This window comes from Cylindrospermum stagnale PCC 7417, from assembly GCF_000317535.1.
Lineage (GTDB): Bacteria > Cyanobacteriota > Cyanobacteriia > Cyanobacteriales > Nostocaceae > Cylindrospermum > Cylindrospermum stagnale.
The window spans coordinates 1,380,759-1,611,444 of sequence record NC_019757.1 but is presented as its reverse complement, the minus strand read 5'-3'; the positions used below and the strand labels follow the sequence as shown (position 1 = coordinate 1,611,444).

The 230,686-nt window shown below is 42.4% G+C and carries 201 protein-coding genes, 1 tRNA gene and 10 pseudogenes (2 of these 212 only partly in view); 95 read left to right on the top strand and 117 right to left on the bottom strand.

Annotated features, from left to right (window positions below; genetic code table 11):
• On the bottom strand, nt 1-316 hold the start of the coding sequence (locus CYLST_RS06685; RefSeq protein ID WP_015206942.1) for a GDP-mannose 4,6-dehydratase. It extends 653 nt beyond the left edge of the window; the window shows 316 of its 969 coding nt (coding positions 1-316); it begins with the start codon at nt 314-316; its stop codon lies off the left edge, out of view.
• Between the two features lie 134 nt (nt 317-450).
• On the opposite strand from CYLST_RS06685, the gene CYLST_RS36345 reads away from it, so the two are divergent.
• Nucleotides 451-582 (top strand): hypothetical protein, encoded by a 132-nt coding sequence (locus CYLST_RS36345; protein WP_281172810.1) that lies wholly within the window; start codon nt 451-453, stop codon nt 580-582.
• 162 nt (nt 583-744) lie between these two features.
• On the opposite strand, the gene CYLST_RS06680 is transcribed toward CYLST_RS36345, so the two are convergent.
• Together CYLST_RS06680 and CYLST_RS34255 are read right to left on the bottom strand one after the other, a co-directional pair.
• Nucleotides 745-1,521 carry a Uma2 family endonuclease gene (locus CYLST_RS06680; RefSeq protein WP_015206941.1) on the bottom strand — a complete coding sequence of 259 codons (777 nt, stop codon included), beginning with the start codon at nt 1,519-1,521 and terminating at the stop codon, nt 745-747.
• A gap of 5 nt (nt 1,522-1,526) precedes the next feature.
• Complete coding sequence (locus tag CYLST_RS34255) at nt 1,527-1,697, bottom strand: hypothetical protein (RefSeq protein WP_015206940.1); 171 nt, start codon at nt 1,695-1,697, stop codon at nt 1,527-1,529.
• Between the two features lie 124 nt (nt 1,698-1,821).
• Here CYLST_RS34255 and petP point away from each other — a divergent pair, with 124 nt between their 5' ends.
• The 4 genes from petP (at nt 1,822) to CYLST_RS06660 (ending at nt 4,753) form a co-directional block, all read left to right on the top strand.
• Nucleotides 1,822-2,016: a cytochrome b6f subunit PetP gene (petP, locus tag CYLST_RS06675; RefSeq protein WP_015206939.1), complete on the top strand. Its 195-nt coding sequence runs from the start codon at nt 1,822-1,824 to the stop codon at nt 2,014-2,016.
• Nucleotides 2,017-2,128: 112 nt separating this feature from the next.
• Complete coding sequence (locus CYLST_RS06670) at nt 2,129-3,229, top strand: Get3/ArsA fold putative tail anchor-mediating ATPase NosAFP (RefSeq protein WP_015206938.1); 1,101 nt, start codon at nt 2,129-2,131, stop codon at nt 3,227-3,229.
• A 105-nt stretch (nt 3,230-3,334) separates the two neighbouring features.
• Nucleotides 3,335-4,381: a chlorophyll synthase ChlG gene (gene chlG, locus CYLST_RS06665; protein WP_015206937.1), complete on the top strand. Its 1,047-nt coding sequence runs from the start codon at nt 3,335-3,337 to the stop codon at nt 4,379-4,381.
• Between the two features lie 84 nt (nt 4,382-4,465).
• Nucleotides 4,466-4,753 (top strand): hypothetical protein, encoded by a 288-nt coding sequence (locus CYLST_RS06660; RefSeq protein WP_015206936.1) that lies wholly within the window; start codon nt 4,466-4,468, stop codon nt 4,751-4,753.
• 25 nt (nt 4,754-4,778) lie between these two features.
• On the opposite strand, the gene CYLST_RS06655 is transcribed toward CYLST_RS06660, so the two are convergent.
• The 3 genes from CYLST_RS06655 to CYLST_RS06645 all read right to left on the bottom strand — a co-directional run bounded on the left by CYLST_RS06655 (nt 4,779) and on the right by CYLST_RS06645 (nt 8,100).
• The gene (locus CYLST_RS06655; protein ID WP_015206935.1) at nt 4,779-5,735 is read right to left on the bottom strand and encodes an MDR/zinc-dependent alcohol dehydrogenase-like family protein; all 957 of its coding nucleotides are present in this window, start codon (nt 5,733-5,735) and stop codon (nt 4,779-4,781) included.
• A 64-nt stretch (nt 5,736-5,799) separates the two neighbouring features.
• Nucleotides 5,800-6,606, bottom strand: a complete 807-nt coding sequence (locus tag CYLST_RS06650; protein WP_015206934.1) for an inositol monophosphatase family protein — start codon at nt 6,604-6,606, stop codon at nt 5,800-5,802.
• 60 nt (nt 6,607-6,666) lie between these two features.
• Nucleotides 6,667-8,100, bottom strand: coding sequence for a BCD family MFS transporter (locus tag CYLST_RS06645; RefSeq protein ID WP_015206933.1), 1,434 nt, complete (start codon nt 8,098-8,100; stop codon nt 6,667-6,669).
• Nucleotides 8,101-8,268: 168 nt separating this feature from the next.
• Between CYLST_RS06645 and CYLST_RS06640 the strand changes: the two genes are divergently transcribed.
• The gene (locus CYLST_RS06640; RefSeq protein WP_015206932.1) at nt 8,269-9,234 is read left to right on the top strand and encodes an aldo/keto reductase; all 966 of its coding nucleotides are present in this window, start codon (nt 8,269-8,271) and stop codon (nt 9,232-9,234) included.
• Nucleotides 9,235-9,312: 78 nt separating this feature from the next.
• Here CYLST_RS06640 and CYLST_RS06635 read toward each other — a convergent pair whose 3' ends face one another.
• Nucleotides 9,313-9,804, bottom strand: a complete 492-nt coding sequence (locus tag CYLST_RS06635; RefSeq protein WP_015206931.1) for a hypothetical protein — start codon at nt 9,802-9,804, stop codon at nt 9,313-9,315.
• The gene (locus tag CYLST_RS06630) at nt 9,801-10,910 is read right to left on the bottom strand and encodes an AAA family ATPase (protein WP_015206930.1); all 1,110 of its coding nucleotides are present in this window, start codon (nt 10,908-10,910) and stop codon (nt 9,801-9,803) included. Before CYLST_RS06630 ends, CYLST_RS06635 begins: the two co-directional genes overlap by 4 nt.
• 375 nt (nt 10,911-11,285) lie before the next feature.
• Here CYLST_RS06630 and CYLST_RS36710 point away from each other — a divergent pair.
• Nucleotides 11,286-11,461: pseudogene (locus CYLST_RS36710) on the top strand (aldo/keto reductase); the annotation flags it as partial.
• A gap of 73 nt (nt 11,462-11,534) precedes the next feature.
• Here the strand turns inward: CYLST_RS36710 and CYLST_RS06625 are convergent.
• Together CYLST_RS06625 and rimO are read right to left on the bottom strand one after the other, a co-directional pair.
• The gene (locus tag CYLST_RS06625; RefSeq protein WP_015206929.1) at nt 11,535-13,097 is read right to left on the bottom strand and encodes a DEAD/DEAH box helicase; all 1,563 of its coding nucleotides are present in this window, start codon (nt 13,095-13,097) and stop codon (nt 11,535-11,537) included.
• Between the two features lie 119 nt (nt 13,098-13,216).
• A complete protein-coding gene (gene rimO, locus CYLST_RS06620) occupies nt 13,217-14,560 on the bottom strand; it encodes a 30S ribosomal protein S12 methylthiotransferase RimO (RefSeq protein ID WP_015206928.1) in 1,344 nt (447 codons plus the stop codon).
• A 330-nt stretch (nt 14,561-14,890) separates the two neighbouring features.
• Between rimO and CYLST_RS34250 the strand changes: the two genes are divergently transcribed.
• The 5 genes from CYLST_RS34250 to CYLST_RS06600 all read left to right on the top strand — a co-directional run bounded on the left by CYLST_RS34250 (nt 14,891) and on the right by CYLST_RS06600 (nt 20,540).
• Nucleotides 14,891-15,031: a hypothetical protein gene (locus CYLST_RS34250; RefSeq protein WP_157162542.1), complete on the top strand. Its 141-nt coding sequence runs from the start codon at nt 14,891-14,893 to the stop codon at nt 15,029-15,031.
• Between the two features lie 202 nt (nt 15,032-15,233).
• Complete coding sequence (gene btpA / locus CYLST_RS06615; protein ID WP_015206927.1) at nt 15,234-16,082, top strand: photosystem I biogenesis protein BtpA; 849 nt, start codon at nt 15,234-15,236, stop codon at nt 16,080-16,082.
• Nucleotides 16,083-16,231: 149 nt separating this feature from the next.
• Nucleotides 16,232-17,239: a vitamin K epoxide reductase family protein gene (locus CYLST_RS06610; protein WP_015206926.1), complete on the top strand. Its 1,008-nt coding sequence runs from the start codon at nt 16,232-16,234 to the stop codon at nt 17,237-17,239.
• A gap of 339 nt (nt 17,240-17,578) precedes the next feature.
• Nucleotides 17,579-19,744, top strand: coding sequence for a CHASE2 domain-containing protein (locus tag CYLST_RS06605; RefSeq protein ID WP_015206925.1), 2,166 nt, complete (start codon nt 17,579-17,581; stop codon nt 19,742-19,744).
• 553 nt (nt 19,745-20,297) lie between these two features.
• Nucleotides 20,298-20,540: a hypothetical protein gene (locus CYLST_RS06600; RefSeq protein ID WP_015206924.1), complete on the top strand. Its 243-nt coding sequence runs from the start codon at nt 20,298-20,300 to the stop codon at nt 20,538-20,540.
• Between the two features lie 18 nt (nt 20,541-20,558).
• On the opposite strand, the gene nadB is transcribed toward CYLST_RS06600, so the two are convergent.
• On the bottom strand, nt 20,559-22,238 hold the full coding sequence (gene nadB, locus CYLST_RS06595) for an L-aspartate oxidase (RefSeq protein WP_015206923.1): 1,680 nt from the start codon (nt 22,236-22,238) through the stop codon (nt 20,559-20,561).
• Between the two features lie 117 nt (nt 22,239-22,355).
• Complete coding sequence (psbU, locus tag CYLST_RS06590) at nt 22,356-22,784, bottom strand: photosystem II complex extrinsic protein PsbU (protein WP_015206922.1); 429 nt, start codon at nt 22,782-22,784, stop codon at nt 22,356-22,358.
• Between the two features lie 600 nt (nt 22,785-23,384).
• Between psbU and CYLST_RS33150 the strand changes: the two are divergent.
• A pseudogene (locus CYLST_RS33150) lies at nt 23,385-23,819 on the top strand (RNA-guided endonuclease InsQ/TnpB family protein); the annotation flags it as partial.
• 211 nt (nt 23,820-24,030) lie between these two features.
• Here CYLST_RS33150 and CYLST_RS06585 read toward each other — a convergent pair.
• Nucleotides 24,031-24,789 carry a DUF3120 domain-containing protein gene (locus CYLST_RS06585; protein WP_015206921.1) on the bottom strand — a complete coding sequence of 253 codons (759 nt, stop codon included), beginning with the start codon at nt 24,787-24,789 and terminating at the stop codon, nt 24,031-24,033.
• A 177-nt stretch (nt 24,790-24,966) separates the two neighbouring features.
• Here CYLST_RS06585 and CYLST_RS06580 point away from each other — a divergent pair, with 177 nt between their 5' ends.
• Nucleotides 24,967-25,905 carry an undecaprenyl-diphosphate phosphatase gene (locus tag CYLST_RS06580; RefSeq protein WP_015206920.1) on the top strand — a complete coding sequence of 313 codons (939 nt, stop codon included), beginning with the start codon at nt 24,967-24,969 and terminating at the stop codon, nt 25,903-25,905.
• A 233-nt stretch (nt 25,906-26,138) separates the two neighbouring features.
• On the opposite strand, the gene CYLST_RS06575 is transcribed toward CYLST_RS06580, so the two are convergent.
• Both CYLST_RS06575 and CYLST_RS06565 read right to left on the bottom strand, forming a co-directional pair.
• Nucleotides 26,139-31,979, bottom strand: coding sequence for an NB-ARC domain-containing protein (locus CYLST_RS06575; RefSeq protein ID WP_015206919.1), 5,841 nt, complete (start codon nt 31,977-31,979; stop codon nt 26,139-26,141).
• Between the two features lie 22 nt (nt 31,980-32,001).
• Nucleotides 32,002-32,379, bottom strand: coding sequence for a trypco2 family protein (locus CYLST_RS06565; protein ID WP_015206918.1), 378 nt, complete (start codon nt 32,377-32,379; stop codon nt 32,002-32,004).
• A gap of 65 nt (nt 32,380-32,444) precedes the next feature.
• Between CYLST_RS06565 and CYLST_RS06560 the strand changes: the two genes are divergently transcribed.
• The 7 genes from CYLST_RS06560 to CYLST_RS06530 all read left to right on the top strand — a co-directional run bounded on the left by CYLST_RS06560 (nt 32,445) and on the right by CYLST_RS06530 (nt 49,679).
• Nucleotides 32,445-33,773: a TIGR03279 family radical SAM protein gene (locus CYLST_RS06560; protein WP_015206917.1), complete on the top strand. Its 1,329-nt coding sequence runs from the start codon at nt 32,445-32,447 to the stop codon at nt 33,771-33,773.
• A gap of 353 nt (nt 33,774-34,126) precedes the next feature.
• The gene (locus CYLST_RS06555) at nt 34,127-36,847 is read left to right on the top strand and encodes a glycoside hydrolase family 10-like protein (protein ID WP_015206915.1); all 2,721 of its coding nucleotides are present in this window, start codon (nt 34,127-34,129) and stop codon (nt 36,845-36,847) included.
• Between the two features lie 149 nt (nt 36,848-36,996).
• Entirely contained in the window at nt 36,997-43,779 is a 6,783-nt protein-coding gene (locus tag CYLST_RS33140; protein ID WP_015206914.1) for a PAS domain S-box protein, read from the top strand.
• Nucleotides 43,757-44,968, top strand: a complete 1,212-nt coding sequence (locus tag CYLST_RS06545; protein WP_015206913.1) for an EAL domain-containing response regulator — start codon at nt 43,757-43,759, stop codon at nt 44,966-44,968. Before CYLST_RS33140 ends, CYLST_RS06545 begins: the two co-directional genes overlap by 23 nt.
• Nucleotides 44,969-45,521: 553 nt before the next feature.
• On the top strand, nt 45,522-47,840 hold the full coding sequence (locus CYLST_RS06540; protein ID WP_015206912.1) for an NACHT domain-containing protein: 2,319 nt from the start codon (nt 45,522-45,524) through the stop codon (nt 47,838-47,840).
• A 63-nt stretch (nt 47,841-47,903) separates the two neighbouring features.
• Nucleotides 47,904-49,229: a PQQ-dependent sugar dehydrogenase gene (locus CYLST_RS06535; protein WP_015206911.1), complete on the top strand. Its 1,326-nt coding sequence runs from the start codon at nt 47,904-47,906 to the stop codon at nt 49,227-49,229.
• A 45-nt stretch (nt 49,230-49,274) separates the two neighbouring features.
• Nucleotides 49,275-49,679, top strand: coding sequence for a phosphomannose isomerase type II C-terminal cupin domain (locus CYLST_RS06530; RefSeq protein WP_015206910.1), 405 nt, complete (start codon nt 49,275-49,277; stop codon nt 49,677-49,679).
• Between the two features lie 65 nt (nt 49,680-49,744).
• Here CYLST_RS06530 and CYLST_RS06525 read toward each other — a convergent pair whose 3' ends face one another.
• The 9 genes from CYLST_RS06525 to CYLST_RS06490 all read right to left on the bottom strand — a co-directional run bounded on the left by CYLST_RS06525 (nt 49,745) and on the right by CYLST_RS06490 (nt 57,764).
• Nucleotides 49,745-50,503: a HEAT repeat domain-containing protein gene (locus CYLST_RS06525; protein WP_015206909.1), complete on the bottom strand. Its 759-nt coding sequence runs from the start codon at nt 50,501-50,503 to the stop codon at nt 49,745-49,747.
• A 96-nt stretch (nt 50,504-50,599) separates the two neighbouring features.
• Nucleotides 50,600-51,838: an RNA-guided endonuclease InsQ/TnpB family protein gene (locus tag CYLST_RS06520; protein ID WP_015206908.1), complete on the bottom strand. Its 1,239-nt coding sequence runs from the start codon at nt 51,836-51,838 to the stop codon at nt 50,600-50,602.
• Nucleotides 51,839-52,026: 188 nt separating this feature from the next.
• Nucleotides 52,027-52,539, bottom strand: a complete 513-nt coding sequence (locus CYLST_RS06515; RefSeq protein WP_425389076.1) for a GNAT family N-acetyltransferase — start codon at nt 52,537-52,539, stop codon at nt 52,027-52,029.
• Nucleotides 52,540-52,574: 35 nt separating this feature from the next.
• Nucleotides 52,575-52,742 carry a hypothetical protein gene (locus tag CYLST_RS35105; RefSeq protein WP_015206906.1) on the bottom strand — a complete coding sequence of 56 codons (168 nt, stop codon included), beginning with the start codon at nt 52,740-52,742 and terminating at the stop codon, nt 52,575-52,577.
• A gap of 106 nt (nt 52,743-52,848) precedes the next feature.
• Complete coding sequence (locus CYLST_RS06510; protein WP_015206905.1) at nt 52,849-53,250, bottom strand: hypothetical protein; 402 nt, start codon at nt 53,248-53,250, stop codon at nt 52,849-52,851.
• The gene (locus CYLST_RS06505; protein WP_015206904.1) at nt 53,235-54,746 is read right to left on the bottom strand and encodes an AmpG family muropeptide MFS transporter; all 1,512 of its coding nucleotides are present in this window, start codon (nt 54,744-54,746) and stop codon (nt 53,235-53,237) included. The genes CYLST_RS06510 and CYLST_RS06505 overlap by 16 nt, the downstream gene beginning before the upstream one ends.
• Before the next feature lie 135 nt (nt 54,747-54,881).
• Entirely contained in the window at nt 54,882-55,268 is a 387-nt protein-coding gene (gene dndE / locus CYLST_RS06500) for a DNA sulfur modification protein DndE (protein WP_015206903.1), read from the bottom strand.
• Nucleotides 55,269-55,277: 9 nt separating this feature from the next.
• Nucleotides 55,278-57,263 (bottom strand): DNA sulfur modification protein DndD, encoded by a 1,986-nt coding sequence (dndD, locus tag CYLST_RS06495; protein WP_015206902.1) that lies wholly within the window; start codon nt 57,261-57,263, stop codon nt 55,278-55,280.
• Nucleotides 57,264-57,512: 249 nt separating this feature from the next.
• Complete coding sequence (locus CYLST_RS06490) at nt 57,513-57,764, bottom strand: hypothetical protein (protein ID WP_015206901.1); 252 nt, start codon at nt 57,762-57,764, stop codon at nt 57,513-57,515.
• 112 nt (nt 57,765-57,876) lie between these two features.
• On the opposite strand from CYLST_RS06490, the gene CYLST_RS06485 reads away from it, so the two are divergent.
• On the top strand, nt 57,877-58,113 hold the full coding sequence (locus tag CYLST_RS06485; RefSeq protein WP_015206900.1) for a helix-turn-helix domain-containing protein: 237 nt from the start codon (nt 57,877-57,879) through the stop codon (nt 58,111-58,113).
• 96 nt (nt 58,114-58,209) lie between these two features.
• Here CYLST_RS06485 and dndC read toward each other — a convergent pair whose 3' ends face one another.
• The gene (gene dndC, locus CYLST_RS06480) at nt 58,210-59,850 is read right to left on the bottom strand and encodes a DNA phosphorothioation system sulfurtransferase DndC (protein WP_015206899.1); all 1,641 of its coding nucleotides are present in this window, start codon (nt 59,848-59,850) and stop codon (nt 58,210-58,212) included.
• 188 nt (nt 59,851-60,038) lie between these two features.
• Between dndC and CYLST_RS06475 the strand changes: the two genes are divergently transcribed.
• Nucleotides 60,039-61,640: a DGQHR domain-containing protein gene (locus CYLST_RS06475; protein WP_015206898.1), complete on the top strand. Its 1,602-nt coding sequence runs from the start codon at nt 60,039-60,041 to the stop codon at nt 61,638-61,640.
• A 101-nt stretch (nt 61,641-61,741) separates the two neighbouring features.
• Nucleotides 61,742-62,932, top strand: coding sequence for a DNA sulfur modification protein DndB (locus CYLST_RS06470; protein WP_015206897.1), 1,191 nt, complete (start codon nt 61,742-61,744; stop codon nt 62,930-62,932).
• A 28-nt stretch (nt 62,933-62,960) separates the two neighbouring features.
• On the opposite strand, the gene CYLST_RS06465 is transcribed toward CYLST_RS06470, so the two are convergent.
• The 16 genes from CYLST_RS06465 to CYLST_RS06400 form a co-directional block, all read right to left on the bottom strand.
• Nucleotides 62,961-63,434 (bottom strand): DNA phosphorothioation-associated protein 4, encoded by a 474-nt coding sequence (locus CYLST_RS06465; protein ID WP_015206896.1) that lies wholly within the window; start codon nt 63,432-63,434, stop codon nt 62,961-62,963.
• Nucleotides 63,435-63,593: 159 nt separating this feature from the next.
• Nucleotides 63,594-64,346 carry an SAM-dependent methyltransferase gene (locus CYLST_RS06460; protein WP_015206895.1) on the bottom strand — a complete coding sequence of 251 codons (753 nt, stop codon included), beginning with the start codon at nt 64,344-64,346 and terminating at the stop codon, nt 63,594-63,596.
• A gap of 59 nt (nt 64,347-64,405) precedes the next feature.
• The gene (locus tag CYLST_RS06455; protein WP_015206894.1) at nt 64,406-66,307 is read right to left on the bottom strand and encodes a DUF3370 family protein; all 1,902 of its coding nucleotides are present in this window, start codon (nt 66,305-66,307) and stop codon (nt 64,406-64,408) included.
• A gap of 408 nt (nt 66,308-66,715) precedes the next feature.
• Nucleotides 66,716-68,791 (bottom strand): AAA family ATPase, encoded by a 2,076-nt coding sequence (locus tag CYLST_RS06450; protein WP_015206893.1) that lies wholly within the window; start codon nt 68,789-68,791, stop codon nt 66,716-66,718.
• The gene (locus CYLST_RS35100; protein ID WP_015206892.1) at nt 68,788-68,961 is read right to left on the bottom strand and encodes a hypothetical protein; all 174 of its coding nucleotides are present in this window, start codon (nt 68,959-68,961) and stop codon (nt 68,788-68,790) included. Before CYLST_RS35100 ends, CYLST_RS06450 begins: the two co-directional genes overlap by 4 nt.
• A gap of 353 nt (nt 68,962-69,314) precedes the next feature.
• A complete protein-coding gene (locus tag CYLST_RS06445; RefSeq protein WP_015206891.1) occupies nt 69,315-70,796 on the bottom strand; it encodes a DNA phosphorothioation system restriction enzyme in 1,482 nt (493 codons plus the stop codon).
• Between the two features lie 154 nt (nt 70,797-70,950).
• Nucleotides 70,951-71,556, bottom strand: coding sequence for a transcriptional repressor LexA (gene lexA, locus CYLST_RS06440; RefSeq protein ID WP_015206890.1), 606 nt, complete (start codon nt 71,554-71,556; stop codon nt 70,951-70,953).
• Nucleotides 71,557-71,701: 145 nt separating this feature from the next.
• Entirely contained in the window at nt 71,702-72,622 is a 921-nt protein-coding gene (gene argF / locus CYLST_RS06435) for an ornithine carbamoyltransferase (protein ID WP_041233469.1), read from the bottom strand.
• 616 nt (nt 72,623-73,238) lie between these two features.
• Entirely contained in the window at nt 73,239-74,567 is a 1,329-nt protein-coding gene (locus CYLST_RS06430) for an ATP-grasp domain-containing protein (RefSeq protein WP_015206888.1), read from the bottom strand.
• Between the two features lie 150 nt (nt 74,568-74,717).
• Entirely contained in the window at nt 74,718-76,097 is a 1,380-nt protein-coding gene (locus tag CYLST_RS06425) for an ATP-grasp domain-containing protein (RefSeq protein WP_015206887.1), read from the bottom strand.
• 130 nt (nt 76,098-76,227) lie between these two features.
• Nucleotides 76,228-77,256: a D-alanine--D-alanine ligase family protein gene (locus tag CYLST_RS06420; protein WP_015206886.1), complete on the bottom strand. Its 1,029-nt coding sequence runs from the start codon at nt 77,254-77,256 to the stop codon at nt 76,228-76,230.
• Between the two features lie 150 nt (nt 77,257-77,406).
• Nucleotides 77,407-78,240, bottom strand: coding sequence for an O-methyltransferase (locus CYLST_RS06415; protein ID WP_015206885.1), 834 nt, complete (start codon nt 78,238-78,240; stop codon nt 77,407-77,409).
• Nucleotides 78,241-78,244: 4 nt separating this feature from the next.
• Nucleotides 78,245-79,474, bottom strand: coding sequence for a sedoheptulose 7-phosphate cyclase (locus CYLST_RS06410; RefSeq protein WP_015206884.1), 1,230 nt, complete (start codon nt 79,472-79,474; stop codon nt 78,245-78,247).
• A gap of 1,378 nt (nt 79,475-80,852) precedes the next feature.
• Nucleotides 80,853-81,026 (bottom strand): hypothetical protein, encoded by a 174-nt coding sequence (locus CYLST_RS34245; RefSeq protein ID WP_157162541.1) that lies wholly within the window; start codon nt 81,024-81,026, stop codon nt 80,853-80,855.
• A gap of 386 nt (nt 81,027-81,412) precedes the next feature.
• The gene (gene pabB, locus CYLST_RS06405) at nt 81,413-83,593 is read right to left on the bottom strand and encodes an aminodeoxychorismate synthase component I (protein ID WP_015206882.1); all 2,181 of its coding nucleotides are present in this window, start codon (nt 83,591-83,593) and stop codon (nt 81,413-81,415) included.
• Nucleotides 83,594-83,901: 308 nt separating this feature from the next.
• Nucleotides 83,902-84,105: a hypothetical protein gene (locus CYLST_RS06400; RefSeq protein ID WP_041232994.1), complete on the bottom strand. Its 204-nt coding sequence runs from the start codon at nt 84,103-84,105 to the stop codon at nt 83,902-83,904.
• 112 nt (nt 84,106-84,217) lie between these two features.
• Between CYLST_RS06400 and CYLST_RS06395 the strand changes: the two genes are divergently transcribed.
• The 4 genes from CYLST_RS06395 to CYLST_RS06380 all read left to right on the top strand — a co-directional run bounded on the left by CYLST_RS06395 (nt 84,218) and on the right by CYLST_RS06380 (nt 86,165).
• Nucleotides 84,218-84,289: transfer RNA gene (locus CYLST_RS06395), tRNA-Thr, on the top strand.
• Nucleotides 84,290-84,631: 342 nt separating this feature from the next.
• Nucleotides 84,632-85,114, top strand: a complete 483-nt coding sequence (locus CYLST_RS06390) for a hypothetical protein (RefSeq protein ID WP_015206881.1) — start codon at nt 84,632-84,634, stop codon at nt 85,112-85,114.
• Nucleotides 85,068-85,499, top strand: coding sequence for a hypothetical protein (locus CYLST_RS06385; RefSeq protein ID WP_015206880.1), 432 nt, complete (start codon nt 85,068-85,070; stop codon nt 85,497-85,499). Before CYLST_RS06390 ends, CYLST_RS06385 begins: the two co-directional genes overlap by 47 nt.
• 408 nt (nt 85,500-85,907) lie before the next feature.
• Nucleotides 85,908-86,165 (top strand): hypothetical protein, encoded by a 258-nt coding sequence (locus tag CYLST_RS06380; RefSeq protein ID WP_015206879.1) that lies wholly within the window; start codon nt 85,908-85,910, stop codon nt 86,163-86,165.
• A gap of 105 nt (nt 86,166-86,270) precedes the next feature.
• Here CYLST_RS06380 and CYLST_RS36340 read toward each other — a convergent pair whose 3' ends face one another.
• Nucleotides 86,271-86,402, bottom strand: coding sequence for a hypothetical protein (locus CYLST_RS36340; protein ID WP_281172809.1), 132 nt, complete (start codon nt 86,400-86,402; stop codon nt 86,271-86,273).
• A 57-nt stretch (nt 86,403-86,459) separates the two neighbouring features.
• A complete protein-coding gene (locus CYLST_RS06375) occupies nt 86,460-87,596 on the bottom strand; it encodes a cob(I)yrinic acid a,c-diamide adenosyltransferase (RefSeq protein WP_015206878.1) in 1,137 nt (378 codons plus the stop codon).
• A gap of 307 nt (nt 87,597-87,903) precedes the next feature.
• Between CYLST_RS06375 and fraC the strand changes: the two genes are divergently transcribed.
• From fraC to CYLST_RS06360, 3 genes are all read left to right on the top strand, one after another.
• Nucleotides 87,904-88,443 (top strand): filament integrity protein FraC, encoded by a 540-nt coding sequence (gene fraC / locus CYLST_RS06370; protein ID WP_015206876.1) that lies wholly within the window; start codon nt 87,904-87,906, stop codon nt 88,441-88,443.
• 64 nt (nt 88,444-88,507) lie between these two features.
• Nucleotides 88,508-89,515, top strand: a complete 1,008-nt coding sequence (fraD, locus tag CYLST_RS06365; RefSeq protein ID WP_015206875.1) for a septal junction protein FraD — start codon at nt 88,508-88,510, stop codon at nt 89,513-89,515.
• Between the two features lie 28 nt (nt 89,516-89,543).
• On the top strand, nt 89,544-90,323 hold the full coding sequence (locus tag CYLST_RS06360; protein WP_015206874.1) for an ABC transporter permease: 780 nt from the start codon (nt 89,544-89,546) through the stop codon (nt 90,321-90,323).
• Here CYLST_RS06360 and CYLST_RS06355 read toward each other — a convergent pair whose 3' ends face one another.
• Nucleotides 90,324-90,965: a pentapeptide repeat-containing protein gene (locus CYLST_RS06355; protein ID WP_015206873.1), complete on the bottom strand. Its 642-nt coding sequence runs from the start codon at nt 90,963-90,965 to the stop codon at nt 90,324-90,326.
• A 506-nt stretch (nt 90,966-91,471) separates the two neighbouring features.
• A complete protein-coding gene (locus CYLST_RS06350) occupies nt 91,472-92,359 on the bottom strand; it encodes a carbohydrate ABC transporter permease (RefSeq protein WP_015206872.1) in 888 nt (295 codons plus the stop codon).
• An 86-nt stretch (nt 92,360-92,445) separates the two neighbouring features.
• Here CYLST_RS06350 and CYLST_RS32730 point away from each other — a divergent pair, with 86 nt between their 5' ends.
• The 6 genes and pseudogenes from CYLST_RS32730 to CYLST_RS34240 form a co-directional block, all read left to right on the top strand.
• Nucleotides 92,446-93,414: a type IV pilin-like G/H family protein gene (locus CYLST_RS32730; RefSeq protein WP_015206871.1), complete on the top strand. Its 969-nt coding sequence runs from the start codon at nt 92,446-92,448 to the stop codon at nt 93,412-93,414.
• A 79-nt stretch (nt 93,415-93,493) separates the two neighbouring features.
• Nucleotides 93,494-94,162, top strand: coding sequence for a phosphoribosylglycinamide formyltransferase (gene purN / locus CYLST_RS06340; protein WP_015206870.1), 669 nt, complete (start codon nt 93,494-93,496; stop codon nt 94,160-94,162).
• Nucleotides 94,163-94,245: 83 nt separating this feature from the next.
• Entirely contained in the window at nt 94,246-95,682 is a 1,437-nt protein-coding gene (locus tag CYLST_RS06335; protein WP_015206869.1) for a phosphoglucomutase/phosphomannomutase family protein, read from the top strand.
• A 181-nt stretch (nt 95,683-95,863) separates the two neighbouring features.
• Nucleotides 95,864-96,442 (top strand): RdgB/HAM1 family non-canonical purine NTP pyrophosphatase, encoded by a 579-nt coding sequence (gene rdgB / locus CYLST_RS06330; RefSeq protein ID WP_015206868.1) that lies wholly within the window; start codon nt 95,864-95,866, stop codon nt 96,440-96,442.
• Nucleotides 96,443-96,542: 100 nt separating this feature from the next.
• Nucleotides 96,543-96,953 carry a hypothetical protein gene (locus CYLST_RS06325; protein WP_015206867.1) on the top strand — a complete coding sequence of 137 codons (411 nt, stop codon included), beginning with the start codon at nt 96,543-96,545 and terminating at the stop codon, nt 96,951-96,953.
• Nucleotides 96,954-97,141: 188 nt separating this feature from the next.
• Nucleotides 97,142-97,249, top strand: a pseudogene (locus CYLST_RS34240) (non-canonical purine NTP pyrophosphatase); the annotation flags it as partial.
• Nucleotides 97,250-97,283: 34 nt separating this feature from the next.
• Here the strand turns inward: CYLST_RS34240 and CYLST_RS06320 are convergent.
• Nucleotides 97,284-98,417, bottom strand: coding sequence for a DUF3800 domain-containing protein (locus CYLST_RS06320; RefSeq protein WP_015206866.1), 1,134 nt, complete (start codon nt 98,415-98,417; stop codon nt 97,284-97,286).
• Nucleotides 98,418-98,570: 153 nt separating this feature from the next.
• Here CYLST_RS06320 and CYLST_RS06315 point away from each other — a divergent pair, with 153 nt between their 5' ends.
• A complete protein-coding gene (locus CYLST_RS06315; protein WP_015206865.1) occupies nt 98,571-98,858 on the top strand; it encodes a hypothetical protein in 288 nt (95 codons plus the stop codon).
• Nucleotides 98,858-99,259, top strand: coding sequence for a type II toxin-antitoxin system VapC family toxin (locus CYLST_RS06310; RefSeq protein ID WP_015206864.1), 402 nt, complete (start codon nt 98,858-98,860; stop codon nt 99,257-99,259). Before CYLST_RS06315 ends, CYLST_RS06310 begins: the two co-directional genes overlap by 1 nt.
• Nucleotides 99,260-99,551: 292 nt before the next feature.
• Here the strand turns inward: CYLST_RS06310 and CYLST_RS06305 are convergent, their stop codons facing one another.
• The 4 genes from CYLST_RS06305 to thiD form a co-directional block, all read right to left on the bottom strand.
• Nucleotides 99,552-99,863 (bottom strand): HigA family addiction module antitoxin, encoded by a 312-nt coding sequence (locus tag CYLST_RS06305; protein ID WP_015206863.1) that lies wholly within the window; start codon nt 99,861-99,863, stop codon nt 99,552-99,554.
• 131 nt (nt 99,864-99,994) lie between these two features.
• Nucleotides 99,995-100,333 carry a P-II family nitrogen regulator gene (locus CYLST_RS06300; RefSeq protein WP_015206862.1) on the bottom strand — a complete coding sequence of 113 codons (339 nt, stop codon included), beginning with the start codon at nt 100,331-100,333 and terminating at the stop codon, nt 99,995-99,997.
• Between the two features lie 183 nt (nt 100,334-100,516).
• The gene (locus CYLST_RS06295; protein ID WP_015206861.1) at nt 100,517-101,083 is read right to left on the bottom strand and encodes a cell division protein ZapB; all 567 of its coding nucleotides are present in this window, start codon (nt 101,081-101,083) and stop codon (nt 100,517-100,519) included.
• Between the two features lie 159 nt (nt 101,084-101,242).
• Complete coding sequence (thiD, locus tag CYLST_RS06290) at nt 101,243-102,088, bottom strand: bifunctional hydroxymethylpyrimidine kinase/phosphomethylpyrimidine kinase (protein ID WP_015206860.1); 846 nt, start codon at nt 102,086-102,088, stop codon at nt 101,243-101,245.
• A gap of 158 nt (nt 102,089-102,246) precedes the next feature.
• Between thiD and CYLST_RS06285 the strand changes: the two genes are divergently transcribed.
• The gene (locus CYLST_RS06285; protein WP_041232993.1) at nt 102,247-102,594 is read left to right on the top strand and encodes a cupin domain-containing protein; all 348 of its coding nucleotides are present in this window, start codon (nt 102,247-102,249) and stop codon (nt 102,592-102,594) included.
• A gap of 188 nt (nt 102,595-102,782) precedes the next feature.
• On the top strand, nt 102,783-102,968 hold the full coding sequence (locus tag CYLST_RS34235; protein WP_157162540.1) for a PAS domain-containing protein: 186 nt from the start codon (nt 102,783-102,785) through the stop codon (nt 102,966-102,968).
• Nucleotides 102,969-103,016: 48 nt separating this feature from the next.
• Here the strand turns inward: CYLST_RS34235 and CYLST_RS06280 are convergent, their stop codons facing one another.
• A complete protein-coding gene (locus CYLST_RS06280) occupies nt 103,017-103,454 on the bottom strand; it encodes a hypothetical protein (protein ID WP_015206858.1) in 438 nt (145 codons plus the stop codon).
• A gap of 269 nt (nt 103,455-103,723) precedes the next feature.
• Between CYLST_RS06280 and CYLST_RS06275 the strand changes: the two genes are divergently transcribed.
• A complete protein-coding gene (locus CYLST_RS06275; protein ID WP_041232992.1) occupies nt 103,724-105,574 on the top strand; it encodes a S8 family peptidase in 1,851 nt (616 codons plus the stop codon).
• 83 nt (nt 105,575-105,657) lie between these two features.
• On the top strand, nt 105,658-105,891 hold the full coding sequence (locus CYLST_RS06270; RefSeq protein ID WP_015206856.1) for a hypothetical protein: 234 nt from the start codon (nt 105,658-105,660) through the stop codon (nt 105,889-105,891).
• Here CYLST_RS06270 and CYLST_RS06265 read toward each other — a convergent pair.
• Nucleotides 105,878-106,201 (bottom strand): thioredoxin domain-containing protein, encoded by a 324-nt coding sequence (locus CYLST_RS06265; protein ID WP_015206855.1) that lies wholly within the window; start codon nt 106,199-106,201, stop codon nt 105,878-105,880. The genes CYLST_RS06270 and CYLST_RS06265 overlap by 14 nt on opposite strands.
• Nucleotides 106,202-108,072: 1,871 nt before the next feature.
• Here CYLST_RS06265 and CYLST_RS06245 point away from each other — a divergent pair.
• Nucleotides 108,073-108,423, top strand: a pseudogene (locus CYLST_RS06245) (transposase); the annotation flags it as partial.
• 429 nt (nt 108,424-108,852) lie between these two features.
• Nucleotides 108,853-111,342 (top strand): cell division protein HetF, encoded by a 2,490-nt coding sequence (gene hetF / locus CYLST_RS06240; protein WP_015206853.1) that lies wholly within the window; start codon nt 108,853-108,855, stop codon nt 111,340-111,342.
• 114 nt (nt 111,343-111,456) lie between these two features.
• Here the strand turns inward: hetF and CYLST_RS06235 are convergent, their stop codons facing one another.
• Nucleotides 111,457-114,273, bottom strand: a complete 2,817-nt coding sequence (locus CYLST_RS06235; RefSeq protein ID WP_015206852.1) for a leucine-rich repeat protein — start codon at nt 114,271-114,273, stop codon at nt 111,457-111,459.
• Nucleotides 114,274-114,945: 672 nt separating this feature from the next.
• Here CYLST_RS06235 and CYLST_RS06230 point away from each other — a divergent pair.
• Together CYLST_RS06230 and CYLST_RS06225 are read left to right on the top strand one after the other, a co-directional pair.
• Nucleotides 114,946-115,206, top strand: coding sequence for a hypothetical protein (locus tag CYLST_RS06230; RefSeq protein WP_015206851.1), 261 nt, complete (start codon nt 114,946-114,948; stop codon nt 115,204-115,206).
• Nucleotide 115,207: 1 nt separating this feature from the next.
• Nucleotides 115,208-115,651 carry an HNH endonuclease gene (locus CYLST_RS06225; RefSeq protein WP_015206850.1) on the top strand — a complete coding sequence of 148 codons (444 nt, stop codon included), beginning with the start codon at nt 115,208-115,210 and terminating at the stop codon, nt 115,649-115,651.
• 91 nt (nt 115,652-115,742) lie between these two features.
• On the opposite strand, the gene CYLST_RS06220 is transcribed toward CYLST_RS06225, so the two are convergent.
• Together CYLST_RS06220 and CYLST_RS06215 are read right to left on the bottom strand one after the other, a co-directional pair.
• Nucleotides 115,743-116,558, bottom strand: coding sequence for a type 1 glutamine amidotransferase (locus CYLST_RS06220; RefSeq protein ID WP_015206849.1), 816 nt, complete (start codon nt 116,556-116,558; stop codon nt 115,743-115,745).
• Nucleotides 116,559-116,599: 41 nt separating this feature from the next.
• A complete protein-coding gene (locus CYLST_RS06215; RefSeq protein ID WP_015206848.1) occupies nt 116,600-117,091 on the bottom strand; it encodes a DinB family protein in 492 nt (163 codons plus the stop codon).
• A gap of 331 nt (nt 117,092-117,422) precedes the next feature.
• On the opposite strand from CYLST_RS06215, the gene CYLST_RS06210 reads away from it, so the two are divergent.
• Nucleotides 117,423-118,202 carry a hypothetical protein gene (locus CYLST_RS06210; protein ID WP_015206847.1) on the top strand — a complete coding sequence of 260 codons (780 nt, stop codon included), beginning with the start codon at nt 117,423-117,425 and terminating at the stop codon, nt 118,200-118,202.
• 153 nt (nt 118,203-118,355) lie between these two features.
• Here the strand turns inward: CYLST_RS06210 and CYLST_RS06205 are convergent.
• Both CYLST_RS06205 and CYLST_RS06200 read right to left on the bottom strand, forming a co-directional pair.
• Nucleotides 118,356-118,907, bottom strand: a pseudogene (locus CYLST_RS06205) (RpnC/YadD family protein); the annotation flags it as partial.
• A 97-nt stretch (nt 118,908-119,004) separates the two neighbouring features.
• Nucleotides 119,005-120,363, bottom strand: a complete 1,359-nt coding sequence (locus tag CYLST_RS06200) for a Mur ligase family protein (RefSeq protein ID WP_015206845.1) — start codon at nt 120,361-120,363, stop codon at nt 119,005-119,007.
• 255 nt (nt 120,364-120,618) lie between these two features.
• Between CYLST_RS06200 and CYLST_RS06195 the strand changes: the two genes are divergently transcribed.
• From CYLST_RS06195 to CYLST_RS06180, 4 genes are all read left to right on the top strand, one after another.
• Nucleotides 120,619-121,209 carry a thylakoid membrane photosystem I accumulation factor gene (locus tag CYLST_RS06195; protein WP_015206844.1) on the top strand — a complete coding sequence of 197 codons (591 nt, stop codon included), beginning with the start codon at nt 120,619-120,621 and terminating at the stop codon, nt 121,207-121,209.
• A 311-nt stretch (nt 121,210-121,520) separates the two neighbouring features.
• Nucleotides 121,521-122,129, top strand: coding sequence for a hypothetical protein (locus CYLST_RS06190; RefSeq protein WP_015206843.1), 609 nt, complete (start codon nt 121,521-121,523; stop codon nt 122,127-122,129).
• A 56-nt stretch (nt 122,130-122,185) separates the two neighbouring features.
• Nucleotides 122,186-122,443 (top strand): type II toxin-antitoxin system HicA family toxin, encoded by a 258-nt coding sequence (locus tag CYLST_RS06185; protein ID WP_015206842.1) that lies wholly within the window; start codon nt 122,186-122,188, stop codon nt 122,441-122,443.
• A complete protein-coding gene (locus CYLST_RS06180; RefSeq protein ID WP_015206841.1) occupies nt 122,443-122,655 on the top strand; it encodes a type II toxin-antitoxin system HicB family antitoxin in 213 nt (70 codons plus the stop codon). The genes CYLST_RS06185 and CYLST_RS06180 overlap by 1 nt, the downstream gene beginning before the upstream one ends.
• A 160-nt stretch (nt 122,656-122,815) precedes the next feature.
• Here the strand turns inward: CYLST_RS06180 and psb34 are convergent, their stop codons facing one another.
• Nucleotides 122,816-122,986 (bottom strand): photosystem II assembly protein Psb34, encoded by a 171-nt coding sequence (psb34, locus tag CYLST_RS34230; protein WP_015206840.1) that lies wholly within the window; start codon nt 122,984-122,986, stop codon nt 122,816-122,818.
• Between the two features lie 310 nt (nt 122,987-123,296).
• Here psb34 and CYLST_RS06170 point away from each other — a divergent pair, with 310 nt between their 5' ends.
• A complete protein-coding gene (locus tag CYLST_RS06170; RefSeq protein ID WP_015206839.1) occupies nt 123,297-125,636 on the top strand; it encodes a cation:proton antiporter domain-containing protein in 2,340 nt (779 codons plus the stop codon).
• Nucleotides 125,637-125,639: 3 nt separating this feature from the next.
• On the opposite strand, the gene CYLST_RS06165 is transcribed toward CYLST_RS06170, so the two are convergent.
• Nucleotides 125,640-125,858 carry an Hfq-related RNA-binding protein gene (locus tag CYLST_RS06165; RefSeq protein WP_015206838.1) on the bottom strand — a complete coding sequence of 73 codons (219 nt, stop codon included), beginning with the start codon at nt 125,856-125,858 and terminating at the stop codon, nt 125,640-125,642.
• Nucleotides 125,859-125,994: 136 nt separating this feature from the next.
• Between CYLST_RS06165 and dapF the strand changes: the two genes are divergently transcribed.
• Both dapF and CYLST_RS06155 read left to right on the top strand, forming a co-directional pair.
• Nucleotides 125,995-126,834 (top strand): diaminopimelate epimerase, encoded by an 840-nt coding sequence (gene dapF / locus CYLST_RS06160; RefSeq protein WP_015206837.1) that lies wholly within the window; start codon nt 125,995-125,997, stop codon nt 126,832-126,834.
• Nucleotides 126,835-127,226: 392 nt separating this feature from the next.
• Nucleotides 127,227-129,236: an EF-hand domain-containing protein gene (locus CYLST_RS06155; RefSeq protein WP_041232988.1), complete on the top strand. Its 2,010-nt coding sequence runs from the start codon at nt 127,227-127,229 to the stop codon at nt 129,234-129,236.
• Between the two features lie 160 nt (nt 129,237-129,396).
• On the opposite strand, the gene CYLST_RS06150 is transcribed toward CYLST_RS06155, so the two are convergent.
• The 3 genes from CYLST_RS06150 to CYLST_RS06140 form a co-directional block, all read right to left on the bottom strand.
• Nucleotides 129,397-130,452: a substrate-binding domain-containing protein gene (locus tag CYLST_RS06150; protein ID WP_015206835.1), complete on the bottom strand. Its 1,056-nt coding sequence runs from the start codon at nt 130,450-130,452 to the stop codon at nt 129,397-129,399.
• A gap of 50 nt (nt 130,453-130,502) precedes the next feature.
• The gene (locus tag CYLST_RS06145) at nt 130,503-131,990 is read right to left on the bottom strand and encodes a cyclic nucleotide-binding domain-containing protein (RefSeq protein WP_015206834.1); all 1,488 of its coding nucleotides are present in this window, start codon (nt 131,988-131,990) and stop codon (nt 130,503-130,505) included.
• Between the two features lie 74 nt (nt 131,991-132,064).
• Nucleotides 132,065-134,665 (bottom strand): adenylate/guanylate cyclase domain-containing protein, encoded by a 2,601-nt coding sequence (locus CYLST_RS06140; protein ID WP_015206833.1) that lies wholly within the window; start codon nt 134,663-134,665, stop codon nt 132,065-132,067.
• Nucleotides 134,666-135,087: 422 nt separating this feature from the next.
• On the opposite strand from CYLST_RS06140, the gene CYLST_RS35775 reads away from it, so the two are divergent.
• Both CYLST_RS35775 and CYLST_RS06125 read left to right on the top strand, forming a co-directional pair.
• Nucleotides 135,088-135,441: a hypothetical protein gene (locus CYLST_RS35775; RefSeq protein ID WP_015206832.1), complete on the top strand. Its 354-nt coding sequence runs from the start codon at nt 135,088-135,090 to the stop codon at nt 135,439-135,441.
• A complete protein-coding gene (locus CYLST_RS06125; protein ID WP_015206831.1) occupies nt 135,438-137,492 on the top strand; it encodes a sensor histidine kinase in 2,055 nt (684 codons plus the stop codon). The genes CYLST_RS35775 and CYLST_RS06125 overlap by 4 nt, the downstream gene beginning before the upstream one ends.
• A 1-nt stretch (nt 137,493) precedes the next feature.
• Here the strand turns inward: CYLST_RS06125 and CYLST_RS06120 are convergent, their stop codons facing one another.
• Nucleotides 137,494-138,027, bottom strand: a complete 534-nt coding sequence (locus CYLST_RS06120) for a late competence development ComFB family protein (protein WP_015206830.1) — start codon at nt 138,025-138,027, stop codon at nt 137,494-137,496.
• A 610-nt stretch (nt 138,028-138,637) separates the two neighbouring features.
• Between CYLST_RS06120 and CYLST_RS06115 the strand changes: the two genes are divergently transcribed.
• Nucleotides 138,638-140,872: a PAS domain-containing sensor histidine kinase gene (locus CYLST_RS06115; protein WP_041232986.1), complete on the top strand. Its 2,235-nt coding sequence runs from the start codon at nt 138,638-138,640 to the stop codon at nt 140,870-140,872.
• A 440-nt stretch (nt 140,873-141,312) separates the two neighbouring features.
• Nucleotides 141,313-144,549: a DUF4347 domain-containing protein gene (locus CYLST_RS32170; RefSeq protein WP_015206828.1), complete on the top strand. Its 3,237-nt coding sequence runs from the start codon at nt 141,313-141,315 to the stop codon at nt 144,547-144,549.
• A gap of 264 nt (nt 144,550-144,813) precedes the next feature.
• Here CYLST_RS32170 and CYLST_RS06105 read toward each other — a convergent pair whose 3' ends face one another.
• Both CYLST_RS06105 and mnmG read right to left on the bottom strand, forming a co-directional pair.
• Nucleotides 144,814-146,064, bottom strand: a complete 1,251-nt coding sequence (locus CYLST_RS06105) for a hypothetical protein (RefSeq protein ID WP_015206827.1) — start codon at nt 146,062-146,064, stop codon at nt 144,814-144,816.
• 302 nt (nt 146,065-146,366) lie between these two features.
• Nucleotides 146,367-148,310: a tRNA uridine-5-carboxymethylaminomethyl(34) synthesis enzyme MnmG gene (mnmG, locus tag CYLST_RS06100; RefSeq protein ID WP_015206826.1), complete on the bottom strand. Its 1,944-nt coding sequence runs from the start codon at nt 148,308-148,310 to the stop codon at nt 146,367-146,369.
• 328 nt (nt 148,311-148,638) lie between these two features.
• Here mnmG and CYLST_RS34225 point away from each other — a divergent pair, with 328 nt between their 5' ends.
• The 4 genes from CYLST_RS34225 to CYLST_RS06085 all read left to right on the top strand — a co-directional run bounded on the left by CYLST_RS34225 (nt 148,639) and on the right by CYLST_RS06085 (nt 150,431).
• A complete protein-coding gene (locus CYLST_RS34225; RefSeq protein WP_157162539.1) occupies nt 148,639-148,809 on the top strand; it encodes a hypothetical protein in 171 nt (56 codons plus the stop codon).
• Between the two features lie 67 nt (nt 148,810-148,876).
• Nucleotides 148,877-149,134, top strand: a complete 258-nt coding sequence (locus tag CYLST_RS32165; RefSeq protein ID WP_051056103.1) for a hypothetical protein — start codon at nt 148,877-148,879, stop codon at nt 149,132-149,134.
• A gap of 128 nt (nt 149,135-149,262) precedes the next feature.
• On the top strand, nt 149,263-149,589 hold the full coding sequence (locus CYLST_RS06090; RefSeq protein ID WP_051056102.1) for a hypothetical protein: 327 nt from the start codon (nt 149,263-149,265) through the stop codon (nt 149,587-149,589).
• A gap of 11 nt (nt 149,590-149,600) precedes the next feature.
• Entirely contained in the window at nt 149,601-150,431 is an 831-nt protein-coding gene (locus CYLST_RS06085; protein ID WP_015206825.1) for a D-alanyl-D-alanine carboxypeptidase family protein, read from the top strand.
• Nucleotides 150,432-150,529: 98 nt separating this feature from the next.
• On the opposite strand, the gene CYLST_RS06080 is transcribed toward CYLST_RS06085, so the two are convergent.
• Nucleotides 150,530-150,724 (bottom strand): type II toxin-antitoxin system HicB family antitoxin, encoded by a 195-nt coding sequence (locus CYLST_RS06080; RefSeq protein WP_015206824.1) that lies wholly within the window; start codon nt 150,722-150,724, stop codon nt 150,530-150,532.
• Nucleotides 150,725-151,125: 401 nt separating this feature from the next.
• Between CYLST_RS06080 and CYLST_RS06075 the strand changes: the two genes are divergently transcribed.
• Nucleotides 151,126-151,701: a TIGR04376 family protein gene (locus CYLST_RS06075; RefSeq protein ID WP_015206823.1), complete on the top strand. Its 576-nt coding sequence runs from the start codon at nt 151,126-151,128 to the stop codon at nt 151,699-151,701.
• Between the two features lie 327 nt (nt 151,702-152,028).
• A complete protein-coding gene (locus tag CYLST_RS06070) occupies nt 152,029-152,601 on the top strand; it encodes an ABC transporter permease (RefSeq protein WP_015206822.1) in 573 nt (190 codons plus the stop codon).
• A gap of 20 nt (nt 152,602-152,621) precedes the next feature.
• Here the strand turns inward: CYLST_RS06070 and CYLST_RS06065 are convergent, their stop codons facing one another.
• The 9 genes from CYLST_RS06065 to acsF form a co-directional block, all read right to left on the bottom strand.
• Complete coding sequence (locus tag CYLST_RS06065) at nt 152,622-154,022, bottom strand: hypothetical protein (RefSeq protein WP_015206821.1); 1,401 nt, start codon at nt 154,020-154,022, stop codon at nt 152,622-152,624.
• A 251-nt stretch (nt 154,023-154,273) separates the two neighbouring features.
• Complete coding sequence (locus tag CYLST_RS06060; protein ID WP_015206820.1) at nt 154,274-154,861, bottom strand: hypothetical protein; 588 nt, start codon at nt 154,859-154,861, stop codon at nt 154,274-154,276.
• Nucleotides 154,862-155,116: 255 nt separating this feature from the next.
• Entirely contained in the window at nt 155,117-155,671 is a 555-nt protein-coding gene (locus CYLST_RS06055) for a hypothetical protein (RefSeq protein ID WP_041232985.1), read from the bottom strand.
• Nucleotides 155,672-155,771: 100 nt separating this feature from the next.
• Nucleotides 155,772-156,341 carry a hypothetical protein gene (locus tag CYLST_RS06050; RefSeq protein WP_245587471.1) on the bottom strand — a complete coding sequence of 190 codons (570 nt, stop codon included), beginning with the start codon at nt 156,339-156,341 and terminating at the stop codon, nt 155,772-155,774.
• Between the two features lie 198 nt (nt 156,342-156,539).
• Nucleotides 156,540-157,109: a hypothetical protein gene (locus tag CYLST_RS06045; protein WP_041232983.1), complete on the bottom strand. Its 570-nt coding sequence runs from the start codon at nt 157,107-157,109 to the stop codon at nt 156,540-156,542.
• A 100-nt stretch (nt 157,110-157,209) separates the two neighbouring features.
• The gene (locus CYLST_RS06040) at nt 157,210-157,770 is read right to left on the bottom strand and encodes a hypothetical protein (protein WP_015206816.1); all 561 of its coding nucleotides are present in this window, start codon (nt 157,768-157,770) and stop codon (nt 157,210-157,212) included.
• A gap of 27 nt (nt 157,771-157,797) precedes the next feature.
• A complete protein-coding gene (locus CYLST_RS06035) occupies nt 157,798-158,499 on the bottom strand; it encodes a C2 family cysteine protease (RefSeq protein WP_157162538.1) in 702 nt (233 codons plus the stop codon).
• A gap of 41 nt (nt 158,500-158,540) precedes the next feature.
• Nucleotides 158,541-159,803, bottom strand: a complete 1,263-nt coding sequence (locus CYLST_RS06030) for a calpain family cysteine peptidase (protein WP_015206814.1) — start codon at nt 159,801-159,803, stop codon at nt 158,541-158,543.
• Nucleotides 159,804-160,349: 546 nt separating this feature from the next.
• Entirely contained in the window at nt 160,350-161,426 is a 1,077-nt protein-coding gene (gene acsF, locus CYLST_RS06025) for a magnesium-protoporphyrin IX monomethyl ester (oxidative) cyclase (protein ID WP_015206813.1), read from the bottom strand.
• A gap of 356 nt (nt 161,427-161,782) precedes the next feature.
• Here acsF and CYLST_RS36705 point away from each other — a divergent pair.
• Nucleotides 161,783-162,423 (top strand): annotated as a pseudogene (locus tag CYLST_RS36705) (NINE protein).
• 41 nt (nt 162,424-162,464) lie between these two features.
• Here CYLST_RS36705 and CYLST_RS06010 read toward each other — a convergent pair.
• Both CYLST_RS06010 and CYLST_RS06005 read right to left on the bottom strand, forming a co-directional pair.
• On the bottom strand, nt 162,465-163,079 hold the full coding sequence (locus CYLST_RS06010; protein WP_015206812.1) for a DUF2996 domain-containing protein: 615 nt from the start codon (nt 163,077-163,079) through the stop codon (nt 162,465-162,467).
• A gap of 139 nt (nt 163,080-163,218) precedes the next feature.
• Nucleotides 163,219-164,256, bottom strand: coding sequence for a threonine aldolase family protein (locus CYLST_RS06005; protein WP_015206811.1), 1,038 nt, complete (start codon nt 164,254-164,256; stop codon nt 163,219-163,221).
• A 219-nt stretch (nt 164,257-164,475) separates the two neighbouring features.
• On the opposite strand from CYLST_RS06005, the gene CYLST_RS06000 reads away from it, so the two are divergent.
• A complete protein-coding gene (locus CYLST_RS06000) occupies nt 164,476-164,820 on the top strand; it encodes a hypothetical protein (protein WP_015206810.1) in 345 nt (114 codons plus the stop codon).
• A 74-nt stretch (nt 164,821-164,894) separates the two neighbouring features.
• Here CYLST_RS06000 and CYLST_RS05995 read toward each other — a convergent pair whose 3' ends face one another.
• The 4 genes from CYLST_RS05995 to CYLST_RS05980 form a co-directional block, all read right to left on the bottom strand.
• Nucleotides 164,895-165,170, bottom strand: a complete 276-nt coding sequence (locus CYLST_RS05995; RefSeq protein ID WP_015206809.1) for a MoaD/ThiS family protein — start codon at nt 165,168-165,170, stop codon at nt 164,895-164,897.
• A gap of 52 nt (nt 165,171-165,222) precedes the next feature.
• A complete protein-coding gene (gene thrC / locus CYLST_RS05990) occupies nt 165,223-166,527 on the bottom strand; it encodes a threonine synthase (RefSeq protein ID WP_015206808.1) in 1,305 nt (434 codons plus the stop codon).
• Nucleotides 166,528-166,756: 229 nt separating this feature from the next.
• A complete protein-coding gene (locus CYLST_RS05985; protein ID WP_015206807.1) occupies nt 166,757-167,017 on the bottom strand; it encodes a MoaD/ThiS family protein in 261 nt (86 codons plus the stop codon).
• A 185-nt stretch (nt 167,018-167,202) separates the two neighbouring features.
• The gene (locus CYLST_RS05980) at nt 167,203-167,766 is read right to left on the bottom strand and encodes a hypothetical protein (protein WP_015206806.1); all 564 of its coding nucleotides are present in this window, start codon (nt 167,764-167,766) and stop codon (nt 167,203-167,205) included.
• Between the two features lie 488 nt (nt 167,767-168,254).
• Here CYLST_RS05980 and CYLST_RS05975 point away from each other — a divergent pair, with 488 nt between their 5' ends.
• A complete protein-coding gene (locus CYLST_RS05975) occupies nt 168,255-168,830 on the top strand; it encodes a thermonuclease family protein (protein WP_015206804.1) in 576 nt (191 codons plus the stop codon).
• 29 nt (nt 168,831-168,859) lie between these two features.
• Here the strand turns inward: CYLST_RS05975 and CYLST_RS05970 are convergent, their stop codons facing one another.
• Nucleotides 168,860-170,386, bottom strand: a complete 1,527-nt coding sequence (locus CYLST_RS05970; RefSeq protein ID WP_015206803.1) for an ABC transporter permease subunit — start codon at nt 170,384-170,386, stop codon at nt 168,860-168,862.
• Between the two features lie 175 nt (nt 170,387-170,561).
• Nucleotides 170,562-171,227, bottom strand: a complete 666-nt coding sequence (gene lipB, locus CYLST_RS05965; RefSeq protein WP_015206802.1) for a lipoyl(octanoyl) transferase LipB — start codon at nt 171,225-171,227, stop codon at nt 170,562-170,564.
• Nucleotides 171,228-171,856: 629 nt separating this feature from the next.
• Here lipB and hpf point away from each other — a divergent pair.
• Nucleotides 171,857-172,504, top strand: a complete 648-nt coding sequence (hpf, locus tag CYLST_RS05960; RefSeq protein WP_015206800.1) for a ribosome hibernation-promoting factor, HPF/YfiA family — start codon at nt 171,857-171,859, stop codon at nt 172,502-172,504.
• Between the two features lie 87 nt (nt 172,505-172,591).
• Here hpf and CYLST_RS05955 read toward each other — a convergent pair whose 3' ends face one another.
• On the bottom strand, nt 172,592-173,053 hold the full coding sequence (locus tag CYLST_RS05955) for a peroxiredoxin (protein WP_015206799.1): 462 nt from the start codon (nt 173,051-173,053) through the stop codon (nt 172,592-172,594).
• 225 nt (nt 173,054-173,278) lie between these two features.
• On the opposite strand from CYLST_RS05955, the gene CYLST_RS05950 reads away from it, so the two are divergent.
• Both CYLST_RS05950 and CYLST_RS05945 read left to right on the top strand, forming a co-directional pair.
• Nucleotides 173,279-174,406 (top strand): acyltransferase family protein, encoded by a 1,128-nt coding sequence (locus CYLST_RS05950; protein WP_015206798.1) that lies wholly within the window; start codon nt 173,279-173,281, stop codon nt 174,404-174,406.
• 101 nt (nt 174,407-174,507) lie between these two features.
• Entirely contained in the window at nt 174,508-174,714 is a 207-nt protein-coding gene (locus CYLST_RS05945) for a hypothetical protein (protein WP_015206797.1), read from the top strand.
• Between the two features lie 101 nt (nt 174,715-174,815).
• On the opposite strand, the pseudogene CYLST_RS35770 reads toward CYLST_RS05945, so the two are convergent.
• From CYLST_RS35770 to CYLST_RS05905, 8 genes and pseudogenes are all read right to left on the bottom strand, one after another.
• Nucleotides 174,816-175,109 (bottom strand): annotated as a pseudogene (locus CYLST_RS35770) (type II toxin-antitoxin system VapC family toxin); the annotation flags it as partial.
• 113 nt (nt 175,110-175,222) lie between these two features.
• Nucleotides 175,223-175,528, bottom strand: coding sequence for a hypothetical protein (locus tag CYLST_RS05935; protein ID WP_015206796.1), 306 nt, complete (start codon nt 175,526-175,528; stop codon nt 175,223-175,225).
• A gap of 30 nt (nt 175,529-175,558) precedes the next feature.
• Nucleotides 175,559-175,810 (bottom strand): restriction endonuclease subunit S domain-containing protein, encoded by a 252-nt coding sequence (locus tag CYLST_RS05930; RefSeq protein WP_041232982.1) that lies wholly within the window; start codon nt 175,808-175,810, stop codon nt 175,559-175,561.
• Nucleotides 175,782-176,216 (bottom strand): N-6 DNA methylase, encoded by a 435-nt coding sequence (locus CYLST_RS35765; RefSeq protein WP_245587470.1) that lies wholly within the window; start codon nt 176,214-176,216, stop codon nt 175,782-175,784. The genes CYLST_RS05930 and CYLST_RS35765 overlap by 29 nt, the downstream gene beginning before the upstream one ends.
• On the bottom strand, nt 176,179-176,634 hold the full coding sequence (locus CYLST_RS35760) for a type I restriction enzyme HsdR N-terminal domain-containing protein (RefSeq protein ID WP_041232980.1): 456 nt from the start codon (nt 176,632-176,634) through the stop codon (nt 176,179-176,181). Before CYLST_RS35760 ends, CYLST_RS35765 begins: the two co-directional genes overlap by 38 nt.
• A 158-nt stretch (nt 176,635-176,792) precedes the next feature.
• Nucleotides 176,793-177,824 carry a GTPase ObgE gene (gene obgE, locus CYLST_RS05915; RefSeq protein ID WP_015206795.1) on the bottom strand — a complete coding sequence of 344 codons (1,032 nt, stop codon included), beginning with the start codon at nt 177,822-177,824 and terminating at the stop codon, nt 176,793-176,795.
• A 30-nt stretch (nt 177,825-177,854) separates the two neighbouring features.
• The gene (locus CYLST_RS05910) at nt 177,855-178,226 is read right to left on the bottom strand and encodes a four helix bundle protein (RefSeq protein WP_015206794.1); all 372 of its coding nucleotides are present in this window, start codon (nt 178,224-178,226) and stop codon (nt 177,855-177,857) included.
• Nucleotides 178,227-178,378: 152 nt separating this feature from the next.
• Nucleotides 178,379-179,044, bottom strand: coding sequence for a Mo-dependent nitrogenase C-terminal domain-containing protein (locus CYLST_RS05905; protein WP_015206793.1), 666 nt, complete (start codon nt 179,042-179,044; stop codon nt 178,379-178,381).
• Nucleotides 179,045-179,275: 231 nt separating this feature from the next.
• Here CYLST_RS05905 and CYLST_RS05900 point away from each other — a divergent pair, with 231 nt between their 5' ends.
• On the top strand, nt 179,276-180,370 hold the full coding sequence (locus tag CYLST_RS05900; protein WP_015206792.1) for a glutamate-cysteine ligase family protein: 1,095 nt from the start codon (nt 179,276-179,278) through the stop codon (nt 180,368-180,370).
• A gap of 114 nt (nt 180,371-180,484) precedes the next feature.
• Here the strand turns inward: CYLST_RS05900 and CYLST_RS05895 are convergent, their stop codons facing one another.
• Together CYLST_RS05895 and CYLST_RS05890 are read right to left on the bottom strand one after the other, a co-directional pair.
• The gene (locus CYLST_RS05895; RefSeq protein ID WP_015206791.1) at nt 180,485-182,329 is read right to left on the bottom strand and encodes a peptidoglycan D,D-transpeptidase FtsI family protein; all 1,845 of its coding nucleotides are present in this window, start codon (nt 182,327-182,329) and stop codon (nt 180,485-180,487) included.
• Between the two features lie 324 nt (nt 182,330-182,653).
• Nucleotides 182,654-183,322, bottom strand: a complete 669-nt coding sequence (locus CYLST_RS05890; protein WP_015206790.1) for a hypothetical protein — start codon at nt 183,320-183,322, stop codon at nt 182,654-182,656.
• 1,089 nt (nt 183,323-184,411) lie between these two features.
• On the opposite strand from CYLST_RS05890, the gene CYLST_RS05885 reads away from it, so the two are divergent.
• The 6 genes and pseudogenes from CYLST_RS05885 (at nt 184,412) to CYLST_RS05860 (ending at nt 190,258) form a co-directional block, all read left to right on the top strand.
• The gene (locus tag CYLST_RS05885) at nt 184,412-184,639 is read left to right on the top strand and encodes a hypothetical protein (protein ID WP_015206789.1); all 228 of its coding nucleotides are present in this window, start codon (nt 184,412-184,414) and stop codon (nt 184,637-184,639) included.
• 514 nt (nt 184,640-185,153) lie between these two features.
• Nucleotides 185,154-185,849, top strand: coding sequence for a glutathione S-transferase family protein (locus CYLST_RS05880; RefSeq protein ID WP_015206788.1), 696 nt, complete (start codon nt 185,154-185,156; stop codon nt 185,847-185,849).
• A 64-nt stretch (nt 185,850-185,913) separates the two neighbouring features.
• The gene (locus CYLST_RS05875; RefSeq protein ID WP_015206787.1) at nt 185,914-186,228 is read left to right on the top strand and encodes a hypothetical protein; all 315 of its coding nucleotides are present in this window, start codon (nt 185,914-185,916) and stop codon (nt 186,226-186,228) included.
• A gap of 577 nt (nt 186,229-186,805) precedes the next feature.
• Nucleotides 186,806-189,097, top strand: coding sequence for a 1,4-alpha-glucan branching enzyme (gene glgB / locus CYLST_RS05870; protein ID WP_015206786.1), 2,292 nt, complete (start codon nt 186,806-186,808; stop codon nt 189,095-189,097).
• Between the two features lie 228 nt (nt 189,098-189,325).
• Nucleotides 189,326-189,637 (top strand): annotated as a pseudogene (locus tag CYLST_RS05865) (tetratricopeptide repeat protein); the annotation flags it as partial.
• 246 nt (nt 189,638-189,883) lie between these two features.
• A complete protein-coding gene (locus CYLST_RS05860) occupies nt 189,884-190,258 on the top strand; it encodes a hypothetical protein (protein WP_041233458.1) in 375 nt (124 codons plus the stop codon).
• Between the two features lie 167 nt (nt 190,259-190,425).
• Here the strand turns inward: CYLST_RS05860 and CYLST_RS05855 are convergent, their stop codons facing one another.
• Entirely contained in the window at nt 190,426-193,104 is a 2,679-nt protein-coding gene (locus CYLST_RS05855) for a DEAD/DEAH box helicase (protein ID WP_015206783.1), read from the bottom strand.
• A gap of 128 nt (nt 193,105-193,232) precedes the next feature.
• Here CYLST_RS05855 and CYLST_RS05850 point away from each other — a divergent pair, with 128 nt between their 5' ends.
• Both CYLST_RS05850 and CYLST_RS05845 read left to right on the top strand, forming a co-directional pair.
• Complete coding sequence (locus tag CYLST_RS05850) at nt 193,233-193,511, top strand: hypothetical protein (protein ID WP_015206782.1); 279 nt, start codon at nt 193,233-193,235, stop codon at nt 193,509-193,511.
• Entirely contained in the window at nt 193,504-193,767 is a 264-nt protein-coding gene (locus CYLST_RS05845) for a type II toxin-antitoxin system RelE family toxin (RefSeq protein WP_015206781.1), read from the top strand. Before CYLST_RS05850 ends, CYLST_RS05845 begins: the two co-directional genes overlap by 8 nt.
• Nucleotides 193,768-193,815: 48 nt before the next feature.
• On the opposite strand, the gene proC is transcribed toward CYLST_RS05845, so the two are convergent.
• The 7 genes from proC to der form a co-directional block, all read right to left on the bottom strand.
• Nucleotides 193,816-194,631, bottom strand: coding sequence for a pyrroline-5-carboxylate reductase (gene proC, locus CYLST_RS05840; RefSeq protein ID WP_041233457.1), 816 nt, complete (start codon nt 194,629-194,631; stop codon nt 193,816-193,818).
• A gap of 79 nt (nt 194,632-194,710) precedes the next feature.
• Nucleotides 194,711-195,301 (bottom strand): cell division protein SepF, encoded by a 591-nt coding sequence (locus tag CYLST_RS05835; protein ID WP_015206779.1) that lies wholly within the window; start codon nt 195,299-195,301, stop codon nt 194,711-194,713.
• A gap of 371 nt (nt 195,302-195,672) precedes the next feature.
• Nucleotides 195,673-196,341, bottom strand: a complete 669-nt coding sequence (locus CYLST_RS05830; protein WP_015206778.1) for a YggS family pyridoxal phosphate-dependent enzyme — start codon at nt 196,339-196,341, stop codon at nt 195,673-195,675.
• Nucleotides 196,338-196,616 carry a transcriptional coactivator PipX gene (gene pipX / locus CYLST_RS05825; protein ID WP_015206777.1) on the bottom strand — a complete coding sequence of 93 codons (279 nt, stop codon included), beginning with the start codon at nt 196,614-196,616 and terminating at the stop codon, nt 196,338-196,340. Before pipX ends, CYLST_RS05830 begins: the two co-directional genes overlap by 4 nt.
• Nucleotides 196,617-196,654: 38 nt before the next feature.
• Nucleotides 196,655-196,849: a hypothetical protein gene (locus CYLST_RS34210; protein WP_157162536.1), complete on the bottom strand. Its 195-nt coding sequence runs from the start codon at nt 196,847-196,849 to the stop codon at nt 196,655-196,657.
• A 353-nt stretch (nt 196,850-197,202) separates the two neighbouring features.
• Nucleotides 197,203-198,132 carry an energy-coupling factor transporter transmembrane component T family protein gene (locus tag CYLST_RS05820; protein WP_015206776.1) on the bottom strand — a complete coding sequence of 310 codons (930 nt, stop codon included), beginning with the start codon at nt 198,130-198,132 and terminating at the stop codon, nt 197,203-197,205.
• 230 nt (nt 198,133-198,362) lie between these two features.
• Nucleotides 198,363-199,727, bottom strand: coding sequence for a ribosome biogenesis GTPase Der (der, locus tag CYLST_RS05815; protein WP_015206775.1), 1,365 nt, complete (start codon nt 199,725-199,727; stop codon nt 198,363-198,365).
• Nucleotides 199,728-200,033: 306 nt separating this feature from the next.
• Here der and CYLST_RS05810 point away from each other — a divergent pair, with 306 nt between their 5' ends.
• From CYLST_RS05810 to CYLST_RS05800, 4 genes are all read left to right on the top strand, one after another.
• Nucleotides 200,034-200,882: a metallophosphoesterase gene (locus CYLST_RS05810; protein ID WP_015206774.1), complete on the top strand. Its 849-nt coding sequence runs from the start codon at nt 200,034-200,036 to the stop codon at nt 200,880-200,882.
• Nucleotides 200,883-201,148: 266 nt separating this feature from the next.
• Nucleotides 201,149-201,274 carry a hypothetical protein gene (locus CYLST_RS36930; protein WP_483772851.1) on the top strand — a complete coding sequence of 42 codons (126 nt, stop codon included), beginning with the start codon at nt 201,149-201,151 and terminating at the stop codon, nt 201,272-201,274.
• A gap of 209 nt (nt 201,275-201,483) precedes the next feature.
• The gene (locus CYLST_RS05805) at nt 201,484-202,788 is read left to right on the top strand and encodes a tetratricopeptide repeat protein (RefSeq protein ID WP_015206773.1); all 1,305 of its coding nucleotides are present in this window, start codon (nt 201,484-201,486) and stop codon (nt 202,786-202,788) included.
• A gap of 302 nt (nt 202,789-203,090) precedes the next feature.
• Nucleotides 203,091-203,390 (top strand): hypothetical protein, encoded by a 300-nt coding sequence (locus CYLST_RS05800; protein ID WP_015206772.1) that lies wholly within the window; start codon nt 203,091-203,093, stop codon nt 203,388-203,390.
• Nucleotides 203,391-203,637: 247 nt separating this feature from the next.
• Here the strand turns inward: CYLST_RS05800 and CYLST_RS05795 are convergent, their stop codons facing one another.
• Complete coding sequence (locus CYLST_RS05795) at nt 203,638-204,726, bottom strand: aromatic ring-hydroxylating dioxygenase subunit alpha (RefSeq protein WP_015206771.1); 1,089 nt, start codon at nt 204,724-204,726, stop codon at nt 203,638-203,640.
• 415 nt (nt 204,727-205,141) lie between these two features.
• Between CYLST_RS05795 and CYLST_RS05790 the strand changes: the two genes are divergently transcribed.
• Nucleotides 205,142-205,606 (top strand): heavy metal-responsive transcriptional regulator, encoded by a 465-nt coding sequence (locus CYLST_RS05790; RefSeq protein WP_015206770.1) that lies wholly within the window; start codon nt 205,142-205,144, stop codon nt 205,604-205,606.
• A 305-nt stretch (nt 205,607-205,911) separates the two neighbouring features.
• Complete coding sequence (locus CYLST_RS05785; RefSeq protein WP_015206769.1) at nt 205,912-206,811, top strand: hypothetical protein; 900 nt, start codon at nt 205,912-205,914, stop codon at nt 206,809-206,811.
• A gap of 98 nt (nt 206,812-206,909) precedes the next feature.
• Here CYLST_RS05785 and CYLST_RS05780 read toward each other — a convergent pair whose 3' ends face one another.
• Entirely contained in the window at nt 206,910-209,183 is a 2,274-nt protein-coding gene (locus CYLST_RS05780) for a heavy metal translocating P-type ATPase (RefSeq protein ID WP_015206768.1), read from the bottom strand.
• Between the two features lie 159 nt (nt 209,184-209,342).
• Nucleotides 209,343-209,537, bottom strand: coding sequence for a heavy-metal-associated domain-containing protein (locus CYLST_RS05775; RefSeq protein ID WP_015206767.1), 195 nt, complete (start codon nt 209,535-209,537; stop codon nt 209,343-209,345).
• Between the two features lie 376 nt (nt 209,538-209,913).
• Between CYLST_RS05775 and CYLST_RS05770 the strand changes: the two genes are divergently transcribed.
• The gene (locus CYLST_RS05770; RefSeq protein ID WP_015206766.1) at nt 209,914-211,353 is read left to right on the top strand and encodes an RtcB family protein; all 1,440 of its coding nucleotides are present in this window, start codon (nt 209,914-209,916) and stop codon (nt 211,351-211,353) included.
• Here CYLST_RS05770 and CYLST_RS35090 read toward each other — a convergent pair.
• On the bottom strand, nt 211,343-211,594 hold the full coding sequence (locus tag CYLST_RS35090; protein WP_041232978.1) for a hypothetical protein: 252 nt from the start codon (nt 211,592-211,594) through the stop codon (nt 211,343-211,345). The two genes, CYLST_RS05770 and CYLST_RS35090, sit on opposite strands and share 11 nt — an antisense overlap.
• Nucleotides 211,595-213,460: 1,866 nt before the next feature.
• Between CYLST_RS35090 and CYLST_RS36700 the strand changes: the two genes are divergently transcribed.
• The 8 genes and pseudogenes from CYLST_RS36700 (at nt 213,461) to CYLST_RS36690 (ending at nt 218,007) form a co-directional block, all read left to right on the top strand.
• On the top strand, nt 213,461-213,994 hold the full coding sequence (locus CYLST_RS36700) for an HlyD family secretion protein (RefSeq protein WP_051056100.1): 534 nt from the start codon (nt 213,461-213,463) through the stop codon (nt 213,992-213,994).
• Between the two features lie 2 nt (nt 213,995-213,996).
• Complete coding sequence (locus tag CYLST_RS36695; RefSeq protein WP_051056099.1) at nt 213,997-214,383, top strand: efflux RND transporter periplasmic adaptor subunit; 387 nt, start codon at nt 213,997-213,999, stop codon at nt 214,381-214,383.
• 55 nt (nt 214,384-214,438) lie between these two features.
• Nucleotides 214,439-215,268, top strand: a pseudogene (locus tag CYLST_RS33120) (efflux RND transporter permease subunit); the annotation flags it as partial.
• Between the two features lie 277 nt (nt 215,269-215,545).
• Nucleotides 215,546-216,019 carry a hypothetical protein gene (locus CYLST_RS05745; protein WP_015206765.1) on the top strand — a complete coding sequence of 158 codons (474 nt, stop codon included), beginning with the start codon at nt 215,546-215,548 and terminating at the stop codon, nt 216,017-216,019.
• A 25-nt stretch (nt 216,020-216,044) separates the two neighbouring features.
• Nucleotides 216,045-216,935: a hypothetical protein gene (locus CYLST_RS05740; protein ID WP_015206764.1), complete on the top strand. Its 891-nt coding sequence runs from the start codon at nt 216,045-216,047 to the stop codon at nt 216,933-216,935.
• Between the two features lie 12 nt (nt 216,936-216,947).
• Nucleotides 216,948-217,507 (top strand): annotated as a pseudogene (rppA, locus tag CYLST_RS05735) (two-component system response regulator RppA).
• The gene (locus tag CYLST_RS05730; RefSeq protein ID WP_041232975.1) at nt 217,485-217,856 is read left to right on the top strand and encodes a hypothetical protein; all 372 of its coding nucleotides are present in this window, start codon (nt 217,485-217,487) and stop codon (nt 217,854-217,856) included. The pseudogene rppA and the gene CYLST_RS05730 overlap by 23 nt, the downstream one beginning before the upstream one ends.
• The gene (locus CYLST_RS36690) at nt 217,828-218,007 is read left to right on the top strand and encodes an ATP-binding protein (RefSeq protein ID WP_425389080.1); all 180 of its coding nucleotides are present in this window, start codon (nt 217,828-217,830) and stop codon (nt 218,005-218,007) included. The genes CYLST_RS05730 and CYLST_RS36690 overlap by 29 nt, the downstream gene beginning before the upstream one ends.
• Nucleotides 218,008-218,014: 7 nt before the next feature.
• Here CYLST_RS36690 and CYLST_RS05725 read toward each other — a convergent pair whose 3' ends face one another.
• The 11 genes from CYLST_RS05725 to CYLST_RS05680 all read right to left on the bottom strand — a co-directional run.
• Nucleotides 218,015-219,712 (bottom strand): aldehyde dehydrogenase family protein, encoded by a 1,698-nt coding sequence (locus CYLST_RS05725; RefSeq protein WP_015206763.1) that lies wholly within the window; start codon nt 219,710-219,712, stop codon nt 218,015-218,017.
• Nucleotides 219,713-219,887: 175 nt separating this feature from the next.
• Entirely contained in the window at nt 219,888-221,030 is a 1,143-nt protein-coding gene (locus tag CYLST_RS05720; protein ID WP_015206762.1) for a VOC family protein, read from the bottom strand.
• 107 nt (nt 221,031-221,137) lie between these two features.
• Complete coding sequence (locus CYLST_RS36685; RefSeq protein ID WP_157162682.1) at nt 221,138-221,248, bottom strand: TauD/TfdA family dioxygenase; 111 nt, start codon at nt 221,246-221,248, stop codon at nt 221,138-221,140.
• An 83-nt stretch (nt 221,249-221,331) separates the two neighbouring features.
• Nucleotides 221,332-222,699: a hypothetical protein gene (locus tag CYLST_RS05715; RefSeq protein WP_015206761.1), complete on the bottom strand. Its 1,368-nt coding sequence runs from the start codon at nt 222,697-222,699 to the stop codon at nt 221,332-221,334.
• 4 nt (nt 222,700-222,703) lie between these two features.
• Entirely contained in the window at nt 222,704-224,341 is a 1,638-nt protein-coding gene (locus CYLST_RS05710) for a cyclic peptide export ABC transporter (RefSeq protein WP_015206760.1), read from the bottom strand.
• Between the two features lie 100 nt (nt 224,342-224,441).
• Nucleotides 224,442-225,446, bottom strand: coding sequence for an NAD-dependent epimerase/dehydratase family protein (locus CYLST_RS05705; protein WP_015206759.1), 1,005 nt, complete (start codon nt 225,444-225,446; stop codon nt 224,442-224,444).
• A 70-nt stretch (nt 225,447-225,516) separates the two neighbouring features.
• The gene (locus CYLST_RS05700) at nt 225,517-226,371 is read right to left on the bottom strand and encodes an SDR family NAD(P)-dependent oxidoreductase (RefSeq protein WP_015206758.1); all 855 of its coding nucleotides are present in this window, start codon (nt 226,369-226,371) and stop codon (nt 225,517-225,519) included.
• A gap of 136 nt (nt 226,372-226,507) precedes the next feature.
• On the bottom strand, nt 226,508-228,379 hold the full coding sequence (locus tag CYLST_RS05695) for a TubC N-terminal docking domain-related protein (RefSeq protein ID WP_015206757.1): 1,872 nt from the start codon (nt 228,377-228,379) through the stop codon (nt 226,508-226,510).
• 192 nt (nt 228,380-228,571) lie between these two features.
• Complete coding sequence (locus CYLST_RS05690) at nt 228,572-228,877, bottom strand: phosphopantetheine-binding protein (RefSeq protein ID WP_015206756.1); 306 nt, start codon at nt 228,875-228,877, stop codon at nt 228,572-228,574.
• 65 nt (nt 228,878-228,942) lie between these two features.
• A complete protein-coding gene (locus CYLST_RS05685) occupies nt 228,943-230,286 on the bottom strand; it encodes a phthiocerol/phthiodiolone dimycocerosyl transferase family protein (protein WP_015206755.1) in 1,344 nt (447 codons plus the stop codon).
• A gap of 272 nt (nt 230,287-230,558) precedes the next feature.
• Nucleotides 230,559-230,686 carry the end of a PfaD family polyunsaturated fatty acid/polyketide biosynthesis protein gene (locus tag CYLST_RS05680; RefSeq protein ID WP_425389079.1) on the bottom strand. The gene runs 1,528 nt beyond the window's last position, so 128 of the gene's 1,656 nt are visible here — the last part of the coding sequence; the start codon falls outside the window, past its right edge — the gene reads right to left on this strand; its stop codon occupies nt 230,559-230,561.

Below are 230,686 nucleotides of genomic sequence, written 5' to 3'. Positions count from 1 at the left end.
GGAGGCGGGAGACGCCAAGGGCTGTGTATTCAGCAGTCAAGGCTGGTTGTGTCCAAGATAGGGGAACGTAGCTTTGAGAGGCTAGGTTATAAATTTCGTCGGGTTGTGATTCAGCGATCGCATCCATCAAGGAAGATTGATCTAGGAGGTCACCAGAAAGGATTTGGACGTTGCCTGAAAGGTGGGTGATGCGATCTAGGTTGCTGGAACTAGAGCGACGGACTAAGCCAAACACTTGGTATCCTTTGGCTAGGAGCAGTTCGGCGAGGTAAGAACCGTCTTGTCCAGTTAGTCCTGTAATCAGAGCTTTTTTCACAACAAGATTTTCTATTTAATACAAAAGTTATCAACTGTCACTTTTCTACTCCTAAGCACATACTACTTCTGCAAGACCAGTTGATTAATCAGTTAGTTCCAAAAATCCTCTGATAAAAAGAAGCTATATGACTTATGCACTGGGCAAATCGACGGTTATGTGTGCTAACGAAATTCGGTCGTTTCCGACTGTTGGCGATCAGCGCTGCTACAGGAGTGCAGATCGCTCACTATGGTGTAAAAGCTAAACTTTACTTTAATGCCTGAAAATTTCCACTCTATACTTGATTGTTTCGGTCAATGCGTAGGTTATAGCTTATTTTTCAAACCATATTGACATATTAAAGTCAACTATAAAACTATCTCTTCGAGTAACAAGTCTACGGCTATATACGCAGACAAGAATCTAAATAAACACTATGGTATTACTTAATTAAAACTATCTGGATCAATTCCCTGCGATCGCAAATACTGTGCTAGTCGCTCTGCTCGTTGGCGTTCTTGGTCTGCTCGTTGGCGTTCTTGGTCTGCTCGTTGGCGTTCTTGGTCTGCTCGTTCTGCCAACGTTGGCGTCCAGCTCGTCGCATCATACCAGCGCAACCATAAACCTATTGTCTGCTGATAACTACCCTGCCACAACCCCAAGCCAAGTTCTAACTCTTCCAGCCAGAAACGGTTCTCTGCTAGAGGTATCGCTTCATAACGAGTGCCATTAAGTCGAAAGGCGCGCAACTGATTTTCATAGCGGTCATAGACAACGTAGTAAGGAACCCGCAAAATACGTTCATATACTTGCCACTTTGTGGGTGGTTGGTTTACCTCCCTTAGTGTTTGTCCCAAGTCCTCTTGTTCTGTTCCTGGTGAGAGTAATTCAACGACTAAAAATGGATCAATTCCCTCTTGCCAAACAACGTAACTTAAACGCAGGTCTTTTTGTTGGCCAGCATTAGGTACTCCCAATACCATGTACCAATCAGGGCGCTTGTACCACAAAGGATGGCGGGGGTCATAGTAAAGGTTCAAGTCGCTGGCAAGTAAGATTTCCTCAGATGAATAATTGGGAGGCTGACAAGTTTCACTGAGTAAATCAGCCTGTATACCATGAAATTCGTCTGGCAAGCCCGATTCTCCCACTAATTCGCTGGGTAAATCATACATCGTCGGCATAGTTTCTTGCGGTGGCAGAGGAGGATTATTCTGATACATATTCTCTAACTCAAATTATCTGGATCAACTCCGAGCGATCGCATCTGCTCTTGTTCTAACCGTAATTCCGCCGCAGATGCCTGCTGCTGTGCCGCCATCGCAGCTTCCTCTGGTGTCGGCACTCTTGTTACCATCAGAGGCATCTGCGGTTCTAACTGTGGCGCTGTGACAAACATGGGTGTGTACCTGCTTGGTTGTCAGTTTAATTTTAACCCGATCTCCCCAGATCACTCTGAATTCGTATCAGCTGAGTCACGGATTCGGCTACACTGAGACTTGGTTTATTGCGTTGGATTAGGCATGGAAATCGGACAAAAGGTTAAAGTCTTTCGTTTACGCGATCGCGTTTCTTCCCCTATCGTCAAGAAACTAGGACAAGTGGGCATCATCCAAGACTACAAAGTTACTGATGGTTGTGGCATCGGTGTGGTGGTGCTATTTGACGACAATTCGTCCACCTGGTTTTTTGAAGATGAAATCAAAGCTGTGCAGTAGAGAGAACTCAGCGCAGGCTTTTGGGCCGATCTGAATTTTTAGCATCAGCCGAGAAGATTTGTTGAGTGTTAAGTTGGAGTTGATCAGACCGGCGATAATTGAGAATCAAGTAATGGCCCTAATACTGACATTTTTGGGTAAAAGCGGCATCACTCGTACCAAAATCGCGATCGCCGCTGCCAAGCTGTTGGCAAGTCAAGGCAAGCGCGTGCTCCTAGCAGGACTTGCAGAACCAACGTTGCCGATGCTGCTAGGTACGAACATTGCTCCCGATCCCCAGGAAATCGCTCCCAATTTGCAAGCAGTACAGTTTCAAGCATCTGTACTGCTTGAACGCAACTGGGAGGAAGTGAAAAAACTTGAGGCGCAATATCTCCGCACGCCTATCTTCAAAGAAGTTTATGGTCAAGAACTGGTAGCTTTGCCGGGAATGGACAGCGCCCTAGCTCTGAATGCGATCCGCGAATATGATGCCAGTGGTAAATATGATGCGATCGTCTACGATGGCACAGGTGACTCTTTCACCCTGCGGATGTTGGGACTACCAGAGTCTTTGAGTTGGTATGTCCGGCGATTTCGGCAATTATTTATCAACTCTGATTTAGGGAAGACAATTGCAGAATCGCCCTTGATTCAACCGCTGATTAGTAGTTTTTTCAATGTCAACTGGACAGCAGATAACTTCGCCCAACCCACCAACCAAGCCAACAATTTCTTAGAAAAGGGTAAAGCTGCTCTCGCTGACCCCCAGCGCCTCGCGGCCTTTTTGGTGACTAACGAAGACCCGATTGAGGTAGCAAATGCTCGTTATCTTTGGGGCAGTGCTCAACAAATTGGTCTAATTGTTGGTGGTGTGATTTTAGTGTCCTCTGATACGAAGGTTAATCTGTCAGCCGAATTTGCCCCTTTATCTGTAAGCATTGTTCCCGACTCACCAACGGGTGATTGGCAACCGCTGATAGATGCCCTACCTAACTTTGTGCAGCAAGCAGTTGGCTCTCCCAAACCAATTGAAATTGACATCCATAATCGTCAAGTACGTCTGTTCTTGCCAGGATTTGACAAAACACAAGTAAAACTCACCCAGTATGGCCCAGAAGTCACTGTGGAAGCAGGAGACCAACGGCGTAATATATCCCTACCCCCTGCCCTGAGTGGCAAGCCCGTTACGGGAGCTAAGTTTCAAAATAATTATTTGATAATTTCGTTTTAGCTAATAGGTAATGGGTAATGGGTAATCGGGAATGGGTAAATAGTTTTTTCCTTTTTCCCAATTACTCATTACCAATTACCTTTTTCCCAATTCCCTAACCAGCTTATGTCCGAATCAACTCCTATTACCCCAAATCCCAATTCATCTGAGGCAATAGACTCAGTAGTAATTAATCCCAGTGAGCAAGCCATAACCACTGCCACTCGCGGTGCTAAAACCAGGCAAATGCTGGGGATGAAAGGTGCAGCACCTGGGGAAACTTCCATCTGGAAGATCCGTTTGCAACTGATGAAGCCGATCACTTGGATTCCCTTAATTTGGGGTGTAGTCTGTGGTGCGGCTTCTTCTGGTAACTATATATGGTCGCTGGAAAATGTGTTGAAGGCAGCAGCTTGTATGTTGTTGTCTGGGCCTCTGCTTGCGGGTTACACTCAAACTCTGAATGATTACTACGATCGCGAAATTGATGCTATTAATGAACCATACCGCCCCATCCCCTCTGGGGCAATTTCTGAACGCCAAGTAATTACGCAGATAGTATTATTATTCTTGTCGGGGATTGGCTTGGCATTTGTTTTGGATGTGTGGGCTGGTCATGAGTTCCCCAATGTCACAGCCTTGGCTGTGTTTGGTTGTTTTATCGCCTATATCTACTCTGCACCTCCCCTAAAACTGAAGCAAAATGGCTGGTTGGGTAACTATGCCTTAGGAGCAAGTTACATTGCTTTACCTTGGTGGGCTGGTCATGCTTTGTTTGGTGACCTCAATTGGAAGATTGTGGTTCTGACTCTGTTTTACAGCTTGGCAGGATTAGGCATTGCCATTGTTAATGACTTTAAGAGTGTAGAAGGCGATCGCCAATTGGGCTTACAATCTTTACCAGTGATGTTTGGCATCACTACTGCCTCCTGGATTTGTGTAGTGATGATTGATTTATTTCAAGGCTTGGTTGCCGCTTATCTCGTCAGTATCCATGAGAATTTGTACGCGGCAATTCTCGTGCTGTTAATCATCCCGCAAATCACTTTGCAGGATATGTATTTCTTGCGTGACCCTGTGGCCAATGACGTTAAATATCAAGCTAGCGCCCAACCGTTCCTCGTTCTGGGAATGCTTGTCACTGGTTTAGCACTTGGTCATGCTGGCGTTTAATTTAATACCTCTTTAGTCAGAAGTAAAGAATCGAGAGTTAGGAGTTATCATACTTCTAGCTCTTAATTTGTATCAGGAGTTGCCGTGTCACAACTGATATCTTTACTTATTCAGGGGATTCAACCGTTATTTATCCCTATTTGCTTTATCGCTGCTTGGACTGTAATTATCCTCGTCGTTTTGAGTCTGTGGACTGCGGCACGAGATAGTGTCACTACAGCCAAGCAAATGCATCAAATCCCCTGTACTAACTGCCAATTTTTTACCGCCGATTATCGCCTCAAATGCACTGTACACCCATCTATTGCTAATACAGAAGAAGCGATTGATTGTTCTGACTTTCAGGCAAAGACCAATCCTTATCTGTATTAGAGATGTCCAAAGGTGGGGCAAATTACTAATGACTAATTTCTAACAAAACCTTTAAAACACCCCGACTCTGAGCATTTTCAAAAGCAGCAAGTCCTTGGGTGAGGGGGTAACGGGCATGAATTAACGGTTGGACATCAACTTTTCCTGTGGCTAGTAGTTCTAATGCAGCGGGAAAAGGTCCACAGCGGGAGCCGATCAGCGTAATTTCGTCTACTACTAAAGAGGAAGCATCTAGACTAAGGTTGCCAGAATATGTACTTTTAAGTACTAAGGTTCCACGGGGACGCAAGGCGCGACGTGCGATCGCAAATCCTTCTGGATTACCTGTACACTCAACTGAAATATCAAAGGCTCTATCTGTCACCGCATCAGCTAATCCAGTTTTAATCCCCCGTGCCTCTAGATTAGCCAATTTATCTCGATGCCGCCCCACTGCCAATAAATCACAGCCAGTTAAGGCCAGTGTTTGCGCTACCAGTTGCCCCAATTTGCCATCTCCCACAACTAGCACCCGATCATTTGCAGACAATGGAACTTGCTGCTGAATTTCCAAAGCTGCGGCTACAGGTTCAGTAAAAGTCGCGGCTTCTGTAGAAATATTTTCAGGTACGCAATGCAAATTCTCCACTGGTAAACAGAGATATTCCGCAAAAGCCCCGTGACGGTTGACAATGCCCAAAACAGTACGGTTTTCGCAGTGTGTCGGTTTTCCGCTGCGACAAAAGCGACATTTTCCACAGACAGCGTTAATTTCGCCAACTACCCGCTGGTTCACTAAATGTTCTGGCCCTTGTTCGACAATACCAACAAATTCATGTCCTAAAATGCCCGTGTAGGGATAGTAGCCTCTGAGCAATTCTAAGTCTGTGTTACAGATACCCGCACGCAAGACACGCACTCTTGCTTCTCCCGGCGGCGGTTCGGGAATGTCTAGGTCTGTGCGGAATTGTAACTGGTTATTTTCGAGCCAAAGTCCTTTCATAAAACCTCGCGGGAGTGTGAAAATCCCGAAGTGTGTTGCTAACTTAGGAACAAACACACGTCTCTTAGATTTTTACACCTTCGAGATATGGTGTAAACACCGGAAGTAATTCTGGACGACTAACTACTAAAGTGGGAAAAGAGCGATCGCCATAATCTTCTCCAGGCGTTAAAGGAAATGGCTCAGACTTGAGGGATTTCCAACTCCCACCAGCAGCTTGGATAATTACCCAAACGCCTGCTATATCCCAAACTTTGGGTGTCGCTTCAACGCCTCCCAAAGCTGCCCCTGTTGCTACCATCAAAAAGTTGTAACTCGCAACACCTAGCATCCGCTGTTTGCAGGGAAAGCCTGGTTGAATAATTCCAGTACTGCGAGAACAGAGGTTAAAACAGTGATTGCTACTAGGATCGTCGCTACTAGTGTGGATGGGGTGATGATTAACAAATGCTCCAGTTGGTGTTGTTAACCCAGATGTACCTGGCCAAAAACCGTGAAAAGCTTGATTTAATGGGGGTGCGTAAACATAACCAAAAATCGGTGTGCCTTTGTAGAGTAAACCCAGGGAAATCGACCAAATGGGAATACCCCGTGTAAAGTTGGTTGTGCCATCTAAAGGATCAATTACCCAACACCATTCTGTACCTGGGAAAGTGTGTTCGCTTTCTTCGGTTAAAATGCCATAACCTGAGAAAGTGGAAGCGATCGCATCCCGAATTTCCTGATCTGCCCATTTATCGGCTTGTGTTACCAAACTACCATCAGCTTTTTGCAAAGCTTGCACCTGCCCAAAATCTTGCATCAGTTGCTGTCCCACTCTGGTAGTGGTTGTTTGGGCAAAATCCAGAATCGTCGTCCAAAAATCATTCATTAGTCATTAGTCATTGGTCATTGGTCATTAGTCATTGGGAAAGAATCTTTCCAATCCCCTTCAATCTAAATCACTTTCCAACACAGATGCGATCGCTTGTTTGGTATTCGTTTGAAACTCTGTCACGTTCACCCGGTTCAGAAACCAAATCGACACCACCATCCCCACAGCTTCTAGAGCAAATACCAGTCCATAAGCTAGTACCAAGTTAGGTAACAGATTGCGCCCCAAATCTAACAGCGCCCCGCCAATTACCACTGCTATTCCCCTAGATATAGATTGAGCTAATCCCCAAGCACCAATAAACGTGCCTGCGGCTTCTGCAACTGTGAGATCTAGCATCAAGCTAACTGCTCCGGTAGTCACAAAACCAGTAGCTAACCCAAAAAGGACTAAACCTAGTTTCAGGAAAGCGGGATTAGCAGTAAATCCCGATAAACCTAGTAATACCGCACAAAATGCCACCAAAAAACAGCCAAGGCGGATAGTTTTACGCTTACCCAAACGTGGCACAATCAAAAAGCCTGTGACGCCATAAGCTATTAATATCCCAGTACCGTAAAAAATATTCAGTCTGGTACTTTCAGCTAAGGGCATATTAAACACCTGCCCCGCATAAGGTTCTAAAATTGGATCTTGCATAAACAAGCTAATAGTCATCACCAATAAAAAGGTGAAAAACAAACCTGTTTGCGGACTAGCTGTTAAGATTTTCCAAGCTTTACCTAAAGAAACGCTATCTTCCCGCTTCGCTGGTGTAGAACGGTTAGCGAAAAAGGAATATTTTTTCTCTACACCGAAAGTCGCTACAATCGCCAGCCCAAAGACAACAGCAGGGACGACCACAAACAACCTGTTTATCGCTGCTTGTAAAGTTTCTATGGGTGCATCTGCTGTTAATTGCTTCAGCAGGCTGGAACTGATAATTGCCCCGACAATAATACCCACCATCAGCATTGACCAAACAATACCAACGACTTTAGAGCGGTTGTCTTCTTCAGATATATCAACTAACAAAGCTGCAAAGGCAGTACCGCTGGCACAAATTGCTAAACCATAGACAGCGAAGACTAAACCTAGAACTGCTATCCAGCCGATTGTTTGGGTTGTCCATACCCAGCTAGTAGCATTACCAGTTGCCGCGTTTAACTGCCACATTACTTGTACCGCTAAAAAAGCGGCGATCGCAAAAATCGCTGCTCCCACCCAAACATAAGCTGTGCGGTGGTAGCCCCATAACGGTTTAGCATCTGACATTTGACCAAACCAGATGCGGGAAGGAGAAACAAAAGCCGGCATTGCTAGCACGAGAGAAACCAGCGTTGCCGGAATTGCTATTTCCTGAATCATGACTCTGTTAAGTACCCCCAGAGTCAAAATTGACATCATACTCAATCCCATTTGAAATAAACCCAGCCGAAACATGGTCAACACATTGACCCTGGGCACAGCTAAGGATTTCGTTGGGGTATCAAATGTATCACCGCTTGCCATAGCTACTTTTTGGTATGGTTGACAGGATTTAATCTACCTTTAACTTAAGATAAACTGAAACCCCTGACGTCTCTAGAGTTTCCTCTGATATCGCCTTCTTTTTTCAGTTTTGTGGAAAACGATAAACTAGAAAAGTAAATAAATGTAAAGAAAATAAATCTTACCAATATGGAAACCATCACCTTGGGGCGAAATGGCCCAGCAGTTACACCCCTTTGCATTGGTACTTGGGCTTGGGGCGATAAACTCTTTTGGAATTATGGCGATGGCTATGGGCCAGAACAGTTGCAAGCAGCTTTTACAGCCGCTTTAGAAGCTGGTGTTAACTTCTTTGACACGGCGGAAATTTACGGGATGGGAAAAAGCGAAGAATTTTTGGGGCAATTCATGAAACAGACACCTCAAAAAGTCCAAATTGCCACGAAATTTGGCCCCGTACCTTGGAGATTTAATGCGAAATCTGTCTCTGATGCCTTAACAGATAGTCTCAAACGCCTACAATTAGAGCGAATTGAACTTTACCAAGTGCATTGGCCCTTTGCCTTCTTTTTAAGTCAAGAAACTTTAATGAATACCCTCGCTGATGAAGTGAAGCGGGGTAGAATTGGTGCAGTTGGTGTAAGTAATTACTCGGCAGCACAAATGCGAGATGTACACCAAATTTTGGCAAACCGTGGAGTACCTTTAGCGGTAAACCAAGTACGTTATTCTTTGCTAAATCGCCAAATAGAAAGTAACGGTATTTTCCAAACTGCCCGCGAGTTGGGTGTGACTATTTTGGCATATAGTCCTTTAGCTCAGGGATTGCTCACAGGTAAGTATACAGGGGCAAGCAAACCCACCGGAGCTAGAAGCATAGACAAAAAATTTAGTCAAGAGGGAATGCAAAAACTTAACCCTGTGATTTCTTTACTTCAGAGTATTGGTGAAAAATGCGATGCCTGCGGCGAGCGAAGCTATCGCACTCCTGCACAAGTTGCGCTTAACTGGTTAATTGCTCAGGGAAATGTAATTCCCATTGCGGGAGTCAAAACCGCAGAACAGGTAAAACAAAATGTCGGCGCTTTGGGTTGGAGATTGACTGATGATGAAGTTGGGGAGTTAGAGCAAATTACCCGCCCTTGGCTAAATTAATCATTTATCTTAGCCCCTCTTTTTAAGGGGGGTTGGGGGTATCTTATGTTTTGCAACTTTAGTATTTTTATAAATAGGTTATTTATTGTTAAACAGAAAGGGTTTAACAGATAAAATCATCTGTTCTAACTGAGGTTGATTGTGTATGAGAAGAGGATGTGTCCATAATTCATTTCTGTTTTCAGCGCAATCATTTGCAAGAGTTTCTCCAATAGTCTCCAAACTCTTTTGGATGTCTCTCCTTAGGCTCTCTGGGTTAGATTGTACTCCCAAAACGAATACTCTATCTATTAGATCCTCTGGAATACGACTTTCTACATAACTTAATCTATCTTCACACTCGTCAAAATCAATAAGTAAAACAATCCTTGTTTCTCGATATTGTCGCATTACATTGACATGATCCTCTATGAATTTATCCACAACTTTTTTCCAACCACCAGCAATTGGAAGGACTTGAATAGCACGCTCATTCAGGTTTAAATCCTGAATAAATCCGTTGGCAATCTGGCGATTAGCATCATCTTCTGGCAAGACAAGAATGTGCGGTACAAACTTATTGATGCTCATAGTTCTATATCGCCACAAATCAAAGCATTGATCAGATCGCCCTGAACAGACATTTCACTAAGCAGTCTAATCAAAGTTGGCTCTAAGTGACTTTTTCGATCAAGTACAAATGTATTTTCATTGGAAAATTTTCGGATTGCTTCAGGATTATGAGAAGTCACTAGAATTTGCCCGCTATTCTTAAATGAGCGTCGCAGGGATGTTATAAAATGTCCAACTTCTGATATGGAGAGATAGTTGTCAGGCTCATCCCAAAAGCAAAAAACTGGCCCATAAAATTTGTTAGCGGCTAATACGATAGCACAAAGGAAAAAACATTTTTCGCCATCAGATAAGTCTTGAAAATCAACACTCAAATTTGCCTTATTTGCTTCAAACTGAACAATCAAATTTTTGAAGTCTTTACCGATAAGTTCATTGAGAAAATCTTGAAAGTCTGGCATAACTTTTCGGAGATATTTTTCAACCTCTCTGTAGGCCGCAGGATAGCGACCGAGTAAACCAGAAAACCACTCCCCGATATTTGAACCCTCTCGCTTTGGCTCCAAAGTTTCACCGTTAGAGTCTCCAGTCATCAAACTGGGAATAGGGGCTAAAATAATCATGTGAGCAAGCCAAGTTTTGAAAATATGAAGCGGATCAGTTTCAGATTGCTCTTGAATGACTGGGAGGGCTACCAGATGCCAATCTACCATAAACTGAGCCTCACGATTTTTTGAGGTAGTATAAAGAGTAACTTGAGCTTCTTTTCGAGAGTAAATTGGTTCTCCTTCAACTAACAATTGTTCTTCAAAGACTCTAAGCTCTTTAAATTTTTCTGGCAACTCCAAAGCAAGAATATATTTATATATTTTACCCTTAAGTAATACCTCCATTTCTAATCGAATGGGAACATCAGACCTGCCACGAGCAAAATCTTTAGACTTAACAAGTTCGCGCAATCTATTGATACCTCTACCAATAGATTGAAATACTTCTAATGCAGTGGCAATAGTTGATTTACCCACACCATTTTTTCCAATCAAGAGAACAGATGGCATCTCTTTCATGGTCAGTTCAAAGTTTTCTAAACATCTAAAGTTATGTACATATAATCTTTGGAGCATAATGAAACTATTCCCCGGAGTAGGAAGAGAAGAACTTTTTGATGGGATATACCCATTGTATGTTCTTGGTCTTGGAAAAGATATGACCACTATAGGTTGAGATACCCGACTTCTTAGAGAAGTCGGGTATCTAGTTCACTTTTGTCTCGTTCCCAGTCTATTTACAGCATTTTTCAGGTAAATGAAGTACACAGGTAAGGGCACAACATTGTTGTCTACGATAATCTGTACTGTATTTTCGCTATTTTTAGTTTGTGCCGTAACACACCTTACTTAATATTTTGTTTATAAATAGTCGAATTCATCAAACGATTATTTAGTCAAGAGTAAGTGCAAAAAGTTAATATATTAATCTCTTGATTCTAGAATATTAGTAAAAAATATAGTTGTACCCCTGCTCAAGTAGCCCTCAACTGGTTAATTGCTCAGGGGCACTAATTGCCATTGCGGGAGTGAAATCAGCCCACAGGTACAACAGAATGTCGGCGCTTTGGGCTGGAGATTTCTTGATTGATGAGATGGGGGAGCTAGAACAAGTTAGCCGCCCCTTTAAGTCGTTAGATTTGAGTTCTGAGTCTAGCGGGGAAATACTCAGAAATAATCAATTACTAAGCAGTTACGACTCTATTCTCTGACTGTAGGTGAACCTAGCTTTTGATTGTTAGGTGATGGATAAGCATCGCGGCTGTTTGTTGTCCGCAATTTGGGCTTGGGACTTCCACTGCTGCGTCTGTCGCCATCTCCGTTGTTGTCTGATTTAGACCAAGAGCGATTACGATCGCGATCGCCACCGCCACCTCGTGGATATTCGCCAGAAGACTCACGGCGCTTGCCCAATTTGGGTTTGGGAGTTGGGGAATTATCCTCTACAGGCACATCTTCTGTTTGCAACCAAGCAGGACGGGTTTGATCATAAGCGATTTGCAATGCCGCAGCTGCGATCGCTTGAGCATCGTATTTTTCAATCAATTCGCTGATAATGGGCAAGAATGAAGCTAGGCGTTCGCCTGTCAAAGCTTCAGCTACCTGTCCTTGCAATTTCATGATGTGGCGGGCTTCAATTTGCGCCCTTGTCGGAATTGTCAACACTTGCCAAGTTTGGCGGTTATGACGTTCAAATGTCTGCTGTTTGCGGCGCTCAAATGGTTGTACTAGAGAAATCGCTGTTCCTTCTTTACCAGCACGACCAGTCCGGCCAATACGGTGGACGTAGGTTTCGACGCTATCGGGTAAGTCGTAGTTGATTACGTGAGACAGTTGATCAACATCTAATCCCCGTGCCGCAATATCAGTTGCTACCACCCAGCGCACCTGACGGTTTCGGAATCGGCTTAATAAGCGTTCCCGCGCTTGTTGAGACAAGTCACCGTGGTATTCATCAACACTGTGTCCAGCGGCTTGTAATTGATTGGTAAGTTCCGCTGCTGTGCGTCTGGTGCGAACAAAGATTAAAGCTGTTTCTGGATCTTCCATTTCCAGAATTGGCTGTAAGGCTTTGGCTTTTGTCCAGTGGCGGGGAATCAGGTAAGCTACCTGATTGATTTTGTTGGGTGAGGCTTTGGGATGTTCAACGGTAACAGTCGCTGGCGATCGCAAAAACTTGTTGACCAAGGAGCGAATCGACGGCGGCATTGTCGCCGAGAATAAAGCTGTTTGGCGGTCTACAGGGGCTTGAGACAGGATTTTAATCACGTCGTCGATAAAGCCCATGCTCAACATTTCATCAGCTTCATCTAAGACAAACCACTTCACTTGATCAAGCTTCAGACAGCCGCGATCTAGTAAATCGATTACCCGTCCTGGGGTGCCCACAACCATGTGAACGCCACGTTTGAGTTGCATCATTTGGCGGTCAATTGATTGACCACCGTAAATTGCTAATACCCGTAAACCTTCATCGCCAATAAATTGGGCGATCGCATCGTGAACTTGCATTGCTAATTCACGAGTCGGGGTTAAAACTAAGGCTTGCACGGCTCTTTGATTAATATCCAGCCGCTCTAAAATTGGCAGCGAAAATGCTGCGGTTTTGCCGGTTCCAGTTTGGGATTGACCTACGACATCACGACCCGCCAGCAATATGGGAATAGCTTGGACTTGGATATTGGTGGGTTCGGTAAAGCCGATTTTTTCTAATTGCTCAACACGTTCCTGGGAAATACCTAATTCTTGAAACGAAAGATTCATCAACTCTCCTAGATTTTACTTTTACTTTTGGAATTGTCAGCCGATACTTATTTGTAAATCAGGACATGGGGCAAAAGGCATAGGGCATAAAAATATGACCAATGACTAATGACCAATGACTAATGACTATTGACAACTTGACCATAGAGGTCGTAGGCATCGGCACTTTGAATCGCTACTGGCACGATGGTTCCTAACTTCGCTTCTCTATGAGAAGCTGCGCCAACGCCTTTAACATAGACTTGACCATCGACTTCTGGGGAAAATCTACCTGAACGGCCTATTAACTCACCACTTTCAGGATTTTCTTGCTCAATCAGGACATCAACAATTTTGCCTACTTCCCGTTGATTTTGCTTTTGCGATATTGGTTGCTGGAGTTCCATCACTCTGTGGTGGCGCTCTGCCATTACTTCTTGTGGCAACTGATTGGGTAGATTGAAAGCGGGGGTTCCCTCCTCCGGCGAAAAGGTAAAGACACCAACATGATCAAATTCATGTCGCTGGATAAACTCCAGTAGATGTTCAAAATGCTCTTGTGTCTCTCCAGGGAACCCAACGATAAATGTTGTTCGCAGCACAGCTGATGGTAGCGCACTCTTAATGCGATCTATGATCCCGTCATTCACGCGTCCTTGCCAGGGACGGTTCATGGCGCGGAGAATCTCTGGATGAGAATGTTGCAAGGGCAAATCTAAATAAGGCAAGAAATTGGGTGTTTCTTGGATCGCCGCCATCACTTCTGGGGTTAGTCCGGTAGGATAAGCGTAATGCATTCTGATCCACGGTACATCTACTTCTCCCAGAGCACGCAGCAACTCGGCTAGCTTCGGTTTTCCGTAAATATCCAAACCATAATTGGTGGTGATTTGGGAAATCAGAATAATTTCTTTTACCCCTTGACTAGCCAACTGCTTGGCTTCGGCGACTATCGATTCAATAGTACGCGATCGCTGGTTTCCTCGTAGATGGGGAATAATACAAAATGCACAACGATAATCACATCCTTCGGCAACCCGCAGGTAGGCAACGCCTTCGGTTGTAGTGCGGTAGCGCGGTGTATTTTCATCGGCAATATAGGTAGGTTCCGCACTAACGAGTTTAACCCGCTCTCCCTGTTCTACCCGTTCAATGACATTGACAATTTTGTGATAATCGCCTGTACCAACCACGGCTACTGCTTCGGGCAACTCCTCCAACAATTGTGATTGAAAGTGCTGTGCCATGCAGCCGGTGATGACAATTTTTTTATTAGCTTCTGCCAGTTCTACTAAAGTTCTGACAGATTCTTCCCTGGCGGCTTCAATAAAACTACAGGTATTGACAATAACGTAATCGGCTAACTCTTCATTTGTATCAACACCGTAGCCTGCTTCTACCAGCAGTCCTAACATGTGTTCCGTATCAATTCTATTTTTCTCGCAGCCTAGGTGAGAAATGGCAATTGTTGGCTTATCACCCATATTTTGAAAAAATCTTCACTTTTTTTTTCTTGTAGTCAAACATTCAAGCACTAGCTAGGCGCTTTCCTTACCCGCACCCTCATGAGGACAAAGCAGTGACAGACTCCCACTGCTAGCAAATACACGTGGACTGGTGACCCTAATCACTGATGGAGATCGAGGTCATGCTATGATATTTTTATTAATCTGTTTCCCAGGGTAAATTGAAGTGTCTTTGGGTACTTATGACACTCATAATCTTTTGCTAACAAGTCGCTTATTGGTATTTTATATTACCGCAGCGTGTGCGTTGTTAATCTACCCATCGGGAAGCCGCCCAAAGGGCTTGTTGTGAGAAGTCGCTACCCTCAGGGAAATCGCAAACGCGACTACGCCTATCAAGCAGTAATGCTAACCTGGCTGTCAGGCAAAGCCCTCGACGATGCGCGGGCGGGACGCCTAAACCACGGAAAGCTGCCTTGTGTCTTGTGAGTGGCAAACTCCTCTTGTAGCCAGGTTTTATCTTAACATATCTTATGGGAGGTTTGATGCCAATTTCCACCTTATGGAGGAAGCAGCAGACTGACCAGGATAAAACAAATGTGACTAGTTTAGTTAAAAGTCAAGAGTCAAGGGTTAATGGTCAATAGTCAAAAAATTCTAGACTCTGGACTCCGCGAAGCGGATTAAAGACGTGGACTTATATCAGTTATTTAAAACTCGAACACCGATTATTGGCGTAGTTCACCTACTACCACTGCCTACCTCTCCCCGTTGGGGAGGTAGCCTGCAAGCGGTGATTGATCGCGCTGAACAAGAAGCAACAGCTCTCGCTAGTGGAGGGGTAGACGGCATTATTGTGGAAAATTTTTTCGACGCACCGTTTACTAAAAACCAAGTCGATCCAGCGGTTGTGAGTGCGATGACTGTAGTGGTGCAGCAAATACAGAATTTAGTGACTTTGCCTGTGGGCTTAAATGTTTTGCGGAACGATGGCAAAAGCGCGATCGCGATCGCCAGCTGCGTACGGGCACAATTCATCCGCGTCAATGTCCTCACAGGGGTAATGGCAACGGATCAGGGATTAATCGAGGGAGATGCCCATCAATTACTCCGCTATCGGCGAGAATTGGGATCTGATGTCAAAATCTTTGCTGATGTATTGGTGAAGCACGCTCGTCCGTTGAGTTCTCCAAATCTCACAGTCGCCGTCAAAGACACAATTGAAAGGGGTTTGGCAGATGCGGTGATTTTATCCGGCTGGGCTACTGGTAGCCCACCTAACCAAGAAGATTTGGAACTGGCTTGCGGCGCGGCATCTGGCACACCAGTGTTCATCGGTAGTGGGGCTAATTGGGAAAATATCGCTACCCTAATGCAGGCAGCAGATGGTGTAATCGTTTCCAGTTCCCTGAAACGCCACGAAAAGATTGAGCAACCAATTGATCCGATTCGCGTCAGTCAATTTGTGGAAGCCGCACGCCGCAGTTGGAACTCCAAAAGCGAAAGCAAATCAATTTCTTCAGTAAAGCTACATTCGTAAAATGGGTAATGGGTAATTGGTAATGGGTAAGTGGTAATTGGTAATTGGTAATGGAAAATCTTTCTAATACCCAATACCCAATCACTAATGACCAATCACTAATGACCAATCACTAATGACCAATGACCAATGACCAATGACTAATACTTATGATTCGCCGCCGTTCTACTCCTTGGATTCATAAATGGTCGCGTCCATTGATTGGAGCGATCGCCGGATGTGGTGCCCTAACAACAGGTTATCTCACCTTTGAAAAGTTAACAGGGGGCAGTGCTAATTGTGCGGCCCAAGCTGGTGTTAAGGGCTGTAACGATGTACTTTCTAGTCCTTGGGCGACCGTTTTAGGTCAGCCATTAGCCTTATTTGGATTTTTGGCCTACACCAGTATGGTGATTTTAGCTTTTGCTCCCTTAGCATTTAACTCAGCAGAAAATAACCAGAGCCGCAAACAACTAGAAAACTTGACGTGGTGGGGGCTGTTGATTGGGGCGATCGCCATGTCCGTCTTCAGCGGCTACCTAATGTACCTGCTGGCATTCCAAATCAAAGCCATTTGTCCTTACTGTATTGGCTCGGCTTTCTTTTCCCTCAGTCTGTTGGTGCTGACCATTATCGGTCGAGATTGGGAGGATATTGGGCAAATCTTCTTTACCGCCCTGATTGTGGGCATGGTGACGCTGATAGGTACTTTAGGGGTCTATGCTGGTGTCAACCAATCGAATGTGCCAGCAGATGTGTCAGCAGAAGCAACGGTAGGAAAAACCGGGCAAATTCCGCCCTTTACTCCCAAGGTAGATCCCAACCCAGAATTTGGGTGGGAAATCACCACCACTTCTGGTGAAGCAGAAATCGCCCTAGCACGTCATCTTGTAAACATAGGCGCTAAAGAATACGTTGCTTATTGGTGTCCTCACTGCCACGAACAAAAGCTGATATTTGGGAAAGAAGCTTACAAGATCATTGACGATAATAATAAGGTTGAGTGCGCTGCCGATAGCCCAAAAGCTAAACCAGAATTGTGTCAAGCCGCCAATATTAAAAGCTACCCCACTTGGATCATCAAGGGTCAAACTTATAGTGGAGTGCAAAACTTGGCGGAACTGGCAAAAGCTTCTGGTTACACAGGTTCTCAGAACTTCAAGTATTTTAGGAAATGACCGTCAACTACTGCCTATTATTGGTCATTTGGTACTAACACTAAATATTGACTTTCTTCTTTCTGTCAACTGGTTGAGTGCAGCAAAATCTGCTTCCAGTTGACTTTTTTATTAGTAAATAATATTTATTGATCAGTAACTCAAGCAAATTACAGGTATTTTCAGGTAAATGAACTAATTTAATCAGAATCAATCTGAACGCCAAGGCTTGGAAAAACTATCTAGTTCATTCGATTGAAATGCTTACAGGAAAGGAGTTTCAGGACTTTTGAATACTATTTTACGTAAAAGGTGCGATAGAGCCAGAATAAGCTGTTAGGCAAGCATTTTGTGAGGTTAATGTTTGGACTAAAACAACCGCTTGGTCGAAGACACAGGGAATTGATTACTGCCTCCTGCATTGCAGTCTGCGTCCTGCTTTTACGCTCTATTGGATTATTGCAATCTTTAGAGTTAGCAGCTTTGGATCAATTTTTTCGCTTACGTCCAAATGAGCCACCAGAAGAGCGCATTACTATAGTAGCGATTGATGAGGTATCTTTACGCCAAGTGGGTTCGTGGCCGATTCCTGACGGGGTGATTGCCCAGGTGTTACAAAAATTAACTAACCACCAACCCCGTGCTATAGGCTTAGATATTTACCGGGATTTGCCAGTAAAACCTGGTTCTGAAGATCTGGCAAATGCTTATAAGTCGATCTCTAACTTGATTGGAATTGAACTGTTGGCAAATAACAAAAATGCCAGTGTTTTACCTCCACCAGTGCTAAATCAACTTGACCAAGTGGGTTTTAACAATGTGATCTATGATTTTGATGGCAAAATTCGTCGCAGCTTGTTATATTGGCACGTTGATAATCAAGCACACGAAAGTTTTGCCCTGAAGCTGGCTTTATTATATTTAAGGTCAGAGGGAATTACTCCTCGGAAAGCAGCGAGTAACCCTGAGTATTTACAGTTGGGTAAAGCGGTGTTTACTCGTTTTCAGACTAATCATGGTGCTTATGTGGGAGCTGATGCGAGGGGCTACCAAATTTTGTCTAGTTTTCCTAAACTCCGCTGTCAACTTTCGTCTATAGAACCCTGTAATTATCAACGGATATCGATGAGGGATGTGCTAGCTGATAAAGTGCCAGAAGAATGGATTCGCGATCGCATTATACTCATTGGCTCTACTGCACCTAGCCTCCAAGATTTTGTGTTTATTCCCCAATCCAGCCTGTTGATGGGTACAGCAAAACCGATAGCTGGCATCGAACTGCAAGCTCATTTTATCAGTGAGTTGATTTCATCTGCCCTCGAAGGACGACGATTACTCCAAGTCTGGTCTGACCTAGAGGAATATTTGTGGATTTTTGCTTGGTCTTATGTGGGAGCCGCTCTTAAATGGCGAATTCAAAGCCCAACTAGGAACTTCTTTTGTCTCCTGATTTCTAGCTTTGCGCTCACCCTCGGTGCTTACATCACTTTCTTGTATGGTTGGTGGATACCAATCATTCCCGTACTGCTCACCTTCGCTAGTTCAGCTATTTGGATGGCCTGTAATATTGCCTATATGCAGGAAGAATTGAAACGCTCCAAAGAGTTTTTGCATCAAGTGATCAATACGATTCCTGATCCGATTTTTGTGAAAAATGAACAATATCAATGGATAGTTTTAAATGAGGCTTATTGTCGTTTAATCGGTTATGACAACAATTTGCTAATTGAAAAGTCAGACTATGACTTTTTTTCTAAACATGAAGCAGATGTATTTAGAGAACAAGATCAGCTTGTTTTCCAGACTCAGCAACCCCAGGAATATGAGGAAGAATTTACCGATGCTAATGGCAAGACTCATTTAATTTCTACTAAACGATCGCTCCACAAAGACGCTGCTGGTAATTTGTTTTTAGTTGGGGTCATCCGAGATATTACCCAACGCAAGCAGATAGAGGAAGACCTCAAGCGCACTGCTGTTGAGTTATTCCGCTCCAACAACGAATTAAAGCTTAAAGAAGACAACTTGCGTTACATCGCATACCACGACCCCCTGACTGGTCTATCCAATCGCCAATTTTTCGCGGAACAACTTGATGAGTCACTAAATTGGGCGCAAAACAACAATTTGTCTTTGGGACTGCTATTTATTGACTTAGATGGCTTTAAGCAAGTCAATGATACCCTAGGGCACTCTAGGGGCGATCGCCTATTGGTGACTATTGCTAGGCGATTAAGCAATTCCTTACGCGCTAGTGATCTAGTTTCTCGTTTGGGTGGTGATGAATTTACGGTAATTATCCGAGCCATCCCCAATGAGCAAGCTGCTGCTACGGTTGCTGAAAAGCTTTTAAGCATTATTACGGAGCCAATAGTTTTGGATGGATATACTACTAGCGTCTCTGCCAGTATTGGCATCAGTATCTATCCAATCAACAGCCAAGATAGTGAAACCTTAATTAAGCAAGCAGATGCTGCAATGTATCGTGCCAAGCATTCTGGTAAAAACCGCTATGAGTTTGCGTAAATCCATTCCGATACTTTTTCGGAGTTTTGCCAATTAAGATTTCTAGTTAACTCATATACCAAAATTTAAGTAATAATTGATAATTTTTTTGGCTCTTTTTATAGAGCTAACATCATGTTTTTACGCGTAATTCTTTAAATTTAGTTAAAAAGCAGCAATTGAGTGAATTTTATTTTGGTAAGTCAAGGATATCTCTGACTTTAGACTGATGCCACAATTAGCACATTAGAAATATCTCTTAAATGTTAGGACTATCGAACAGTAATTACCTAAACACTCAAGTGCAAGCGACTAAAAATCGGTTTCATACCAAATTTTGATAGATATTTTTTTAAAATTTCGTGGGAAACATAGTACAGCCGAGCATTTAGAGCAATTTTTGGTTTCCTTAATCATGAAAAAGTCAAGGTAATTTGGCATTAAGTGAATTTAGCTATCCACTATCAGAAATTTTTTAATAAAAATTTAATTAATTTCCGCAGCAAATTAAGTAAATATACTGTGGCTGGTGAAAAATACGGGATGAATCAGAGTGCTAATAAATTTATGGAGAATGCTCGAAACTAATGTGAAAATCACAAGCATCGTGATATTTTTTCTGGTGAGTGCCTATATGTTAGTTCCGAAAATTTTCGAGGTCTCAAGAACTTTCAGCGCCTTGATGGCAAATACTTTTAGTGCTACTACTAGCAACAATCGCTTAAACATTGATGCGGCGAAGGCTCATAGTGAAGACAGATATATCCCGCCAAATTATGGCGGACCTGACAGTCAACACGGTAGCGGCACTCGTTAAGAAATAAAAATCTAAAATTTAATGATTGAAAATTGGGGATTTCCACCAGTTGCCTGTTTGTACAAGCGTGTGGGCTTGCCAATCAGGGTCTGGTTGCGGATAATCTAAGCGAAAGTGACCGCCCCGGCTTTCGGTTCTAAAAGCCGCACTTTTGAGAATTAAATCAGCTACATCTAATAGATTGCGGGTTTCAGCCCAAAGCCGTAATTGCCGTTCTACATCTGGTAGGTCAAAACTAGCTGGTTCTGTGGGAGATAAACCGAGCAAGAATTGACTCAAAGGTAAAGCTGCGAAATCTTGCTGCCAAGATTCAATAGTGGCGATCGCATTTTCTAATCCTGATTGTTCCCGACAAATACCAGCACTTTGCCACACCAGACGGGGTAACTTCTGCCGTAGTGCTTCTAGCTGTGCAAGTTGTGCATCCAACTCATTGACATCAGCCCTAAATTTCCGCAATGGCAGCACTGGGATTGCCGATTGCCGTCCCACATCTTCAAGGGCAATATTAGCCATTTGCGCCCCAAAAACAATACATTCCAGCAGGGAATTGCTTGCCAGACGATTTGCCCCGTGCACGCCGGTGCTGGCGGTTTCTCCCACAGCATATAAACCAGGAATATTTGTGCGATTCATCAGATCGGCGACAATCCCACCCATCCAATAATGGGCAGCAGGTGCAACGGGAATGGGTTCGTTGAAGACATCAATGCCCCAATGCTGACAAACTTTGATGATATTGGGAAAGCGGTAACGAATCTTGTCGGCGGGAATGGGGCGCATATCTAGCCAGACATGGGCCGTAGCTGGATCGAGGGCGGTGTGTTGCAGATGGCTAAAAATGGCTCTACTAACAATATCTCTGGGGGCGAGTTCACCTGCTGGGTGGTAGTCAAAGGCAAAACGTCGCCCTTCGTTATCGACAAGGTGGGCCCCTTCGCCGCGCACAGCTTCGCTAATGAGAAAACGATCTGCACCAGTTTTGGTGAGGGCTGTGGGATGAAATTGGACAAATTCTAAATCGCGGAGGATGCCCCCTGCACGATATGCGATCGCCACCCCATCACCTGTACTCACTGCGGGGTTTGTAGTTTGGGCAAAAACTTGTCCACCGCCACCGGTTGCCAGTACCACAGCACCAGCCTTTACCCATCGGACTTCACCTTGATAAAACAGGCTTATTCCCTGACAGATTCCTGTTTGTGGTTCTATCCACAAACTCAAAGCTAAAGCCTGTTGAATAACTTGAATATTCTGGCGGCGTAGTACTTGGTTTGTCAGGGTGGTAGTAACTTCTCTGCCTGTAGTGTCAGCAGCATGAAGAACACGATTGCGAGAATGGGCAGCTTCCAAAGTTAAAGCCAAGGCGTTACCATGACGGTCGAAAGCAACTCCCAAGTTAACCAGGTTTTGAATGCAGCTAGGTGCAACTTCAGCCAGGAATTTTACAGCTTCTACATCGCACAAACCAGCCCCTGCCTGTAATGTATCTTCAATGTGCAAAGCTGGAGAATCTTCTCTTGAGACGGCTGCGGCAATGCCACCCTGGGCCCAATCACTGGCGGATAAAGCAACAGTTTCTTTGGTAATCAAGCCGACGCGCAAAGACTCTGGCAGACACAGCGCCGTGTATAGTCCAGCGGCACCAGCACCGACTACTAAAACATCAAATTGGCTCGGGATATCTATCTGAGACATTAGGTAATGGGTAATGGGTAATGGGTAATGGGTAATGGGTAATGGGTAATGGAAAAACTTATTCAATAATTTTTCCCAATTCCCAGTCCCCAATTCCCAGTCCCCAGTCCCATTTAGTTATCTGTAGATGCCGTTGTTAAAGCGATCGTCTCCCTCGTTGAAGGCAGGCTCGTATTCTGTCACGGTGAAGTTATCGAAATTGGCTTGCAGGGTTTGTTTTTGGCGATCGCTCAATCCTGGAAGATTCAATACATCTTCTACACTCTTGTAAGGAGCATTGGTGATGATTTTCTTCGCCAGGGTTGGGTACAGCCCTGGAAACTGTTGAAAAGCGCGCACGTTAGTATTATTCAAATCAATTTTTTGACCGAATGACGTTCCTAGCTTGGCATCTGCCCGATTTTGCCGTTCAATTGCCAGAACTGGGATTTGAGGTAAAGCAAAATTGTTGAAACTTGCAGCTTGGGCTATCTGAGTTGTTCCCAACCATCCCCAGGAGCCAAGTAACAAACTAAACACTGTTAATAAACGCACCAATCCTTTCACTATCTTTCTCCCTCTTTCCATCAATACAGAAATAAAAACTTTAAGCTAAAAACTGTCAACTATCGGCTGAAGTGAGGATTATAAAGTCTGAAGTCCACCCCACTGATCAATCTGGGGGCTGGTAGAGTACTTGTTTCCTCTGACTTCGTCCTGGGGTTGATAGCGGATAGCTTAATCAACACACAGCAGTCATCAGAAACTAATATACAGCTTATTAAGCTTCCCCGGTCTGAAGACGCGGGGATTCCTGAAGAGTCCATAGTAGAAGTTTCTTAGGCTGACTTAAACAACCTCTACTGATTCCAGCTAAGTCAAATTTAGCTGAAACAAAAATAAGCCCCACATCTGACCCGAAGGGCAGTGTGGGATGAATTTTTGGGCGGCGACGAATTGACCCACAACCAATTCAATCCGTAGGATTGACAGGAAAGGGGGTCGATGAGGAGTCGCCACTTTTAACTTTGAGGGAATCTATAAAGTCTTCAATTACATGAGTCATGGTTTTATCATTTTGACTTGCGTATAGTCGTAGTTTGTTCAATCTACGTTCTGATATCCTCAAATTTAATGCTTTATTTTTCCTGACTGCCTACACATTGTCTGGGTATTAAACATAAAAAAGTAGCAGATACCCGCAAAGATTTTCACTTTAAAACTGCAAACAATCTCCTCAAAAAATCCGATGCGATAGCAGTTGAAAAGTTAAATATTAAAGGACTTGCTAAATCAAGATTGGCTAAAAGCGTAAATGATGCTGGATGGGGACAGTTTATATCCATACTTTCAAACAAAGCCGTAAATGCTGGCTTGAAAGTGATAGCTGTAAATCCTAACGGTACTAGCCTTGAATGTTCTAAGTGCGGTTCCAAGGTAATAAAACCGCTATCCCAAAGAATGCACAATTGTCCTATATGTCATACAAGTTTGTGCAGGGACTTGAACGCGGCTATAAATATCAAGAACCGTGGGACACACGGTCTTAAAGCTCGATCAATGTCCGGATTAGGAGTCGTTGAGAAGCCCACACTCACCTGAAAGGGAGTGTGGAGTATGTCACCCATCATCGCTACTTTGCCGATAATATTTGCTGCACTATTACAATCAGCATTTATTCTGTTTCCAGTCGCAGTTTGAAATACACCTCTCAATGGTCTAGTTCCACTAGATTTCCACCATTCGGGTTTTTCACCGAATTTAGGCGATCGCGTATCCCTGACGGGACGCTTTGCACTCAGCGCTGCTGCTTTCAGCAGATCACCGCTACTAGCAAAAATAGACTGTCTACCAGAATTGTACTCAAAACTGCGCCGCTAAAGGCGTACCAGTGCTGTTGCTTTCCACCTAAAGATAAAATTCCGACTGTCAACAGCGTTAGGGCTAGAACTAGCGCCCAAGCTTCTCCCCAAGGTGTTTCTACTTGCGCTAGGGCATTTTGTAAGATTTGTGAAGTTTCTGCGACATCTACTCTCATAATCTGTCGCCAGTAGGGCATCAAGTCCGCCAGGTAGAAATAGATATCGGTTAAAAATGTCCCGAATAACGAACCTAAATAAAACCAGCTACCTACTTTGCCCCAATTCCTCGCCAGACACCACAAAGCAAATGGTAGCCCAATCGACTCCACTGGCAAATGCCATAAAGGTTCCCAACGCAACCAGCCCCAGTAAATCGCCCCTGCTAACCAACTGCCGCTGAACCCTAAAAGCAAATCGCCCCAGATATAAGTTCGTGGACGTGACATCAGGGCAAAACTCAACCATATCCAGAATCCTGTCATCGCTAAACTCAGACTGGGGAGCGATCGCACCATTGGCGCTTCGACAAACACTGGCACAGATACCAAAAACACTGCCGCAGCAAATACTAACCAAGTTTGTCTTGAAGAGATCGGCTCTCCGAGAGAAGGAGATAAAGAGAGTTGAGACTCTAATTCTCTGATGTCCGTTGACTCCGGATCAAGAGCAGGGGTAGAAGCACTGTAGGAAGATAATGTATTATTAAGCAAAGTTTTTAATATATGTTACTAAACTTTACTTATCTAAGATATCACAATTTAAAATCCCCCCCCCTGGGATTTTACCTGAATTGTGCTGAGGTTGGATGCCACCCGGAAAGACTGACTACTAGCGCGTAAAGTTGGATAATTTGCTAGAGTTACGCATCCTTTTTGGGAGTTTGGTTAATGGCGACAATCTTAGAAGCTGGCGGTATAGGCTTGCTATTCCCTGTATGGGGGCAACTTTTACAGGTGGGACTACCGAGTGAGGCGTCAACTGGTGGAGTTAATCTCATCGAAGGACTGATTCAGGCATTTGTTTTGGGGATTGTGCAAGGCATCACAGAGTTTCTACCCATCAGTAGCACTGCTCATCTTCAGGTTTTTACTAAAGCATTGCACTGGGATGCAGTGGCAGGGAAGCCTTTTTTGGCGACGATTCAATTTGGCAGTGTGATCGCAGTGTTAATTTATTTTTGGTCAGATATTAGTAAAATTTTGACTGGCGGATGGCAGGCTGTGAGGCAAAAAGACTGGCAACGAGAAGAATGGCAATTGCTTGTGGGGATAGCTGTAGGTACCTTGCCTGCCCTAGTTGGGGGATTTTTGCTGAAAAAAGCACTTAATAACGAAAAATCCTTGATTAACAGCATGACGACCATTGCCATTACTTCGATTGTGATGGCACTTTTATTAGCAGCAGCAGAAAAGTTGGGCAGCCGCAAGCGGAACTTCGACAGCTTAAAAATTCGTGATGGGGTATTAATTGGGTTAGGCCAGATGATTGCTCTCGTACCTGGTGCATCCCGTTCTGGCTCAACTGTGACAACTGCGTTATTTATCGGTTTGGAACGTAGCACGGCGGCAAGATTTTCCTTTCTGCTAGGAATTCCCACTCTCACCGTTGCTACTTTATATGAATTTTTTAAAGAGGCCCTGGGTAAAACTGACTTAGTAGTAGTATTTGTCGGCACATTGTCAGCATTTGTCTTTTCTTATTTATCTATAGCCTGGCTGCTGCGATATCTTCAAACCCAGAACACTTTGATATTCGTCTGGTATCGCTTGGCATTTGGGGCATCAATCTTGAGTGCGATCGCACTCAATTTGTTGCAGAATAATTAATACTTGTCATTTCATTAATTTTATGGTATGCCCTCTCTATTTTGAGGGCGTTAGCTTGATAATTATGAGATGAAACTGTTGTCTAGTAGTACTTACAGGTTACGAAAGCCCCTGATGACAGTTTCCGTAACTTTACCCCTGGTGGGGAATCTGGCACGAATTTCTTCAGGAGGCATACCAGAGAGTTGGTGGAATATACCAAGCAATTTGGCTATATTCGATAATTTGATAACTCACCGCCACCATCGCGCCACATCCACAATAGCGCGGGCAATTTCTGCGGTTGCTACTTCGCCACCTAGTGCAAAGATAACGGGAAATAATGTCTCTATATCTATTAGTAAAAAAGGACGAACGCGAAGAGATAGTTGATGAAGCGTATCTTGCCAAAGGGGAAAAAGTTCGGTGGCTGGCAGTTGTGACAAACCGGAAGCTAATGCTTTCAAAGCATAGGCACGATCGCTCTCATCCTGAAGCTCCCTGGCAGCAGCAAGAGCTTCTGGTAACAACTCTGGTGGCAGTTTCTGTGCTAAGACGCTCAAAGTATCGGCGATCTCGCTCTCATTCTGAAGTTCCCTAGCAGCAGCGAGGGCTTCTGGCAATACCTCTGGCCGTTTCTGTGCTAAGGCATTCAAGGCATAGACGCGATAGCTCTGATCCTGAAGTTCCCTGGCAGCAGCTATGGCTTCTGGCAACAAGTCTGGTGGTAGTTTTTCAGCTAAGGCAATCAAAGCCTTGGCGCGATACCTCTCATTCTGAAGTTCCCTGGCAGCAGCAAGAGCTTCTGGCAACAAGTCTGGTAATAGTTTCTGTGCTAAGGCACTCAAAGCATTAGCGCAATACCTCTCATCCTGAATTTGTCTGGCAGCAGCCAGAGCTTCTGGCAGCAAATCTGGCAGTTTTTCAACTAAGGCATTCAAGGCATAGGCGCGATACTCATCATACTGAAGTTCCCTAGCAGCAGTAAGGGCTTCTGGCAGCAAATCTGGCAGTTTTTCAGCTAAGGCAATCAAAACATCGGCGCGATAATACTCATTCTGAATTTTCCTGGCAGCAGTAAGGGCTTCTGGCAGCAACTTTGGCAGTTTTTCAGCTAAGGCAATCAAAGCCTTGGCGCGATACCTCTCATCTGAAATTTCCCTAGCAACAGCCAGAGCTTCTGGCAACAACGCTAGGGGCAGTTTATGTGCGAAGAAAGCACTCAAGGCATCGGCGCGATACCTCTCATCCGGAATTTCTCTAGCAGCAGCCAGAGCTTCTGGCAACAACGCTAGGGGCAGTTTATGTGCGAAGAAAGCACTCAAGGCATCGGCGCGATACCTCTCATCCGGAATTTCTCTAGCAGCAGTCAGAGCTTCTGGCAACAACGCTAGGGGCAGTTTATGTGCGAAGAAAGCACTCAAGGCATCGGCGCGATACCTCTCATCCTGAATTTCCCTGGCAGCAGCAAGGGCTTCTGGCAACAACTCTGGCAGTTTTTCGGCTAAGGCAATCAAAACATCGGCGCGATACTCCTCATCCTGAATTTCCCTGGCAGCAGTAAGGGCTTCTGGCAACAACTCTGGCAGTTTCTGTGCTAATACATTCAAGGCATAGGCGCGACAAATCTCATCCTGAATTTTCCTGGCAGCAGCAAGAGCTTGTGGCAACAAATCTGGTGGCAGTTTTTCAGCTAAGGCACTCAAGGCATTATAGCGATACTCCACATCCTGAATTTCCCTAGCAGCAGCAAGAGCTTCTGGCAACAACTCTGGCAGTTTTTCAGCTAAGGCAATCAAAACATCGGCGCGATACCGCTCATGCTGAATTTGCCTGGCAGCAGCAAGGACTGTTGGCAACGAATCTGGTGGCAGTTTCTGTGCTAAGGCAATCAAAGCTTTGGCGATCTCGCTCTCATTCTGAATTTCCCTGAAAGCAGCAAGGACTGTTGGCAACAACTTTGGCGGCAGTTTCTGTGCTAAGGCAATCAAAATATTGGCGCGATGGCTTTTATTCTGAATTTCCCTAGCAGCAGCAAGAGCTTCTGGCAATACCTGTGGCAGTTTCTCAACTAAGGCACTCAAAATATTGGCGCGATACCACTCATCCTGAATTTCTTTGGCAGTAGCAAGGAATGTTGGCAACAAATCTGGTGGCAGTTTTTCAGCTAAGGCACTCAAAGGTTTGGCGCGATCGCTCTCATCCTGAATTTCCCTAGCAGCAGCAAGAGCTTCTGGCAACAACTCTGGCAGTTTTTCAGCTAAGGCAATCAAAACATCGGCGCGATACTCCTCATTCCGAATTTCCCTGGCAGCAGCAAGGGCTTCTGGCAACAAATCTGGCAGTTTCTCTACTAAAGCACTCAAAGCTTTGGCGCGATACTTCTCATTCCGAATTTCCCTGGCAGTAGCGAGAGCTTCTGGCAACAAATCTGGTGGCAGGTTCTTTGCTAAAACAATCAAAACATCGGCGCGCTCTCTCTCATCCAGAAATTTCCTGGCAGTATCGAGAGCCTTTGACAACAAATCTGGTGGCAGTTGTTCTGCTAAGGCATTCAAAATATCGACGAAATCGCTATCAAACAAGTAACTGGCAGCAGCAAAAGCTTTTAGCACTACCTCCGGCAGTTTCTGTGCTAAGGCAACCAAAACATCGGCGCGATACCGCCCATGAATTTCTTTGGCAGCAGCAAGGAATGTTGGCAACAAATCTGGTGGCAGGTTCTCTGCTAAGGGGATCAAAAGATTTGCGCAATACTGGTCATCCGCAATTTCTCTGAAAGCAGCAAGGACTTTTGGCAACAAATCTAGGGGCAGTTTCTTTGCTAAGAAGGCACTCAAAGCTTTGGCGCGACAGTTCTGATTCTGAATTTCCATCACAGCAACAAAGACTTTTGTCAACAAATCTGGTGGCAGTTTCTCAACTAAGGCACTCAAAATATTGGCGCGATACCGCTCATGCTGAATTTCTCTGGCAGCAGCAAGGAATGTTGGCAACAAATCTAGTGGCAGTTGTTCTGCTAAGGCAATCAAAGCATTGGCGCGATCGCTCTCATTCTGAATTTCCCTGGCAGCAGCGAGGGCTTCTGGCAACAACGCTGGTGGCAGTTTCTCAACTAAGGCAATCAAAGCATTGGCGCGATCGCTCTCATTCTGAATTTCCCGGGCAGCAGCAAGAGCTTCTGGCAGTGCTAGTTCTTTAAGATTTGGTGGCAAATAGTTGACTAGTTCTGTCAGCGAGTTGACTTTCTGCTTTCGCTCTGGGTTTTGCAGGGCGTAAGCTAATCCTTGTTCAGGAGTCCAGAAATTGTTTTTGACCAATCCAACCAGCAGTTTTGCTGGTACATTACCTGCCAAACTATTCAGAGATGCACTAATCAAAACATAGCGACACTGCAAACCTACAACTTGGGGCAAAGTTGATTCATTCCAATTCTCTTCTGCTAATTTCCAAGCACGAAAAATATCTGTGATGTAACCCTCAGCTTGTCCTAATTTTTCTCGCGCTTCAAACCAGCCATTGCTTCCTGTCTGTGACTCCTCTCGCAATAACTGGTGAATCTCTTCTACCCGTTCAGCTTTCTCTAAATGCCAAACTAGACGCTGATGAATATAACCATCATTGGGTAGGGTATGCCAAAGGTTTTTTTGAGTCTTTTGCCGATATTGTTGTAAAAAGTTGACGTGAGCAGTAGCAAAACTCAAACCTAGTCCAGGTAAATTACCTCTGTGTTTCGGTGTTGGGGAAGCAGTTAACAAATTACGTGCCAAGTCATGCAATAGATCATGTAACCTATAGATTAATGTTCCATCAGCTAGAGGGATACTAGGCAATAGTAGTGCTTTACTCCCCAGGTAGCGCAATCTATCAAAAGCATCACGCTCATCCGTATCCCAAAGCGTTGCCGTCATCATCTGAGTAATGTTTACATCCTCTGGTAAGACTCCCAACCAAGTCAAATCTAGTCGGTTTTCTTCTGGCAATCGCTGTATACTCAGATTTAATGATGCAGTTAAGCTAAAACGTTTTAAGCTTGCTTCGTCAATAAAGTCTCTAGCTTCAGGGTCGTCAAATGTTTTTAAGCGTGCAACCTCTTGCTCAATATCCTGCAACAGAACTGCCCAGCGAATACCACCTTTGACTTGAGCAGCTGCCAGTTCTAACGCCAGGGGAAGATAACCAACTGCTTTAGCTAAAGCTTCAGCCTCCTGACGCTCCAAATCTATCAAATTACGTCCTAGCAATTTGGTCAAGAGTTCCATCGCCTGTTCTGGCTTCATCACATCTAAACTATAAATGCTGGCTCCAAGTACTTTAGCGATCGCACTCTCACGGGTTGTAACCAGTATCTTGCAGCGAGATCCGCCTACCTTGAAATGTTCGATATATTTTGTATTCCAGGCATCATCTATTATCAGCAGCATTACTTTGTCTTGAAGCAAACTCCCAAGATGCTTAGACGTTACCTCTACATTAGTGGCACGGTGATTGTAGTCTCCCAAAGCCTGCACCCAACCACCCAGCAGTTCTAAAACTTTGGGTTCCTGACCTAAAGTTACACAAAGAATGCCATCACAGAAGTGTTTTCTCACCTCTGAGTCATGTGCAAGTCCTGCTACCAAAGTAGATTTGCCTACACAACCCATGCCATGAATGGCAATACTTTCCATAGTGCCAGCATTTGACGATGACTTTGTGAGAAGACGAGCCTTTAAATCTTGGCTATACTCCTGTCGGTCGACATAATAACTTGGCAGGGGTGGTGCTTGAAATGGAATGCCAATACGAGTAGCAGGTTTTGGAGTAACAAACAGTTGTCCCCCTTCATTATCTCGCCAGCGAAGGTAGAGTACAGGGCGATACCACTGATTGCCCTCTGTTCCCATTGCTTCCCGCCCCTGACTGATAGCAACTGCTAGGGAATTTTTCTGTCCTAAAGACCGATAAAACTGCTCGCTAAATGTGGTGGCAGCCTCAACATTAACTGAGTATTGCATTGCCACCACTGCCGGAACTCGGTGGCTAATGAGGTTTTGTGCTGTACCGTTGAATACTGAGTCTCCTGCCACTGCCATCGCCGACTGGCAGGCACTTAGCACAACCAAAGCTACCCCACCTGAGGTGTTGCTACCATCACCAAAGCTAGACTGCCGCAGCAAAATCCCCAGTTCGGCAGCACTTACGTAATTTGGTTCACCTTCTTCATCTTCAAACAGTAAGTATCCTTGGGGGTCAAGCAGTTCCGTGTTACACTTCCGGCAACGCAGCGCTTTTATTCCCTGATGGATCATGCGACAGATGGGGTTAGGACACCGCTTACCAAAGAACCCATGCCCATCAAAATGCAAGACTTGAGGAGCATCCTTGCCCCGATGCTCAGTTAAATAAACTCGCAAATCATTAATAGTGGCGTACTCTAGTTCAGCAAGGCAAATAAGTCCTGCTTCACTAGCATTTTCCAATCCCTTACGGATTGCTTGCTGTTCCTTCTTAGTCAGTTTTTTCAATCCCTGTTCTAAGTCAAAGGCAGCCGATGATATCAGTAAGACATTCACCCGCTCAACGGTAGCTAAGTTTGAAGGAACAGTTTCATGGGCAATGTAACGGGAAATTGCGACCAAGCGCTGTAGCAAAAATGTTTGACCGTTATGCAGTAGTTCCCAAGGGTAGTCTACTAAACGCGATCGCAGCACCACATCTGCCTCAAATATCAACCGAATATGTAGTTGAGTATGATTGCTCTCAGTTAACCGCTCTGCTGCCAGTAATGCCTTCTCAACTTTACTACCCACTGGAAACAGTGACCGATATAGTGCTTGTCCTATATTGGCTAGATAATTAGGATGAAAAACACTCCGCTCTTTATGCAGGATACCAGACTTCACCATCCAGTCTTGCTCAGAGGCTTGTAGAAAACTTTCTGGTTTGAAAGCAGTAATCTCTAGGGACTTAATTAAAGTGATCCGCCAGTCAATTTCGCCTTCAAAGAAGGGTAATATCGATTCAGTTTCTCCTTCACCCACAGGAGATTTTGTTACTATTGCCTTAAATCGCTTGGCATCTAAGGGCGACAGGTATAATTCAAAAGTTTCCAAGAAATTACTTCCTTCCTTATGCTTAGAAATTGTCGCCTACGTTTCCCTCGCTTCCTTTTGTGACGGCTTCCACACTTCTTTTTAAAAATTCTTGCCAACGTTCAGGATATTGTTGGTAGTAGGCTTTGAGCAATGTTGCCTTGTTAACTAAAGGGGAAAGGGTAACTTTCACCTTTTGCACATCATCCCGACTGCCCCCCACCCCTACTTCGAGGACATAGATTTTGATTCCACTCTTTCCTTCCTTCTTAACTGTTACTTGTAGTTCTAACTCTACAGAGTCTACACTAAGGAAAGGTATGTCTTTTTCATTACTTGGGGAAGTGGGAGAAGTAGTAAGTAATTCTCGCTTGACCTGTTGAATTAATTCTGCTAGTCCTATAAGATTTTCGTTAGACATGGAAAGTTTATGTGAGTAAATGTATAAATCATATCATTTATTTTGTATAGTGGAAATCTCGACCAATGAGTACAATTCATCCTGCCAAAATTACCAATATTATTCCCGACTCCATAGCCGCAGAAATTGGCTTCGAGGTGGGAGATGCGATCGTTGCCATTAATGGTACACAACCCCGTGATTTAATTGATTATCAATTTTTATGTGCTGATGAAGTCCTGGAACTAGAAGTTTTAGATGCTACTGGTAAAAGCCATCATATTGAAATCGAAAAAGACTACGACGACGACTTAGGGCTAGAATTTGAAACTGCCCTATTTGATGGTTTAATTCAGTGTAATAACCGTTGCCCCTTTTGCTTTATTGACCAACAGCCACCGGGTAAGCGCTCTAGCTTGTACTTAAAAGACGACGATTATCGTTTGAGCTTTTTGTATGGCTCTTATCTCACCCTCACCAACTTACCAGAAAGAGAATGGCAGCGGATTGAACAAATGCGCTTGTCTCCTTTGTATGTCTCTGTTCATGCCACAGAACCAGAAGTGAGAACTAGACTGCTAAAAAATCCTCGTGGGGGACAAATTTTGCAGCAACTCAAGTGGTTCCAAGAAAGAAGACTGCAAATTCATGCTCAAGTAGTGGTTTGTCCTGGCATCAACGATGGTGAACATTTAGAAAAAACATTACGAGATTTAGCATCCTTTCATACTGGTGAAGTGCCTGCGGTGGCATCTGTGGCAGTTGTGCCGGTGGGTTTGACGCGGTTTCGTCCCCAAGAAGACGAACTGACACCAGTAACACGGGAAAAAGCGCAGGAAGTTATCTCTCAAGTGCTCAAGCTTTTGCAGCAATTTCGTCAACAATTCGATTCTAACTTTGCTTGGTTAGCCGATGAGTGGTTTTTGATTGCTGGTGAGAAATTACCCAGCGAAGCTGAATATGAGGAATATCCTCAAATTGATAACGGTGTTGGTTCTATTCGTTTGTTTATCAAGCAATTCACCAACGCCGCTGCCGAATTACTACCGCCAAAAGTCTCACCCAAGAGAAAATTAACTTGGGTTGTCGGTAACGCCGTAGAAAGAGCATTTCAACCCATTGTTAAACAGTTGAATGCTGTTGAAGGTTTAGAGGTAAATATGCAGGCGTTATCTAGCGATTATTGGGGACAAAGTATCAGCGTTACCGGGTTACTGACTGGGCATGATTTACTTTTAAACTTACAGGGGCAAGATTTAGGCGAGGGAATTTTGTTGCCAAATGTCATGCTGAAACATGGCGAATTGATATTTTTAGATGACATGAGTATTGAGGAAGTAGCTCGCCAATTGGATACAAAAATCCTGCCAGTTGCCGGAGTTGAGGATTTAATTAATACCTGTATTCAGTGTTGAGTTTTCCGTCAAATTTTGGACAAAGTCGATTATAAACCACGAGATTTACACAGATAAATCAGAATGTGTTTGTGTGCGGACATCAATACGTTAGATATTTGGAGTGAAAGAATGTAGAGACGTTGCATGCAACGTCTCTACAAAAGTTATGCATCATGCATATTTAATTTTTGGAGATAGCTCTAATTTTTCAGGGCTGAGTTTCGTAAAATGCTCAATGACTGTGATAACTTTAGATGTTAAATTGGGGATTCTAGATTTAGAAAAATTCATAAATTCTCAATAGCACCAATTGAAAAATTTTCAATCTAAAATCCAAAATCTAAAATCTAAAATTGCATGAGGGGTGAGGAGTGAGGAATCGGGGAAATCAACCTAAAAAGAGCAAATTCAAGAATTTAAACCTTAAAACTGCCGGATTTTTAAGTTTAAATTTAAATCTCTTAATTTTTAATTGCTTGGGTCTTTTGCCAGCTACAGCGGCGACAGAAGAAGCTGTATTGAGTGTAGTCAACAGCCAAGAAAACGCCAATCAATGGAATGCGATCGCCAATCGCTTGCAAAAACTTGACGTCAAGTATTGCGTGATTTCCTTAGCTGATGTCCAGAGTGCTGCAGATTGGGGTGAGCGACGGGTATTGTTTTTGCCAAACGTGGAGACATTAACGCCGATACAAGCGATCGCCTTAGAAGAATGGATGAGCAAGGGAGGACGCTTAATTGCTAGTGGACCTGTCGGTAGTCTGTCAGCACCGGGAGTGCGCCAGTTATTGCGAACTCTCCTCGGCGGTTATTGGGGATTTAGTTTGAATCGTAGCCAACAATTGCAACCCGCAAAAACCAGGCGCCAAGATTGGGCCAGCCAAAATGAACTTTTTGGCAAAGTACGGGGCGGCGTTGTCATTCCTAATAACCTTACCAGTGAAATTGCTGCTGTTTGGAATTCCCAAGATCATCCCACAGCCGTGCTGACAACAGAACGTTCCACCTTTTTAGGTTGGCGTTGGGGAACGGATACAGCTTCAGCGGCAGATTTAGATAGTGCTTGGTTAAAAGCTGCTCTCAATCGTTATCTGACATCGCCAACCAATCGCACAAATAAAAAAGTAGCCGGAGGTTCCCAACGCTGCGCTAGTTCAGTAGCGACAACAGCAAAAACTCCAACACCGCGCCCCACTCAAAACCCAACAGTAACGACTGCTCCCAAACCGCAACCGCTTGCCAACGTCACCCCCCAAAGTTCCCCAGAAGTCATTGATCAACTGGAACAAGCGGTACGTCTGGATGTGATCCCCAATTCTCAACAGCCAATTGACAGTAATGAAGCGATCGCTCTCCAGCAAGAGCTAGAAAATTTAATTGGTCGTGTGGAAAGCGCTCATTTAGCGGCATCGGCCTATGCTACTAGCGTTGGTGAAACGCCCCAATCTCTGAAACTAGAAGACACGCGGTTTGCTTCCACCAAACAAGAGGCATCAGTCGCCAGCAGAGAGCAAGTCTTAGCGCAGTCTAGGGTAGTTGCCAAAAACATCCCGCTGTTGATTGCCCAAAAAAACTATGCTTTAGCACGACAGCAGTGGCTGGCAACAAAGGCAAATTTGTGGAAGCAGTTGCCTGTAAATCGGCGATTGGCTCAACCAGAAATCCGTTCTGTCTGGTTAGACAGAGGGACAATTGTCAAAGCTGGTAGCGAGGAAGGACTCGCTCAGGTGTTTGACCGACTGGCAAAAGCCGGGTTTAACACCGTTTTTTTTGAAACTATTAATGCTAGTTATCCAATTTATCCTAGTCAAGTTGCACCGCAGCAAAACCCCTTAATTCAAGGCTGGGACCCACTGGCAGCAGCTGTCAAGCTAGCCCATGAGCGGGGTATGGAGTTACACGCTTGGGTTTGGACTTTTGCTGCTGGCAACCAAAGGCACAATCAGATTATCAATGTCAATTCTGATTATCCAGGGCCTGTACTGGCAGCTCATCCCGATTGGGCAAATTACGATCGCAATGGCAAAATGATCCCCGTCGGTCAGACTAAGCCATTTTTCGACCCAGCGAATCCAGAATTGCGGCAGTATTTACTCAAGCTGTATACCGAAATTGTCACTCGCTATCAGGTGGATGGTCTACACCTAGACTACATTCGCTATCCTTTCCAAGACCCATCCGCAGGGCGAATTTATGGCTATGGTAAAGCGGCAAGAGAGCAATTTCAGCAACTGACTGGTGTAGATCCGGTGACGATTTCTCCCAATGACCAAGAGTTGTGGCAAAAGTGGACGGCTTTTCGCACCCAGCAAGTTGATAGCTTTGTGGCTGAAGTATCCCAGCAGTTGCGACAACAGCGAGCAGAGTTGATTTTGTCGGTGGCTGTATTTCCTTTGCCAGAAAGAGAACGCATTCAAAAAATCCAACAGCATTGGGAAGTTTGGGCTAGGCGGGGGGATATAGATTTAATTGTGCCCATGACTTACGCGCTGGATACTTCTCGTTTCCAACGACTGGCACGCCCTTGGAGTATTTCCACTAAATTAGGTTCTACGTTGTTAGTGCCGGGAATTCGCTTACTTTCGCTGCCAACAGTCGGGGCATTTGATCAACTGCAACTAATTAGAGATTTACCAGCTAGTGGTTATGCACTATTTGCGGCTGACAATTTTAACAATGAGTTAGATCAACTTTTTAGCAGCACTCAAGGTAGGGTGCAACCCCTAAAAAGTGAACCTATTCCTTACCGCCAGCCTTTTCAAAGTGCTGCCATCCGTTATGCGGCGCTGCAAAGAGAATGGCAGTTTGTTTCGCAAAATAACCAACTACAAATGCCTGCAACGAAGATTTCCGACTTGAACAGCCAGGCGGAAGCGCTACAACTTGCCTTAAATCAGCTTGCAGCAATACCAACGCCTACTAAATTGATAGCGGTAAGAGCCTCGTTGATTCGGTTCCAGTATCAATTCCGGGACTCAATGCGCCTGCAAGCAGTGGACAATCCTTATCAAGTCAAAGCTTGGGAAAATCGTCTTGTGACGATAGAAAGGTTGTTGCGTTACGGCGAACGGCGGCTGAATTTCTATCCTTAACTATTTCGGGAATTGAACGCCGCAGATACCTGACTTCTGCGAGAATTCGGGGATCTTGTTCCAAATTTTGCGCCACAATATTAAAAGATATTTAAATCAATAAGCTGCTTCAGATAACTATTTTTTGATGATAGCTGTTGTCATAAACTATGCAAGCCTTACCTCAGCATCTCGTGCTACAAAGCTTGGAGTCAGTTATTGACTTTTCGCCGCTGACTGTGGCGCCAGAAACTTCTGTATTAGATGCGATCGCACTCATGGCGATGCGGGGCAAAGGTGTCTTGGTAAAATCAGCTTCGCTGATATTGGGGTGTTTTACAGAACAAGATATGGTGCAGCTAGTAGCTTCAGGGGTTGACTTCAGTACAGCCAAAATTTCTGAAGTTATGTCTACAGCTATGACAGTGAAGGTGTCTGATTTTGATGATCTGGCGTCGATACTTTCACTGTTACTCCAAGATCAGTTGCGGTTAGTGCCAGTAATCGATCACCAAGGTCAATTTGTTGGGACAATAACCGCTGAAAGTATTTGTCAAGCGATGGCAGCAGCAACAGCGGCAAACAAGGGTAAATACGAGCAAACAGAAGAACGACTGCGGTTGCTAGAGTCAGTAGTGGTTAATGCCAACGATGCTATTATCATTACGGAAGCGGTCATACCAGAGGAACCATTCGGTCTGCGGATATTGTATGTTAATGCCGCTTTTACTCGGATGAGCGGGTACGCAGTTGGTGAAGTGATGGGGAAAACACCGCGCATTTTACAGGGTGAGCAAACTTCTCGCACCCAACTAGCAAAAATTCGCGCCGCTCTCCAAGCTGGTTTACCGATCAGGACGGAATTAATTAACTACCACAAAAACGGCTCTACATACTGGGTGGAGATCAATGTAGTCCCGATTAAAGATCAACAGGGGAAAATCACTCATTTTGTGGCTGTGCAACGGGACATCACTGCTCGCAAACAAACTGAAGAAGCGCTGCGTTCGAGTGAAGAGCTATTTCAACAACTAACAAAAAATATTCCTCAAGTTTTTTTTGTCCGAGACGCTAAACAGCACAATTTATATTACATTAGCCCAGCTTACGAAAAAATTTGGGGCAGAAGTGCCGATCGCCTCTACGAAAATCCCCAAAACTATTATGAGTCGATTCATCCCCAAGACCGCGATCGCTATATTGAAGCGATAGAAAATCTAAAATTAGGAAAATCTTTCAACGAAGCATATCGGATTTTCCGCCCCAACGGCGAAATGCGCTGGATTTCCGAAAAAACCTTTCCTGTCAGCAATGATCGGGGTGAAGTTTACCGCTTTACGGGAATTGCTGAAGATATCACCGAGCACCAGCAAGCTTTTGAGGCATTGCAGGCAAGCGCCACCCGTTTAACATTGGCATTGGAAGCTACCAACACAATTTATTGGGAGCGGAATCTGAACAATGACCGGATATTGTTCTTGAGTATGGTTGGTGAACCAGGAAAAACTCAAGAAATATCTTACGCTGAATACCTGAGCGGCATACATCCGGATGATCGGCAAGATGTTGATCATGCTAACTCTTTGGCGATCGCTAATCTTGGTTCCTTGGAGGTAGAGTATCGAGTACTGATAGAAGGGCAACCGTCGGAGTACAAATGGCTGCTGACACGGGCTATAGTTCTGAGGGATAGCACAGGCCAACCAACTCGCCTGATTGGCGTTTCGGTGGATATTACTGATCGTGTGCAGGCAGAAGCAGCCATAGCCGAGAGCGAAAGACGATTCCGCGCTATCTTCAACGGGACATTCCAGTTTACGGCGCTGCTCACACCAGAAGGCATTGTTCTTGAAACCAACCAAACAGCATTAGAATTTGGGGGACTACAGCCAGAAGATGTAGCGGGACATCGATTTTGGGAAACGCGGTGGTGGTCGATTGCTCCCCAAACGCAAAACCAACTCAAAGAAGCGATCGCGATCGCCGCTAGCGGTGAATTTGTCCGTTACGAAGTTGATGCCCTCGGTGCTGATCAAACAGTGCGAACCGTTGACTTTTCTCTCAAGCCACTCACCGACGAAACAGGTTTAGTGATGCTGTTGATTGCCGAAGGACGGGACATTAGCGATCTCAAGCAGGCGCAAGCAGACATACAACAGGCAAACCTTGAGCTAGAAATGCGTGTGGCTGAACGCACAATTGCCTTAGAGCAAATCAATCACCAGCTAGTCTCAGAAATTAGCGATCGGCAAATGGTAGAAGCACAGTTGCGGCAATCCCAGAAAATGTTGCAGCTAATTATGGATACTATCCCCCATAGTATTTTCTGGAAAGACATAGATTCCGTCTTCTTGGGTTGTAATCGCAACTTTGCTAAAATGGCTGGCTTTGACAATCTAGAAGATATCGTTGGTAAAACAGACTATGATTTACGCTTCAGCCAGGAAGAAGCACATTTTTATTACTCCTGTGATGCCGAGGTGATGAAGACGAACACACCGCAATATCAAATCATCACACCGCAACAGCAAGCAGATGGCAGTCAAATTTGGCTAGAAACAAACAAAGTCCCATTGCATAATACTGAAGGCAATGTGGTGGGGATGCTAGGCACTTTGGAAAATATCACCGCCAGGAAACAAGCGCAGGCAGCTTTAGAAAAAAGCGAAGAGCGTTTTCGCTTCTTGGCTGAATCCATTCCGCAAAAAGTCTGGATTACTCAAGCAAATGGCAGCATTGAGTATGTTAACCAACGGACTCTCGACTTCTTTGCCTGCAACCAAGAGCAAATCTTCGGCTGGGAATGGCATCAATGGGTACATGCAGAAGATCAGCCCAGGTATATGGCCCTTTGGCAAAAATCCATAGTCACAGGCACACCCTTGGAAATAGAATGTCGCTTGCTCAGAGGTGGTGACAAAAACTATCTTTGGCATCTGATCCGCGCTTTACCCTTGCGCGATCGCCAAGGAAAAATCTTAAATTGGTTTGGGACAAATACAGATATCGACGATCGCGTATCAGCCGAAGTTGCCCTCCGGGAGAGTGAACGGCGATATCACACAATAGCTACCATCTCACCCGTTGGTCTATTCCGCACTGATGCCCAAGGAAATTGCCTTTACGTGAACGATCGCTGGAGCGAAATTACTGGACTGAAAAAACACCAATCAGCGGGAGTTGGCTGGCTTGCGGCTATTCATCCAGAAGATAGAGAACGGGTGATCGCAGAGTGGCATCAAGCTGTATCACAAAATTTACTATTCCGCTCAGAATATCGGTTTCAGCGTCCTGATGGTAGTCTCAGTTGGGTTTTTGGTCAAGCAGTTGCCGAACGAACAGACCGAGGACAAGCGATCGCTTACATTGGCACGATCACCGATATTAGCCAACAACAAGCGGCACTACAAGAACGCCAACGGGCAGAGGCGGCGTTGGCAGAACGAGTGCGGCTAGCAGATTTTCGTGCCGATGTAGACGCTGTTCTCACCCAAAATGAGAATTTAGAAAGTATGATGCGCGGCTGCACCGAGGCTTTAGTCAAGCATCTCGATGCAACGGTTGCTCGCATTTGGACACTGAACAAAGATGAAAAAGTACTTGAGTTGCAAGTCAGTTCGGGAATTTACACCCACATTGACGACACCCATAGCCGGATACCAATCGGTCAATTCAAAATAGGTTTGATCTCTCAATTCGGCTTTGCCGAATTGAGCAACACTGTGCAGGACGATTCTCCCATCAGTAATCAAGAGTGGGCCAAGCAAGAGGGGATAATTGCCAACGCTTGCTATCCCTTGATTGTTGAAGGTGAAACATTAGGGGTGATAGCTATGTATTGCCGCCAAGCACTCACAGAATCTACTTTTAAAGCACTCTTAATTGCTGCCGATGCGATCGCCATTGGCATTAAGCGCAAACAAACCGAAGCCGCTCTGCAAGACAGTGAAGAACGGTTCCGCAACTTAGTCGAAGCCAGCAGTGATTGGGTGTGGGAAGTCGATGAAAACGCCGTCTATACCTATGTCAGTCCTAAGGTACGCGACATCTTGGGTTACGAAGCAGAAGCAGTCCTAGGGAAAACACCCCTGGACTTCATGCCACCAGAAAAACTCAGCATTGTTGCTCACGCCTTTACCACGGTTTTTGCGACACCGCAACCATTTCAATGCCTGGAAAACATCCAAATTCATCAACATGGTCATTTAGTGGTGCTGGAAACTAGCGGAGTTCCAGTCTTTGATTCTGAAGGTACATTCAGAGGGTATCGCGGCATGAGTCGAGATATCACCCAGCGCCAGCAAGAAGCAGCCGCATTGCGGGAAACACAACAACAGCTACAGGCAATTTTGGATAACTCCCCAGCGGTGATCTATGCATTAGATACTCAAAGTAGATTTATGCTTGTCAATCGCCAGTATGAAAAGCTATTCAACATCACTCAAGAGCAGATTGCAGGTAAAAGTTTATATGATGTTTTTTTGCGTGAGTTTGCTGACAAGTTTATGGTAAATAACCACCAGGTAATAGCAGGTGGCATCCCCATAGAAACCGAAGAAGTTGCCCCCCACCAAGATGGATTACACACCTACTTAACAGTAAAGTTTCCTTTAAAAGATGCTCATGGTGTCACTTATGCTGTTGGTGGCATCTCCACAGACATTACAGACCGCAAACGCGCTGACGAAGAATTGCGCCACAGCGAAGAATGCTTCCGCTTGTTAGTGGAAGGCGTCAAAGACTACGCAATTTATATGCTCGATCCTCAGGGACGGGTGATGAGTTGGAACTCCGGGGCAGAGTGTATGACTGGGTATCAAGCAGCAGAAATCATCGGCCAGAATTTCTCATGCTTTTTCCTACCAGAAGAAATTGCTCAAGCTCTGCCCAAGCAACAATTAGAGTTAGCAGCGGCGGACGGTCGGTGTGAATGTGAGAGCGTTTTTCTCCGCAAAGATGGCTCACAGTTTTGGGCAAATTGTATTTTAACGGCATTACGCGATCAAACTGGAAAGCTCCGCGGCTTCTCTAAAGTAACCCGCGACATTACTGAGCGCAAATTAGTTGAAGAGTCTTTGTTACGCTTTCGCAAAGCGATAGAAAGCAGCAGCGACGCCATTAGTATGGCTGACATCACAGGTGAGGGTATTTACGTCAATCCCGCATTTATCGAACTGTTTCAGTACACCTTAGAAGAATTGCAGGTTGCAGGGGGAATAACAGTAATTTTTCAGAAGCCTCAAGAGCATCAAAAAATACTGGCTACTATCCAGAGGGGTGAGTCTTGGCGTGGTGAGGTGACAATGCAAACCCGCTGTAGTCAAATTCTCCAAATTTATTTACGTTCTGATGCTATTAAAGATGCCACTGGCAAAATTGTCGGAAAAGTTAATATTTATACTGATATTACCCAGCGCAAGCAGGCAGAAGAAAGTTTGCGATTGCGCGATCGCGCGATCGCAGCCAGCCGTCATGGCATCGTGATTACCGATGTCACTATTCCCGATAAACCACTGATATATGTCAATTCTGCTTTTGAACGCATGACAGGCTATACAGCGGCTGAAGTCATCGGGCAAAACTGCCGTTTGCTCCAAGGTGCTGATATCAGTCAACCAGAGTTAACATATCTCCGGGCTGCCGTGCAATCAGGAAAAGACTGCACGGTAATTTTACGTAATTACCGGAAAGATGGCAGCTTATTTTGGAACGAGTTAAATATTTCTCCCGTCTATGACACTGACGGTGAACTCACCCACTACATCGGCATCCAAACCGATATCACAGAACGCAAGCAGGCAGAAACGGCATTACTGATCAGCCAACAGCGGTTACAATATTTGCTCAGTTCTAGTCCAGCGGTGATTTATACCTGCAAGACTTCTAGCAATTTCGGTTCTATCTTCGTCAGTGAAAATGTCACCGCCATGATGGGCTATGAAGCACGGGAATTTGTAGAAGATTCTAACTTTTGGTTTAGTCACATCCACCCAGAAGACTCACCACAGGTGCTTGCCAAACTTTCAAAGGTATTGGAGGTAGGAAGTTACAGTCTAGAATATCGCTTTTTACACCAAGATAATACCTATCGCTGGATCTATGACCAAGGTAAGGTAGTCCGAGATGAAATTGGCAACCCACTAGAACTTGTTGGCTACTGGGCAGACATCACAAATCGCAAACAATTAGAACAAGAACTGAGAGTAGCACTAGACAAACAAAAAGAACTCAATGAACTTAAATCCCGCTTTGTCTCCATGACTTCCCATGAATTCCGCACCCCATTAAGTACTATCCTTTCTTCCTCTGAGTTACTAGAACACTACAGCCACAAATGGACACAAGAAAAACAACTCACTCACTTACACCGGATTCAAACTGCCGTCAAACGCATGACTGAAATGTTGAATGATGTATTGGTAATTGGCAAGGTGGAAGCGGGAAGATTAGAGTATAGACCAACCCACTTCGATTTGGTCGAATACTGCCGTCAATTAGTGGAAGAAATGCAGATGAATTTAAGCAATCATAATTTAATCTCTTTTACTAGTGATTATGAATCTATGCCCTGCTGCATGGATGACAAATTGCTGGGGCATATTCTGAGTAACTTACTCTCGAATGCAATCAAATATTCCCCAGATAGCAGCACTGGTAAATTTACTCTTACTTGTCAGGATGGGCGAGCAGTGTTGGAAATTCAAGATCAGGGAATAGGCATTCCAGAAGAAGACTTACCGCGTTTGTTTGAATCTTTTCATCGCGCCAGGAATGTTGGTAATATCCTAGGAACTGGATTAGGGCTAGCGATTGTAAAAAACTGTGTAGAAATCCACCAAGGTGATATTTTTGTCATTAGCACGTTGGGAGTTGGTACAAAGTTTACTGTCAATTTACCATTAAATAACTCAATACAAACTGAGGACGATTATGCCCAAGATTTTAGTAATTGAAGATGAAGAATCAGTTCGGGAGAATCTTTTGGATTTGCTAGCGGCTGAGGATTTCGAGACTATTGCTGCTGCCAATGGTAAAGTTGGTGTAAATTTGGCTGTCTCCGAAATTCCCGATTTAATTTTGTGCGACATGATGATGCCAGAAGTTGATGGTTATGGAGTACTTACCGCATTACGCCAAGATCCATCAACAGCGACAATACCCTTCATCTTCTTGACTGCTAAATCTGCCAAGGCTGACTTTCGTCAAGGTATGGATATGGGTGCAGATGACTATCTAACTAAGCCTTTCACTAGGGCTGAGTTATTAAGTGCAATCATGAACAGATTGGAAAAACATGCAACTTTAAAGAAATATTTATCAACTCAGACTCCGGTTAATAAATTAACCCCCAAAATGCAGTTATTAGAAGTTAGTTTACACCGGGCGCTAAATCAAGAAAATTTTCAAGAATTCGAGGTTTATTATCAACCGATAGTCGATATTGCTTCAGGTAAAATAGTCGCTGCTGAAAGTTTATTACGGTGGCAAAATTCTGAGTTAGGCATGGTTTCACCGACTGAATTTATTCCTATAGCAGAGTCTACTGGTTTAATTATTCCTATTGGTAAATGGGTATTAAACCGGGTCTGTCAACAAATAAAAACCTGGCATGATGCCGGAATTCCTGCCTTGACTATTGCTGTAAATTTGTCGGTAATTGAATTTAATCAACCAGATTTAATTCATGAAATACTTAACCTTATAGAAATCAACAGTTTGGCACCTCATTGCCTAGAATTAGAACTGACTGAAAGCATGATCATGCAAGATTTTAATAGCGCAATTACTACTATGAATAAATTGCGAACCCTTGGGGTGAAAATCGCAATAGATGATTTTGGGACAGGATATTCTTCTTTGATTTATCTGAAAAAATTGCCAATTAATACCCTAAAAATTGACCGCTATTTTATTCATAATGTCGCCAGTGACTACCAAAAATCAGCGATTACAAAGGGATTAATTCAAATGGGTCACAATCTAAATTTACAAATAATTGCTGAAGGCGTAGAGACAGAAGCTGAACTAGCTTTTTTACGCCAAAATAACTGTGATTCTATGCAAGGTTTTCTCTACAGTCGTCCTTTAACTATAAGAGAATTTGAAAACTTTTTGTTGACTGATAAAACCTTGCCTATCTAAGCAAAATTCAGGTTTAATTATTCTATTTTATTTACAGCGGCAGGCATCAGGTTATTCTTAATTCATGATTTGCCTGATGTTGAGTATTGCTACTTGTTGATAAATTAAGATTAATTAAACTCAAAAGTTATAACTGCTCAAGTTTTTATTATTTTGAGCAAACATGAGTATGCGCCTGCACCAGAATATTTAACGTAACTTAATAATTTCCACATAAACAAGATAAAAGTTTGATAGTGCCTAAGTCCTGTTTGAGTTGTGAGACGATGGTACTCAATGCCTACTGGCAACGATTGCGTAGAATGCTGTGCGGTAGGCAATTGCAATACTTGTCGGCACGAGTGAAAGCTTGGGCATTGCTCAATAGACAAAAGTCTTGCGAAGCAATGCCATAAGCTAGTTGGGTATATATATTTGGCTGACTTCACACTATTATGAACTGTTGATGTTTGAGATTATGTTAGGTTTTTAGTTGAACTTGATGTATTAATTGGATTAATTGTATTAGTTGTATAAGAACAGGCAAATCAGTATCTAGCGGGGTGGTAAGGTAATGGCAAAGCGATCGCTTCAAGCATCAGATGAAGGCGTGAGAAAAGCTAAACAGGCTTTTAAGCGCAAAGGCTGGACACAAGAATATTTAGCTGCTGAAGTAGGTTTAGAAACTCGCCAGCCTATTTGGAAGTTTTTTACTGGTAAGCCTATTGACCGCCATGCCTTCCATGATATATGTTTTATCCTAGAGCTAGACCCTTCAGAAATTGCTCAAAAGCCTGCTGTCGATGAATCCACCACTGTAGATATCCCTACTGATCACAGTCTAAATATTGATGCCTTAGTACAAAAACTGCGGTCTGAGCACTACGAAAAAATTCAATCCCAGTGCGGTACTTCTTACCTTTTGGATATTGCCAAACCTATTAACTTAAATGAGCTTTATGTTGATGTTAATATCCTAGAGGAAATTACTCATCAAAAATGGCTAGAAATTAGCAATCTGCCAAAAATTGACTTCAATGAGTTTGACCGCTTTAGCTTAGGCAAAGTACATCAAAAACGAGTTTGGGGGATAGATGCAGTTGTTAAATATTCCCATTTGATGGTATTGGGAAAGCCAGGCTCTGGTAAAACTACATTTTTGCAATCACTTGCTATTAGTTGTAATCAAGGACTGTTTCAAGCGGATTATCTACCAATTTTTATCAGTCTGAAAAACCTGGCTGAGGATACTAGACTCCTCACCCATATTAGTTTATGTAACTACCTGAGTGAATACTTTATAAATCTAGGCATTTCCGAGCAAGAACTGATTACAGTATTAGCTCATGGTAAAGCTCTTATTTTGCTAGATGGTTTAGATGAAGTTATTGCCGAAGATGCTAGTCAAATTATCAATAAAATTCATATATTTATTGATAAGTACTATAAAAATAAGATAATAATCACTTGTCGAATCGCTAGTCAATATTATAAATTTCAGGGTTTTACCGAAGTTGAAATTGCTGATTTTACTAAATTACAAATTGTTGCTTTTGCCCAAAAATGGTTTTTGGCAGTCGCGAAGAATACTCCAGCAGATGCCAACACCTTAGCAGATAAATTTATGAAAAAGCTAGAACAGGCAGAAAATGGGCAAATTTTGGAGTTAGCTTCCACACCAATTTTGCTGAATCTCACCTGCTTAGTATTTCAGTTTATAGAAGATTTTCCAACTAACCGCGCTGAACTTTATAAACAAGGATTGAATCTGCTGTTGGTTCGCTGGGATGAAGTTAGGGGGATTAAACGAGATCAGATTTATGGTGATTTGTCGTTGCTACATAAAATTAAGTTGCTCAGTTATGTAGCAGCAATTACTTTTGCCCAAGGGGATTACTTTCTGCCAGAAACTAAAATGCGGCAACTGATAGCCGGATATTTACGCCAACTTCCTCAAGGAAGCACTGATGCAGATGCTTTGGAATTAGAGAGTGGGGCTGTTTTAAAAGCAATTGAGGAGCAACATGGGTTATTAATCGCCAGAGCACGGGGCATTTATTCTTTTTCTCATTTAACTTTTCAAGAGTATTTCACTGCTAGAGAAATTGTTGCCCATGCCAATAGTCAAACTTTGTCTGAATTCGTGACGCACTTTGTTGAAAAGCGTTGGCGGGAAGTATTTTTACTTACTGTAGAAATGTTGCAACCTGCTGATGATTTATTGCATTTAATGAAACAAAAAGTTAATGCTTTAGCGATCGCCAATCCAAAATTACAGGATTTTCTGAACTGGGTATGGCAAAAATCTCTGACAGTAGATACACCCTATCACCCAGCTAGTGTGCGTGCTTTTTACTTTACTATTGCCTTACCCCCAGAAGAGCCTCTAGCCCGTAACCACAATTTGGCGATCACGTTGGATCATCGGTTGGCTGGTAATCTTGCCGTTGATCTAGCCTTGGATCTGGCTCTGATTCATGCTCTAGGTGTGAGTCTGGCGATCACTGCTGAGATTTTTTTCCAACGTTTCTCGGCTATATGTTTAGCACTGGATCTTCAGCATCTGCTAGAGAATGAACCGTCTTTACAAAATTTGCTGCAAGAACTAAGAAATCAGCTACCCTCCCCGAATCATGGCAGACAAGCGCTAAAAATATGGTGGCAGGCTAATGGACAAGCTTGGGCTGAGAAATTGCGAACTGTGATGATTAGCGATCGCCTTATTGGTGATGATTGGCAATTCAACCCAGAAGAATGGCAGCATCTACAACAATACTGGGATGCTAACAAATTACTGCTAGATTGCCTCAACAGTGCTGCTAATGTCACTCCTCAGGTGCGAGACTCCATCAAGAAAAGTTTATTTTTAATCGAAAATAAAAATCTGACTTGAGACTGGCGACAATCATCAAATCTTCAGTCTACATTCGGAACGCTGTGTATCATTTTTGCTGCTATGAAACTTGTTGGGTGTTTTTTGTTATCAGTTTTGTTACTAAGCACAGCGTGTAGCCAGACTCGTGCTTCTTTGGATTCTGCACCTTTACCCAAACTGGCGCAGAATCCTACACAGTCGCTAAAAACCATCCGTACTGAACCACTTTCACCTACACCCATCCGCATCAACCTCAAGAATTTACCAGCACCTTTTGCCACGGATAGTGCCTCCAAACCGCCTCAGGTGGTGTCAATTCCGCAAAACCCTTTGCTGCGAGTACCACCAGGATTTACAGTTAACGTTTTTGCCGAAGGACTAGATGCTCCCCGCTGGCTGGCTTTAACCCCCAGTGGTGATGTGTTAGTCACAGAAACCAAGAAAAACCGGATTCTCCTGTTGCGTGACACTAACGCTGATGGGGTGGCTGATATCCGTCAAACTTTTGCTAGTGCCACAAACGGACTGAATATTCCCTTCGGCATGGCTTTTGCAAATAATTCCTTCTTTTTGGGTAACACCGATGCAGTTTTACGGTTTCCCTACACCAAAGGTCAACAGCAACTCACAGGTGCGGGTGAAAAAATTGCTGACCTTCCAGGCGGTGGTTATAATCAGCACTGGACGAGGAATGTGGTGGTATCACCTGATGGCAAAAAGCTATATGTCTCCGTTGGTTCCCGTTCCAACGTAGATGAAGAACCACTACCACGGGCTACGGTGCAGGTGATGAATTTGGATGGTTCTCAACAGCAGACTTTTGCCTCTGGTTTGCGTAATCCGGTTGGTTTGGACTTCCACCCTGTAACCCAGGAACTTTACGCCACTGTCAACGAACGGGATGGTATCGGTGATGATTTGGTACCAGATTACTTCACACGCATCCAGCAGGGAGAATTTTACGGCTGGCCCTATGCTTACCTGAGACCAAATAACCTCGACCCCCGTCAGAAAATAAATGGCAAAAGTAAACGCCCAGACTTGGTAGCCCGTACCCGCACACCATCGGTGTTATTCCAAGCGCACTCGGCGGCCTTGGGTTTGCAGTTTTATGATGGTCAGAGGTTTCCTGAAAAATACCGCAATGGTGCTTTTGTGGCTTTTCGTGGTTCTTGGAATCGCGATCGCGGCAGTGGTTACAAAGTTGTCTTTGTCCCCTTCGATCTCAAAGGTCGTCCACAAGGCTACTATGAAGACTTTCTCACGGGATTTTTGCTTAATCCCTCCATTCCCAGCACTTGGGGGCGACCGGTGGGGTTACTTGTGTTGCCTGATGGCAGCCTCTTGATAACAGAAGAAGCTAATAATCGGATTTACCGGATTCAGTATAGGGAAGTTGGAAGATAGGGTTTTGGGAATAATGAATAATATTATTTAGTCCGGAAATTAGTTATGACTGAGAATGAGAATAATCCGCAGGTAAATATCAATCAATCTTCTTCACATTCGGGTATACGCTACTGGGGTAACGTGGAGGTGATAGAGGAGGGAGGAAACTATAGAATTAGTCGGATTGAAATCAAGCCTAGACACAGTATTAAACCCCAAATCCATTATCACCGTAATGAACATTGGGTTGTAGTATCTGGTGTAGCCAAGGTGACTTGTGGAGATGATGAAATATTATTGAATCGCAATCAGTCAACTTATGTTCCGGCTGCAACCTTGCATAAGGTCGAAAATCCAGGATTTATTCCCTTAGTTATTTTAGAAATTCAAAATGGTGAGTATTTGGGTGAAGATGATACAGAGCGTCCTTATGACCTAAATGTGGTCAAATCTATAGCTGAAAGTTAAGGCTAAACGGGTAGAGCTAGATAATGTGGTGGGTACAGATTTCTCTAGCTTCACCCAAATCAAAATCAAAACCACCCTTCTTGTTCTAAAGTTTCAATCAACTGCAAGCCACGGGGGTCACCCACTCCTAAAAGTGAGGCTTTGGCGTCTTCTCGCACTCCCAAATCTTGGTCTTCGGCAAAGGCTTGAATCAAGGCATCGATGGCTGTGGCATAGACTACGTTAGAAGGGAGTTCGCGGCATAGCTGTCCGATTGCCCAAGCGCAGTTACTCCGCACTGCTTCTATGGGGTCTTGAACTAAGGCTTCTATCAGTGGGGGAATTGCCCCGACAACTGCTTCATAACTCACAGATGCCATCTGTGCTAGGGCACTAGCAGCCCACAAACGCACTGCGGGGATATCAGTTTTTAAGGCGTCTGCTAAGGGTGCTAGCGAACGGCGATCGCGGCAGTTTCCTAAAGCCCAAACTACACCTTTACGCACGTAGCCATTCCAATCCCGGTTCAGTTGGGCAATTAACGGGTCTACTGCATCTTGGCTAGGGTTGCGTCCGATACCATATACTGCGCTCACTCGCACCAAGGGACAGTTATCAGTTAATAGGCGAATTAGATGGGGGATAGCGCGTGCGTCTTCAATGTCAGAAAAGGCGCGTGCTGCTAGCATCCGTTGCTGGGGCTGAGGATTTTCCAGGAGGGCTAGCATTAATTCTGGATCGGGTTTTGCCACTTCTGACTCAGCAGTTAGCGGCTCTATTTGATCTAGGGGGCTTTCTAGCTCCACCTCAATATCGAGTAGGCTTAGGTCGTCTTCGTCATACATATGATTTCGTTTCCATCCCTGCTAGGGATCAACATACAGATGTTGATTAGCCCTCCACGCCAAAAAGCAAAACCGCTCAACCAAACCTACTCAAACTTACTCAAAGTTTGAAAGCCTAGTCATTCGTAGTGGATCTAGCACCACAGGGTTAAACGGCAAACCCTTTATTCCTTGGTCAAAGACATCAGGAATTACTTTTTTGATGATATTAAATGACCCATTAATATCGGCATTTATTAACCTACTGTCCCCGGTTTTATACAATCCTCTGGCTATTCTTTTTCCCGTAAATTGAGGTTTTTTATCCCCATACTTAGGTAACTTATCCCCATCTAAAGCACTAGCTTGGGATGTATAAGATTCTTCCGTGATGATGACTTTTATTCCCTTTAATTGGGCTTTATAGGTTAACATTTCTCTTAACCTATCATGAGGAATACTCACAAATTGTTGATTGTTTTTTCTTCCTAAATTAATTTCTTGTTTCCAAGTAGCATTATGCCCAATCACCAGGATTCCTATTTGATGCTGCACACACCAATCTATTACTTTTCTACTTGCTGTATGTAGATAGTTCTCTACTCGACAGTTTCGCTTATGAGTGAGATTTTTTAATCTCTGCGAGTTGGTTTGATTATGTGGGATTTTTAGCTGAAATTGTAACCAGGAACGTTGTTTGTTATAAAAGGTGTTAATCGCTTTTATTGGTCTGCCTTTAATCAAAATAGGTGCTACACCTGTTTGATTTGTAGTTACAGCCATTAAGTTATTAACTCCTAAGTCTATGCCTGCTATTTGTTGATTATTAGTGGTTTCCTCCATTTTTTCATAAACTATTTCTATCAGATAACAACTGCTTTTAGGAACAATTCTCGCCTCAATTATTTCCTGTTGGGATGTGGGAATTTGTATTTCACTCATGGACAGATGACAAATTCCTTTTTTTAAGGCTTTTTTCGAGATTGATTCATCAGGATATGGTAAGATGTTTCGCCCTTTGGTTTTATCTTTATATTGAGGAATTTTCGGTTGACCTAAAAATTTCTCTTTCTTTTGTTTCCAGGCTTTTACAGCGGCAAAATAACTTATCCATGCTGAATCTAATCTTCTAATGATTTGCTTACTAACTTTTGTTGGTAAAGCTTTGTAGTCGTCGGTTTGAGATAATTGGTGATAGAGTTGATTAAAGTTTAGTTTCTGGTGGTATTTAAAGAAATATTGACGGTAATGGTAATTAGCATAGTTAAACAAATTTTTAGACAAAAAAGCCTTGTGGTCAATTTCTGACCAGAAAGGATGGTTTTTTGTGATGATATGACGTTCAACTAGCTTCATTTCTTGATGATACTATGAAAATAGCTCTATGGAAAACCAAAATAGCAGAAAATTACTCACTATTCATGTTTATCTAGAAAAATGAGTAAGATTGAGCAAATTTAGCTAAATTTTTTGCAACTGCATTTACCCCCAATAGGCATTAGCTAAATTATTGTACACTTTCTTATTTAACGTTACGCATTAGTTTATTTTTCAGGATAAAGTGATTTCAGCATCCACAGGGATTGGGTTTGATATCCAAGCTGATGATAAAGATTTAAGGCGGGTTTATTGGATTGAAATACTTGCAGTCCGATTTGGCGATCGCCTCTTTGAGTTGCCCAATTCTCTACATAGTGCATCAAAGCTGTGCCAATACCCCGCCGCCGATATTCTGGGACAACGTAGAGGAGAAAAATGTGAGCATGGCGATCGCCTTGCACTTGATCTACGGCATTCCCCACCCAAAGGCAAGCTACGGGGGTTGGATATAGGGGAAAATTCCCTCCACCGCCCAATTTCTCCACGGACTGAGTTTCTGCATTCACCCACCACAAGGGCGTGTCAGTAGATAAATATTGCTCGACTGTCCGCGCTAGGTGGGAAAAATCCTGGTCGGGAAACATATCTTGGTAAGTTTGCTGCATGAACTTTACCAATAGCGCCCGATCTACGGTGGAGCCAAGGCGAATTTGATAGCCTGGTAGTAAGGAATTCAAAATAGAGCCTACAGTTGCCGTAAGGAATACAAACTTCAAAAATTGAAGGTGTCAGGAGTTACAAGACTTATTCCTACCTCTTCAATGGGTGCGGGTGCTGCCATGTCAGAGGGCAAAAAGATCCGGGCACTGACTGCCACGAGGGCAAAGAAGAACACCAACACAGCAAATAATGGAGCGATGTACTGACGAAATATATTCATATCTGGGTTGCAAAGAGCTAGGGACTTAGCTAAAAGCCACTAGCTGAATATTTGTAAACTTTTCTTGACTTATTTTAGCGATTTTTCGGGGACGGTAAGCAGAATGCTACCGTTGGTCGCGATCCAAGTCATCAAGAACTCTTTCACAATACCAATTTTCCGGCATCCCAGGATAATTCTGCTTTGCTTGCTCAATTAACCTTTCAGCAGCAACGCTGTCACCGGACAACCTCACAATCAGCCTATTTTTCAGATAGCTATCACTGATTTCCTCTTCTACTGGGTTGAGTATCTTGCCATCGAATGACTGGGATTGGTCTCGCTGCAACTGCCAAAATAAAACGTAATAAAGTGTCCCAAAAATTAATATTAGGCTGAGTGTTCCGAGAAAGGTGAGGAGATTAAACGCTAGTTTTTCCAGAACTAGCTGTGAGAGAACGTAGCCTAGTAATAGACCCGTAAATAAGAGGATGAATGTGCCGACAAAAATAACTACTTTGTTCCCCATATATCCTCTTCATCGTCAAATCCAGGTCTGGTTAGTGCCACTGGTTGAGGGTTCCAGGGGGCAACAAAAGGCAAAAGTAACAATCCGGGTAAGGCTGCTACTAAGGTTAACAAGAAGAATGAGGGCCAGCCTGTGGCTTTTGCCCAATTTCCGGCTGGAGCCGAGAGCACATCTCTACTAATAGCCATCAAACTAGAGAATAAAGCAAATTGAGTAGTTGTAAAGCGGTGATTACAAAGATTCATTAAAAATGCCACCGTAGCAACTGTAACTAATCCAGCAGAGAAGTTTTCGATATTAACTGCCAACACCAAAAGAGAGTAATTTTTGCCAGCAACTGCTAGGGCATAATAACCCAAGTTGCTCAACAATTGCAGCACACCAAATAGCCAAAGACCACGATTTAAGCCAATTTTAGTCAAGATCACACCGCCAGCTAATACGCCGACGGTTGTGGCGATAAAGCCCATCCCCGCTTGAATTGCTCCAATTTCAGTTTTGGTAAAGTCTATTTCTCGGAGAAATAAATTTGCTGTAATGCCCACCAGGGAATCACCAAGTTTATATAGCAATATAAAAATTAGTACCACACTGGCTTGAGTCAGCCCAAATCTGTGAAAAAATTCTTTAAATGGCAAGAAAATTGCTTCTTGTAAGTTTTGAGGGGAACTATCTTCTCTAACCTCGCCTAATAGGGATGTAGGTAATAACAAAGATGCGCCAATCCAGGCTACTATCAACCCTGCTAACAGCCAATAAAATACAGGCAAGGGGATAAAGCTGACAAATACGCCTGCGATTAACCCCGCTACTAGCACGGTGATTAACACCAGGAAAATCACATCTTTGATAGATAGAGGTGCAACTTTTTGGCTGTTGGCGGGCAATTTTGGCTCTGGAGGTGCCCAAAGGGTTGTGAATATACTCCCTGCCATTAAGGCGGCCATCAGCAAATAAACTAGATTCCAAGGTAGATAATCTGCTAACACCAAAGCTAGGGAACTGGTGATAAATAGCGCTATGCGGTAGCCTAGCACCCAAACTGATGCGCCTGCTTGGGATTCGATTGGTTCTAAAATGTCGGTGCGGTAGGCATCACCGGCGATGTCTTGGGTAGCGCTCAAAAAAGTGATGATTAGGCAGTTGATCGCCAGCAGTTGCAGCACTTGGTCGTTTTGGGCTGGTTGTTGCAATGCCAAAAAGGCGATCGCTAATACTAATCCTAATTGGGTTACCACTAGCCAACCCCGCCTTGCTCCCAGCACTGGTGGCATGAATCTATCTAACAAGGGTGACCACAAGAATTTCAGGGAATAAGGCAAAGCCAGCAGCCCAAATAGAGTAATTTTACCTATATCAACCTTGGCATCTTGCATCCACAGTTGCAAGGTTCTACTGGTTAAAAATAAGGGTAACCCAGATGCAAAACCTAACAGTAACAAAGCACCCATCTTACGGCTTTGAACCGCTTGTCGCAGCGATTGAATTTCATTCATCCTTTCAACTTTTCTCCTCACCTGAGCGAATTGCAGTTATCTTGCCATATTGGCTGTGTGATTTTGCACTTATACACTAATTCTCACCAGATAATCTTTCTGGGCTGATATCCAAATCCAGGATGTTCTGACATTTCAGTTTTTCGTTGCTAATTCAACTAAATCCTCAATTTTTTTGATATTTTGATCACCGGCTAAGTAACCAATGCCACGATGCAAATGGAGGCGAAATTGCAGGACAAGGGTTTCTTTATCAGTACTTAAACCATCGTTGTAGCAACGTTGCTTCAGGGCAAGGAGGAGAATATCTGAGATTTCGCCGCCAAAGACACGCCAAGTCATTTCGACGTTGCTATCTAGGGGAATTGGTACGGGGGAGGGTGCGGTTGGTTCTGCTAGGGAACGACAAAAAGCCCAGCGACAGAGGATATTCCATTGGTCTATTTTGGTGCTGCGTTTGAGTTTGAGCAGTTGTTCTTTGGCTGCTTGGGAAAGTTTAATTCGTTCGATTGGTGATTCCATAATTTGGGTTTACCAGAAGTAACCTTGTTTGATGGTGGTTTGGCGGGTGGAGGAGTTGTATTCTAGGAGGTATTCGTGTGCGATCGCTTCGTTGTCTCGGAGTTTTTCTACTTCCTGTTTGCCGATTTCGGTGTCGGTGGAGAGGAGGATGACTTGATGGCTGGCTGCTGGGAAGTAGCGTTCAACTAGGTTGCTGCGGTGGGATGAGTCTAGTCTGCCGAGGGGGGTGTCGATGGCTACTGGTAATCTGCGCCCGGAAACTTTGGCTAATCCCCACAAAAAGGCGATCGCTAAAAGTTGTTTTTCGCCGGCGGAAAGGCGATGTTTGGGGACGGGTTTACCATTGAGGTCATATAGAGATAGGCTGAAAGTCTTGGTGTCTATGGCGATGCGATGCACCAAGTCTGACTTGTGCAGGAGATAGAGGAAGCAGTTTTTCACTTCCTCCTCTAGTTTGTTGAGTTTTCGCAGAGTTAAGCGATCGCGAAAAATCTTTAGTGTATTTTGAACTTTAGCCGCAGCATTAATAATATGTTCACTATTTTTATGCTTGATATTTTCTACAGTATATGTATTTAATTCCTTTTTCGACTTGGCAATAATAGTTTCTAATTCAGCTAAACGGCGGCGGGTACTTTCCAAATTAGCTTTAGCTTCAGCAACTTGATTTTGTGCTTCTTCCACTGCCTTCAGCAACTTCTTATAATCTTCTGGTGCTGCGGCTGTTTGCACTTGTCTCTCTAGCGTAATAATTTCTTCTTCTTTATTTTTGATAATAGCTAACTGCTGTTGTGCAGAAATTCGGGAATTCTGCAAGCGATAGATTGAATTATCCAGTTGACTCAAACTTTCTTCATCAGCTAATAACCAAGGTGCTTCGGTCTGAAGAGATTTTGCGTATAAACTATCTACATCTTGCACTAGAAAAGATTGGATTTGTTCAACTTGCGCTGAGGAAATCTCTACTTGATTTAGCCAAGTTAGTAACCGCTGATCTCGCTCAAGTAATAAATCCCTAGCGAGTTGTATCTGTTGATGGCGAAATTCTTTTTCTCCCTGCGCTTGCACCTGAGTCAGCAAATTAGGAATTAATGCCAGGGGTAAAACATCAGCGACTAATTCAGCCATTGACTGCCGCACTTGTTCTATATCTGCAATTTTAGCTTCCTGCTGTAGTTCTAATTGATTGCGTTCAGCGGCAATTTTACCACCTTCAGAAATGAATTTATCAAAAGCTTCCTGCTGCTGGTTTTCTAATTCTGATACCTGATTGTCTATAATTTTGAATTGCTGGTCTGTAGTTTGATAATCTTCTTGTTGCTGCGTTAACCTAGTTTCAATTTCTTCTAAATTTGCTAAATCTTTAGTATTAGCAACTTCTTTGAGTTTACGGTTAACTAAAATATCTAAATCAACTGCTAACCTGTCTGCTAACTCTAGTCCTAAAAGTCCGCGAATCGCATTAATTACAATAGTCGGTGGGGTTTCCTGTTCGGCAAGGTTTCTAACTTGTTCACCATCAAAGAGAAATAAATTAGAAATACCCAAGGGCAGCAGGTTTTCTATATACTCATCCCAGATATTAACTAAAGCATCAGGCCATGTATCACTATCACCCAAAATACCTAATGTATCTTTACCGTCTTTAGGATTTTTTCTCCAACTACGCACGACACGGTATTTTATTGGTTTATCGTTTTCGATATGTTCAAAAAGCAATTCTATCCGGGTGTCGCTATTTGGGTCTATTTTGCTGTTAACACATTGGCTGAGAAAATCGGGATAACTTAAATTACCACGGGTAGAACATTGGGCGCGTTGTCCATAAAGCGCAAGACGAATGGCATCCATCAGGGTAGTTTTTCCCCCGCCATTCATGCCACCTAATAGAATAATTGGGCGTGAGTTTTCTTCATCGATGTTTGGGTTAAGATTGATTACCTGTTTCCCAGCGTAAGGTCCGAAGTTTTGTAAAACGAGTTCAATAAATATCATTTATCTTGTAAGTGGGTTGAGAAAATATCAGTTAAGGTAATTTACGGCTACGCTATATTACAAATTTGAAAGGGCTAACTGTTTAGTTTGTAATAATTTCTCATGCTAATACTAATAGCAGCATTATAGCATGTATTTGCGTTATAAACCGCCGTTATAAGTATATACTTATATAGCATAATAATCAAAGTTATTTAAGCCGAACTTTCGATAAGTTAGTTCGGCATTACTAGCTAAAAAATTTGACAATTAGTTTGTAATAATGTGTCTGGTTAAGATTCTCATTACTTCACCAGGATTTGGAGCAGGTAGAATGGAACTCCATTCACCAACCTCGGCAAAACCAAGATTGTGAAGGCTATAAATTATGCTGTTAACGCTTGCCTGAGAACCAATTACCAGTAATTTGACCTTCTCTCTACCGGGGAATGTTTCTGTAGAGGTACTAGGAGATATAACCATAGAGGTTTGTCCAGGATTTGTCAGAAAGCTTGTCAGCATTGGATTTTGCACTCCTGCTTAATAAGCATGTTGCCTATAGACAACATAATACAGCACTTGTTGCCTATAGACAACATTTACGGCGTAATGAGTCTCTGACAAAATTGAAGGCATGGGAAAAGCAGGCCAAGCTCTCAAAAAAGTTTTAGAAACCTATGAAATTAGCCAAAATCAGTTGGCCGTTATTATGCAAACTGCACGATCAAACGTACATAGATGGATTAATGAGACTAGAGATCCTACAGCTGAAGCGGTGCTTGAAATTCGGGATGGACTAGAGAGAATTAACCCAAATGCTGCAAAAGACTTTATCAAGCTTTATTTGGGAGACTCTGTTGAGGAATATTAAGTAAACTAGAGCCAGAGCCTCTGATTAGAAATTCTCACGCAGAGCGCGGGAACTAGGCAATGTTTTAATTACTTTTGCATTGCAGCAACGCGACGGTCATTCAGTTATGGGTTCTGATTTTTTAGCGAATTTAATATTTGCCCAAGTTAGCGGTTTACTATCTTCAGTACTCTCTTCAGCAGTTTCTTCATTCGGTACATCCCCGAAAGTAAGCTGCTTGAATTTTTCTTTAAATTTGGCAACATCACCTTCACTAATTGCTTCTCTCAAATCGCGCTTTAAATGAGCATTATTAATTGCATCTTGTTGAGAACGGGAACTTGTATCAAAACAGTTTTCTAGCTTATCATAGATGCCTACACGGCGAGTTTTTTTCCGAAACTGGTGTTCTGTGTCCAACAGTTTAGCCATGAGTTCCAAGTGCATGGCGTCACCTTCACAGACTTCTTCTAGCACCATCCATTCATCACGCCCTAGTAAACTATAGTCAGCACCAGGACGAGGGTCTTTGAATTTTTCACCAGTCGCTTCTTGATAAATGCGAGGTACACTATCATCAAATTCATGTTTTTCTTCTAGCCAAATGCGGCGAATTTCACTCAATTCCGCTAGAGAGATAAGGGTGATATCACGCATATTTTCTGGCGCTGTTTGACGCATTTGTGTTTGCGCTGTTAATAACTTTCTCAACCAATACTCTCGCCAATATTTTGTGTAGGGGCCAGGTATGGGTTCAATGGAGGTTCCACCCTCTACATTACGTTCAAATAGTTGAACTTCGCCCCAGATGCGTCGAAAGTCTCGCTTTTCACGGTCATTTTCAATATCTAATTCCCGACGAAAATCAACTATTGGCTGTAACCATTCTTTCTCATCATTATTTTGAATCATTGCATTCAGAGATTTGTCACGTTCAACAAGCGTGCAAACCCAGCAACCAAAACGAGAACTACCGCAACTAGGAGTAGAAGTATCAACAACTAAAGGACATTCATTGTCTGCTGTTGATTCTCTATACATAGTGAATAAATCTTTATTGCTATGTCCCCAAGGGTTTTCCCATTGCATTAAATATAGCCAAACCTCATCAGTACGCCAATCTTCAATAGGACTGTAAACGAGTGAATTTGGTAAATTTGCATTAGGGCTGAGGCGATCGCGTACTCGTTTTTCTTCAAGTTTTTTCATTGTTGCAGCGCGACTGGGGCTTTCTGCTTTCCTAGTACCTAAGATTACAAGAGCTTCTCCGCTACTTCTAACAACATCACGAATAAAACGATTAGATGGATTGATTTTCAAGCGTCCGGTACACCAACGAAACTTTTGACGGGGTGCAGGATACCCTTTACCAATTAAACCAACCCAGTATGTGTCTGTAACCTCTGGTTCTAGCACATGGGGCTGCATTGGCATTTGTTGCTCTTTAGCAGCTAATTTTATGTGCTCATGAGAATTACGCACCCAAGCAGAAACATAAGGATTTTCTACTCCTGTATCAGTTGTAATCACATGAATAGTCTTAGTTCTTTTTTCTGGTGGTATTCCAGAAATCGCATTCCAGATAAGCTGTAAAGTAGCCGTGCTATCTTTTCCACCCGAATAGCCTACAACCCAAGGTATTTCATCTAAACAATACAATTCTTGAATTTCAGTGGTGAGAGCTTGGATATAGTCCACTAACTCTGCTACAGTACGTTTTTGCTGCTCTTTATTTTCTGGTTGTTGTGCTGTAGTCATTTCTCTCTACCTCTCTGGAAACATTGGTGTGACTGCATTTGTTCCATCTAAGCTAATGGAATTCACAGAACCACACAGGCAAAACTTACCTACGCGGATTAATAAAAGTTTTTAAAAACTATACTATTAATATGCAACTTTATTAGACAATTAAACTAGCTTACACTATTTTGTTTTTAAAAATTAACATGAAAGACAGTACATCTGATAAAACTACTAAAATCGCTAAAGAGTACCTAGAACAAGAAAACAAGGATAAACAGTCACTGGCCTTGCTGCTGGAGAAATTTCTAGGGAAGAATGATCAGATTCTCGTTCAAAAAACCGAGATGGGTGGTACTGAGGCTTATGTTGGTTCTGTTACCCTAGAATGGTTTGCGAGTCGGGTTCACTTCGCCTCTGGTTTACCCCTACTTCAAAAGAAGTATAATCCAGAGACTGACAACATCGAAATTGACGCAGATAGCATTGATGAAATTCGTCAGCGTCCCCTCGACTGGTCACGTCAAGCGCCTCTAGTACAGTATTTAGCAGCTCGAAAAAATCATAAATTCCCCCCTGTGCTGGTGGTGATTAATCAACCTTGGGTGGATAATGCCAAAGCCGCTGAGTGGGATAAAGATGGACGCGCCAACAAATCTACTACTGATTTCACCCCTCTAGATAAAGATGGTAAAGTCGGTCTACTAAATATTTCTGAGGATGATATCACTATATATGCTTTGGATGGTCAACACCGACTGATGGGGGTGCAGGGGTTGATGGACTTAATCAAATCTGGTAAGCTCCAGCGCTATAAAAAAGAAAAATCGGCTGATGACAGTTTTATTACAGCAACTGATTTGATAGAAAAGTACCAAGTAGACCCTGCTTATTTGGAAAGTTTACCCAAAGAAAAAATTGGTATTGAGTTTATCTGTGCGGTTGCACCTGGGGAAACTCGCACCGACGCGAGGCGACGGGTGAGATCGATTTTTGTCCATGTTAATCTCATGGCTGCACCCTTAACTAAAGGTCAGTTAGCACAGCTAAATGAGGATGATGGTTTTTCAATTGTAGCCAGAAAAATCGCGGTTACACATCCGCTTTTAGCAGAAAAGGAAGAGCGCAACCCTCGCATTAATTGGAATAGTGCAACAGTGGCAGCGAACTCCACAGTTTTAACGACGCTGCAAGCTTTGCAAGATATGTCTGAGCGATATTTGGGGCAAAAGTTCCCTCATTGGAAACCTTTAGAAAAAGGTCTAATTCCCATGCGTCCAGAGGATGATGAACTTGAGGAGGGAATTGAGGAATTTACGCAGCTTTTTGATTATTTAGCCAGCCTTCCTAGTTTTAAGATTCTGGAACATGAGGATACACCTGTTTTGCGACGGTTCAGTTTTGAGAAGGAGGGAGGTGAAGCAAATATGCTTTTCCGTCCTGTTTCTCAAGTGGCTTTAGCCCAAGCTTTAGGAATTTTGGTGTTTAAAAAAGGGTTTTCTCTAGCAGCTATTTTTAAGAAGTTGCGGAAGTTTGACCAGCAAGGAGGATTTAGTGGGATGGAGTATCCCCAATCTCTTTGGTATGGTGTTTTGTATGACCCAAATAAGAAGCGGGTGCAGGTTGCTGGAAGGGATTTAGCAACGAAGTTACTGATTTATATTTTGGGTGGAATTAATGATCAGATGGAACTTGCTAAACTGCGTAAGAATTTGGCTGATGCTAGGACGATAGAAGATAAAACTATTGGTTTTGATGGAAAGTTTGTTGAACCGAAGGAAGTAGGACTTCCATCTATACTTAATTAGTCAAGTTAGCGAGTAATATTGTCCTGTGGTTTTTACTGATGTGATTTAACACAGCCTTATTTACCATAGTTCTTAACCTAGTTAAGTGCAACAGTATTTATATGAGTCAACCAAGCGAAGAAAATAACAATGACATTACTCCTGAAATGCAAGCTAAATTTAGCGCATTTATGGAGCCTTTTTTTTCCAAGTATCACCGTGAGCGTTGTTATCCAGGACTGAAGTTGACGCAGGGAAACCGGACTATGCTGCAAATTAATGTCCCTGCAAGAGATTTTTCAGGTCTTTTACAAGCCAAACCATCAATTGGTAATGATCCTGATTCTGGTAAAAATCGCCCAGTGATTACAGATCATGCAGAGGGAATAAAACAATATATTATTGAACGTGCCAAAAAAGGAAAACCTTGGATTGTGGGGACGCTAACAGCAAATGTGCCCTCGCAAGAGATCACTTTTCTAGAATTTGGCAGAAATGTCGGCTTAGTTATCATTCGTCGTGATGTTAAGTTAGATATTACTGATGGGCAGCATCGTAAACGGGCAATTCATGAATTAATAGAAAGTGCTGATAGTGACTTAATTAGCGATGATGATTTTCCAATAACTTTGGTTTTGGAAGGAGATTTTCAACAGTGTCAAGCTGATTTTAGAGATATGGCACAAACTAGACCACTTGATAAATCTTTATTGCTGTCATTTGGGGAATTTTCCGGACGAGTGGGTATTAGTAAAGAGTTAGTAAAACGAGTATCACTGTTTAAAGATAAGACTGAGAAAATTAAAGCAAATCCTTCAACTAAAAATAAGCTAATTTACACAATGAATTACATTGCTAAATTTGTAAGTAGTGTTTTTAGTAACGATGCGCTAAATCAGCTTAAAGAATTAGATGTAAAAAGCAGTTCTGATGCTTTGGTTAATTGTCTAAATCAGTTTTTTTCAGAATGCAGTAACACGGAGTATATAGCTGCGATACACTTCGATGAATTAACAGAAGCTGATATTGCCTCATTTAAAGAAGATTGTCTATTGGGTGTAAGTGTTGGTTTAGAAGTTTTGGGAAAGCTGCTATATTGTGCTTATAATCGTCATGATAATTCTTTTGATCAAGAAAAAGTTTCACAACTAGCTAGTTTAGATTGGTCAAGAGAAAACGAAGTTTGGAGAGATAGCATAGTTAGAATAGAACCTAAACCCAAAAATCCAGGTAAGCTTTATAAAATATATTCTGGTACAGGTGCTATAAATGATGCAGTAAAGATAGTAAAAGTTAAGCTGGGATGGCCATAAATTATTGACTGTTTGCTTCAATAAAAGGTTAAGATAGGAATTTGGTTAGATCAAATTCCTCATCTTGCTGCTCTGTATTAGTTTTTTCATAACTGAGAAATAATAGAATTCGCTCTGAATAATCTACTGCTCCACGCAACTCAGTTTGTAATATTTCCAGTCCACCATTAGCGTACTCTTCAAAAATATGGTTGCGCTCAATGTCATATTCTTCTTCATTAAGAGAAAATATTTTAATATCCTTAGTTTCATTAATTCCCAATAATTTAATCACCACATCATGTCCCATTGTGGCAAAAACCTCTAACCTGATCGGAGCCGGTTCCCTTTTAGAAATTTCTCCCAAAGGTTCCCGCTTTTTATGCTTTGCACCTAAAGCAGCTGCAAACACAATCACATCAGCGAAGGTTTGGAAAAGCCCAGTTCCACCACTCGAAGCTGTTAAATCCTTCACTAAGTAAGCTTTATCTTTAGCAACCCTGATTCTGCCGGTTTCTGCCATGATGTTAATATCTACGTTGTTGTTATCTTAACCGAAAACGAAAAGCGATCGCACATTCAAGCGCACATTCAAGGGCAATTTTTTTATACCAACCAGCAAATGCGATCGCACATTCAAGCGCAATCTACCAACCAGCCAAAATGCGATCGCTAATTTCTATCACTTATAAACAACACAGCCGTAACTAAAAACAGGTTCACTAGAATCAATTGGATTAACTGAGAGTTCCGCCTTCCATACAGCATCTGGCAAAATACCGTGTTGAGTTAATTGCCAGCGTCCTAACAGCGGTTTAAAAGTTGTGGGGTTCCGCATATATAGAGACGCACCCATCGAGTCAAGTAATTTTAGTAGTTGCGGAAACTGCACCGCCGCCTCACCATCAAAATCTATTGCCAAAAAACTTCCCGCCGGTGCCCAGTCATAAAGTTTATCAAGCATATTCGCCAAAACTTCATCAGGAATAAAAGCGGAAATACCAATAAAAACTATACCCAAACGCTGAATTTTGCCTAAAACCTGGGAAACCACAGACTCATCAAGACTATCTAGATTTGTAGCATCACAAAACGTGTAGTCAGCATTAGAGTTCCCGGCTAAAATTTCCCTACCAAATTCAATATTATCTGGGTCAATATCAGTATATAACACCTTTGCTTGCGGCACAGATTCATGGACATTTCCACAAGTTGGCACTCCCCCAGCAAAAACAACAAACTGATTTATTCCCTGAGATTCAATATAACGGCATACACGCCCATTGTAATCTCTTAATGTGCGGAAAAATGTGGCACTGTCAGGATAAGCTTGGGTAAAAACTTTGGCTGCTTCCACATCAATAGGAAAGTGATGGGAACCGCCAAGGAAATAATCAACCATGCGGCCTGTGTTGGGAACTGATGGGATTTCCATTGATATGAAAACTGTTAATTATATAGCGGTATTATATAGCGATCGCACTCTGGGCTGATTTAACTCTCAGTTTTCACAGTCAAAACCTGCGGTGGAGTAGAATCAGGAGGATACAAAAAATCAACTTGTACTTGTCGCTTTTCTCCCCCCGCTAACTTCAACTTCACCAACGGTTCTCCCGGTTGTCCTCGTCGCTGTACCAAATGCAGATAGCGGGTTTTTTCCCCTCCATTATCATCGGTATAACGCACCCGCACAGTTCCCCGAAAAAATATCTGTTCCACCTGTGGCTTTAAAAACAGCAATCTATCTGTACCACCTTCATCCTTAACCGGAGTTTGCATTGATACAGTCACAGTCCGGGTTTGACTGCTGGCATTATGTAGGGGCAAAGTGAGATTATATTCTACACCGTAGTTACTGTGGGCAAAGTAGGCTGTGTCAGGATAGCGTTTCAGCATGGTTGCACTTTGGATTTGTCCGGTGCTGAGTGTAATTAAATGCACCGTTCCCAAAGGATAAGAAAATGCTTTTCCTGGCTGGGGGAGAGTTAAATTAGCTGTATTGACATTATCTGTAATTTGTGCATTCCATTTTGTCCCTTGAGAAACACCAGCAACGCGACTAAATACCGTTGGTTCTTTTGGTGGTTCCAGGGGTGTGGGGATGGGGTCGCGCTTTCCTGCTAAACTGCCTGTATTCAGTAGCTGTAGCCATTCATTGAGAGTTGGGGGGCGATCGCTATTCTTAGCTAAGTTTGCCATAAAAATTGTGCGATCGCTACTCAAACGCATCATCACCGTGCGACCATTGGAAGAAGGCGCTTGCACAGGAATAGCTAAATTAGCTAAGATTTGGCTTTCTCCCGGTTCAATCACCAGCTTTTCCGGGAAAATATCCTGCCTATTTCCCCGCAGCACATCATTCATCGTCCGACTACCAGGGCCAGCATAAACCGTACTTTGGGAATTATCCACCATATCCGGCAAAGCAATAAACGGCGCTTCTCTAGAAAGGTAACTTGCAGCTTGCAATACTTGCAATGTTACTGGTTCATTCCCTGGATTATAGACAATTATTCCTTGGTAAACAGTGCGGTTTTTATCTGCTGTTTCCGCCCTGACAATATGATGAGAAAATACATCAAATCTGCCTTGAAAAGGATAATTTAAATGTGCTTCTTTTACCTGTTTACCATCTGGGGGAAAAGTTGAAAGTAAAATACCCTCAGTGTCTACAAGTTCAGGACTATTGCTATTAAAAGTGGGGACAATATCAAGTTTTCCAGGTAAAGCGCGTACTTCTTGAGGAGATACATCTACACCGGCAATATATTCTGGCGGAATTGTGTAGATATTTAACGCCCGACATATCAAAGCAGCAACTTCGCCTCTAGTCGCGCTTTGGTTTGGTTTTAGCTGTTTGACGTTGGGATAATTAACAACGATATTATTAATTGTTGCCGCAGCGAGAGAATTTTGGGCATAGCGAGGAACTTGTTTAGCATCCTCAAAATACTGTTGCAATGTCTGCCCTGAGTTAGAAACAGAATCATAATTTTTGCCTCCAGCGACAACGCCGATAATTTGCGCCCTAGGAATTGCTTGGTTAGGTTGAAAAATATTTCCTGGATAACCGGAGAAAAAACCTTTTTGATAAGCAGTAGTAATTGCTTTATACGCCCAATAATTGGCAGGTACATCTTTAAATGTTACAGCATTCCGTTTTACAGGCGCATCAGGAAACGCATTCAACATTAAAACCGCTGCTTCGGCGCGGGTAACTGTTGTATTAGGACGAAAACTTCCATCAGGATAACCTGTCAGTAGCCTTTTTTCGCCTAATTGTTGAACACAACTTTTTCCCCAATAGCTTTGGGTGTCAGAAAAAGCTAAAGCGCGGGGGGGTAACGAAATTATAAATAAAGCGATTATAACCGAACTATTTCTGATATAGCGCATCCTAATCTTCTGAAATACAAGTTTATTTGTCTTCATCTGTGGTTTATAAATACGAACCTTACCTAACTTAACTAGCTTTAGTGGGGTGGTATTTTTCGAGAATGAATATAAAGTAATTTACCAGACACTCTAGAAGTAGAGAAACGTAAATAATTAAAGGTTTGTAGTGAGGGCTTTAGCCCTCTCTATCTCCTGTAGTCGAAGCTACGCAGTAAGCGCAGCTATGCCCGCTTTCTCTTTGCAAAGTAGGGCTGAAGCCCTTACTACAAGCTAATTTCAACATTTATTAGGTTAATTTTTTCTCCTACTTACTTAACTCAAATAAAAGTTTTAACCAGTTTTAACTGGTTTGTGCTTTCAGCCGGAACTTTAGTTCACGGCTTTTAGCAATTCGGGCAAAATGTGAGTTTACCTATTCCGTTCAACTTCGATAATTTCAGTATATTCAAATCCATTTGGACTTTGACGCACCAAAGGGTATCTCTCTCCACCTAACTGAATATAATCCTGTTCGCAATCAGGCTTAGAAGAATAGTAAGTCAATACATATTCCCTACCAATTTTTTTGGCTATTTCCTCCTCCACCTCACCCCGCCATTGCGTCTTAGTCACTAACACAATTAACTGATTTGCTAATTTAGGAATTGTTCTGGCAATGTGTCGGCGAGAATTTGCATCTAAACTACCAAAAGGCGAATCCATCACAATGGGAAAAGTGCTACTATCGGGAACCATAATCAATTTTCGTTTCTCACTCCATTCCCGCACTTTATCAATGATGCTGGCGATAAATGATAAACTGAGAATTTGATTTTCTCCGGTGGAAGCTGCAACTGGTGCTTCCATACCCGTCGTATTCTCAATCAAACTCAGTTCGTATTTTTCGCTGATTTTGGGAAGGTAGGGAGTAAAAGAAATTTCTGAGAAGATTTCCTGTACCCGCTTTTCTAATTGCACCCGAAACTGTTTTTCTTGACGATTTTTTACTTCTGATAAACGTTCAATTGCGTCTTGAGTAGCATTGATACGTCGCTGTGCTAATGATTGCTTGTCTTCATTTTGTTTTTGCTTGGCGATTTGCTTGACTAAGTTATCAATGTTTGTTTTTATGTGAGCAATTTCTTGTTGATTTCCACCCTGTTCTCTATTTAATTCATCATTTTTAGCTTCAATTTCATCTAAGCGTTTTTGCAAATTACTGATTTCTTCATTGGGATTTTTCCGAATTTGTTCTTGAATGCCGTCTAATTCAGCTTCAACTTGAGATATGTTTTCTCTCAACTGCTTAATTCTATCTTGTTCTCTATCGACTTCTTCCCAAAATGATATTGCTTGCTTATCAATTTCATCTACTTGGGCACTCATGCGAATTGCTGTTTCTTCTACTGTTGAAGAACCTGCTTTATCTAACAAGGTTTTAACGTTCAGATGGGAATGACTACCGTCTTGTAAATCTGCACCACAAATACAACGTTCGGATTTCAGCAACTCATTCACAAATTCCCGTGAAATTCCTGTAGTTAATTCACCGCGCTGTTTTAAATCTGTGAATATCTCCCGAAACTGGGTTGTAGTTTCTGATAACAGAACTGTGTAACCTCGTGCAGAGATGACTTTTTTCAAAGTTTCTCGCGTTTTCTTCAGTTCTTCCCGATTGGCATCTCTCTGATTTTCTAAATTCTGCCGTCTTTCTTGCAATTCTTTAACAGCGCTAAGTTCTCGCAATCGGTTACTGACTTCTTTTTTAAATGTCTGTTGATGTTCTAAGTCTTGTTTGATTTCCGTTTGGCGCAGGCTGAGATTTTCAATTTCCTGTTCTAGCTTCTCTTGCTGACTCAATAACTGTTTAGTTTCCGCATCACCAATGTTTTTTAAGTCTGCTTCTAAATTTTTCTTGGCTTCTTTCAAGTGTTTGATCGAAAGTTCAATTACTTCCACACCTAAAAAAGTCCTGATTGCTTCGGCAATTTCGGCTTTTTGATCAGAACGGACTATTTCTTCAATCCTCTCGCCGTCAAAGAAAAAATATTGATGTAAACTCGCTGGTAAAATTTGGGTGATGATTTCATCTGCTTGCTGGAGGGGAAAATACCACTTACCGTCATCTCCAGCTACTTGGATCTTTAACTGAGTTTTACCAGCTTCAATAATATCACTTTCATTTTTATAAACCCGACAAGAACGTGTAGCTCGGTAGCGGTTTCCTTCATGTTCCCAACCAACTTCTACTGAACATTCTACAGGTTGACCTGGTTGAGATTCGGCGATGGCTCTTTTATTTACTAGCTGTTCTGTTGATGCAAAAGCAGCACTAAATTTTTCATATAACACCCAAGTAAAGGCATTTAATAGACTGGTTTTTCCGGCTCCATTATTGCCGTGAATAATGGTTGTGTTACGCTCATTGCTACCTGCCAGATTTATCTCTGGGGTTTTGCCATAAAAAGAGCGAAAATTTCCTAGTTTAATTGAAGTCAGCTTCATTGCACCGCTTCCTTCACTATCGTTAAAATATCATCATTAATATGGGTTTTGATCTTCCGATCTAGTCTGCTTTTCTCTAATCTCCATACCTTCTCAATTATTTGTTTTACTTCTGGCGGTGCGCTGGTAATTGGTTCTTGTACATCATCGATGATTGCCTCTTGTGACATCGCGGTTTTTAGATATATGTTTTTTCTATTTTAACTGTTTTTAGTCAGCATGAGATTTTGCAAATTGTAGTTGGTAAATTTAAAATTTTTTGAGAGAAAAAGCTTGATTTTTTGGGAGCGCTCTGTTATGCTTGTTGTCAAGTCTGATAATGAGAAGTTGTGCTTTTAAGAAAATTCAATTTAACTCCCATTATATTAATACCGTCCTATATTTCCTATTATTCCATATCCGCTGATGTTCTGCTCTAACTTCCGAAGTAATTTTACACAAAAATATAAAATTGGATGTTTCTAACCGCCGATAGATGTAGATAAATTACAGATAAGAAAACGGCATTTATCTACATCGTAGATTAAAGATCCAATAGTCCATAGCGCTTTTGTAAATCTAGCAACTTCATCCTCGCTTCCCCGGCGTTATCAGCCAAATCAGCAAACTCGACAAAGCGCCGCAATTCCTTTTTTAACAAGTTGCGTTCTACTTCGATGGTTTCTCTGTCTAAGTCTGGTGGTAGAACAATCATGTCAAAGATGGTGGCGCGTTCTTTACCAGGGTGAGGGCGCAAAACTCGTCCCCGGCGCTGAATAAATTGACGGGGATTACCAGAACTTGATAGGATTACTGCTGTTTGAATTGCCGGAATATCAACACCTTCATCTAAACAGCGAATTGCTACTAAACCTTGTAACTCGCCACTTTCAAATTGCAGGCGCAAAGTTTCTCTTTCTGCTAAAGAGGTATGAGCGGTGTAGGTGCTGACTTTGTACCCCAATTCTACCCCCAAAATTTTAGCAACGGCTTTGAGTTGACGCAAAGATGAACGTTGTCCTGCATCTTGTGAACCATCGCTACAATAGAATAATGTGTGCGTGGTTTCGCGGCGATTTGCCATTAATTCCCGCAAAGCGGTTAATTTATTGGCTGCTGCGCCAATTAATCTGGCGCGTTGCATCAATAAAGATTTGATATCTTCGTTGTCTTCAAAATCTCCGCCATTGCCATTTTCTCGTTCACGATAAAGTAGCGATCGCCCAATTTTTTTGGTTAACTTAAGATAGGCAATGCTTTCAGCCTCTGTGAGTTCCACAAGCACGGGATAATAAAGATAGTGTACCAAAGCATTTTGCGCGATCGCATCCTGCAAGGTAAATTCTGGTTGTAGCACCGGGCCAAAATAATCAAATAAAGACTGAGTACCGCCATCATCAAAATACCTTTCCGGTGTCGCTGACAAAGCTAGTCGCAACCCTACACGACGGGGTAAACTTTCCTCTAACCTTGGTGCGCCTAAGTTATGGGCTTCATCACCGATAATTAAAGTCTTGGCGGGAAAATACTTGAGTTGTGAACCAAAGCCATCGCCAATTAAAGTCGAGTTGGTGGTAATCACCGTCACAAAGCCTTGAGAACCAGAACGCAGATTATAGATTTGGGTGGAAAGTTGACTTTGCCAATTGCGTAAATTCTCGAAAGCTAAAATCGGTTTTAAGTTAAATTTTTCACACTCTCTCGCCCATTGGGTGACGAGATGGCGATAGGGACACACCACCAACAAAACTTGTAAACCTATCTGTTGGTACAGTTGACAAGCAATCGCCAGTGCAGTGATGGTTTTCCCACTACCTGTAGCCATTTTTAGCGTCCCTCTGCCGTTATTAGCAAACCAGCCTGCGATCGCTTGTCGCTGATACTGGCGCAATTGCAGAGATGAAGGCATCATCGGGCATCCTGGTAATGGTTGCTGAGTCCGATAACTGCCCTGACTTTCCCCCACAAATGGTAACTTGAGCTTGAAAGTGGGCAGTTGCTGCACTGGTTTTGACGTCAGATACATAAGTATAGGTAATAGGTAATTGGTAATTGGTAATGGGTAATTGGGGATTGGGAAAAAGGGGATTAGGCATTGCTAATTGGGAAGAAGGGGATTGTCTAAGAGGTAATTGATTTCTATTACCCATTACCCATCACCCATCACCCATTACCATTGTTTAGTTGTAATCGCGCCAAACACCAACGAGAGAACCTTGCACCTGTACGTGCATAGCCGGGACTTCAATCGGGTTGTACTTAGGATTGGCTGGTTTAAGGGTGACGCGATCGCCTTGGCGATAGAAACGTTTTAAAGTTGTACCGTATCCCTCAACTCTAGCGGCGACGATCGTGCCATTTTTGAGATTATTTGGTTCTTGTACCGGACGCAAAAAGACCAAATCGCCATCAGCAATTAAATCCTCAATCATGCTATCACCAGCTACCCGCAAAGCGTAGCTTTGGGCAGGTAGAGATAGATTAGAAAAGTCTAAATGATCTATAGCATCAGTGAAGGGTTCAATTAAACCACCAGCGGCGATTGTGCCCAAAATTGGCACACCTTGCTTAATAGGATGCAAAATCCGGATCGTTCGCGCCTTACCTTCATTCCATTCAATGTAGCCCTTGGTGCGTAAATGTTCCAAGCGGCTTTGAATTGGTGCAGGCGATCGCAAATTCATCCCTAGCATCATTTGGCGAATTGAAGGCGAATGCTGATTTAAGCGGATATATTCTACCAGCCATTCATATAGTTCTTGTTGCGCTTCTGTTAGCCGTTCCATAAATTTCTTAGGAAGTAATTACAAATGTCTCTAGAACATTAGTACTACAAATTCCTTCCCATAACAAGATGAAACTAAAAAGATTAAAGGCAAAATCAAGACGATTCTCTTTGCTTTTGCCCTTTAATTTTTGACTTTTGACCTTTTACTCTGCTCCTAAGATACTAGCAAGCAAAGCTTTTTGGGCGTGCAGGCGATTTTCTGCCTGATCCCAAACCCGTGATTGAGAACCTTCAATTACTTCTTCGGTAATTTCTTCGCCACGATGAGCCGGTAAACAGTGTAAAACAATTGCTTCTGGGTCAGCAAGGCTTAATAGCTGCTCAGAAATTTGATAAGGTTGGAAAATAGGCAAGCGGTTGTCAGCCTCTGCTTCTTGCCCCATACTTGCCCAAACATCAGTGTAAAGTACCGATGCTCCCTTAGCTGCTAGTTCTGGATCATTGGTGAGGAGTACTTCGGTTTTATTTTGTGTAATCGCTTTTGCTTGTGCCACAATTCCCGCATCTGGTTCATATCCACCAGGAGTGGCAACTCTTACATTCATCCCCACCAAAGCACAGCCAAGCATCAGAGAATTAGCCACATTATTCCCATCACCCACGTAAGTCAAGGTTAACCCCGCCAGCGTGCCAAAACTCTCCTGAATCGTCATTAAATCAGCTAAAACCTGACAGGGATGCTCTAAATCAGTCAAAGCATTAATTACAGGAATTTTGGCGTAGTTAGCAAAAGTTTCCAAATCCTGCTGGGCAAAAGTGCGGATTGCTAAAATATCTAAATATCGATCCAGCACTCGCGCCGTATCTTGTATCGGTTCCCCGCGACTGACTTGAGTGACATTTGGGTTAAGATCAATTACCTGTCCACCCAGTTGGTACATCGCCACAGTAAAACTTACTCGCGTCCGAGTTGAAGCTTTAGAGAACAACAAACCCAACACCTTATTACAGTGCAACTTCAGCCGTTGTGATTTGAGTTCAGTTGCCAATTGCAGGAGTTCTTGGAGTTCCGTGGAACTAAGATCCGCCAGACCTAATAAATCTCGTCCAATCAATGCTGCCATGCTTGTGATCTGTAAATAATCATCATATCTTTCTGTTCCTTGACTACCGATTTCAGATTTTAGATTAGAGTTATTGCCAAAATCCAAAATTGAGTTGCTCCAACGGTGTCAAAAAAAATACAACTTTCAAACTGTACCAAATATTTTTGCCTTCAGCTCAGGATTTGACCCTAGATTCCGCAGCTGCGATGGGTTTAGACCTACCGTCGATGGCGATGGGCTACGCCCCACCGTAGGTAAAGGCGCAAAATATTGTATTTTGGAAGCATGACAGCCTTAGCATCAAATACAAGAGTACAGCATATTAACCACTCCTGTATAGTCGCAGACATAACAGAAAACACCTGCAACAAATGAAGCATTCGCGTTGGGTATCAACAGTACCAGCTACCCAAGCTAGTAGTTGAGCGTTTAACTCTCAACTCCAGCTAATTGTGCTCTAAATTCTTCAATCTCTATTAATAATTCTACTTCTTTATTCTCTTGAAATTTCTCTGTGGGTAGTTCTTGTAAACGAACATCAGTACTCCAACATACATTTTATAACTCAACTCTAAAATCGGGATACTCCCCATTTGGTAAGAAAATGAAAGAAAGGGGAAAATATTCGTTGGTATTACTCTATAAGCTCGCCCATATTAAAATCTATTCTGATCCAACCTTTGAGCCTTCGTAAATTGTCGAGAATGAGTAAGGGAATCTGCCAGTGATGTACCATCAGGAAGGGTAAGGGATCACTCACCTCAAAAATTGCTTCTTTCCCCCGCCTGATGTTTTTTACCCAGGTTTGTAGTTGCTTAAACGATCTAATCTCATTTAGCCGCCAAACTTCGTGGTACAGCCAATAGGTTGGCTTACTATCAGCAAGAGGCTGCAACGATTCAGCCAGAGGCTGTTTACCAAGATAGGCATCCGCTACTCCTGGATGATTGTAAAACATAGTAATGGCGGAGTGAGTCCGGGGGTTACACTCAATCGCGTAAACAGTTCCGTCTTCTGCCTGGATGAAGTCAAAGGAAAGTTGCCCGGTTTTTCCCAGTTCTTTGGTAAAATGACTCGCCCATTGCGTAATTTCTAGCTGATCAATGTTTTCGTAGTTGACTTGAAAGGCGGATGACTCACAGCAGCAGTACATTCTTGACTCTCCATCTCGCGCGGTAGTGTGAGTGCAGTATTCCTTTCCAGGGATAAATTCTTGCATAATCCAGGGATTCTCCGCACTGATCGGCAGACTCTTGACAAATGCTGCTGTTTCTGCTGGGGTATCGCAAGGTAGCTTGGTGAGATTCAAGCGACGCACTTGATCGTAGGGGATGCTTTTAAGAATGTATTTGCGCTTCTCCTGAGAAAAGTCGAAGTTGAGGACTTGTTCGGGATCGGTAATCTTGAAGGATTTGGGGACAGATAAACCGAACGATCGCGCTGTTTCGGCAAAGGCAAACTTATCATCCAGAATATTCGTGACATCGGCATCGAAGTGGAAAAACTCACAAAAGTCTGGTAATGGTGGCTTGCCTTGATCGTAGTGAATGACCGAAAAAATGGCTACCGGGATAAAAAAGTCGATCTTTTCTGTTTTGGCGATCGCGTGTAGGGTTTCAATATAGCCTTCTAAGTCTTTGCTTGGATCGGGAACGGTATAAAAGCCTGCAACAGAGTTGGAATATTTATTACCACTTGACCAGTATTTCTCAATATCAATTATAATAACCCGATGCCCAGCAGCATGAAATGAACGCGCTAGCTGAAGAGTTTTAGTCATTCTAGCGCCAGCAATCAAGATATTTTTAGAATTGGGGTTGACAACAATTGACTTACTGAATGGTTGCTTAAGAAAGTTCCACAGCAACGATGTTAAGACAACGATGCAGTTCAAGGGAAATGCCAGCGCCAGTAATACAAGAGTGCCCAAGTTTTGGAACACTACAAAAATATGCTTTCTCATAGTTAGAATTTTGACATGATAGTGGAATCAGTGGCTGGTGCATAGGAAGAGGTTAAAGAGACAGATGCGATCCTACCCTTGCTTCCTTTTTAAGGATTTAATTCATTAATTCTCCAAAGTTCGTGAGCAAGCCAATAAATAGGCTTATTATCACTCAGGGGTTGCAGAGATAGAGGTTTTATATTTTATGTCTTCTCCAAACTGTATGAGTTTCCCGATGCAAAAATCAATCCTCACCCAAGTTCTTAAGGAGCGCAAACTATCGAGTAATAGTAAAGGAATGTACCAGTGATGTACCATTAAGAACGGTAGGGGGTCGTTAATTTCAAAGATTGCATCCTTTCCTCGCAAAATATTTGTAAACCACTTTTGCAACTGCTTTAACGATCTAATTTTATTAAGTCGCCAAAGTTCATGATAAAGCCAATAAGTAGGCTTACTATTACTCAGGGGTTGCAGAGGTGCAGATGGAGGCTCTTTACTAAGATAGGCATCAGCTAAACCTGGATGGTTATAATACATTGTAATTGCAGAGTGAGTGCGGGCATTGCACTCGAGCGCATAAATCGTCCCATCTTCCGCCTGAATGAAGTCAAAAGAAATTTGTCCAGTCAGTTGTAATTCTTTGACAAAATGACTCACCCACTGCTCAATTTCTGGACACTCGACGTTTTCGTAATTGACTTGAAAAGCAGATGATTTGCAGCAGCAGTGTACCGTTAATTCGCCATTTCTCACTGTACTGTGAGTACAGTATTCTGTTCCGGGAATAAACTCTTGTAATATCCAAGGCTTATCCTGACTAATTGGCTTACTTTTAACATGAAGCGCCATTTTTTCGGGAGAATCCATTGGTAACTTGGTCAAATCCAAGCGTAAAACAGAGTCATAGATAATACTTTTGAGAATGTACTTGCGCTTTTCGTTGGCAAAGTCGAATTTAAGAACTTGTTCGGGATCTGTAATTAAGAAGGTTTTCGGGACAGATAGCGAGAGTGAGCGGGCAGTTTCTGCAAACGTAAACTTGTTATCCAGCATCTTCATCGTATCAGCATCGAAGTGGAAATTCTCACAATAGCCTGATAACACTGGTTTGCGCTCGGAGTCAAAGTAGCTGGCAGCAAAAATGCCTACCGGGACAAAAAAGTCTATGTTTTCCTTTTTGGCGATCGCACGCACGGCTTGAGTATAGCCTTCTAAATCTTCTTGCGAGTCAGGAACTGTGTAAAAGCCAGCCACAGAGTTAGAAAATCGATAACCACTGAACCAGTATTGGTTGAGATCGAATAAAATGACTCGATGCCCTGCTGCGTGAAATGAACGCGCAAGCTGAAGGGTTTTGGTCATCCTGCCACCACCGATCAAGATATTTTGAGGATTCTCGTTCAAAACCACAAGATTAGCATCCGATCGGCTGAAAAAATTCCACAGTAGCGATGCGAGTACGACGGTGCAGTTAAAGGGAAATGCGATCGCCAGTAATGCAAGAGTACCCAAGTTTTGGAATATTGCCAAAATCTGCTCTTTCATAGTTGTAATTGTGACATGATATATACTTATTTGACTCAACAATGTACATTCGAGTTCTATTACTTATCGCTAGCGAAGACCTTGTGCTATTCCAAGTCAGAAGAAAGCGAAAAAGGTGATTTGCCGGTCATCAGATCTTGACCAACGCTTCATTGATCGCCGTCATAAATAACTCATTTAAAGGAATTCCCGCGGCTTTCGCCGTATGGGTAATCACACTTTTGTGGGCAAAAATACAATACAACCCGGCTTCTAAGAACCAAGGTTCTCCCTTTGGGTCGATGCGGAAGTCAAATAAACTATAATGGCGACAGCCCAAAGCCAAATGACACTTCTTCGCTTCTTGCTGAACCTTTTGGGTGATGGGGTCATTAGGATCTACAATCCAGTACTTGACATTATCTTTAGCGGTTAAACGCAAGTTGCCATCATCCGGTTTTGGGAATTTCTCAGTATAGCTGCGGATGGGTTTCTCGTGAGGGTCTACCAGATACTCTTGAAGGGGTAAAGCGACTAGATCCCCATCTTTGACAATGATGCCGCATCTGACTTCTCGACCTGGTTCAATAAATTCTTCTACGATGACCTCCGAAGCATGTTCAAATGCTTTCTTCAGGGCAACGTCATAGTCAGTAACCTCTTTAACTAACGACACCCCTAAAGAGTTGTCGGCAGTTGCGGGTTTGACGACTGCGGGAGGTTTAATTGTCGGCACGTCTCCTTGGCGAAGCAGTTCTCCAAAAGGCACTTTGACCCCTGCTGCTGCGACAATTGCTTTGGTTCTGGCTTTGTGGGCCGTTATTGCCATGACATCCGGAGTATTGCCTATGTAAGGGATCTTCAGCAGGTCGAATAGTGCGCGGTAGTGAGTCACTCCAGGGATACAAAACATTTGTGGCAACATAAGGTCAATGTTTTGCGCTGTTATAAACTGTATAGCCTCTAACAGAGGCATGGGTTTGGCGACAGCAATATCTTCTGGACTGAGGGAGCAAGGAAATCGCCACTGCTGATCAGGTGTGATGTATGCAATCAGAAAGTCATAGAGCGATGGATTTGCTGTCTCTACCAGACAGATTTGGGCGTATTTGCGTGACAACTCACAGTAAAAATCATTGTATGCAGACCCAACTAAATGAAGGATACGAAGTAGTGGCATGATTCATATTCCTAAGTATTATTGTATTTTATGTAACAACTGCGGTGGCCAAAAAATCGCTTGAGGGGAGATGAGGAAGCAAGCGAAAAATTATTTTTTTGAAGTCTAAGCCAAGGCTTAGACTTCTCTTGTCATCTCCTCATCTCTCGATTACACAACGCGTCTAATCAGGGTTATACCGTCTCGGATGGGTAAGAGAACTTGCTCTACACGAGGATCGGCGGCAACAATACGGTTGAACTGAGCGATCGCTTCACCGTTGGCGGTGCGTTGTTCTGGTGGTAGGTAAACTTGTCCCTGCAACAAAGTATTATCCACGCAGATTAACCCGTCGGGAGCCAGTAAGTTACTATCCAAGATGGTCTGGAAGTACTCTACATACTCTTTTTTATCCGCATCGACGAAGATCAGATCAAATACTTCTTTTCTCGCAGCCAGCTTGTGGAGTGTCTCTAGGGCAGGTGCTACTTCCACAACGATTTTCTCGCCGTGAGGAGACTCACCAAAGCAAGCCTGAGCAAATTGAGCGACATAGGGATCAACTTCGCAACCTATGAGTTGCCCATCACTTGGTAATGCTTCTGCCATTGCCAAAGCTGAATACCCTGTGAACATTCCTACTTCTAGAATCCGCTTTGCCTTGGTCATGTGAACAAACATTTTCAATGTCTGTCCTTCAAGATGTCCTGAGAGCATCTCCTGCTCTAGTTGACGCACTGTTTCACCATCACCGAAGCGTTTGCTCCAGTCTTCAATGCTAGTTTTTTGCGCCAATGCTGTTAATGCGCTCGATTCGGGGGTGGTGTAATCATCCAAGTAGGGATCTAAACCCGCCGCTAATTGAACTCCCTGGCGCAAAGAATCTAATACCTCTACGGGAATCTTACTCTCTTGTGCTAATTTGAGGGTTTTCTGTAGCTGGGCTACTAAGATGCTGTGTGGAGTTATTGGTCTAGCTGTTTTTTGTCCTACAACACTCGTCATATTTTCACACCCCCAATAGCTTGGCTTCTTGACTCTCAATATAGGCGTCAATCCCATGTCCACCACGAGGGTATCTAGCACAAAGACGTTTATGTTCAGCTACGGCAGCATCAAGTTCTTCACGCGTCAGATCATTGACAAAGAAGCACTCACCAATAGGACGAGGCATGGCTGCGCGTTGTTTGCCATCTCGTGTCAAGCTTATAGACTCGGTAGCGTACCACAATAAATCCCCATCTAGTAGAGGATGATCGAGTGATAAACCTATCCGACTCATCAAGTCTAGAATGCGATCGCGCTCTTGAGTTGGAATATAGCCCCGTTGTGCGGCAATGGTTGCAGACAAAGCCATATCTATATTGACCGCATGACCATGATAGAGGGGTATGTGAGGAGCTAATTCTAGGGTAGGACTCCAAGTGTGACCGTAGGCAATGACGCGATCAAGGTCTATTTCATGCAAGTTAGGAGTCTCTAACTCCAACATGGTTTTGATAGCCTCGTAGTTGAGTTTATGGGCAATCTCTTTAAGTTCTGGTGTACCATTCACGTGTCCAAAGTGAGTGGAAAGAAGTTCTTCGCCATATTCGTATAGCAGTTCAAACACTTCAGAGTTAGCAACTACAGCGATTTTCACCAACTCTGCCATACCATTACGAACTTGAGCCATTGGCAAGGTTTTCAAAAATGAGAAATCGAGGATCACTTTCAAAGGTGCATGATATGCTCCCAAGCGATTTTTCAACTTGCGATGATTCACTGCTACCTTAATCGCTACGCCTGCATCGATTAAACCAATCAACGTGGTAGGAACGCGAATGTAGTTACTCTTGCGACGGTAAGCAGCGCAAGCAAACCCAGCCACATCAGTAATTAGACCACCACCGACGACTAAGACTGGTTCCTTACGAACTAAGCCAAAATCCGAAAAAGCGTCAACAATCTTCTCAAAGCTTGCAAGGTTTTTAGCTGGCTCTGTAATGATGATGGGAAATACTGTGAGTTCAATGTCATAGTGCTTAAAATATGACCTGATCTGCTCACCATAATGTTCATATACATTCGCATCAATCACAGTCAAACAGCGACCAAATTTTGCATAGGTTTCTGCAAGTTCTCTGTTTTTGATATCAAATGCACCGTTCACATAGACAAGACTAAAATCGATTTTTTCGTAACCTTGCACGTGAAAGGCAGTTTCTGTAGCTTCAAACGATGCTTGAACTTTATTCATGTCTGTTGTCCTTATTCCAACTAAAAAAATTGTGAGATTTCGGTAATAATTCCGATTTACCCTAATGCATGTCATCAAGAAATAATGCGCTTTATCGTTTGAGATTAAAGGCACCGTAAAAAAGCTTTCAATAAAAAAAGCTTGTTTTTATTGCTGACTGGCAATGTTATTAAACAACACCATTCATTTGAGTAAATTCTGTAGGTGGGTTAACCTTTCTTTCAGGGTAACCTTTAAACTAGTCAAGTAGTCCCACTAGCAATATCTTGCCATAACACTTGCACTCGATTTTCGGGATTGTTGACTTTAATGAGAGGAAAATTCATTTTAATTCGGATTTATTCCACTATATTCAACTTTAGTGGCTTTGCGATTGTTAGATTTTGTAAAGCTTCTCTCTTGGAAAAATGCTCGTATCGTTTATTTCCAAGCTTTAATTTGAGATTGGAACCATAATTAACCCTTAATTCGCTGTTTTTTAGCATTACTATCAAACCTTAGATCGCTAAACTCTCTACATTGTCTTTGGCTCAGAATTACAGTGGACTTTAAGTTGGTTTACCTGAACTTTAATTAACTCCATTTTGTTTGTTTCTAGCAACTTTCCAACCGTTTGAAGAAACCAAAACCCCCACTTGAGTAAACTACCTTAGTAAACAACTCATATTGTCTATCTCCAGGCTGAAATTTGAGGTTAAATTTGTGATTAATCCTCAGATCGCTGTTTTTTAGCATTAGTCTCAAATGAGCAAATGGCTAAAAACGAAGATGACTCACTGCACTCTACTCAGAATGTCAGTAAAATTCCTCTTTTGTTTAGTCAACTGACTCCTCAGTATTCAACATACTTACCTCAGTAGCTCCTGAAAACTCAGAACTTAAATATATCTGAGTTAATAGTAACAAAAGTTTAACTTTATTAAGGAATGGTTGTGTGTTGAAAAATTTCTAAATTTGCTTTAATTGGCTTTTTAGCTCTAAATTAAGCTATTTTAGCTTAAACCAGCAAATAATTTACTAGCAGGTAACTTAAAAGCACAATACAAAACATAACATTAGAACAATACAAATCATAACATACATAAATAGATTTAAGTCAATCCACCACGCGAAGTGTACTGGGTAACAAGGAATTTTTAACAAAGTATGTCTAAAGATAGATATTTTATACAGCAGCTATATCTAAAAAAGCATTCGCGGACTTCAAAATCGCTTGTTAATAGTAATGATAATCATTAACATTTAAGTATAAACTCTTAATTTTATTGATTAGGCACAAGACACAAAAAAAATGCCCACTCCTCTCCACTGCGCGATCGCCGACTCCTCGCCACAAGTTCTGAGATTCTGTAAATCCAGGCACTTTAAGATCCTCCGACTATGACCCCTTTCTCATCACCAAATCAATCGCAGAGTCAATCAACTCAACCGCCGCGCTCTCATAGTGATCAGTCTTAAACCGAAACTTGCCTACTTGTTCGAGTTGTTTCGACGGACGATATCCATATTTGTCCTCATACAGTTGTAGTGCGATAGTACCGATAGTCGTCATCTGTCCAGGGGGGGGCAATGAGTCGGCTGAACGCGAGTCATAGTAGTATAAAGCAGTTGACGGGTTAACATTCGGCAGTTAGACATTAGTACTGGGAAAATCACATACGGTAGGCGGCTCTTAGATAAACACTATTGGCAATCTCGCCATAAACTAAAGTTTGGTTCTCAATTAACTGACCAAAAATGGCGTCCTTGCCTGATTGAATCGGCTATAACCTAGATCATCATTACAATTTTCCAGAAAATAGCAGCCACGAACCAAAATAAACATTGCCAATTGACATAACACCGTTATCTTAAATTGTAATGGAGCAGGTAAAAAAACTCACTTATGAGCCGAATCATCGCAGTCTTTAACTGGGTGGGAGGTGTTGCCATTTAAGCTTATACTTTTTCAAATCTGTCAGCAGATACTGCATCATCAATCAGAATGCGATACTGACTTGGCTCATATTCTCCGTAGACAGTGAGGAGCATCGCCTCAATTAAAGCCTTTGCTTTGAGCATCGTTTCTTCAAATTCTGCCTGAGGATCGGATAAAGCCACAATCCCACCCCCAATGCCAATAGAAGTTTTATCGGGAGTAAGTAGGGCGGTACGGATGACTATATTTAAGTCTGCTGTACCATTAAAGCCCAAAAAACCAATCGCCCCTGAGTAAATTCCCCGTGCTTCTTGCTCAAGCCTATGAATAATCTGCATCGTTCTGATTTTGGGGGCACCGGTCATCGAACCGCCAGGAAAGGCCACGTAAATACAGTCAGTTGCTCCCAGATGTGATGGCGCGGAGCGCAGTACGGTCGGCGATCGCAAACGACCACGAACTGTAGACACCAATTGATGCACAGTCGCATAAGTTTCCACAGCCATCAATTTCGGCACATGGATGCTACCAACTTCACAAACGAGTCCAAGATCATTACGCAACAAATCCACAATCATCAAGTTTTCAGCCCGGTCTTTTTCACTATTCAGCAAACTTTCACGCAGCAGAAAATCTTCTTCTACAGTCTGTCCACGCCGGAGAGTACCCTTAATTGGCTTAGTTTCTACCCAACCTTGGCGATCAATTTGCAGAAATCGTTCTGGAGATGAGCAAGCCACAGCAAGATCACCAAAGCGGAGAAATGCTGAGTAAGGTGCCGGATTAACTCGGCGTAAAGTGCGGTAAAACGTTAATGGATCAGGAGTAGTGTCTGTGTAAAGCTTATTCGTTAGGCAAATTTGGTAACTTTCCCCTTCATGGATTTCCCGCAGACACTTGTGAATATCATCGATGTAAGTCTGCTGAGAACGACTTAAACGAAAGGTCACAGGGGTTTCGCTACCTTGGGGGATAATCGGCGGTAGCTCTTGGAGTTGGTGAAGTTGTTGCACTATTGAATTAAACCAAGCTTCTGCTTGTGTGGCTTCACCCTTTTTGGCGAGATACACCAAATAGATAGTTTTTTCTTGGTGGTCAAATACAATTATGCGATCGCCTAAAATAAAACTAGCATCAGGCAGTGACTGAGGATGCACTAGCTCAAAGCCTGACTCTGCCTTCACCTCATAACCGAAATAGCCAACAAAGCCGCAGTTAAAATTGAAAGGAAGCTCATCAGACCGACAGTATCGGCGCTCGATTTCCCGTTTAAGATACTCAAAAATACTCCCTGTGCAGCGTGTTACCTTGCCTGATTGAGTAACAGTTATTTCTTTATTTGAGTTATGATACTCAACCAGTAAGCTGTTTGGCCCCTTACTCCCTCCCATAAAAGAGAAGCGAGAAAGACCAGGTTCTACTAAGCTACTGTCAAGCCAAAAGGTGTTTGCTTCTTCCCCAAAAAGATGGCAAAACACCTGTTCTGCATCAAGATAAATATCCAGCTTTTGACTGTAAACTTCAAACTCCTGGCTTTCCTCTGGAGGTAAATAGCTAGTAGTCGAAACTTCCCCAGATCCTTTCCATTGTGTTCTTGTTTCTGGTCTGATTTTTTTGGCAGCAAATCGCCTAGTAATTTCACGGAAGTTCTCTAAAAGTTTGCGTCCATATTCTGTACAGATAGATTCTGGGTGGAACTGCACACCCCAAAGCGGCAGATGTCGATGACGCAACCCCATGACGATTCCTTCTTCAGTCCAAGCCACCTTTTCTAAACAACTTGGCAAGTCTTGGTCAACAATTAAAGAGTGATAGCGGACAGCAGAGAAAGGATTGGGGATTCCCTGAAATAAATCAGCGCCATTGTGGTAGATATGGCTTAATCGTCCGTGTCTCACTTCCGGTGCGTGAATCACAGTTCCACCATAAAAGTAGCCTAGTCCTTGATGACCGAGACAAACACCAAGCAAGGGTACATCTATTTTTTCGATTACCTGTTGACAGATGCCGAAGTCTTCAGCTTTTTCTGGACGACCGGGGCCGGGAGAAATCACTACATTGTCAAATTCTAATTGCGTCAAGTCGTTCCAGTCAACTTGATCATTACGAACCACGAGGGGAAGTTCTTGATTTACTTGGGCGATTATCTGATACAGGTTAAAAGTATAGGAGTCGTAGTTATCGATAATCAGCGTTCGCACCTAACATTTCCCCTTTTCTCTCTGAAAGTTTGTAATGTTTGTTCACAACCTAATTTTGTACTATAGCGGTTCTCCCTGGGATGCAACACAGACCTAACCCCCAACCCCTTCCCACCTCTCCCTAGCCCTCTCCTAAGAGGAGAGGGGAAAGGAAAAACTTTTGTTGCGGGTAAGGGGAGTAAGATTTACAGCAGTTTTCATCTATTTGAACACATCTGTCGTAGGGGCACAGCATTGCTCATGAGTGTCAACTTAAGCTTTAACCGTTGCCCCACAGCCGTTTGACCTCTCCCCTCAATCCCCTCCCCTCATGAGGGGAGGGGAGGTTTTGCGCCAGCAAAACCGGGGTGGGGTTCTTCTGGATTAATTGGTAATTGGGTAAATGTTGTTATACCGCCGTTACCAGGCTTTAACGTTAAGTTGACACCAATGAGCAATGCTGTGCCCCTACCGCGTGGTCTATTTACCTGAAAATCGCTGTAATGTAGGAGAGCGGTTGGAGCGGTTGACACATCTGCTAATCTGATGACAACAGAAAAAATCCTTGATGGTTAATGGTTGACAACCAGCTTGTTTATGTTAAAATTAGGAATGCGTTAGTGCTTAAAAGCAATAACCAAAACCGCCAGCATAGCACAGTGGTAGTGCATCCGACTTGTAATCGGAAGGTCGCGAGTTCAAATCCCGCTGCTGGCTTTTAATTTATTGTACTGAGATGATGAATAAATGCGATCGCTTTCTCTTGTGGAGTTTGATCGGGAAAGTGCGATCGCTTGTCTGCCAAACTGCAAACTAGAATATTTGTACTAAAAATCCTTATGTACTAGCATAATTTTGTATTTTACAATACTGTTTTGCAATTTTTTTGTAAAGGATTGTATAGTAATTACAGGAAGTTTCTTAATTTCCGATGAATATATAGATATTCAGTCTGAAATTACCAAATATTTTTTGTGAGGAGTCATATCCTGTAGAAAGGTTCTTGTTTAACCTTGTCATTAGGGTGTTGTGGTTTAGGTATAAGTAGGGGTATTACCTGTGTCTAGCGCAGTTTTAATTGATTTTGGTCAAATTCATCAAGTTTGGGACAAGAAGGTGGCGTCTTCTTCAAAATTTGATGAGCTTGCTTCACGTTTAAAAAGAGCGTCTAGGGTTATCAGGGCTGAGTGGAGCAATTTTTCTTCTGAGCAGCGTGACGAACTGAGAGATTTTGCTTACTCTCTGATTTCGCCACCAGATGGAGTTCCAGGTTTTTTTGGGATTCTAAGAGCAAAAGTTTATTTGCTTTTTTTAAATTTTACGTCTCAAAGAGAATCATTTGATTCTTGTATTGATGCTATTGATTTTTTTGTTGATACAATTCTGGACTGTATTGAGCAAAACGATCCTGGCTATCAGGCTGTTTTATCTGATACTTTGGAAGAACTGCGTTTAAACCATGAACGCATTCCAGAGGTAAAGCCGGAGGAGACGCGTGAGTGGTTGCGAAGCTTATCAGATAAGGCCATTAGAGAAGTTTAGCCTTAGCTTTGAAAAAGTTGTTAAGAGTCATTACAGAAAAAACAAACAAGCTAGAGTTTTGTTTGAAACGTTGATAGACGAATACATTACTATCCTTCGGAAACAACCTTTGTTTGATGAGTCAGACAGTGAAAATTTTCCCAAGGGTTGCTACAAGCCGGATTTTGATTTTAGAAAAATCCGCTTTTTTATGCCTGATCTTCGGGGAGCTTCTCGCAAAGGGCGATTGATGTATGTTGTGCATCAAGATTCTTGTTCTGTTTTTTTGGTGTGGGTTTACACTCATGAAGAATATCCCAAAAGACCCAGTGATGGCGAACTTAGAGAACAGTTACTTCTTATAGAAAAAGATGTTTTGGTTGTTCCACCTTCTCTAGAATTATGAAACAGCGAGGATAGGTGATTTCTATCACTGCTACCAACAAGAAACACCCACAATGCCGGAACCTTTAATCTTGCTCCACAGTTGAGACACTCTGACAGTAAGCGTAAATTGTGGCGCATTCCTACATCACCCGAAACTGCTACTTAATTTTGTGTACAGTCGGGGGTTCGGTCAGTTTTTGAAATTGTAGATATCCACCTTTGTAAAAAGAGCATAAAGCTGAAGGGGATGCTATATAAAAGTATGCGGCTTTAAAATTCAAGCTATAGAAAAACAAATATCCCTAATTGATGAACTAGAAGCACTTTCCCCAGATGACCCCTTGCGCCTCATCACTTTAGAATTATTTTATCAACTGCAAGAGAACTTAAACACCAACCAATAGAAGCAGAAGATCGGGAGTTAATTATGCGCTTGCGACCACTTTATCAAGAAAAACTCGCCCAAGCAGAACAGCGAGGTATTCAACAAGGTATTCAACAAGGTATTCAACAAGAAGCACGTCGCGTTATTGAAAGTTTACTCCGTAACCGATTTGGTGAATTAGATGCAGAACTTACTGCAATTGTGGAACCATTATTAGCATTACCACCAGAAGAATTTACTCGCTTACTATTGCAACTCTCCCGTGAGGAATTAATTGCTAGATTTCCATCACAAAACTAAGGAAAGGGGAAGCACAAAGAATGATTTTTTGCTGATTGCTCACCCAGAAAACCTGGGTGAGTTCGGTTAGGTTTTATTGGTGAATATCCCCATAATCCCCAATTTCTAATTCTTAGGCCCTTTCTTGGTGTTGAATTTGGTGCTGAAGATAGTGGTGAACATCATCAGCATCCCGCCGATTAGAATAGCGATCGCAATTCCCCCAGTAATCAAGTCCAGTGTATTGCTGTTTTCCATAGTCAATCGTCAAAACTCCACAGTCTCTAGTCTAATGACTAATGACAACCGACTAATTTAGAAATCTACCCCCCGTTTAGGTTCTACCCCTTGATTAGCATAGTGTTTGTGGCAATAAACCTCAGAGTGAATGCTGGCTAAGTCAAAGTATGCCGGTTGATTTTGACAGCGACCGGTGATAATAATTTCCGTGTCGCGGGGTTTGCGGAGTAAAGCTTGGACAATCGGTTCCACGGGGAGTAGTTCCAAGTCCACAGTCGGGTTAAGTTCATCGAGGATGATGGTTTTATAGATCCCAGAAGCGATCGCCGTTTTGGCAATTTCCCAACCCCTTTCCGCTTCCACATAGTCCAATTCTTGGCGAGAATTCCGCCAGACGATCGCATCTCGACCACAGCGTTGATGATCCACCACTTCTGGATAAGACTGCTGCAAAGCGGCGATCGCTGCATCTTCAGTGTAACCAGTGCCACCTTTCAGCCATTGCATAATCAACACGCGGGTAGAACCGGGATGATTGATTCCCCTGCCGATAGCTTGCAATGCCTTCCCCAAGGCGCTGGTAGACTTGCCTTTACCAGCACCAGTATAAATTTCGATTCCCTCAATTAACAGTGCTTTTGCTGTCGGGTGATGCTGAGGTTTCATTTCTGAGTGCAAATCCGCAATATCCAGCAACTTTTGCGGTGCGGCCCGTCCGGTGGCGATAATTTCCAACTCCTGGGGTTTAGATTTTAACGTCTGCACCACCTCATTAACTGAGAGCAAACCCAAATCCAAGACGGGGTTAATCTCATCCAAGACAACCACCGAATACAAACCAGAGGCGATCGCACCTTTGGCTACATCCCAACCCCGTGAAGCTTCAGTTTGGTCAAAAGAGGTAATTTCCTCGCTGCCAAAAAATTCTGCTCTACCTGTGCGAACCTGATCGATTAAATGCGGGAAACCACGCTGTAAAGCTGCGATCGCCCCATCCTCATCATAATCACGTTCTGGCCCCTTTAAAAACCGCAGCAATAAAACGCGGTTAGAATTGCTCGGTGCATTTATTCCCAAGCCAATCGAGCGCAAAACCACCCCTAAAGCCGCTTGGGACTTACCTTTCCCCGCGCCATCATAGACGTGAATTTGACCAGTGAGCCGTTCAGGACGCACTTGCGCCGTGCGAATACCGATACCGTTCCTTGTCATCTCTCGAAAAGCTCTAATGTGGCAGTCTTTTATTTTACAAAACTTCGCTCTCCGGGTGAAAGCCTTACCAATAGCACCCTGAAATTCTCACCGCCGCCAAACCTCCGTAACAGAATCAAATAAATGTATTAAAAGAATAAATGGGAGTATACTGGCATACCAAGATATAATTGCCCCCAACACACCAAATTGGCCTAAGTTGTATAGCTTTCCATCAAACAGCCTAGCACCGCTGCCACCGAAAATTGCCATCACCAGCACCATGCCAGTGACACTCTCGCAAACAAACCCTTACCATTAACCCTTTATGCTTGAAGATTTGTCAATTCCCAGAATTTTTCCCCTTGGAACAATTTTATTTCACTTTTTATTTTTACTGATTGCCATTCCCATAGAAGCCTATGTTCTCCATTACTGGCTGAAATTTGACAAAAGAACCAGTACTTTTTATGCCATCTCGATTAATCTATTTTCTAGCGTTGCTGGTTGGACTCTATTTTTTCTGGCCGAGCCAATGTTGCCAATCGGCACAAAATCAGAATTAATTAGTTTTGTCTTCTTCAATCGTTTTAAATCACCTAATATATATAGTTTTGTGATTTTTACAGCTTTTATCATATTTTTAGCAACATTTTTGTTAAAATTTTTCTTCCTAAAAGTTCTTTTAATTTCATTAAAGGAAGCCGAAAAACAATCAGCAGAACCGGAAACATCTCAGCGGCAGAGATGGTATCGTGCTAGCACATTAAAATTGCAAAATGCAAATTTAGTGACAACTACATTAATAGCAAATTCCCTGAGCTATACAGCAATTTGCTTGGTTATAATCATTCGCGGTAGTAAGTAGACATGACTTAATTGAGCGAGTTGAAAAATGATGATTAATAGCCTAATAAATTAGAGGTGATCTTATGGACTCATTGTTTAAAGAGGTATTTGGTGTCTTCAAATTCGTTGAAGAGCTTTTTTTAGGAATTCAAAAGCTATTGCTGCCACCCAAGGCTTTCTCATGGCAGACACTTATTTATTTGAGTGTTTTCTCTTGGGGACTTTCTTTTTTCGCAACATATGTGATCAAAGACCTAATTGCACTTTGCGGTTGGTTATTTTTAATGGCTGGTACAGCTTGGTATACGACTGACGACCCTTTAAGGGTTCCTGGCACTTTTATGCCAGTAGGAGCGCTGATAACTGGATTCTTAGTTAGTGTCTTTGCATTTGGACACCAGGAAAGTATCATTACAGCCAGAACCATTGTTCTCTGGCCGACAATTTCTGCACTAATTACAGCAGTACCAGAATTTTTTGAAGGAACTGGTACAGAATCTAAAGCTCAGATTCCGAAACCACCAGACCGCCAAAAAATTATCATTTTAGTTGCTAGTTGTATGCTGATCAGTTGCTGGATTCAGTTTTACTTTGTGATGGATAGTTGGTTAAAACAATATCCCAGTTTGTTAGCAGATAATTTTCAGAGTAGTGCCTTTGTAACGAGAACAGAAAACCAAGCCAAAACCCCAAAAAATGGCGTGATGCTTCTAGATAAACTGCAACCATTAGTAGAAGAACAAATAGTTGCTAGACCTTGGTCAGAAGTTGAGAGATGGCTTCTAGATGCCGACCAGCAGGTAGGGAATCTGGGTAAAAGAGTAATCGAAAAAAACCTGACGAAATATCCTGAAAAACAACTATGGAGTATCGAACCGCGTGTAGTCAACATTAAGTCTGGGTATCAATTAGATATTCTCAGTATTTGGACAGGCCCGAGTTCCAAGCCACAAGGGTTTTACCTCAAAAAATCTTGTCGGATTACCCCCGTCTCAGCCTCCAATAAACCAGATAAAGGCGCAGTTGCAGAAATTGTCTGCGAGCGGAAAGTTAGTGATCCGATTCGCAAAGTACTGCCAGCACGGCAGTGAACAACTCATAACCAATGACTAAATAGCAATGAACCCCGGCAGAATTTTTGTGATGGTAAAGAATGTATTTCAGGAAGCGATCCGCGATCGCATCCTGTACATTCTTGGTTTTTATGCGTTTATACTCACCTTTGCTATTCGCATCATTCCAGAATTTACAGCTACAGCCGCAGACAAAATCTTTTTAGACTTTGGAATGGCGGCTATGAATGCGATCGGCTTAATTGTGGCAGTATTTGTGGGTACAGGACTGGTTAGTAAAGAAATTGAAAAACGCACTATTTTAGTGTTAATGGCTAAACCCATTAGCCGCAGTGAATTTATCACCAGTAAATACTTGGGTTTATCAGCAGTGCTGGCCGTATTGGTTGCAGCAATGACGGCAATATATCTGGTATTTTTACAACTTGGCAATATTCCTGCTCCGACATCGAGCATTCTCATTGCCATATTTTTCTTATTCTTGCAGTTATCCTTAATTACTGCTGTGGCTATTACCTTCAGTGTGTTTACTGCTTCTCTATTAGCGATCGCCTTAACATTTGCTGTGTACTTAATGGGGAATATTACTCCAGATTTAGTCCAACTTGGTCGTCTGAGCCGTAACGCTGGCATGGAAAGACTCACTCAAGGGTTGTATCTCATCTTGCCAGATTTATCTCGATTAGATTTGAAAAATGATGCCGTGTATGGTCTGCAAGCATTACCTGAGCCAATTGCACTGATTACCAATGCTGGCTATGGCTTGCTGTACAGCCTGATGTTGTTAGCGATCGCGATTCTCATTTTCTCGCAACGGGAATTTTAATTAATAAATCATGATCTGCGGTTGCTCAATTGTGCCGTCAGGCATGATCGTGTGCCGTAACTTTACATACATCAATTTTGTCTGGGAAAGGTTGGCTGTACTCAAATTAGCCTCGGTTAAATTTGCCCATGTCAGGTCTGCACCAGTTAAGTTGGCGGCAGTTAAATTAGCTTCTAGTAATATTGCTCCACATAGCTTTGCACCTGCAAGATTTGCTCTCAATAAGTTAGCTTCAATCAGCGATGCTTCTATTAATTTGGCTTCGTTCAGGTCTGCTTCTCGCAAATCTGCATCACATAAAGAAGCGCCCCAAAGATTACTATTACTAAATTTAGCTTGCCACAAGAAAGCCCCACACAAATTTGCTCGCGTTAAGTCAGCATTCATCAAATTAGCTTCGCACAAAGTAGCTTGAGACAAATTAGCTTCACGCAAACTAGCATTCACTAAATTTGCACTATTTAGGTTAGCACCACAGAGATTTGCACCACGTAAATCTGCTCCCATTAAGTTAACACCACTTAAATCTACCGCTTTCAGGTCGATTCCACTTAAGTCATATCCACTGAAATCTGGTCGCTGCAAACATTTACCAGTGATTTGACTTAATATCAATTCCTGTTTGTCAGCAGAATTTATCATGTTATTCCCCTCAGAGTTTAATTTATCTCAAAGGTCAATTGTGAGACTCACTGTATATTGAGATTACACCGCAAATGTCTATAAGCTGATTCAATAATTGGCAAGAAATTCCGAAAAGATTGTTAAGAAAGTGCAAAAGCGCTCTTGAAGTGGTTTTCAAAAGAAACTATGCTGACATAAGTCAAGAAACATTGATAATGTCAGAGAATCTCAAGATTAGTAGCTTATTGCTCATATACTATGTCGGTTGCATAAACTAAGAGTAATTACTTCTATAAACAGCGAACAATACATAACGGCAAAAGAAATGTCAAGTCTCATGGAAAAATAATGACTATGGGTAGATAACTCAGTGCTAAAAGTGCAGTTAATCATCAAATTCTCTTAGCAAGACTTAAAGCTATCTCCAGTAGCACTGAATATTAAATTTTTGCTAAAAATCTATCTTGAGGGAGATTGATTAGCTTCTGAACTTAGATGAGACAATCAATAAAGATACCTGAGTCTTAATCCTTGCGCCAAGTTTGTAACTGCAAATACACTAATACCAAAGTCACGGATAACAGCACCGTTGCTGCTGCCGCTGCATAACCAAAATCAAATTGGGCAAAAGCCTCTTGGTAAATGTAATAAACCAGCAAATTTGTAGAATTCAATGGGCCACCGCTGGTCATTACATAAACTTGCTCAAAACTCCGCAAAGTAAAAATAGAAGTGGTGACGATGACAAATATTAAAGTAGATGTCAACCCCGGCAATGTAATATAGCAAAATTGCTGCCAATCATTCGCTCCATCCAGTTCCGCAGCTTCATAACGACTGGGAGGAATTGCTTGCAACCCCGCCAAAAATACAACCATATTGAAACCTAGTTGTTTCCAAATACTCATTAAAATCAGTACCGGCATCGCCCAAGTCGTATCTCCCAGCCAGGAAATGGGTGGAATGCCAAACAAATTTAAAAGTGCATTCACCGGGCCAGTGGTTTGAAACAGCCAGCGAAATCCCAAACCAGCCGCTACCAGGGAGATAATTGAAGGCAGAAAGTAGGCACTTCGCAGGATACCCCGCAAGGCTAGGGAGCGATTTAATAGCACTGCTAAACCTAAGGGGATAACTAAACTGGGAAAGACGGTAGCAAGGGTAAAATATACGGTGTTAACTATAACTTGCCAGAAATCAGCATTGAGTAGCAAGCGCCAGTAATTTTTAAAGCCTATCCAATAAGTGCCTGTAGAGGTGAAACTACCAGCGGTGAAACTGAGGTAAAACAAGTAGGCAATTGGCCAAATGATAAATACACTTAGCAAAATCAATGCTGGTGTGAGAAAAACCCAGGCGGCAACTGTATCATTATCCAGGAGATATACAGGAGAAAAGCGGGATTTTTTCATAAAATATGAGTTACTGAATGTCGGTGTAGGGTTATTCTATGCAGAGGTACTGATAGGATTTTGTTAATCAAGTGGTTCTCGACTAAATGCCTAAAATCTTCTTTTACTTTGGCAAACTCTCAATTGCTAGCAAGTTGCTAAACTCTAGCGTATTTATATCACTGCTGATGACACTCGACACAACTGTGTTGGCTCAAAAAACAACACCACCATTACCGAGTCCATCACTATCTCCTCAGCCATCTCCTCAGCCAACAAATCCGATTAGCCAGAAATTGTTGGGACAATGGGAAGGACAAGATTCTTTAAGCCCACCAAAAGACGCTCCAAATTTAACCTTGATTTTCACACCAGAAGGCAAATTATTTCTACTTCTGCCTGATTTTAATAAGTTGGTGGCTGTGGAGTTTAAGTATGGCATTAACCCGGCGCCCAAACCCATGCACATGGATGTGACAATTTCTAACAATCCAAAGCCAGTGCTAACGATTTTTGAGTTTACGGCTGATGATCAGTTGCGGTTGCAATTATATGATACCAATTCTGGCCAACCTAGACCCAAAGCTTTTACTCAAACAGCGTCGCTGTTTAAAAAGGTTTCCGACAACACGAGATTGCCAGATAATACCAAAGTTATTGACCCCGTTGGGGTAGAAGATCAAACCAGGAAGGAGCCAGAAGTTGACGCTAAACAAATTATTGGTTTGATGAACCGTGCACAACAGGCTTACTACTTAGAATATAGTAAGTTCGCTAGCACAATTAAGCAACTACAGGCTGGGATTAAGCCAGAGAGTGAAACTTACCGCTATCAAGTTGTACCCTCACGCCAGGGAAGCCAAAGTGTAATTAACATAGCTGCTGCTAAAAAACCTGAACTAAAAAGCTATACAGGCGTTGTGTTTTTTAGAAAAGTTAATGGTGAAACCTTGACATATTCAGCTATCTGTGAAACTGAAAAACCCTCAACTATACCGCCAGTTCAGCCACAACTTCCCACAAAAGAATCACAACCAGTCCAATGTCCAGCAGGCTCAATTTTGTTAAAACCTTAATTGTGGATGGTTTTGAATTGGGATAGGCTGTATGGTTTCAAATCAAGCAAACATTTAAAATCTAAAATTCCAAATTGGTATGAGTCAGAATTCCACAATAGATGTTGCTTCTGTTAGTCTAATTTCTCCGATGATCTCTAGCCAAAAATTTACACCAAGCGCTCCTTTGAAATTGGGAATTATGGCGTCTGGGAATGGGAGCAATTTTGAGGCAGTGGCTCAAGCTATCCAAGATGGGCAGCTAAATGCTTCTATTCAAGTTTTAGTTTACAATAACCCAGGGGCTAAGGCAGCGGTACGCGCTGCAAATTGGGGTGTAGAATCTGTTTTGTTGAATCACCGTGACTACAAAAGCCGGGAAGATTTAGACCGACGAATTGTGCAGACGTTGCGGCAGTATGATGTGGAATTTGTGATTATGGCTGGCTGGATGCGGTTGGTAACACAAGTATTAATTGATGCTTTTCCTGAGCAGATGATCAATATCCATCCCAGCTTGTTGCCTAGTTTCAAGGGTATCCATGCTGTCGAACAAGCCTTGGCATCTGGGGTGAAAATCACTGGTTGTACTGTGCATCTACTTTGTTTAGAGGTGGACAGTGGACCAATTTTGATGCAAGCGGCGGTGCCAGTGCTTCCGGATGACACAGCCGAAACACTCCATGCCAGAATTCAACTTCAGGAACATCGGATTTTGCCACAGGCGATCGCATTAGCAGCTCAAAGACAATGCCTAACTTTGGTATAAATACTACCTTAGAAATATACTTTTTTTACATCAAAAATTGTATAAATGCTAGAATCCTCCAGATAGACAAATAGGATACCTCCATGCCAGTTGTAGCTAACGAAATTAAGTTCGGTACAGACGGCTGGCGGGGCGTGATAGGTGAAGAGTTCACCTTTGAACGCCTGGCCTTGGTCGCGCCGGTTGCCGCACAAGTACTATATAATACATATTTTTCTACGGTGGGTAGCCGGACAATTATTGTCGGTTACGATCGCCGATTTATGGCAGAAGAATTTGCCCGTGTTGTCGTCGATGCTGTCACAGCCGTTGGTTTTGACGTGTTACTGAGTGAAACTTTTGCCCCAACCCCGGCTTTTAGCTGGGCAGCAAAAGAACTCAACGCCTTAGGTGCACTGGTAATTACGGCTAGTCATAATCCAGGCTCATATTTAGGTTTAAAAGTCAAAGGTGCTTTTGGCGGATCGGTACCACCAGAAGTTACCAAAGAAATCGAAAATCTGTTGTCGATGGGAGTGTCCCCGTCAGCCATACCAGGCAAAGCAGAGAAGTTTGACCCCTGGCCAAGTTATACAGCCGCGCTAAAAGGTAAAGTTGATATTGCCAAAATTCAGAATGCGATCGCATCTGGCCAACTCACAATCTTTGTTGATGTGATGCACGGCGCTGCTGCCAGCGGACTAGAGAAACTACTAGGCGCTGAGGTAAAAGAAATCAACAGTAACCGTGACCCCTTATTTGGTGGCGGTGCCCCGGAACCTTTGCCGAAATACCTTTCTAGTCTATTTACCTTCATCAAAAATCACCGGGAAACGAATCCCTCAGGTTTAGCGGTGGGGTTGGTATTTGACGGAGATTGCGATCGCATCGCCGCAGTGGATGGAGAAGCAAACTTCTTGAGTTCCCAAATATTAATCCCGATCTTAATTGACCACTTAACCCTAAGGCGCAGCTTTAGCGGCGAAATCGTCAAAACAGTGAGTGGTTCTGACTTAATCCCCCTTGTAGCCAAACACCATCACCTGTCGGTGTTTGAAACAGCAGTTGGTTACAAATACATTGCCGATAGAATGTTAGCCGCAGATGTATTATTAGGCGGCGAAGAGTCGGGAGGAATTGGCTATGGTAGCCATATTCCCGAACGGGATGCCCTGCTGTCGGCATTGTATGTGTTAGAGGCGGTAGTTGAATCTGGGCTAGATTTAGGTGATTATTATCGCTACTTGCAAAAACAAGTTAATTTCACCTCAGCTTACGATCGCATCGATTTACCCCTAGCAAGTATGTCTGTGAGACAGCGGTTATTGCAACAACTGCAAACTCAACCTTTAACTGAAATTGCCGGAAAAGCCGTGATTGGTTGTCAAACAATTGACGGTTATAAATTCCGCCTAGCCGATCAAAGTTGGTTAATGATTCGCTTTAGCGGTACTGAACCAGTGTTACGCCTCTACTGTGAAGCCCCCACACTGGAACAAGTGCATCAAACTCTCGCTTGGGCAAAAACCTGGGCGGAATAACATTATTTGACCTCTTGCAAAAGTCAATTTTAGGAAACTTAAACCACAGATAAACACAGATAAATCCAAATAAATCAAGGTGTGTTTATGTGGTTTATCAATGAATTAGGATTTTTGCAAGCGGTCTATTAATTAGCCAATGACTAATGACCAATGACCAATGACCAATAACTAATGACTAATGACTAAATTACTCGTAGTCGCTACAGGAAATCCAGGTAAATTGCGGGAAATGCAAGCTTACCTCGCTGATTCTGGTTGGGAATTAACCCTCAAACCGGAAGAATTAGACGTTGAAGAAACAGGTGAAACCTTTGCTGCTAATGCCTGTCTTAAAGCCTCAGAAATTGCCAAAGCTACAGGAAATTGGGCGATTGCTGATGATTCTGGCTTGCAAGTAGACGCCCTGAATGGCGCACCAGGGGTATATTCTGCCCGATATGGCAACACCGACGCAGAACGCATTGCTAGACTATTGCGGGAATTGGGTGATGGAGTTAATCGTCAAGCGCAGTTTGCCTGTGCAATTGCGATCGCTAATCCTGATGGTGCGATCGCTTTACAATCTGAAGGTGTATGTCGTGGCGAAATCCTGACAGCAACCCGTGGTGATGGCGGTTTTGGCTATGATCCTATTTTTTATGTACCAGAAAAGCAATTGACTTTTGCCCAAATGACACCAGAAGAGAAAAAATCAATTAGTCATCGGGGTAAGGCATTGAAAGCTTTAATTCCGCAATTGGCAAAAGTCTTGAGTTAGACTCATACTGAAAAAACAGGTTTTCAATTCCTTCTTTTGGCAGTAGGCAGCAAAAATCCCATCAGGCTTACTAGTAGTAAGGCAGAAGGAGAAATTTGCAATGGCGCAGACTCAAAAACAAGGGCGTCCAAAAGATGGTAAGCCTGACGAGTGGCAAAAAGACCTGAATCCACAACCTAAAGCCGGTCAAAATTACGGTACTGCGGAATCAGATCCCGAAAAAGCAGCCCTGAATGCTTTTGAAATCAAGGAACTGCATAACCAACTCCCAGAATATACAGACGACGAACTCAAGCAAATTACACTGTTACCCCCCGGAAGTCGTTTGGAACAAGGCGCGAAGTACATTGATTTAAATGACTCGGAACGCCATGAGTTTACCGCAATGGGTGGGATGGAAGCAGGGCCCGATAACTGGTATGTACCCAAGACTGAAATCGACTATCTGCTTTGGAATCGTCTAACTGGTGTGCAAAATCCCGAACGCTTGGGGAAAGCTAGCGACGAGTAAATAGGACTTTTTAGGCTTGTTTGATGCCTTAGGGAACCCAACCTGTAGGGTGCGTTCCCTAACGCACGAATCATGATTTTTAACGATACAAACCATACTCCATATTTGCTATTTTCTGTCAATTCGTAAATCCTAATAAATTAGAAATAGGGCGATCTGCACCAAGGCAGCATGGCGTGCTCGCTTGACAATTTCAAGGTGTATCTCGTGGCGAAATTTTGACTGCAACCCGTGGTAATGGCGGTTTCGGCTATGATCCTATTTTTTACTTACCAGAGAAGCATTTGACTTTTGCATAAACTAATTGCCTTTCGTGATCTATGCTAAAATTTATCCTCTTGAAGAGTTTCTAAGTTTATACTCAACAAGCTGATGACAGAATATTTGAACGTTAGAATCTTCTTGAAACAATAACTTAGATGCGAATTTCCTAGATAGTAAAAACTTTGACCATTGACTAGAATCATCTTCTAGCAAATTTTGATATAGTGGAAATGTATCAAATAATCTAATGTAAATCGAAGCAATTTTTTGGATTATTTTTGTGTTATTTAATTGTCCTTTATCAGTAAAATTAAAATTTTTAACGGCTTTGGTTAGTTTGTCTTGAAGATGTAAAACATGATTTGGAATAACACCACAATGAATTTTTAATAATTGTTGTTCAATAAATAAGTATAGATCTACTAAATCCAAGAAATTATTAGGTAAATCTTTGAGAGGAAAACATGATTGAGGGTATCGAAAATATGAGATATTCTCATATAAGTCTTGCTTTAGTATATATTCTCCTCCTGTAAATAAATTATTTTCTATTTGAAAGCTACTAGAGGATACAAATTTTAATCTGTCATACCATTTTGTATCTGGCTTTTTCTTTTTTGTTCGATTGATAGCCCAAAGAATAAAATCAGTTACCTGAAGTCCCGCATTTTCTTTCTTCTTAATTTCAACTTTTATTTCTGGAAAATAAGCCGGACTATCTGGTAGTTTAACCAGACTTTTTTCAATATCTCTATAGGCATCCTCTTTCCATTTATCTGCATCGGGTTGTTGAAAATCAATTCTTTGTTCTACGACAAGTACGATAGGTTCATTTCTGCAAGTAAATTCTAAACAAGAGAGAGTAAGAATATCTTCATATTTATTTTTATCATCATAATCATAACGAAATTTTCCTTGTATATATTCTCTGATAGCTGTACATAAATGACTATGAGCGTTTTGGCTGTCGTCAGAAGCATGAAAATACGCTCTGTCAAGAGTTCTTTTATCAGATATTATAAATTCCGGTTTGTTAATATCTGGATCTTGCCTTAAATTATTTAAAGCTTCTATAATTACAGATGTATCTTCCACAGAATATCTCGTTATTAGCACCCCATAGCCGTAAGCATTTGTAGTTGTCCCATCATGATTGTCTAAATAAAATTTAGTTTCATCAGCATAAAAATATAATGTCATAATTTTTCACCGCACAGTATAGTAGGTTTTTGGGTTTTGTTGAATCAAGGTGTAATTCTTATTTATACCTTTTTATTTACAAATTTACATAAGTGACGAGAATAAATATGCTACGATAGTAGTTACATAGCACAATTTACAATATAAGCAAACATGAAAATTAAAGGTATAAAACGCGGTCAAACTATTGAAGTTTTAGAGCAACTAAATAACATTCCTGATGGAACAGAAATAATAATTGATTTGGAATTTATTGAAAAGCCAATACCCGAACCAAAACTACATTTAACAGAAGAAGAGAGATTAGCTAAACTAAATAAGTTATTTGGTGCGTGGAAAACTCAACCAGATTTAACAGAAATATTTGCAAAAATTGACCAACAACGCCACACTTATCAAGGTAGAAACCTAGACTCGATTGATAATCAGGATAACGGTTAATGTATCTGTTAGACACTAACATTTGCATTGCACTGCTCAAAGAGAACCCCCAAGCGGTGAATAGATTTAATCGCTACTTTAGCCAATGTTATCTATCTACAATTATAGTTGCGGAACTTTATAAAGGCGTTTACTTTTCTCAACAGGTTACCAAGAATCTAGAAACTCTAGGACAGTTTACTGACTTATTACCCATAGAAACATTTGACGTAGATGCCGCTATTGAATTTGGCAAGATTCAAGGTGAACTAAAAAAAATTGGTAAGCCAACTGGAGAATTAGATGCTTTAATTGCTGCTGTTGCTCGTTCTCGCAATGATATTCTCGTAACTAATAACATCAAAGATTTTACTAATATCCCCAACTTGCAATTAGAGAACTGGTTAGAAAATTCTATCTAGGTTAATACGGTAGTTGTTCAGGTTTATTTCGTTCTCGACATAAACATCCCAGAACTAAAGCCCGCCTCTGAATGAATTATGAGTCTAATAGCGAAAGTCGTCTAAAGTCTAAAGTCTAAAGTCGACTAAAAGAAATTTCTAGTCCGTTTTAACGGACTTTAGTTATTAGCCCGGAACTTCAGTTCAGGGCGGGTTATGTCTAGAACGAAATAGCCCTGTATTCGATAAAACCTCTCACCACAAAATAAAATATCCCTTTAAAATTTAATCATCAACTGCTACCAGCCACATTTTAGGCTGTAACTTGTATATTCTGCGTTGATAACCGAGGGGAAATAGTTAGTTTAATTTCTTTACCAATTTTTTGTTCAACAAGCCTGAGGTGATAATTTTTTTGCAAATTCATCCAAAGTTCAGCCCCAGTACCAAACCATCGTCCTAGACGTAATGCAGTATCAGCAGTAATTGACCTTTTACCATTAATTATTTCTGTAATCCGATTTTTAGGGACATGAAGGAAACAGGCTAAATCACTCGCACTCATTCCTAATTCATGCAGTTCATCAGCCAGAATTTCGCCGGGATGAATAGGTGGACGCGCCATATTATTCTCCAGTTATAAAACTAAATATACCTAATTCAACAAAAAACGTTGCTGATTCCAGAGATGAAGCAATAAACTCGCCATCCTTCATCCCCTCATTCAGCAACGCCCATTATCTAGAAACTCAGTATTTAGACAGCTTCTGTGTTCTTTTCTCCGGTACGAATCCGAATCACTTGCTCAACAGGTGAGATGAAAATTTTACCATCACCAATTTCACCAGTACGGGCGGCGGCGATAACTTTATCTACCACCATATCAACCTGGCTGTCTTCCACAACGATTTCTACCTTCAGCTTTTGCAGAAACTCAACCGTGTATTCCGAACCCCGATATCGCTCAGTTTGACCCTTTTGCCGTCCGAAACCCCGAACTTCAGAAACAGTCATACCCACAATTCCCGCATTGACTAAAGCGATTTTCACTTCATCAAGCTTAAATGGACGGATAATAGCTTCTACTTTTTTCATTTTTTCACTCCTGACTTCTAATAGCTTCGTTTATATATCTAACCAGATTCGCTGTCTGAAGCTGTAACTATAGTGGTACTTGTTTGAACCAGGCGCGTAAATGCTCTGCCTGAACAGTTCTAATACCAAGAGAATTTTCCCAGCTACTTCACAACCCCCCACTGGTAGCCGTGTTCATATCAGCTAATTATTCTGATTTGCAAACAAGGGACGCACAACTAAATACCCAGCACCAAAAGCAGTCACCATAATGAAAAAGATGGTGAAGACTAACAACCAGCCACTGAGTTCCTTTACCTCAGGCTTGGGGACAGCATAATAACGGACTTCTTGTTCTTCAATAAAGACAGGTTCTCGAATTGGGAAACTCGTGTCCACAAAGTCATCGCGGCGGCTTTTTTGGGGAGGAACACGGTTTGCTTGCTGACGTGGAGGCGCTGGATTTGCTGGATGCTTGGTTGGACTTTTCGCCTGGGTAGCAGCACGAGGCACTGGTGGAGAAACGGGTGCGGCAGAGGAATCAACCAACTTTTGCAGCTGTAAACAAGACTCAACTACCTTAGCAATTTCTTGGCGGAGTAGTTGATTTTCTTGAGCTAGTTGGTGATTTTTAGCTGTGAGTGCATCAGATTTGGCTTGTGTTGCTTGTAACTCCGCTGTCAATTCCCGGTATACAGAAAGTGGTACAGAGGGGGAGTAGCCTGGAGTAGTGGGTGGGTGGCTGTGAACAGAACCTGTGGTTGTTCGCATCGGTGGCTTGGTATCAAAATAAAGTAATTTAGATTAACAAGAGATACTACCAGAGTATAGTTTGTCCTGAAACTATGCCCAACAACAATAATAGAAAAATACCCAGAGGCAAAGATTTTAATAACAAAGTAGGGCAGGAAGTTGGAGATTTTACCAGCCTTACAAGGAATTGTCTTTCTCAGCGCTATTTTGCAACAAGGGGAAAAAATGTCCTACAGGGCCTTGTCCTTTGCCAATGTTGAGGGAGTAGGTAAGTGCGGTGGTGACATACTGCTTTGCCTGTTGCACTGCTGACCACAAATCTTTGCCCAAGGCCAGATTAGCAGCGATCGCAGCTGATAGGGTACAACCAGTACCGTGAGTGTTTTTCGTATCTACTTGTTTTGTCGTCAAAGTTTCCCACCTTTGCCCATCAAACCAGATATCAACACCACGCAAATTTCCCTGCATTCCTCCACCTTTGACTAAAACAGCCTTTGTCCCTAAATTTTGGTGAATGATTTGGGCAGCTAGTCGCATTTTCTCTAGAGAATCAATCTCTAAACCGCTCAAAATCTCAGCTTCGTAGCGATTTGGCGTAATAATAGCAGCTTGGGGAATGAGGGCATGGCACAGAGTACTCACAGCCTGATCATCAATCAATTGTGCCCCTGTGCGTGACACCATCACCGGATCAACCACTAGGTTAGCAATTTGTAAAGCTTCCAGTTGCTGGGCAACAGCAGAGATAATTTCTTGGTTGAGTAACATTCCCGTTTTTACAGCCTGTACGCCGATATCCTCAACTACTGCTTGAATTTGCGCCACAACCGCCTCAGTTGGCATCGCATCGACTCGCCTCACCTCTACAGTATTTTGGGCTGTAATGCAGGTGATAGCACTAGTGCCGTGGACACAATGAAAAGCAAAGGTGCGTAAATCACTTTGAATTCCCGCACCACCGCCGCTATCTGAACCGGCAATGGTTAAAGCAACAGGTATTCTTGATGAGGAGTTGGCGTTCATAGGTCAATTTTGTTTAAAAAGATTTTTCGATGGCACAAAACAAAAATTAGCAAAAAAATCTATAAATGAGTAGTAGGTTTTTATTCATTGAATTGATATATTAATCATAATCATATTTAAAAGCTAACGGTAAGATGAAAAAATTGTCTTCCCACAGTATGAACTCAGATGATCGTGGTTATTTTTTGCAAATAGCGCAAGATGGATGGGCTGAGGTGAATTATGTTGAAACCCTGGCTAATAAAATCAGAGGCAAGCACTATCACAAAGAAACATCTGAACTTTTTTTCATTATTTCCGGTGAGATAAAAGTAAGCGTAGAGAATTTATCTTCTGGTCAATCAACTGTGTTCGTGGCAAAAAAAGGTGATAATTTTATAATCGAACCTGGGGAATTTCATACTTTTCATACCATAACCGACTCACAATGGATTGCTATGCTTTCTCAAAAGATAGATCCTCATAATCCAGACTTTCATCAAGTCAAAGATTTCATCACGCTGTAAATAGTAATAAATAATATTTTGTCTGCGGATAAATCACTTGAAGTATCCCGTAAACTTTGTGTGGTTTTACTCTGCAAAGTTCTTTGGCGTTCTGTAGAGGTCAGCCCTTAGCTCGTTCGCAGCGTACGGGGTTAAGATAAGTTAAGTGGACAAAAACAAGTATCAGGGATTTATGTGCCATTTTAGGAGTGATTTCAAGGAATACGGCGTTTGAGGTGACAGACTGGAATCCTGCGGCTGAAGCTATCTGTGGTTATAGTTACCATGAAGCACTGGTCCGCCATGCAGCAGGACTGTTAGTAGCTGAAAGTTCTAGAGAAGCAGTCAACCAAGCCTTCGCAGCATTGCTAAAGCAAGACGGGGGAATTCACTAAGATTCCGATTCAGCAATCCCAGCAGTGAAGCAAACACTTGAGCGCAAATCAGGACTCCCCACTCTCGGAATGCAAGCTTTGCAATGCTCCCTGCAAATACTTGCCCCATTTAGCGGCTAAAGGAATTTCTGTAAACGGAACGCGCACCGACTTAGCACCTGGGGAAAATAGAAATTCTAACTCAATCGCCCGGCCTTTCTGGGGTGGATTTTCTAGATCTGCTTCTTTGTGATCAACCAAAAAACGGATTTGTTGGACTTCTAGTAGAGAAAACGTTGCTAGGTGAATTGGTCCTTTGGGTGTAGGTTTACCCCAAGTGATATTGTTACCTTTTTGACCTAAGACTGCATAAATATCGTACTTAGCCCGTTCAAATTGCTCTGCCCAGATGCGATAAGCCTCAACTTTTTGATACTCTTTTGACCCCTGCCAAGCTAACCAGAAAAATACCACTAACAGTGGCAACCACAAAAGACCACGTTCCATTGCTTCAACAGTCCTGTGCGAAGTTTGTAACTAAAATGCAAAATACACCAACAAAGGAGCGAGATAAGTTATTGTAGTGAACAAACTAGCAAAGAGCAGTGTTCAGTTGGTGTCAGCAACTCACAACTTGAATTAGCGGGCGATTAGCCCAAGTTATAGTTGATATTTGCTCAAGCTGAGTCGTTTTTGAAGACTCTGTTAACGGCACAAGCTCTGTTTTCTCTCACGCCTCTATTCGTAATGGGTTGACACAATTACTGCGAGATTCTATGAGAAGGCTTATATTATTGTGTTTGTTTGTCATTGGGCTAGGAGCTAGCGTGTTTGGGTTCCTGAATTTTCAGGGATTGGCAGCTAAAGGTGAATTTGAGACGATTCTGCTAGATTTTCGGGAAGATATTCCCGCAGCAGTCGTACAGCAGGATCTGCAAGCGATCGCCAAACTTTACAACGTTACACCCCAACTGGATAATAAATTCTCAGCGTCAGACAATGTGTACATTATTAAAGGCGATCGCGATCGGCTGAAAAAACTGAAAGCATCGACCTTCGCCAAAGCTACGGAAATCATCGAGCCAAATTACATTTACAGCAAGATTCCCCAACCAGGTGAAGCCAAGTGGCTAGGGGAATTTTTGACAGAGCAAGATGATCAAGAGGTAAATCCCTCATTAACTGGCCCTAACGACCAATATTACAGCAAGCAGTGGAACCTGCACAAAATCGGCGTTGAAGGCGCCTGGACTCTCACCAAAGGTAGCGGGATCACCGTTGCTGTAATCGACACCGGGATTACTAAGGTGCGCGACTTGTCTGAAACAAAATTCGTCAAAGGCTACGATTTTGTTAACGACCGAGAAGAAGCCACAGATGACAACGGACATGGTACCCATGTAGCTGGTACCGTAGCCCAAGCCACTAATAACAAATATGGCGTCGCCGGCATTGCCTACGAAGCCAATCTCATGCCCCTAAAGGTATTGAGTGCCAATGGTGGCGGGACTGTTGCCGATATTGCCGAAGCGATTAAATTTGCTGCCGATAAAGGCGCAGATGTGATCAATATGAGCTTAGGTGGTGGTGGTGAAAGCCAACTGATGAAGCAAGCGATTGAGTATGCCTACAAAAAAGGCGTAGTCATCATTGCCGCAGCGGGGAATGAAAGCACCAATGGGTCCAGCTATCCAGCCCGTTATCCCCACGTCATCGGTGTTTCCGCATTCGGACCCGATGGGGAAAAAGCACCTTATTCTAACTTTGGTGCTGGCGTTGATATCTCTGCCCCTGGTGGTAGTGAAGGTGGGGCAATTCTGCAAGAAACGATCACTGAAAACGGCGAAGCAGCGTTTCTGGGACTCCAAGGCACAAGCATGGCTTCTCCCCACGTTGCTGGTGTAGCAGCCTTGATTAAAGCTGCCGGGATTAAAGAACCAGATGAAATTTTAAAAGTCCTCAAGCAGTCGGCCAGAGTTATCCAGGATGATGGTTTGAACTATTATGGCGCTGGACAACTTAATGCTGAGGCAGCAGTCAAACTTGCCACCCAAGGGCAAATCAGTTTTCCTGATTTCTTCCGCTGGTTGCGAGATAATGGCTATCTCAACCCTGGTTTCTGGATTGATGGCGGTGCGATCGCACTATTGCCTAAAATTTTAATGGTATTGGGTTCCTATCTCCTCGCTTGGTTTTTACGGGTTTACTTCCCCTTTGCTTGGAGTTGGTCTTTATCCAGTGGCTTAATAGCTGGCAGTTCAGGGTTATTCTTTCTCAAAGGAATTTATATCTTTGACCTTCCCCAGTGGCCCTTGCGAGTTTTGGGCAGTTCCATCCCCGAATTAGGCAACGCCCTTCAGGGAACTGATGCCTTGAATCCCCTATTTGCCAGCGTGTTGATTCCGATTATTCTAACCGCCTTGCTGCTAGGACATCCGAGTGGGAAATGGTTTGCCATTGGTTCTACCCTAGGCATAGCGGCGTGCTTGACTGTAAGTGCATTTTATGACCCAGCGGTTTGGGGGCTGGGAAGTAGTAACTTAGCTCGCATCTTCCTAATTGCCAATGCCATACTTTGTTATGGACTGGCTCGTTTAGCATTGCCAAACGAAGGCAAAACAGCCTAAATTCCTGAAGGAAAAAGGCACTTTTCTATTAATTAGCCTTTTTCCTTCTCTCAACTCTCCATCCTCAACACCCAGAACTGATCATGAGCATTACAGTTACAGGCACAATCCAACGCCGCGAAATTGGTATGGGCGCATGGGCGTTAGTCACAGACGAGGGCGTTACCTACGAAATTCTCAAAGGCGCTGACAAAAACTTACTCAAATCAGGACAAAAAGCCAAAGTCACAGGACAGGTGCGAGAAGATGTCATGACAATTGCTATGATTGGCCCTGTCCTAGAGGTAAAATCCTTTGAGTTAATTAACTCTGACTAGCCGCCGAACCCAGCACCTCTTGAATACGGCTTCTAAATTCCCCTTTGGGATGTCCGCCTTTCACCTCGCCAACAATCTGAAAATCTCCTTCTGGAGAATCACAGATAATGTAAGTAGGCCATCCCATATCTGATTTATCTGGATACTGAGTTAGCAGAATTTTGCGATACTTGCGGTAAGTAGCTGTATCCTGCATTTTCACATCGATAAATTGCAAACTCAGTTCCTCAGCCACCTTTTGGTCATAAAAAGACATCTTGTGGCAGATGCCGCACTCTTCAGAGGAGAACTTAATCACGGCTAAACTCATTGGCTAGTGACTCTCTCGGTTCTAAGTAAAATACTTTAAGATATGTTATAAAATACTAGCAGATTGCCAGTAGCCTAACAATGGCAATCAAGCAATTATTTGATAAGATTCTATAAAAATTATTAAGAATGCTATTATATATCGCGGCGATCATTCTGGAGTCGGCTCTTGGGCTGAAAATGTAATCAAAGCGATTCAGAAACTAAGTTTTGCTCTTTGCTAAAAACAAGAGTACACTTAGAGTCTACCAGGTGGTAGCAACAGTCCTTAGCATCGCACCTGTGGCGTTAGTATATTTCCACAGACCCTTTTGGTGGATAGGCGATACAAGCCAAATCGTTTCCGAAAAAACCCCCAGCGGGTGTTAGCCAACAGGGGGAGTTAGTTATCAGGGTGCATCTACCAATTAAATGTTCTCAGGTGTAGCACAAGCCTCCGGATAAATTTATCGAAAGGTCGCTAGTTATTATTTAAAATAAAAAACCCCCAGCGGGTGTTAGCCAACGGGGGGAGTTAGTTATCAGGGTGCATCTACCAATTAAATGTTCTCAGTTTGAGTTATAGGTTCCGGATAAAATTGTCATTACTAGGAACGTACAGCGACTGGTACTAACCAAACAAAAGCCCCATTGGGTGTTAGACAGCTAAGAGAGTTAGTTATCAAGGTGCATCTACCAATATTCCGTTCTCAGAGCCAGCAATATATTCCAGATGAAATTGCCAAAATCTAGTTTTGTGGTGGTATAAACAAAAAACCCCCAATGGGTGTTAGCCAACCGGGGGAGTTTAGTTATCAGGGTGCATCTACCAATTAAATGTTCTTGGTTGACTGACTACGCTCCGGATAAATCTGGGTGTGTCGCAGTTGTCACAGTTGCTAAACAAAAAAAAACCCCAATGGGTGTTAGCCAACCGGGGGAGTTTAGTTATCAGGGTGCATCTACTAAATTAAATGTTCTTGGTTGACTGACTACGCTCCGGATAAATCTAGGTGTGTCGCAGTTGCTAAACAAAAAAAACCCCCAATGGGTGTTAGCCAACCGGGGGAGTTTAGTTATCAGGGTGCATCTACTAATTAAATGTTCTTGGTTAACTGACTACGCTCCGGATAAATCTGGGTGTGTCGCAGTTGTCACAGTTGCTAAACAAAAAAAAACCCCCAATGGGTGTTAGCCAACCGGGGGAGTTTAGTTATCAGGGTGCATCTACTAATTAAATGTTCTTGGTTGACTGACTACGCTCCGGATAAATCTGGGTGTGTCGCAGTTGTCACAGTTGCTAAACAAAAAAAACCCCCAATGGGTGTTAGCCAACCGGGGGAGTTTAGTTATCAGGGTGCATCTACCAATTAAATGTTCTTAGTTGACTGACTACGCTCCGGATAAATCTGGGTGTGTCGCAGTTGTCACAGTTGCTAAAACAAAAAAACCCCCCAATGGGTGTTAGCCAACCGGGGGAGTTTAGTTATCAGGGTGCATCTACCAATTAAATGTTCTTAGTTGACTGACTACGCTCCGGATAAATTCAATCACATATTCTGACGCTGTGTACAAAGTATTTTGCTCATAACCTGTTCTAGGGTGGGAAAATGTTTGTCAAAAATATCGATCATTTCCCTCATAACTGGCATAATTAGGTGAGGTAAAGCCGCCATCAAGTATTGATTTGGCTTTTTTACCAAAAAACTGGGTTTAAAGCCCCGTCCTAGAAGGACGGCTTTTCTTTAATTTTCTCATTAATTCTCTGAGTACATCATTATGAGTACGGTTTGTTTCCAAGCAATACTCCACAAGTATCTCGTATTCTTCGAACATCTAATTGTTAATCTTTTTCTGATGTCATATTGCTGTCAGTTGTGAGATAATATTAGCATGAAAACGCTGAAGTTTAAGCTGTACGAACACAAACGGAATAGACACCTCTTGCGGATGATTAACGCCGCCGGGGTGATCTACAACCATTGTATTGCTCTGCATAAACGGTACTACCAGATGTGGGGTAAACACCTAAACTGTGCCAAACTTCAATCTCAAATTGCTAAATTAAGAAAACGCATTTTTTTCTGGCAATCAGTAGGTTCTCAAGCAGTACAAGATATCTGTCAACGCATAGAGAAAACCTATCAACTATTTTTTCAACACAACAAGAAAGGCGACAGACCACCAGGTTTTAAAAAGGTTAGAAAATACAAATTATTCACTCTTAAACAAGCAGGTTATAAATTGTCAATGTACTTTACCTAATTCACAGTCAAAACAACTTTAAAAGTCAAATTTATCGGTCTATTAAAATACAGGTATAGGTACAAGTAATCTCCAAAATATTGAGGGTATAGAGGGATTGCTGTTTATCCCTTGGGTATCCCAGAGTTAAAGGAATTATTGAGTCAGCAGTTGCCGTTGCTTGCCAAAATAAAAAACCCCTGTGGCTGTTAGCCAAGCAGGGGAGTTGAAGATCAAGGTGCATCTACCAATAATTTGTTCTGGGGGTCAGTAATCTGATCCGGATAAAGTCGCCAAAGCAGAAAAAGCAAAATGACACAGAATCAGAAACATTCCGTGGCAGGATGCATCTAAGGTATGAGAAGGAGCGAAAAATCGACTTGAAACTTTCGCGTTTCAAACCAGATTAGGAGGCGAACAGGAGAGGTTGTGACCCAGGAATTTCACATTTCCGTAACCCCAGTAGGGCAAAATGACTACTTGGTGCGGACGGAACAAGTCGCGCCTGGGGTGCCATTGGCAGAAGAACTGGTGACTTGGCCCGTAGCTGAGTGGTTAACGGCTGCTGGACATTTAATGAATGACCCATTGAAGTCGGTGTTGCAGGGTGATGTTATAGCCAGAAACTCTGTTAACTTGGTGGAGTTGGGTCAGCAATTTTATAACGCACTGTTTCAAGGCACTCTTAGAGATAGTTGGATTACTGCCCAAGGTATAGCCCAGAATCAACAACAGGTACTGCGCTTGCGTTTGGGACTCAAAGATACTAGGTTAGCTTGTTTGCCTTGGGAAGTGATGCATGCAGGCGATCGCCCCCTAGCTACTGGCCCTTATATCACTTTTTCCCGCTACCAAAGTGGAATTCTGACGGCATCGCGTTTGCCATCGAGAAACATCCCCACACCACAGGAAGCAGGTGGGGTAAAAGTGTTGATGGTGATTGCGTCGCCTACGGATCAAGTCCGTCTGGAACAGAAACAGGAAGCGATCAAACTCCAAGCAGAATTGCATCGGCCAATATTACGTTCTGGTGAAGGCAATTATCATCTGCCAGAAATTGAACTCACTATCCTAGACCAACCAGGAAGGGAAGAATTAACCCAAGCTTTAGAACAAGGCAGATTCCACGTTTTGCACTACTCTGGGCATAGTAACTTAGGCCCAAATGGCGGTGAAATTTATCTAGTTAGCAACAGAACCGGCTTAACAGAAACTCTGAGTGGGGATGATTTGGCTGGTTTGCTGGTTAACAATAATATCCAAATGGCTGTGTTTAACTCCTGCTTGGGGGCATATACAGCTAATGTCGATGGTGGTGGGGACTCAGGGGAACGTAACCTGACTGAAAGCCTGGTAAAACGGGGACTCAGGGGTGTTTTGGCTATGTCAGAACGGATTCCCGACGAAGTGGCGCTGACGCTGACACAATTGTTTTACCGTAACTTGAGTCAGGGATATCCCCTAGATTTGTGTGTGAGTCGGGTGCGACAGGGCTTAATCTCTGCCTATGGTTCTCACCAGATGTACTGGGCGTTACCGATTTTGTACCTCCAGCGGGAATTTGAAGGTTTTCTCAGCCCGGAAAATACCTTAGTTACAAGTGTGGAGTTACTAAATAATTATCAGCCAACCTTGCAGCCAAGCCCCACGGCGATGTATTCTGCTGTGACAGATGAGCTGGAGTTGCCTTTAGCTATGGAGGAAATGACCTCCTCTAATTTGATGCGGGATTCTGCTGAGTTAGACTGGCTAGGGGAAGAGACTTGGGGCGACCTCGTAGATGAAATTGAGTATGATGACCCCAGCTATGATGAAGATTTTGCCATAGTTTCGGATTTGTTTCGCCAGCTAGATGACCAAAAAGCCACCGCTGAAGAACCTCCGCTGATGGCGGAACTGATGCAACAGGAGGGAGACAATAATCTCCTCTCAAGGCAGGTGTCTGAGCAAATGGCTGTCTTGGAGGAGGAATTAGGGTTGCGGCGACAAGTTCCTACTAGGTCAAGTCAAACTGCTGAGAATTTGGCAGTAGATAGGGAAAGTCCCCGGCTGCCAACTTCACCACCAGTCCCAGTGGCAGATCACAGCGATCGCCAAAAGTGGCAGATTTTGGGTTTTGTGGGTGTGAGTGCGATCGCATTTCTCATCGGTGTAAATTGGTGGGGGCAAAATCGCTCTTGGGTTCTGTCTGATATTCCGCAAATTCCCACCCAGTCGCTAGTTAATTCTCAAAGCCTACCCATTGACTTGAAAACAGCGCCCACAGGAATTGTCACCGCCACCGCTACAGAAAAAATGAGCCTAGGGGACTTGCAACCAGGGCTGGAAGCTGTGGATGAATTACTCAACCGGGGGGCACTGGCAGCTGCTCAAACTGCTTTGAATCTCGTTGTGGATAAGCAAGCTGATGATCCAGCAGTTAACTTTAGGCGGGGGCGATTGGCGTGGCAGTTAGTCCAAATTGGGGACAAAAAATACAGTATTGATGATGCCCGCCGTTATTGGGAAATTGCGGTGAGAGATCAGCCAGATTCACTGGAATATAAAAACGCTTTGGGTTTTGCTTACTACGCAGAAGGCAATCTCAACCGGGCTAATGACTCTTGGTTCAAGGCTTTGGATTTAGCTCTCAAACCTCAGAATATAGCCTCTAATGCTTCAGTATCTCTAAAGAAGGTAGTGCCAAACGATGCTTTAACTTCTTATGCTGGGTTAGCTATAGGTTTATATAAATCGGCAAATAATCAACCTGTTGCCACCAAACGGGCACAATATATTAGTGAAGCGATTAAACTGCGGCAAATGGTGCTTAAGGATGATCCGGTAGATTTCCAAGTCGATAAATTGGCTCACAACTGGCTGTGGACTGAGAAGGCGATTTCTGATTGGCGATCGCTTCTTCAAGAGGAAAGTAAGTAGCTGGGCGTAAATAATTAAAGGTTTGTAGTGAGGGCTGAAGCCCTCAAGTAGGGCTAAAGCCCTTACTACGAGCTAGTTTAATTATTTTTTATAGATGAAATCACAACGATATTTTCAACCGTCGATAAAACCCTTTGTAGCTGCTATCACAATACTAACAGCAGGATGATCAACAGCTTTTTCAAAAGCTTCTGTTCCTGCTTCTTTGATCGCATTAACAACGCGAGCTTTTAGAGTTGGCTTACTTTCAATTTCCTCAATTGCTCTTGCACCAACAATCCCATTATTTGAATATTTCTGTGAAAGTTGATCAAGGAGTTCTTTAATATCTTTTGCAGCTTGTGCCAAGTTTTGGGAATTGTTGATTTGAGTGCCGATTTTGTCACCCATGACTTTATCACCAGCAACATTATCTCCAGAACCATATTGATTATAGGTTGACATATTATTATTTCGCTTTTGATGAATTTGATTTTTTTGCTCTTGAACTTGAGTTACATTAACAGATATATTCGGCATCTGGTTAATTTTAAAGTCTTCCCTCTCTGTAAATAAATTATCTCTACCTCTATCTATTACATCATCAATCAAATCCAAGACATTAACCATTTGATAACTAACGTCGCATTCTACCTGGGATCGTTTGTCTGAAATACGTTTTTTTAAGCTTTCAAATTTATAAAAATGTGGCTTTTGACTGCCTTTGCAGGTGTCGCAATTACAGGGAATTAACTTGTTGTACTTCAGTTTCTTGTAGGCGTTATGAATTTTATCAAGTTCGTAAGTTACTATTGTCAATAAATCTTTTTTGTGACTACCTGCAACCCGAATTTTAATTTCTCGCTGGTCGTAAAATTCAATTATTTCTGCCTTTGTCGCATCCTTGCTGAGAATAACTCCACTTTTCCAGACATATTTTTGTTCATCAATAAACTCATGTATAGCAACTATGAACTGAGTAACAATACCTTTGGGCATGAAGTCGTAAGTGTAGCGTAGGATGAGATTTTCGCTTTCATTCCAATGATATTTAGGCTGTTTTTCAGTTAACAGTTGCGGTGCGATATAAGTTTTGGGGCTGTGGGGAATTTCATAACACAGCTTGAAATTGATCATTAATTGTAGAAGTTCGCCTCGCTTTGTGGCATATTGTTCTTCATGCCAGATATTTTGCAAGTCTTTCCATGTGAATTTTCCCGAATTGTTAATAACTTGTTTATCGTCTAAAACTCTGTAAACTGCCTCAGTACCCCACTTAGGTTTGAGAATGACGATATTATTTAAAATCGGGTCATCTTGGAAGTGCAAGCACACGCCTAAATCGTGCAAATAGCTACTTAACTGCAACTTGTTTTTTAGTAAAGTAAAGCCATTTGTCTGGCAGATTTGCAAATATTCTGCCAATCTGATGTAGTTGCGTGAATCGTTCTCCAAAGCTTCCCGGACTTTTACCCAAGTTTTGGGGAGTGGTATACCAATATGAGGTAAAGAAGTGATTTGATGTTGGATTAGTTTCAACAGTTCCGGCAAACCTCGCTTAGTATCAAAGTTAGTTGCTAAGGTTTCTTTTAAGTTATTAAATCGTCCCCGTAATTGTGGTTCATTGATTTCTCTGTGGCGGTCTTGCTTCTCGTTTTTGATAATTAACAAGGGACTGTTATCAGTTAATAATTCTACCACATTTAACCAATAGTGAAAATCTGTGTCTTCCTTGCGGGTATCTGCTACTAAAATATAGAGGGAACGCTTAGTGAGAAAAAATTGGTGGGTGGCGTGGTAAATTTCTTGTCCGCCAAAGTCCCAGAGATTAACCTGAAAATCTCGCCCATCTGCTGTGAAATGCCACGGTATCACCTCAATACCCTTGGTCGAGTCCTCATCTTGCAGTTGATAATTTTCGTTTTCAATTTTCTTTGCTAAAGTGGTTTTCCCTGCACCCCCTTCACCGATAATCAGCAACTTTGCCTCATACAGATAGTCTGTTCCCTCTGCTTCCAGTTGGCGGAAATAATCCCTAATTGCCTCAATACCTTTTTTAACGACTTCTAGCGGTGGTTTTTCAATAGGGTTGCGGCGTAAATCCAGAGAGGTGAGATTATGCAGTTGGGCGATCGCATCTGGCAGCGTTGTGATTTCGTTGCCTCTTAAATCTAGAGTGGAGAGATTTTGCAGTTTAGCGATCGCATCAGGCAGCGTTGTGATTCGGTTGCCGCTTAAATCCAGAGAGGTGAGATTATGCAGTTTGGCGATCGCATCAGGCAGCGTTGTGATTCCGTTGTTCCATAAACTCAGAGAGGTGAGATTATGCAATTTGGCGATCGCATCAGGCAGCGTTGTGATTCGGTTGCCGCTTAAATCCAGAGAGGTGAGATTATGCAGTTTGGCGATCGCATCTGGCAGCGTTGTGATTCGGTTGCCGTTTAAATTTAGAGAGGTGAGATTATGCAGTTTGGCGATCGCATCTGGCAGCGTTCTGATTCTGTTAACGCTTAAATTCAGTGTGGTGAGATTATGCAGTTTGGCGATCGCATCTGGCAGCGTTGTGATTTTGTTGACGCTTAAATTCAGTGTGGTGAGATTATGCAGTTTGGCGATCGCATCTGGCAGCGTTGTGATTCCGTTGTAGCTTAAATCCAGAGAGTTGAGATTTTGCAGTTGGGCGATCGCATCTGGCAGCGTTGTGATTCCGTTGTGGCTTAAATACAGAGTGGAGAGATTTTGCAGTTTGGCGATCGCATCAGGCAGCGTTGTCATTTCGTTGCGGCTTAAATCCAGTTCCTCCAACCAAGTCAGTGCAAACACCTCAGCAGGAATTTCTGTTAATTTATCTTTGTCTGGAGTCCCCCAATCATTTCTTAAATCTAATTTAATCAGCCGTTTCTCTTTCGCTTCTCGGATTTTTGCTAGAACACTTTGAGGTGTGGTTGCCATGCTGCTGCCTTACCGCTAAAAGAAAACGCCCGCTGATAGAAACCAGGTTTCTAGAAATATCTACACCTGCGTTAACGAGTTTTACGCAATTCTCAGTGTAAATTATATTGCTTTTCGGTTGAATTCAGCACCATTTCATCGGTTTTTGGCAAATCTCACCCTCCTATCCCCTTCCCGTCACTTTCAGGGGCAGTTTCAAAGCTTCACTCTGTGTCGGCTACCGTGTACACATAAGGCTTTTAGAGTTGCCTCACACTGTGTAGATCCCCCCAACCCTCCTTGGAAAGCTACCGTGGACACACAAGTTTTCTAGAGTTTCCCAACACGGTGTAGATCCCCCCAACCCCCCTTAAAAAGGGGGGCAAGAGACTCTTAAAGTCCCCCTTGTTAAGGGGAGCCAGCGCGGTCTTGGGGGTCTCCCCCATGAGCGACTGGCGTGGATTTAGGGGGAGCTATGACGATTTTGGTTTTGTATAGAGATGTATGTACACGTTAGCTGTGTTGGAGAGATGTCTTTCGTCGATAAACGCGACAATCTGCAAAGCGATAAAATAATAAAAAAGTATGAATATCTCGGAACTATTTCAAAGCCTTTTGTAGTGTTCCGAAGCGGATAAATAATTGTAAAAGTTTTGTAAAAGTGCGAAAATTCTCATCTAGAAGGATAGCGTCATGAATATATCTGTCACAACTACCAAAGTCTACGACGAAATCATAGATTTTATTGCTGCTGGTACAACCCCCGAAAGTGTGATTAAGTTTCACCTTTCCGAGACAGCGCAAGAACGTTTAGAGGATTTAATTTACGCTGCTAAAAATAATGAATTGACGAAAGATGAAAAACAGGAATTAGACTTTTTTCTAACTCTAGAACATATTATGACTCTAGCCAAAGCTAAGGCTCATAAGTACAGTAACGCTGAGGGTAAATAAAATGTCTCGTTCTTACATTAGTGTAGATCTACGGCATTTAGTTGCTGAACGTGCTGGTAATATCTGTGAATATTGTTTAATTTCAGCAGAAGATAGATCATCTGGCTGTCAAGTTGACCATATCATTAGTGTTAAACATGGTGGAGCAACAACAGCAGATAATCTCTGTTATGCTTGTGTTTTCTGTAATTTGCAAAAAGGTACAGATTTAGGTTCTATTAATTGGCGAAATGGTGAACTTGTCAGATTTTTTAACCCCCGGAGAGATTTTTGGGGTGATCATTTTCGACTTGATGAGGCTGTAATTCAATCACTTACAGATATTGGTGAAGTCACAGCACGTATTTTCGATTTCAACAACGATGAACGGATTTTAGAGCGACAATTATTGATAGAAGTTGGTAGGTATCCATCAGCAGCCGCAAAGCAAAGAATTAATAAGTGAATTAGGATATTTTTCTGTTGGTTGGGAATTGGAGGCGGAGCCTTATGTAATGCATTCCCAGTCAGAGACTGGGAACGAGGAAATGAGACATTTAAACTTTAGCTGTAGTAGCGGGTAAATTTACCTTTAACCGCTTTAGCATTGCTTCTCGCGCTTGGATTGCTAATTTATCATCCAACGCTTCTAGGGTAATTGGCTGCTGATACTTTAGCCGCAAGGCTGTTTGAATCAACCAGTCAGCGACAAAAGGATTTTTTGGTAACAATGGCCCGTGGGAATAAGTGGCGATCGCATTTTGATAAAATGCACCCTCTGTCCCATCCTCACCATTATTCCCCAAACCATAGACCACACGCCCCAAAGCTTCCACCTTTCCTAGCTTTGTCCGTCCACCGTGATTTTCAAACCCCACCAAATAGGGTGTAGTTCCCGTCATCTCTTTTAAGTCCTGCGCCAACCGAGAAGCTGTAACTTCAATTACCAAGTTACCAATGCAGCGCTTAGTATTTTCACCAGGATGGACAGAAACTAAATCCAGAATTCCCAAACCGTCGATTCGCTGTCCTAATCCCGGTTCGTAATAATGTCCTAGCAATTGGGGAGAACCACAGGTAAAGACTCCCGGCGTCCCATTTTCGATTTTCTCGCGCATGGCGTCAGCTTTCGCACCCTGCAAATCCCGCATGACGATCTCTTGCTGACGATCTTGTGCACCACCACCAACAATCACATCTACAGACTTAATATCCTCTGCTGTGGAGTTTTGATCGAGAGGTAACACCTGCACATTATACCCCCGCCACTGAGCGCGACGTTCTATAGTAATCACATTTCCGCGATCGCCATAGGTACTCATTAGCGTCGGGTATAGCCAACCAATTGTGATTTCCAACTGTGGAGAATTCATAACTTTTTACCCATAACCGTATAACTCATAATTTTTTCTCCTTATGCTCGGAGAATCCGGTGCAGATCCAACACTGGTGGGTCAATTTCCGTTTGGGACAGCATATCGTGAATTTGTCCTCGGTGGTGGGTTTGGTGGTTAAAAAAGTGAGCCACCAACAAGTTAATCGGGTCGGTATAAATCGTACCCTTGACATTTTCGTAAGTAATCGTTCCCACCAAGAATTCAGCTTCTAAACCAGCAATAAATCCTTCGATGCGCTCATCTTCTAATACACGCGCTGTACGTAGCTGATCAAAATCATCATAGAGAATAGCATCAAGTCCTGTGGATGAAATCTCTTCACCTGCAAAGCGTCCCATCCAAATGCGATCGCCTACCATTATATGATTCAGTGTCCCGTGAATACTTTTGAAAAATGCCGGTCGGGTCTGCTTCCGTTCTGCATCGGTTAGCAGCGTGCAAACTTCATATAACCGCCGATTTGCTAGAGAATTGTAACGTGCGAGCATCTGAAAATGTTGAATGGGCATATAGCTGATTTGATGATTTCGTATTTTATGTAACAGTTTTTTGGTATCATTGTCACGATAATCACAAAATAGCTAACGAGAAATTTAGCCAGAAATCTGGTTATTAGTTAAATTATTTCTGTTTAGGGTACAGAGGGCAACAATTTCACTTCACAACCAGATCAATAATTTTATGGATTGCAAAACTGCTACTTTGGCTTACCAAACAGAAGTTCATCTGGAAAAAATTCGCGATACTTTTCCAAATGCTTAGTAATTTTTCAAAGACTAATATTTTAAAGTCTGTGCTGTCGGTAAATTTCTGAACTAAAATCTTAATGGAGAATTGTATATGCAGCTGATTGAAGCTCCCAATATTGCAGTAATTGCTTCGGAGAATGCGGTTCCAGTTTCTCAACTACCTCTTGTGTGGCAAGATATTGCAACAGGAGTGGCGAATATAGGACTCGATAATCCACAGAGTTATATTGAAATGGCGCAGTTGTTCCAATACAAGTTGGAGCACGGTGATGTAGACTTATTTAGCGATCGCCCAGAGCTAGCTCGCCTCAAACCGGCATTCTCCCAGCTATTCGGAAAACTAGCTTATGAAGCTCTGGACTTTTACGGTCATGACTTGATGATTGATAGCTATCCGAATTTTGCAAAAATTCTTCAAGATGTTGAGTCAAAGGGTGCAGAATATGCTAATGAAGTCAAAGTTGCTCGCATTGGGATAGAACTTTTTGATGAGTTTGGCTATGAAATGCCTGCTAGCTTCTATCATGTGCATCTAGCACCAATTTACCGAGATCATGTTTTTGAAGAACGCGCTTTACGCTTTGACAAGCGGGATATAGCACATAAGCGTTCTTGGGATGCTGTGCTACACGCGGGAAAAGTCTTCGCTATCCAAATGAAGGTACAAAGTATAGCCTCTAAATACGGCTTTACCTATCAACATGGTTGCGGTTGTAATTCTCATCTTTCTTCTATTGATATCTCTGAGGGAGTATTTGAATATGAATACAGTCCCGAAAAGCGTCAACGCTGGATTAGAAGTTTCATCTGGACTGCTTGGTATGAGTATGCTTTCTTTCCCATTGTGCCTAATACCAGCTATTTAGTTTAAATTCAAGATAATCCTAACTAAGCAAACGCAGAACAAATAACCCCTGATATTTGATTGGAGTGTAGCAACTCTAATATATTAGGGGTTTTTTCAACTTGCTAATAGGTTGAAATCTACACTTACGCTATTTGCTTGCAATACCTGATGATTTATCTAACTTGTGTAAGTTTTAATTCTCTGAAGGAGTTCCCGCAATTCATCAAGATAATTTATAGTGAGGATACCTCGCTGAATTGTCTTTAATTGCTCTAAATCAGTAATTTGAGAGATTTCGGGCATCAGTTGTAAACCGTCACTGCCAAATTTTATTTCTAAACTTAGTTCGATACTTGATAGTATGCCTCGTTTTTCTCCTTCTATCAAAATCTGTTGATACCAGGGAGACTCGCGTAATACTGCCATATCCCACCTCATGATTTGCTGTACTAAAGCACTATCTAATACAAACGTAGCAAAAAAAGCCATAACCGTTTCTAACTGGCTCAATTTCTCATCAGCGCGGAGAATTTGCAATGCTCGTTGCACCGTCGAAGTTTCTGCACCACCTTTGAGGATGGGTACAAAAGGCAGCAATAAGGGAATTGGTTGATTAAAAGCTATTTCTACATCAACTTCCCAAAGATTAATCACGCGATAGTCTTGACGCGCTTGTAAGCCTGCAAATTCCCCTTTATAGCTTGTAGGAATTTCTACCTCACTTTTCTTCTTGTAAAGATATCTGAAAAGTAAAAATGTCATGCTGAACACAGCCATAGCTACGCTATGCGAACAACATGACATTTTACGCTTTCCAAACATCCTCTTACAAAATTTTCCGACCAGTCAAGACTTCCCGCACTTCTAGCATGGCTGAATAGGTGGGTAGGATGTGTAAAGTTTGATTTGCTGGTGTATGCTCTAAGGCGGTGGCGATCGCACAACGCAAATCTTCTTCTACAATCAAGTTAACTGGACTCTCAACAGATTTCTGGCTATAACGCAGACGTAAGGCCAGATCATAAACGCGATCGCCACTTACAACCAAAGTCCCACCCCGTTCGACCAGTTTTTCTGTGTCTACATCCCAAATCCATGATACATCTGTACCATCGGGAGTGCGATCATTTAAGACTAGCAATGTAGTTTTATCAGTGCTTTGAGTGACAACGCGAATAGTTTCATTCGTCCCTACGGGATTTTTTGATAACAGAATTCGTACCCGTTTACCGTCAATTGTTAAATCTTCCGCCCGACCAAAAGCAGCTTGAAAATTGTTAATTGTATCTCTGATTGTCGTTTCATCAACTCCCAACTCCTGGGCGGCTGTTGCGGCGGCTAGAGTGTTATATTTGTTGTACAAACCAACAAGAATTTGCGACCATTCCCTACTTTCCAAAGTCGGTTTACTCTTCGTAAAACCACAACTAGGACAAGTGAAATCTCCCAAATGAGATAAATAAACACCTTTGTAATCTAGAGAATGTCCACACTTAGGACAGTAGATAGAATCAACAGCGTGAGGTATTGCTTCTAGATAATTTTCTGGTTCATTCAAGCCAAAAAATAACACCCGTTGGGGTAACTGCTGACCGAGAAGTGATAAAGTCGGGTCATCAGCATTGGGGATAACCACAGTTTCTGGTGGTAAGGTAGCGATAACCTTTGTCCAACGTTTGCTAATGCTGTCTACTTCCCCGTACCTGTCAAGTTGGTCACGGAACAAGTTTAAACAAAGGATGATGCGCGGTTGCAGCGGTTTTAATACCTTGGGTACAATATTCTCGTCAACTTCCAAAATGGCATAATCTACATCCAGCGTGCCCAGCAAGTTAGCGTGTTCAATCAACGCTGTCATCAAGCCATTTTCCAGATTTGCACCTGTAGAATTATGGGCGATGCGGTATCCTTTGTTTTCCAACATCGTGCATAACAGCAGCGATGTGGTAGTTTTGCCATTAGTACCAGCAATCAAAATTACCCCGTTTTTGACTTGCTGACTCAATAATTCTAAAATTCGGGGTTCAATGCGACGGGCAATCGAGCCTGGTAATACACTACCGGCTCCCAAATGTAGCATAGGCGCAGCCCGTCGAAGAAATCGCACTAAAAACGTGACGCTTTTCGCCACTGACACCGCCAAACCTAGTCGCAGTCTATCTATCAATTGTATTTTGTTTCCCACAGCGGTTGCTAAAAATAGCCTTTAATTGCAAATTTAATTTTGAAAGTCTAGCGAATCCTTACCAAAAAAGCCAGACATACCAATTTTGGATTTTAGATTTTGGATTGAGAATACTGTTTCCCCAGCCATTAACGAGAAAGCATCCCACTAAGCGTTATCTTAAAAAATGGTGCGTGGACGTAATTATATCTCCAGCCCAGTTGGCTGAGTTCAGCACAAACTTAGGGAAAATAGTAGCTTGAAAGGTTCCATTTGATGAATAGCATAAAGTGGCTTTTTTTACAAAATAAAATAATGGCTGATTGGCGACGGTTAGTATCTAAATGCTTGGTGCTACTTGCTTGTTTGTTCATTATAAGTATGCAGCCAGCATTAGCAGGTATCAAAGATGATAGATATGACGGCAATATTTTTGTGGTTTATGCTGGTAATGGCTCACTCGTGCCTGCCAGAGAAAGTCTCGCCCAAGCTTTAACAGAACATAAACCGACAATCTTGTTATTTTATGTCGATGACAGCAGCGATTGCAAGGAATATGCGATCGTGCTTTCACAGGTGCAGGCATACTATGGACGAGCATCTGAGATTATCCCTGTGGATGTCGATACCATCCCGCCCAAACAGACCTACGAACCCACAGAACCGGGATACTACTACGCTGGGGGTGTTCCGCAAGTCGTAATTTTTAACCAATCGGGTCAGGTAGTCTTGAATAAGAAGGGTCAAGTGCCCTATGAACAGATAGATGACAAGTTTCGAGAAATGTTGGATTTATTACCCCGCACGGAAACAACAGAGTTAAAGCGGCGTTCATTTAACGAGTTCAGTAGTGAGTTGAGTAAGTAAATTATCTTACTTTTGACTCTAATTTGGAAAACCTCTCACCTTGAAATGTAGAGACGCTACCGACAACATCTCTACATTTAATTTTCCCTTGAACCATTAGGGGCACAGCATTGCTGTGCCCCTACCACGTGTCGCACCCAACGTAAGAACCCTAATTTTAGTTTTATCTGATACTGCAATTAGATTTCTGTCAAGAGATAATGTTTAAATATCACCTCACATAGCTAGCATCTAACAAAAGTTAGGAGTTAGTCGCTAGTTAAGAACTAATGACTAATAACTAATCACTAATGACTAATAGGTTGGTTCTGATGTCAAACCTTTACACTACCCAGGAGTTAATCCAAGTTTTGGCAGCCGAACGCCAAGCTTGCCTGAAGGGAGAACGCCTAAAGTTAGAGTTACCAGTTTCTGGTAATCCTGTTATAGACCAGTTTATCAGAACTGATGGGCTGCAACAGTTCACCGCCTATCAAGATTTTAAAGCTGCTATTCACGATTATCAAAGAGAAAATCAAGTTTCTGGCATTATCTGGAAGAATGTGACGCTTAAAGGTCAAACCTTGCACTATCCAGAAGTTGATGCTGAATTAATTGCTTTAGCTAGTGACTTGGAAATATTAAAAGCAGCCAAAAATTCTATTTGGGAATTTTGGTTTGTAGTTACTGCGGCAATGGACTTACACTTGAGTTTTAGTAACGGCAAATTATACCAAAAAGTTAGCATTCTAGATGTTGAGAGAATTGCTCAGAGAACAGAGTGGGCAAGTTTGTGGAAGTATGAAAACTCTAACTTTTTAGAAATAATTTTGCAGTTGGGTTGGGGTAAACCAGAAGAAGCCAAATATAAAAGAGGAAGGCCACATTCAGGTAGTGAATTTATTCATGCGGTTAATCCTGGTAATCAACCTATTGGTTAATTTACCTCTCTCTACAAAAACTTTAGGTATACAAAATCATATACAAAATAGCCTTCATGTTTCTTGCAAAATATGCCACTCTATCTTTAGCAGAAATTCCACCTGCACAGAGGAGCGGTAGCATGAAAGTACGAGAAGTTATCAAGCGACTTGAAGCTGATGGTTGGTATCTTGATAGAACTAGAGGTAGCCATCGGCAACTCAAACATCCTGATAAACCTGGTACTGTTACAGTATCTGGTAAGCCAAACATTGATGTGCCTATTGGTACTCTGAAAAATATCTGGAGACAGGCTCAATTGGAGGAAGACTAATGCGTTATACAGTAATAATCGAAAAGGGAGAAACTAGTTATGGTGCTTATGTTCCTGATTTACCCGGTTGTGTGGCTGTGGGTGAAACCTTAGAAGAAGTGAAGCAGATGATTGCAGAAGCTATTGAATTTCATATAGAGGGAATGCTAGAAGACGGTTTACCTATTCCCCTGCCGTCAAGTGTTTCTCACGAAGTTGAGGTTTTAAAGTAATCCCACTTTGAGAAATAATGGCGATAGTCGAAACTCTGAATGCGATGACCACTAGCTCAATAAATTTACTCAATAACAAAAAACCCCGGCGAAACTAACCGGGGCTAAAGAAAAATTACGAATGACGATTTAGATATAGCAAATCATGGTTAAGAAGGTATTAGCTAACCCCCAAAGCGATGAGAACTAAAGCTGCGACGAATAAAAGTGCTGCTGCGCCTTGGAAGACATAGCGGCTTTGTTGCTCTGGTGAGGGGTAGGCGGCGTAGTAAGCTTTTGGCTCATTAGCGTAGTTATTCAGGATGCCTTGTTCGTTAACGGTGGTGTACATAAATTAAATTTTTTTCTCTTTTTATTAACTTATGTAAATAAATTTAACAACATTATTACAATTTGTCAATGGGGGTTGACACATAATTGCAGACAGATTTAATAAGAAATACTTATACTAGATCAGAGATGTCGAGGGTAGACGCTTAGTAGCTTTCTGCCAGATAGCTCTCTGTGAGGGTATTTCCGGGGGATATAGAGCCAGCAATCAGCACTGTAAATTTTGTCCTGACGGCACTGCTGAACTCCCCCTGAACAGATAAAATTTGTATCCTAAAGTTAATAGCTCTTAATGGTTCTTTTAAAAACTTGTGCAGTCAGATTTTAGGTTAATTGTTGATTTAGTTTCAGTTCTCGCCGTCGCAGCCTGTGGGGGACTGTTGGCGTCGCTGTTAAAACAACCTGTGTTATTGGGGTATCTCATCGGCGGGATGATCGTTGGCCCTACTGGGTTGGGGCTAATTAAAGAAGTTGTGCAGGTAGAAACCCTGGCTCAGTTTGGGGTGGCTTTTTTGTTATTTGCGTTGGGGGTGGAATTTTCGTTTGCGGAGTTGAAGAAGGTAAAAGCGATCGCACTTGGGGGCGGTGGACTGCAAATTATTCTCACCATTTTGATCACAGTTGTGGTGTGTGGCGTCACAGGAGCCTGGGGAACCTTACCCGCTAAAGGTGTATTTTTGGGGTCAATTCTCTCCTTATCTTCCACCGCAGTTGTGCTCAAGTGCTTGATGGAGAGCAACGAAACAGAAACGCCCCACGGACAGGTGATGCTGGGAATTTTGGTGGTGCAGGATTTAGCCCTGGGACTGATGATCGCCGTCTTACCCGCGCTCCACGAACCACCAGAAGTCATCGGCGTTGCGGTGCTAACAGCGCTGCTGTGGATAGCGGTATTTGCCGCTGGTGCAGTCGCCGCCAGTATTTGGCTAATTCCCCCTTTATTGAGAATGCTAGCCCGCACTGAAAGCCGAGAGTTATTTTTGTTAGGGGTAGTAACTCTGTGTTTGGGTATTGCTCTGCTGACAGAGCATTTGGGGCTATCTATCGAGATGGGGGCGTTTGTCGCCGGCTTGATGATTTCTGAGGTGGAGTACGCCGACCAAACCCTAACTTATGTAGAACCCCTGCGAGATATTTTTGCTAGTTTATTTTTTGCCGCCATTGGGATGTTAATCGACCCAGTGTTTTTGTGGAATAACCTAGAATTAATTCTCGGTCTGGTAGCCCTAGTTTTTGTTGGTAAATTTTTAATTATCACCCCCTTGGTGAAACTATTCCGCTATCCCTGGAAAACAGCCTTAATTGCTGGCTTGGGACTGGCGCAGATTGGGGAATTTTCCTTTGTTCTCGCCAGTGAAGGGCAAGCCCTGGGGTTAGTTTCTCGCCGCATATATTTACTGACTTTGGGAACCACAGCAGTCACACTGATGCTGACACCGTTTGTTTTGCGGTTGGTACCATTTTTATTTAACTGGGCTGAATCAATGCCTTGGCTGAAACCATACTTAGACGGAGAAGGTCAGCCACAGGATGTTTCGGAAGATGTGCCACAAAAAGACCATGTAGTAGTTTGCGGCTATGGGCGAGTCGGGAAGAATTTGGTGAAGTTGTTGCAACTACACCAGATACCTGTGGTGGTGATCGATCAATCGGAGGCGAGAATTCAGCAGTTGCGGGAGGCGGGGATACCTTATGTTTATGGCAATGGCGTGAGTTTTCATGTTTTGGAAACCGCTGGGGTCAACGATGCTAAAGGAATGGCGATCGCACTTCCTGACCCGATGAGCATCCGTCTGTGCTTGAAACGTGCTTTGGAATTGTGCCCAGAATTAAATTTGGTTGTTCGCGCTACCCAAGATAAAAATATTGAACTGCTTTACCAACTGGGAGCTAGGGAAGTAGTGCAACCAGAGTTTGAAGCCAGTTTAGAAATGGCCACCTATCTATTAACAGGTTTAGGTTTAGCGGCAGATGTGGTGCAACAGCAAATGCAGAAAATCCGCAATGACCATTATTTAGATTTGCGTCCAGAGCGTTCTGCTTCCGAGGTTTCCCGTTATTTACAGCAAGTTACCCGCGATTTAAACCGCCGTTGGTATGCTTTACCAGCTGATTCGCCCCTGATTGGCATGACCTTAGAAGAAGCGGATATGCGCTACCTCACAGGAACCAGTTTAATGGCGATTCGCCGCGCTGATGGCGAGGAAATCGATTATCCCAACAATCAAACTATATTGGCAGTTGGCGATCGCTTGTTGGTGGTAGGAGCATCTGAAGAACTGGCAGCTTTAGCCGAACTCGCTCAGGGACAAGTCGCTGTTCCTGGAGAAAATAGCGCTTGTCAGTGGATTACAGTCAAGGCTAATTGTCCAGTTTTGGGGAAAATTCTCGCGGATTTAGCGATCGGCGAACAGTATGGGGTGAAGGTGCAAGCGATGCGGCGAGATGGCAAGTTTATCCGCTTTCCTAATGGCAGTATGGATTTACGGGATGGTGATCAAGTGCTGTTGTGCGGTAGCCTGCCAAGTCTGAATCAACTACAACAGTTATTTGCCGCTAGCTGTAAACTGCCGCTGGCTATTGGAGTAGGTAAGATTGGTGAAGCAGAAGCCCTCAAAGAGTTTCTGCCTGGGGAAAATCGCTGGGAGTAGAGTCTAACTTTTGGGCTTGATGTAAGCGATCGCTTGCTTCCAAATTGTGATTTGCTGACTGTTTTCATCCACAATACACATACATTGTGGGTCTTGCCATAAAACCCTACCTGTGAGCAAATCGCCAGTCAGTAGTTTTAACTCAACCGTTGCGGTTTGTTTAATCAGGTTTTGCACTTGCCGAATACTAGGCAGTGAGGTATCAAATTCAGTTGTTGCCATTTTTGGTAAAGCTGTATGCACATAATTAAGGAATTGGGGACTGGGAACCAGGAAAGAGGAAAAAGCTATTACCTATTACCAATTACCTATTACCAATTACCCAATTCTTCATCATTAATAATTCATCTGCGGGAAAATGGCAATCGAATTTACTAAGTATCACGGTTTAGGTAACGATTTTATTCTGATTGACAATCGCTCATCATCTACACCACGACTGACGCCAGAGCAAGCTGTCAATTTGTGCGATCGCCATTTTGGTATCGGTGCAAATGGTGTAATTTTTGCCTTACCTGGCACAAAAGACACCGACTACACCATGCGGATTTATAATTCCGATGGTTCAGAACCGGAAATGTGCGGTAACGGCATTCGCTGTTTAGCAGGGTTTTTGGCAGAGTTAGAGGGAATGTCTCGCACTCAAGACCGCTATCGCATTCATACCCTAGCTGGTGTGATGACACCCCAACTCACAGAAGATGGCCAAATCAGGGTAGATATGGGTTTACCCCACTTACTCGCAGGCGAAATTCCCACAACTCTGGCAGCCGCTGACGCCAAAGTGATTAATCAGCCTCTAGAAGTAGCGGGACAATCTTGGGATGTCACCTGTGTCAGCATGGGTAATCCCCACTGCATTACCTTTGTCGATGATGTAGCCGCAATTTCTCTAGAAAGCATCGGCCCCCAATTTGAACATCACCCAGTTTTTCCCCAACGAACTAATACAGAATTTATTCAAGTGGTTAGCCGCGACTACGTGAAAATGCGCGTTTGGGAACGGGGCGCTGGTATCACCTTAGCTTGTGGTACTGGTGCTTGTGCTGCCTTGGTGGCTGGGGTGTTGACCGAGAAATGCGATCGCCGCGCGATCGTCGAATTACCAGGTGGCACCTTAGAAATCGAATGGTCAGAAATCGACCAACGGGTTTACATGACCGGGCCAGCAGAACGAGTGTTTACAGGTAAAATCTAACCTCTTGGGCTTGCGTAGGGCGGGCCAAAAAGCCTGCCATACCACTAAGACAAAACTATCCTTAACTAACTACAAATCTATAGAAAATTGGTATTAACTACCAGTTAATGTATTTAATATAACCTGAAAATTGAAGTCATCATAAAAGTTACACTTTCTTTATATATATTTATTAAGAGTAAATACTGAAATTTAGTGATCTCAGGCACTAGAACATAAACAAGATTTACTTGGTTATTAGCTTTGTTAGATGCTAAACATGGCTGCAATACTCAATTTATCTAGAATAATTATCTAAATATAGAAACTTAGCTATTTTTTTGGGGTTATTGACAGTATTATCACTTAAGTACCATAATGAATTTCTCACAAGGACAGAGATTAATATCATTGTGGATACACCTAAAAAAACTCTAGAGGAATTGCGACGGGTCTTTACCCAGATAGCTAAAGAAGATAAACAAATTGATCAAGCAGAATTTAAGTCAGCTTTAGGGTTGAAAGATGAATATTTTGTAGATCGGCTTTTTTCTATATTTGATACTGATAGTAGCGGCACTATTAAAATAGAAGAATTTTTAACAACTGTAGAAAACCTCGTTTTTGCAACCAGCGAAGAAAAACTGCAATTTGCTTACGAATTACACGACGTTAACGGGGATGGTTGCATAGAAAAAGCAGAAATTTCTCACTTAATTACTGCTAGCTTGAAAGAAAACAATCTCAGCTTTTCACCAGAACAAATAAACGAGCTAGTCGATTTGTTGTTTCGAGAAGCTGACGCTGACAAAAGCGGCGAAATTTCTTTTGCTGAATTCAAAGGTTTAATCGAAAAATTCCCCGATCTGATTGAGGCAATGACAGTTAGCCCCATTAGCTGGTTAAAACCTCACAAGCAAGACTCCATAGCAGTTTTGCCCAAAGAGCGAATGGATTCACAAAAAGCTTACATCAAGTATTATATCGAAAACAACTGGGTCAAAATCGCTTTTTTAGCCCTCTATGTTTTTGTTAATATGTTTTTCTTCATGTCGGCAGTTGAAAAATACGAAAGCCAAGGCGCAAATTTATACGTTCAAATTGCCAGAGGTTGTGGCGCCACCCTTAACTTAAATGGTGCGCTGATCCTCATTCCCATGTTGCGGCATTTTATGACTTGGCTTCGCAAAACAACTATTAACAACTATATCCCTATAGATGAGAGCATCGAGTTTCACAAGCTAGTTGGTCAAGTGATGTTTGCCTTAGCAATTGTGCATACTGGCGCACATTTTCTAAATTACACGACATTGCCAATTCCCTTCGCACAAAGTCTTTTTGGAACCAAGGCAGGTATATCAGGATTTTTGTTACTGCTAGTTTTCATAATTATGTGGGTAACGGCACAAGCACCAATACGCAAAGGCGGAAAATTTGCGCTTTTCTATATAGCTCACATGGGTTATGTGCTGTGGTTTGCTCTAGCTTTAATTCACGGGCCAGTTTTTTGGCAGTGGGTATTATTACCCGTTGTGGGATTCATTATCGAACTGGTTATCCGCTGGAAGACAACAAAAGAACCAACCTTTGTGGTTAATGCCTCTTTACTTCCTTCTAAAGTTCTAGGCTTGCAAGTCCAACGTCCGCAATCTTTCAACTATCAACCAGGGGATTACTTATTTATTAAGTGTCCCGGTATATCCAAATTTGAATGGCATCCGTTTACAATTAGTAGCGCTCCTGAAATGCCGGATGTTTTAACTTTACATATCCGTGCCGTAGGTAGTTGGACTGGAAAGCTATATCAACTTATCCGAGAACAGAGAGAAGAATGGATACGGTCAGGTAGTTCTCAGTCCCTACCAGGAGTGCCAGTCTATATAGATGGCCCCTATGGCACACCAAGTACGCATATATTTGAATCCAAGTATGCAATACTTATTTGTGCTGGTATTGGCGTTACTCCATTTGCCTCTATCCTGAAAAGTATTTTGCACCGCAACCAACAGAATCCTGCAAAAATGCCTTTGAAAAAGGTACATTTTTACTGGCTTAACCGAGAGCAAAAAGCTTTTGAATGGTTTGTTGAACTGTTGTCGAAAATCGAAGCCGAAGACACTAACAATTTATTTGACCTGAATTTATATCTCACAGGTGCCCAGCAAAAATCAGATATGAAATCCAGCACCCTATTTGTGGCAATGGATTTAATGCATCAAGAGACGAAGGTTGATTTGATTACAGGCTTAAAGAGCCGGACAAAAACTGGTCGTCCAGACTGGGAAGAAATTTTTAAAGATGTCGCAAAACAACACGCACCTGATAATGTTGAAGTATTTTTCTGCGGGCCAACTGGACTTGCACTACAGTTGAGGCATCTCTGCACTAAATACGGGTTTGGCTATAGAAAGGAAAATTTCTAGTCAAAATCTTGGCACTTAAATAATTGTGAGCCACATCATTTGTTGTCCCCCCTGGGGGACTTTAGGGGGGTGGGGAGAGGCTTTGAAACCCCCATTCCCTCATAGAGAAGGGGGGCTAGGGGGGTTAGGTTCCGGGTTTTTGATGTTAATAACAAAATAACTAATTTTTCTTACTTGCTTCCTTCAATAACTCTTGATTACCCTTCACTTGCAAAAACTTAGTTTTTGACTCATCCAATACGGTGGCTTTGACGGGAAAGTAGCCCAAATTAGGAATTTCTTCGTTCACATTGGTCAAGTAATAGTTAACAAATCCTTTTACTTCCGGTCGTTGCTGAATCGCTTTGACATCTGCATAAATATATAACGGACGGGTTAGAGGATATCCCGACTGCTCAGGGGCAACTCCATCGATGGCGATCGCCTTCAGCTTGTCTCGGTTTTGTTTATAGGAGCTATACTCTAAAAAGCCAACCATGTAGGGATTAATTAAAGCTTCTGAGTGCAACTGCTCTACATAGTCATAAGATATCGTATTGGCAGCATTAATAAGTTGGCTAACGTTCCCCTTGAGGATAGCTTGGGCAAACAACTCAACTGAGTCTCCCGTACCAGCACCCGCCGGGACAATGCGTTTAATTAATTCCGCTGGCCATTTGGGATTCACATCTGACCACTTTTCGACAGTGAATACCTTTGCCATTTCGTCGCGCGTCAAATTGTTGGGAACGAAATTATTCTGAGAACTAACTACAATAGTCACTGCATCGGTGGCAATTTGAAAGCCTATCGGCTCAACACCTGACTTGGCACAGACGGCTGACTCCTGACTAGTAATCGGACGAACTGCATTGAAAATATCTGCCTTTTTCTCCTCGCAAAATAGTTTGAAGCCAACCTGAGTATCAATACCAGCCAGATCAATCTTGTTGGGATACCCGTCTTGGATAAAGCGTTGAACAATAGCCTGACTAATGGGAAAAACTACCTGAGTTCCCGATATCGCCAGTGTTCCCTCCAGTTCCAGGGGTTTTACCTCTGGCAGTACAATGCCCTGTTTAGCTGAGTCTTGGGTTGAGGGGGGTTTAACTAATTTACGCTCAACCTGCTGAATCCCTAAGTCTGCTTTTGAGGTCTTGTCTGCACTGGCTTGATTGTCAATCTTTGCCTTTGAGGTTTTTGACCCTTGGGTGCAGGCTGTCAATAGTAAAACCATGCCGCTCAAAAATAAGCAACTCCTGTAAAGCTTTGCTCTGGTTATCCTCATCATCCCACTTGCACCCGGCGACCATTGTGACTAATTAATGAACTCGCCGCGTCTTTGATTCCTTTAGCAAGTAGAACCATTTTTTTCCGTTCTTCGATGTACTGAAGAATCTCTGAAGCGAATTTGTTGTTAGACTCGATCGCTTGGACAATCTCTTTGGCTGGAATCACTACAACCTCAACATCCTCATCGGCAACGGCTGTAACCGGACTTACCTGCCCTGGAAAGATCGCCATTTCCCCGAATGCTTCGTTAAGTTCAAGCTCGTCCACTATCTGGCGCTCACCTTGCTCATCGATTAGATAGGCGTGTCCCGTGCCCTTGAAGATAATATAAAGTCCCTCGTCTTCTTTACCTTCTGTGATAATTAACTCACCCTTACCGTAGGCTTTAAATCTAGCCCGTTCAGCTAGTTTCTCAATCTGATGATCATTAAGCGTCGAGAAATAAGAAAGCGATCGCAAATAAGTTACTAATTCCTGTTGGCGGTTCTCGACTACTTGGGGAATTAGGCAAGGTATTCCAAGTTTCGCCTCAACGTCGTACTGCACTTGAATTGGATAAGGCATAGTAAAGCCATAACGTTTGGTTATGTAGTAAAGTCGAAATTTGAGTTCCGCAGCAACGATCCAATCTTTTTCAGGCAGTACTGTATAGGAAAGCTTGTATGTGATACTGGAGTCTTCATAGGAACTAACCAGAGCAGGATCTTTGGCTTCGATCAGATCTATACCCTCCGTCAAGGTATTTAGGGCTGAAATCACTTGACTAGGAGAATCGTCATAAGAAAATGAGGCGTAAATACTCTTCCAGATTCCTCTCTGACCGTAATTGATAATGCTTGCCTTCGACAACACCCCATTGGGAACGTTGAATGTCATCGCCGGATTTTTCATCGTGACTGACCACCAGTTTTGTTCAATTACCCGTCCCTGCTTTCCATCTATCTCAATCCAATCACCCGTTCTGAACGGTTTGGCAAATAGCAATAGTAATCCTGACACCAGGTTACTGAGGGTATCTTGCAACGCTAGGGCAATTACGGCTGAAGCTATCCCTACAGTGGAACCCAAGCCAGTCAAATCTATATTCCAAACTCCATTGAGAATGTGATAGCCAATGGCGAAGATCACTACACCCCTAGCTACCTGAAAGAACAGGCTAGGTACATGAATTTGCCATTTAATCGGTTGTTTTTTTGTGGTCAACAAAGCGTTGATTAAAGAAAGTCCCGCGACAATAACGGCAACCCAAGTTAAAGTTTCCACAAAACGTGCCCAGGAATCTTTGCCAGCGATGCTTAAAAGCTGTCGCATTACCAAGATCACGGCTAAGGGAGGTAACACATACTCGCGCACCTGACGTAGACCAACTGCTAAGGGGTGTTGCTGCCGTTCTAATCTTGAGGCTGCTTCACCAAGCAGTATACCCAACAATGGAAATCCCAGACCCAAAAGCAATATCCATCCCAGAAGTGATTTATCCATGACTGTTTTTTAACGAACCATAAACAGTAAATAGTGAGTATATTTCAGCCAATTCGATTAGTTAAATTGTTACTTTATACACCGATCTTTTCCAACTCAAGTTCTGCTGCTGCTTCTTTCATAATTTCGCTCAAGAATGTGTAGGCTTCTTCCCATGCCTTTCGCACTGGCGTAGTAAAATCTTCACCCAGTCCTTGTGCTAACGTCCACAGCAAAGCTTCGCCGACAATATCGTAGTATTCAGCCTTGACACCATAACCCGCATGGTTGCGACCCAGCTTTTGGACGGCAGGGATAATCTGATCTGGCTGACGCAAACCTTCCACGGCAAGAGCAAGGGTATTCATTAGCTTACGCTCCTGTTGTTTCATATCCCCCTTAAATAGAGGACGAAAAGAAGGTGCTAATTCAAACAGTCGGTTGTAGAATATTTCAGCAGCTTTATCAGCGATGGGCTTGACTTTGGCGAAGGATGACTGAACCAAATCCACCTGAGAAGGAACTAACTTCCTAGTAGTGACAAGTGTCCAAGTTTCTACCTCTCCCAGGCTTTGAACTTTTATCGATGGGTTTTGGATGAATGTGAAGCTATCTGCTACCCGTTCGTACACACTCTGAGTGATCAAAATATAGTTCAACTCAGCTTGGGTCTGTAGGCGGCTTGCTAAATATGCCGTTTCCCCCCAAATGACGTACTCAAGTCTCTGAGTTCCGACTACCCCTGCTGTTACCGAACCTGCATGAATGCCGATGCGTAAGCCAAAAGCAGAATTATGACTTTTATCCATACGCTGGATAATGTCTAACATAGCTAGGGCAAAATCAACAGTTCGTTTGCTGTGGTCAAATCTAGCTTGGGTGAGTCCACAGGTTGCCATGTAGCTTGTACTGATGGTGTTCTGCCGTTCCATGCCGTAGTGCTCTGCCGTTTGGTCAAACTCATTAAATAGTTGGGTAAGCAGTTGGGTTACCTCTGTGGGTGACATCCGCTTGTTCAACTCAGCAATACCTGCCACATGAGCATTGAGAATGGTTATTTGCTTGAAGCTGTCGGCAATGAGCAATTCTCCTTGTTTCCTGCGTTCGGCGATCGCGCTGGGTAGGATATTCTGCAAGAGAATACTATTTTCTTGCTTCTTGATCTCTAGCTGCTCTTCAGTTTGGCGTAATTTGTTCGCCACCGCTTTGAACTCTTTTGCGAATTCCCCAAACTCGTCTTGGGATTTCACCTCAACGTCCACATCCATTTCCCCCGCACTAAGTTTCCGGGCACTCTCAGTCAAGTGACGTAGGGGAGAGGTAAAAATCCTTGCAACAATTGCCGCTAAAAACGACGTCCCCAGTAGGAAAATCACCGCCGCAATCAGCAAAATTATCTCTAACGTGTAAAGCGGACGATAGGCTTCCCCCACCTCTATCTCTGCCAGAATCGCCCAATTTAACCCGTTCAACTTCAAAGGAGCGTAGGAACTTAATACTTCTGCCCCCCGATAATTGCGGGTTACTATCATGCCTTGTTGCCCTTCCAAAGCGGCTTGAGCGGCTGGACTCTTGATCTTCTGTAAGCCAATGGTAGTGTTGAAGTTCTCCATCAGTTGGAGAGTTTTCTGATCAGTCCCCATGTAACGAGCAACATTTTGATATTTTTTGGGGTCTTCAACCCAAAAACGAGATGTTGAACGCATTAGGGAATCAGGCCCGACTAAATAAGCTTCTCCCGTTTTACCCAAACCACTACCTTCCCAATTATTATTCCGGCTAATAGCCTGGTTGATCTTGTCAACAGGTACTTGCACCGCCAAGATGCCAATCATGTTAGAACCACTATAAATGGGCGTTGCCACGAAAGCGGTGGGAGCATCATAAGAGGCGCGGTAAGGCTTAAAATCAGCTACCTGAATGCTACCTTTTGTCGGATTTGTCTGCACTGTCCGCACCAAATTCGATAGTGCACTCTGGGAGTAAACACCCTGGAACTCATTAGTGGCAAAATCTGTTTCTTTAAAATAGGAATAGATTAAATCCCCTGTTTTATGGTTAATCAAAAATAAATCGTAATAACCGAATTTTTTAACAATTCCTGCAAAAAAATTTTGATATTTGGCATGAGCTTTAGTATAATTGCTCCCATCACCAGCATCGAGTAGCTTGTCTTTTTTGCCTACTGGATTGGGATTAGAAGCAAGATAATGATACTGGAGATAGCGAGCTGCTTGTCCGGTGGGACGATAAACGCTGGGGTTCAGTTCTTCAGGGGATAAATTCTTTTTTAACAGCGGCAAAAATTGCTCGTTGTAGTAAGCATCTATTGCAGTATCCCATTCAGGGGGAATAAAGTTCCGATCTAGGTTGCGGAAACCCCCATTCAACTCCACCATTGCTTTAACGATGTTGCTGTCTGCTGCCAGCATCCCCACTTGGTTGTTTAAATTTTCAAAGTACGACTCGAACTGCTCGGCTTTGGTGCTGTTTATACCTGCAAGTTGGTCAGCGATTTTGCTTCTGAGGGTGGCTTGTGTTTGATACCAACCAATCCCGCTAACTACCACTACAGAACCGAGGCTAACTCCTAAGAGCAACGCTTGCAGCTTAGATTTAATTGTCCAGTCGCCCAATTTTAGATTACTTAGGGAGCCATTACCAAACTTACGGAAGCGATTTTGAAGATTTAACATCTTTTTTACGAATTTTGATGGTGAATACTTAACCTATTGCTGAGATTTCTCTCTTGGAGGTTATCTGCTCAAGATGAGGACAAAGAAAAATTAGGGACTAGCAAGTTTTATATCAATAATTATTTGTATCATAAATTGCCACAATCCCTCAATCGGATTGATTTGAGGACTATGATCAGGTTGAAAGATTGGGTTTTATTAAAGTTATCAAAATTGGCGGTTCCTGATCCAAAATCTAGTTGTTAGATGCATAGAATCGGCGCTTATTGGTGGCATCACCCAATTTTTTGGGGTGAAAACGAGATTCTAAAAGCCGCCAACAAGCCTTGGTTTACAAGTTTTGTCCAGGTTTTTCCCAAGGGATGAGATTTTCGGGACAAGACCATTAGTGACAAGTTAAGGAAATGGGTAAATTGTCACTAATGAGTTTGGCCACAACAATAATTATCTATGTCGATGAGTCGGGAATCGATAGTCGAGATGATTCTGGGTATGGATTAGTTCACCCTCTCGCAACTGGTTCACCCGATTGGGTGAATGCGACATTAGCATCCCCAACTACTCTGAAGGAAGATAAAGTTTTTATTCTGTTAGCAGTTATTCTCACAGCAGAAAAACTGCCGAACTGGCTAATATGGCTGTTAATCATCAATGTGTTATTTGTGTATCTAAGGGTCGAAGAGTGGTTGAGACTAGAAAATTGCTGCACACACCAGATTGTCGACAAGAGGCTTTCACTCTGCTGTCAAAAATTGCTGCCAACTTACCGGGGATGATCTTTCAAATCCGCCAACAGCAAGATGGTTCACAGTTTGTCCTCTATGTCAGTTCAGGTTGTAGGGAACTGTATGAATTAGAACCAGAAGTTATACAGGCAGATTTACACGTCTTATGTGCACTAACTCATCCCCAAGATGTGCAAGCCTTCGACGAATCTATGGCTGTTGCTGTGGCTAGTCTTGCACCGTGGCGCTGGGAAGGTCGCATCATTACCCCTAGTGGTAAACTCAAGTGGATTCAAGGTGCTTCTCAACTAGCAAGGCTTGCTAATGGGGATCTTCTTTGGGATGGATTGGTCATAGATATTACAGATCGAAAGCAAGCTGAAGCTAAACTGTGCGAGAGTGAGGCCCGGTATAAAGCAATTTTAGATGCTATTCCCGATTTAATGTTTCGCATCAGTCGCGATGGTGAGTATCTAGACCTGAAAGATGACGGAGTTAATGTTGTCCTTGCCAAGGAAGAAATTGTTGGTAAAAATTTGCAGGATTTATTGCCAAATGATGTGGCAGCAATTAGCCAAGAGGCGATCGCCAAAACTTTAAATTCCGGAACTCTGCAAACTTGCGAATATCAACTACCAACGCCTTTGGGAATGCGAGATTATGAGGCGCGGTTGGTAACTAGTGGACAAAATGAAGTTCTAGCTATTGTCCGAGATATTACAGAACGCAAACAAGCAGAAGCAAAATTACGCCTCTCAGCACAACGCGATCGCTTGTTGAAAGAAACTCTGGTGCGAATTCGCTCTTCCCTCGACTTAGAGCAAATTCTCCAAACCACCGTCACCGAAGTCCGGCAATTTCTGCAAGTTAACCGGGTTTTTATTGGGTTAAATGATTTCCCTGAAGGAGCCAGAATTGTTGCTGAATCAGTAGAGCCAAAGTATCCATCAATTTTAGGTTGGTATAGTGACGATCAAGCTTATATCCAAGAATTGAGAACATTACTTGCAACTAATCGGATCTTGGTGGTGGAAGATACAGCCAAAATTTCTGGATCTCCGAAGTTGAGAACACACTATCAACAATTCCAAACTAGGGCTTCCTTAGTTGTACCCATTATCTTGGGTAACGAATTGTTGGGGGCGTTGATTGCTAACCAATGCACTGGAACCCGTCAGTGGCAAGCAATAGAAATTGATTTGCTACAGCAGATGTCAGAGCAATTAGCGATCGCCATTCAGCAAAGTCTGATTTATCAAAAACTCGCCGCACTCAACACAAATTTAGAACGTCAGGTAGAAGAACGTACAGCGCAGTTGCAACAAAAAATGCAGGAATTGGAAGAACTGCACCGGGTAAAAGACGTTGTGCTGCACACAGTTGCCCACGATTTAAGGACTTCGGTGATGGGTAATTTGATGGTGCTCAAACATTTACTGAAAAATCGAGAACTTTGTACTATCAAAGAATCTGTCCCATCAATTATCCCTGTGTCTAGCTCGATCATCGAGCGGATGATTCAAGGCAATGACCATCAACTAGGGATGCTTGACTCATTGCTAGAAATTCATTGTAGCCAAAAGCAAGGAGTTGTTCTCGATCGCCAACTCATCAACTTTAGTTACCTACTGGAGGAAATGCTCTCAGACTTGCAACCCCTACTCACCCAAAACCAAGGGACTTTCACTAACCTGGTGTCGGCAGATTTACCGCTAGTGATGGCAGATACAACTCAGTTACAGAGAGTTTTGGCAAATTTGTTAACTCATAGCTTGCAACACAATCCACCAGGATTACACTTCACCCTCAAAGCCAAAGTTACAGGGGGAATGATTCGCACCCAAATTCAAAGCAACGGTATAGCGATGAACAAACTAGAATGCGATCGCTTCTTCGATTTGTATGTCCGCGATCCCCAAGCTCCTTGTTCCACAGGCATTAGCTTAAAAATGTATCTCTGTCGGCAAATTATTCAGGCCCACGGTGGGGAAATTGGCATAATTAGCCACCCAACGCACGGCTTAACCTTCTGGTTCACACTACCGCTAACCCCCGTAAAACTGGAAGTCCCAACTTCAGACGTACTCGGCAAGTTGGGGTAGTTCACATCTGATGTTTCTCCCAGTCAAATAGTTGATTGTCCGGACGACCAGGTTGACGCCAAGTAATCTTCCCTCGCGAGGTATTGATCAATGTTTGTTTAACCACATCAGTTAAGTTTTCCCACGATATATCTTCACGTTGGAGCAAAACCTTTAGTCCTTGCAAAGCAGCCGATGCTGCATCCTCGTCTGGGAAAATCAGAAGATCGTTAGCACGTAGAGGATCTTGCTGTACAGCAATAATTCCCTGCCGCACAGCCGTGGTGATTTTCTGATACATCTCGGTTTTTCCGCGATGCCATTGCCGCTGCCACCCTCGTTTGCTAGTAGCATACAGAGCAGGTAGACGATTCAGGGCATAGGCAATCACCTCAGAAGCCTTAATGTATTTAGCCGTTTTAGCGGGCAAGGATTGGAATTGTTTCTCTACCTCCTCTACCACAAGCACTTCCATTACATTGCGAGAACTTTTGGTGAATGCATTCTGCTGAGAATTAAGAATTGAAGAATCGAATGATGAATCAAAGATTGGCATCTTTAGCGAATTTATTTGAATCTGAGTTAAAGTTTTTGATTGCTACCGATGGAAGAATATTAATTACAGCAAAATCAGGATAAAAGCCTTGTTTTGTCAATTCTTTGGGGTTATTTACCCTGAAATAGGTTATCGGAAAATCCTTTCAGGAGTTTTCAATACTATTTTGCATAAAGGGACTAGCCGAGGCAGTTCTTATCACAAAATCTAGATAACAAAAATTACTGCTTGAATGATTTTATGCCTTAATATAACTATCTATTACGATTAGTGTAAATGTGGATTTTACTGATTTTTATTTCCCTAAGGAATAATTGATTACCATTTCTAGCTATTTAGTTTATGAAATTTTTATAAATTAATTTATTTTCGATTAATCATTTTTTATTTTCATCAATAGCTAGCTACTTGCCACACAGGTATTGTCAACTCTCATCTTGAACAACCGTAATTTGACAAAGCTGTGTTGCAAAAAGTGGCGATAACTTGGTAAAACTGAGGAAAGAAGAGTATCCGTTTTCTTGAAAACTACCGTTGATGCGCTGTAAGCACCCCTACCTTACAGGATCTGGCTACAAATGGCATCACTTTTTGTCCGAGGTTCGACATGATGACTACCTTATTGAAAAAAGTGCAAAGGTGGTGGAAAAAAGCCTTGTGGACACCAACAACAGAGGAAGTTACCGCTGTTTACCAAGCGAATCTCAAAGAAAAAGAGTGGCTGGCTTTTAGGGATCGCTTTTTATGGCAGAGGTTGCATCTGTGGTTATGGCTGGGGTTGATCTGTTTGTTGAGCTTTACTTTGCGAAACATTTACGACTATTTTTCACCTTTAAAAGAATTAGTTAAGCTGCCACTGAGAACTCAAGGGCTAGCAATCAATTTTGCCATGCTCCTCATTCTACTTGTTTGCTTTGCCCTGCATAAAACTAAGTTTGGCCGTCGTCGTCCAGGGCTATTATTTTTGGGTTCATCTTGGTCAATTAGTCTATCATCACAGTTGTTCGCCACCCTCAAAGGTTTTGCACTACCAGACACCCTTGGTTGGTCGCTACTATTTCTGAGTCAAGCGACGTTTATGCCAGTCCGTTGGCGTCTCCACCTGCTGTCTCAGTTGGTAGTGCTGGTTTACTATTTTGGTGTCAATTGGGGACTAAGGCTCAAAACAATCTGGCCCAATCACCCGGAAATTTATAATGTGACATTTATTTTGTATGTTTTTTGGTTATGTGCTATATGTGATGTCGGTGTTTACTTATACGATTGCCTGCAACGCTCAGAGTTTTACGCCCGTCGAGAACTGGAATCTGCCTATCAAAAACTAGAGACGGCAGAAGTTAAGTATCGGAGTATTTTTGAAAATGCCGTCGAAGGGATCTTCCAAAGCAGTAGCGATGGGCGTTACATTACGGCTAATCCAGCATTAGCCCGGATTTATGGCTACTCACTCTCAGAAGAAGTGACAGTAAACTTCACTGATATTGAACATCAATTATATGTTGACCCGCAACGTCGGGCAGAGTTTATCCGCTTGATTGAAGTTCAGGGCAGCATCTCAGAATTTGAGTCCCAAATTTATCGCCGAGATGGCAGCATTGTCTGGATTTCCGAGAAAGCCTACGCAGTCCGTGATGAAAAAGGTAATCTGCTTTACTACGAAGGTTTGATTGAAGATATCACCCAGCGCAAACAAGCTGAGGAAGCGCTACAGGAACAGTTTAATTTTCTACAAATTTTAATTGATACCATTCCCGCACCAGTTTATTATAAAAATTCCCAAGGAATATATCTTGGCTGTAATACGGCATTTGCAGCATCCCTAGGTTTGAGCAAAGGGCAGATTATCGGCAAGTCTGTTTATGATCTAGCACCCAAAGATTTGGCTGATCAATACCATCAAGCAGACATAGCACTGTTTGAACAGCAGCAAGTGCAGAGTTATGAAAGTTCCTTAGTGTATGCCGATCGCACTCAGCATGATGTGATATTTTACAAAGCCACTTTCTCCAAGGCAGATGGCAGTCTTGGCGGGTTAGTGGGGGTGATTTTAGATATTAGTACACGCAAGCGCACAGAAGAAGCACTGCGAGTATTTTTCCATGCGGTTTCCCATGACTTACGCAACCCGGTGCTTGGTACTTTAATGGTGCTGAGGAATTTGCTCTTGGGTGGAGGATTGGGGACTGGAGGAGAAGGGAGAATGATTGAATTTGGTTCTCCCTCGTCTATCCCCAATACCCAATCCCTAATCCCAGTATCTCGCTCGATTTTACAGCGGATGGAGCAAAGTGGCGATCGCCAACTGAACTTGATTAATTCGTTGATGGAAGCACATAAAAGCGAAGTGCAAGGGGTTGTCTTGCAACGCCAACCGATACAACTGCATACAGTGGTGGCAGATGCGATCGCAGATTTAGAACCAATGCTAGTAGAAAATCAAGCCACCCTCACAAATCTGGTAACTGTACAATTACCAACAGTGAATGCCGATTCTCTCCAACTGTGGCGAGTCTTTTCTAACTTAATTGTCAACGCCCTCAAACACAATCCTCCTGGGTTGTTTTTGCAGATCAATGCTATCAATCAAGAAGACAAAATTTACTGTACTGTCAGTGATAATGGCATAGGTATCAGCCCCGAACAAAGTGTGCAACTGTTTGACCTTTATTACCGATCTAGTAATATTGACTACGTAATGCTACGCGATCGCAATTCTGTGAGTTTGGGACTGGGGTTGTATCTGTGTAAACAAATCATCAATGCCCATGGAGGGGAGATTGGGGTCAATACTGGTCTAGAAACAGGAGTAACTTTTTGGTTTACATTACCGATTACAGCAAAGTAGCTACTTTCTAACCCAGGTGAGTAATTTTTCTCAGTCTAAGTTACTCTACAAATCCGACAGTTTCAAGCCGTCCAAGCATTAAGCTACCACTATATAAACATTTCCGAAAATATCCAATTCCTCTCTAACTTTTTTAGATGTGTGATGTTGATAAAAAAATAAAAAATTGATGATCTATGATATATAAATTTGTGTGTATTCATCATCACCGTCACTAACTCTAGCTATAGTGATACTATTTCGTTAAGAGATGTGATCACTAAGACACAAAAGCTCAATCATTACCGTCACTAAAGATAGCGGTACTAGTTAATTTAAGATAGACGATTGCGCTCAGTTCGGGCGCCTTGGTCTATCGCCTAGACTCAAGGGAGTTAAGCTATGTAATTAGTATCAATTTTGACAAATAAACAATTAACTACACCAGTGCTCAAATATATATGACAATGAATCTAAAGATGGAAGAAAGCTTCAAGAGTGCTACCTTTTTACTCCAACATACTGGTAGACAACTACCCTTTGAGCGCCTAGTTTTTATTGACCCTAGAGTAGAAGACTATCAAAGTCTGGTAGCGGGTGTTTTGCCGAATACTGTCGTCAACATCCTGGATGTTGAGCAAGATGGTATTCAACAAATTAGCCAAGCCTTAGCATTCTGGCGAGAAATCAAGAGTATACATATTGTCTCTCACGGAGATCCAGGGCGGTTATATATAGGTAACAGCGTATTGAGCGATGAAAACCTCAACCGCTATGCTGGGCAAATCAGCGGCTGGGCAAATGCCTTGAGTGCTGATGCCCAAATACTTTTATATGGTTGTTCTGTCGCTCAGACAGAGCAAGGCAAAGGATTTGTGCGGCGTTTGGGAGAGCTAACTAGTGCCATAGTAGCGGCATCTGATAACCTCACTGGTAGTGCCGCACTAGGGGGTGACTGGGAACTAGAGGTAATGACAGGATATGCCACCCCTACCCTGGCCTTTGCTCCCTCAATATTGGAGGCATATAGTGCAGTGTTGGCAGGTGTCACTATTAACCCACTTGGCGGTGTCAACGTTGCTGAAGGCGGTGTCACTGACACCTATCAGATAGTTCTCAATCAGCAACCCACTGCTGATGTAACTATTCAAATTAACACTGGCAACCAACTCACCACTGATGCTATTAACAATACTCTCACTTTCACCGCCGCCAACTGGAATGTAGCGCAAACCGTGACCGTGACAGCAGTAGATGATGCGATCGCAGAAGGCACTTTCCAAGTCCAGATAGCGCATACAGCAAGTGGTGCTGCTGAATACGCTGGGATAGTTATCAGTAATGTTGGTGTTAACATGACTGACAACGATAGCGCACGTATCAACGTTAACCTAGTTGGTAGCAATGCTTCGGTCATTGAAGGCAATACCACGGCCTACTCTATCACCCTCAATAGCCAACCCAGGGCTGATGTCACTATTCAGCTCAATAGCGGCGACCAACTCACCACCGACAAAACAACTCTCACCTTCACCGCCGCCAACTGGAATGTAGCGCAAATTGTGAATGTGACGGCAGTAGATGATGCGGTAGCACAAGGCACTCGCACAGTCCAACTTCTGGGGACAGCGACCAGCACCGATAGTCTATACAACAACAAACCCATCAATACTGGTGTTACTATTCGCGACAACGATACCGCAGGTATCACCATCAACGATGGCGGTAGTCTCGACGTCTCTGAAGGTGGTGCTTCTGACAGCTACTCTATCGTCCTCAATAGCCAACCTAGGGCTGATGTGACTATCAGTATCAATAGTGGCAACCAAGTTACCACTGATTTGACAACTCTCACCTTTACAGCCGCCAACTGGAATGTAGCGCAAACTGTGACGGCGACGGTTGTAGAAAATGCGGTAGCACAAGGCACTCGCACAGTCCAAATTCTGAGTACAGCAACCAGCAGCGATAGTCAATACAACAACGTTACCAAAACTACTGGTGTAAACATTACAGACAACGATACCGCAGGTATCATCATCAACGATGGCGGTAGTCTCGACGTCTCTGAAGCCGGTGTCACTGACAGCTACTCTATCGTCCTCAATAGCCAACCCACGGCTGATGTGACTATCAGTATCAATAGTGGCAACCAAGTTACCACTGATTTGACAACTCTCACCTTTACAGCCGCCAACTGGAATGTAGCGCAAACTGTGACGGCGACGGCAGTAGATAATGCGGTAGCACAAGGCACTCGCACAGTCCAAATTCTGAGTACAGCGACCAGCAGCGATAGCCTATACAACAACGTTACCAAAACTACTGGTGTAAACATTAAAGACAACGATACCGCAGGTATCATCATCAACGATGGCGGTAGTCTCGACGTCTCTGAAGGTGCTTCTGACAGCTACTCTATCGTCCTCAATAGCCAACCCACGGCTGATGTGACTATCAGTATCAATAGTGGCAACCAACTTACCACTGATTTGACAACTCTCACCTTTACAGCCGCCAACTGGAATGTAGCGCAAACTGTGACGGCGACGGCTGTAGATGATGCGTTAGCACAAGGCACTCGCACAGTCCAAATCCTGAGTACAGCGACCAGCAGCGATAGTCAATACAACGTTACCAAAAGTACTGATGTAAATATTACCGACGACGATCTCCCTCTAGCCCGGAATGGTGACAATGATGTCTTTACCATCAACGGTAATAGTAACAAAGCACAACTTCAAGTCGCGCTCGTAGGGCAAAATTTTAATTTGGTCAAAGAACTTGGGGTATTTACTGTAGATGATGCTCAAGGTACGATTGACGGGATTGCACCAGGGGCAGCAGGTTACGCCGAAGCTGCTTTCAACCGATCCAAGGTAATTTTCTCCGCCATTGCCGATCTACCCGACGGGTATAATAGCAATAATATTACAAGTTTGCTGGAATTGAATACCGGTGATAACTTGAGATTCTATTTGCTCAAAAACAGTACAAGCGATGATGTAAGAATTAACAAGCAATATGGAGATGTGCTGTTTTCTGATTCACAAAACGCCAAGATTACAGACTTGGGCGGTAATCAGTTCTCCCTAGCTTGGAACGACGGATCTAGTAATAGTACGGGACAATTCCAAGATTTAGTCGTAAATTTTCAGTCCACTACTAGCTCCTTGGTTGTAGGTACAAAGCTGCAAAGTTCGCCACAAGGAGAAGTCATTGATTTGCGGAGTGTCACAAGCCAGGTAACAGCTCAGTTTGTGGTCAACAGAGAAGCCGATTTCAACAATTTTGTTGGCTTCTATAAAGTGGCTGACGAGAATGGTGGGATTGATACCAATGGCGACGGTCAGGCAGATATTTTCGCCGGACAGGCTGGTTATACTCAAGCAGCAGTGAGTGGACGTGTTTCCGGCATTGATCTAACGGTAAGCAACCAAGGGACGGCAACTTACTCTGGAATATTCCAACCTGGTGCTATCTATGCACCATTTCTGATTGCTAATGGCAGTCCTGATGCCATTCTCGATGGCAATTCAAGTGACGATCCAGCAGTTTACTTCACATACTTAGGCGCTAACACAGATGGAGTTGATCACGTTCGCTTGTTAGGAAATAACATCTTTAGCTTTGAGGATGTAGCCATTGGTAGTGACAGAGATTTTAACGATACGATTGTTAAAGTCACTTTTGCTTAGTAGGACTTTTTGACAATCCCACGGCTTGAAGCCGTGGGATTCTTGGTTCATCCAAGTAGATTTACCGTCCCACATTCGGCACCCTAAAAAACCGCTTGTGGATGTGGGGGGTACAAAATGTGGGTTACCATTTTTCAAATAAATAAACCATACTGTAGGGACACAGCAAATGTCGTGTCCCTACGATAAATGTTTGGTTCCATCAAACTGTGCTCAGTGGACTCGAAGAATTTAAGAATCCCACGCCTTGAAGGCGTGGGAGCATCAAAATTTCTGCCCGGCGTAAATTGAGCGCACTTCGCCGTTACGACGCACTATCGCTTCGCCATTACTCACATCTACCAGTGTCCAGCCACTAGCGCCAATGTTCTCTCCCACGTTAACACGGCGTGTTACGCCATCGATTTTAAACAAAGCCGCAGATTTATTACCTAACTCTAATAATCCCTCTAACTCTGCGGGAGCGCTAGGCAAAAATACTTGATGCTGAGTGGTAGTTGGCTCTGTCTCCGGCTCTACGTTTGGTGTGGGTACTCTGGCTGTAGGTAGTTTTGGCGGTGCTACCCGGAGTGGGACGACTGGTGATGCAGTCAGAGACTTAGCTGGTTGTTTCAGGGTAGTCGGTGCAGTGCGTACAGCGTCAGGTAAGGTTTTTTCAGTTACGCGCTTGACTGGTTGCTGCACGGCACTTAGGGCGTTTTTCATGACACTAGGTTTAAATACCGGACGCGCAGCACTAGGAATGGGCGGTAGGGCGTAGCGCATAGGCGATGGTGCTTGATAAACAGGGATGTAGATCCGCTCAACAACGTTTGTTGCTCGGTTAACAGCTGGTTGTGTATTGTTAGCAGTCAGAGGTGGGGGTAAATTCCCAATGGGTGTAGCGCTGGGCAAAGACAGGGCTGTTTGGTTAATATTTGCACTACTAGGTAATCCAGCTTTGGCAGATATTTGATTGGTGTTTATCTCTTGCTTGTCTATGACTGCCAGTGCTTCCAGCATATAATCAACCAACTCTGCTGATGCTTCTTTCTTTGTCGGTAACTGCGACTGTGGCTGGGTTGTCGGCAGAGTTTGCGGGGTGAATAGAGTTAGGACTCCAGATTGTATCAGGTAGACGATGACAGCGGCCACACCTAATATTGCTCCCAGAATCAGCAGTTTATTCACAGCAGCCCTGTTTTGCTGATGCTTTTGAATTGCCGACACAGTGGGAGGTTTAACAACCAGCGTACCAATTTGCTGATTTTTACTTGGTGGTATTGCCTGTTGTCGATGTACTGCCTGTGGCAAGACAATTTGTGGCACCGTCACCGTAACTGTCTGCCGTGATCCAGATTCTGTCCTTGAGGTAGGGTGTGGCAAATTCCCACTACTATCCAGAATGTCATCAATATCGGAAAAGAGGTCATCCATCAAGCCATCAGCATAGGTCTCTATCGTCCAAGGCTCGCTGGCGATCAAGTCCTCTGATGGTTCCGGAGCAATGAGATGGGTGCTGGCATCTTGTAACATAGGCGGTTTGGGTTGTAGCTGCTAAGACGGGGAAACGACACCCTAAGCAATTAAAAATTAAAAATTAAAAGTGAAAAACACATTCATGGCAATCGCACTGGCCGCCGAATAAGTGGAAATTAAATGTTGAGTAGCTTGCTGCCTGGGAATCAGAGTTTTTTATGAAACAGCAGATTCCCCGTCTAGGTGAGACGAGTTGATTGAGCGGTGGTATTAAATTCAACTTTAATCGGGAAATCGTTGATCATAGAAGTTCTTAATCTGTGTCATCTATCATACCCATTTCCTCCCTTATACTATACTCACCCTTGATGCAGTTTTATTACCGCTAATGCTGAAAAATCTGGCTGGATCTTGGTTTTACGCAATTCTAAATAAATCAGTAAAGCGTTGATATCAGCTGGGTTAACGCCGCCAATCCGGGCAGCTTGACCGAGGGTGAGGGGTTTGACCTTGTTCAGCTTTTCTCTGGCTTCTTTGGAAAGGGTATCAATTGTGGTGTAATCCAACTCAGCTGGTAACTGACGGTGTGCCTGACGGGCAATTTGATCAATCTGATTTTGTTGCCTAGCGAGATAGCCAGAATATTTGATGTCAATTTCTGCTCCTTCTTTCTCGGCTTGCTTGAGGTTGGGGTTCCCCAGTCCATACCTGTCGAGGTCGAGATAATGGAATCCTGGACGTCGCAGCAAGTCAGCTAGGGTAATTGAGCCTTTAATTGCTTGTTGGGTATCGGTGGCGATCGCTTGCCCAATTTCCTCAAACTCTTTTACCCGTGTGGCATCGAGCCGGATTTTTTCGGTGGTAATCTGCGCTTGTTTCTGGGTGAATAAGTCCCAACGGCGATCGCTAATTAAACCAATTTCCCGCCCCAACGGTGTCAAACGCTGGTCAGCATTATCAGAACGCAGCAACAACCGATACTCAGACCTACTGGTCAACATCCGGTAAGGTTCCCGTAAGTCTTTCGTACACAGGTCATCAACCAAAGTACCAATGTAACTTTGCTCACGGGGGAAAACAATCATCTCCTCACCGCGCACAAACCGAGCCGCGTTAATTCCCGCCACTAGACCTTGAGCAGCGGCTTCTTCATAACCGGTTGTACCATTAACTTGTCCGGCACAAAACAACCCCGCCACCTTTTTCGTCATCAGGGTCGGATAACACTGAGTTGCAGGTAAATAGTCATATTCCACAGCATAAGCCGGGCGGAGCATCACACATTTTTCTAACCCTGGTAGACTCCGCAACATTAGCAGTTGTAAATTTTCCGGTAACCCTGTGGAAAATCCTTGAATATACAGTTCTGGTATATCCCTCCCTTCCGGTTCAATAAATATTTGGTGGCTTTCTTTATCAGCGAAGCGGACAATTTTATCTTCAATACTGGGGCAATAACGCGGCCCCTTGGCTTCCACCCAGCCGCCATAAACCGGTGACAAGTGCAAATTTTCTTGAATCAGGCGGTGGGTTTCAGCAGTGGTGCGGGTGATGTAGCAAGGTAACTGTTCCCGTTCCACCCAGGCATCAGGGTCAAAGCTAAACCAACTAACTTTTTCATCCCCCGGTTGGATGATCATTTGACTGTAGTCAACCGATCGCTTATCTACCCGCGCGGGAGTACCGGTTTTTAGTCTGCCGGTTTCAAAGCCTAAGCGATTGAGCGTTTCTGTCATCCCCTGGGCCGCAAATTCTCCCGCCCTTCCCGCTGGCATTGATTTGTTACCAACCCAAATTTTTCCCCCCAAGAAGGTGCCCGTTGTCAAGATTACCGCAAGGCATTGAAACGCCATGCCAAAGTAAGTCTGAACGCCGATGATTTCATCGTTAGCGCCCAATACTAAATCTGTGGCCATGCCTTCACGGATGGTTAAGTTTTCTTGGTTTTCAACAATGGTTTTCATCACTGCTGCATATTCCCGTTTGTCTGTTTGGGCGCGTAATGCCCACACAGCCGGGCCTCGTGAAGCGTTGAGGATGCGTTTTTGCAAATAAGTGCGATCGGCAACTTTGCCAATTTCCCCACCCAGTGCATCTACTTCATGAGTCAACTGTGACTTGGCAGGCCCACCCACGGCAGGGTTACAGGGTTGCCAAGCAATTCTATCTAAGTTGAGGGTCAGTAGCAGTGTGCGACAACCGAGGCGGGCAGAAGCGAGTGCTGCCTCACAACCGGAGTGACCTGCACCGACGACAATCACATCAAAAGCGTCTTGGAATTCAACGGAATTGTGCATGGTCATACTTAACAAGATCAGCAAGCTTAAGAGTTATTTCCAATTTTAACCGATCCAGTGGTTGTATGTATTATCTTGATGATAAAAAGTTATGAATATCACTTCAACAAAACATTAATTATTTTATATTTCTTGGGTTTGGTGTTGTAGATGGTTTTTAATGAACCGCGTTCGCGAAGCGTCTCGAAGAGAAAGACGTGAAGAACGCGAAGGGAAGAAAGAGAAGTTTAAAAAGTTTTTATTTGTAAAGGCTATATGATAGAAAATTCAGATGATATTTAGTATGTTAAGATAGAACGTCTAACTGCTATTATCATTTTTTACTTGTGTAAACATGAAAATCAACCAATTAACCTACTATGACCATAAGAGAGATTGGCAATTTGAGCCAATCCAGTTTTCTGATTTAAATCTTTTAGTCGGTGCTTCTGTAGTTGGTAAAACCCAAATTCTCGAATCAATCATGAATTTGCAAAAAATTGCTAATGGTGATTCATTCAAGTAAGCTGGAATATTAATTTTACTACCAAAAAATATTTAGCATTCCAAGTGGTGAGTTTGAGAATAGGGAAGTGGCATCTCTGCTTTTGGATGAACTAGACAAAAAAGAAGCACAAAAGAAGAAATACAGAATTACTCAAGAAGTTTTATCAGTAAATGGTAAAAATATTATTCAAAGAGATAACCAAACAATACATTTTAACAATCAAATCTTGCCAAAGCTGTCTCCGTTTCAAAACTCTATATTAAATGAAGAAGATATCGCCCCAGTTCAAGAAAGTTTTAATCAAATAAAAAGCAATGACTATAGTAATACTAAATTAGTTTAGATGCAGGTGAAGTTTCTATTAGTGATAGAAAGCAGGAAATAGATGATGTTATCAAATCTCATAAAATTAATCTAGGAAGTACTCAGTTTATTACCATCATCAAAAATAGATGTTTTGAAACTTGGTTTTTGGGAAATAGAAAAATTTACTCCAGAAAACCACACAGTCAACCATTATTAGATTACACTCGTCACTATGATGTTTTAGTTAATTGCCCAGAATTAATGGGTAAATACCAAAATTTTAACGTATCGGCTCAATTTCATGAAGCTTATTTAAAAGAATTATTTAAAGCAAAAAGTATTAACTATTCCAAAACAAAACCTGGTGACGTATTGCAGTATTTTTACTTAGAGCAATTAATAGCAAGGACTCAAGAAGAAACAGATCATTTGCCTACTTTTCAAGCATTCATACAATTTTGTAATATGATTAAACCCAAATTATCAAGTTAATCCATTTTCTCATGAAACCATTTTCGAGGAAGACAACCTTTATCATTATCGTTGTCGTGATGATTATTACTATAGTTACTATTTATGGATTTAACCACCACAAACTGGTTAATAAAGTTCAACCAGTAAACGAATGTGTGAGTAATTGTACAAATACTGCAACATTACCCACACCCCCTACCCCATTTATTCCCAACCAGCAATTAGATGAAAAACAGCGTTTTTTATCTACAATTGCTCATAGACTATCAACAACTCCCCAAAGTGATTCATTTGAATATACTCTGCTACGTGCTTACGGTGCGGTATTTCTTAATCAAGAACAAGAAATTAAACTACCACAAAAAGTTATCTTAGCAACTGAAGAAGAAGCGCAAGAATTTCAAACTACTCTGACAATGGCTCAAGTTGATGGTACTAGAGATTGTTATTTACAAAAAACAGCCGCAGATGCTTTAAATAAAGCCAGAACTCTGCAAAGTATTCCCCTAAAATCTGGTTTTTCTGGTGACTGTACTCGCGATTTCTCCACCAATTTACATTTTTGGCAAAAATACGCTAATAATCAAGTTTTGGAAAGAGTGCAACAGGGTAAGGAAACCAAAATTCTTGGTACAGTTGCACCCCCTGGAACTTCACAACATCTCTGGGGATTAGCAATTGATTTACGGGTATCTAATCAAGACCAGAGAAAAGCTTTAAATCAAAATGGTTGGTTTCAGACCGTAGAAAATGATCTTCCACACTGGACTTATATCGGGTGGACTGAAGAGAATTTACCTAAATTTGGGCTAAAAAATAAAGCTGTCAACGGAATTAATTATTGGGTCACACCAATTTAAGCTATTCTTGTAACATTGCTGTTCCTGATATGCAAACAAAAAGTTAGCATTCTTCAATGCAGTAACAGAAATAATTAATACCTATAATTAGGGTATAATTAGCGCACGTCTACATAATAAAACTCTGCTATTTTAGTCATTTCGTCAACAGTGTCCAAGTAGGCTTTAATGGCATATTTGATATTCTCTAATGCCTCTTCTTCCGTGGCTCCCTGTGTCCAACATCCAGGTAAAGCAGGACACCAGATAGCATAGCCTTTAGCTGTCTTATGTAAATTGACTTTATATCGCATATCTCAATCACCACTTTTGTCTAAAATTCTATCTTGTTCAATCAGACAAAAAGGGATCACTTGATACTGCATAAACTCACACCCTTGCTAACTCTAGAGAAAAAGTTAAATTTACTGGGATTTGTATAGAGATACTACAAATGGAGATTTTGGAGATCAAGTGCTAGTCTTACACAAAAATTGACAAAATGTAGGGTTTATCTACTCCCAGGCTTTGGAGTATTCCTTAAATTAAAATAGGGCTGGCGCTTACGGACATGGAATTCTCGATTTACCGTAGAATTCGTAAATTGCCCCTACATTTGTTACTTGATGCGTAAGTTCTATAAAATTTACTGTCAGCCAAGGATAATAATTACTACAATAAAAAGATCACACACCCGACTTCTGGAGTTCTAGCAGTGGGCTTATTTGATGATTTGAGTCGGTTTCTCGAAAGCCGTTTAGAAGAATTCTTGCGTAATAATCCACATTTGGAGTTAGAGGCGCTGTTAGAACAGCTGCGGGAGCAAGAAGAAGATACTTTAAAGCTGATTGCAGATTTACAATTACAAGAGAAGCGATCGCAAGACGATATTCTCTCCACCGCCCAGGAAATCCAACGCTGGCACATCCGCGTTCAAAAGGCAAAAACTGCCCTGAGAGAGGATTTAGCCACAGCGGCGGCGGCGCGAGAAGCCGCCCTACTGCGCGAAGGAAATCAGCGCTGGGGACAAATGCAGGGTCTGAAAGAGCGGATCAATCAATCTCAAGAACTACTACACAAAATTCAGCAGCGGCGACAGGAGGTGCAAACTAAAGCAGCTGAGGCGCAGACAGCACGCGCTAAAGCTACAACCCAGCAGCGCTTGGAAACCAATGGCTGGCAAAATCCAACTAGTAATTATTCTAGCGGGTTTGACGACCTAGAAGAAAAGTTCCGTACCTGGGAAACCCAAGATGAGTTGGAACAAATGAAGCGCAATCTGGGGAAATAATCGCCAAAAATCAAGGATGAAAGCTCAGTAATACATTTTCATCCTTGATAATTTATATTTAACCTAGATTATTGGTAATAGATTTGACAAAATATTTATTACCAATAATGCTATGTATTTGCAGGAATTGCTAGCTTCGATTAACTGAATTATTGAAACTTTATTTAATTACCTTATTAAAGTTTTATTTGCTGATAAATTTTATTAAAGCAGGTTTCACCTCTTTTTCTAACTGCTCCTATCCCATTGGCAGTATAGCCAAATTCATTGGCTGTTTTGTATATGTTGCCGCAGTATTCCCCAGCCGTTTCAAATAATAACTGAGGAATGGAAAATAATATCTTTTTAGACGTATTAGCTAGCCTGCAAAAGCTTTTTGTGGGTTACATTCCAGCCGCCGTTTTGGGTATTTTTATTGGATATTTAATCGGCATAAATGGCACAATTTATCAGATATTTAGGCGGATATTTCAAATACCCCATAGTATTCCGCCTGTAGTCTTGCTGCCCATTGCCCTGATAGCATTTAAAGAGAGCGAATCTGCCGCTGTGATTGTGATTTTTGTTGGTACTCTCTGGTCGATGATCGTGAATACAGCAATAGGTCTGCGGCATTTTCGCAGGCAGGATAATAACTTTCGCGCAGCTATTTTTCATACATTTCATGCTCTAAAAGTTGGCGTTTGGGTAGCCTGGTTTACAGTTATTGCCATAGAAATGTTGATCGGACCAAAAGGACTCGGCTTTGTCGCTTGGGATAGTTATAAATCTGGCAGCACCAATTACATTATTGAAGCGATACTTTACATCGCCATCATTGGCCTTTTGCTGGATCAGTTGCTAGATTTCACAGCATATCTTCTCTCGCAGATGGTTTCAGAACGGGGTAAATCTCGCTAAACTTTATTTGTAACCCTGATCTAGCGATCGCGAATCGCACTCTGCCAGTTAATGGTTTGCTGTGCAGAACGTCCTCCCAAAGAGCGGGTTGCCACAACTTCAATGTCAACATTTACACCAGGTCTTAAAGCTTCATCAGGGATTTTCAGCTTACCTAAAGCTAAAGTAAAACGGTTATATTCACGAGTCACGAGTTCGCTCTGAATATCCCCTGCGTATTCGGTTTTGTAGTCAGAAAAGCCGTTAAAGCTATCCCGCGCCCGAAATTTAACGCGAAACTGAGTATTGATGGCGTCTGACTTTCCGGCTAAATCAACTATTTTTAAATTGAGGTTTTGTCCTGAATCAGCAAACTCTGCTACTGCTAACCGCGTGACATCTTTCTTGAGAATCGCATGGCTAACGGTAAACTCTGTCAAATTACCCTGACTCTTGGCACTACCCTCAACCCACAAATCTTCAGGAAAAGCAATTTCTACTTGCTGGTTGTCTTTTAAACTCAGTTTCGCAGCTTGATTGGCAAAGCTAACAATGGGTTGTCTCTCCTGCCAAACTAGTTGAAAGGTTCCTTCTAGGCGCTGTTCAAACTCGCGGTACTCATTGGCTAGAGCCGAACCTGGTGCAAGTAGAGCAACCGCTCCCTGACGAAGATTCCATTTGTTCTTGGAGAGGTTGAATTTTTGAGCAGTTAGTTCTGAAAGTGCTAACTCTAAGCTAGGAGTATCAGCTGCTAAAGGTTCCTTGCTATTCACAATACTCAGAATTCCTAAGCTTCCTCGCTTACCATTACTGCCATCGCTGCCATCTCGACCATCTTGGCCATCGTAGCAACGGTAAGTTCTCTTAGCACATTTATAATCGGAGCTACCAGGAGTTCCTTTGCAAGTTTCTACTTCCCAACTCCGTCTACGACAGTTACAACCTACAGTGCCATTACCACCACGGCCACTGCGTCCCCCTTCTCCTCCAGTTGCATTGACGAAAATTTGTCGCAAGTCTGCCAAATTGGTGTAATAAACGGTGAGGGAACCACCATTTCCGCCGTCTCCACCTCTACCGCCATCACCACCTCTACCCCCATTTGGTGCATAAATGTCGCGTTTTCCTCTATCACGTTGATAACCGCAGTCAGGTCGAGTACCACTTTGGCCATCTTCTCCATCTTCACCATCTTTTCCTGACAGGTCAAGATTGACGGGTGACCCATTGGCAACAATGCTCTGGTTTTGACCGTTGCGGCCGTCTCTACCCGTTCGTCCAGCGCTTCCTGTGCTGCCATCCCGCTCGTAATCGCTGGCTATTTTATAGTATTCTTCAGAGGCTATTGCTGGGCAGAAAACCGATCCAGAGGCAGGCAAAACGCTCATACACAAGCCGAATATTAGCAGGAATGACAGCTTATTACTCAAACGAGTATGCATTAGATAAAACCTAAATTTTAAGTTAATCTATCATCCCTGACGCTGACTTTCCGCAATTTGCTTTCTATTTGCTTGTACCAGGTATGGGGGTTTTCCCCTGGGGATAGTTATAAATTCGGCAACACAAATTACATCATTGAGGCGATATTTTCCTAGATATTATTGGTCTTCTGCTAGATTTCACAGCATATCTTCTCTCGCAAATGGTTTTAGATGGGCGTAAATCTTTTTAATTACTTCAGTTGGCGTAGTCAAAACAATTGTAAATAACCATAGGTTGCACCTGCACGAACATGATCTTTTTCTGCAACCATCGCCGCTGACGTACCAGGAATACAAGCAGACAGAAACGAGAGACTAATTTTCCAGGCTAGAGTTTTGCGTCTTACAAGGAGAATATACAAGCGAAGCAAATCTGGTTTGTCAGCGAGTTGAAATAGTCCTTGATACAAATGAGTTTCATCACATTCTAAACGCTGTGTTAAAGTTGGACAACTTCCCTGATACTCCCAGTTAAGCAGTCCAGGCGGTGGATGAATTAACTTCTGTTTGAATACAAGTGGTAAACCGGTCAAACTGATAAAGGCTTCAACCCAATTGCGGAGATCATGCACAGGGTTAGCTTGCTCCATAAAGTTTACTAATAAAAATTCCCCAGACGAATTTCCCCGATAAATATGTTCTACCTCAAATGAGTTTTGGCTAGTAATTGGATTTTTACTCCAGTTTTGAGGAATGCGTAAACTATAGCGAAGATATTTATTTTCAATATTCTGGGTTGGCCATTCCTTAAGTTCTACAGGTTGTACCCACACAGGCATATTTTGCTTAATATTCATACTTTTAATCTCTCAATTATGAGATATCTTTCCCAGACTGTAATGCTGTTTACTCAACTTTAAATCTTAGAGGATGTTTTAAAAGTATCAAAATTGATCGAGATCCCTCCAACCCCCTTAAAAAAGGCGGGGAAAACTTCTTAAAGTCCCCCTTTTTAAGGGGGATTTAGGGGGATCAACAAGTGTTTGATTTATCACCAACGACTTTTAAAACATCCTCTTAATTAGGAAAGATAGCTTTCCAACCATAATGACTCAAATTCTCCACGACTGAGAGGAGACAGCTTGCCAACCATTTGGATCTAGCAACTGAAAACGCCCCTTATAATCTATGATGAAAAATAATTTTACCTTAGCATTTAGAGGTATATCGTGATGTTGACCTATGGAGCCGCCTTTTCCTCCCATCCGCTGTCTATAGTATATCGTTATCTTATCTCCTGGTTTGGGATTTTTTGATGGTTCGGTAAGGTTATCATTAGGATCTGCAAGCTGTATTGGTTGTAACCCTTTTTCAATACTTATGACTTCTACAATGACAGTAACTTCCTTGTAGGGGCCCCACTCTGGATTAGGCTCAGGATTAGAAACACTTTTAACCTTTCCCACCACAATACAACAAGCTTTTTTTTCCAGTTCCTCGGTAGATAAAGGTGGCAGGTGAGCTTGTGCAGTTTGCGGCATTGCCAAGACACCAACTATGTTAATCAGAAATCCACTCAAAATCAGAGTCCAAATCATCTCAGTTTTTCCCACAGGTGCTTTTTTCTGGTACAGGTTGAATTGCTGAAATATATTCATCGTTGCCATTCCTTTTTTCTATTTATTTAAAAAGCTGCCGATATCAATTATGGAGAAAATTCTGGTTAGAACACTCAAGTCCAACCAGAATTTATCTGTGTTATTTGCGTTATCGTTTAATGACTCGAAATCTCCACCAATCAGAGGAAACAGCTTGCCAACCATTTGGGTCTAGCAACTGGAAACGTCCCTTATAATCTATGATGAAAAATAATTTTACCTTAGCATTTAGCGGTATATCGTGAATTTGACCTATGGAGCCGCCTTTTCCTCCCATTTGCTGTCTATAGTATATCGTTATCTTATCTCCTGGTTTGGGACTTTCTGATGATTCAATAAAAACAGCGTTAGGATCTTTAAAATTTCTTGTTCCTAACCCTTTTTCAATACTTATGACTTCTACAATGACAGTAACTTCCTCGTAGGGGCCCCACTCTGAATTAGGCTCAGGATTAGAAACACTTTTCACTTTTCCTACCACAATACAACAAGCTTTTTTTTCCAGTTCCTCGGTAGATAAAGGTGGCAGGTGAGCTTGTGCAGTTTGTGGCATTGCCAAGACACCAACTATGTTAATCAGAAATCCACTCAAAATCAGAGTCCAAATCATCTCAGATTTTGCCACAGGTGCTTTTTTGTGGTACAGGTTGAATTGCTGAAATATATTCATCATTGCCATTCCTTTTTTCTATTTATCAGGACTTACGCAAGAACTTTCTCAAACCCTTCTTCCTTCGTGTCCTTTGCGTCCTTTGCGGTTCGTTTCTTCATTATTTTGCGTAAGTCCTATTTATTTTAAAAGCTGCCGATATCAATTATGGAGAAAATTCTGGTTAGAATACTCAAGTCCAACCAAAATTTATCTGTGTTATTTGCGTTATCGTTTAATGACTCGAAATCTCCGCCAATCAGAGGAGACAGCTTGCCAACCATTTGGATCTAATAACTGGAAACGATCCTGATGATCTATGGTGAAAAATAATTTCACCTTAGCATTTAGAGGTATATCGTGATGTTGACCTATGGAGCCGCCTTTCCCTCCCATCCGCTGTCTATAATATATCGTTATCTTATCTCCTGGTTTGGGATTTTTTGATGATACGGTAAGCGCATAATTAGGATCTTCAAGCTGTATTGTTTGTAACGCTTTTTCAATACTTATGACTTCTACAATGACCGTAACTTCTTTGTAGGGGCCCCACTCTGGATTAGGCTCAGGATTAGAAGCACTTTTAACCTTTCCCACCACAATACACCAAGCTTTTTCTTCCAATTCCTCGGTAGATAAAGGTGGCAGGTGAGCTTGTGAGGTTTGTGGCATTGCCAAGACACCAACTATGTTAATCAGAAATCCACTCAAAATCAGAGTCCAAATCATCTCAGTTTTTCCCACAGGTGCTTTTTTCTGGTGCAGGTTGAATTGCTGAAATATATTCATCGTTGCCATTCCTTTTTTCTATTTATTTTAAAAGCTGCCGATATCAATTATGGAGAAAATTCTGGTTAGAACACTCAAGTCCAACCAGAATTTATCTGTGTTATTTGCGTTATCGTTTAATGACTCGAAATCTCCACCAATCAGAGGAAACAGCTTGCCAACCATTTGGATCTAGTAACTGGAAACGATCCTTATAATCTATTATTAAAAATAATCTCACCTTAGCATTTAGAGGTATATCATGATCTTGACCTATGGAGCCGCCTTTGCCTCCCCCCTGCTGCCTATAATATATCGTTATCTTATCTCCTGGTTTGGGATTTTTTGATGGTTCGGTAAGGTTATCATTAGGATCTGCAAGCTGTATTGGTTCTAACCCTTTTTCAATACTTATAACTTCTACAATGACCGTAACTTCTTTGTAAGGGCCCCACTCTGGATTAGGCTCAGGATTAGAAACACTTTTAACCTTTCCCACCACAATACAACAAGCTTTTTCTTCCAATTCCTCGGTAGATAAAGGTGGCAGGTGAGCTTGTGCAGTTTGTGGCATTGCCAAGACACCAACTATGTTAATCAGAAATCCACTCAAAATCAGAGTCCAAATCATCTCAGTTTTTCCCACAGGTGCTTTTTTCTGGTACAGGTTGAATTGCTGAAATATATTCATCGTTGCCATTCCTTTTTTCTATTTATTTTAAAAGCTGCCGATATCAAGTCTGGAGAAGTTTTTGGTAAAATCACTCAACTCCAACCAAAATTGAGCCGAATCATTTGACTTATCCTTTAATACCTCAAATTTTCCAGTACGAAAATCATATTTCTGAAAATAGCTCTTCTGAGGATTAGAGAGTTTAACCCAATGAAACTTACCTGCTTTACTATCTTCAGGATTCTGAGAGTTGGTTGTACGAACAGCAAGAACTGCATAAGCATGGCCTCCCGCCACTTTATCAGGTGTTTTCTCTTCTGTTCCGGTTTGTTCGCTTATGTATGTATAGGAGCCTGCCGCTACAACCTGACCACTTATCAAGGCTACTTTTATTTTTTTAAAGGTATCCAATTGGATCTGGGAATAGATTGCTGTTCCTAAATCGCCAGGAAAAAGTTTTTGCGATCGCAGCCATTCCATGATGTCATCTTTAAAAGCTTGATCTTTGAACAATTTCTCAATATCTTGAAGTGTAATTATATTGCTGTTGCCCCGTGAGTCGTAATCATATTTGGGGTCGATAGATTCTTGGTCATTACCCTGATTGATAAACTTCTGTTTTAACTCGTTTCCTTTAACACCCTTAACAAAGGTTATCCACTGATCAACCTTGTTCTGGTCATTCTTAAATATCTCCATTAACAGCTTCAGAGAAGAGTAATTATCAGGCGTTTTTGATGATTTCACCTGATTGTATTTCACAACTGTGTCGACATCCCAGGGAAGACTCACTTGATTGGGGTGATAATCTCTTTTGTGTTGTCTTTTGCAACAATCTCATTCCCATCTTCATACTGTATTTTCTTCTTGTTGTAAGTCGGGCCACTTTTTAGACCCAGGATGGTTGAGGGTTTGCCCAATAACGCTTCAAAAGCATAGCTGGAGAATCCACTGTCAATGTTCAGGTAATTCAAAGGTTGTAGAGGAAAAACACGAGGTGTTCCTGTAAAACCGCCTGCTGCATAAGCTTTTTGGATCATCCGCACCCAGAGAGCACCATTACTATAGAGATCTATCCCAAATTCATCTTGAGGAATAGACTTTTCTACCTTGATATATTGAGGCGTAAACTTGGGGTGTTGGTAATCTTGCCGATTAACTTTATATAATCGCACCGTGACATTACCATCTTTATCCTCCCGAACTATCTCCTTAATATACTCAGGCTTTTGGGCTGCAATACTCGCAAGTGCAGCCCCTAAATAGCAATCTCCTATGCCTAGTTGTCGAACATCATCTGGTGAGGGTTTCCATTTGGGGTCTGGGGGGAAGAGAGGAACATCAATTTTCTTGAACCCTGATTGTACTATTTGCTTTATGTTTTCTTTGGCTACCCAGAACTTTTCAGGAACCTTGGCAATGGAAAAGATATACCCACCATCGTTCTCATTTTCCACCTTGACTATTAAGTCTTGACTTCTCGGCTGTGCCTTTTTCTTCGAGCCGTCATTAGACAACTTATAAAACTCTTTCCCAGCCGGAATCTTGGCTGTTTTTCCTATATCCCACGCTGCTAAACGAGGATTTGGCAATAGGGGCGCTGCTTCAAAAGGGTCAGGCTTTACATTTTCTGATTTAGCCTGTAAATCTGGTGTTTTCTCTAGTTGGGGTGTTGCTCTTTGCTTCTTTTCTAACAATTCCTGAGGCTGAATACTTTCATCAAGAGGTGTATTCATTCGCTGCACTACATCTGCTGGCGCTTTCTCCACCGCTTGCTGATTTCTAAACAGACCAAGATTGAGCTTCATCTGAATTTGTCTTGGCTGTGGTTTTGTGAACCGAGGAGACAATATACCTGGTTTTAGACAACTACTATCAAGTGACTCTGAATTTTCTGATTCAGCCTGTAAATCGGTTGTTTGCTCTGCTTGAGGTGTCGCTGTTTCTACTTTAGGATGGTAGACGAAGCGAGGCGGCGCAAATCGATTCGTTGCTGCTGTGTCAGTTTTATGGGAAGGAGTTTTAGCGGTTCTATGTTCTCTGCTATACATTTATTTAATTGTTTAATTACAAATTTTTGACTTGTTGATCACAATCAATAGAAGACATTTAGATAATGTCTGATTCGGATCAAAATTGAGATCCCCCCAACCCCCCTTGGAAAGGGGGGCTAAGAAAAGGGAGCTAAGATAAATCATATGTATCAAGCTTTAAGAGAAATACAGGACTTAAGCAAATGGCAAGCTTAGGTATTAGTAGGGTGCGTCAGACTCGATAATTCGTTAACAATCAACAGCTTTTCGACATCTGACGCACCCTACAAGAGACGTTGAGTGTGACACGCAGCTTTAGTCCTAAAATAGTATTAGGCAAGCTTAGTTTTCACATAATTCAAAACTGGTAAATTATTGGTTCAAATATAATTTTCAGGATAAACGGGATGATTATTCTTTGCTTAAAAGAAATACATCTTCAAACTAAGTAGGCATTTTTTATGAGTTCACTTCGTTATGTACTTACAAATTTTTTATATGCATAAAAAAGTGGCTCTGCACAGAGCAGAGCCACTTAAATTTTGTTGGAGAAAATGATGTTAATTAACGAATTGCACCTTGAGCAGAAGCAGCGTCAATTGGTTTCATCAGGTATAGCCGCAGTAACTGCCAGCCATGAGAGAGGTAAACCGGCAACTTCTGGAAGATTTGCAAGAATTTGGGGGTGTTAGAGTTGGAAATTGCTCTTAACTTCTCATTATTCTCAATACAAACATCCAGGCGTTGATAAAACTCTGGATTTTCTACATCCAGCATTACTGGGAAGACTCTGCCTGCGGTTTCGTTGGTCTTCTTAATTACATGGATGTCGTATTCTCTTGCATCTAAGCCAAGGGATGCATAGAAGTCCTTGCGCTGGATGTCATTGAGATACATTGTGGCAAACACCGACAACAGGAAGAACCGACTCCACAGCCTTGCCTTCCAATCATTCAACATTTGCGGCTGAGATTTCATGATCGCATCAAAGAAATCGCCGTGGCGGTTTTCATCCTGACACCAGTTTTCAAAGAACCGGAAAATTGGATAAATCTGGTCTTCAGGATGTGCTTCTAAATGGCGATAAATGGTGATGTAGCGCCAATAACCAATCTTCTCTGAGAGATAAGTGGCGTAGAAGATGAATTTCGGCTTAAAGAAGGTGTAGCTGCGGCTCTTAGTCAAAAACCCTAAATCGAGGGATAAGTTGAAATCTGACAATGCTTTGTTCAAAAACCCTGCATGACGCGCTTCATCCCGTGACATCAGGTTGAAACACTCTGCCAAGACTGGGCTTTTGTCTTTTAAGCGGCGTCCGAGTTCTTTGTAGAGCAAAAAGCCGGAAAACTCGGCTGTACAGGAACGTTCGAGAAATTCAACGAACAACTGGCGAGTTTCCCCGTCAATATGATCCCAGGATTGTTCAAACTGGGCATCCCGGACAAAGTGATGGCGGTTGTAGTCTGTACGAAACTCTTCCAGAATAGCTCTTAACTCGTCTTCGTTGACGGAGATGTCCATCTTCTCCATCTCATCAAAATCAGTGGTATAAAACCGGGGTGTTAAGAGGGTTTCTTTTGCGGGAACTTTAATTCCAGGACGCAATTCTTCAAAGCCTGGTTTTTTTAGGGAATCTACCATGTCTTGATTGCTCTTTTATCTTTCTTATAATGGACACACCAGAAAGCCAATGTTTATGCTCTCACAAGGTGCGACTGAGGACAATAATGCCATTTGTATAAAGTTCAGTTTACCAAGGAGTAGGCTAGAAACTGGTAAATATATCGTTAAGAGTTGCAACAATACATTTATATGTTGCGGAATCGAGCCGGGAAAATCGGTAGTCAGGCATAGCACGAAGTATGCTAGTCGCTTCCATTCGCTGGCTTGAAGGCGTTGATTTCTGGCAATTTTATCTGGGCCCGGCTGAGGTGAAACAAAACAGCATGGGAAAACTATCTATGAAAACAGCGCGCATCTAAGGGGTCGAAAGCAAGATGAATAGCAAGAATCAAGAGCGTCTGGTTCTGTCCTATATCTTATGTGTAGGTGGATTTTTCGGCTTGGGAGGGCTTCACCGTTTATATAATGGCAAGATAGGAACGGGTTTGTTGTGGCTGTTTACCTTGGGTTTTTTTTACGTTGGGCAGTTCGTGGATGTGTTCCTCATACCTAATATGGTTGACGAATATGAACAGAACCTTAGAGGATGTTTGAAAAGTTTTTGGTGATGTATTAAGCACCAGCAGATCCCCCTAAATCCCCCTTAAAAAGGCGGACTTTAAGAAGTTTTACCCCCCTTTTTAAGGGGGGCAAGGGGGGATCTCGATCAATTTTGATACTTTTTAAACAACCCCTTAGACTCAAAGCTGGTTTATCTCCTTTGGGTGTACCCATAAATCAAGTAGCAGTTGCTTCGCAAGTTTACCGCCACACGGCTAACCAACTTATGGTGCAACTGATCGAAGCGGCAGAAACCAAGGGTGGGAGTATCACTGTAACTCAAGGTGTGAAGGCAACTGGAGCCAGCTTTGCTGAAGTGGAAGCGACTCTTAAGGAGATGTTGAAATCAGGTTATGTGAAGATAGACAACGACCCCATTACTGGAGCCGTTACCTACCATTTTCACGAGCTTTAAAGTCCCTGGACTGTCATTTGTCTAAAAATCAGGACTAATGACTAATTTCTACCTAGCCACTTTTGACCATTCAAGCGCTGCATTAAGCCAAATACCAATAAATCAAGGGTAATTTTGCGCTCATCGATTAAAAATGACTCAAGAGTGCTAGGTTTTTTGCCTTCATTACAGGAAAATCCCTTTTTCCCTTGAATATCTTCATCGGGGAAATAGAGGTTAAATTGGCGGAGGTTGTTTTGCCACTTGCCGATAATTTGCCAGCATTCTTCGGCGGAATCGAAGCCAGCGAGGGGAAACTTCTGCTTTGCAAAGGATAACTGCAAGTCTGGGACTCCTTGCTGTGCGATCGCTTTTTGCACGGCTGGCAAGTATTCTTGCTCGATAAACTCCACAAATGGCTTATCTTCGACAGTGGGAGCTTTTTCCTTTTTCGCGGCTGCCGGTTTGTCTTTGGGGGGTGCAGCAGCTTGTTTAGCAGCATTGGGGTTAGTTTTGGGGTTCGCTGCTTTCGGATCTGGCGTGTTGGCAGTAGGGAGGCTCGTTGCTACTGGTTCGTCGGTGCTAGGAGCATTTTCTTCAGCGACAGTGGGAGCCTGTTTGTCAACAGTGCTGGGAGCAACCTCTCCCGCTTGATTATGATTGGTTTCGTCTGCCATTGCTCAGGTCAATCCTTTATCTAGCTTTCAGAGCGATCGCTCACCTGAAGGTATCGGTTATTTTCATTTTGGCACAATAGAGCATGGCCATAGCTGATTTCTCTAGTTTGCCAGTCAGGCGATGGGCTGCGCCCCGCCTTCATGCGATCGCGATTTGAATATCTTTGATCAATTCGTCAATTCTCGCTTGTGTTGTATTCCAAGCACACATCAAACGCACTCCCCCCACACCAATAAATGTATAAAATTGCCAATTCTTAGCTTTTAAGCTGTAAATTACCTGTTCAGGGAGCTTGACAAAAACGGCGTTTGCCTCTCGTGGAAACAACATCTCAACGCCTGCTATCTTCAATAATTGATTTTCTAAGTATTCAGCACATAAATTGGCATGACGGGCATTTTTTAACCACGCGCCAGTTTCCAATAAACCCAACCAGGGAGCAGAAATAAACCGCATTTTTGAGGCTAACTGGCCTGCTTGCTTGCAGCGATAATCAAAATCCTCTGCTAAGGCTTTATTGAAGAAAATAATTGCTTCACCTAAAGCCATACCATTTTTAGTACCGCAGAAACACAACACATCTACACCACTTTTCCAAGTAATTTCTGCTGGACTTTTATTCATCGCCGCTACAGCATTAGCAAAGCGTGCGCCATCCATGTGAATCTTTAAGTTATACTTTTTGGCAACTTCTTTAATACCCAGTAGTTCTTCTGGAGTATATAAAGTTCCCAATTCCGTCGCTTGGGTAATACTAATAACTTTTGGTTTGGGATAATGAATATCAGTCCGCTTCGTGACAACCGCCTCAATAGCTTGTGGTGTTAACTTGCCATTTTCTCCTTTAGCTAAAAGTAGCTTGGAACCGTTAGAAGCAAATTCTGGTGCGCCGCATTCATCTGTTTCGATGTGAGATGTTTCATGACAAATAACACTGTGATAGGACTGACAAAGTGCAGCTAAGGACAAAGAATTTGCCGCAGTTCCGTTAAAAGCAAAAAATACTTCACAATCAATTTCAAATAGTTCCCGAAAATAATCTGCTGCTTTTTGTGTCCATTCGTCATTCCCATAAGCTGGCGCACTGGCTTGATTTGCTCTCAGCATATATTCAAGCGCTTCGGGACAAATACCAGAATAATTATCACTAGCAAATTGTTCTGAATTGCTACTCATAATCTTTAATATTGATTGGTGATAAGTAGGTATACATAGTTCAATTTAAAATAAAAATTTTGTTCTTCGTAGTGAGCAATTTATCCTCAACACCAGCATTTTCAGGACTAAAGTCCTTACTACATACTGCTTCATCTTTTAATTTAATTCTCTTAACTTAATTAATTGGAGCTAATATTTATTAGCATTGTCTATACCACAAATGCAATGAGGTAGATGATGAATTTAAGTATAATTGACGAAAAGTTGCAAATAGAATTTACGCTCAAAGAGCAACTACTGGCGGTACGCTTTAACAAAGTTTGGCAAATACCCCTAGCCCATATTGAACAAGTAACAACGGCCGAACCGCAAAGTAATTGGAAAGAATTGCGTGCTCCTGGTAGTTTTGTTCCGGGATTGATTAAGGCTGGAACTTATTACACAGACCGGGGTAAGGAGTTTTGGTATGTAAACCGAGAGACAAATTATTTAACTATTGAATTGCAAGATGAATCCTATAAACGGATTATTTTGACTATCGACAACAACGAAGTTTGGCGTCAGCAACTTACCCAGTTATGATTTGTCACCTTTTCGACCAATTTACTTCCCCCGCTAACCGGGGGAGGATCGGGATAGCTGTTTTATTAACTAGTTCAACCACCTGCAACAGCGGGGACAATACTAACTTCATCGCCATCTTTCAAGACTGTTTCTGTACCTTCTAAAAAGCGGATGTCTTCGCTATTGACGTACAAATTCAAAAACCGCCGTGGTTTTCCCGTTTCATCGCATAACCGAGATTTGATTCCCGGACAACTTTGTTCTAAGGAATCGAACAGTTCAGAGATGTTGCCACCACTACATTCTAGGGCAGCTTGGTTATTCGTGAATTTTTGCAGGGCGGTGGGGACTAAAACTGTTACAGCCATAGTTAATTATTTAGTGAAGAGTTGTTACTTGTCAGTTGCTAATGAGCAATGACTAAACGAGGACTTGCTGCCATTCTAGGCGGTTGAGTGTTTGGGATCTTTCTAGTGCCCGTTCAAAGCTATCGAGTTTGGCATCAATTGTCAAAGGTTCACCAACGTAGTCTTGGATGGCTTCTTGGGTTTTTAAACCATTGCCAGTGATATAAACCACGGTAGTTTCATCTGGATCAATTTTGCCAGCTTCTACCAATTTTTTCAGCACAGCAACTGTTGTACCGCCGGCGGTTTCAGTAAAGATGCCTTCGGTTTCTGCTAGTAACTTGATACCTTCAATAATTTCTGCATCATTGACTGATTCAATATTACCGTTAGTCTTCCGGGCTATTTCCATAGCGTAAACACCGTCTGCTGGGTTGCCGATCGCAATTGATTTGGCAATTGTATTCGGTTTCACTGGCTTGATAAAGTCGCGCCCTTCTTTGTATGCTTGGGCAATGGGTGAACAGCCTTCAGCTTGAGCGCCACTGAAACGCACATCCTTAGCTTCCACTAAACCGACTTCGACAAATTCTTGGAAACCCTTATAGATTTTGGTAAACAGGGAACCAGAAGCCAAAGGAGCAACGATATGGTCAGGTAGTTGCCAACCGAGTTGTTCTGCAACTTCAAAACCCAGTGTCTTGGAACCTTCTGAGTAGTAAGGACGCAGGTTAATATTGACAAAACCCCAGCCGTGTGTATTGGCGACTTCCGAGCAGAGGCGATTTACTTGATCGTAGTTGCCCTTGACTGCCATCAGGGTAGGGCTGTAGATGAGGCTACCCAGAATTTTACCCGCTTCCAAGTCTGCGGGGATGAACACACAGCAGTCTAAACCGGCATGTGCTGCGATCGCAGCTGTAGAGTTTGCCAGGTTACCTGTGCTAGCGCAAGAAACAGTTGTGAAACCCAATTCTCTGGCTCTAGAGAGGGCGACAGACACCACTCGATCTTTAAAGCTGAGAGTGGGCATGTTGACGGCATCATTTTTAATATAAAGCTTATTTAAACCCAGGCGACGGGCAAGACGATGGGAACGAACCAAGGGAGTCATACCTGTTCCCACATCGATCACGTTATCAGTGAGGACAGGCAAAAAGTCCCGGTAGCGCCAAATTGAATTTGGCCCGGCTTGGATTTTTTCCCGACTGACAGAGAGACGCAGGTTGCTGTAGTTATATTTGACTTCTAACGGACCAAAGCACAACTCACAAACATGGCTGGCTTTGAGTTCATATTCCTCGCCACATTCCTTACACTTCAAGGCTTGCAATATGGCAGTCGTTGCTTGGGCGTCTGTGGTTGTTGCCTGAGTCATAAACTAGCTTTCCCTGTTTGTCCGTCAACTGTCGACTGATACTAACACGTGTAAAAATACTCGTCAAACATACCCGACAAAAATAGTCGGGTTTGATTTTGGCATTAAGATTAGAATATTTAGTATATTCACTTAATTAAAAGTATTTATGTAGACAATAAACCTAAAAATACTTAGAAAAACTCCACCCAGCTTTCCGGCTGTAGCGATGACAAAATCTAAAATTCAATTAGCCGCCGCTGACGGGGGGAATTAGCACGACTTCATCACCATCTCGGAGGATAGTATCTGGTTCGACAAATATCAGATTAATCCCAAAGCGAGTGATGTGGCGCCATTGGGCTAGTTCTGGATGTTCAGCAATTAGGCGATCGCAGATTGCTGCCACGGTTGTACCATTGGGAAATTCCTCAACTAGTTCGGAAACTCCACAGGCTTCTTGATAAGCAGCGAACAATTTAACATTAACGGTGATTGCAGACTTATTCATTGGTTATTTTTCAGGGGTTAACGTAGAATAACTATCTAGCAAAGAGCAAAAAGAATTGGCAAAAGGTGAATTATCTAAAACCTCATCAGCTATTTTCAATAATAAAATTTATGCCTACTTGTCTGGCAATAAAAGTTGATTTTTTTTAACTAAATCATAAATCCATAACATGAGCAACGCCTTGTCTATTGACTTTGCTGTCTGCTTTGTAATGGTACTTCTGGACTGCGGTTTAGCATGGTGACTGTTACACCTAAAGCCAAAAGCGAGGCTATAGAAATCCCTATTAGCAATCTGACTTGCTGACGTAAATATCTTACTTCTCGACTCAGGATTTCTGCCTCTAACGGGTAATATGCTTGAACTTCTGAAGCTTCAACAGATATTGGAGGTGTATTTACTGGATTTTCAAAAGTTACCTTAGATAGCAGCCAATCAGTAATTAACTGAGGACAGTTTTTCTTAAACCAATACCATGCAAAAACTCTAAATATGGGTTTAGACATCTGGGTAATTAATTTCATCATCCGGTTCAGAACGCCCAGACGAAGCTTTTGGTTAATTAAATTGACTGAGCCAACATCATAGAGACAGTCCAAGATAAGCTTAACAGTCGCTTCCTCATTGTTAATTAAGTTTTGCAGTAAAAGCTGAACGTCACGCATTCGCTCTGCTTCGATAGGGCGCGGAGCTAACTTTTCAGGAGGATTTACTGATTGAGTCAGAGGTTTTTGTGTAGTTATTGTCATAAGTGTACAATAATAAACAATATTGTTGAAATACAACTATCTTCAGGTAGAAATACGGCTTATCTAGGGTAAAATATATCAGTAATTTGGCAGTAATTTTCAATTCACCTCCCAAGGCTAGTACCGCTTTGCGGAATTAAAAATTAGAAATTAAAAATTAAAAAGCTTGTACTGTAAAGCTTTCAGCAATTGTGAATGGTAGCTTTATTTCCGCCGTGATGTACTAGGTTTGTTTCTCGCGTTCCCTGAATGTCCAATACTGTGGTGTTTTATGGGGTTGGCAGCCTTTACCCTGGGAACACAGATAATTCTAGAGTTGCTTGTGATTGCACAAACAGCCAAAGTGAAACAACTGATGCAGACATCCAGTTTTTCAGAGCAGTTAGGTTCATCTGGCGGATCTTAGTCAAATGGCAACTGTTATAGTTAACCAGAATAATTTTTTAATTTGCTAGTATCATCCTTCAAAGGTGATGCGGTGGATTTGAATGGATAAATTAACTAGACAAACGCTCATTTGGCTGGGTGCGACTTTCTTGATTTTGGGTTTGATAGGGTGCGATCGCCTTTTACCGACGTCTGGAGACAAAGTTGAGCGAGTGAGTGATGGTGATACTTTAGTACTAAAAGACACCAGTGGCAAGAATTTCACCGTGCGCTTTGCTTGTGTCGATGCACCAGAAGTCCCCCATAGCAACAAGGAAAAGGGCAGTAGACTGGTAAGAGATCGCAATCAATTTAGTTGGGGTACGAAGGCCCAAGAACGGGTGCAGCAACTGGTGAAGCAAGGAGGCGATCGCGTCACTTTGAATATTACAGATAGCGATCGCTACGGTAGAAAGGTGGCTGAAGTCCGCTTAAAAGATGGCACTTTTATCCAGCAAGTATTGTTAGAAGAAGGATTAGCTAAAGCCTATCGCCCTTATTTAAACAAGTGTCCCAGTAAAGATTTAGTTCAACAAACCGAAGCCCAAGCGCAACAGCAAAAGCTGGGTATTTGGAGTGATAAAAAGTTTGTTGATCCTTGGGAGTATCGAAAATTGAGCAAGTCAGCAAAGCCGTAAGTAAAGTAGGATGGGTAATGCCCGCCCTACTAACTTTGAGATTTGAATTTAGACTTTTCATTTTTAACCGGATTCATCCACACTTCTAAGCGGCTAAAGGCTTGGGAAGAAAGCAGCGTCAAGCATAAATAAACCACAGCGACAGCGGCATAAATTTCAAATGAGCGATAATTTTCAGCGACAATTAGTTGTCCTTTGCGGAACAATTCTTCAAAGCCGATAACGGCCACTAAACTAGTATCTTTCAATAAACTGATGAACTCATTACCTAAAGGTGGAATCATCCGCCGAAAGGCTTGGGGAAAAATCACAAAACCCATTGTTTCTAGAGAATTTAAACCGAGTGATTTTGCAGCTTCTGCTTGTCCTGGTTCAATCGATTGAATCCCAGCCCGGACAATTTCGGCAATGTAGGCGGCGCTATTTAAACTTAAGGCAATTACCCCTGCGACCAAGCGATCAAAAGTAAAGGTGAAACCCAGTTCTTGGGCGATGGCAGGTAAACCGAAATAAATCATAAAAATCTGTACAAGCAAAGGCGTTCCTCGAAAAAAATCTATATAAGCCCTTGCTAGCCAACGTATAGGAGAAATTGGAGAAAGGCGGACAATCCCAATCAGAGAACCCCCAACCAAACCCACTACTACAGAAAATATCGTCAATTGTAGGGTTACCAATGCGCCATTTAATAAAGTGGGAAAAGACCGCCAAATAAAACCAATAGAAGTCAATATCCCCGACACGCTAGCACCTGTTTGATTAGCAATTGCTGATTTTTCGGGTAATTTTGGCGGTGTGGATTTAAACCATTTTTGGTAAATCTGTTGATAAATGCCAGTTTGCAGTACTTTTGTCAAACCTTGATTAATCAATGGCAAATAGAGTGAATTTTTAGCGGTAGCAACTCCATAAAACTCTTCTGTGAGCAATTGCTGTACGACTTTAATTCCCTGGAGATTCCCTGTATTAATTGCATACAAGGTAACGGGTGCATCGTTAATTACCGCATCCACATTACCATTGAGTAATTCTTGCAGGGCTATGGGTGCAGAATCAAAACTGCGAATTTCCACCCCAGGAACGCTTTTAGCCTGTGCAGCGCCTGTTGTGCCGATTTGGACGGCAATTTTTTTATTTTTGAGACTATCGAAACCAGTAATATCTTGATTATCGGCACGGATGGCGATCGCTAATCCAGCTTTAAAATAAGGGCGGGAAAAAGAAATCGTCTTGGCCCGTTCTTGAGTAATGGTGATGGAACTAATGGCCGCATCTACCGTTTTGGCTCGTAACGCGGGGATAATGCCATCAAAAGGCAAACTTTGAAAATCTACTTGAAAACCAGCAGCAGTTGCAACAGCATTCATCAAATCAATCGAAAACCCCTGTAACTCACCGCCTTTCCCCTGAAACTCAAATGGTGGAAAAGCTGGTTCAGTCGCTACCCGCAGAGTTTTCCCAGCACTAGGATTCCCACTACAGCCAGCTAGAAACAAACAACTCAACCCGACAACCAAAAACCAACGCAACCAACGCCCAAAACCGAATCTCAGCATATTATTTCTCCTTCCCCTCTCTGTGTACTCTAGGCATTATCGGCGAAATTAACCGGGGAGAAGTTGTTGCTGAACAAGGCCCAGCTTATGAAGTGCTGAACAATCCAGAATGCGGGAGCCTAAATATTTTCCTCAGTCGTCTCTACACTAGAGAATTTTGAATAAAACTGAAAATTCAGCACTCGACTAATTCCACGCCAAAAACCTCAGCAAAACACTGGGCGATCTCAAAACGGACTTCTTGACAAGTAATTCCAGGAATCCATTCGGCTAAACTACCCACAGACTTATCAGTAATCCCACAGGGTACAATTTGCTCAAAGCCTGTCAAATCAGGACAAACATTCAAAGCAAAGCCGTGCATGGTAATCCAGCGGCTAACTTTAATCCCAATAGCTGCGACTTTGCGTCCTTCTAGCCAAACACCAGTAAAAGCAGGAATGCGCGATCCCTGTAACCCGTATTTTGCCAGAACACGAATTAACACGAATTCAAGTTGTCGCAAATACCAATGCAAGTCTTGACGATAACGTTGCAGATTTAAAATTGGATACCCCACCAGTTGTCCAGGACAGTGGTAAGTTACCTCGCCGCCGCGTTCAACTTTATGCACCTCATATTGACTTTTTTCTCGGTCAAATTTGAGAAATTCCGGGTTGGCTCCCTGCCCTAAAGTGTAGACAGGCGGGTGTTCCAGCAAGATTAACACATCATCCAGACTGGGGTTTTTGATGCGTTCAGCCACAAGCGATCGCTGCCAGTGATGAGCGTCTAGATACGGCATTAACTCCTGGTTATATAACAAACAACGATATTTGTGTATTTCGATACTATAGGTCATGCCAAAAATCTACTAAGTTGGGGAGAGAAAATATTACAAGTTACCAGGGGAGATGCCATAAATGTCAAGCTTTGCAAAGGATTTTAAAGGAACATCAAGGGAATCTGTTTTAGAAATTACAAAGTGCTAGCTTGAATATATAACCTCAATGGTGTTGGGAGGAATTCTCTGCAATAAGCGTCACGCCAAAACAATAGGAACAAATGCACTGGCTGATGACATCTCAGAAGTTGTTCGCATCTATCAAGACCAAACGTCCACCAAAACTTGTGTTGTCTATCAACAGTGAGCAAACCTCCGCAAGGAGAGCAAAAGCAACCGCTCCTAGTTCTGTAAACTTTGCTTTAACCTAGAAGGCAGCCACGGTGGCTGTAAGCAAGATTACCTAATCAGAGGAGTGGTGCATAGTTTTTCAATTGCCTGACAACCAATTGCAAACTAGCGCGGATATTGGGAGACAAATCAAGGTTAAGGGTAGCAACAAAAAAAAGATGCAGCAAGCGTAGCGCAGGCACACCAGCAATGTACCAAAAAAGTTCACGATTTGTGTTGGTAGCAGTGATAGACCTTACCGCAATTTCTTTTCATACAACACAAATTCACATCAAATATTGAGCGGGAGAGTTTACATGAAGCTTGTCATCCACGGCAAAAATATTGAAATCACCGATGCTATTCGGGAGTATGTACATCAAAAAATTGAAAAAGCAGTTAGTCACTTTCAGAACATCACAAATGAAGTGGATGTGCATTTAAGCGTAGCTCGCAATCCCCGAATTAGTACTAAACAAGCGGCTGAAGTAACTATTTATGCCAATGGTAGCGTCATCCGTGCGGAGGAAAGCAGCGAAAACTTATACGCCAGTATTGACTTGGTGGCAGACAAAATTGCCCGTCAACTGCGTAAATATAAAGAACGGCGTCAAGATCAAAAAACTCAACCGATACCAACTAATGAAGCAATAGTTCCTGAGCCAGTAGCCACAGATTTAATCGGCGATCGCACTCCAGAACTACCAGATGAGGTTGTTCGCACGAAATATTTTTCCATGCCCCCCATGACCCTTGCAGAAGCCCAAGAACAACTGCAAATGGTAGGACATGACTTTTATATGTTCCGCAATTCCGAAACTGGAGAAATTAACGTAATTTACGAACGCAATCACGGCGGTTATGGTGTCATTCAACCCCGCAACGGTAACGGTCATACCAACGGCAAGAATGGCAAATCAACCCAAGCTAATGGCGTCATCTCAGAAAAAGCGCACTCTAAGTAAACTCTGATTAAATTCTTGATATGTAGAGACGTTTCATGAAACGTCTCTACAATGTGATCTATTGAAAGAAAATTGCTGTAAAACCTCTTACTTCGCCGTTAGTTGTTGCAGAGTTTTCAGTGTTTCCTCAACGTGACCTTTAAAATTCAACATCGAATCAAACACATATTGCACAATTCCCTGTTGATCAATAACGTAGGTAACACGACCGGGAATAAATCCAAAAGCGGTAGTAGCACCGTATAGCTTCCGCACTAGGTCGCCTTTGTCACTCAAAAGCGTAAATGGTAACTGGTGCTTGGCTGCAAATCGTTGATGAGATTCGCTAGAGTCACCACTGACACCGATAACTTCAGCGCCAGCAGCTTTAAACACTTCATATTGATCACGAAAAGCGCAGGATTCCGCTGTACATCCTGGCGTGTCGTCTTTAGGATAAAAGTACAGGACAACAGCTTGCTTACCGCGAAAATCTCTTAAACTCACGGTTGAGCCATTTTGTGCAGGTAGCGCGAAATCAGGCGCAGTATCTCCAACTTTAATCGGCATAGTTAAAAAAATTCCCCATTGCAAATTTCAAAATTAGGCAGAAACCGGGTTTTTCAAATCGGATAAGTTGTTCTAGAGATTCGTTTTTCTCCAGTTACCCGGATTCCTTTATCCAAGAGCATCATTACTTAACAAAATTTTACCTTGTATTCCAGTCTATAAATTTTGCTTGATTAGGTGCATTAGGCGGAGTACTCTTAGATCCTCAAATACAACATTCCGCCTATGCGCCTGACTTCACTTGATGTTTTTCGCGGTATGACGATCGCGGCGATGATTCTCGTCAACATGGCGGGAGTCGCAGATGAGATATATCCCCTCTTGGATCATGCCAAGTGGAACGGTTGCACACCAACTGACTTGGTGTTTCCCTTCTTTCTGTTCATTGTCGGTGTGGCAATGACTTTCTCTCTGTCAAAATACACCGCAGCCAACAAACCCACTAAAGCGGTTTACCTCCGCATCTTGCGCCGCGCTGCCATTCTCTTTGCTTTGGGGTTGCTGCTAAATGGCTTTTGGAATAAGGGTGTTTGGACTTTTGACTTAAGTAATATCCGCTTTATGGGTGTATTGCAACGCATCAGCTTAACTTACCTGCTGGCATCTTTGGCAGTTTTGCAGCTACCGCGTAAAGGACAATGGATACTGGCGGTTGTTTTACTCGTCGGCTATTGGCTAACGATGATGTATGTACCAGTGCCAGATTATGGTGCAGGAGTGTTAACGCGGGAGGGGAATTTTGGCGCGTTTATTGACCGTTTGATTATACCCAAAGCACATCTATATAAAGGCGATGGTTTCAACCTTTTGGGAGATCCAGAGGGACTTTTCAGCACAATTCCGGCTGTGGTAAATGTTCTCGCTGGCTACTTTGCTGGGGAATGGATACGCAGCCAACCTGTAAAATCACGCACAAGTTTGGGTTTAGTGTTGGTTGGTGTGGCTTGTTTGGTGATTGGTTGGGGGTGGGGGTGGATATTCCCGATTAATAAAAAAATCTGGACGAGTTCCTATGTTGTGTTTACATCAGGTTGGGCGTTATTATTACTAGCTGCTTGTTATGAACTGATCGAAGTGCGACTGATTAAGCGCTGGAGTAAACCTTTTGAAATCATGGGTTTAAATGCGATCGCACTTTTTGTGGCTTCGGTGATGCTAATCAAAATTTTAGCCAAAACCACCATCGGCAGTGGGGAGAATGCACCCAGCACTTATAATTGGATTGACCAGACATTCTTTATCTCTTGGGCGGGGGCGCTGAATGGTACTCTGTTATTTGCGATCGCCACTGTTTTATTATGGTTTGGTGTTGCCGTCTTGATGTATCGCAAAAACTGGTTTTTTAAAGTTTAACTTCTAGACATAGCAATTTTGAACAGACTTCTTGTGGTGTAGCAGTTATCTTCATAGCATCGATGAAGTTTTCAGACTTTTACGCCTTTGCAAGCAAACTCATGACACCTCAAGAATTTTTAGAAAATTTGGCAACAGCCGCAACAGATTCCGAAAAACTAGTAGTTTTTGCGCGATACCTAGATACAACCGCCCTAGACAACGCCACATCCCCAAAATGGAGACGTCTTTCTTACGGTTCCGAACTTCAGATGGCGCTGAATAATCTGGCTTTTCATTTAGAAGCACTTGCTGAAACCGGAAATTAATTACTGAATCAATACGGTTCGGTTAAAAAAGTTGTAGCGACTGTCTTGATTGTCAAGCGATCGCTACATCTCATTTTGGACGTTTTAAAACATCCCCTAACTCATCCAAACAATATAGTAAAACCCTCTTGGTTAAAGTGTTTATCGTGGGTTAATACCTCAGTAATTCCTAATCGCTTCATAGTCTGCATAGAAATGCAATCTGTGAGGCTATATTCTTTATCAGCACGTTGTTTGTAGAGTTCAAGACCAGCTAGAAATGTGTCATGACTTTGTGGAACAATCTGAACATAATCGTTTTGCAAAATATCTTGAACTCTCTGAATAGCCACTTGCCGTATTTTGGTATCATAGGCTGAGAAGAAGTTGAGAAACTCTGTTAATACTTCATCTGTTGTAACTAGACGAACTTAAACAAGACTTTTACTAAAGCTTTTGACCGTTGAATGCCATTCATCTCTGGGATTGAAGAAAGCAGCCCAGTAAAATGTATCTACAAAAATTCTTCTCATGATTCTTGTTTTGGTTTGCCGTAGATGTAATGATCAATTTGTACCGCGCCATCTGTCGGTAGTTGAGTGATCACCTCTTCTGGCAATTCGTTGGTAAAATCTGAAAATATTTCCCAAATTGGTTTACTTTTCGGCTGAAGTTGCTGCTCCCTTGATTCTACTGTTAATTCAATAACAGAATCTGAAGCAGTATTTTGTTGATTTCGTCTGGCTTTCGCAAACAATAAAAAGTCTAATAATTCTTCAATTAGATTATCTGGTGCTTGCTCAATTTCTCTAATTAATTGTTCTTTTGAAGTCATTGTTTTACCTCATTCTCATTTCATTAGATTCTATTCATCAAGGGAATTAATACCCAAATCTAAATCTGCAAGTTGTTGATTCATCCAATCTGTTGCTATAGTTTCGTCAGTTTCAATTGCTTTCTCTACTCCTGTTTTAGCAATTTCTAAAAGTTGTTTGGACTTAAACTTGAGTTCAAAGGATGAATTTACGTTATGAACAATTTTTTCTTGTTGAGGTAGCGAAATAATAGGAATAAAAATATCTGCCATATCAGCCTGTGCAATGCTGTAATATGCCATCTTCCGTCACTCCCTCATGGTTAAACAAATCATGGTCAACCACCAAATGACCATGATTATCTTGTAAAAATGCTTTGTCTTTCTCCTGTTCTGATAACCCCTCCTCAGAACTTAGTAATACCCTGCGGCAAATTTTCTCACCAGAGTTATCCTTTCCCGACTTCCGCATTGTCGCAAAAAAGATGTTGTAATCTTTCACCCGTGGACACAACGCCCCCGTTTTCTGGTCATCATTCCACTTCTGCACAAACAAAACTGAAGTTTTAGTTCCTGTATGGGGTTTAAAAGTATTTCCATGTAACCCCACAACCGCCAAAATTCGGCATCTTTCTGCTATATAATCGCGAATATCTTTATCTGATGAATTATTAAACTTTGCGCTGATAGTAAGAAATTGCGTCGCCATTTGTCCAAACGCCAATCGGTGAGCCTGTGGCGTTACAATAAGAGCGTAGTTGGTCTTTCCCATCTTTTAACTTGGGCTTTTTCAGTTCGACAATAATGTAGGGAACATTCGGTCTATCTTTGTCAAAAATGGCAATATCAGCTTTTTTCTTTTCCCGTCCAAAGGTGACAACATACTCAACTGCAATACGGCTAATTGGGTAATCATAGCGTTGAGTTAAAACTTGCAAATAAAGCTGTCGTACTGCTTCTTCAGGAGTTAATTTAATTTCTTTACCACGCACCAAGCATTGAATATAAGCTACATCGCCACTTTTGGTTTGCTTGATCAAAATGGATTTCTCCAAAGTGTCAATTTCTTGGGGTGTGAATTGAGATAGTTTGTAATTAGAGTCTTTGAAAATTGCGGCGAGATTCATGAAGCTTTTAATTCTAATTCAATTAGCTGAACGCCGAGAAGTTCCAGAGATGCTGGAACCCTCAAGCTAGATAGCTGAATCAGTATAAAACCCAGGCTGACAGTTTGAGTCAGTCAACTAAATTTTTGTTACTTTACTCAAAAGAATCACCGGATTAATTACACAACAGCCTCCAATGCTTCTTCAGCAGTATTCATTTGGTCAAGATTCCGCCAAATTTCTTGCAACATTGGGTCTAAACCTGTGCGAGTAACTGCGGAAATTATGAAAACTGGGGAGTGGGAGATTTGATTTAGTTGAGTAGCTAATGCTTCTAAATCGACTGTATCGCGATCAACCGCATCAATTTTGTTTAGGGCGACAATTTGCGATCGCTTGGCTAAACCCCGTCCATAAGCTTGTAACTCTTGCTGAATCGTGTTGTAATCACCAATCACATCCTCGCTAGTCGCATCAATCAAGTGCAACAGCACCCTTGTGCGTTCGATGTGGCGCAAGAAATCATGTCCCAGTCCCACCCCAAGAGAAGCCCCTTCAATCAGTCCCGGAATATCCGCAAAAACTGTACCATCGCCCGTTGGTTTCCGCACTACACCCAAATTTGGCACGAGGGTAGTGAAAGGATAATCGGCGATTTTTGGGCGTGCAGATGACAAAGAAGAAATTAGAGTAGATTTACCAGCATTTGGTAAACCAATAATTCCCACCTCCGCCAACAGTTTCAACTCCATGCGTAGTACCTTCATTTCCCCAGGAAGTCCAGGGAGAGAAAATTCTGGGGCGCGGTTGCGGTTACTCAAAAAATGCTGATTTCCCAATCCACCTTTACCGCCTTCAGCCACCCGAAAAACTTGTCCAGGTGTAATTAAATCGCCCAGCATTGCCCCTGTCCCTGCATCATAAATAGCAGTACCACAAGGGACTTCCACAACTAGATCCTTTCCGCCGGCGCCGGTGCAATTATTTGGCCCACCGCGATCGCCATCTTCCGCCTTAAAAAGATGCTTGTATCTAAAGTCCAGCAAGGTTTGCAGGTTTTCCCTCGCCACGAAAATTACTGAACCACCACGGCCGCCATTACCGCCAGAGGGGCCACCAGCCGGTACATACTTTTCCCGACGGAAAGCAACAATACCATCGCCACCTTTACCAGCTTCAACTTCAATTACTACTTGGTCAATAAATTGCATAATTTGTCATTAGTCATTGGTCATTGGTTATTAGTCATCTGGAACGTTACCAATTGATTTTAGGTATGCGTTCAATTGAGGTGCTAAGTCATTGATGAGTAGCTTGAGTGCCCTTATCTGTTCATCTGTTAGTAGATTACGGCTGTAGGCTCGTCTGAGCCAATGTTGAGTTTCATATAAAGATCCTCTTGCTATTTTGACAAATCGCCGATTGTCTTGATAACTCCCTCTGCCTACCCCTTCTGCTATATTGGCACCAATACTATCTGCTGAACGGATAATCTGTTTACCTAGTGTATCTCGCGGCCATGACTCCCATCCACTAACGATTTTCCAGATGTCGTCAGCTAGACGTTCTGACAATTGATACACCCGTAATTCTTGAAACCTCCTACTTGACATTATCCTACCTAACCAATGACCAATGACTAATGACTAATGACTAATGACCAATGACTAATGACCAATGACTAATGACTAATGACTAATGACCAATGACCAATGACCAATGACTAATGACTAATGACCAATGACCAATGACTAATGACCAATGACTAAATATATGGTGAAATATCCTCACCACATTCATCTGCCAAATAGGAAAGGGCGCGGAAACGTAAACCCACCATTTGCTCATACAGTGGGTTGATTTTGCACAACGGGGGAATATGTACAATTTTGCGTCCAAACAGCGTAATATCCCGCGCAAAGGGACATTGAGAAGGAATCATTTTACATAAAAAACGCGCTACTCTGGGGTCTTGGATATCTAACCCATCTAGCCAGTCCCGCATCGGGCTGAGAGGATCTGGTAGGGGTAGATGGGGCGCAAGAGTTTGTGATGGGACTTTTCCTTCGAGGGTGAGGCGTAAGGCTGCTAATACGTCTTCTTGCAGTTCTAAGGTGCTGCAAAACTGTTGCAGAAGCTGGTCTTCGCTGGGAGAATAAGTGCCATCGGCGATCGCTACCATCACTGCTGTGCGTAAGAAATTTTCCGCTGCTGGCGTACCTTTACCCAAAACCGCAGCTAAATCCTCTGGTGTAATTACTTCTAGTGAACCCCAGCTAATCCCAGGAGCTAATTCATCCTGGGTGATACTGGCAATTAACTGCTGTTCTTGGGCATCAAAGTTACCATCTGCCCAAGCAATAGTCAGCAGTCCACGCAACCAAGCAGAAATTTGTTCGCTACTGTAGGGAGATTCAATAGCACTTGTCATAAACGCACACCTCAAGCTTTCCTCAGTCAATAATAAGCCACCTTCCATCTGTCTAAACTGTTACATAGCTAACTTACGACCTAGGAAGATTTGTTTTTTATTGACCAAGAAGGGCGTTAGGGAAGGAGAAATTATTGAAGAGTTACTTCCTTGTCTTCCCCCAATCCACAACAGTCAGTATTGCGTTAAAATCCGTCTGAAAGTAATCTTAAAAAATTTTTGCTAATTAATATGTTTTTCTTTGGTATTGAACATGAAGTTGCTTTCCTCAACCACGAAGGAAAGTTTGCTGATTTTTCCTGCACAAAATTTGCAGAGTTTAATCAAATTGTGGAAAAGCTCCCTATATACCCCAGTGACTATCCACAACTGCGCGTCGGCGATGCTGGTATTAAGAAGAAGCGGTGGTATATTGAAGGGTTTGAAAGATTTGCCGATTCTGAGCAAGTCATTGACTGTCTGGCTAAAGGCATCGAAATTAGAACAACCATACACTCTAATATTCAAGGCGCAATTACTGAATTAACAGAAAGTTTTCGCTTACTGCGTGAGGTTGCTGCTAGCTTCGGGTTTTTACCAGTTTTGAGTAGTTTTCATCCCTATAAGCTGGGTTTTGATCCACAACCACCATTAAATGATTATGAAATTAGACAGCTACAAGCTAATCCTGACGAACAAACTGCCAACATTTACATGGTAACTTATGGACCAGACTTAAATATTTCAGTGGCAGGTTTATCTTACGAACGTGTAATTGATATTGGTAGAAAGTTAACTTATTATAGTCCCTATATTGTGCCTTTTAGTTATAGTTCTCCTTTTTATAATGGGGATTTGTGGTCAGGTCTTTCGGTGAGAACATTTGTCAGAACTGGCAAAAGACCTGCGGCTCTAGTTTTTGTCCAGCAACCAGAACAACTGATTGAAAGCGTACCCTCATTGACAAAAATCGCCCGCATTCCAGCAGAAGTAGGTCGGATAGAATTTAAGGCATTTGATAGTTGTGATGATTTTTCTATCTATGCGGCTCTGTTGGCTTTGTTAAAAGGTCTAGTATTAGATGAAACTTTACAGGGTCGAGCCACTATACCTGACCCAGGTTTGCACCAACTTTCAGCAAAATCAGGGTTTGATAACGAAGATATTTTGATGAATGCAACCAAGGTTTTACAAGCCGCTGAAGTCGCCCTTGGGATAGATCCAGACATGAATTTCTTAACACCGCTAAAACTTATTTTGGAACAGCGGAGAACAAAATCTCATGAACTAATTGAGGTGTTCCAACGCGTTGGTTCAATAGAAGAGACACTCAGACAGACATACTAAATTTTTGGTAATGGGTAATGGGTAATTGGTAATGGGTAATTGGTAATTGGTAATGGGTGATTGGTAATTGGTAATTGGTAATGATTTATCTTGGCAATTACCAAATTTACCTGGCTACGGCGACGGACTATTAGGCACTGGCTTGATCTCCTGACTGGGCGGAATCTGTTCAATGGAAATCAGTGCTTCCATCACAGCCTTAACAATCGGTGCTGCCACAGTAGAACCATAGGCATTTTCTCCTTTAGGTTCATCCACCAAGGCTAAAACTACATAGCGGGGCGATTCCACCGGCAAAATAGCCACAAAGCTAGTGATTCTAGCACCGACGATATAGCCGCCGTTGGGACTAGCTTTTTGGGCTGTGCCAGTTTTGCCTGCGATGCGATAACCCGGAATTTTTGAAGCTTTACCACTGCCTTCTGTCACCACAGTTTCCATCATTTCTACTACCTTTTGGGTTGTTGAGGATGTAAAAATTTGGCGTGGTGCTGGCAGGGTGGGTAAATAATGCATCTGCCCTTTGTTATCAATCAGCCCCCGCACGACATGAGGCGTGACTAACTTACCTCCATTGGCTAAAGCTCCGTGCATTTGTACCAGTTGTAACGGCGTTAGGGAAAAGCCTTGACCAAAGGAAGTAGTTGCGGGTTCAATTGGTGAAGAAATAAATTCTTCTTGACTTTTGATCTGACCCGTAACTTCAAAAGGCAAATCGGTATCAACTTTTTGCCCAAGCCCCAAACGTTCCAGCCAGTTGTAATAGACTGAAGGCTTCAATCGTTGGATGATTTGCACCATACCAACGTTGCTAGATTGTTGGAGAATCTGAGCAATGTTGATTTGCCGATAACTGTGTTTTTCAGCATTTTTGATGATGCGGTCAGCCACTGCGATAGTACCTGGGTCATTAAACACATCATCTGGTTTGATGATCTCATTTTCTAATGCGATCGCCACATTCAACGGCTTGAAGGTTGACCCCGGTTCATAAAGATCAGCCACAGTCCAGTTTTTAAACAGTGAAATATCAGCTTTGGAGTATTCATTCGGGTTATAGGTAGGCTGAGAAACCAAGGCGAGTATGGAACCATCTACCGCATCCATCACAATTACTCCCCCGCGTTTTGCCCCAAACTTTTCGATCTGTTGTTTGAGAGCAGAACGAGCCGCCCGTTGCAAGCGGCTATCAATAGTCATTTGCAATTGCAAGTCATCAAAATGCAAAAACCCTTCTGGAGCATGATCTGGCATCAAGGCCCCGTTACCTGCCCGACTGAGACGAACAGTTTGTCCAGAGCGTTCTAGCAACTTCTCCTGACTGTATTCCACACCAGCCTGACCGCGACGGTCAAGATTAACATAGCCCACCACATCAGAAACCAAATCTGCCTGTGGGTAAAATCGGGAGTATTTTTGGATTAACTCCAAGCCATTCAAGCGTAACGAAATTAGGCGATCGCCAATGTCCTCTGACACAGCAGGGTTCAGTATAATCCCGCTTTTTTTACTTTGAAATATTTTCAGCAACTCAGCCGCATCTTTACCCAGCATGGGAGCAAGTTGCCCTGCCATCTCTTCATTAGATTTATCAAACAGCTTGGGATGGGCATACAAAGTAAAGACTGGACGGTCAACCGCCAACATATTATTATTGCGATCCACCACTGGGCGTCGGGGCATAAAAGGACGCACGTTAACCATTTGCTGGTTTCGCGCCTTCTCTGTGAGCTTTGCACCCCGAACAATTTGTAACTGATACAAGTTGAAAGCCAACCCTAGCCCAGCAGCAATTAATAAACCCCATACTATTAACAGTCGGGACTTAATATTGGTTGCTTGATCTTGAGCCTTAGAGACAACGTTCCCGATCACTGATGGCCGGGAAAACTTTCGCTGCCTAGTGAATTCTAAATTCCGAGAATTTCCGAATTTTCTTCTGCTTGGTGACTTCTGCATAGTCTTGTTCTGTCCCACTTTGCGGATTCCAGAGTCCGATGTCCAGAGGAATTAACCTTGACCCTTGACCCTTGACCCTTGACCGTCGCTTCGCTCCAATTAAAAATGAAAAATTCAAAATTAAAAAAGGCTACAAGTCCCGGAATTCATTTATGGAAAAGAAGGAAAAATGTATTTACCAGACACGCAGCGCGAGAAATACGTCGTCCTTACTTCAAGTCCCTAAATTTATTTATGGGGATGTTAATTTTTAATTTTTAATTCTTAATTTTTAATTCCCCGTTCGCCTTTAGCGTCCCGTAGAAAAGGGGTTGACCCTTAACTTTAATATCCCAGTGGCGAGAGAGTTTGCTGCTGCATTTCTGAATTGGGTGTGGTGTTAGAGGATGTTGGTTTAGAAGTATGAGAGGCTGGCGGTAAGAAAATCGTCCCCGCAGGTGTTGGTGATACCAGTCCTGCTGTTGGTTTTTCTGCTTCCTCAGCCATTTTGTTAGTCAGTGTCGCGTTGGTTGTAGTCAACTGCCGCTCATGACGTTGTAGGTTTTGCAGTTTGCGGTACGCCTGACTCCAAAGTTCTTGAGAGTATACCGTCCATCCATATACCACGAGTGTCGTTGCCACTAACAAAAACGCCACAACTGACGAATAACGATTAAAATTGCACAAGCGCAGTAACCACACAGGTGCAGATCCATAACTAGACATTATGGGAAGGCGAACACTTGACTGCGCCTTAATATTTGATACTTGTTGTTTTCCCAACTCTTTTACTGATGTGGCCATTACTGCCCCATTTGTGGGAGAAACTGCTAAATCCTTCAATGACCGCCGTTGTGTTTTAGAAGTTCCCGGTGCAGTTTCAGAAGAGGATACAGCGGCACTCTGTGCTGATGACCCTAAACGTGCAGAGCGTCGCTTCTCTAAAGGGAGAGTAGAATCTCGCCGGAACCAATTACCTTTAGCAGAAACAGCTGATTTGCGAGCAACAACCATAATTTTTTCGGATAGGAAATACTGTATTTTAGATTAATTGTCTGTTTTCGCTCAGGTAAAAATTGCTTTTTGGGCAATAAGCACACGTAACACCCCACACTCCTTTCCCAGTTGTCAGCGGTAGCTGCACCAATCTCTGTCTCCGTTAAAAATGACAAAGCTGACAATCAGCAAGCGACAACTTGGATAGTTTAACCTGTCAGGTCTCAGTCTTTAACAGTATGGCAAGGCAGGGTAGGAAGGGGCAATAGTCTGCTCAAGTTATAACAATTTTTGCTATAATTAATCGTCAAGCTAGAAAAGCTAAGGATTTCTATTCAAAGATTAAATTGACTTGCTCTTCAGATCAAACAGAAGAAGCCTCACATCTGTCCCTTAGGGCAGTATGAGATGAATCCGCAGTAAAAACGAAACACCCTCCTAGAGGATGGACGGCACAGCCGGGAAAGTATAAGAGGGTAGTTGAGTTTTTATCAAAAAATTTGATAAGATTTGAAGGGTTGCTTGCCTTCGGCAAGCTGTTCGCGTTCACCGCCGCAGTCGTTGATATACCTCGCTTACTGCCCTTTGGGGAAACCTACGTGAAACGTTGGACAACGAGAAAAGAAGTAGGCACATCTCGATTAAGATAAGTTACCAATGTGTTTGTCCGATAGCGTGAATAAGCCAGCATCATCCAGGGCAGTAAAACTTATAGGGTACAAGGTAAGAAATTCATCGTCTGCGGCAGGGCATTCCGTGGACTTAAGACAAAGCTCAACGCCTCTTCAGCAATAGCTGGATTGGTTGAGAAGCCTAAACTGTATGCTTGCATCAGTGTAGGAGTATGTCACTCGAGTAAAACTAATCAACAGACTGGGCCAATGACCCACAACTACAAGTTGTGTTACTCTCTAGCCTACATTCTATTCGCTACTTGACGCTGTTTACGTCTGTTCACAGACTACATGATAACTAAGCCGAAAAAAACTACTCTAACAGGATTGCGTTTGAATATGTAATCTGAAAAAATTTAACAAAAATCAACAAATAAGGTATCGTATTCAACAGGCGAAAGTTTTTATTGCCGCAATTGGTGAAAGAGGAGTTATGAAAACAAGAATCTTTGGTTTGGCTTTAATGTTAAGTTTGGCTACTATTCTCGGAGCCTGCGAAGGTGGTGGAGAACCTGCTGGTACTACCCCTTCTCCTGTTGCTACAGGTGAACCGACTGATACTGGAGCTAGCCCTGCTGCTACTCCTGCTGCTACTCCTGCTGCTACTCCTGCTGCTACTCCTGCTGCTACTCCTGCTGCTACTCCCACTAAGAAACCGTAGCTTGTAGTTTTAATCACATCCACACTAGGTTAGTGACAGCGCTCCTCACTACATACTGCTTGCTCGACTTAATTGGGTTCTGCCGAAAACACCATCACTCTTAATATTGAGGGTGCTAAGTTATCAGTTTAAGTACGGCAGCAACTAGAGGACACTGGTAAAGACGGTTATAACCTCAACCAAGTGTCCACCTAAAAATTAGCCCCTGAAAGAGAAGCACGTTTTTAAGAGGGGTAAGTTAAGTAGAAAAAATCTAGCCTATTTGGGGCAACTTAACTTTTCCAGTTTAAAAAGTGTGAATAAATTCAATACGCTCACTGGCAATTGCTGTTGACCATTCCTTGTAATCTGTTTCACAGATGGATATCAGACATGGTGATGATGCTTAGCTTGCCAGATTTTTATTGGGAAAATTTGCAACTATTTTTCTGGCTTCGGTGCAGCTAGAGCTAGGGCTACTGAAATTTTCTAACTTTGTCGCCGCGTTGTTTCTGTAACCTGCTAGATTAGCTTTATGCTGCTACTACAATTTAGTACATCTCACTATTGTCGCAAAGCCCGTCTAGCACTGGGTTATAAGCGAATCAGTTACAAGATAGAAAATCTTACTCCTGGCTTGCACATCTTGAAAGTGAAGCCGCTGACCGGTTTGACAACATTACCAGTTTTGTTGCCCCAAATTGAGGGACAACAGCAATTGATTACGCGGAGCGCAGCGCCAATGGCGATCGCTGATTCTACCGAAATTTTCAAATTTCTAGAAACTTATCAGCAAGAACCAGCACTATTTTTACCCAACCACGAACAGCAAACTGAAGCCTGGATGCTAGAAGATTGGTTGGACGAAAGTATCGGTACAGCAGCACGGTTTGTGTATTATCAGTTTCGCGCTGGTGAGGGAAAGCAAATCGATCCTTCAGTTTTTAGCCAGATGGTGATCGGCGTAGTGCGACAACAATACCGAATCAACAATGCCACTGTAAAACTAGCTGCAAGTAGGTTGGATACAGCTTTAGAAGAATTATCTAACCGCTGGCGAAAAAGTGATTATTTGGTTGGTAGCAGTCTGAGTGTGGCCGATATTGCCGCAGCTGCCTTGCTGAGTCCTTTAGCGCTCATTCCTCAGTACCGTCAGGCACACCCCTGGCTATTTGAACGGATTGTGCAAGTCCATCAACTCTGTGGTGAGCCATTACCACCAGGTCTCTAAAAATTCTTTCATTCAAAATTCAAAAAAATATTTAACTCAGGACTCAGAACGCAAAAGGACACCGATGAAGCGGATCAGATTTTTTGTTTTGAGCGTCAGCATGATTATTTTAGTGGGTTTGGGTAGCCATTTGGGGGCAGCAGTGAGGGCGTTACCAACCCCAGAGGATACGCCAGAAGAGATCTTGCGGACAGAGATTATTACAGAAGCGCGATCGCCGATTAATGGCGATCGCCTAACTGCCGCTGAATACGCTCAATTGCGATCGCAACTACAAAACAGTCCACCACCAAAACTGAATACCAATGTGCGGGAACAGATATTCTTATTGCGGTTACGGAAGACATTGCTTCAGTTTTTCCCATTTTTAAATTTTTGATAAATTAGTCATTAGTTATTCTTATAGTCTCCATTGCCCTACCGCCCTCATCTCATCCACAGAAAGGAATTGGGACTCATTCTGAGGTAGGATAACGGTGGCAACAAATTGCAAATAAATGTAAAGACATAGATTATAGATTTTAAAAAAGCAAATTTAGCTTCAACCAACAGCAGTACCACACCGTAGTCTCAGACTAAGTATTGGTATAAATATTACAGAAAAGTGAGGAGTCTTACCACCGTAACTAAGCAACGCATCGCGTCGCCAGAGAAGTGGGGTATACGATGAATCACCACTTTTTTTGCAACAAGTCTAAAAGCTTGAAACAGTGTCATAGTCAGGGTTTTTTGGTAAAATCTAATCATTGTAAAGCTGAAAATGCTGGCAATTAAACGACTGAACTTTGACAGAGAAAGAGTATGGGGATAGGTCGCCGACTCCTCCCTGTAAAAGGTCAACTAAATAACATACATCTAAAAATTTCTAAATTTTAGATAGCAGAAAACCACACCTGACCCTTGCGGCGGTGCTGGGATTATGTCACTCAATCACCTTATTTCACGTAGGTAGCTTCATGTCCATGACCACGATCGCCCCTGAACAGGTTAACCGCATCGTTTGGAATCAGCATCATGATCCGTTTGAAATACTGGGTTCTCATCCCATAGACCAAAATGGTAAAACTGTCTGGGCTGTGCGAGCCTACTTACCAAATGCGAGTGCCGCGTGGGTAGTAGTTCCTGAAGAACGCAAAGAATATCCCATGCAAGCAGTGCATGATCCCCACTTTTTTGAATGCATTATTGAAACCGCAGAACTGACAAACTACCAGTTACGGATTAAAGAAGGGGATCATGAGCGAGTCACTTACGACCCTTACGCCTTCCATTCTCCCCGCTTGACAGACTTTGATTTGCATTTGTTTGCTGAAGGTAACCATCACCGAATTTACGAGAAACTAGGAGCACACCTCACGGAAGTAGAGGGCGTTAAAGGCGTTTATTTTGCTGTTTGGGCACCCAATGCCCGTAATGTCTCCCTGCTGGGGGATTTCAACTTCTGGGACGGGCGCAAACACCAAATGCGTAAAGGACAAACCGGCATTTGGGAGTTGTTTATTCCTGAACTGGGTGCGGGTGAACATTACAAATATGAAATCAAAAATTTTGAAGGTCACATTTACGAAAAATCCGATCCCTACGGTTTCCAGCAGGAAGCCCGCCCCAAAACCGCATCCATTGTTACTGACTTAACTGTCCACAACTGGGGCGACGAAGATTGGATGGAGACACGGCGTCACACCGACCCCCTCACCCAACCTGTATCCGTCTACGAAGTGCATTTAGGCTCTTGGTTGCACGCTTCTAGTGGAGAACCAGCTAAACTGCCCAATGGGGAAACTGAAGCTGTAGTTCCCGTTTCTGAACTAAACCCTGGCGCCCGCTTTCTTACCTATCGGGAATTAGCAGACAAGCTCATTCCCTATGTGAAAGAAATGGGATACACTCATCTGGAACTGCTGCCAATCGCCGAACATCCCTTTGATGGTTCTTGGGGTTATCAAGTAACTGGCTACTTTGCCCCCACTTCCCGTTTTGGTAGCCCTGAAGATTTTATGTATTTTGTTGACCAATGTCACCAAAATGGTATTGGCGTGATTGTCGATTGGGTTCCCGGCCACTTCCCCAAAGATGGGCATGGTTTAGCTTTCTTTGATGGTAGTCACCTTTACGAACACGCTGATCCTCGCAAAGGCGAACATAAAGAATGGGGGACTCTAGTATTCAACTACAATCGCCACGAAGTGAAAAACTTCCTGGTAGCCAATGCCATTTTCTGGTTTGATAAGTACCACATTGACGGAATTCGCGTTGATGCTGTAGCCTCAATGCTCTACCTTGACTATTGCCGCAAACCAGGAGAATGGTTGCCCAATCAGTACGGCGGTAGAGAAAACTTGGAAGCAGCGGATTTCTTACGTCAGGTAAATCACCTGCTCTTCAGTTATTTCCCCGGCGTTCTCTCAATTGCCGAAGAATCCACTTCTTGGCCAATGGTATCTTGGCCTACCTACACAGGTGGACTGGGCTTTAACTTAAAGTGGAATATGGGCTGGATGCACGATATGCTGGACTACTTCAGCATGGACCCTTGGTTCCGCCAGTTTCACCAAAACAATATCACCTTTAGTATGTGGTATAACCACAGCGAAAACTTTATGCTGGCTCTGTCCCACGATGAGGTGGTGCATGGCAAGAGCAATATTATCGGTAAAATGCCGGGGGATAGATGGCAGAAGCTCGCTAATGTGCGTTGTTTGTTTAGCTATATGTTCGCTCACCCTGGCAAGAAAACCATGTTTATGAGCATGGAGTTTGGCCAGTGGAGTGAGTGGAATGTCTGGGCTGATTTGGAGTGGCATTTATTCCAGTATGAGCCGCATCAACAGTTGAAACAGTTTTTCCAAGATTTAAACCATCTCTACCGTTCTGAACCAGCGTTGTACACTCTGGATTTTGCTCAGGAAGGGTTTGAGTGGATTGACTGTAGCGATAACCGCCATAGTGTAGTTTCCTTCGTTCGACGCGATAAGGATGCTGACAATTTTGCGATCGTGGTTTGCAATTTTACACCGCAACCCCATTCTCACTATCGAATTGGTGTACCAGAAAAGGGATTTTATACTGAGTTGTTCAATAGCGATGCTCGTCAATATGGCGGTAGCAATATGGGCAATTTAGGCGGTAAGTGGACTGATGATTGGTCTTTGCACAATCGTCCTTATTCACTAGATTTGTGTTTACCTCCTTTGGGTGTGTTGATTCTCAAGTTAGATAAGCAGAAGACAGCAGCAGTGATGGAATAACAGTTGAATTTATCCACATAAATTACAAATTTGTAAAGGCACAGCATTGCTGTGCCTTTACGTTTGTTGGAATGTAATTAATTGAGGATTGCATAATTTGCGTAGGCTTACTGTCGTAGACATCGCCTATTCAAAGCTACTCAGCCCAGTTCTCTAATAACAGTGCAGGAATGCGAGAGAACTCTCTGACATAGTCCACGTGTAAACTTTTGGTTATGGGTACTTTGTGAGATGGCGATCGCAGATTTTAACCAAACACTAAGAATTGATCCGCAGTCTGTAGATGCCTACTATAATCGGGGACTTGCCTATTTTAAACAAAGAAATCCCCAGGCAGCTATCAAAGACTTTAACCAAGCAATAAGGATTAATCGCAACCTAGCTGATGCCTACGGGAACCGGGGACTTGCCCAATATACTTTAGGAGATCAGACTAGTGCTATTGCAGATCTAGAGCAAGCTGCAAGACTTTTTCGTCAGCAAGGGAATACCCAAAGTTATCAACAAACACAAACCCTGATCCAGCAGGTGCGGCAGTAGCTAGTTGTGCAGCGCGAAATTCTGCGCGATTCCTTAATCCCAGTAACAAACGAATGATGATCATACCTATTAGGTGATTAACATAACATTTTAGTTTTTACTACTGTGCCAATCTGTATATTTCTGAGTTAGGTAGAATTCATAAAAAAAATTATAAATCTTTGGTATTTATGTTCCAAAGTCTCTTGACCTGCATATAGTTAATCGGATAGCCTTAGCGTTCAGATGCGCTTTCTCAAAAAACCGATGAATAGAAAATTAATACTTAGTTTACTATCTAGCTCCACAATTTTTACTTCTCTAATGTCTACGCTGGCGTTAGTGAATCCTGCCCATGCAAGCCAACCAGTTCTCCGACTAAAAAATGGTGAAGCCTGTATACGGCATCCACATATTAGCTACGACCAGTTTGTCTGCATCCGGAATACACCAACAAATCAATTGTCTCGCTCTACACCTGCATCTAGAGTTAACTCAGCACAGCCATCTGACAAAAATATTGCGATGTTAGACTTTACTGAAGCGGAAAGTAATAAGGCGATCACTGTATTTGGCTGTGACTGCCCATATTGTATAAATGCTTTACGTACCATGCAAGGTAGTCAACCTTTAGTGTATTAGGTTTTTAGAGCGCTTGTCGCTATCACCACAACTTCAAAATTCCTTTTGTCTATATTTCATTTGGGCAGAATTTGGCATCAAAGCCCAATTGGAAGCCAGATAAAAAAACTTAAAGATTTGTTTGATGACTAGCGACAGCATTGTACCGAAAGGTCAGTGCAGGTAGTTCACTCCATCACTTCATTCACCGGGAATCGATCAATTAGTTGCATAGCCCGATAAGCATTGCGCTGCAAAGAATCCGGCAAATTGGGAACATGGGGAATCTGGGATAATAAATCCAACGTCCGGCGTAAAAGTCTCACCACATCCCCCTCATCCAAGGTGGTATTTTCGCACAGTTCTATCCACTCCATTCCCAGTGCCCACTGTTCGACGATCGCAATTAACTCAAATTCCAACCAAATAGGCAAGGCGACATTATAGCGCCGTTGAACTTGGAACATTTGACGGCGAATTCCCCGCAGTTTGGCCAAAGCCTCTGCCACCTCATTACTGAGTTCATAGCGCACCTTACTATCAGGACGGGGGGTTTCTGTGACTAAAGCCGCCGCAGCTGCTGCTAAATGGTGCGGATCTAAGTTGTCCAATTCACCACTAGCGAAGACTAAACCGATCCACAATTCATTCTCGCCGCGAATTGCCGCCGCGATTTGCCCCAATGTCGTAGGCACCAAGTTATCCAAACCACCAAATTGCTGCAAAATTTCAATTAAACTGAGAAACTCTTCCCAATGACGTTGGGACTGTTGACCTACCCGCCCTTCTAACTCTTCGATTTCGGCTTCTAATTCAATGCAGCGTGCTCTGCGTTTGAATATAGCCGCAGCATTACCAGCTTCATGTAAAGGGTGAGTTTCTAATTGCTCTTGAACAGCAGTAACACGAGAAAGTTGTGCAGCCACTTCCGGAGACGTAGGCAAAAACTCCTCAGGATCGGGTATGCATTGTGCAATGGCGGCGGTTTCTTCGTTACCACGGATAGACTGTCCTCTTTTCAAGGGCAGTTCTGACGGTGGTAGCATATCAGGCGGCACCTCCACCCGTGGCAGTTCAGCATACAAATCAACGACATCTACAGAGGTTGCCACATACCAACGGTTATCTCGCCCCAAGCATACCAAGTAAGGGCTTTGACCAGCAGCAATCGGACTTTTAGCAACTAATACAGCGGTAATGGGCAAAGTTGCCGTGATGTTCTTGTCTTTGAGACTCAGCAATGTTCCGGAAACTGCAAAGTCCAGCATCATCACCAACTGTTCCTGTCTGTCTTTCTGTGCTTGCTCTTGTAGAGTTCTTAATATCTGGCGTTCTACTTTCAAGCGTTGCCGCAATTTCTCATACACAGCCAGTTCTTTTTCATCAACTGCGGCGATTTGTTCCTGGAGTTGGGTTAATTCTGCTTGGATTTCCGCAATTTCCTCATAATCTGGTCTTAAATGTAAGGTTGCCATATATTGACCAAAGCTGCGTTCTATCAGTTCTCTGGTTTGGTCTAGGGTGTGGGTTTGTAGTAAGTTGAGCACCATGCCGTAGCTGGGCGTAAACTGGCTCACTAGAGGATCTGCCTCAGATGTAGCTAAATAAGCCGCTTCTTTGGCTCCTTCAAAGGGAGTTTGGACTGTCACCACATGACCTTGAAGATCCATCCCCCGGCGACCAGCCCGGCCTGACATTTGCAGGAATTCGGAAGCTTTTAATAGACGGTGCCCGTTGTCGGTACGTTTGGAAAGGGTGGAAATAACTGTTGTCCGGGCGGGCATATTAATTCCCGCTGCCAGAGTCTCGGTGGCGAAAACTACTTTAATCAGCCCCTGCTGGAATAGTTCTTCTACCAAGACTTTCCATGCAGGTAAAATCCCAGCATGGTGAGCGGCAATTCCGCGATATAGGGGCGCAATTTGTCCAGAACGCCCAGCTTCGGGATTACGGCTTAAAAAATCATCAATTTGTCGCCGCAATATTTGGGACTCATCATTATTTACCAACCATAAATCACCCACTTCTGCCACGGCTTTATCGCATCCCCGGCGGCTGAAAATAAAGTAAATTGCTGGCAGCATATCCCGTTGCTCTAGTTGGCTCAGGGTATAAATAATGCCGGGAGCTTCTGGTCTACCAGTTCTACCATGCTCAAATTTACCTTTTTTCCCGCTTCGCTTCGATAACCGGGCGTTAATTTTGGTTTTGGTTTCATTCAGCAGGGGAAATAACCCCTTGGGATTGCAAAAGTGAAATTCCAAGGGTACTGGGCGAAAATCGGAGTAAATTAGGTCTGTGGGACCATGAACCCGATTTAGCCAGTCTGTGAGTTGATCGCTGTTGGCAACTGTGGCGGAAAGGGCGACAAGTTGGACTTCACGGGGGCAATAGATAATTGATTCTTCCCAAACTGTACCCCGTTGGCGATCGTTCATGTAGTGGCACTCATCTAGCACCACTGCTTCTACATCTACTAATGAGATGCCAACTTGCCCTATGGGTGTGCCATAGAGCATATTTCGGAAAATTTCTGTGGTCATCACCAAAATTGGTGCTTCTCTGTTAATGGAGGCATCTCCAGTTAACAGTCCAACTTGATCTGACCCAAATTTTTCCCGAAAGTCACGTAGTTTTTGATTTGATAACGCTTTTAGAGGTGTTGTGTAAAATACGCGTTTTCCTCGCGACAGGGCGCGATAAATGGCGTATTCCCCTACCAATGTTTTGCCTGAACCGGTGGGCGCACATACAACTACTGAGCGTCCAGCATTTAAGGAGGCGATCGCATCCTGCTGGAATTGATCTAGTTCAAAGGGAAAAACTGACCCAAGGTCAAGTTCTGGAGACGGCGCAGGATAATTCACTCAAATACATTTGCAACCGGACTATTTACTATCATAACGTTATTAGTGATGTGCTACGTTGTCGCTATATTCTCCTACGATTGGTTGCCTTACAATGGACACTAAACATTGAAATTGGGAGGCAGGCGATGAATACTACGGATAATTCCCCAAGGTCGGATAGGCCGTCGGAGGTTTTAGTATCTGTAGCAGAGTTACAGAGTCAGCTTAATGACTTACTCAAGCAACTATCTCCAGAGCGATTACAGGTGCTTACTGATTTTGCGGCTTACTTAGTAAATGCTGAAAGCGAAGTTGCAACCCAAGAACTTTTGGCAATTCCTGGATTGCTAGAGCGAGTTAAGCAAAATCAAACAACCCCCAAAACCGATTTCACAAACTGGAGAACCCTTCGCTCTGATGTATGAAGTTCTTCTCCATCCCGATGCTCAAAAGGTTTATGTCAATGCTGACAAAGCCCTAGCGAAGAAAATTGCCCGATGTTTACAGCAGCTAGAGCAAACTCCCCAGTCGCACCCCAATATCAAAGCCCTCAAGGGAGACTATACAGGGTACTATCGTTACCGAATCGGGGATTACAGGGTTATCTATTCGATAGAGGATAAACTGGTGCAGGTATTTGTTATAGCGATCGCTCATCGCAGCGAAGTATACGAACCGTGAATGCGATTTGGTGAGCCTACTGGTGATTCGGATAAACAACCTTACCTATCAGCCTTTCCCTAATTCTTGCGCCCGTGCTGCGGCTACTTTGACAGCTTCAATTAAAGCTGAACGAAAACCTGCTCGTTCTAGTTGAGCAACGCCGGCTATTGTTGTCCCCCCAGGACTGGTAACACGGTCTTTGAGTTCTGCGGGATGCAGTTTGCTCTCCTGTAAAAGCTTCGCTGTTCCTAATACAGTTTGCAAGGCTAATTGATTGGCAACTGCTCTAGGTAAACCTGCGGCTACTCCCCCATCAGCGAGTGCTTCTATCATCAGTGCCACATAAGCCGGGCCACTACCCGATAGTCCTGTCACCGCATCCATCAGCATTTCAGTAACTTCTACGACTTCCCCCACCGCCGAAAAAATTTGCTGTGCTATTTGCTGGTGCTTGGCGTTGGTGTAAGCACCTAAACAAATCGCCGTCACTCCTGCTCCCACGGTGGCCGGAGTATTAGGCATGGCTCTAATAACTGGCATTTGGGGAAAGGCAGCTTCTAGCTGATTTAAAGGCACACCCGCTAAGATGGAAATCACTAGAGGCGAGTGTTCTGTAGCCGTAATCTCTGCTAATTCTTGTGCGATCGCACTAAACACCTGGGGTTTCACTGCCAACATCACTACTTCCGTGGCCCGCTCGAAAACCAGGTGATTATCTGCCGTGACAGCTACCTCGTATTGCTGCTGGAAAAAATGCTGACGCGAGGATTGCGGCTCACTAACTATAACTTCTGATGCTTGATAAATACCCCGGACAATAAGGCGGGATAAGAGCGCTTCTCCCATTACCCCGCCACCAATTAAGCCAAATTTAATAGTCATTCGTTCGTAGTCATTGGTCATTGGTCATTAGTCATTAGGACAAAAGACTAAGGACTAAGGACTAAAGACTAATTTAACTTTATTGTGCCATCCGATTTGCTTCGTTGCCCCAATTTTGATTTTGACCTGTGGGACGAGAGGGACGTACTGGGGGTTGCGGTACTTCATGCAAGAACCCGCCCTGAGTACTTACTTGTACGCAGCTTGGTGTAAACAAAAAGATGCTTTCACCAATGCGCTCTTGATGCCCATCTAGTGCATACGTGCCACCAGCGACAAAATCTACTGCCCGTTGAGCTTGATCCGGGTCCATAATAGTTAAATTTAATACTACAGACTTGCGCTCACGCAATGCTTGAATTGCCTGAGGCATTTCTTCAAAAGTTCGTGGTTCAAGCACTAAAACTTCAGAAATTCCATTAATTGCTCCGGGCATACCAATAACATTACTCATAGGCTTTGGTCCTGTGGCTACATCATCTCCCATTGTAGGCATGGGTTCCCGCCAACGTCGATTTTGTGGCGCTGCTTCCTGTGGTGCTGGTTGGGTATTCTCTTGCTGATACAGATTTTGGTAGCCTTCTGTATCTGCCTCTTCTTCATAGTACTCGTATTCTACTTGCTCATTCAAACCCACAAAGTCCCTGAGTTTGGAAAATATATTATTCATTTTGTAAGCTCCTAGTGCAAACGACCTTAATTAGTCTGGCTGTAACCTTTTATAGCCAGTTATGAACCCTACGGTGGCTGGAATGACTCAGCAAGTTTATTGCTGCGAGTAAACTCTATTACAAGTCTTGGTGGTGAACGGGCGCTTTTAAAAAGGACTGAACACTACCTGGATACAACAATGAGTCAAGATTATATCCTAAGGATTGTCTTCAGCAAAGTTCCTTTCACCCATTTTGTCTTAGTGATTACTTTTGTCAATACTAGTCAATACTATATCTTTTGACACTTATTCGACGAGCGTGTATCGAATTGTTATGTAATTCCTTCTCGGCTTTTATTATACTTATGCCTAAGCTGTTGATAAAAATACTAGAAGCGCTGGCCAAACAAGATTGTTCCTAATCGTACCATCGTCGCACCAGCTTGCACTGCTAATTGGTAATCGCCTGACATTCCCATTGAAAGGTGCTGCATTTTCATGTGCGACCAGTTTTGTGCTTTGATTTCTTTTGCCAGTTGAGCAGTACGATTAAACACATCCAAAGTTTCCGCAGCATCCAAGCCAGCCCGGGGAATTGTCATCAAACCCTGAATTTGTAAATTTTTATATTGATTAAGTTTATTTAAGTCTGCTAATAGTTCTGGTACATTCCAACCAGACTTGTTGGCATCAGAGAGAATTTTCACTTGTAGGCAAACCTGGGGACTCACTCCCAACTGTGACGCCAATTGATTTAAGCGTTCGGCCAGTTGCAAATTATCTACAGAGTGAATCCACTGAAATTGTTCTAGGGCTTTTTTGGCTTTATTGCTTTGCAAATGTCCAATCAAGTGCCAGGTAACATCTGATAAGTCTTGCAACTCGGCTTGTTTCCTGGCGGCTTCTTGGATGCGACTCTCTCCAAAGTCGCGAACTCCGGCGGCGTAGGCGTACCGCATCAGTTCAGCGGGAACTGTCTTTGTGACTGCAATTACCCGCACTGAACTAGGGAGAGAGCCACAAATGGTGGCAATATGTTCGATTAGCGAACTACTCATTGGAATGTGCGTTGGAAAATACTCTGAAGCAGATCGTACTCCTGGGATTGTCCAGTGCGACGCATAGTACGTAAACGATTTTCCAGCATCATTCTCGCCTCAGTACGTCCTATCGGCTGAAATTTAACACCTTTAACGTCATTGGCTACTAAAAAAAATAAACGTTGGGCATAAAGTGTTGTAAACAGATCCTGGCTATCATCTACCATGCAGATTTTGTAGAGTAAACCCCAAGTTGGATGATTTATGTAAGTTTCCGAGCTTTCTGGATTCATTTAATAGTCAAGGTGGGATTATATATATCTCTTCGCAGTCAAAGACCAACATTCAGACGATAATACCAATATTCGTCAGAATATTTGCTGAAAATGCGAGACTCACGACGGCTTGCCGTTGAACGGCTCTTGTGGAGACCTTGATCTAGTTTGTCGTTGGTAGATGAGGTTAGCAGCAGTGGGGAAGAAACAATAGAGGCGATCGCATTCTGCCAAGGATAAATCACAATCAAAAGCCATACAGAACTTTGCTTAGAGGCAGCACGACGATGATTGTTAACATTTGTTAACGGTAAAAGCTAACCCTTAAATTTCCCTTTGCACAGACTTGTCTCTATCCTGCCATAACTATCGCTTTCTGGCACAAAATAGGTAATTTAGCTGGGGGTAGGGGAGTAGGATGTATCCATGCGCTCTTCTGATGTGGCTGAATAGTGAGATGAAATATCGTGATTAGAGTAATCGACAAAATAAATTATCCCTACGCACTGTCTTGGTAACATAAATAAAGTCTGCCTGGACAGACTAAATACCTAAGAATTCCTGTAGGTTTTGAAGGAATGAAATAGCCTTAAACCCAAAAGAATTATCGGACTTCTGTACCGATCGCAATTCGCACTCCCCAGAATAAGATTAAAGTGGCAATAGCCAGCCAATCACGTGCTTTTAGTTTTAAATCTTGCCACTGCACTCGATGTTCGTTGGGACTGGTAAAACCCCGCACAATCATGGCATTAGCCATTTGATCTGCCCTTAAGAGCAGATTTTCTAACAATCTCTCGGCTACAGTCATCCAAACCTTGACTGCTCCTTTCAATCCCAGCTTTTTCCAATTAATTGCCCTTGTCATCACAGAACGAACTAAATTTTGCACTTCTTCTAAAACTAGAGGGATAAACCGCAAGGATAAAGTTAAAGTCAGAGTTAGTTCTGTGACAGGCAAATTAAACCGTCGCAGGGGTTGCATTAAGCTTTCCATCCCAGATGTAATTTCTTCTGGTGCCGTTGTTAGCAAATACAAGTTAGTGCTGTAAATCAAGGTAAAAACTATTGAACTCAGGCTGATGGCTAAATCTAAAGAGCGGCGAGTTACTCTGACCGGGCCTTTATGAAACAGCACGTAGCTATATTTTTTGTTACTACTTGCTGAGTCTGGCACAACAGGGGAACTTTTAGCGGTTGATGGCGGGTTCAAGATTTGTTCGCTTGCTGGTAAGCGTGACTGATAATCTACACCTAGTCCATCAGGACTCATAGTAGCGATCGCTAAAACCATCAAGGATAATATCAACAGCCAGCCCATTTGCTGTTGCCATACTCTCCAAGGAATTCTTGCCGTTAATGTAATTATAATTAATAGCAATACCAGTAGCACCCGCCAATAGTTGTTAGCAAAGCTATAGCTGGTAAGGAAGCTCATCAACCAGACAAACTTAACTCGCGGATCGAGTTTATGTAGCCAAGTTAAAGGTTGTTCTAAGTAAAGCCCAAGTGGTAGCGATCGCAGTAAATCCATTTTTAGTCATTAGTCATTAGTCATTAGTCATTAGTCATTAGTCATTAGTCATTAGTCATTAGTCATTAGTCATTAGTCATTAGTCATTAGTCATTAGTCATTAGTCATTAGTCATTAGTCATTAGTCAGTTATACATACAAAACCCGCTTGGGCGGGTTTCAAAATGTTTAAGTCCGCGCAGGCGGACTTGGTTCTGGTAGCCGCGACTTCTAGTCGTTAGGCATTTTTGCTATTTTACACGGGTTGCACGATTGACATTTCCACCTTCCATATCCCGGACTTTTTTACTCCGCCAAAGTAAACGAATCGGGGTACCTTTAAACCCTAATTGTTGCCGGAATTGTCTTTCTATGTAGCGGCGATAATTTTCGTTAAAGCGTTTGGCTTCGTTGACAAATAGGGCGATTGTTGGTGGTTGCGAAGTTACTTGCGTACCATAATAAATCTTGCCCTGACGCCCACCCCGTGAGGCTGGTGGTGAATGCCAACTAACTGCATCTGTGAGGACTTCGTTAATTACTGATGTGCTAACACGACGTTTGTGTGCCTCAGCTGCCTGATTCACTAATTCTAAAACCTTTTCTACCCGTTGTCCTGTTAAGGCACTGACAAAAATAGTGTCTGCCCATTCAGTAAAATGTAGTCGCTCTTGTAGAGCTTTTTCGTAGTCGTAGATGGTGTAAGAGTCTTTTTCGACAGTATCCCACTTATTGACGACGATAATGCAAGCTCGTCCTTCTTCGAGAATTCGCCCAGCTAATTTTTGGTCTTGCTCGGTGGCTCCATCTTGGGCGTCTAGTACTAATAAAACCACATCGGCGCGACGAATCGCTTTGAATGCGCGGTTAATACTAAAGAACTCTGTGCCGTATTCGATGTGTTTCTTTTTGCGAATACCAGCGGTGTCAATCAAGCGGTAGGTTTGCCCATTCCGTTCGACGACGGTATCAATGGCGTCACGGGTTGTGCCGGAAATTGGGCTGACGATCGCTCTTTCTTCGCCGACAAACACATTCAATAAGCTGGATTTACCGACATTTGGGCGGCCGATAATCGCGACTTTGATGACATTAGTTTCTGGTTCATCCTCAACGGCGGGGATGTGCTGAACTAACTCGTCGAGTAATTCTCCAGTACCGCTACCATGAATCGCCGAGATGGGAAAAGGTTCACCTAATCCCAATCCCCAAAAATCGGCAGCTTGCATTGCGCCTTGATCGGGGGATTCACATTTATTCACAGCTAGCAAAACAGGTACCGATTGTTGGCGCAACCACCCAGCAATTTCTTCATCTGCTGGTGTGGGGCCTGTTTGCCCATCGACGACAAAAATCGCGGCACAAGCTTCTGCAAGAGCGATTAATGCCTGTTGGCGAATCAGGGGGAGAAATTCGGTATCGTCGTTAAAGACTAAGCCCCCTGTGTCTACGACCATAAATTCGCGATCGTTCCAGAAAGATGGCATGTAAGTGCGATCGCGTGTCACACCCGGTTCGTCATGAACAATCGCCGTTTGTTCCCCGGCGAGACGATTAACCAGAGTGGATTTGCCCACATTTGGGCGTCCGATAATTGCAACGATTGGCAGTCCCATTCAAAAAATTCCGTAGTGCTGACTTACTGAGTGCTGAGTATTTCTCTAAAAATAAACTTGCAGTATTGAAAAAGCTAGCTTTTCAAACTTTTTGTGCTGAGTATTGGAGTTATTATTTTTACTCAACACTCATTACTCAGCACTGTTTTAGTGAGAGAGGTAGTATATCACGCCTTTCTATTGTAGCTACTTTAATTCTTTCTTTAATTTTCTCACCTCAATGGTGATTAACCGCCAAATTTAAAGAAATATGTCAACCAAAAATTTGGTAGTCACGTCGCGGGAGATGATACCTTGAAAAGTCGTATGTGGCTCAAAAAAGCTAGCAGATCAACCGTTCGATGTTTAACATGGACTTTTCTGCTAGGCTGCTGTATTTTACTATACGCCAAATTGATTGAACCAAATTGGATTGAGATAAATTCTTTACAACTGACCCTACCCCATCTCTCTCCAGAATTTAACGGCTATCGCATTGTGCTTATCAGCGATATTCATCGAGACAAATGGATGAACCAACGGCGTTTACAGCGGATTGTGCGTTTAGTAAACCAACAAAAAGCAGACTTAGTAGTGATTACAGGTGATTTAGTTACTCGAAATTCGTCAGAATTAATCCCAACTATCAAGGTTCCCTTGAGTCAAATTACTGCTAAAGATCAAATTGTGGCAATATTGGGTAATCATGACTACGAGAACGACACAAAAGCGATTATCCGAACCTTGGTACAAAGCGGTATAGTCTACATCAATAATGGTGTTTATACCTTACAGCGGGGCCGTGCGATGTTGCATATTGCTGGGTTAGATGATATCTGGAGAGGTACACCCCGCTTGGATTTGGTAATGCAGCAGTTACCCAATCAAGGGGCAGCAATTTTATTAGTCCACGAACCAGATTTTGCGGATACCAGCGCTGCTACGGGGCGGTTTGATTTGCAGCTATCGGGACATTCCCACGGTGGACAGATGCGCTTACCTTTTTTCAAACCGCTGATTTTACCGTCTTTGGGTGAAAAGTATTATGCGGGACGCTATCAGGTGGGAAATATGATTCAATACACCAACAGAGGGCTGGGTATGACTGCCAAGCATCTCCGATTTGGTGCCCGTCCTGAGATTACAGTATTTACTTTGGTTGCACCGAAATCATAACTCGCTTTGCGTCCACCCATTTCACACTGCTACATTTTGCATTTTATGCCGTTGGCTTTCTGTCGGGATACCGTCATCGTCGGGTAATTCTGGGTGGGCGGGAATGTTACATCAGGTGTAGCTAGGGTTTCGGTCATGGCTTTGTAGTTGTGGGTTAGCCATTGTTGATAGTTCTATATTAGTGGATGGGGTGGAGCGATCGCACTAAGAGCGATCGCTCCACCCCATCGCGGAGCTTACCGTGTTTACTCAATCGCAAGTGAAGAATAGCGATCGCCACTTTCCTGATCCACAGTTCCCCAGAGTACGGACAACGCTGGTTATTGAATCGATTAGTCGTACAACATATTCCCCACAAAAGCACAAGTTACGCTGAAGTAGTAATAGGTTGAACAAACAAAAGGAAAAGCGGGCTGATAACCCGCATACAAAAAAGTTAAAATGTACGACCACTGTACCCGGATTGCTCACTAGTGAGCAAGCCGCGCTAACAACTCTGCTCAGTGGACAGCCAAACCTATGTCGGACTAATGTTATATATAGTTACATTTAAAACTTAATTTCACTTCAAGTTTATTCCCCTCCTAAAGTGATTACTCAAATGCAAACTTCTAAAATTTCATTATTCACAGCTTTATTTCTTCTAATCGTCGCCCCTCAACGCTCATTCGCACAAACAAACACACCTTCAAAAACGCCCAACCTGCCTTCTAGCGTGCCCATTATCCCACCCATAGAACCTCCGCAACAGTTGCCATCGTATCGACTCCCAGCTAATGATTCCTACGAATCTGAGTTTTCCCTATTTTCCTGCACGATTATAAGTACAAGTAGGTTACCATCACTTTCAAGCGGAAAATCAATATCAGAACTTCGCGCCCAAGTTGTGCAATCTCCCAAAGATGAGCGAGTCCGTTTTTACTTAGGATCACAACTATTAACAGATGGTAAATGGGAGGAGGCAATTTCTGAATTTCGTCTAGCTATTGATCTCGCTAAACACAATCAGGAATTTTTGCGCGTTGGTTTTAGCTATTTGAAATTAGGTAGAAGTTTTCCGGATGGAAAGCTGCCTCAAGAGGCAGCGACGGCATACAAGGAGTCTATCAACGCCTTCAAAAAAGGCATTGCTTTGCTCAAACAAGGTAAGACACAGCAATTCTTCTATTCTGAATATTATTCATATACGCCCTTGGCATCTGCCTATGAAGGACTTGGGTCGGCTTTGGAAGCCGCTGGTAAGAATGATGAGGCTATTAGTGCTTATGAGTCTGCAATCGATGCGTTTTCTGCTTTACCTGAACCCCTGATGCCGGGATTCTTGTCGCTGAATGATCTCCTTTTGGATAAATTGGATCGTCCCCAGTATTTGTTAGCATTATATCAACGACTTCTCAAAAGGAGTCCTTCTAGTACTTGGTTGACAGAAAAAATTATTACACTTCAGAAAAATTTAGAAGAGGAGGCTGTCTATACAAAAGCAATTCAAGCCGAACCTAGAAACCTAAATCTTTATCTTAAGTGGGCAGATGCTCTTCGTAGTCAAAAACGTAGTGTTAAACTTGAAAAAGTTTATCGTCAAATTGTCGAACAATATCAACCAGTTGCTATCTCAAATGAACAGTCTGTAATTATTGAGGCTCCTGTTTGGGGACGCAAGCTGCGTAATCGTTGCCAACCCGAACTTGCTCTACTCATTTATCAAAAAGACTTAGCTGTAAATCCTAATAATGCAGCCACCTACGAAGACATGGGCAAGATATTGCAAAGGTTGGGAAGAATAAAAGAAGCGAGCACAGCTTACCGCAAAGCTATAGAAATCGATCCAAAGCGCTATGGTGCTTACCGAACAATTGTTGAAACTTTGGATGCTCAGGTAATTTCCCCAGCAAATCCTTCCCGATAAGAAAACTTCAGATTTTTGGTTCTACCGCTGATTTTAGGGAAAATTAATATGCGGGTACCGCAAGGCAGAATTCAAAATAGAGCCTACGGCTCCCGTAAGGGATACAAAATTCAAAATTCAAAATGATTACAGCGTAAGCGTTTTGTTAATTTGGAATTGTCTGTTTATTTGCGCCGTGCTGTACTAGTTATTTTTCTATATCTGTGGGAGGTGCGCCGCTAGAAATTTTAAAGCGGTATATTAAGAATCAAGAAAAGCCGTCCTAGAAGGACGGAGCTTGTATCCCATTATTTTCGGTCACGGTGGTCGCATCCAGTAAAACAATAACCCAAGCCAACGCGCAGATACAGCTATCTCAGGTCAGGGAAGTTTCTACTAGCTTAACGGCTGGACAAAAAAGGCGCTTACAGCCGAGGCTAGACGCACTTCAGATAGAATTTGACAGGCACAGCCAAAAAGTAAAGCGGATGTGGTCAGATTTATCTATTGAAGCTGGTACAGCAGTTAAATTTCAATTAGAACAGCAGCTACTGGAAGAAGAAGCACAACTGGCACATCTTAGCGATGAACTGGATCAGATTGAGTCAGCATTGGCATCATGAGATGTAAATATACAGTTATCTGTAGGATAGTAACCAGAATTTTTTCAGATCAGACGACGAAAAAAACAGAAATATAAAAATTTTCAGTGTTAAATTATACTTTTTTAAAAGTTCATAGTCGTTATACTCATTTCTAGGTTCTACCTGGGAATTGATGAAGTGGCAAAGCCACTTCATTTTTATTGTTAGAGGTGGTAGTCGATCACAGAAGAAATTAAAAGTTAAAAGTCAAGGAATTTAACTTTAATTAGTCATTAACGAGATCATCTCGCCATTTCTCGCGGTTTTCCCTATTCTCTCCATCACGGGATCGCGCTAAGTTCCAAGTTCCCCACATTAGGGGTTTCTGTCTTTCAACATGGTTGATTAGCTGCATAATTGACTGGTCAACCTTAATGGGGGTTTTCAAATCAAACCGAATCGTCTGGAAAATTTTGGTGTCATCCTGAATAAAGTAGTGAACCAAAATCTTAGTCAGCCACAGCACAACTCGATTAGACAACCAACCGAAAATCCCCTGACGTTTCTTAGCAATAAATATGGTCTGACCCTCAGTTTTTCCCCCTTCCACAAGACGCAATGCAAACATAATGTGGAAATGCAGAAACTTGGGGCCAATTGTCACCGTGCCAGTACTGCCGTACCAATAGCAAAGATCGTAAGTAATAGCATTTTTGTAGAAGGGACGGATAAGTTTGATCAAAAAAGAATCTTTGTCACTGAATGAAATATTGCTAAAGGTAATAGCATTTTGATTCAGTTCCTGTTTGTCAAAGATAAATTCTGATAGTAGTTTGTGAACTGTATTAAAGTGTTGAGCGTCGATAGCATTCACCATCACTACATTAGGGTGACAGTTGGTCACGAAGTGGGAACCTAACGCGCTGACACAGTCTACTATTTCCAATTCTGGGACAAATGGTAGAGGTTGTTGTGGGGTTTCCCCAGTCCAAACCCAAATCATCCCGTACTTCTCAGCAGTGGGCCAACTTTTTAACTTCACAGGAAGAGGCTCTGCTAAACAGGGAATATCAACACAAATCCCTTCAGCATCAAACTTCCAGTGGTGGAAGAAACAGCGCAGTTCATTACCCTCGACTTTGCCTTCAGCAAGGTGAGCACCCATGTGTGGACAGTAGGCATCCAAGGTAATAGCTCTTTTATCTTTACCACGATAAATTACTAGATCTCTACCAAAGATTGTGATAGGTTTGACCTCACCCACCCGCAGATTTCGAGAGGGTGTTACCCAATACCATCCCTCGATAAAACGCTCTGGGTTATTAAAAGTTTTAGGTTTACGGGTTGAGCTAACATTCTGCGAGTTAAAGTTCATTTTAGGGTTTCACTTGAAGTGAAGCAGTTGATCTAGAAGTAGCACGAGACCCTAATAAAAACAGTTACTTTCAGTACTAGCAGAGATCTACACCACTGACTTAATATAACTAGCAACTTACATTAGTATTTTAAATTTTCAAATAATTCTGAATAAATGTCTAAATTTTACCAATAAAATAGATGCTTATTTAAGCTCACATCTGCTCTGAGCGGATATCTGATAAATAAAAACTTAGTAAAATCTCTAAGTAGATAAAAATTCAAGATACTGATGCCGACATTTGGTCAAACTCAATGACGATTTAGAGAAGCTGGGAAACTTTCTGGCAGAAAAAATCCCTCAATCTGAATAAAATCTAATGAGCAACTTTTAAAATATGTAATAATAACCACAAGAGTTGGAAAAATCTGCCGTGTTAACCCAGGACAGAGAACTGCTTTTAATTGGTCAGGTAACAGATCAGAGCGGAGTCCCCATTAGGACAATTCGCTATTATGAAAGTTTAGGTTTACTCCAGTCGTTAGGACGTACAGAGGGAGGATTTCGCCAGTTTTCATCGGATGTGCTGACTCGGTTAGCCTTCATTAAAAGGGCGCAACACCTTGGTCTTCGTCTGGAAGAAATTCGAGACATCCTTCAGGTGTATGACCAAGGAAAACCCCCCTGTGGTGATATCAAAGAAAAGTTGGCAGAAAAGCTCTCACAGATTGATCACCAAATTGATCAGTTATTGACCTTACGCTCGGAGATAGGGAAATTACTGTCAGACTGGAAGAGTACAGGCGGTAAGCAAGAGGATACTATTTGTCCCATCATTCAAAATAGCAGCCAGGTATCAGCGAGCAAGCCGAAAATCGTTGACCAAGGCCAGTTATGAGGAGCAACCGCCTCATGTTTTGCGGTGCGCTTTACTACAACTCACCGAAGCAATACGCTGGCTTGGGTTGAGGAGCGCCTTGAGGAAGCTTTGGAAATTTGTTGAGGTATGGAACAAGTCTTGCCTTAGACTAGCAACTCGTGTAGCTGAAGTGTTACGACATAAAAATTACTGAAGGTCGAACAACATACTTAAGTAGCTGGATTTTGGCATAATTAATATTCAGCTTCCAGCTACCTTTTGTTCAAGCACCGGGGTAATCAATCCAGTCTTTAACGATTAACAAATTTGCTGGTTAACACAATATGACCAACTTAATGAATAGCTTGATAACGCCAACTGAATCACTCAAGCCTAGCCTAAAAAATGACTTCCATAAAAGAATAGGAAAGCATTACTTGCAACGCTTTAGTCGATTTAATAGTTTTCGCCAGGGATATAGTATTTTCCAAAACCAATTACAGAGTTTCAATCCTACTGCTTACACTAAGCGTTTGGCAATGGGCGAAAAATCTATATTTGCGGGTATGGAAACTGAGAAATTTGTGGCAGATTTAGAAGAGAGTTCAGTAAGTTATGGACTACAATTGCCTGCCAATATGGTGTCAGAAATTCTTGAATTTGCCACTCGCACACCTTCTATAGAACCTGGCTTTGATGATGAATTTGTGCCAAAGGATATCCAAAACGGTCGTTTAAGAGGCGGGCGTTATGTGATGCGGGGCTTGGTAAGTAATGTGATCGATTGCCCAGCTATCAAGCAACTTGTCCATGACCCATTACTTTTAGAAATAGTCCGTAAATATCTCAATTATTGGCCGACGCTGATTACACAACATCTAACTTGGAGTTTTGCTTCAGACCAGTCTGAAGAAGAAATCCAGAAAATATACCCACCAACTAATTTTCATTATGATGTTGCGGGTTATAACTTTATGACCTCATATTTCTACATTACAGATGTAGACGCAGATTCTGGACCTCACATCATGATTAAAAACTCTCGCGATAATAAACCATTAAAGATGTTGTTGCGTTCTAATCTCCAAACGGATGATGCCGTGTATAGTTACTACGGCAAAGATAGTGAGGTAGTGATAACTGGCAAGAGTGGATTTGGCTTTGTGCAAGATCCTTCCTGTCTTCACAAAGTAAAATCTCCTACTACCGCCAATCGGTTACTGCTACAAATCCGATATTCTTAACTGATGAGAGACTGAGCGGGAGATTGCTGTTTTCTGTAAAGGCTCAGTCTCTATTTTTAGTCAGTGATAGAAAGGCATTGGCGAAATTGCTCGGCAATTTATAGGGTGAGTTTTGGTTGAAAGTTACGCAATCTTAGAGCATTGGAAACAACAGAAAGCGAAGAAAGAGCCATTGCGGCGCCGGCGATAATTGGGTTGAGCAACCAGCCAAAGATGGGGTAGAGAATTCCTGCGGCAATGGGAATGCCGATGATGTTGTAAATAAAGGCAAAGAAGAGATTTTGCTGGATATTGCGGATGGTGGCGCGACTGAGTTGAATAGCTGTAACGATCGCATACAAGTCTCCAGAAATTAAAGTGATATCACTAGCGGCGATCGCAATATCTGTGCCTGTACCAATCGCTATGCCAACATCGGCCTGAGCTAGGGCTGGTGCATCATTAATCCCATCACCCACCATAGCGACAATTTTGGATTTTGAAGCTGTGGCATTTTGCAAAGATTGGATCATGGCGGCTTTTTGGTCTGGTCGGACTTCGGCAAACACTTGGGTGATCCCGATTTCTTGGGCGATCGCCTGAGCAGTTGGGTGATTATCTCCAGTGAGCATCACTACTTCTAAACCTAACTTTTGTAGTGCTTTCACTGCCGCTGCTGACGACGGTTTCAGGGCATCGGCAATACCCATGACCCCTTGTAACTCACCATCTACAGCTATCCAAATCACTGTTTTACTGGCGGCTTCCCAATCCTGTTGATACTGCTGGAGAGTATCGGTGTTAATTCCTAATTCTGCTAACCAGCGTTGTGTCCCAATTTGTACGAGATTTTCAGCAACAATACCTTGGACACCACTACCTGTCTGAGATGCAAATTCAGTTACCGCAAACTCGGATAAACTCACCTCTTGAGATTGGGCATATTTCACCACCGCAGCGGCCAAAGGATGCTCAGAATTCCTTTCTACCGTTGCAGCTAATTGTAAAAGCTGGAGTTCGTTACTGGCATCTGTGCCGTTGACAGTCACAAAGTTTGTCACTGTGGGTTTACCCAGAGTCAAAGTTCCCGTTTTATCGAGAACGATAATTTGGATTTTGTGCGCTAATTCCAAGCTTTCGGCGCCCTTAATCAAAATGCCATTTTCCGCACCAATGCCAGTTCCCACCATGACAGAGGTGGGGGTAGCTAAACCCAAAGCACAGGGACAGGCGATAATTAGCACACTCACCATTGTGATTGTGGCGAGAGTAAAGTTGCCAGTGAAGTTAAACCAGATAATGAAAGTAGCGATCGCGATCGCCATTACAGCCGGCACAAACCACCCCGTCACCTGATCTGCCAAGCGCTGAATCGGTGCTTTAGAACCTTGAGCTTCTTGCACCAATTTGACAATTTGCGCCAAAAACGTATCTTTACCGACTCTTGTCACCCGAAACTCAAACGCACCCGCACCGTTAATCGTTGCCCCAATCACCTCATCCCCTGGCTGCTTTTTCACAGGCAGACTTTCACCCGTCACCATTGCCTCATCTACCGTGGAAACCCCCGTAATCACCTCGCCATCCACGGGAATCTTTTCCCCAGGACGCACCAAAATCAGATCATTAACTTCAACTTCCCCAATGGGAACATCCATCTCCACCCCACCCCGAATCACTCTGGCATTTCTCGGTTGCAGTCCCATGAGTTTGTGGATAGCTGCCGAAGTTTGTCCCTTAGCGCGACTTTCCAAAAATCGCCCCAAAAGAATTAAGGTGACGACAATCGCCGCCACCTCATAATAAACGTGACCTTCTAAGCCTTTATCCCGCAAAAACCCAGGAAAAATCGTCACAAACACAGAATAGAGATAAGCTGCACCCGTACCCAACACAATCAGTGTATCCATCGTTGCTGTACGGCGTTTAAGAGACTTCCAAGCATTGCGGAAAAAAGACCCACCACACCAAAACTCAACGGGAGTTGTTAGCACCAACTGCACCCAAGGATGATGCAAAAATCCGGGAATCAAAGGTAAATTTAGCCCAGTCATCATTGGCAATGACCCCAAAAACAGGAAAATGCTAATTACACCGCCTACCATTACCTTGAGGGTAAGTTCCCGGTTTTCTGCTAGCCTACTCGCTTTCTCGGCATCGTCTTCACCCATGCTTTGATCATCGAGTGAGTAAGATGAGTATCCCGCTGCATCGATAGCGGTTTGGATTTTCTCTAAATTGACTCGTTGGCGATCGTACTTAATGGTTGCTTGCTCTGCTCCAAAGTTAACGTTGCAATCAATCACCCCAGGAACAGAGAGAATCGCCTGTTCGACATTATTGGCGCAGGAAGCACAACTCATGCCCCGGAGCTTGAGCGTCAGATTATCCATATCAGTAATTTTAAGTGTTGAGTTTTGAGTGCAATAGGACTTACGTTTACGGACACGAAACCCTCAATTTACCTTAGGGGCAATTCATGAATTGCCCCTAAATCTGGTACTCAACGCGTCAGTTCTATGCAGTTAGCACATCTTGACTCAGAAAGGAAATTAGTTAGCGGGATAGCCAGCAGCAGCCAACGCTTCCTTAATTGCTGTTTCTGAAGCTTGAGTTTCTACGCTGACAAGCTTGGTTTGAGGATCAGCTTGAATACTGGCGTTAGCATCGACTGTCTGGAGTGCTTTGGTGATGTTGTTAGCACAAGCAGAACAAGCCATGTTGGGAACTGTCAGTTGGAGTGTCATCAGATTTACCAGATAAAGTGAACAACAAGTGCGAAACTAAGCTGGACGTCTGGGGCGCATCTGTAAACAGTCAAAAATTTCTAGTTTTTAGCTGAGAATCGCCTTAAATTCATCCTAAACCCTCTAGTTAGCTAGAGAGTTAAGTACATTTTACATTTCTTTAACAAAACGTAAAATTTATTCACTGTTTTCTACTTGTCACTCCCTGACGATATGTGCTATTACAGCGATATAAACACATTAGTCAAAAATAACCTGTTGTTTTCCCCACAATTCCGGGAAACGACCTCCCTACCACTTGAGACGCGGCTGCTGAACCCCTGTCTCGTTTATCACTTCAAAACGAAGAGTCTTGTTTAAGGCTCTGGTAAATTTCATGCAGCCAAAAAATCTCCAACGTCTCCTGCGTGCTTTAGGGCGTCAGGGGTTAGATGTAAGTTATCAAAACAGCACTTATTCTGTGCGTTTAACTAATTCTCCAAATGCTCCAGCGGCCGAAGTCCTACTACCGGAAGGTTTCCCTGTAGAAGCAAAGGCACTGAAACAGCTAGCGAATTTAGCAAACGTCCGCCACCCTGCTGGTGGTTGCGTTTGTCGTGCTTGTGCTACCCCTGACTTTCACCCTGGTGATGCAGGTATCGCTATTGGTTCCGTAGTGGAAACCGTAGGACAAGTTATTCCGGCCGCTGTCGGTTCTGATATTAATTGCGGGATGCGTTTACACGTCGCCGATTTGACTATTGATCAATTCTTAGCAAAACGCGATCGCTTTGTCGAACTAATCAAGGGAGATTACTTCTTCGGTACGCGAGATGTCACCATGACAGCCAAAACCATGCAATCGCTGTTCCAGTATGGAGTTCCTGGTTGGTTGGATGCGATGCTAGACTCACCTACAGGGAGTTTTGTCAAGTCTAACTGGCAACAACTTTCGCAAGAATGCGACAACATTTTTTTAGGCGGTTCAATGGATGGTGACTGGCGACTTGCACCAGAAGAACTGATTCCCGATGCGGGAATAGTGCGCGATGGTGGACTAGCAACCATAGGAGGTGGTAATCATTTTGTCGAAGTGCAGCGAGTTGACAAAGTTGAAAATCGCGCTTTAGCCTACGCCTGGGGAGTGCATGAGGGACAGCTAGCTTTGATGATTCACTCTGGTTCGCGGAATGTGGGTAAATATATCGGGGGAATGTGGCGAGATCAAGCTAAAGCCGCATGGCAAAAGGGTTTAAAGTATCCTGAATCTCAAATTTTTCCCCTTTCTACTCATTCTCACCCCGAACTTGTTGCCGGTTATCTGCAAGCGGAAGCAACTGCTGCTAACTACGGCTTTATCAATCGTCTGCTGTTAGCGGAATTGCTGCGGTTGCGGTTGCGGGAAGTTTACGGTGATGTAGAAGCACCGCTAGTTTATGATTTGCCTCACAATATCACCTTACCATTCGGTCAGGGTTGGGTAACGCGAAAAGGTGCTTGTCCGGCTCATCCAGGACAGCCAGTAATTATCCCTGGTTCGATGGGTGATTATTCTTACTTGATGGTAGGCAAAGGTAATCCAGCATATTCTCATTCTGCATCACATGGAGCGGGAAGAATTCGGACTCGTTTCGACCTTAACCGCAGAGGTGCATCGGAAACTGAAGCCGAACTAGGATTAACCGGAGTTGACTGCATCACCTTGCGCGAAGAACGCCGCATTGAGGAAGCACCCGCAGCCTACAAACCGATTCAGTCTGTGATTGATATCCAAGTTGAAGCGGAAATGGTGGGTGTTGTGGCGCGGTTGAGTCCGGTTTTGACGTTTAAGGCGTAGGGATGATTTTGTTCTTGGTTGAATAGACATCGACCGAATTTAAATCTGCATTATCCATAACCCTTGTAGAGACGTTCCATGGAACGTCTCTACATTTTTTTCCATCAGTGGTAGCATCCTTGACTAGATTTTTAACGTCAGCATTAGCCTTGGTGATGAGAAATCGCGGAATTAGAGCAACGTAAATGCGATCGCTTCCAGCGGGGCGCAGCCCATCGCAAGAAGGCGGGGTGTAGCCCATCGCTGACAATCAGCCAATCTGCGTCTACGCACCCTTGTTGGACAGTAAAAGCAGTTTTCTAAGTTGTGCTGCAAACATGAAAAAAGGCTTGACTCAAGCAAGCCTCTATCCATACCAAGCATTTACTACACCAAGATTAATTTAGACCGACTCTCGCTTTAGTTCATCTTCCTATAGGGTGTGTCCAAATATTCTAAAAACTGATAGTCCCTTATATGTTTACATATTCAAAAAAAAAGGTTTGGTCGCGAACCAAACCTTTATAATTGCTGTGCTTAACAACGTACTAAATTAATTTAGTTCTACTCGGCTCACATATCATCTTCCTATAGGATGTGTCCAAATATCCTCAAAACTGATAAGGAACTACTAGGTGAGATGAGGAAAGATTCTACTTTTGGAGTATAAATTAATTTAAGTATATACCAAAAGTAGGAAAAAGGCTTAACTCGTAGCCAAGCCTTGATGTATACCAGGTGTTTACCATATGAAGTTAATTTATACTCACTTTTACTTCTGTTCATCTTCCTATTTGGTGTGTACAAATTTTCTTAAAAATGATATCAAATCAGTCACCCGATCTCAGAAATAATAAAAGGTTTAGTTCACTAGCAAACTTCGATAAATTTAGTGCAGACAAACATCGGTAATGAATTTATTCTCGCTTCGAGGAGAGATGATTTGTCTATGATATATATCAAACCAAAATCTAAAATTTACTAAAAAATAATACCCTGGATATATTTCCAGGGTAAATACACGTTTTTCAGGCATTAATCACCGAATAGTAACCTCTGAGAATAGATAGTAAAACTATCTAGAGAATGATCTGAGCAAGACTGAACATTGAGCCAGGATGTAAATTACCAAATTAGACAAAGTTACATTCAGGAAATACATCAGAAAAATTTCTTGAATGTAACCTGGATCTTATTTACAAAAAAGGCTTGGCTCCAAGCCAAACCTAGATATATACCAAGTGTTTACCATATGCAATTAATATAGACTTTCTCTGACTTAAGTTCATCTATCTATAGGATGTGTACAAATATCCTACCAACTGTTAGAGATGAATCTACATACTGAGAAAAATTTTATTTAATACTAGTATTTCCTAGATTCAAGATTAAATTATACTTAATTATCTCAACTCAATAATTAACTAAAAAGCATAATGTACCAATGAATTAGAGGGCTTTAAAAAAGATAACTGGTGAAAATTTCCAGGTTTTTGGTAACAATAATTCTATTGGCTTCCAGTTGTATATATTATTTATAACTTCCAGTAATTGTCCGGGGGTAATGATGACTGGCAATAAATTAACCAAACAAAAATAAAAAACGGCTTGGTGCACCACCAAGCCTTGAGTAAAAGTAGATGTTAGTGAGAATAATTTAGCTCTTTTAGCCGAGTAAGTAATCAGCCGAGAGGAGGTAGGTAAATATTATCAATGCTGATATCGCAGCATTATTTTATTAAAAATAAAAAAGGTTTAGCCCTCGGCTAAACCTCCATAGAAAGCAGTTATTCGACACACCAGGATTAATTTAAATCTACTATATTTTCTAGTCATCTTCCTATCGGATGTGTCCAAACATCCAAAAATATGGTATTAAGCTTAGTAGATAAAATATTTGAAGCAATCAACTATCTTTAGAGAGATTAATTGATATTTATCGTAGCATATAAACCAAGACAATCCTTAAGTTCAAAAAATGACTTAGTGTTACTTAAGTTTGTCTATCAACAATAAAAAATCTGTAATTTGGTTGTTGAAATTTTTACGCTTATTCTTGCAGAAGGTGTATTCCATATTAAATTTGAAATGATAAAAATACAGAAAAAATCGCATTTTTAGGAATTAATTGCTAAAAAAGGGCCAATTTCATTCTGATTTCATTTTTGTTGCGGTTTTATCTAGTCCCGATTTAGCAGAATTGCGCGTTAGCTCTCAGGAAAAAAGCGCTCAAGCGCAGGCAGATTGGCAACAAGCTTTAGCTGATTTGCAGCTAGCTCAACAAAACCTAGAACGTCAGGGTAAAATTGCTACTGCTGACATTGCCCAAGCTAGAATTGAACTTAAAGTAGCTCAAGAACAGTACGATCGCGATCGCGAAGCGCTGCTGCGAAGCGCAGATCGCGATTTGGTGAATGCCGGAGCGCTGCCACGTCGCCAAATGCTGGAATCTCAAGCTCATCTAGCCGCTGGTAAATCTCAACTCATTAAAGCCTCTAGCCGCCGGGAAGTCATCGAAGCTGAAGCTCAACTCAAACGCGCTCAAGCATCTGTTTTTGTGGCTAAATCGCGAATTCGTCTCAGCAGTGCTGCTTATGAGGCGCGGTTGCAACAATTGGGAACTATTGCCAATGCTAAGGTGCCAATGCTAAGGGACTGGTAACGGTGGTTGCACCGATTTCTGGCATAGTTGCAGAAAGGGCGGTGACTCTGGGGGAAACGGTAACGGTTGATTCGGATAGCAAACCGTTGATGACGATTTTAGATGATAGTCGAGTGTTGGCGACAGCTAATGTTTATGAAAAAGATTTAAAGAAAATCAAAGTTGGCCAAAGTGTCAGAGTTACAGTGACAAGTTTGCCAAATCAAAGCTTTAGCGGACGTATTGCTGTAATTGGTGCTGTGGTTGGTGAAGCGCGGGTTGTCGCGGTGAAAGCTGAACTGGAGAACTCTAGGAACTCGGCACTACTGGTGCGTCATTACTCCCCTGGGTTTTGCTGTTTGGGGGGGTGTTGGCTATGGATGGGTTTTGGGTGGGAAGAGGGAGTTTAACGAACCGCAGAGGCGCAGAGGACGCGGAGGAGGAAAGGAAGAGGGTGGAGGAAAATTAATTGATACTCCTGCTGGTGATAAAATTCCTTTATCCCAAATTTCTACAATTAAATATGGGACTGAGCCAAATACCATCAACCGCGAGAATGTTTCTCGTTTGATTGTAGTTACTGCTAACGCCAAAGGTAGAGATTTACGTTCTGTAGTTAACGAAATTAAAGCCAAAGTTCAGCAACAAGTGCAAATTTCTTCAAGCGATTACTATATCCAATATGCTGGATAGTTTGAAGCAGAAGAAAAAGCTACACAAAACATCTTAATTTTTAGCGCCATAGCTTGTGTAGCAATCACGTTAATTACCTATATCTCAGTAAAATCTATCCCCTCGACTATCATGATTATGATTAACCTACCTTTGGCTTTGGTAGGGGGAGTTATTGCTGTAGCTTTGACTGGGGGAATTATTTCTATTGCTTCATTAGTTGGTTTTGTAACTTTATTTGGTGTCGCTACTCGTAACGGATTGCTACTTGTAGACAATTACAACAGCAAATTTGCTGAAGGTATGTTATTAAGAGAAGTTTTAATTAAAGGTTCTCTAGAAAGACTCAATGCTATTCTAATGACAGCTTTTACCTGAGCTTTGGGTTTAGCTCCTTTAGTTATTGAGGGTGGGCCGGGTAAGGAAATTCTGCAACCGCTTTCTGTAGTAGTTTTTGGGGGGGTTTATTCACTTCTACAGCCTTGACATTAATGGTGATTCCGGCTTTATATGCTCAGTTTGGGGAGATATTATTTCCTAAACAGACTACAACAGCATCCAAACTCGATACTGTTCAGTTAGCTTTTGGATCTCGCGAAGATCCCCCCAACCACTTATTTTAAAGGGTGCTTACAGCAGTTTTCGATTGATTAGACCACAATGTAGAGACGTTGCATGCAAAGCCTCTACAAGATATGTATTCCATTCACATTCCAAATGCTGTAATTTCCTCACCTCCTCCTTTATTCTCTCTGCGTCCTCTGCGTCCTCTGCGGTTTGTTAAAAAATGATTTATGCACAGTCGCGCTCCCTTCGTCAACACAAATCAGACAGGACTGCAATAGAACCCAGAATTAGCAGAACTCAAAAGTTAGTACCCACAAATCAGGAGTCAAGTTAATGAAATTAGTCAAATTAGGTTTCGTGGTTTTTGGTAGTATGAGTTTGCTTTTATTGAGTGCTTGCAATAACAGTGAACCAACTGTTAATTCTAGCATTCCAGCTAACACCACATCAAAACCCGTACCTCAACCTGTAACTAAAACTGATCACTCTAAACCAAATAAAGGGGGTCAAGTTGTAGAAGCTGGTAAGTATCATTTAGAATTTGTTCCGGATCAGGAAAGTGAGGGAACTCATTTAGATTTTTATCTTCTATCAAGTGATAACCATGCATCGGTTCCTAATGCTAAAGTGACGGCTCAAATACAAACTCCAAACGGCAGCAAAAAAACCTTGAATCTTGTCTATGATGCGGATGATGAACACTATGAGGCTCTCTTACCTGAATTAGCATCTGGTGAGTATCAAGTGGTGATACTTTCAGAAATTAAAGGTGAGAAAGTGAACGGTCGATTTTCGTTTAAACGTTAAATTTTAAGTCAGGGATAAGGGAAAAATGAAACGATTGTTTACGGGAATTATTGTCGCTACTAGCTTACTTTTTGCTTCAGGTTGCAGTTCAACTGTTAAATCGGGTGAAACTCCTGCTTCTCAAAGTAATACACATCAAGGGAATCATAGTCAAAGTCCAATGAGTGAACATCAAGGACACTCAATGGCAGAGATGAAGCAGGGAGAAAAATCTCAAGTCATCACCCAGGCTAAATTGACTGCGGTCAACAATATTAGTCCAAATCAGCCTACTCCTTTAGTGATTGATATTCGAGATTCTGCGGGAAAAGCTGTCAGCAAGTTTGACACTTTTCAAGAGAAATTAATGCATTTAATTGTTGTCAGAGAAGACCTGGCATCTTTCGACCATGTTCACCCTGACTACAAAGGTAATGGTCGTTTTGAAGTGAATGCTAGCTTTCCTACTCCTGGAAGCTATACCCTAATTAGTGATTACAAACCTTCGGGAAATAAGGAATCTGTTTCATTAATGAAACTCACCATTCCTGGCTCAACTCCACTTCCTAAAGATTTGGAAAAGTTTGAGAAGACTAAAATCTTATCTAGTACTAAGGTAAATCTCACTCCTGCTGATAAAACTATCAAGGCTGGTAAGGAAGTTACCTTAAAGTTTGATATCAAGGATGCTAAAAACAATCAGCCTATTAAAGATTTACAACCATATCTAGGCGAAAAAGGACATTTAGTCATCATCAAAAGTTCATCTCCGCTAACAGTATCTGATTATATCCATGCTCATGCTCTTAAAGATACCCCAGAGGGACAGGTGCAGTTTATGACGAAATTTCCTCAAGCAGGAACATATAAAATTTGGATGCAATTTAATCGCAATGGTAAAATTAACACGGCAGATTTTTGGGTAAATGTTCAATAAGTAGCCGCAGTTATGAGAGTTTTGCTAGTCGAAGATGAGCCAGATTTAGGTGCTGCTATCAAGCGGAGTCTAAATCAAGAAGCATATATAGTTGATTGGTTGCTAGATGGTAATGAAGCATGGAATTTTCTAGAAAATCAATGGACAGAATACACGCTGGCTATCTTTGACTGGCTGCTACCACGATTTTTGGGTTTAGAATTGTGTGAACGGCTCAGGTTGAGAAATAATCCTTTACCCGTTTTGATGTTGATAGCAAAAGACCGAATGGAAGATAAAGTGATAGGGTTGGATGCTGGTGCAGATGACTATTTGGTGAAGCCTTTTGGTATGGCGGAATTGTTAGCTAGATTACATGCTTTGCAACGACGTTCTCCTCAACTTCAATTCCAACAAATTCAGTTAAAACAGTTTAAATTAGATTACGGTACGCGGACGCTTTATTATCGAAATCAGCAGGATGATTGTTAAGACGTAAACTAGAAGAAAAAGGATGTCTACCCTTGATTGAGACTGTTTATGGTATTGGCTATCATTTGAATTTGACCGGTGAATCAAAATCAACTCTTTAAACAGACAAGGTGGCGGTTAGCTTTTTGGTACAGTGGTGTGATGGGTGTGATTCTCAGCTTGTGTGGATTTGGTCTTTATGAAGCGATCGCGGGTGCTCAACCACCAGCAAACCAACGCTATCAACAACTTTCTCTATCTCTGCATACTCAAGATAACCGCGATTGGGGAAATTTAATCGTCGAGCGCAGTCTCAAAGATTATGATGATTATCTGGTTGCTACCAAATTCGTTTTGTTGCTGGGATTACCGCTTTCGATGCTTTTAGTCGGTGGTGTTAGCTGGTGGTTAGCAGCGATCGCAATGCAACCTGTAGCAGCAAATTTTCGCGCGTTTCTGGAGGGTAAATAGCGATCGCTCTCGGAATACAGGTGGTTCTGGCTTAGGCTTACCAATTGCAGCCGCGATCGCGATCGCACACCAAGGTAGCCTAGAAGTTACCAGCGAATTCGGCCAAGGAAGTACCTTTACTCTACACCTGCCAATCAGTAAAATTATCTAGCTTCCCCTTATCCTTTTAGCGCCGCCAAAATTACACCCGGAAGTTTACTCCATCGAGGATTTGCCTCAAATTCAGTAATTCGTTCACCAAGCTGTAGTAAGTTTTTGTGAGTTGCAAACCAAGCCGGTGTTGGAAAAATTCTAAATGGTGAACGAACAACCGATTTTTGCGGATAGTCAAACAGGTAAGTATTGTGAATCACCCCACGTCCAGAGCCAATATTTGTTAGAGAATTCCCAGGAAAAGCTCCCCAAGTCGTCACCCCTAGAGCGTAAATAATCCCTGTCCAAATATTTACCCCAATCCCACCGTAGCGCAGTAAAGATATCGCTTGATCCAACTCAGTCGAATAAGCCTTTTCAGTTGTCGGATGCACCAATAAAACACAAGAAAGCGTCCCCTTCACCTTTTCATTAGCAAAATTCACAGCTTTAGCTAAAAATTCCCCTGGTTCGCTCACATCTAAGCTAACTTCGGCTAACAAACCGCAAAAAGCCTCATAATTCAGTGCATATTCTCCCACCACTGGAGGTACATCAGGAATCACTGTCCAGGGTATACACTCTTGATCAGCAGAGACAAGGGGTTGAGCTTGGGGATATTGGTCGAGAAAACCAAGATATCTTTCTCTAGCACCTGGATAATATGCTTTACGAGTTGGAATAGCAGCTAACTCCTCGTGTAATGCCGCCAAAAAAGCCTCACGTTGCTCCCATCCTTTAGCAGTCACCAACACTTTAGCCGCATCACAATTGAAGCTCGCATTATGAGTTACCATGCTTGCCACATGCCGAGCCTGAAACCTCAGATCCGACTTTGACCAGCGTCCGGGAACCACCAAAACAGGAGTCACACAGCCTAACCCAGAGGTGATCGGCTTCGTCAGCAAAGGCTGATTTATCGCTTGACGATGCGATCGCTCTTCAAATGTGTTTCCCCAAACAATAGCATCATGAGTGCGATCCGACCCCGTCATGTGAACAGTATCAATTTCCGGATGGTGGCAGAGATAGCTTCCTAATGCAGCATCACCATAAACCACGCTGAAGAAACCATCCTCAACCAATGACCTGAATGCTTCCTCCACAAAAGGCCCATCATAATCACTAATCTGGCTCATCTTGAGAATCACCACTTGGTCCTCGACAAACAACTTATATAACGTGTCCGTCAAGCTAAGTGACAAATTGTTTCCCGCCTCCAAAATCAGCGTCACCCTTCCTAAAGCGTGTTTTTTTCGGTAGATGGCTCCTTGAGTAGGAGACTTACCAAGTTCTATCCAAACCTCCGCACTAAACCCCATCCAGAGAATCTTGTCCATTAAGCTTTCAGGAAGTACCTGAGCCACCACCTGTCCATCTGAGCGAGTACTCCAACGCTTAGGCTTGGGTTGACCACCCGCTTCCAAAGCTCGGATCAGCTGCTGTAAATTTCGCAGGATAATCATTGGTCCAGCCATCCATTCTTCACCGGCCAAAGGCTTAGTTGGATCAATTCCTTTTGCTTGGCAAGTTACCTCAACCCACTTAGCAGCTACTTTTTGAACTCCATCTAAGCAATAACGTAAATAGGTAATCCGCTCTGGAATTCCCAGATGAATCCAAGCATCTTTGCGGTTAGTAAGTCGAGACACCAGTGCATCAGCACTCTCAAAAGACGTAGCCTTAACAGATGCAATATTTTTCTGATTAATTATTTCTTTCATAGCTAACCTTACATCTAGATACCAAACAAGGAAGGTTTATAAAAAATCGAAGATTTCCTAATAAAGTTTTTTGCCTTAAAACTGTCAAACTGCATCACAAAAAATCTGGTCGATTAATTAAATTTCAGTTTAGTAATCTTCCTAATTAATTCAGGAGATTTGCCAATATATTCAATCAACCTAAATCAGGATAGATTTTGTCCGGCTTCAGAGATTCAAGAGCTACCGAAATTTCCTTAGTTGGCACAGATACCACTTCCATCATCGTCTTAGCTAAAGATTTTGTATCCAAGTAGGCAAAATCATATGCATTTTCTAGCTTTCCTTCCATAGCTATAGAACAGCCCAACTTACCAAAATGCTCTATCAATTCATGAAAATTGAGATTTTCGCTACTAACTCCGATATAATGAACGCCCTCACCATGCTTTGACAGCAACTCATTGTATATGCTCGAACCCTCCAAAGGCTGCACGATTTCTAATAAAGTATTACCAACATACGTGACAGCCATTCGCATAGATAAATTGATATTTTTGCCACGTAGTTTAGTCTGTGAAAGTCTTGGTGATTTGAGGTTATATATTTTCCAAGGTCCAATTCCCATCCGTTCTACATAATTAGAAATTGTTTGCTCAAGATTATAAGTTACAATCCCAATTTTGAAAATTTCACTAATAAATTTATTTGTTAACAAACTATTAAAATTAGTATTTCCTTCCGGAATCCAGTACTCCTCCCTTCCGATATTAATACCTCTCTGATGCGATATTAAAAGCGGCAAATGTAAGAGTTCAACGGTTATTTTTTCTAGAGATTCTGTATCAAGATAGAAAAATTTAGGACTTAATAAGTTTAACAAAAACCGCGGAGTAGAAGGGAGATTAAGAAAGCCAAGCTTGATTTTAATATCGAGCATACCCTCTTGGATCACGCCACAATCAACTTTAGCCAATTTTTTGATTGTTTGCTCTACGCTTAAATTACCAGTGTCTAGTAAGATGTGTTGAACACCTTCACCATGAGATTTGAGATAATCTCTATAAATATTTGGACCTTCTAAAGGTTGAATAACCTCAAACTGAGTTTTACCAACCCAAGCAATAGCTAATTTCATTTTAAAATCAACTCCATGCCCATAATATTTGGAATTAAAAAGAACAGGTGATTTATGATTCCAACACTTAAAAGGTCCAATACCTAAATCTTTTGAAAGCCCATAAACTGTTTTTTCAAAATCATTTGTTACTATACATACCTGATTAATCCCTTTGAATAAATGATTTAGACTTGAGACTTTTTTGTTGGTATATGTCATAAGTTTAGTATCGATTTATCTCGTGAATTTATTAGGGTTTGTCTAGTAATGATTTAGCAGGTGTTTCTCATTTCCATCTTTCTGGAATCCCTATTGAGCCTTAATGACTACCAACTATTCTTGATGAGCGCTACTAGTATCCGTCTTCTTCCCTGAAACCGACGCCTACCGTGAGCCATGAGAATGTTGTCAAGCAGCAAGACATCGCCCTGCCGCAGCGCTGACTTACCGCTACGCGTCTACGTTAAAAAAATTCTGCCAATAACTAGGATTATGTAAAGTACCCCACAGATAGACACCTTCACCAAAAAGCCTTTGCCCCACTGCCTTGGAGAATATCAGGGTTTTCTCTGCTCCTCTTCCTGATTTGTCGTAACGTGAAAAATGCGATCGCTAAATATTTAATTTTCTTAATTACTGTATCTACGTTTATTTCTTCATTCTCCATCACCTTTTTCAAAAATTCAATCGGGTTAGTTAGAGTAAACCAAGGAAAGCCTTCATCTCCAACCGTCTTAATATTATGTTCTCCATAAAGTAATTTCAATGCCTGAAAACCAGCTACCCATCTATACATTTGTTCTATCCAAGCTTTCTTTGGTGACTTATCGATTGTCATATCTGTAATACTAGGGCTTCTGTTAGTAGAAACAGTATTCATAAAGATGTCACCTACAAAGCCCGCATGCTTGGCTAAGATAGTGAAATGACTGTCTTCAACTCTGATCCCCGGATATTTTTCAGAAATTACGGCTAATAAGCTAACTATGGCATCAAATCTACCAAATGTGCCTCCTCCAGGTTTCCACTTAAAACCACTATATCTACCATGAGCTATATCTATAAACCATTGCATAGGAGGCAGTTCTTCTGTGAGATTAGGCATAAAAACTTCGATGCCATTTACCGTGATTTTTTGGAAAATAGCAAACTTATCTTTCGCACCCAAAATATCTTTTTCTTGATGCTTTTGCAGGTCGCCAACTATTAACTTCAAGCCATTAGAATCTAAATCAATAACTGAATTCTTTTGTTGAACTAAAAACTGAGATTCAGCATCAAAAGTTACCATAATTGCTGGGGGTATCCATCCACTATCTATGCTCTTGAGAAATAATGAGCCATAAATATCTCCCAAAATTCTAATTTTACCCGCTGAATATCTCCCCTCTTTTTGATGGACAACAAAAATCCTATGTTTGGATTTTTGAATATCAAGGTTTCTTAAATAATAGGGTTCACCTTCACAGACCAAATTATCAAATATTTTAGCTGGAATATTGTCAGCAAATTTTTCTCCCGTATATAGATGAATTACTTTGATACCAGGTATCAAAGTAAATCGGTCGATCACAGTCGGACATTCAAAGCCATTATTTAGACCAATTACTATATCAGCCATCATCCCTATTTCAGAGATTTGTTGAATAATTTTAGGAATAGTATATGGTAAATAATTTTCGGCTCCTGTGGTAGCTGCTACTATTCCTAATATTCTTGTACTGTCAAAAACATTATTAGTTTTAGCCTTAATCGCTGCTCTACAAGACAAAACATCTTTTACATCTGCTGCCAAAATTCTGTCTTGTTTTTCCCGTAATGCGAGTTTATCCTCTCCTAAAAAGTTCCAAGTAAGCTCAGAAATTACTAACAGCTTATTCAAAATCATTGCTTTAATTGTCTACCTTAATTAAATGTTCAGCTTTCACTTTGCCGTATTCCAGCTTGACAATTCGATCTGCTAAGTGAAAATATCGGTCATCATGACTGATAACCAGTACAGTTTTTCCTTTATTCTTTAGCTCAGTCAGAAGCTGAGTGTAGAAAATTTCCTTGAATACAGGATCTTGATCTGATGCCCACTCATCAAACATATAAATAGGACGATCTTCTAGGTAAGTAGTCACAAGAGCAAGACGCTTGCGCTGTCCTTGAGAAAGATCAGTGGTAGAAAGCACGCCATAATTAACCTTAACTTTGTGGTCAAGCTGCAATTGAACAAGGTATTTTTGAGTTTGAATATCCAAATCACTACGATCCAAGCCCAGTAAGCGGTCAAAAAGATAAAAATCAGAAAATACTACAGAAAACTGCTGACGATACCACTCTCGATTTTGATTATCAATCAGCTTACCATCTAGATAAACTTCACCTGTTTCAGGGACGTAAAGCCCAGCAATTAATTTAGCAAGAGTAGATTTACCACTACCGTTACCTCCTACAATAAAAACCACTTCTCCTGGATGAAACTTCAAGCTAATAGGACCAATTATAAAGTTACTTTCTTCTCGTTCCTGATAATAGCTATGAGTTACATTAACCACTTCTAGACACTTCCCATTTTTGTCTAGACTAAGTAGTTTATTATAGCTAGTTTCGTTTGATTCTAATGTCAAATAAAGTCCCAAAGACTCAACTTTTTTTAAGGCGACTAAGGCGCTAGCTACGGTTGGCATCATACTCATAATATACTCTAAAGGAGATATCATATAGATGATAGTTATAGCGTATGCAGATAAAATTGATGGATGAATTTTGCTGAGACTTGGCAATGTGAATAAGAGCAAACCAATAGCAACAAAAAATAGAATTTGTCCCCAACTAGCAGCAGCAGCAAAGATACTCATACCCGCAACATTATGACGGCGGTATGATAAAGCAGTAGTATAAAGATCTTCCGAGATAAATGCTTGCTGTCGCTGATGATGCAGCTTGAGTTCTTTTATGCCTTGAGTTATAGACCGGAAGTGCTTAAACAACCTATCTTCCTGTTCACGAGCCAATTTAAAAGCAGACATAGCTTTCATCATTGGTAGTAAATAGCTGAATATTCCCAAGAACATAAAGCTAATACCTACAACAAAAACAATTTTGGAGAGCCAGCCGAGATAAATCAGGCAGGCAATGACAATTGCACTGTTGATACACAAAAAAGGAATAATAATAACTGTGTTAGAAATTGTTTGGATATCCTCAGTTAGGACGGGTAAAAGACCATGAGCGCCGATTTGTTCTAAGTGACGTAAGGGGGAAGCAAGAATGCGGCGGCTTAAGAGTATCCGCAAGTCGAGAATAGCTTTTTGCGAAAGATTGATTAACAACACTTGAGAAGCAAAATTAGCAATTAGTCGCAATAGACAGAGGCTGGAAAAACTCCAAACTAATATAGTTGTAGATGGCTGATTTTGACTTAATGTTATGTTAATTAGAGCAATTAGACCAGCAGCACTACCACCACTAAAAATACCAGCCAACATCGCAAGACAAAGGTGAAGTGAGGAAGTACGTAAAAGCAAGCGGATCAGGTTCATAACAAAATTAATTAACAAGCCACAGTATCCGGCTACATCACTTAGCAAAACATCTGGAAGGCAACGCGGATGCAGGTAAAATAGTCATTCAGTCACAAACTTATGGCAGCAATTTTTGGATATCAGTTTTTTGCAGCCATTCTCGTGTGCGTCGCATTCCCTCTTTTAGGTCAATTTTTGGTTGATAACCCAGCAGAGTTTTTGCTTTAGCAATAGAATAAGCGTAGGGTCGAGTCAGAAAATCTAAAGACTCCGGCAAAATATCAGCTTTTTTACCAAAAAGTTTCTGTCCCTGGTGGCGCACTTGCAAAAGTAGTTTGAGTTCATCTTTTGGCAGAGATATAAAATTAGAAAAACCTTCAATTTCTGCCAAGCGGGTAAAATACTCTTTCCAGGAAGTTTCTTCCCCATCAGTGATATTAAAAATTTCACCGTTGGTTTCTTTTTCTATAGTCAAAAATATGGCATCAATCAGGTTATCTATATATATATGATTGATCACTCCCTTGCCATCGTTTACATGCACAAATAATTTTTGGCGCATTAACAGAAGCGGTCGGATTATCCAGGGGATGCTTCCTGGCCCATAAACATCCCCTGGTCTAATAATAATGATGCCAAAATCTGGTGGGGCATTCAGTTGCAAAATTGCTTCTTCAGCTTCTATTTTCGTCTGACAGTAAGGATTATTTTCGCCTGAGAGCGGTCCCGATTCTGTGACGCCGTTGGGATAGTTAAAGCCATAGACCATCACACTTGAAAGATGCACAAAGGTTTTGACACCAGCATTTTTGGCGGCTTTAGCTAGGTTAACAGTACCGCCTACATTTACCTCACGAAAATAGTCGAGTGACCCACTTTCGTTAGCAACTTCAGCCATGTGTAGAACAATGTCCACACCTTGACAAGCCTTTTGGGCAGTAGCAGCATCATTTATACTCCCAACAATGATCTCGGCGCCTAGGTTTTGCGCTTTTTTGGCTTTATCTGAGGTGTGTTGTAGACCACGCACTTTCATCCCCTGTCCTAGGGCTAACTCGGCAGTTCGCAAGCCGATAAACCCATCAATTCCAGAAATTAGAAGCTTTTGTTCCGTAAGTTTCATGTAATTTAGTCACTAAAATTGGGTAGAATATCAGGCAGTCTACTCAGTAAAAACTGACAAGTTTAAACTGTTACTTACTGACACGTTGATATCGATTTTTGAGAAAACTTTTCGCCCGCTTTTGATTCAAATTAACTACATCAAGCCACTGATAAACTGCATCTAAAAATTGCGGATAAAGCTGTCCAATAGCAAACATTACTTTGGTCAGGTTTTCTGTAATCCGACTTTCATTAACAATCACCTCTGCTTCATTTTGCTTAATAGCTTTAATGACTGCATTCGCCACCTCTGTTGGTGTGGAAACACCCGCTAATCTAGGAGCAGGTATGCGACTATCAAAAGTCATTCCAGTTTCGGAGATATATCCTGGACAGATCACTGAGATATTCATACCAGTACTAGCTAATTCTTGGCGCAGAGCATCAGTCCAAATGATCAAACCAGCTTTAGTAGCTGAATAAATACTGTTGTAAGGAACTCCCTTTTTACCAGCCAGAGATGCAATATTAACAATGTGTCCACTATCGCGCTCTAACATACTTGGTAATAACAAACGGGTTAATTCGATAGCAGACAGTAGATTAGTTGTTAAGACAGACTGGAGATCCTCTAGAGAATAATCGGCGAAAGCTCGATAAAGCTCTATCCCAGAATTATTAATTAATACATCAACTGGACCCACAACTTTATTAATTTGCTGTACTAGGATAGGTAATTCTTCTACCTTTTTTAAATCAAAGGTAAAACCGATAAATTTACCTCCCAAAGCTGTGACTTCATCAGATGTTTTATCTAGCCCTGACTTTGAACGAGAAACACCGACTATGGTTGCTTGTTCTCTTGCTAGAACACGAGCAATATATACTCCCAAACCGCGTGAAGCACCAGTTAAAAGCACGGTCTTATCTGCGAGAATTTTCATTATTAGTAGCTTGGATTTTAATTCCGAAAAGGTGTAGTGATTATGACGATTAATCGGGAAGCTAAAATTGCAAAATCAATTTTGCCCGATTCCTATTTTAATTTGTTACAAAGGCTAAAAACAGTCGATTTATGTTTTAGTTTTTAGCTAGATTTGCCTTGAGAGAAGCAAAATATTTACCACCTAGTTCAATCGTTTTATCTACACATCCAGCCTTCAACCTTTCAACTAGATATTCGCCATCATGGGCAATAAAATTCGTCCCATGATCTGGTTCTACCAAACTAATTAAGTCCATATTACTGATCTGTTTGTTTGCAAAGTTAGAAATACCTAAAAAATTGAGTACTCCTGATTCATATGTTCCACAAGGTACAGAAGGATTATCCACTCCAACGTAGTATTCGTTAGGCTTAAACCAATCAAATGACGGATAGCCGTGGAAGTGAACCATTGGCGCACCATCTTTAATTAATTCTGGAGTATACAAAGCAGCGGCTAGACTAATGGCAAGCATGACATAGATATCATAAGAAGGTTTGATATCTGCCATTTGAGGCTGAACCCCTGCTGGTAATTGGAGATATAACTTGTCTTGCAAACCAATACGGATAACATCACTTTCAAGATACAAGTCTGTTTTGTTTGAACCTGAACGAGAACTGACTAGCCAAATATCGGGGATTTGCTTAAATACAGTTTCTTCAGCAATTATGGTTTTTATATAACGTCTACCTTGTTGATTTTGACGAAGTTCATTACTACTAAATCCCTCAACAGATAAAAGAGTTTCCCACTCATTGGCAGTTATTTCTAGTGGTCCTACATAGCGCGGAGGTTCTGCATAAGCAACAAAACCATAAGAGACACCCGTCCTGCCGTTAACGATGACATTGACAATATCTCTATGAGACTGTCTTTTAATAACCTCAGAAAGCTTAAAACCAGGTGGAAATAGACCTGTTGAAGCCAGTTCTTGACCTAATTTAACCAATTTTGCCGCATAATTAGATTCATGAGGGTTAAACTGTCCCACCTCAAATCGGCTCAGTAAGAGGGGAGCAATGGGAACAAAGACTTTAGGAATAAGTGACTTTAAGACAAAATTTTCTATTTCATTTTGCCCAAAAATAGAATCGGAAAGATTCATATTTAAAATAGAAATTTTGTCAGCCGATACACCAATGACAATTTCAGAAAATGTTCTGACTAAGGTGTTTATTCCAATATTTATTTTTTCTTGATACGGCAGTAGGGGGTTAACAAATTTTTCATCTAATTCGGTGATTATAATTACCTGAGTATTGGTTGGATCTTCAACATACTTAGCTGCATGGTCTTCAGCCCAACTGCTCAGTTTAGCAATTTTTACCACAGACATTTCACGATTTTTTAACAGCCACTTATGATAAATTGTATACAAAGTTTCTGCAATAAATATTCCTAATTTTCCTAGTAAAGAATTAGGTCTTTCTATATCAATGACTGCATCAACTTCGGCTCTAACACCCTTCATTTTTAAGCTTTGATTCCAGTTAATTATTGGCAGCGTGATGTTATAGCGAAATTCAGTCGTTGCTTCCTCCCAAGTGAGAACCTTTACCCCGTAAACTTTTAGTTTATTTACTAATTCTTGTCGGAATTTAATAATTGCTTCATTTTTATAGCCATGAGGTAAAGGTCTAAAAGTTACACTGAGGTTTTGCGCCATCACTTTAGGATTAATAATTGGTGGCTGATATCCCGCAGGTGATTCTCCAATAAATCCACTAATTAACCGTCCAATGGTTTGCAAACTTAGCCCCTGACTTAGCGGGACAGATGCAGATTTAGTAGCAATATCCGTTGCCTGAAGGAGTGCCAAAATTTCTGCTTTACGGGTAGCTAGTTCTATTTGTATTTCTGGTGTAATGATTCCTTTGGGAGAGCGAATATTTAGTTTGTTGTTATCTACCCATAATTGAACACCCTGTTGATTCAGTTTTTCCAAAAGTTCTGATGCGTTCATATTTTTCAAATCTCCCTTGACCAAAACTAAAACTTAGATATACAAGAATAAATTTGTTTAGCTGTTAAACTAACAATCAATAACTCAGAGAAGAAGACACCTCACTAAAGGAGTTTTATATCTTAGTGAAGTGTCCATTACCAAGGAGTCAATACCAAAAAAATTGTCAGATATTCAACAAGATTTATGGTTTTAAATCTGAAAAATTTCTGACTTAGAATCTTCCACTTCTTCGGCTAAACGTTGAGCAAGCTCTTCAATAGTGGGGTAGTACCATAAATGGATAAGAGACAACTTAAACCCCAGAAACTTTTCAGCTTTACTGGCTAAAATCATCGCTTGTCCTGAATCTAAACCATAGTTTTCCAACGGTTCATGGATATCTATCTGATCTGGTTCGACTCCTAGTACATAAGAAATGTTAGTAATTAGCCACTCTTGAATCTCCACAGTAGTGTAGGCATTCTTGACCCGGAAATTAGGAATATTCTCGCTCATTGACACACCTCTAAAGTAAAAGTTCATGGACAGCAGTGAAATAGTATTTGTCTTCCCCGGATACTTTAACTTTCCATCTGGGATAGAAAAGACGGATCTAAATTTAAGACGCAAACATCAAGAATGCAGTGAATGACTTTATTTACAAGTTCCTCCATCCGATGCCGACTAATTGAGGGCTGAGAAAACACAAAATTTAACAGCATTTTTTCCTGAAAAGTTGATGCATGGATTACGAAAAGACCTGCATACAAAGCATGTGAAGCAGCAAAACTGATTTCTTCTAGTTCCAGATCACCATAAATATTGGGGATGTTTACTTTGCCAATATTAGAAATAGATACCGTGGCAGCTACTTGATTGGGGTAGATAAAACAAAAATCTATGAGTTGTTTGGCAATCAAGATCATATTAAAGATAACACCTTGCTTAATCCCAACTTCCAGCTTTTGTTTTACCTGCCGAGCTAATTCCCAGAAAGATGTGTTGGTTTGGATGGTATAAAATCCCATGATAGATGCTGCCAACACAGCCATATGCTCCTCACCAATTTTAGGTTCCAGACGTCTTCTCAAATCTAGATATGATAGGCAGTTCACTCGCACTTGTTTTCTATTACCTTTAATAATTTTTCTCCCTACTGTAAACATCAGTGCGGCACATAAAGCACTATCTACTGTTGTATTTTCTTGTCGGCAACGATTTACAAGCCGTTGAGTCAACTCCGGGTCAAGCTGTCTGTGAATAATATTGCAATGACGATTGGCTATGGGTACGTACTCTTCAAAGCCTAATGTTTCTGGTCGATGCCAAATTTTTTGAAGTGCCAGTTGTAACAATAATAAAATGCTACTTATCCTGCCTCTAAAACCTTTTGTCCATTGGGGTAGTAGTTCTTCTATAGGTGGCAGTGGGGACAAGCTATTAACTGGGTTAAGTAGACTACCAGATGCAATCTTTTGGCAATGATTTAAGATCTCTGAGTGTAGTTGAATGCTGGATAATCCGTCTGTAATCGCATGATGTGCTGTTGTAATTAGGTAACTAATATGGTTATTGTTCAGGACATAAACAAGCACCACTCGTAGTAGATTTTGGCTACTATCAATTTTCCTGTTCATCTCTTCATTAACCACTTCTTGCCACTGCTCACTGTTTATTTTTTTCACAACGTGCAAAGGAATTTTGGGTGTCCCTTCTGTTTGAAAAATTAGACTCTCCTGAGAATTAATAATCCGAGAGTTTAGACGAGGATGACGATACTGAATAATATCTATAGCCTGTCTCAAAATATCTTTATTTAGAGGTTTATTGAGGCGACTAACAGTTATTAAATTCCAGGTTTTGGCACTGGCATTGAGAACTTCCATGACTTGTTCAAGATGTCCCAAATTTCTGTTGTCAGACATATTTGCTATTATCTGAATAGATAGTTAAATCTATTCAGATATTCTTTAACTATTCTTTTCTAACCGGATAAATTTATATTTATTTCTGCGAAAGCTAGCTATTTCGCAGCAACAATAAAAAAAATATATCCTGACAAAAATATTTTTTTGGATGCCTAACTAATATGCAAGCCGTTATTTTCTAAGATGCCGCTGCTTGATCAGGGTAAATAGCTGAGTTCTATTTAGCCAGGTTTTTAATTGAATTAGCTTTTTAGATTAATCTAAAAGACTCAAATTTTAGTAAACCTAACTGGACGATATTGACTGTAAGTATCTGGGATGTACAGACCTTGAATCTTTAAACTTTGTATTCGATATAAAAAGGCGGCTCCTGTCATAATGTGGTAAGCAATATCAA

Coding starts and splice junctions, on each gene's coding strand:
- CYLST_RS06190 (WP_015206843.1), top strand. CDS start 121,521: ATGTCAAACCTTTACACTACCCAGGAGTTAATCCAAGTTTTGGCAGCC.
- CYLST_RS06505 (WP_015206904.1), bottom strand. CDS start 54,746: ATGAATGAAATTCAATCGCTGCGACAAGCGGTTCAAAGCCGTAAGATG.
- CYLST_RS05950 (WP_015206798.1), top strand. CDS start 173,279: ATGCGCCTGACTTCACTTGATGTTTTTCGCGGTATGACGATCGCGGCG.
- CYLST_RS06580 (WP_015206920.1), top strand. CDS start 24,967: ATGGCGACAATCTTAGAAGCTGGCGGTATAGGCTTGCTATTCCCTGTA.
- CYLST_RS35100 (WP_015206892.1), bottom strand. CDS start 68,961: ATGTCACAAGAGGCAATCATCGATGATGTACAAGAACCAATTACCAGC.
- CYLST_RS05785 (WP_015206769.1), top strand. CDS start 205,912: ATGACCAACTTAATGAATAGCTTGATAACGCCAACTGAATCACTCAAG.
- CYLST_RS06185 (WP_015206842.1), top strand. CDS start 122,186: ATGTTTCTTGCAAAATATGCCACTCTATCTTTAGCAGAAATTCCACCT.
- CYLST_RS06655 (WP_015206935.1), bottom strand. CDS start 5,735: ATGAAAGGACTTTGGCTCGAAAATAACCAGTTACAATTCCGCACAGAC.
- CYLST_RS06335 (WP_015206869.1), top strand. CDS start 94,246: ATGCCAGTTGTAGCTAACGAAATTAAGTTCGGTACAGACGGCTGGCGG.
- CYLST_RS05740 (WP_015206764.1), top strand. CDS start 216,045: ATGAAACGATTGTTTACGGGAATTATTGTCGCTACTAGCTTACTTTTT.
- CYLST_RS05880 (WP_015206788.1), top strand. CDS start 185,154: ATGCTGCTACTACAATTTAGTACATCTCACTATTGTCGCAAAGCCCGT.
- CYLST_RS05745 (WP_015206765.1), top strand. CDS start 215,546: ATGAAATTAGTCAAATTAGGTTTCGTGGTTTTTGGTAGTATGAGTTTG.
- CYLST_RS06060 (WP_015206820.1), bottom strand. CDS start 154,861: ATGAATATTAAGCAAAATATGCCTGTGTGGGTACAACCTGTAGAACTT.
- CYLST_RS06120 (WP_015206830.1), bottom strand. CDS start 138,027: ATGCCAATCTTTGATTCATCATTCGATTCTTCAATTCTTAATTCTCAG.
- CYLST_RS06300 (WP_015206862.1), bottom strand. CDS start 100,333: ATGAAAAAAGTAGAAGCTATTATCCGTCCATTTAAGCTTGATGAAGTG.
- CYLST_RS06375 (WP_015206878.1), bottom strand. CDS start 87,596: ATGACAAGGAACGGTATCGGTATTCGCACGGCGCAAGTGCGTCCTGAA.
- CYLST_RS05860 (WP_041233458.1), top strand. CDS start 189,884: ATGAATAGAAAATTAATACTTAGTTTACTATCTAGCTCCACAATTTTT.
- CYLST_RS06085 (WP_015206825.1), top strand. CDS start 149,601: ATGAAACCATTTTCGAGGAAGACAACCTTTATCATTATCGTTGTCGTG.
- CYLST_RS06645 (WP_015206933.1), bottom strand. CDS start 8,100: ATGGCAAGCGGTGATACATTTGATACCCCAACGAAATCCTTAGCTGTG.
- CYLST_RS06360 (WP_015206874.1), top strand. CDS start 89,544: ATGAACCCCGGCAGAATTTTTGTGATGGTAAAGAATGTATTTCAGGAA.
- fraC (WP_015206876.1), top strand. CDS start 87,904: ATGCTTGAAGATTTGTCAATTCCCAGAATTTTTCCCCTTGGAACAATT.
- CYLST_RS05805 (WP_015206773.1), top strand. CDS start 201,484: ATGCAAACTTCTAAAATTTCATTATTCACAGCTTTATTTCTTCTAATC.
- dapF (WP_015206837.1), top strand. CDS start 125,995: ATGGCAATCGAATTTACTAAGTATCACGGTTTAGGTAACGATTTTATT.
- CYLST_RS05770 (WP_015206766.1), top strand. CDS start 209,914: ATGCAGCCAAAAAATCTCCAACGTCTCCTGCGTGCTTTAGGGCGTCAG.
- CYLST_RS32170 (WP_015206828.1), top strand. CDS start 141,313: ATGACAATGAATCTAAAGATGGAAGAAAGCTTCAAGAGTGCTACCTTT.
- CYLST_RS06220 (WP_015206849.1), bottom strand. CDS start 116,558: ATGAATTCTCCACAGTTGGAAATCACAATTGGTTGGCTATACCCGACG.
- CYLST_RS06320 (WP_015206866.1), bottom strand. CDS start 98,417: ATGACATTATATTTTTATGCTGATGAAACTAAATTTTATTTAGACAAT.
- CYLST_RS05850 (WP_015206782.1), top strand. CDS start 193,233: ATGAATACTACGGATAATTCCCCAAGGTCGGATAGGCCGTCGGAGGTT.
- CYLST_RS06235 (WP_015206852.1), bottom strand. CDS start 114,273: ATGGCAACCACACCTCAAAGTGTTCTAGCAAAAATCCGAGAAGCGAAA.
- CYLST_RS06605 (WP_015206925.1), top strand. CDS start 17,579: ATGTTTGGACTAAAACAACCGCTTGGTCGAAGACACAGGGAATTGATT.
- CYLST_RS06600 (WP_015206924.1), top strand. CDS start 20,298: ATGCTCGAAACTAATGTGAAAATCACAAGCATCGTGATATTTTTTCTG.
- dndE (WP_015206903.1), bottom strand. CDS start 55,268: ATGGAATCACCAATCGAACGAATTAAACTTTCCCAAGCAGCCAAAGAA.
- fraD (WP_015206875.1), top strand. CDS start 88,508: ATGGACTCATTGTTTAAAGAGGTATTTGGTGTCTTCAAATTCGTTGAA.
- CYLST_RS34225 (WP_157162539.1), top strand. CDS start 148,639: ATGAAAATCAACCAATTAACCTACTATGACCATAAGAGAGATTGGCAA.
- CYLST_RS06195 (WP_015206844.1), top strand. CDS start 120,619: ATGAATAGCATAAAGTGGCTTTTTTTACAAAATAAAATAATGGCTGAT.
- CYLST_RS06530 (WP_015206910.1), top strand. CDS start 49,275: ATGACTGAGAATGAGAATAATCCGCAGGTAAATATCAATCAATCTTCT.
- CYLST_RS05720 (WP_015206762.1), bottom strand. CDS start 221,030: ATGACATATACCAACAAAAAAGTCTCAAGTCTAAATCATTTATTCAAA.
- CYLST_RS06285 (WP_041232993.1), top strand. CDS start 102,247: ATGAACTCAGATGATCGTGGTTATTTTTTGCAAATAGCGCAAGATGGA.
- CYLST_RS06410 (WP_015206884.1), bottom strand. CDS start 79,474: ATGAATAAAGTTCAAGCATCGTTTGAAGCTACAGAAACTGCCTTTCAC.
- CYLST_RS34255 (WP_015206940.1), bottom strand. CDS start 1,697: ATGTTTGTCACAGCGCCACAGTTAGAACCGCAGATGCCTCTGATGGTA.
- CYLST_RS06225 (WP_015206850.1), top strand. CDS start 115,208: ATGTCTCGTTCTTACATTAGTGTAGATCTACGGCATTTAGTTGCTGAA.
- CYLST_RS06430 (WP_015206888.1), bottom strand. CDS start 74,567: ATGAGAAAGCATATTTTTGTAGTGTTCCAAAACTTGGGCACTCTTGTA.
- CYLST_RS06325 (WP_015206867.1), top strand. CDS start 96,543: ATGGCGCAGACTCAAAAACAAGGGCGTCCAAAAGATGGTAAGCCTGAC.
- acsF (WP_015206813.1), bottom strand. CDS start 161,426: ATGGTAGATTCCCTAAAAAAACCAGGCTTTGAAGAATTGCGTCCTGGA.
- CYLST_RS06165 (WP_015206838.1), bottom strand. CDS start 125,858: ATGGCAACAACTGAATTTGATACCTCACTGCCTAGTATTCGGCAAGTG.
- CYLST_RS05700 (WP_015206758.1), bottom strand. CDS start 226,371: ATGAAAATTCTCGCAGATAAGACCGTGCTTTTAACTGGTGCTTCACGC.
- CYLST_RS06535 (WP_015206911.1), top strand. CDS start 47,904: ATGAAACTTGTTGGGTGTTTTTTGTTATCAGTTTTGTTACTAAGCACA.
- CYLST_RS06445 (WP_015206891.1), bottom strand. CDS start 70,796: ATGTATCTGACGTCAAAACCAGTGCAGCAACTGCCCACTTTCAAGCTC.
- CYLST_RS05795 (WP_015206771.1), bottom strand. CDS start 204,726: ATGAACTTTAACTCGCAGAATGTTAGCTCAACCCGTAAACCTAAAACT.
- CYLST_RS06295 (WP_015206861.1), bottom strand. CDS start 101,083: ATGCGAACAACCACAGGTTCTGTTCACAGCCACCCACCCACTACTCCA.
- hpf (WP_015206800.1), top strand. CDS start 171,857: ATGAAGCTTGTCATCCACGGCAAAAATATTGAAATCACCGATGCTATT.
- CYLST_RS06055 (WP_041232985.1), bottom strand. CDS start 155,671: ATGGCAACGATGAATATATTTCAGCAATTCAACCTGTACCAGAAAAAA.
- CYLST_RS06455 (WP_015206894.1), bottom strand. CDS start 66,307: ATGCGCTATATCAGAAATAGTTCGGTTATAATCGCTTTATTTATAATT.
- CYLST_RS06215 (WP_015206848.1), bottom strand. CDS start 117,091: ATGCCCATTCAACATTTTCAGATGCTCGCACGTTACAATTCTCTAGCA.
- CYLST_RS35105 (WP_015206906.1), bottom strand. CDS start 52,742: ATGAATATATTTCGTCAGTACATCGCTCCATTATTTGCTGTGTTGGTG.
- CYLST_RS36340 (WP_281172809.1), bottom strand. CDS start 86,402: ATGGAAAACAGCAATACACTGGACTTGATTACTGGGGGAATTGCGATC.
- CYLST_RS35765 (WP_245587470.1), bottom strand. CDS start 176,216: ATGGCGACGCAATTTCTTACTATCAGCGCAAAGTTTAATAATTCATCA.
- CYLST_RS06540 (WP_015206912.1), top strand. CDS start 45,522: ATGGCAAAGCGATCGCTTCAAGCATCAGATGAAGGCGTGAGAAAAGCT.
- CYLST_RS06280 (WP_015206858.1), bottom strand. CDS start 103,454: ATGGAACGTGGTCTTTTGTGGTTGCCACTGTTAGTGGTATTTTTCTGG.
- CYLST_RS06625 (WP_015206929.1), bottom strand. CDS start 13,097: ATGAATCTTTCGTTTCAAGAATTAGGTATTTCCCAGGAACGTGTTGAG.
- CYLST_RS05985 (WP_015206807.1), bottom strand. CDS start 167,017: ATGAATAAGTCTGCAATCACCGTTAATGTTAAATTGTTCGCTGCTTAT.
- CYLST_RS06565 (WP_015206918.1), bottom strand. CDS start 32,379: ATGTCTAACGAAAATCTTATAGGACTAGCAGAATTAATTCAACAGGTC.
- CYLST_RS36345 (WP_281172810.1), top strand. CDS start 451: ATGCACTGGGCAAATCGACGGTTATGTGTGCTAACGAAATTCGGTCGT.
- CYLST_RS35760 (WP_041232980.1), bottom strand. CDS start 176,634: ATGAATCTCGCCGCAATTTTCAAAGACTCTAATTACAAACTATCTCAA.
- CYLST_RS05890 (WP_015206790.1), bottom strand. CDS start 183,322: ATGGTTGTTGCTCGCAAATCAGCTGTTTCTGCTAAAGGTAATTGGTTC.
- CYLST_RS06415 (WP_015206885.1), bottom strand. CDS start 78,240: ATGACGAGTGTTGTAGGACAAAAAACAGCTAGACCAATAACTCCACAC.
- CYLST_RS05705 (WP_015206759.1), bottom strand. CDS start 225,446: ATGAAACTTACGGAACAAAAGCTTCTAATTTCTGGAATTGATGGGTTT.
- thrC (WP_015206808.1), bottom strand. CDS start 166,527: ATGACTCAGGCAACAACCACAGACGCCCAAGCAACGACTGCCATATTG.
- proC (WP_041233457.1), bottom strand. CDS start 194,631: ATGACTATTAAATTTGGCTTAATTGGTGGCGGGGTAATGGGAGAAGCG.
- mnmG (WP_015206826.1), bottom strand. CDS start 148,310: ATGACCATGCACAATTCCGTTGAATTCCAAGACGCTTTTGATGTGATT.
- CYLST_RS06425 (WP_015206887.1), bottom strand. CDS start 76,097: ATGAAAGAGCAGATTTTGGCAATATTCCAAAACTTGGGTACTCTTGCA.
- petP (WP_015206939.1), top strand. CDS start 1,822: ATGGAAATCGGACAAAAGGTTAAAGTCTTTCGTTTACGCGATCGCGTT.
- CYLST_RS05885 (WP_015206789.1), top strand. CDS start 184,412: ATGAAAACAAGAATCTTTGGTTTGGCTTTAATGTTAAGTTTGGCTACT.
- CYLST_RS06470 (WP_015206897.1), top strand. CDS start 61,742: ATGAGTCAACCAAGCGAAGAAAATAACAATGACATTACTCCTGAAATG.
- CYLST_RS06510 (WP_015206905.1), bottom strand. CDS start 53,250: ATGGGGAACAAAGTAGTTATTTTTGTCGGCACATTCATCCTCTTATTT.
- CYLST_RS06610 (WP_015206926.1), top strand. CDS start 16,232: ATGATTCGCCGCCGTTCTACTCCTTGGATTCATAAATGGTCGCGTCCA.
- CYLST_RS06010 (WP_015206812.1), bottom strand. CDS start 163,079: ATGGCAGACGAAACCAATCATAATCAAGCGGGAGAGGTTGCTCCCAGC.
- CYLST_RS06030 (WP_015206814.1), bottom strand. CDS start 159,803: ATGTATAGCAGAGAACATAGAACCGCTAAAACTCCTTCCCATAAAACT.
- CYLST_RS06265 (WP_015206855.1), bottom strand. CDS start 106,201: ATGAGTTTAGCCGTGATTAAGTTCTCCTCTGAAGAGTGCGGCATCTGC.
- CYLST_RS06040 (WP_015206816.1), bottom strand. CDS start 157,770: ATGAATATATTTCAGCAATTCAACCTGTACCAGAAAAAAGCACCTGTG.
- CYLST_RS06460 (WP_015206895.1), bottom strand. CDS start 64,346: ATGGAAATCCCATCAGTTCCCAACACAGGCCGCATGGTTGATTATTTC.
- nadB (WP_015206923.1), bottom strand. CDS start 22,238: ATGTCTCAGATAGATATCCCGAGCCAATTTGATGTTTTAGTAGTCGGT.
- CYLST_RS06640 (WP_015206932.1), top strand. CDS start 8,269: ATGGAAACCATCACCTTGGGGCGAAATGGCCCAGCAGTTACACCCCTT.
- CYLST_RS06350 (WP_015206872.1), bottom strand. CDS start 92,359: ATGAAAAAATCCCGCTTTTCTCCTGTATATCTCCTGGATAATGATACA.
- CYLST_RS06140 (WP_015206833.1), bottom strand. CDS start 134,665: ATGTTAAATCTTCAAAATCGCTTCCGTAAGTTTGGTAATGGCTCCCTA.
- thiD (WP_015206860.1), bottom strand. CDS start 102,088: ATGAACGCCAACTCCTCATCAAGAATACCTGTTGCTTTAACCATTGCC.
- CYLST_RS05715 (WP_015206761.1), bottom strand. CDS start 222,699: ATGATTTTGAATAAGCTGTTAGTAATTTCTGAGCTTACTTGGAACTTT.
- CYLST_RS06355 (WP_015206873.1), bottom strand. CDS start 90,965: ATGATAAATTCTGCTGACAAACAGGAATTGATATTAAGTCAAATCACT.
- CYLST_RS06005 (WP_015206811.1), bottom strand. CDS start 164,256: ATGAGTAGCAATTCAGAACAATTTGCTAGTGATAATTATTCTGGTATT.
- CYLST_RS06485 (WP_015206900.1), top strand. CDS start 57,877: ATGGGAAAAGCAGGCCAAGCTCTCAAAAAAGTTTTAGAAACCTATGAA.
- CYLST_RS05995 (WP_015206809.1), bottom strand. CDS start 165,170: ATGGCTGTAACAGTTTTAGTCCCCACCGCCCTGCAAAAATTCACGAAT.
- CYLST_RS06145 (WP_015206834.1), bottom strand. CDS start 131,990: ATGGATAAATCACTTCTGGGATGGATATTGCTTTTGGGTCTGGGATTT.
- CYLST_RS05685 (WP_015206755.1), bottom strand. CDS start 230,286: ATGTCTGACAACAGAAATTTGGGACATCTTGAACAAGTCATGGAAGTT.
- chlG (WP_015206937.1), top strand. CDS start 3,335: ATGTCCGAATCAACTCCTATTACCCCAAATCCCAATTCATCTGAGGCA.
- CYLST_RS06125 (WP_015206831.1), top strand. CDS start 135,438: ATGATCTTTCAAATCCGCCAACAGCAAGATGGTTCACAGTTTGTCCTC.
- dndD (WP_015206902.1), bottom strand. CDS start 57,263: ATGATATTTATTGAACTCGTTTTACAAAACTTCGGACCTTACGCTGGG.
- CYLST_RS06275 (WP_041232992.1), top strand. CDS start 103,724: ATGAGAAGGCTTATATTATTGTGTTTGTTTGTCATTGGGCTAGGAGCT.
- pipX (WP_015206777.1), bottom strand. CDS start 196,616: ATGAATCCAGAAAGCTCGGAAACTTACATAAATCATCCAACTTGGGGT.
- CYLST_RS05725 (WP_015206763.1), bottom strand. CDS start 219,712: ATGAAAGAAATAATTAATCAGAAAAATATTGCATCTGTTAAGGCTACG.
- psb34 (WP_015206840.1), bottom strand. CDS start 122,986: ATGTACACCACCGTTAACGAACAAGGCATCCTGAATAACTACGCTAAT.
- CYLST_RS06065 (WP_015206821.1), bottom strand. CDS start 154,022: ATGCATACTCGTTTGAGTAATAAGCTGTCATTCCTGCTAATATTCGGC.
- CYLST_RS05970 (WP_015206803.1), bottom strand. CDS start 170,386: ATGCTGAGATTCGGTTTTGGGCGTTGGTTGCGTTGGTTTTTGGTTGTC.
- CYLST_RS05955 (WP_015206799.1), bottom strand. CDS start 173,053: ATGCCGATTAAAGTTGGAGATACTGCGCCTGATTTCGCGCTACCTGCA.
- CYLST_RS06650 (WP_015206934.1), bottom strand. CDS start 6,606: ATGAATGATTTTTGGACGACGATTCTGGATTTTGCCCAAACAACCACT.
- CYLST_RS05775 (WP_015206767.1), bottom strand. CDS start 209,537: ATGACACTCCAACTGACAGTTCCCAACATGGCTTGTTCTGCTTGTGCT.
- CYLST_RS06000 (WP_015206810.1), top strand. CDS start 164,476: ATGAATTTAAGTATAATTGACGAAAAGTTGCAAATAGAATTTACGCTC.
- der (WP_015206775.1), bottom strand. CDS start 199,727: ATGGGACTGCCAATCGTTGCAATTATCGGACGCCCAAATGTGGGCAAA.
- CYLST_RS06680 (WP_015206941.1), bottom strand. CDS start 1,521: ATGTATCAGAATAATCCTCCTCTGCCACCGCAAGAAACTATGCCGACG.
- CYLST_RS06380 (WP_015206879.1), top strand. CDS start 85,908: ATGCGCTTGCGACCACTTTATCAAGAAAAACTCGCCCAAGCAGAACAG.
- CYLST_RS06420 (WP_015206886.1), bottom strand. CDS start 77,256: ATGCCACTACTTCGTATCCTTCATTTAGTTGGGTCTGCATACAATGAT.
- CYLST_RS05900 (WP_015206792.1), top strand. CDS start 179,276: ATGTTTTTCTTTGGTATTGAACATGAAGTTGCTTTCCTCAACCACGAA.
- CYLST_RS05690 (WP_015206756.1), bottom strand. CDS start 228,877: ATGAGCGAGAATATTCCTAATTTCCGGGTCAAGAATGCCTACACTACT.
- glgB (WP_015206786.1), top strand. CDS start 186,806: ATGTCCATGACCACGATCGCCCCTGAACAGGTTAACCGCATCGTTTGG.
- CYLST_RS06475 (WP_015206898.1), top strand. CDS start 60,039: ATGAAAGACAGTACATCTGATAAAACTACTAAAATCGCTAAAGAGTAC.
- CYLST_RS05835 (WP_015206779.1), bottom strand. CDS start 195,301: ATGAATAATATATTTTCCAAACTCAGGGACTTTGTGGGTTTGAATGAG.
- purN (WP_015206870.1), top strand. CDS start 93,494: ATGAGTCAGAATTCCACAATAGATGTTGCTTCTGTTAGTCTAATTTCT.
- CYLST_RS06310 (WP_015206864.1), top strand. CDS start 98,858: ATGTATCTGTTAGACACTAACATTTGCATTGCACTGCTCAAAGAGAAC.
- CYLST_RS06305 (WP_015206863.1), bottom strand. CDS start 99,863: ATGGCGCGTCCACCTATTCATCCCGGCGAAATTCTGGCTGATGAACTG.
- CYLST_RS06315 (WP_015206865.1), top strand. CDS start 98,571: ATGAAAATTAAAGGTATAAAACGCGGTCAAACTATTGAAGTTTTAGAG.
- lexA (WP_015206890.1), bottom strand. CDS start 71,556: ATGGAACGGCTAACAGAAGCGCAACAAGAACTATATGAATGGCTGGTA.
- CYLST_RS06230 (WP_015206851.1), top strand. CDS start 114,946: ATGAATATATCTGTCACAACTACCAAAGTCTACGACGAAATCATAGAT.
- CYLST_RS05980 (WP_015206806.1), bottom strand. CDS start 167,766: ATGACAATAACTACACAAAAACCTCTGACTCAATCAGTAAATCCTCCT.
- CYLST_RS06270 (WP_015206856.1), top strand. CDS start 105,658: ATGAGCATTACAGTTACAGGCACAATCCAACGCCGCGAAATTGGTATG.
- CYLST_RS32730 (WP_015206871.1), top strand. CDS start 92,446: ATGCCTAAAATCTTCTTTTACTTTGGCAAACTCTCAATTGCTAGCAAG.
- obgE (WP_015206795.1), bottom strand. CDS start 177,824: ATGCAATTTATTGACCAAGTAGTAATTGAAGTTGAAGCTGGTAAAGGT.
- CYLST_RS06450 (WP_015206893.1), bottom strand. CDS start 68,791: ATGAAGCTGACTTCAATTAAACTAGGAAATTTTCGCTCTTTTTATGGC.
- CYLST_RS05695 (WP_015206757.1), bottom strand. CDS start 228,379: ATGAACGCATCAGAACTTTTGGAAAAACTGAATCAACAGGGTGTTCAA.
- CYLST_RS05910 (WP_015206794.1), bottom strand. CDS start 178,226: ATGTCAAGTAGGAGGTTTCAAGAATTACGGGTGTATCAATTGTCAGAA.
- CYLST_RS06670 (WP_015206938.1), top strand. CDS start 2,129: ATGGCCCTAATACTGACATTTTTGGGTAAAAGCGGCATCACTCGTACC.
- CYLST_RS05935 (WP_015206796.1), bottom strand. CDS start 175,528: ATGACTTCAAAAGAACAATTAATTAGAGAAATTGAGCAAGCACCAGAT.
- CYLST_RS35090 (WP_041232978.1), bottom strand. CDS start 211,594: ATGGGCTACACCCCGCCTTCTTGCGATGGGCTGCGCCCCGCTGGAAGC.
- CYLST_RS06050 (WP_245587471.1), bottom strand. CDS start 156,341: ATGGCAATGATGAATATATTTCAGCAATTCAACCTGTACCACAAAAAA.
- CYLST_RS06080 (WP_015206824.1), bottom strand. CDS start 150,724: ATGCGATATAAAGTCAATTTACATAAGACAGCTAAAGGCTATGCTATC.
- argF (WP_041233469.1), bottom strand. CDS start 72,622: ATGGCAGCATTGATTGGACGAGATTTATTAGGTCTGGCGGATCTTAGT.
- CYLST_RS05930 (WP_041232982.1), bottom strand. CDS start 175,810: ATGGCATATTACAGCATTGCACAGGCTGATATGGCAGATATTTTTATT.
- CYLST_RS06635 (WP_015206931.1), bottom strand. CDS start 9,804: ATGAGCATCAATAAGTTTGTACCGCACATTCTTGTCTTGCCAGAAGAT.
- lipB (WP_015206802.1), bottom strand. CDS start 171,227: ATGACCTATAGTATCGAAATACACAAATATCGTTGTTTGTTATATAAC.
- CYLST_RS05905 (WP_015206793.1), bottom strand. CDS start 179,044: ATGACAAGTGCTATTGAATCTCCCTACAGTAGCGAACAAATTTCTGCT.
- CYLST_RS06520 (WP_015206908.1), bottom strand. CDS start 51,838: ATGAAGCTAGTTGAACGTCATATCATCACAAAAAACCATCCTTTCTGG.
- CYLST_RS06210 (WP_015206847.1), top strand. CDS start 117,423: ATGCAGCTGATTGAAGCTCCCAATATTGCAGTAATTGCTTCGGAGAAT.
- CYLST_RS06630 (WP_015206930.1), bottom strand. CDS start 10,910: ATGCTCCAAAGATTATATGTACATAACTTTAGATGTTTAGAAAACTTT.
- CYLST_RS06105 (WP_015206827.1), bottom strand. CDS start 146,064: ATGTTACAAGATGCCAGCACCCATCTCATTGCTCCGGAACCATCAGAG.
- CYLST_RS06490 (WP_015206901.1), bottom strand. CDS start 57,764: ATGCTGACAAGCTTTCTGACAAATCCTGGACAAACCTCTATGGTTATA.
- CYLST_RS06115 (WP_041232986.1), top strand. CDS start 138,638: ATGACTACCTTATTGAAAAAAGTGCAAAGGTGGTGGAAAAAAGCCTTG.
- CYLST_RS05875 (WP_015206787.1), top strand. CDS start 185,914: ATGAAGCGGATCAGATTTTTTGTTTTGAGCGTCAGCATGATTATTTTA.
- CYLST_RS06150 (WP_015206835.1), bottom strand. CDS start 130,452: ATGGTTTTACTATTGACAGCCTGCACCCAAGGGTCAAAAACCTCAAAG.
- CYLST_RS06180 (WP_015206841.1), top strand. CDS start 122,443: ATGCGTTATACAGTAATAATCGAAAAGGGAGAAACTAGTTATGGTGCT.
- rimO (WP_015206928.1), bottom strand. CDS start 14,560: ATGGGTGATAAGCCAACAATTGCCATTTCTCACCTAGGCTGCGAGAAA.
- CYLST_RS05810 (WP_015206774.1), top strand. CDS start 200,034: ATGTGGCTCAAAAAAGCTAGCAGATCAACCGTTCGATGTTTAACATGG.
- CYLST_RS33140 (WP_015206914.1), top strand. CDS start 36,997: ATGCAAGCCTTACCTCAGCATCTCGTGCTACAAAGCTTGGAGTCAGTT.
- CYLST_RS06545 (WP_015206913.1), top strand. CDS start 43,757: ATGCCCAAGATTTTAGTAATTGAAGATGAAGAATCAGTTCGGGAGAAT.
- rdgB (WP_015206868.1), top strand. CDS start 95,864: ATGACTAAATTACTCGTAGTCGCTACAGGAAATCCAGGTAAATTGCGG.
- dndC (WP_015206899.1), bottom strand. CDS start 59,850: ATGACTACAGCACAACAACCAGAAAATAAAGAGCAGCAAAAACGTACT.
- CYLST_RS05830 (WP_015206778.1), bottom strand. CDS start 196,341: ATGAGTAGTTCGCTAATCGAACATATTGCCACCATTTGTGGCTCTCTC.
- CYLST_RS05820 (WP_015206776.1), bottom strand. CDS start 198,132: ATGGATTTACTGCGATCGCTACCACTTGGGCTTTACTTAGAACAACCT.
- CYLST_RS06465 (WP_015206896.1), bottom strand. CDS start 63,434: ATGGCAGAAACCGGCAGAATCAGGGTTGCTAAAGATAAAGCTTACTTA.
- CYLST_RS05845 (WP_015206781.1), top strand. CDS start 193,504: ATGTATGAAGTTCTTCTCCATCCCGATGCTCAAAAGGTTTATGTCAAT.
- CYLST_RS05895 (WP_015206791.1), bottom strand. CDS start 182,329: ATGCAGAAGTCACCAAGCAGAAGAAAATTCGGAAATTCTCGGAATTTA.
- CYLST_RS06070 (WP_015206822.1), top strand. CDS start 152,029: ATGGAAAATAATATCTTTTTAGACGTATTAGCTAGCCTGCAAAAGCTT.
- CYLST_RS05975 (WP_015206804.1), top strand. CDS start 168,255: ATGGATAAATTAACTAGACAAACGCTCATTTGGCTGGGTGCGACTTTC.
- CYLST_RS06045 (WP_041232983.1), bottom strand. CDS start 157,109: ATGGCAACGATGAATATATTTCAGCAATTCAACCTGCACCAGAAAAAA.
- CYLST_RS34245 (WP_157162541.1), bottom strand. CDS start 81,026: ATGACGACTATCGGTACTATCGCACTACAACTGTATGAGGACAAATAT.
- CYLST_RS05710 (WP_015206760.1), bottom strand. CDS start 224,341: ATGAACCTGATCCGCTTGCTTTTACGTACTTCCTCACTTCACCTTTGT.
- CYLST_RS35775 (WP_015206832.1), top strand. CDS start 135,088: ATGAGTTTGGCCACAACAATAATTATCTATGTCGATGAGTCGGGAATC.
- CYLST_RS05780 (WP_015206768.1), bottom strand. CDS start 209,183: ATGGATAATCTGACGCTCAAGCTCCGGGGCATGAGTTGTGCTTCCTGC.
- CYLST_RS06560 (WP_015206917.1), top strand. CDS start 32,445: ATGAGTACAATTCATCCTGCCAAAATTACCAATATTATTCCCGACTCC.
- CYLST_RS06525 (WP_015206909.1), bottom strand. CDS start 50,503: ATGTATGACGAAGACGACCTAAGCCTACTCGATATTGAGGTGGAGCTA.
- CYLST_RS05945 (WP_015206797.1), top strand. CDS start 174,508: ATGACACCTCAAGAATTTTTAGAAAATTTGGCAACAGCCGCAACAGAT.